Genomic DNA, 225,875 nt, shown 5'->3' with positions numbered 1-225,875 from the left:
CCGCCGGACGTATATCCCGCCTGTGATTTCCGCCGCTCTTTCAGGCGCGGAAAATAGGTATAGACCAAATCCAGATCATCGCTGACCTTCCGCGCCCCGTCCCGCCGCGTGTAGGCACCGGTCATCAGGTTTTCCTCGATCGTCAAATGCTCAAAGCAATGGCGACCCTCCATCACCTGAATGACACCTCGCTTGACCAGATCAGACGGGCTGCTGTCCTGCACACGGTCACCGCGATAATGGATCGACCCCTTTGTCACCTCGCCGCGCTCTGAATGCAGCAGGTTCGAAATCGCCTTGAGCGTCGTGGTCTTGCCCGCGCCATTACCCCCCAACAGCGCGGTAATCCCGCCCTTTGGGACCGTCAGGCTCACGCCCTTCAGCACAAGGATCACATGATTATAGATCACCTCGATATTGTTGACCTCAAGCAGGGTCTCAGTCTCTGCGCGATCTAGCATGGGCGCTCGTCCTGTCTTCTTCTGGCCAAAAAATATCCAAATCCCCCGGCCCACCACATGCGGGCAGGCCGGGGAAGGCTCACATCACAGGCAACCTGCCTCGATGTTGTTTTCTGCGGCAAAGGCCATCGAGTCCTCTTTGATCAGCGGATCGGTGACAGCATTGTCAGGCGCGATGTAGTCGGTCAGCGCAACCCATGCGCCAGCGGATGCATCCCACTGCTGCACAATGCCAAGGCCCGTGCCACCGTGATCCTGACAGGACACGCTGAACTCTGGCCCGATCTGGGACATGCCCAATTCGGCCATGCGCGCCTCTGTGATCTCCAGCGCCTCCATGCCGTCGCGCATCATCGCCGGTGTAATGTCAGACACACCGTGAATTTCCTGCGCCTTGGCAATGGCTTCGGCTGCCAGCATCGCGGCGTACATGCCCCGCGTATACAGCACCGTGCCAATGTTGCTGCCGTCGCCAGCGGCATTGCCCGCGTCATGGACATACTCCCGGATATCATCAAAGACCGGCAGGCTTGCATCGATCCGGTTCATGTTCAGCGACTTATAGCCATTGGCCGCAGCGCCCGCTGGGGTCACATCGTGCTCGGCCCCGGCCCACCAATTGCCGATAAAGTTTTCCATCGGAAAGTTGATGTTCGCGGCTTCTTGTACCGCCACTTGGTTCATCACGCCCCAGCCCCACATCAGGACATAGTCAGGACGCTCGCGACGGATTTGCAGCCACTGCGACTTCTGCTCTTGTCCGGGATGGTCGACCGCCAACAGGCTCAACTCGAACCCGTGCTGACCCGACAGGCTTTCCAGCGTGCGGATCGGCTCCTTGCCATAGGCAGAGTTGTGGTAGACCAGCGCGATCTTCTTGCCGTCCAGCGATCCGCCGTTCTGATCCAGCAGATAGTTCACCATCACCGATGCGGCATCCCAATAGTTGGCTGGATAGTTAAAGACCCAGTTGAACACCTCACCATTGGCAGCCGAAGTGCGGCCATAGCCCATGGTGTGCAGCGGGATCTCATCCGCTGTGACCTTTGGGATCAACTGATAGGTGATCCCCGTGGACAGCGGCTGATAGATTAGCGCGCCTTCACCTTTGGTGCTTTCATAGCATTCCACACCTTTTTCGGTGTTATATCCTGTCTCGCATTCGACGATCCGGAACATTTCTCCGCCAACACCGCCATCACGCGCGTTCAGCATGTTGAAATAGTCCTGATATCCGTCCGACACAGGTGTGCCCCCGGCGGCATAAGGCCCGGTACGATAGGACAGGTCCGGGATCACAAGGTCAGCAGCTGCAATGCCCGCTGCCATCACGCCCGCCACCGTGGCGGTCATCAAGGTCTTCATCTTCATCTTTTTCCTCCCTTTGGATTGCGATGTAGGCCGGGGTTCACCCCGGCTCGTCTTGATTGAATCAGTACGGAAACGGCCAAAGCCGCAGTTTTTCTTTCGCCAGCCGCCACAACTGCGCCAGCCCATGCGGTTCCTTGATCAGAAAGAACATGATCAGCGCGCCAACGATGACCAGCTGGAAATGCGCCACCAGATCGGTCGGCCAGCCCAGCACATCCACCCCCAGCCATTTCAGCGCCACCGGCAGGATCACCAGAAACGCCGCACCCGCGAACGACCCAAAGATGCTGCCCAGCCCACCGATGATAATCATGAACAAGACAAGAAATGACTTCTGAATGCCAAAGGCCTCGCCCACTTCCACAGCGCCCAGATAGACCGCAAAGAACAACGCCCCGGCAATGCCCACAAAAAACGACGACACTGCAAAGGCCGTCAATTTGGCGCGCAACGGGTTCACCCCGATGATCTCTGCCGCGATATCCATATCCCGAATGGCCATCCACTTGCGCCCCGTGGACCCCCGCGTCAGGTTCCGCGCGATCAGCGCGCACAGCGTGACAAAGAACAAACACACCAGATACTGCGCCCAGGCCGGTGTGTTCGGTCCGGTGACCGCGACCCCCGCCACCAGCCGCTCTGGCGCATTGATCTGGCCACTGGCCGAATAATTGTAGAACCAGCTGACCTTATTAAAGAGCCAGACAAGAAAGAACTGCGCGGCCAGCGTCGCCACCGCCAGATAGAACCCCTTGATCCGCAAAGACGGCAGGCCAAAGGCCGCCCCGACAGCCGCCGTGATCCCTCCCGCCAAAAGGATATGGATCAAGATCGACACATCCGGAAAGGACGTCATCAGCTTGTAACAGGCATAGGCCCCCACAGCCATGAACCCGCCGGTGCCCAGGCTCACCTGCCCGCAATACCCAGTCAGGATATTCAACCCCAGTGCCGCAATCGCATAGATCAGAAACGGCACCATCAGGGACGAGGCCCAGTAGTCATTGATGACAAAGGGAATGACCAGCCACGCCACTGCCATCGTCACCCAGAACCCGATCCGGTCGAATTTGATCGGAAAGGTCTGGCTGTCGTCCACATAGGTGGTCTTGAAGTCTCCGGCTTCACGATAGAGCATTGGCACTTCCTCTTCTTGCCAGGAGTCGTGCGCGCCAAGCACAGAGGCCCGAAAGCAACATCGCTGGCGTCCATGCAATTAGGGCAAATCCCAGCTGCCGTAGCCACGACCACGACGTAAAGCTATCTGAGAAATACGCCTGCGACATTTCGGTCCCGACCCACGTCTGGACCGCCGTCCCGATCAAGAACAATGCCAGCAGACTGACCGAAGCGATACGCCATACTCTCAAGATAGCGCTCCCTTCTTCTGGCCAAAAACATCCCCGCCGGAGGCAAAATGGGCCGGGTGGGCGGGCGTCGTGAGGCTTTGCCTCACGCGGTTGCCCGCACGGACCAACTCAAACACGCTCAATGATCCGCTCCCCAAACAGCCCCTGCGGGCGGAACACCAGAAAGATCAGCGCCAGCACATAGGCAAACCAGTTCTCTGTCGCCCCGCCCAGATAGGGCGCACCAATCGTGTATTCGAACAGCTTCTCGCCCACGCCGATAATCAACCCGCCAACAATCGCGCCGGGGATCGAGGTGAAGCCGCCCAGCATCAGCACCGGCAGGGCCTTCAGCGCGATCAGCGACAGTGAAAACTGCACGCCCGATTTCGCCCCCCACATCACACCGGCCACCAGCGCCACTAGTCCGGCCAACGACCAGACCAACACCCAGATGTAGTTTAGCGAAATGCCAACGCTCAACGCGGCCTGATGGTCATCCGCCACCGCCCGCATCGCGCGGCCTTGCTTGGTGTACTGGCTGAACGCCACCAATCCGATCACCAGAATGGCCGCCACCACCGTCGCCACCATGTCCAGCTTGTCGATAAAGAAGCCATAGAAGTCATCGCCGCCCAGCCCGCTGGTTGCATTCTCGACCCACAGCGACCCGCCCTGTGGCAAACCCACATCCAGCGTCTTGATATCGGACCCCCACATCAGGTCCCCGACACCTTCCAGAAAATACGCCAGCCCAATCGTCGCCATGAACAGGATGATCGGCTCTTGCCCGACCAGATGCCGGAACACGAACCTTTGCACTGCCCAGGCAAAAATGATCATCACCAAGAGCGTCAGAATGATCGCCAGCAGGGCGTGCACGTGCCAGCCAAAGTGGTGAATTTCGGTGCCAAAGACCGCGTTAATGAGGTGTGAAAATGGCACCTGCCCCGACATGATGCCGGTCAGGGTTAAGGCGGCGAAAAGCGCCATCACCCCTTGCGCATAATTGAAGATGCCGGACGCCTTGAAGATCAGAACAAATCCAAGCGCCACAAGGGCATAAAGCACACCGGCCATCAGCCCGTTGATCACAACCTCGATGCCGTAAAGGAAGTCAGCAGACATCAGCAGCCCCTTTCCACCGTACAGTGTGAACAAAAATTAACGCTTTGGGGCGCATGGAATGTGCATAGGTTGTGTATGGTTTGTGCATCCCGCAATCAGTCATGTTGCACCCCCAGATAGGCATCAATCACGTCCTGATTGCCGCGCACCTCATCGGGGGTACCATCGCCAATCTTGCGACCATAATCCATCACCACGACCCGGTCAGACAGGTCCATAACAACGCCCATATCGTGCTCGATCAGCGCAACCGTGGTGCCAAATTCGTCATTCACATCAAGGATATAGCGGGACATGTCCTCTTTTTCCTCGACGTTCATCCCCGCCATCGGTTCATCCAGCAGCAACAGATCGGGTTCGGCCGCCAGCGCGCGGGCCAGCTCGACCCGCTTCTTCAGTCCATATGGCAGCCGCCCAACCGGGGTCTTGCGGATCGCCTGAATTTCCAGAAAGTCGATAATCTTTTCAACGGCTTCGCGGTTTTCCACCTCTTCCCGCTGCGCCTTGCCCCACCACAGCGCCTGGGCAAATAACCCGGTCTGCATCTGCCGCAAGCGGCCCGTCATCACGTTGTCCAGAACGCTCATCCCTTCAAACAGGGCGATGTTCTGAAAAGTCCTTGCAATTCCGTGCCTTGCGACCTGATAGGGCTTCATCGGCGGGCGCTTTTCGCCCCGAAACCAGACCTCACCCACCTGCGGGTTATAGAATCCCGAGATCACGTTCAGCATCGAGGATTTGCCGGCCCCGTTTGGCCCAATGATCGCGCGGATTTCGCCTTCGCGTATGTCGAAAGAGATATCCTTGATCGCCTCCACCCCGCCAAAGCGCAGCGTGATATTCCGCATATCCATCAAGACCTTACCGATGGTGCGGCCATCTTCTGTCACATAGCTGTCGGCGGTGTCCTTCATTGCGCGCGCCCACCTGCGGAAATGTTAACGTGTTGGTTACATACTGCCATCACGCCGCGGCCTCCCGCTTTGCCATCACTTGTGCGTCGCGGATATCCAGCGTCGCCGTGATCTTGCCCTTGCGCCCGTCTTCATAGGTGACTTCGGTTTCGGTATAGACCTCTGACGCATCACCGTAGAGCGCCGCGATCAGATCATCGAACTTGTCGCCAATTACAGCGCGGCGCACCTTGCGTGTCCGGGTCATCTCGCCATCGTCGGCGTCCAGCTCTTTGTGCAGCACAAGGAACCGGTGGATTTGGCAACCAGAAAGCATCGTGTCTTGGGCAACGCTTTCATTGACCGCGTTCACATGGCCTTGGATCGTGTCCAAGACCTTGGGATGCTGCGATAATTCCTGATAGCTGGAATAGGCGATATTGTTCCGCTCCGCCCAATTGCCTACCGCTGTTAAGTCAATGTTAATAAACGCCACGCACCGATCACGGCCTGCACCGAACACTACGGCTTCAAGGATGTTGGGATAGAATTTCAGTTTGTTTTCAACATACTTCGGCGCAAACAGCCCGCCATCGGCCAGCTTGCCCACGTCCTTGGCCCGGTCGATGATCCGCAGATGCCCGGTGTCCTCTTCGATGAATCCCGCATCGCCTGTCGCAACCCAGCCTTCGGGGTCTTTGGTCGAGGCCGTGCTTTCGGCGTTCTTGTAGTACTCAACAAAGGTTCCGGGCGAGCGATAGAAGACTTCGCCGCTGTCTTCGATCTTGATCTCGACGCCGGGCGACGGAACACCAACGGTGTCAGACCGGACTTCACCGTCGGGTTGTTGTGTAATGAAAACAGTGGCTTCGGTCTGACCGTAGAGCTGTTTGAGGTTGATACCCAGCGCCCTGTAAAAGTCGAAAATCTCGGGCCCAATCGCTTCGCCAGCGGTATAGCCCACCCTGACACGGCTTAGTCCCAATGTGTTTTTCAACGGACCAAAGACCAGAAAATTGCCTAACCGATAGCGCAGCGTGTCGCCAAAGCTGACGTCCTTGTTGTCCAACAAATCCGGCCCCACACGGCGGGCGACATCCATGAAATGGTCAAACAGCCATTTCTTGAACCGCCCCGCATCTTCCATCCGTATCATGACAGAGGTCAGCTGCCCTTCGAACACCCGTGGCGGGGCGAAATAATAGGTCGGCCCGATCTCGCGCAGGTCGGTCATCATGGTGTGTTCGGACTCGGGGCAATTGACGCAGAACCCCGTCCACATCGCCTGCCCGATTGAGAAAATGAAATCCCCAACCCAGGCCATCGGCAAATAGGCGAGAACCTCGTCACCGACTTTCAGATGATCAAATTCCGCAGAATTCTTAGAGGTTTCAATGACATTGCGGTTCGACAGCACAACACCCTTGGGGCGACCTGTGGTGCCAGAGGTGTACAGCATCACGCAGGTGCTGTCGTAATCCTGCGCTGCCGTCCGCTCTGCAAGAAGGGGAGACAATCCCGACGCGCGGCCCCGATCCTGCACAGCCGCGTAAGAGGTCATCGCCGTATGGTCATACTTTCGCAGGCCCCGCCCATCCAGATAGATCACATGCTCCAGCGTGGTCAGCCCATCGCGCGCATCTGCAATCTTGTCGACCTGCTCCTGATCTCCCGCGATTGCATAGCGCGCACCGCAGTGATCCAGCGCATAAGCAATCTCTTCGGCGGCGGCGTCTTGATAAAGCGGCACCGGCACGCAGCCGATTTTTTGCGCCGCGATCATCGCCCAATACAACGCAGGGCGGTTACGCCCGATGATTGCAATATGGTCGCCCTCTGCCGCGCCAAGATCCAGCAGACCCAAAGCAAGGGCATCCGTTTCCTCAGCCACATCGGCCCAGGTCCAGCTTTGCCAGATCCCGTATTCCTTTTCGCGGTAAGCCGCCTTTGATCCATGCTGCGCCACGTTGCGGGCCAGCAAAGCAGGAATAGAATGCAGCGCCCCATCGGGCGTGGCAGGCGTCATATTCAATTGTCCTCCCTGACCGGACATTGCCGATCTTGACCGAGTCACTTTTCGTGCTGGCCTATAAGAACAATAGTGTGCCGCCGCCCCGTGTCACGTCAACGGTTTTTTGAACAAGCGTTCATTTAACCCTATTCCGCTGCCACAGCCTCTGCCTTTTCGGCCCGCACCGCAGAGAATTTGAACTCTGGGATTTTGCCATAGGGATCGACGGCGGGGTTGGTCAGGATGTTGGCGGCCGCCTCAACATAGGCGAATGGCAGGAATACCATATCGGGAGAGACAGCCCGATCTGCCCGAGCCATCACCGTGATCGACCCGCGCCGCGTTGTCAGGCGGATCAACCCACCGGGTTCAACGCCCAACTTACGCAGCGTAGACGGGTGCAGCGAACAGTTTGCTTCAGGCTCGACCGCGTCCAGCACTTTGGACCGACGGGTCATCGACCCGGTGTGCCAATGCTCCAATTGGCGGCCAGTGGTCAGGATCATTGGATATTCGGTGTCCGGTGTTTCATCGGGTGCGATGACGCTCGCCGGGGTAAACCGCGCCCGTCCATCGGGCCGGGGGAAGCCATCCCCAAACACGATCGGCTGGCCCGGGTCTTCTGGCGAAAGCGACGGGTAAGTCACGACGTTTTGCGATTCCAACCGATCCCAAGTGATGTTGTTGAGCGATTTCATCAGCTGCGTCATCTCACCAAACACATCGCTTGGATGCGTGTAGGTCCAGCCCAGACCAAGGCGCTTGGCAAGTTCGACGGTGATCCACCAATCCTCCTTCGCGTCGCCCGGTGGCGCAACAGCGGGGCGACCCATCTGAACCTGACGGTTGGTGTTGGTGACCGTGCCGGTCTTTTCGGCAAAGGCGCTCGCGGGCAGGATCACATCGGCAAAGTTTGCGGTTTCAGTCAGGAAAATATCCTGCACCACCAGATGCTTGAGTTTCGCCAGCGCATCCCGCGCATGTTCCACATCTGGGTCAGACATCGCGGGGTTTTCGCCCAAGATATACATGCCGTGAATGTCGCCCGCGTGAACGGCATCCAGAATTTCAGTGACGGTCAGACCTTTGTTAGGGTCGATACGGCCCTCGTTCCAAACCTCTTGAAAGGCGGATCGCACGCCGTCATCGCCCACGGGCTGATAGTCAGGCAGGAACATCGGGATCAGGCCTGCGTCAGAAGCGCCTTGCACGTTGTTCTGGCCCCGCAGTGGGTGCAGCCCGGTGCCCGGACGGCCCACCTGCCCGGTCATCAGTGCCAGCGAGATCAAGCAGCGCGAGTTGTCGGTGCCGTGGATGTGCTGGGACACGCCCATGCCCCAAAAAATCATCGCCGATTTCGCCCCGGCAAAAGTGCGGGCCACGTCGCGCAGGGTATCTGCAGGTATGCCGCAGATGCCTTCCATCTTTTCGGGTGTAAAGTCGGCAAGATGCGCCTTCTCGGCCTCCCAATTCTCGGTATAGGCGTCGATATACTGCTGATCATAAAGCTTTTCTTCCACGATCACATGCATGATCGCATTCAGCATCGACACATCCGCGCCGGGGCGGAATTGCAGCATATGGGTCGCGAAGCGGCGCAGACCTACACCACGCGGGTCCATCACGATCAGCTTGCCGCCACGCTTTGTGAATTGTTTGAAATAGGTCGCGGCAACGGGGTGGTTCTCGACCGGGTTGGCCCCGATCACGATGGCCACATCCGCGTTTTCAATCTCGTTAAAGGTCGCAGTCACAGCGCCGGAACCAACGTTTTCCATCAGGGCGGCAACGGACGAGGCATGGCACAACCGCGTGCAGTGATCGACGTTGTTGTGGCCAAAGCCTTGGCGGATCAGCTTTTGGAACAGATAGGCCTCTTCATTGGTGCATTTCGCAGACCCAAAGCCCGCGACACCGGTGCCGCCAATGTCTTTCAGGCCGTTGGCGGCAGCATCCAGCGCTTCGTCCCATGACGCCTCGCGGAAGAATTCCTGCCAGTTGCCCGGATCAACGTTTAGACCCTTTGCAGGCGCGTCGTCGCGGCGGATCAGTGGTTTCGTCAGGCGGTGATCGTGATGGATATAGTCAAAGCCAAAGCGGCCTTTGACGCACAATCGGCCCTCGTTTGCCGGTCCGTTGATGCCGTCGACAAATTTGACCTTGTTGTCCTTGACCTTCAGACTGACCTGGCAGCCAACACCGCAGAACGGGCAAACGGACTGGACCTCTTTGTCGTAGTCCGCGCTGTCGCCTACCTGCGCGTCATCCAGCACAGTCGCTGGCATCAGCGCCCCTGTCGGGCAAGCCTGCACACATTCGCCACAGGCAACACAGGTGCTGTCACCCATCGGGTCAGCCATATCAAAAACCGGGTAGGCATTGTGGCCACGCCCCGCCATGCCGATCACGTCATTGACTTGCACTTCGCGGCAGGCGCGCACGCAAAGGCCGCATTGGATGCAAGCATCAAGATTGACGCGCATCGCCACATGGCTGTCGTCCAACAGCGGGATGTGGTCCGGTTCCATCGCTGGAAAGCGGCTGGCGTCCACATCTTGCGCGGCCGCCATATCCCATAGGTGGCTGGACTTGTCGCGTGCCTCTTCCTGCGCGGGCTGGTCAGCCACCAGCAGTTCCATCACCATCTTGCGGGCCTGCACTTCGCGCGGCTGATCGGTGGTGACGACCATCCCTTCGGCAGGTTCACGGATGCAAGAAGCGGCCAGCGTCCGCTCACCTTCGATCGCGACCATGCAGGCGCGGCAGTTGCCGTCAGACCGGTAGCCGGGCTGCGGCTTGTGACACAGATGCGGAATCACCAGGCCGCGGCCATTTGCGACCTCCCAGATAGTCATGCCGGGCTCGGCGGTGACGGACTGGCCATCAAGGGTGAATGTGATCTTATCCGACATGGGGCGACTCCTGCGACTTGGCACAGGTTACACCATTTTCTGCGCAAGATCAGAAGCCTATCCGCGACGCGCGACCCCGCTTTTGCGCCATCGCTGTTTCCGATAGGCGTCAGATGATCAGGATGCGCAAGATTTCCAATCCGATCAGTGCCACAATCGGCGACAGATCAATCCCGCCCATATCGGGCAGAACCCGGCGGATTGGTCGGTAAATCGGATCAAGCAGCCGCTGCAGACCGTACCAGACCTGCGCCACAAAAGGCTGCTGGACGTTGAGCACGTTGAAACTGATCAGCCAGCTCATGATGAAGTGGATAAAGATGAACGTGCGCGCCACACCGATCAGCAGCAGTGCGATCTGAACAATGTCATTCATGGCTTGGCCTTTCTCTTTTCCACGCAGAGGCAGGTAAGCAATCAACCGCCACCTTGCAAGCCAAGGTTGCCGTAAGGTCAAAATTGACGTTTACGTAAGCGTCAATATTTTGGGGTGCAGGAGACCCCATATGTACCCTTTCATCCGCGCCGCCAAAGAGATGCTGATCAACCGCAATGCACCCGCGTTGCCGATCCTGGGAACCCATGTTTCCTGGCATCGATGCTGGCCACAGGACATCGACTTTTTCATTGAAATGAACAATGGGCGCATCCTGACGGTGCTGGATTTCGGGCGCACTGTGCTGGCGCAACGCGTCGGCCTTTTGAAGGCCACGCGCGACAACAGTTGGGGCATCACAATGGCCGGTAGCTCGGTCCGGTATCGTAAGCGTATTCGCCCGTTTGTGCGGTTCAAGGCTGTCCACCGCTGCCTGGGCTGGGACGACAAGTTCTTTTACCTCGAACACACGATCTGGATCGGAGCAGAATGCGCGGTACAGGCGCTTTACCGCTCTGCCGTGACGGACAAGAATGGCATCGTACGACCGGGCACCGTGTTCCGCGCGATTGGGTTCGAAGGGGATCGCCCCGCATTGCCAGACTGGGCGCAAAACTGGGTTGATGCCGATGCAACCCGCCCCTGGCCACCTGTGCTGCCTGCCGATCTGTCGGGCACTTAAAAGCTTTACTTGCATCATCGCCCGCCATCAGGCTCTTATCCCTCAACAAAACGGGGAAGAGGCATATGGCAGTCAGCAAGAAACGCATCTGGGGATGGATGTTGTTCGATTGGGCAAGCCAGCCCTACTATACGCTTGGCCTGACCTTTATCTTCGGCCCCTACTTTGCGCTTGTTGCAACCAGCTATTTTCTCGGCACCGGTCTGGATGACGAAGCCGCACGCGCCCAATCGCAAAGCACATGGGCCTTTGGGCAGACGGTCGCGGGACTGTTCATCGCCCTGACTGCGCCAATGCTTGGCGCCTTCGCTGACAGCACTGGGCGCAAGCGTCCTTGGATCGCCTTGTTTTCGTTGCTTTATATCGGTGGCGCATGGTCACTTTGGTATATGGAGCCCAACACATCATCGCTTATCTTCTTTTTGATCCTGTTCTACGTTGGATTTATCGCTGCTGAATCCGCGTTGAATTTCATCAACGCCTATCTGCCTTCACTGGGATCAGAAGAAGAGGTCGGGCGCATCTCGGGCTCGGGCGCGTCGTTTGGCTATTGGGGCGGGTTGATCTCGCTTTTCATCATGCTGATTTTCTTTGCCGAAAGCGGCGATACCGGCAAGACGCTGGTCGGGCTCTCACCCATCTTTGGTCTGGACCCTGAGATGCGTGAAGGTACCCGCGCTGTCGGGCCGTTCATGGCGATCTGGTATGCGCTTTTCATTCTACCGTTCTTTTTGTGGGTCAAGGATAACCCCGAGGACGCAGGTCAAAGGCCCAGCATTGGCAAGGTGTTTGGCGATCTGATCGCCACGATCAAATCCGTCTTTCGCCGCAAGAGCACCGGAACATTCCTGCTGGCATCCATGTTCTATCGCGACGGTCTAAACGCGCTTTATGCCTTTGGCGGGGTCTATGCCACGCTTGTGCTGGATTGGGGCATCGCTCAGCTTGGGCCGTTTGGCATCATCAGTGTGATCACGGCAGCAGTCTTTACCTATATCGGCGGGCGGTTTGACGCACGGTTCGGGCCAAAACCTGTGATTATCTTTTGCATCATTATGCTGCTGATCGTCAGTTCCTTTATTGTCGGCATGTCGCGAGAGCAGTTGTTTGGGATTCCGCTGCCTGCTGGATCATCCCTACCCGACATCATCTTTTTCACCTGTGGTTCGATCATTGGCGGGGCCGGTGGTGCACTTTATGCCGCGTCGCGGTCGATGATGGTACGCCACACCAACCCAGAGCGCCCGACCGAAGCCTTTGGGCTATTTGCACTGTCCGGCAAAGCAACGGCTTTTCTTGCGCCCTTCCTGATCGGTGTCTTCACGGCGATGACCGGAAACGTGCAACTCGGCTTCTTGCCGGTGATCTTTCTCTTCATTCTTGGCCTGATCTTGTTAAGGTGGGTGAACAAAGACGGAGATCGTGCAGAATGGTCCGCATTGCAGCAGTAATCGCCGCCCTTGCCCTGTTGGCCGGGTGTCAAACCGAAACCGCCAGCGCCCCGCAGGCGACCGTTTCAACGCAGAACACCAACGACACGCGGATAGCCAAGCAATTGTTTGGGGCCGCCCGCGTCGCATCCGCTCAAGCCCCCGACGCCATCGGCGGCTATGCGCTGGGCTGTCAGGCGGGTGCTGTGCAATTGCCGGAAACAGGGCCGACATGGCAAGCGATGCGCCTGTCGCGCAACCGCAATTGGGCGCAGCCGATTACAGTGGACTACGTGCAAGATCTGAGCCGGAAAGTTGCGAACCTGCCGGGCTGGGAAGGGCTTTATATCGGCGACATGAGTCAGCCACGTGGCGGCCCGATGCTGACCGGGCACCGCAGCCATCAGTCGGGCCTGGATGTAGACATCTGGATGCTTCCACCCGACCGCCTGAACCTAACGGCACAGGAACGCGAGAATATCTCTTCGATTTCAATGCGCCGCGCGTCCGGGGCTTATACAAATGACCGCTGGACCCCGCAGCACGAAGCGGTGCTGAAAGCCGCAGCATCCGACCCGCGTGTCGCGCGGATTTTCGTGTTTCCCGGCGCAAAGGTTGCGATGTGCAATAGTGCGACGGGTGACCGTAGCTGGCTGAACAAGATCCGGCCGTGGTGGGGGCATCATTACCATTTCCATGTCCGGCTGAAGTGTCCTGCGGGTGACAGTGGCTGTGTCGATCAGGCCCCGCCGCCGCCAGGTGATGGCTGCGCGGATGCCCAGACCTGGGTGAACAACATTCTGAACCCGCCGCCCCCTGATCCAAATGCTACGCCCGCTGCTCCGCGACGCGAGATCACCGTGGGCCGTTTGCCCGCGCAATGCGCCGCTGTCCTCGCCGCGAACTGAATGCGTCTTCTTTATCTGACACTTGCCCTGCTTGCAGGCTGTGCCCCGCTGCCGTCCGAGGTGACGCTGGCCGGGCAATTCATCTGGAATGGTGGGGACGAGGGCTTTGGCGGGATCTCCGGTTTGGAGGTGATCGACGGCGGCACACGTTACGTGGCGCTAAACGACAAGGGCCTTATTCGCACAGGTCCGATCCTGCGCGAGGATGGAGAGATCATCGCGATGCCGATTGAAACCCGGTACCGGCTGAAGCGCCCGGATGGTCGGCGTGTAAACAAGGAATTCAGCGATTCCGAGGGTCTTGCTATTGGCATTGATGGCCTGACCTATGTGTCCTTTGAGGGGGAAACGCGGGTTGCAGTTTATGGCGACACCACCGACCCAGCTGCACAAGAGTTGGTCCACCCAGAGTTTGAAAAGCTGTCCGGCAATGCGTCGCTCGAAAGCCTTGCCATTGGCCCCGACGGCGGGCTTTTTGCGATCCCCGAACGCTCTGGCCGGGCGAACCGACCGTTTCCTGTCTACCGGTATCGCGAAGGTGCGGGCTGGGACATCCCATTTCGCTTGCCGCGGCGCGGTGCTTTTCTGATTGTTGGGGCGGACGTCGGGCCTGATGGGCTGCTTTATGTGCTGGAAAGAGACTTCACAGGTGCAGGCTTTCGCAGCCGGGTACGCCGGTTTAGTCTCACTGGCGCGGATGAGACCGTTCTGCTGCAAACGGCGAATGCGGCGCACGACAATCTTGAAGGCATCAGCGTTTGGCAAGACCCCCAGCGCGGGTTGATCATGACATTGGTTTCGGATGACAACTTTCAGTTCTTTCAGCAGACCGAAGTGATCGAATACCGGATTGACCGTTAGATCGCGGGGCGTTAGACCGCGCCGTCCCCGAATGGTCGGGGACCAAGTGCCGCACCCTTGTCAAAACGGAAACATCAAAATGCGTATCCTTCCCGGCGTCATCGCCATGGCCATTATCGTGGTCGCTTCGAATATTCTTGTTCAATTTCTGATCCTTGACGGATTGCTGACCTGGGGGGCGTTTACCTATCCGCTGGCCTTCCTTGTGACCGACATCATGAACCGTGTTTACGGCGCGTCGGAGGCAAGAAAGGTAGTCTTTTCAGGGCTTTGCGTGGGGATTGTTTGTTCTTTGATCGGAAGTCAGATCATGCTGGAGTTCGGGCCTGCGGTTGCAATCCGGATTGCGATTGCCTCTGCCAGTGCGTTTCTGATCGCGCAACTGCTTGATATTGCAGTATTTAACCGGCTCCGCGAAGGGTCTTGGTGGACCGCGCCGCTGGGCTCGACCTTGGTCAGTTCTACAGTGGACACGTTAATCTTTTTCTCTATCGCGTTTGCGGCGATCTTCAATGGTTTCAATGCCTTAGCGGACGAACAAATCGTCTGGGCGCAGGAGTTGGTGCCTTTTCTTAACCAAGGTCCGCTGGTTCCGCTGTGGGTTTCGCTGGCCGTGGCCGACTGGGGCGTGAAGTTAACCATTGCGCTGCTCGCGCTGGTGCCATTCCGCCTGATTGTTGGGCGGATGCTGCAACGGACGGCCTAAGCACGAAAAGTTGTGGAAATTAATTTGACATATACCAAATCTGTGCGAACCTTCCTTTAGGCGAAACATTTGAAAGGAGGTGATCCAGTGCATCATGAAGTATTGGAGAAGGCAGTCGGGACAACTTGTGGGGGTCACACCTAGGGCAGCCCCTAGCTGAGAAGACCACAAGGTGGAGATCCTAACCGACCCACCTCCGCAACTTTCAGGAAAGGGCCATCCCATCGCCGGGGTGGCCCTTTTTGCATGTCGGGCGCCGCCGGGCGCGTCAGGGTGGCCCGGTTTGGCGAATATTGGTAAACGGGGCGCACGGGGAAAATCAGCCATGCACACCCCATACACATACCATGCACAACCCATGCATAGAGACGTCTGAATGCGCGTTAATGATGAAATCGAGATTGCGGACCGGGAACTGACCGAGAGCTTTGTCCGCGCCTCCGGCCCCGGCGGGCAGAACGTGAACAAAGTGTCCACGGCGGTCGAATTGCGGTTCGAGGCGGAGCGGTCCCCCAACCTGCCCGACGCGGTGAAGCGGCGGCTGCGGCGGATCGCGGGACAGAAATGGACGAAAGACGGGGCCGTGGTGATCTTTGTGCAAGAGACCCGGTCACAAGCCCGCAACCGCGAAATCGCGATGGAGCGTTTGGCGGAATTGATCCGCAAAGCGACCGAGATGCCCAAACGGCGGCGTCCGACGAAGCCGACCTATGGGTCGGTCAAGCGGCGGTTGGAGGGAAAGAAGCACCGCGGGGCGGTGAAGGCATTGCGGGGGAAGGTGGAGGAGTAGGAGTAGGAGTAGGAGTAGGAGTAGGAGTAGGAGTAGGAGTAGGAGTAGGAGTAGGAGTAGGAGTAGGAGTAGGAGTAGGAGTAGGAGTCAAATTGACGCTATCAGAACATTGCAACGCAAAATATTTCCTTTCAATACAGCGACCTCGCCTCGCCTGCTCTTCTCCAGTCGGTCCCTTCCCTCAATGGAAGAGCCTAATTTCGTCAAAAAATTCTTAAGGTGCGCGACTTCTTCCCGTGTCAACTCATCTAGGCGAGCTTCTAAAAACTCCTCAAGTAACGGCACTGATCGCATTGAATAGATCGCCAATGATTCTCGAAGAGATAGATTGTCTATTAGGTCTTGAATTGCCTCTTTGACATCTGATGGGCGATAAGGACGATCAAGTTTCGCTGCCATTTTCAAGCGGAGTCTGGCCCGTTGATCCTTTATCTGGTGCTTCAGGTAGTCCACTCCTTTTCGCTCTGCGATTGCCAGCGCATTTGCAATAAAACCATCCGCGCGATCCAAGTTATCAAGCTCGATCTCTGACATCGCATATTGCAGCCAAAACTGATCACTTTTACGGATGGGTCCTACAGCTCCGAGCCGGGAGTATACCGAAGATATTGCCAGTTTCGCATCATCTCTGTCTCGGAGCAGCGTCGACAAATAGCCAAACCTCATCAGTTCCTTTAGATTCTGCTTCGCATCCCAACCAAGACTCCTATCCGTACTGCTATAGGCGGTTTGACGGACAATTTCACTATAGACATCAACAATCTCACTAGTTTCAAATTCGTACTTGTTCAGAATAAAATCCGAAAGACTATTCGAGGAAAAATTGTACCATCCTTCAGCACCACGCCCCATGAAACTCAACACGCCAGACGACCGTATCTTTTGTTCGAGGTCAAATTCGTCGAGATTCAACCAAGCGACAATACGGCTCCATTGTACGTGTTGGCTACACAGACCGTTAATTAGAATTGCGATAAACGCTTGGCGATGGCCAGGGTTCTGTCCGAGGAAAAAATTGACAATTTGATCAATACGGTTCGCCAAGCTCGAGTTGCTGAACATCGAAACTAGAATCGATCTATTTTCGGCAGCGCATCTCTGCTTGAGATGATCCATGCGGTCTTCCGCTGTTGTCTTAAGTGCCTCTTCCCAAAAGCCCCAACTCTCGAGAAAACTGTCCCATCTAACAAGCTCTTCTACCGATAGCTGGTCCAAAGAAACTGTAGAGACAGAACCGCCAACCGAATCCGGGACGGATTTCATAACAAATTCATCATCAGAGTTTGTTGCGCTCAGAATAAGTACAGATTCTCCGGTTAACTTAGATCCGATATACTCCGCGACTCTTCGGTGCCTCACAAAATCATCGACAATAAAGCACTTTCTCCCCGGCCGCGACATCGACAAGTCAATCTCACCAAATATCCCCTCAACCGTAGATTCGACTCTGTAAACATCATAACCATCCACAGCAAAGCGACAGCTGAGTTGTCTCAAGAATATCGATTTCCCATTCCCGAGATCAGATGTCACAAGAAAACGATTGCGTCCTGTCGAAACCGCATTGATAATGCGTTCAGCCTTTTCGGATCGGTCAACGCAATACTTTTGCTCCTCGTCAGGGTTCTGAAGCTGACGGACATATAGATCCGGGTCGAATTTACCGGTCAGCAGTAGTTTCTCAACGTCCGCTCGGGCGGTTTCGGCTAAACTGATATTTGTACTTTCATGTCCCAAATATTTAGGAGAGACGGCACTAAATGATAAATCTCCTTCCGATCTAAGCTTATCTATTTGCTCAACAAGACCATCTACACCTATCGGATAAAGAGAGCCGAATTTCTTTAGCCTCGCATCTTCAACTGGGCTTGTGTCTGGCCGGTTTATGATAACCGAGCGATTTCGCAATGCCCCGACTCTGAACACGCTCTTCGCAATCGCTAAGTCGGACAATGAGTATCCAACAAAAAATAGGCGATTGTATATTTGACAAACCCAACCGGAATACCTATATCTAATTCAACACGATAGAGGTTTTCACAATGTCCGTTCTTTCCGCCCCATACATGCACGACGAAGCCGCTGCATTTGAGCATGTCGAAGCGATGCTTTGGGCCGATGGCCCGGTTTGCCCCCACTGTGGCGTTGTGGATGCGGCCTATCGCCTTGTGGGCGTTCGCACCAAGGCCAGCAAGAAGAACCCAGAGGGCAAAGAGCGTCACGGCCTGTGGAAGTGCCGCGAGTGCCGCAAGCAGTTCACGGTGCGCAAAGGCACGATCTTTGAGGAAAGCCACCTGCCGCTTCACCTGTGGCTGCAAGCCATTCACCTGATGGTGTCCAGCAAGAAGGGCATCAGCAGCCACCAACTACACCGCGTTCTGGGCATCACCTACAAGTCTGCATGGTTCCTGACCCACCGCATCCGCGAGTGTATGCGTGACGGTGCGCTGGCGGGCTTTGGCAACGGCGGTGGTGTGGTTGAGGTTGACGAGACGTTCATCGGCAAAGAACCCGGTGTGACGAAGCATCCCAAGGCCCGTGGCGGCGCTCACAAGATGAAGATGCTGACGCTGGTGGACCGTGAGACCAAGAAGGCCAAGTCTATTGTCGTGGATGATCTGACCAAGGCAACGCTCCTGCCGATCCTGAAAGAGAACATCGCCAAAGAGGCCTACGTCATGACAGATGAAGCCCGCCAGTATCAAGGCCTCGGCGCTGGCAAGGTGTTTGACGCCCACGGCTGGACCAATCACAGCGCTGGTCAGTATGTTGATTACGAGGACAGCGAAATCCACACCAACACCGTCGAAGGCTTCTACAGCATCTTCAAGCGCGGCATGAAGGGTGTGTATCAGCACTGCGGCAAGCAGCACCTGCATCGCTACGCAGCGGAGTTCGACTTTCGTTACAACTACCGGGTCGCGAATGGTATTGATGATTCTGAGCGTTCAAACGTCCTTCTTGTAGCCGCAGCGGGCAAACGCCTCACATATCAAGGGCCTAGTGAAGCGCAACAAATAGTTTGAACTCTTGATTTACACACCGTATATTGTGTGTAAGCCCTGCGGCAACCGAAGCTTCTAGTGCCACTAGTAGTACTTATGTAGGTTACTGCGGGGCTTTCCCTTTTGTCAGCGATGTATCCACTTCGAATTGGCCGGGTCTGAACCTCCAGTGCCGATAGTTGTGCGACCAACGATCCTGAAGGCCGTTTGCCGTACCGGTGCTGGCACCTATGTTGAAATTTGGATAACCGGCTCTGATCTCCTTGCTAATTTCCTTAAACAAAGCTTCCTTCGCAACAGTCCGTTTGCCGCGCCGCCTAGCCCCTTCCGGCTTGATTTTGTGCAGGTCATTCAAGCGAAAATGCATCGACCCAAGAATAATATCTAGACCTTGAAGGATCGTGTGGCGCTTTGAGTCAATCTGGGCAATCTGCTGCTTTGGGATAAAGGTGTTGCTGCCTCTAAATGCATACAGGTCGGGTATCTGAGAGAGCTGTGCTCGAAAATATTCATACTTCTCCTTTGTGTCGGGAACCTCATCGAGCAGTACAGAAAAGTAAACTCGATCCAAGGCATTGGGGTTGCAGTACTGAATTCCAAATGCATGCTTTATCATCTGGTAATAAAGCAAGAAGTAACCAAGATCGTGTTGCTCAGAGGTTAGACCTGTAGGCCTGTACATGTTTTGAGTGTACATAATCCTGACCTTCACTCGCCCAGAATGAATAAAGGTAAAGAAGTACTTTATGAACTCTGTATACTTTTCAAGATAGTTCCGAGTGACCCCCGTCCACTTCAGTTCATTGAACAGGTTCAGCTCATCTTTCTTGGCCGTTAGCGCTGCCTCAATGGCTTCTTGATCCCTTGAGCGCACAATTGCCCCGCCATAGAAGTTGGAGTAATACTTCCCCTTCTTCGATGACTCATCGCAATATATAGTGTAATGTCTCTTTGCCATGCATAACGGTAGACCAATATGAGCCAGAACAAAACCCAACTAGACCGCTTCAAAGAAGCCGCCCGCCAGCTAGAGACGGACGACGATGAAGCGAAGTTCAACGAAAAGCTAGGCAAGCTGGTGAAACCGAAGCCGGAACCCCAAGGTGACAAGTGAGGTATTGAGTTACCTTTTATAGTGGGGTACTATAATACCCATGACGCATTTAGTTGATAGCCTTCGACGCGGATGGCGGTCCTTCAGGCTCCTTCAACATATCCAAGGCCTTTTGGATGGACTGAAGCAGGTCAGCCGCAGCGGCGGGGCTGCACCGCAAATGAGCAGTGGTCACGTTGCGAACCTCAACGGACCCATCTTCGGCGGCGTCAAGTACGCTGGCAGCCAACTCAACCTGGATAGCCCCATTCACATGCCCCATGGCCGACACCCCGTCGAAGTAAACAAATAGATCGTCCATTTCTCGAATCTCCTTAAAAATGGGGTCCGAGCCTGCGCCTACGTCACGGGTTTGTCAAATATACAATCGCCAAAAAATACACGAGTGGCGTCGTGGATCTCGTTTTCCAGCATCGAAAACAACTCTCTATTGCTTTGCTGGAGTTCAATGTAACTTCTCTCGCTAAGCACAAGGCCAGGATCTGTCATCCCTTCGTTAATATCTGCGGCCCTTCCATGGAGGTAGACAATAGATTTCTTACTCGTTGCTGTGCCAGTTTTCATTGTTGCGATTGAGACTGGGTTATATTGACTTGGGTTCGGACCACGCTCAAATAGATCGTCGTAGTTTGTTGTAAAAACTGCCCGCCACGGCAATGAGATAAGCGCTTGTTGCGTTGCATTGGGCTTGCAAATCGTAAGCCGCCTAGCCAATAGAGATCGAAGTTCTGGAGCGAGCCGTGGATCATCTTCGATATAGTCGCCTAGTGCTGGAAGTGTCGATTGCTCATCTGGAGGCAAGTCAGCAAGTTCGCGAAGCAGCTTCTCCAGTTCCCCAGTACTAGGAATGCTCTCTCCTTCGCTGTTCTCACCTCCTATTGAAAATCCGGCCCCAACAAAGCATACTGCGTTTCCAGAGAGAATATGTCTAATGCTCTCGTCGAGTTTTTCGTTTTCAATTTGATCCATTGTTCTCTTTGTTGTTGCCCAATGCGATTGTCAAACCAAGATTTCAAATTCGGCCTGATCACCGACACCGAACACTCGCTTGTAACGAGTGATCTCGTCAAGTGGCCCCATCGCTTTATTCGAGTTGTCGCTCAGCTTGACCGTCGCGTTGCCATTGGCCGAGACGGCTTTGCAGACCAGTGAGAAGGGGGCGAGGCTGTCGCCATCTGTCAGACCCTTGAAGTCGTTGGTCAGCATGGTGCCCCAGCCGAAGGAAACGCGGACTCGGCCGACGAATTGCGCGTGCAGGGACAGGATTTTGTCGACGTCCAAGCCGTCGGAGAAGATGACGAGCTTTTGGCGGGGGTCTTCGCCGCGGGATGTCCACCACGCGATTGCGGCTTCGGCACCGGCGGCGGGGTCACCTGAATCGATGCGGATGCCGGTCCAGCCGGCGAGCCAATCCGGCGCACGCTCCAAGAACCCCGGTGTGCCGTAGGTGTCGGGCAGGATGATGCGCAGGTTGCCGTCGTGTTCGGCCTGCCAGTCGGACAGCACGTCATAGGGAGCCTGTGCCAGGGCCGTGTCGTCCTGCGCAAGCGCGGCGTAGACCATGGGGAGTTCGTGAGCGTTGGTTCCAATCGCCTCCATGTCGCGGTTCTTGGCGATCAGGCAGTTGGAGGTGCCCGCGAAGGCGCTGCCCAGACCTTCGGACATGGCCTGCACGCACCAGTCCTGCCAGAGGAAGGAGTGGCGGCGGCGGGTGCCGAAGTCCGCGATGCGCAGGTCGGGGATGGTTTGCAGTTGTTCGACCTTTTCCCAGAGTTTGGTCATGGCGCGGGCGTAGAGGACCTGCAGTTCAAACCGGCCCATTGCGCCGAGGACGGCGCGGCCGCGCAGTTCCATCAGCACAGCGAGAGCGGGGATTTCCCAAAGCATGACCTCGGGCCATGATCCTTCGAAGGTGAGTTCGTATTGGTCACCAACGCGTTCAAGGTGGTAGGGCGGCAGGCGGAGGTTTTCAAACCAGTCCATGAATTCGGGCGAGAACATCTGGCGTTTGCCGTAGAAGGTGTTGCCGCGCATCCATGTGCTTTCGCCGCGGCGGAGCGAGAGGGAGCGGATGTGGTCGAGTTGCTCGCGCAGCTCGCCTTCGTCGATGAGGGTGGCGAGCGGGATATGGGTGGCGCGGTTGATGAGGGAGAAGGTGACAGCCGTGTCGGGTTTGTTGCGGAACACCGATTGGCACATCAGCAGTTTGTAGAAATCGGTGTCGATCAGGGAACGGACGATCGGGTCGATCTTCCATTTGTGGTTCCAGACGCGGGTGGCGATGTCGACCATTCTGGTCCTCCGTTGGCTTGGTGGCGGTTAGAGCAAGGGGTGGCGGGGTTTGCAAGCGCGGGGCGCGGCAGATGTGTGGCCCGGATACCCACAGGATGCGATTGCACATTGGTCACAAGTGCCGCACTGATGGCGCGAACCAGCCAGAGCGGACGCGCCATGCCCATCGTCATCCTTTCCGTCGTGACCGCGATGTTCCTGATTGTTGGCGGGGACGCGGCAGGGAAAGTTTTGGGCGGCATGGGGTTTGCGCCGTTTTTTGTGGCCTGGGCAAGGTTTGCGCTGGCGGTGATCGTGTTGGCACCACTGAGTGGGATGCAACGACACGAGTGGCGGTTGATGCTGGACTGGCGGCTGATCCTGCGGGCCGCGCTGATTGCGGGCGGGATCGCGTGCATTTTGACCGCGCTGAAGACAGAGCCGATGGCCAACGCTTTTGCGGGGTTTTTCATTGGGCCGGTGGTGGCCTTTGTCCTGTCGGCGCTGATCCTGAAAGAGCGGGTGACCGTGCTGCGTGCGGGGCTGCTGGCAGTGAGTTTCGCGGGTGTGCTGATCGTGGTGCGTCCCGGATTTGGGGTGAGTGTCGGCATGGGCTTTGCCGTTTTGGCCGGGTGCCTGCATGGCGGCTATCTGGTCACAACACGCTGGCTGGCACCGGGGTTCCGACCGCGATTCTTATTGTTGTCCCAGCTTGCCATCGGCACGGTGTTGCTGGCCCCGTTTGCGGTTGGTGGCGCGGGGGCGTTCAGTGCGGTCGCAATGGGGCTCTTGACGATCAGTGCGCTAGGGTCTGCGATTGGGAACCTGTTGCTGGTGCAGGTCAATCGGACAACGCCCGCAGGCGTGATCGCACCGTTGATCTATAGCCAGTTGATTGCCGCGATGGTGTTGGGTTTGCTTGTCTTTGGTGACTGGCCGGACCGCTGGACGCTGGTTGGGCTGGTCGTGATCATTGCCGCTGGTGTTGGATCAGCCCTGGCCGCCGGGCGCGGGCGTTAGGCGCCCGGAAAAGCCCGCGTGAAAAGCGGTATAGCTGGTTTCGGTTTCGCGCAGATGCGTCCGCGCCATGTCGTGCAATGCGGGGAGCTGGTGAAAGGGGACCGTCGGAAACGCGTGATGTTCGGCGTGGTAAGGCATGTTCCATGCCAGCCAGCGGACAGCACGATTGGCAAAGATCGTGCGGGTGTTGCTGAACATGTCAGGGACGTTTGGGCAATCGGTGTGTTCGGCCATCAGATAGGCCCGCAGGAACGGCTGGCCGATCAGCATCGGCAGAATCCAGACCCAGAAGAGCAACGCCGAGCCCAGCGCAATTGAGGCCCCGCCAAGCAGCGCGTAGACGAGGAGCATCCAGCGCGCCTCTGCCGTGATGCGGTTGCGTTGGCGGGTTGGGACAAACGCATCATCACAGCCGCCGGTGGCATTTGTCCAAAGCGTCACGGCGACAGACCTCCAAAGAGGTGCGCCCGTCAGATACCAAATGTAGCTGCCCCATGTGCGCGGTTTGGGGGTCGCTAGTTCAGGATCTTGATCGGGGTCGTGGGTGTGTTTGTGGTGCGCAAAGTGAAAGTAGCGGAACCACGCGGGCGGGATCAACAAGATGAACCCCGCAACCCGCGCCACCCATATGTTCAACGCTTTGGCTGCAAAGACGGTTTCATGGGTCGCTTCGTGCAGCAGGTGGAACAGGAACACCAGAAACAAGCCCAGCGGCATCAATAAAAGAGGCCAGCCCGGCACACCCGCAGCGATCAGCACGGCCGGCACAAGGATCAAAGTGCTGTGCCACGCAAGATGGATCAGCCCCGCGCGGTTGGTCAGTGCGGTCAGCCTTGCGCGATCCTCCGGCGAGAGGTCTTGCAGAAACGTCAGATGCGACATTCAGTGCCCGGCGGCGGATTGCGCCTTGTCATGCAGCGCCTTGCTGACATCGGGTGAGACGCCAAGCGCCTGTTCCACCTGATGCAGGATTGCGTCTTCTTCCTTTTCCTCGATGCCGTCGGCAAAGACAATGCGCCAAAGCGCGGCCACGACCGCCTCTCTTTCCTGTTGGGAAATGGCGTCGTGCAGGATTTGGGCGAGGTTTTCGGTGGTCGGCATCTCGTGCTCGAGCTTTTCGCAGGCCGCGCGCATCATCGCCGCCTCAACCGGGTTCAGATCGTAAAGATCGGCCAACACATGGTCGATCTCTTCCACCTCTTCGAAAAGATAGGCGTGATCGGCCTTGGCGGTGCGCACCAGCAGTGCGCCCAGCGCATGTCGCGCGTCCTCTGGCGGGAGTTCGGTGACATGTGGTGTGGGCGAAAACAGGGACAGGATACGATCGAACATGGCAGCCTCGGGCGGTGAATTTTGCTTAGGCTAGGGCGTTGCGCAAATCGGTGCAAGCGTCAGCGCAACAGGCGTTTGCGGAGCAGGTTAAAGACCGCCGGTGCGATGGCGATGACCAGCGCGATCCGCACGATATGTGTGACTGACACAAAGGCCACGTCCTGATCAATCGCGAGTGTCAGCAGCGCCATTTCGGTCAAGCCGCCCGGTGCATAGGCCAGAAAAGCCTGCGACAACGGCACCGTGATCAGCACAGTCAGCAGGACCGCCACAGCCAGGGCCGCGATCAGCATCAGCAGCGTGGCAAGGCAGGCGAGCGCCAGATCGCGGCCCAGTTCGCGCAGCGTCGCGCCGATAAACCGGGTGCCAATGATCGTGCCAACGACGATCTGTGCGACGACGATCACCAGCGTGGGCGGGGCCACGGTGACCCAGCCTAACACATGGGTAGCGCCCGACAGGATCAGCGGGCCAAACACAGGGGCTGCGGGCAGGCGCAGCTGTTTCGCCAACGGTACGCCCAAAGCGGCGCAGGCCGCGAGGATCAGATAGTCGACTACAGTGAGATCCGTCAGCGCCGTCCAACTTGGCCCGCCCACACCAGTGCGCGCGCCCATGAAGACACCGAAAAACAGCGCCACGAGGAAGATCACCATCAACACACGCGCGGCATGGGCCAGTGCGATGCGGCGTTCATCCCCGCCTTCAGCAGCGCCCATCAGCAACATCTCGTTCAGGCCGCCGGGCATCGCGCAATAGAAGGCTGTGACGGGGTCATAGCCGCCAATGCGGCGATAGACGGCAAAGGATGCGCCAGCAGCCCCGATCAGGGCCAGCGGCAGGATCAGTATTGTGGTCGACCATTGCCCCAGCTGTTGCAGCGTCTCAGCGGTGATCGACGATCCGAGCATCACCCCAATGACCGGGACCACGACAGGGCGCAGCGGCTCTGGCCCAGCAATGGGCAGATGCGCCAATGCGGCGATGGTGACCCCTAGCATAGAACCGAGCATCCACGGCAGCGGCATACCGATCAGAAATCCGGTGATGCCTGACGCCAACCCGATCAGCAGCGCAAGGCCAGCGGGCATGGCAGCGTGGCGCATCAAAGGCCGCCGATGTGGCGTTCACCACGCGCGGCGGACAGCGCGATCTGTTTCTGCCGCTCGCGGAAACGGGCCTTGTCCGCGTCCGTGGTTTCAGCGGCGCAGTGATGACAAGCGACGCCATGTTCGTATTCTGGCCGGTCGCGGTCTGCGGGCAGGATCGGGCGGCGACAGGCGTAACACAGGAGGTGCGGACCGACCTCTAACCCATGTCCGACAGAGACGCGGGCATCAAAGACAAAGCACTCCCCCTGCCAGGTGCTGTCATCCTCCGGCACCTCTTCGAGGTATTTCAGGATGCCGCCTTTGAGGTGATAGACCTCGTCCACGCCTTGGCCCTTGAGGAAGTTCGTGGATTTCTCGCAGCGGATACCGCCGGTGCAGAACATGGCGATCTTCTTGTTGTGAAACCGGTCTTTGTTTTCTTCCCACCATGCGGGAAACTCGCCAAAGCTTTTGGTGTGCGGATCGACCGCGCCGTCGAAGGTGCCGATGGCCACTTCGTAATCGTTGCGGGTGTCGATCACGGCCACATCGGGGGACTGGATCAGTTCGTTCCAGTCAGCGGGGTCAACGTAGTGGCCGGTACCGTCCGCCGGCTTGACCTGCGGCTGGCCCATCGTCACGATCTCTTTCTTCAGCCGCACTTTCATGCGGTGAAAGGGTGGCGTGTCGGACTGGCTTTCCTTGTGTTCCAGCGCAGCACATCCCGGAAGCGCACGGATGTAGCCCAGGATGGCGTCAATCCCGGCGCGGCTACCTGCAATTGTCCCGTTGATCCCTTCGCCCGCCAGCAACAGGGTGCCGGAGATGCCATGTGTCGCGCAGGCCTCGATCAGGCCCGGCCGAATGGCGGCCGGGTCTTCAAACCGGGTGAAGTGATAGAGCGCAGCAATGGTGTACATATTTGCCAGATACGCCTGTGCGGAACGCGGTGCAAGCGGGTGATCAATGGCGGCCCGAAAGCGCAACGCATGTGGTTCGCCAAGGTGCTGCAGGGCACCTGAGGAACCTCAAGCCAAGAGCCTGATGAAAAGCAGGGCAGCGTGGCCAAGCTGGACCGATTGCCGAAAATCGGCTAGAATCCGGGCTATTCTGAGAAACCATTTTAACGCACCATGTCATGACACGAGGTGTTTCCCGTGTTTGCATCCATCGAGCTAAATGGCCCCTTCCCGCGTTCGCTTTGGAAGCGGTTTCGTCGCAGGCCAAGGTACCTGGGCACTGCTGCCGTGGCGGTTGGCGTCTTTGTTGCGGCAAGCGTCGAGCCGAACCTGTCGGGGCAATGGGTCAATCGTGCTGACCGGTCCGAAGTGATTGAGGTTTATCACGTTGGCCGCACCCTTCGGGCCAACTTTGTGGACGGGAGCGCATTTTTTGAGGTGCGGGCAGACAGCGAGACCGCGTTTTCTGGTTTGATTGATCTGGTTTGGATGGAGGAAGACACCATTGACCGATGCGGCCTGTTTTCGCGCACCGTCGATCTGGACGTGACGACATTTAATGAACCTGCCGACCGGCTGCGGGTCTTCTATCGCGCTGGTTTGGAGATCGGGAGCAGTTGCCGCGCGGATTCCAGTCGGCCAACAGAGAAGACCTTTGTTCGCAGGCCATAGACCAAAAAGGAGACAGACAGATGAACGCCACAAGCGCCCTTGTTCTGATCATGATTTTAGCGTTTTCCGCCGACCGCCTGACGAAGGCCATCATGTTTGTTCTGGCATTCGTTCCGCGATGGCAACGGTACTTTCGCGACCCTGAAATCATCTCGAACCGGGTTGAGAAGTACAAGATGCGAAACCGCTATCTGATCGCCTATACCGTGATCGTGGGCGTGATCGCCTGTTCGGCTGTTTTCTGGTTTGACGATCTGCGGATCTTGACACGTTTGTCAGGCAACAACGTCGATGCGAGCATTGATATCGTCGTGACAACGCTTGTTGTGATGGGCGGATCCGACCTGGTCAGCAGGCTTGTGCAAATCTCTGGGATTGGCGAAATGGGGGCCGCTGCGGCCTCTGGTGATCGCTCAGAGCGCAATAAGCCGGTTGAGATCGTGGGGCGGTTGGTGCTTGAAAATGACGGAGCATATATCGGGCCACCGTCACCGTCTTCTGACACAAAACCGGTTTGACCGGCCAAGCGGACCAACTTGGCTATCAGAGGTTGCCGAAGGTCGCCGAAAAGGTCTTAACGCGCCGAAGCCATCGCGAGGCCGTCAGCCACAGCCGTAAAGGCAGCGGCTTGTTGGGGCGCAGCAGCCGGCAAAAGCGTCGTGAGGGCTGAAGCGACGACCCCCATCAAACTGGAGCCACCAACAAAGACGATCTGGTTGATTTGGCGCGGCGCGACGTTGGCGCGGGTCAAAGTCTCGGACGCGGCGGCGGCAATCTGGGCGGCGTAATCGGACAGCGCATCAGACATGGCGTCAGACGTCAGCGGGGCCGATAGCCCGCGTTCGATGATGCGCAGATCAATCTGCGCGGTGGGTTCGGCATTGGCCGCAATCTTGGCGCGTTCGGTGGCAAAGGCGAGGTCGTGGCCGGTTTCTTCTTCGATGACCGTGGCAAGGCGCTGGAACAGTACCGGGTCAACGCCCAGCTTGGCATAGCGTTTGGCAAGACGCAGGTTGTCAGGGGAATAGAGAAACGCGATCTTTTCCCACGTGGCGAGGTCATTGTAGATCGCATTGGGCGCGGTGTGACTGCCGGGGCCCATTTCGTTGCGGATCGCGGTACCTCGCCCCAAAAGCGGCATGACGTGCGCCAAGCTAAGTGTACGGTCAAAATCGGTGCCGCCGATGCGGACGCCGTGACTGGCGACGATGCGGGTCGCGGGGTCTTGCGCGAAGACGGAAAAATCCGAGGTGCCCCCGCCGATGTCGACGATCAGGCCGTAGGTTCCAGCCTCTAACGGGCCGGCGGTCAAGGCTGCCGCCTCAGGCTCGAACATAAAGTCCACGTCCTTGTAACCCGCGGCCATATAGGCGGCGCGCAGGTCATCCTCTGCCCGGGCATTGCGCGCAGCGTCGGTGGAATGGAATTGCACGGGGCGGCCTGAAAGTGCCGTGTCGTATGTCTGACCGGTTGTCGCCTCGGCCCGTTCGCGCAGCATGGCGAGGAAGCGGGCGACGACCTCGATCAGGGTCAGGCGTTCGTGGGCGATGACGCGCTTTTCATGCATCAGCGATGTACCAAGCACAGATTTCAATGCGCGCATGAATCGCCCCTCGCGCCCGTCGATCAAGGCGCGGTTGGCCGCGTTGCCAAACAGCGTGATCTTGCGGTCGGGGTCAAAAAACACGGATGTCGGCAGGGTGGTCTCACCTCCTTCAACCGGGATCAGAAAGGGACGGTCGCCCGCCATCACGCCTGCGGCGGTGTTCGAGGTGCCAAAGTCGATGCCAAGCCGTGCCATTGTCGCGATTCCTCTTTGCGGGAGGGCGGCAATAAGATATCGCGGTCGATCTGACAAGCGGAGGTTCAGATGAAACGGGTCATGATCGTGGGCGGGCCGGGATCAGGCAAGAGCACTTTGGCGCGCTGGCTGGGTGCGCAAACCGGGCTGCCGGTGCATCATATGGATCACATCCACCATCTGCCCAACTGGGAGCCGCGCCCGATGACGGAAAAGCACGCGATGGCCCATGCGGTTGAAGCGCAAGAGGCCTGGGTGTTTGAGGGTGGCATGTCATCGACCTATGACACCCGTGCAACGCGGGCGGATACGCTGATCTGGCTGGATTTGCCTGTCGGGCTGCGGTTTTGGCGGGTCGTCAAGCGGTTATGGCAATCCTACGGACAACGGCGCCCGGATATGGCCGAGGGCTGCGTTGAAACGGTTGGGGCGCACACTTGGGAGTTCTTTGTCTGGATTTTCCAGACACGGGTCAGCCAGCGCAACAGGATCGCGCGCATGGTGGCAGAGCATCCGCATCTGACCGTGCATCATTTGCGGTCGCGGGCAGAGGTTGCGGACTTCATGGCAAGCGCCTAACCCTAGACCCAAAGGAGAATGCCATGTCTGACGCTTTGATCGTGATTGATGTCCAGAATGACTTTTGCCCCGGCGGTGCGCTCGCCGTGGCGGGCGGCGACGAAATTGTCGATGGGATCAATGCCCTGATGGCAGATTTCGACAGTGTGATCCTGACGCAGGATTGGCACCCGGCGGGGCATTCGTCATTTGCGTCGTCACATCCGGGTGCAGCACCTATGAGCGTCACCGAGATGCCGTACGGGCCGCAGGTGTTGTGGCCGGATCATTGCATCCAAGGGACAACAGGTGCCGCGTTTCACGCGGGCCTGCGTACCGATGGTGATCTGATCATTCGCAAGGGGTTCAACCCCGCGATTGATAGCTATTCGGCATTTTTCGAGAATGACCACTCTACCCCGACGGGGCTGGAAGGGTATCTGCGCACACGTGGGATTTCGCGGCTGACGATGGTTGGCCTCGCGCTGGATTTCTGCGTGAATTATTCGGCTGAGGATGCGGCCAAGCTGGGGTTCGACGTCACGGTGCGGCGCGATCTGACGCGGGCGATTGATTTTGATGGCTCGCTTGCGGCTGCGCTGAAAGGGATGGCGGACGCGGGCGTCACCGTCGCGTGAACATCACGCTGAAACAGCTTGAGGCGTTTGTCTGGGTCGCGGACCTGCGCAGTTTCAACAAGGCCGCCGAACGGTTGGCAACGACGCAGCCCAATATCTCTGGCCGGATTGCCAAGCTTGAGGGCTTGCTGGGCGGTCGGCTGCTGGACCGCGATACGATGCAGGTCACGCCCTTGGGCGCGCGGATGCTGAAGCGAGCGCGCGATGTGCTGGCGGCGATGGATGCGCTGGTGGTCGAAAGCGGCGAGGCGGGGCTATACGATGGCGTGCTGCGGCTGGGCGTGACCGAAATGGTTGCCGAAACCTGGCTGCGGGCGTTTTTGGTGCGGTTGGCTGATGCCTTTCCCAAGATGGATGTAGAACTGACTGTGGATTTCTCTGCTGCGCTTGAAAAGCGGCTGGCGGAACGGGCGATTGATCTGGCCCTTCAGAATGCACCATTTCAACGCGCGATGTCTGGAGAGGTCGCGCTGGGCACTTATCCGATGGTTTGGGTGGCTGCCCCCGGCGTGACAGAGGTGGCAGGTCAGCCGGTGCTGACCCATGGGCGCGACACGATCCTGTTCCAGCAGATCGCGGCGCATTTTGCGGCGCAAGGTGGTGCTGCCGTCAGGTTGGTGCCGTCCAGCAATCTGGCCACAGGACTGCTGATGGCAATGGACGGGCGCGGCGTGACCGTGGTGCCAGAAGCGATGGCGCGCGGGGCGCTGGCGGCGGGCAAGTTGGTCCAGATCGACTATGGTTGGGCGCCAGAACCGTTGCGGTTTTTCGCCCGCTACGATGCCGAACGCACCCAGGCCGCAGTGGCGCAGTCTGCTGCAATTGCGTTGGACACAGCCAATCATTTTTCCTGATCGTAATCATTAAATCAAATAATTCGACGCGATAGCCACCGGCGATTACCTTGCCATCAACCAAGGGAGCACGTGATGACCTATCGTTTGGGCGTTGATATTGGCGGCACATTTACGGATGTGGTGTTGGAGGGGCCGGACGGTCTGACCTCGACCAAGGTGCTGACGACGTATGCCGCACCTGAGAACGCGATCATCGACGGGTTGCAACAGGTCTGCGGCAAGGCGGGGATTGCGGCGGATCAGATCAGCCAGATCATTCACGGTACAACGCTGGCGACCAACGCGCTGATCGAGCGGCGCGGGGCGAAAACGGCGCTGATCACGACCGAAGGGTTTCGTGATGTGATCGAGATGCGCACCGAAAGCCGGTTTGAACAATACGATCTGAACCTTACACTGCCGGAACCGCTGTTGCCGAGGCAATCGCGTTTCACGGTTGCAGGCCGGATTGATGCCAAAGGGCAGGAACTGGTGCCGATGGACCGCGCTGGCATTGAGGCGGTTGTCGATCAGATCGCGCGCGCGGGCTACGAAAGCGTCGCGGTGGGGCTTATTCATTCCTATCTTAACGACGCGCATGAACAGATGGTCCGCGAAGTTCTGGCCGAAAAACTGCCGGAAGTGATGGTGTCGCTGTCATCGGAAGTCAGCCCCCAGATGCGCGAATACGAACGGTTCAACACGGTCTGCGCAAATGCCTATATCAAGCCGCTGATGAAGTCCTATCTAGGCCGGCTGAAGGGACGGTTGGCCGAGGTTGGCGCAGGCTGCCCCATCTTTCTGATGCATTCGGGTGGCGGGATCATTTCGATAGAATCCGCCGCCGAATTCCCGGTGCGCTTGGTCGAAAGCGGCCCGGCGGGCGGGGCGGTTTTTGCCGCAACGCTGGCGCAGCGGTTCGGTTTGGACAAGGTGCTGTCATTCGACATGGGCGGGACCACGGCCAAGATTTGCCTGATCCGCGACCAGCAGCCCAAGACGGCACGCGTGTTTGAAGTCGCGCGGACCTATCGGTTCAAAAAGGGATCGGGGATGCCAATCTCGATCCCGGTGATTGATATGGTCGAGATTGGCGCAGGCGGTGGATCGCTGGCACATGTGGATGCGATGCGGCAAATCCGTGTCGGTCCGGAAAGTGCCGGGTCCGAACCGGGACCCGCGTGCTATGGACGGGGCGGCGCGAAACCAGCGGTCACCGATGCGGATCTGGTGCTGGGCAAGCTCGACCCCGATAGCTTTGCAGGCGGGTCAATCACTTTGGACGCAGACGCATCGGGGACCGCTTTGGACGCGGTGATCGGCGACACACTGGATATGGACGCGACCGAGGCGGCGTTTGGGCTGGCCGAGGTTGTGGACGAGAATATGGCCAACGCCGCGCGTGTCCATGCGGTCGAGAACGGCGAGGATTTGGCGGACTACACGATGATTGCCTTTGGCGGCGCGGCCCCGCTTCATGCGGGGCGGTTATGCGAGAAGCTGGGTGTGCAGCGGTTGTTGGTGCCAGAGGGGGCAGGTGTCGGGTCGGCCATCGGGTTCCTGCGCGCGCCGTTCAGCTTTGAGGCGAACCGCAGTGTTTATATGAAACTGTCGGATTTCGATCCGGGACGGGTCGAGGCGTTGCTTGCAGAACTGGCCGAAGAGGCGACAGCCTTTGTCCGGTCATGTGACGCAGACGCCCACATCGGGCGTGAATACAAGGCCTACATGCGCTACACCGGGCAAGGCTGGGAGATCCCGATTGACTTGACCGAAGCGCAAGCGCGCGCCCCGGATGCGGTGACGTTTCAGCAGTTGTTCGAGGCGGACTACACAGCGCTATTTGGACGGCCCGTTGCGGGGTTGGACGTGGAAATCACCGTTTGGGCCGTGAATGCGGCGACCCCCAAGCTCGAAGTGCCCAAGGTTGGCGCGATGGGTGCTGCCGGGGCGGCAAAGGTCAGCGGTACACGTAAGCTGTTTGATCCCGCGTTGGGCACGACCGCGCAGGCGCAGGTTGTCGCACGCGGCGACCTTGCCGGGGCCGCCGTTGATGGCCCCGCAGTCGTGACTGAGGATGAAACGACGATTGTGGTGCCGGCAAGTCGGGTTGCAAAGGGATGGCCAGACGGCACGATCGAGGTCACCGAAAGGGAGGGTCAGGCATGAGCACCGTTGCAAACCAGGTGATGTGGAACCGCTTGATTTCCATTGTTGAAGAACAGGCGCAGGCCTTGGTGCGCACGGCCTTTTCAACATCCGTGCGCGAGGCAGGCGATCTGTCTGCGGGTGTCTACGACGTGCGCGGGCAGATGCTGGCGCAGGCAGTCACCGGCACGCCTGGGCACGTGAACGCGATGGCCGATGCGGTGGCGCATTTCATCCGCCGGATCGGCGCGGACACAATGGCCGAGGGTGACGTCTATATCACCAATGATCCGTGGGAAGGCACCGGACATCTGCACGATATCACGGTCGTCACACCATCCTTCTATAAAGGCGCGATAGTCGGGTTTTTCGCCTGTACTGCGCATATCGTCGACATTGGCGGTCGCGGCTTTGGCGCGGATGCGGCGAGCGTCTACGAAGAAGGGCTTTATCTGCCGATCATGCGGCTGATGGATCGCGGCGCGGTGGATGAGACCCTGATCCGCATCATTCGCGGCAACGTGCGCGAGCCGGATCAGTTGGTAGGCGATATCTATGCGTTGGCGACCTGCAACGAGATCGGTCATCGGCGGCTGGTCGAGATGATGGAAGAATTTGCGCTGGACGATCTGGAAGGGATCGGCGGGTTCATCCTTGAGAATTCCCGCCGCGCCACAATTGAGCGGATCAATGCCCTGCCTCGCGCGCAGGCCGAAGGCGCGATGCGGATTGACGGATTTGACGCGCCGATAAATTTGGTCGTGCAACTATCACTGGAAGACGACCGCGTTGTTTGCACGTTTGATGGCACAAGCCCTGTCGACAAGAAGGGTATCAATGTGCCGCTGGTCTATACCAAGGCCTACGCCTGTTATGCGCTGAAATGCGCGATTGCACCTGAGATCCCGAACAATGCCGCCTCTCTCGCACCGTTTGAGATTTCTGCGCCAGAGGGGTCAATCCTGAATGCGGTGCACCCTGCCCCGGTGGCTTTGCGGCATGTGATTGGGCACATGGTGCCGGATACGGTTTATGATGCTCTTGATAAGATCCTGCCCGGCGTCGTGCCTGCCGAAGGGGCCGGGACGCTGTGCAATTTTCAGGTGTCATTGCGGCCCCGCACCGATGGTGTGGCCGCGCCAGATGCGGTGCGGTCCGAGGTGCTGACCTTCAATTCCGGAGGATCAGGCGCGCGGCCGAGCCTGGACGGGATGAGCGCGACAGCGTTTCCGTCAGGCGTGATGACGATGCCGATTGAAGCCACGGAACACGCGGGCCCGGTCATCATCTGGCGCAAGGAGCTGCGGCCTGATTCCGGCGGTGCGGGGCAGTATCGCGGGGGGCTTGGGCAGTTCATGGAAGTCGGCGCGCAGGAGGGTCATGAGTTTGACTTTCAAGCGATGTTTGACCGCGTAGATTTCCCGGCGCGGGGCCGTCAGGGTGGTGTCGAGGGCGCGCCGACCACAATTGCCCGGAGCGACGGTGCCGCGATGCGCGGCAAGGGCAAGCAGTTCGTGCCACACGGCGCGCGCGTGATGCTCGCCTTTCCCGGCGGTGCAGGCTACGGCGCGGTCGCCGATCGTGACCCGGCGCTGGTGCGGCGCGATCTTGTGCGGGGCTACGTGACGCCCGAGGCGGCGCAGACGGAATACGGTATGGAAACGGCCGAGGTCTTGGCAATCATGGATCACGTTACAAAGGGGGAATGGTCATGAAGGTTGCAATGATCACGGCAGGCGGCAGCGGCATGGGTGCGGATAGCGCGCGGGCGCTGGCCGAGGCAGGTTACAAAGTTGCCATCTTGTCGTCGTCCGGCAAGGGCGAAGCCTTGGCAAAGGAATTAGGGGGTGTTGGTGTCACCGGGTCGAACCAATCGACCGACGATCTGCAAAAACTGGTCGATGCTGCGATGAATCACTGGGGCCGAATTGATGTACTGGTCAACAGCGCAGGTCACGGCCCGCGCGCGCCGGTACTGGAATTGACGGATGAGGATTGGCACACCGGCATGGATGTCTATTTCATGAACGTGGTCCGTCCGACCCGGCTTGTGACACCGATCATGCAGACACAGGGCGGCGGCGCGATTGTGAACATCAGCACTTTCGCCGCGTTTGAACCCGATCCGGTGTTCCCAACAAGTGGCGTGTTTCGCGCGGGTCTGGCCGCGTTCACCAAGCTCTTCGCGGACAAATACGCCGCCGAGAACATCCGAATGAACAATGTGTTGCCGGGGTTCATCGACAGTCTTCCTGAAAAAGAAGAATTTCGTGCCCGCGTCCCAATGGGTCGTTACGGAAAATCAAAAGAGGAAATCGGGTCGGTTGTTACCTTTCTGGCGTCCGACAGCGCAGGCTACATCACCGGGCAAAACCTGCGCGTGGATGGTGGTATCACGCGGTCGGTCTGAAGGAGAAGATTATGCAGGCACCACAGCAAAAAAGCTATGACGTCGTGATTGTGGGCGGGGCCATGTATGGCTCTTCTGTTGCGTGGTGGCTGTCAGAGAATGCGGATTTTAATGGCTCGGTTCTGGTTGTGGAGCGCGACCCGACGTATGAGTGGACATCAACTGCGCACACAAATTCCTGCATGAGGCAGCAGTTTTCGCGCCCTTTGAACATTTCCATCAGTCAGTTCGCTGCCGACTTCGTCAAGAACTTCCGCAGTTATATGGGCGGCGACGACCGGGTGCCGGACGTGGTGCTGCAAAACTACGGTTATTTGTATCTGGCCGACAACGACGCGTTTGCGCAAACCCTGCGCGAGGGGCAAGCCATTCAAGAAGCGAATGGCGCTGGCACCAAGCATATGAGCGCGGACGAAATCAAAGCGGCCTATCCGTTCTACAACCTGGACGACATCATTGCAGGCAATCACAACCTGATCGACGAGGGCTATTTTGACGGGAACACGCTATTTGATTGGTGGAAGCGGTCAGCGCGGGAACGCGGTGTGGAATACATCCATAATTCGGTCGTGGCGATGGACCGGCAAGGCGACAAGATTGCCAGTGTGACGCTGGACAGCGGTGAGGTGATCGCCTGCGGCACGGTGGTGAATTGCAGCGGTCCACGTGCTGTTTTGATATCTCGTATGGCCGGAATCGAAATTCCTGTGGAACCGCGCAAACGCTACACCTTTATTTTTGAGGCGGCAGAACCGTTGGATCGGGACCTGCCACTGACGATTGATCCCTCTGGTGTGCATATGCGGACTGACGGGGCCTATTACCTTGCAGGCTGTCCGCCAGATGAAGACCCGGCCGTGGATTACGACGACTTCGTGCAGGACCATTCGATCTGGGAAGAAAAGGTCTGGCCTGTGCTGGCGCATCGCGTTCCGAGCTTTGAGCGGATCAAGTTGCGGCAAAGTTGGGCGGGGCACTATGCCTATAACACATTCGACCAAAACGCGATCATTGGTCCCCATCCCGAAGTCACGAACTTCGTCTTCGTGAATGGCTTTTCCGGGCATGGGTTTCAGCAATCGCCCGCGATGGGGCGCGGCGTGGCCGAGATAATCGCGACCGGGGCCTATCAAACGCTGGACCTCACGCCGTTTTCCTTTGAACGTATCGCCAAAGGTGAACCGTTTGACGAAAAGGCCGTGATATGAAGATGCCAACCAATGCTTTCAAGGCCGCGTTGAAAGCCAAGAAGAAGCAGGTCGGGCTGTGGGTGTCGACTGCCAGCCCAATGATCGCAGAGATCGTGGCCGGCGCTGGTTACGATTGGCTGTGCGTTGATATGGAACACAGCCCTGGCGACGTGATGACGGCAATGACCCAGCTACAGGCGATTGCACCGCATACCAGCGCCATCGTGCGCCCCCCGTGGAACGACACGGTAGTGGTTAAGCGCTTGCTGGATATCGGTGCGCCGGGGCTGCTGTTCCCGATGGTTCAGACCGTGACAGAGGCCGAAGCTGCCGTGGCGGCAACGCGTTACCCACCCGAAGGTGTGCGCGGCGTGGCCGGGGCAATGCGTGGCAGTCAGTGGGGGCGCTATAGCGACTATGGCGCACGGGTTGCGGATGAAACGGTCGTGATCTTGCAGGTCGAGACATTGTCGGCGATGGCGATTGCGGACCAAATCGCAGCTGTAAACGGCGTGGACGGTGTTTTCTTTGGCCCTGCGGACATCGCGGCAGATATGGGAATGCTGGGCCAACCTTTGCACGCGGATGTCTGGGCCAAGATCATGCCGGTGGCGCAAAAGCTGATGAATCAGGGCGTGCCGGTGGGGACGTTGGTGACGGACCCGGCGTTGGCAACGGAATTGCTGAACAAGGGTTTCACCTTTGTCGCCGTTGCGACAGATACGGGGCTGCTGGCCAAAGCAGCCGACGGGCTGTTGGCACAAGTGAAGGCCGGAATGGAAGGATAAACAATGATCAAGAAAATCGTTCTGACAGGGGCCGCTGGCCGATTGGGCGGGTTGTGTCGCGCCCCGCTTGCGGCCATGTGCGAAACACTGGTGTCATCTGACATCGTCGACGGGATCAGCGATCTGGCCCCCAATGAAACCTACGTTCAGGCGGATGTGGGCGAGATGTCAGATGTTCACGCGCTGCTTGAAGGGGCCGAAATGGTGGTTCATTTCGGATCCATCGCGGACGAGGCACCTTGGGAAAAGATCCTGCATTCCAATCTGCTGAGCGCATACAACGTCTGGGAATCAGCCCACCAACATGGCGTGCGCCGCATCGTTTATTCCAGCTCTATTCATGCGGTTGGCATGTATTCCAAACACAAGACACTCACCACCGATGTCCCACACAGGCCTGACACCTTCTATGGGTTGGCGAAGTGTTTTACCGAGGATCTGGCCAGTCTTTATTGGGACAAGCGCGGACTTGAAACTGTGTCCATGCGAATATTCTCTGCGACGGAAAAACCCGGGAACAGCCGCGCGCTTGGGTCGTGGCTGTCAGACGCGGACTTGATCCAATTGGTCGAAAAGTCGGTGTCGTCACCCACAACGGGCTTCATGATTGTCTATGGTGTGTCCAACAACGACCGCGCTGGCGTCGACAATTCCGGCGCGGCCTCGCTTGGTTACCGCCCCAAGGACAATGCTGAGGACTACGCGGCCGAGATTTTGGCAAAGGCCCCGCCGCAGAACAACCAGGACCCCGAAGACATGTGCCATGGCGGGCCGTTTGCAGTCGTGCCGCTGGGCGAAAGCGGGGTTGAGATGATCAAGCGGCGGAGCATCAAGACCTAGGACCACAGGTCTGTTGAAAGGTACTTCAGGCCGCTGTCGCAGATGATCACAGCAATAGTTTTGCCCGTCTCCGGTCCTGCCAGAAGCGCCAGCGCCGCCATGACGTTCGCCCCGGCAGAATAGCCTGCAAACACGCCTTCTACCCGTGCGAGGTCACGGGTGGTTTCTGCGGCCTCTTCGCCGGTGACCGCGATAAACCCATCAATTTCAATGCCTTCCATCTGGGTCAGATCCGGCATGCCATAGCCGCCACCCTGGATAGGGTGATCGGGATCGGTCAGATCACCACCCGCCAGAACGGCCGCACCCGATGGTTCAACGACGTATCCACGCACCTGCGGATTTAAGTTGCGCAAACCAGTAAGCGTGCCGGCAAACGTGCCGCCAGACCCCGCGAAGTCGACAAAGACGTCCACGTTGCGGTTGCTGTCTGACCAAAGCTCTTCCGCGGTGCCGTATTGGTGTGCGCCTTTGTTGCCGGGGTGGGCAAACTGATCGGCGCGGAATGCCTGATGCGCAGCTGTCAGCCGCGTGGCGACAGCATCCACCCGCGCGAGGTCGGCGCCGCTGACTTTGCCGGGCGTGCTGCCCGGCACCTGTTCGACCAGTACCACCTTTGCCCCAAGCGCGCGCATCATGCGAGCCCGTTCGGGCGAGTTTCCACGGCTCATTACTGCGATGAACGGATGTCCCATCTGTGCGCAAACGATGGCAAGTCCAGTGCCCATGTTGCCGCTTGTCATCTCAACCACGGCTTGACCGGGTCGCAAGGTGCCGCCAGACCGCGCGGCACGGATGATGCCAAGGGCGGCGCGATCTTTCTTGGAAAAGCCGGGGTTCAGGTAGTCGAGCTTGGCGAGGATGCGGCCCTGCACGCCCGCCGCCTCGACCAGACGGTCAAGCCAGATGGCCGGTGTGCCACCGATTGTCGAAATGATAGATGTTCCCGCCATCACGGACACCTGACGTCAAACTTGTTACCCTTCCCAGCAGGGACAGCCTAACACGTCTGGCGCATGAACATAGCGCGGAAAATTTGGGGGCGAGAGGCGACGTATGTGCCGCCCTTTGGGAAGGGATCAGAGGGGGTGCGATTGGAACCAGCCCAGACGCTGGAATAGCGTCTCGTGAGCCTTTGGGGCGGCGCATCCACCTTGCGACAAATCCGCTGAACGACAGAACCAAGCTTAATTCCGCGGCAAGGGCTATTTGAGCAGCGTTGAGCCAACCATAGAGTTTAGCTTGTTAAAGCGAATTCCTGCTGGATCCGTTGCGTGCAACGCCGGGTTTGTCGGCCAAGTCGTGACGCTTGAGCACGTCGCCCGTGTATTGATCCACGTTGATCTCTGACAGGTCATGGCGGTCGATGCTCGCCGTGCGGTGTCAGAACGCGGTGCTGTTGTCCTTGGGCGGGCGCAATTCGTAAGGGGGTTTCCGGCCCTGCGCATTCGCAACCTGAAAAACCGCGCCGTAGTGGATTATCTGCCCTGCGTCGGTTGTGGATTCGGGCATTGTCAAATTCGATACGGGTAGCGCGTGTGGGGTCGTCATGAGCGGTGATGCCTGCCGTGGCCGCAAGTGCGTCGATCTGGTTCGCGAATGGCAGTGCCTGCTTGGACGGGGTGACGGTGAAAGTGCTATTTCCAAACAACGCGGAAAGCAGGCCGCCCACGACATCGGACACCGCATGAAGTTATGGGGTACCTGAAATCAGACGAACGTCAGTTGCGAATTGGTCTGGGGTGCGGCCCATTTAGAACTTACGTTTACCGATCTCGTGTTTGCCATCAGCGCCACGCAAACGGATGTGCAGTGTGCCGCCTTTGGGAAAGACAGCGCGCGCCGCTTTTTCCACAAACGCGCCGTGATCCTTCTGCGTCGAGACCGCGTCAACCAGCCATTTGTTCCCGCCGCTGTCCCACGCGTCATCTGTCATTTCTGCCAAATCAAAGTGGGGATCGCGCAACTTGGCATCCCATGCGTCATCGACTTTGGCAAAGGTAGCAAAGCCCACAGGGGTCGGCACGCTTGCATCGCTTTTGCCTGGCACTGTGGCCGTGACCAGCAGGTTCTTTTGCAGCGGCATGATCGTGATCGCACGTACCTGTTCCAAGGTAAGTTCGCGGAACTGTGGGTTCTTCATCATCAGAAAGCTGACGACACCAAGTTTTTCGAATGCAGAGGCCATGGCTTAGAAATCCAGATTTTCGACGGAAAGCGCGTTGGTTTGGATGAATTCGCGCCGCGGCTCGACCACGTCGCCCATCAGTTTGGTGAAGATGTCGTCAGCCTCGGCTACGTCATCAACCTTGACCTGCAGCAGCGTGCGCGCATCGGGGTCTAGCGTGGTTTCCCACAGCTGGTCGGGGTTCATTTCGCCCAAGCCTTTGTAGCGTTGCAGGGTCAGACCCTTCTCGCCCTCTTCCAGAATACCTTGAAGAAGGTCCAGCGGCCCGTGGATGATCTGTGACCGGTCCTTACGGACCAAGGTGGCGGGCAAGTCGTAGACGTCCTGTAGCGACTTGGTAGAGCTGCCTGTGCGCCGCGCCTCACCTGACCGCAACATAGGCCCGTCGAGTGTGCGAACTTCTTCCACGCCGCGCAGGATACGCGCCAGACGTACACCGTGGTCCTGGGTGATGCGCCCTTGCCAGCCGCGTTCCCATTCCAGCGCGATCAGGTCAAGCCGTTTGGCGACCTTGTCAGCCACACCTTGCAGGTCTGCATCTACAGCGCCCTGCACGAAAGCCCCAGCGATTGCCGCCTGTTCAAGGATGTGGCGGGGGTAGTGTGTTGGGAAGGCGTCAAGCACGCGGCGCAACTGGCGCGCCTCTTCCACAACGCGGCGCAGATCAGCCCCGCTGATTTCTTCGCCGTTGCCCTGCCGCAGCATGGCCCCGTCGATCCCCTGTTCGATCAGATAGTCATCCATCGCGGCCTGATCCTTGAGGTAAACCTCTGACCGGCCCCGGCTGACCTTATACAGAGGCGGCTGCGCGATATAGAGGTGCCCGCGCTCGATCAGTTCCGGCATCTGGCGGAAAAAGAACGTCAACAACAGCGTGCGGATATGTGCACCGTCCACGTCAGCATCGGTCATGATGACGATCTTGTGGTAACGCAGCTTGTCGATGTTAAATTCGTCGCGGCCAATGCCGGTGCCCAGCGCCATCACAAGGTTGCCGATTTCCTGAGACCCCAGCATCCGGTCAAAGCGGGCGCGTTCAACGTTCAGGATCTTGCCCTTGAGCGGAAGGATCGCCTGGGTCTGGCGATCACGGCCAGTCTGGGCAGAGCCACCGGCGCTATCACCCTCGACCAGGAAAACTTCGGTTTTGGAAGGGTCTTTTTCGGAACAATCCTTGAGCTTGCCGGCGAGGAAATTCACGTCCATCGGGTTCTTGCGGCGGGTCAGCTCGCGCGCTTTGCGGGCGGCTTCACGGGCGAGAGCAGCCTCTACAATCTTGCCGACGATCTGTTTGGCCTCATTGGGGTTTTCCTCGAACCACTCGGCCAGTTTTTCGCCCACAAGCGATTCCACGGCCGGACGCACTTCGGAGCTGACAAGTTTGTCCTTGGTCTGGCTGGAAAATTTCGGGTCAGGCACTTTGACCGACAGCACGCAGGTCAGACCTTCGCGTGCGTCATCGCCCGTAAAGCTGACCTTTTCCTTTTTGGCGATGCCAGAGGATTGGGCGTAGTTATTGATGGTCCGGGTCAGCGCACCGCGGAAACCGGCCATATGCGTGCCGCCATCGCGCTGCGGGATGTTGTTGGTAAACGGCAGCACCATTTCGTTGTAGCTGTCGTTCCACCACATCGCGACCTCGACCCCGATGTCATCTTTTTCGCCAACCACATAAATCGGTTCGGGCATGACAGGTGTTTTGGACCGGTCGATATATTTGACGAATTCCTTGACGCCGCCTTCGTAAAAAAGCTCTGTGCGCAAAGGTTCTGCCGGGCGTTCGTCTTCGAGAATGATGCGCACGCCGGAATTCAGGAAGGCCAGTTCGCGCAGACGCTTTTCGAGCGTTTCAAAGCTGTAGTCGAGGTTGCTGAAGGTGTCGGTGGAGGCGAGGAACCGCACCTCTGTGCCGGTTTCACCGTTTGCGTCGCCGATCACCTCAAGGTGGTCAGTCGTGTCACCGTGGGCGAATTTTGCGACGTGAACCTTGCCATCGCGCCAGACCTTGAGTTCGAGCCAGACAGACAACGCGTTCACAACAGAGACACCGACGCCGTGCAGGCCGCCGGAGACCTTGTAAGAGTTGCTGTCAAATTTACCGCCCGCATGCAGCTGGGTCATGATCACTTCGGCTGCGGAAACGCCCTCTTCTTCGTGGATGCCCACCGGAATGCCGCGTCCATTGTCGCGCACTGAAACAGAAGAATCCGCGTGAATTTTGACGTTCACGTAGTCGGCGTGACCGGCCAGCGCCTCATCAATGCCATTGTCGACGACCTCGTAGACCATGTGGTGAAGACCAGAGCCATCGTCGGTGTCACCGATGTACATGCCTGGGCGCTTGCGTACCGCCTCTAACCCCTTCAAAACTTTGATGGAATCGGCGCCATATTCGGCATTGTTCTGCTGCTCGTCAGCCATGCGGGTATTCCTGTTCTTTTACCCGCTAAATATATGGTTTTTCAGGGGGATTGTCACGCCCGAAGCCCCACATTTTGTGGTTTCGGACGTGACGTGTGGCCCGATGTCAAGCGGCTGCAGTTGCTGCAAATTTCACAGCTGCGATCCACTTGTCGATCTGGTCGGATTTCGCGTCCGTCGCGCCCGCAAACCACAGCGGTTTGCGGGGTTTCATGCCAACGAATTTTAGGATTTGCCCGTGCATCATGTGCAGCATCGCGCGGCTGTAAAGCATCCGCAACGCCCACATCGGTGTGTCTGCGGTGACGATCAACTGTGCCGTCCGACCTGTCAGCAAGGGCGCGGGAAGGCCCAGCTTGGTCTTGTTGCGCGTGTCAAAGGTGACACCCGGCAGAAAGGTGCGGTCAAAGAGACCCTTCAACTTCGCTGGCATCGAGCCCCACCACATCGGCAGCGCGAGCACGAAGTGATCGGCCCACTGCAGCTTGGCCGTGAAGTCCTGAAGGTCGGGTTCAAGCGGTTTGTGGTCGTGGTAGCCGCCACCGCCAAAGTCCGGATCAAAGTCCAGATCGGCAAGGTCGACGGTTTGTACGTCGTGGCCCGCAGCCGTGGCGGAGGCCGCGTAAGTATTGGCGAACAATTGCGAAAGCGAACGTTCGCCGGGATGCCCGTTCAGGACAAGAATTTTGCGCGGTGTCATGGTGTGATTCCTTAAATTGACCGTGGTCACTTTAATGCACTCAAAAAGTGACCACGGTCAATTACAATTTTTGACCACGGTCATTTTAATGCTATAAGACGGCATGGCCCGCGCACCGCAACAACGCAGAATCGACACGCACAACCGCCTTTTGGCGGCGGCCAAGGCGATTGTGGCCGACGGCAGCTATGCCCAGATGCGGGTGGAAGAGGTTGTGATCCGCGCAGGTGTCGCCAAAGGCACGTTCTTTGCCCATTTCCGCGACAAGGATGCCCTGATGGAGGCCTTGATCGCCGAAGACCTGACTGCCGCCATCACCGCGATGAGAGAGGCACCTGCGCCGCACGATGCGGCCACTTTGGTCACTGCACTCGATCCGCTGGTGCGGGTCCTCGCCTCTGAGCGGGCTGCGTTTGACCTGATCATGCGCTATTCCGGCGCACTGGAAGTCGCCAACATCGGGCCAATCGCGCAGAATTTCATCGACCAGATCATGCTATTTATCGACTGGGTCGTACCCCTCCATGGCAAGGCGCTACGCGGCGACATTGACCCGCAACTGATGGCCGAGGGCATTCAGGCCTTTGTGGTCCAGACTGTCGCACTATCGTTCTGCGCGGTGGAATCGCGCGTGGTGGGCATCGATGAGCGGCTGGGCCCTTACCTGAACGCCTGGCTTGCGCCGCAGCCGCACTAGGTCAGCGCGATCACCACCGCAACGCCGATCAGCAAACTACCAGACACGATATTGGTGCGATAAAGCGCTGTGGGCGAGGTCAGCAGCGCCCGCGCCCGCCCGATGAACAGCGCCAGCGTCAGGTTCCCCATCAGCGGCACAATCAGCGACAAGAAGCAGATCACCGCGATGTCAGCCCAGGTCAGCATCGTCAGATCAAAAAAGCCCGGCAACATACCCATATAGAACAGGATCGCCTTGGGATTTCCGAGGATCACCGCCAAACCGGCAATGAACCCTGCCCACATGCCGGGCCGCGTAAGCCGGGTATCAGAGGCGATGGTCTTGTCCGCATGGCGGATGACCAGCCAGCCCATCAGCAGAAATGTCAGTACGGCGACCCATTTCAACACCAGAATGAAATCGGCATAAACGCTGACCAGCCAGGTAACCCCAAGGATCGCTAGAAAAGGCCAAAGCACATCGCCGACGACAACACCCAGAACCAGCGGCCAGGCCGCGTTGAACCCGCCCGACAATGTGCGCGCGATCAAAGCCACCCAGACCGGACCGGGGGTCAGGAACAGCACGAAAAGTGCGCCCGCATATAGCAGCATATCGGCGGATGTGATCGTCATGTGCGCGGCTTAGAAGGAAAAGCCCAAAAGGTCCACGGGCGCTGTATCATCCCAAGGCTGATCGCGCAGCTCCATTACCATCAGGTGGCCACGGTCATCAACCTGCACGTCGCCCGTCCATGCATCATAAAGCGCTGTGTGTTTGACCGTATTTGGAACCGACCGAAAACCGCGCCCGGCATAAAGCGGCTGACCACCAAACAGCAGGAAATGCACCGCCTGACTGCCCCGCGCTTCGGCGATGGCATCCGTCATCAGGGCGCTGGCGATGCCCTTGCCGCGATGATCCGGGTCTGTCGCCACCTCTGCCAAGCCCATTATCGGTAGAAGGTCTTCGCCCATGCGGATTGACCGATAGCATAGCGACATATGCCCGATGATTGCGTCACCATCGCGCACAATCAGCCGGACATGGTGGCGTTGCTGGTGAAAGGACCGGTTGCCGAACGGCTCTTCAAATGCGCGCACCAGCAGGGTGTGAATGCGCGCCTCGTCTTCGGGCGTTAGGTGGATTTCGTCGATCCGTTCAATCTTCATCCGTATCCGGCAGGATCTGCCTGCCCTCCTCATCTAGTTCCCAGAACGGGTTGAACGCCACTTCCCAAACGTGGCCGTCGGGATCAGCGTAATAGCCGGAATAGCCACCCCAGAACACTTTTTCCGGTGCTTTCAGCGGCATCGCTCCAACAGACAGCGCCTTTTCATAGGCGGCGTCAACGCCCGCCTCATCGGGGAAATTCTGCGCCAAGGTGACAGCACCGGTGCCCAGCTTTGCATCCGGACGGCCCTGATCTGCGGCCAACGGGGCCAATCCGAACAGGCCAAGGACCGAAGCGTGCAGTTGATAAAACACCACTTGTCCCGGAACCTCATCCTTGGGTGTCCAGCCCAGATCACCGTAGAATTTGCGCGACCGTGCCAAGTCGGCGACGCCAAGTGTGATAAGCGATACACGTTGCGGGGTCATGGGGCGGTCCTTTGCGTTATGGTGGATTGGCCGTCTGTGTCAGTCACTTCGGCATATTGCGCCCGCGTATCCAGTTCCGCAAACAATTCCGGGCCGGTGCCTGTCATCCAGGCCTGCGCGCCAAGTGCGCAGATTTCATCATAAAGTGCTGCGCGGCGGTCGGCATCAAGATGGGCTGCAACCTCATCAAGCAGCAAGATGGGTGGCGCGCCATGATCCGAGGCCAGCGCGCGCCCATTGGCAAGGATCAGGCTGATCAGCAGTGCCTTTTGCTCGCCCGTGGAACAATCGCGGGCATTCACGCCTTTGTTGGCATAGATCGCCTCAAGATCAGCACGGTGCGGCCCGGTGAGGGTCCGCCCTGCCGCCATGTCACGCGTACGGCCATCGGCAAAGGCGCGGCACAGTCCCTCTTGCGTTGTTGGCGCGCCGTCTTCCGCCTGCACGAGGGTCAGGTCCGCTGTCGGGAATGCCGTCGTGGTATCGGCTTGTGCTTGCGCGAGGTGACCCAGCGTGGCGGAACGGTTGGTGTGAATCTCTGCCCCCGCTTCGGCCATTTGCGCTTCGAGAGCGGTGTACCAATGGGGGTCGCGTACCATGTCCTTCAGCAGGCGGTTACGTTCACGCATCGCCTTTTCATAGCGCAAAACAGTGCTGGCATGGCTGGGCTGGAACGAAAGCGTGGCGCGATCCAGAAACCGGCGGCGTCCTTCAGCCCCTTCGATCCATAACCTGTCCATGGCGGGCACAAGCCACAGGATGCGCGCGATACTGCCAAGGGCGACTTGCGACGCGGCCTTGTCATCAATTCGCACAGTTCGCGGCTGCCCGGCCTCTGCCCCTGTTTCAACCTCGTGTACGTGGCGGGCACCATTGATCTGAGCGGTGATTTTCCACCCCAATACCTCGGGCCTGCGGGACAGGTCAGCAAGACCCGCGCGCCGCATCCCGCGGCCAGGGGAAAGAAGCGATATCGCCTCGATCAGATTGGTCTTGCCCGCACCGTTGGGGCCAAAGATCGCGACCGGGCGCAGATCAACATCCAGCACCGCACGCTTGTGGCTGCGAAAATGCGACAGGGTCAGCCGGGACAGGAACAGACCGCTCATGCCCCGCTAGCACCTTTCTTTTGAATAAAAATATGCCCGCCGGAGGCCGCTTGTTCTTCGCCCCGTCACACGCGCATTGGCATGACGACATAGACGGCGCTGGTGTCGTTGCCCTCACGCATAAGCGTCGGATCGCCGGAAGAATTGAACATGAACACGGCGTTCTCGCGATCGACCTGACTTGCAATTTCAAGAAGGTATTTTGCGTTAAAGCCGATTTCCAACCGTTCATCACCGTAAGCGACGGCCAGTTCTTCTTCTGCCGCGCCGCTGTCGGGTGCGTTGACGGACAGCACCAGCTTGTCTTCGTCCAACTGCAGTTTCACCGCGCGGGATCGTTCAGAGCTGACGGTGGCGACACGGTCAACAGCCTTGGCGAACTCTGACGCGTCCACTTCCAATTTGCGCGTGTTTCCGGCTGGAATGACGCGGGTATAGTCGGGAAACGTCCCGTCGATCACCTTGGAGGTCAAGGTGATGTCGGGCGTTGCAAACCGCACTTTGGTTTCGGACACCGACACCGCGATCTGCATATCGTCATCGTCCAGCAATTTGCGCAACTCGCCCACGGTCTTGCGCGGCACGATCACACCGGCCATATCAGCCGCCCCCGAAGGCAGATCGGCATCAATGCGCGCCAGCCGGTGACCATCCGTCGCCACACAGCGCAACACCTTGCCGCCTTCGCCATCTGCGATATGCATGTAGACGCCGTTCAGATAGTACCGGGTCTCTTCGGTCGAAATTGCAAATTTCGACTTATCGAACAAGCGGCGCAACACAGGTGCGGCGGCCGAGAAATTGGCGCTGTATTCTGACGAGGCCATGACCGGGAAATCTTCTTTCGGCAGCGTCGCCAGCGAAAAGTTCGAGCGGCCCGCCTCGATCGTCAAACGGCCTGTGTTGCTGTCTTCGGTCAGTGTTACGAGCGCGCCATCGGGCAGCTTGCGAACAATTTCGTTTAGCGTGACAGCGGACACGGTTGTGGCGCCTGCCCGTTCCACTTTAGCGGGGGCACGATCTACCACCTCGATATCCAGATCGGTTGCGCGGAACTGGATGCTGTCGCCTTCAGCCTCGATTAACACATTGGCCAGGATCGGGATCGTGTTGCGCCGCTCAACGACAGATTGGGCCTGTGCCACGGCCTTAAGCAGGCTGGCGCGTTCGATGCTGAGTTTCATGTCCCTTGCCCTTTTTCTCTTTTGCGGACGCAAACGTCGGGAGGGAGAAACTAACCGTTTCTCCGCCCCGCTCAAGCGTTTTCATGAATGACTGTCACTGAGTGTGACAAGACCGTCAAGCGCGCGCCGCTATTCTTCGAGCGCGCGACGCAAGAGTTCCAGATCATCGGCGATCTGGCTGTCTGTTGCGGCCAATTCCTCGATCCGTTTCACGCCGTGCATGACAGTGGTGTGGTCGCGCTTGCCAAAGCGGCGGCCGATGTCGGGCAAGGATCGGCTGGTCATGGTTTTGCACAGATACATCGCCACCTGACGCGGCCGCGCATAGGCGCGCAGACGTTTCGGTCCAATGAGGTCAGACAGGCGGATGTTATAGTGCTCAGACACCTTGCGCTGGATTTCCTCGACCGTCACCTTGCGGTCATTGGCTTTCAGGACGTCAGAAAGGCAATCCTGCGTAAGTTCGAGCGTAATCTCGCGGTCTACAAGGCTGGCAAAGGCAAACAGCCGGACCAGCGCGCCTTCCAGAACACGCACGTTGCTGGTGATGCGATGCGCGAGGAATTCAAGCACACCGGGCGCGATGGCTTGATTTGGATAGCTGGCAGCCTGAATCTCGGCTTTGGACTGCAACACACCAAGGCGCAATTCATAGTCCGTCGGGTGCAGGTCCACGACCAGACCACACTGCATGCGGCTGCGAATGCGGTCTTCCATTTCTTTCATATCACCCGGTGCGCGGTCGCCAGACAGGATGATCTGTTTGCGTGCCTCGATCAGGGCGTTGAAGGTGTGAAAGAACTCTTCTTGCGTGCTGTCCTTGCCCGCCATGAATTGCACATCATCAACCATCAGCACATCGACAGTGCGCAACTGCGCCTTGAATTCCATCATCTTGCGGTCACGCAATGCGGTGATGAACCGGTACATGAATTGTTCCGCAGAAAGGTACAGGACCTTCAAGTCGGGACGCGCGCGGGCCAATTCATTGGCGATGGCATGCATCAGGTGGGTCTTACCCAGACCAACGCCGCCGTAAAGAAACAGCGGGTTGAACGTCACCTCGCCGCCCTCGGCCACGCGGCGCGCCGCAGCGTGGGCCAGCTCGTTCGGTTTGCCGACGACAAAACTGTCGAAAGTATAACGCGGGTCGATTGCGGACCCCATGTCATTGTCCAACATGGCCTTGGCAGGTTTGGCAGGCTGTGCCGTTGTGTCGGCAGTAGGGGCTGCGCGTTTCCCGGCGGGAACTGAAAATTTCAAGCGCTGCACATCCTGACCGGCTTTGTTGAGTTGATACAGAATCTGGTCACCAAAGTTCTGGTTCACGTAGTTGCCAATGAAACCTGTTGGGACTTCAAAAGTTGCCACCTGCCCATTCAGATCTTTGAGTTCCAGCGGAGCAATCCAGCTTGTGAAACTATTGCCACTCATCCCGTCTTTCAGCTCTTGCTGAACCTGTCCCCACACACCTGTCGTCATCTTGCCCTGTTCCAAACCAAATCCCTGCCTGACAGCCCAAACTGCCACGTCCACACCACTCCGCAGACAATACGGTACCATGCGCCCAACACAGGGTTGGGCGGTCGGACCGCCACCACTTCAAAGGCCCCGACCGCTGGACCCCTTGCCAAAAGGGCCGCGTAGGTCGCGACAAGCGGGGTTGAGAGATACGGAAAGTGGGACAAAACCCCACTTGTCGCAGACACAAGGATTGCTTGGCTCCGCCAAACAGCGGATACGCCAATCACCCTTGCAAGACTATCAACGTCGCTATCCCAATGGCGTCTGTCGCATGTGCAACACCGCACAATTGGACGCTCTTATCGACGCTGAACCCTCATGTCCCCCCCGGAACGATGTGAATCGCATGAGCAACGTAGCAAGGGGTTTGGGGCCGCTTCAACCGAACAACGCGCTTGACTCGGAACTATCTGAATTCGAATCTGTGACCCCTTTGAATCGACGGGAAAAGTTTCCGCGCCCGGGTCAAAAACGCAAAAGACGCGCCCGATGGGCGCGCCTCTGAAAGTCTCAATTCACCGTCCGGACGGACGATATTGCGGCATTTAGCCCACAGCTTTCACGCGTGCAGCAAGGCGCGACATTTTGCGCGCTGCGGTGTTCTTGTGCATCACGCCCTTGGTGACGCCACGCATCAATTCGGGTTGTGCTGCTTTCAGTGCTTCTTGCGCGGCTTTGGCGTCGCCGGATGCAATCGCCTCTTCCACTTGGCGCAGGTGCGTGCGGATCCGCGAGCGGCGCATTTTATTGACAGCAAAGCGCGCGGCATTCTGGCGGGCGCGTTTCTTGGACTGAGCGGTGTTTGCCATGTTCGTGTCTTTCGTTCGGGTTCATCAATAACAGTCATATGCGCCTGACGGCCCCACCGGGTTTTCTGACCGGCCGAATCTGCCAAAGCGGGCATCACGCGCATGTTCAGCGCGGCGTATAGTCAAAACCCTTGGCAGAGGAAAGCCCTATTTGCAGATGGGGGATAGACGCAGCGCAGCACCGCGGTCTAGCGTCAGCAAGGCATGGCGATGAGAGGTCCGTTTGCAACATTTCCGCAACCCGCACCGTGGTGCATCCGATCTGCTGTCTGGGGTGCCGCAGCCTTCGACCGATGCGGCAACAGTCGCCACGCGGTTGGCGCACTGCCCGACCCACGCCGAGACTCCCCTCGTCAAAGTCGCTGGGTTGGCCGATGTGGCGACTCTGTGGGTCAAAGATGAACGGGGACGCATGGGGTTGGGCAGCTTCAAGGCGCTGGGTGCTGCTTATGTCATCGCGCGCGATGCTGAGGACGGCGCTGCGAAAGGACGCACCTATGTCACGGCAAGCGCCGGTAACCACGGGATGTCCGTGGCGGCAGGGGCGCGCGTCTTTGCCGCAAATTCGGTGGTCTACATTGCGCAGACCGTGCCAGAGGTGTTCGCGAAACGTCTGCAAGCCGAAGGTGCGCGCGTGGTTCTCGCCGGGGCGAACTATGCCGAAAGCATGGCTGCAGCAGCGGCAGCGGCAGATCAGAACGGCTGGACCCTGCTGTCGGATTCGTCCTGGGCCGGGTACACGACCATCCCGCATCGGTTGATGGAGGGTTATGTGCAAATGGCGGCAGAGGCGGTGGCGCAGGTCGATGCCATACCAACGCACATCTTCTTGCAAGCCGGGGTCGGTGGATTGGCAGGCGCGGTCGCCGCTTATGCCCGCAAGATCTGGGGCGATGCGCCGCGCATTGTCGTGGTGGAACCCGAGGCCGCACCGGCCCTGATGGAAAGCGCGCGCGCAGGTCGCGCCGTGGTCACATCCGGGCCTGACAGCAACATGGGACGGCTTGATTGCAAGGAACCTTCGCTGATTGCGCTGAACGGTTTGGCGCGGGATGCCGATGATTTTGTGACCATCAGTGATGCAGCGGCAGAGGCCTCGATGCCCGTGCTCGCGCAGGCCGGGCTGGCCACAACGCCATCTGGCGGCGCCGGGATTGTCGCGGTGATGGAAGCGGGGGCAGCGTTGGGGTTATCGCCCGACGCGCGAGTATTATGCATCTTAAGTGAAGAGCCTGCGCGATGAACGGGTTGGACCGGGAAGAGTTCGTTGACCGGACCCGCCGCGCGCAAAACGCAATGGCCGAGCGCGGCTTTGCGGGTCTGCTGCTGACGACGGAACCGGATGTCCGCTACTTCACCGGGTTCCTGACGCGGTTTTGGGAAAGCCCGACCCGGCCGTGGTTTGTGATTGTGCCCGCAGCAGGTGATCCGGTTGCGGTGATCCCCGCAATTGGGGCGGCGCTGATGGCGCGCGGCTGGATTGACGACATTCGGACGTGGCGCGCGCCAGACCTTGCGGATGACGGTGTCAACCTGTTGATCGCCACCTTGCAAGAGCTTTGCCCCGGTCCTGTCGCCATACCCATGGGGCATGAAACGCATCTGCGGATGCCGATTGCGGATTTTGAAAAGCTGCGCGGAACCTGTGAAATCGTCGCAGACGCGAGGCTGATGCGTGGACTGCGGTTGATCAAGTCCGAGGCCGAGATCGACTTGATCCGTTTGGCCTGCCAAGTCGCAAATCGCGCTTTTGATCGGGTGCCAGAGATTGCGCGCGCCGGTGTCAGCCTTGCAGAGGTTTTTCGGCACTTCCAAATCTTGTGCCTGCAGGAAGGCGCAGATTGGGTTCCCTATCTGGCGGGTGGCGCGGGGCCGGACGGGTATGACGATGTGATCTCTCCTGCGACAGAAGCTCCGTTGCGTGCAGGGGATGTCCTGATGTTGGATACCGGTCTCGTCCGGCAGGGTTATTTCTGTGATTTTGATCGGAATTTTAGCGTCGGTCCCACCAGTGAACTGGCCGCAGGTGCCCACAGCAAGCTGATCGACGCAACAGCCGCCGCGATGGACATCGCCCGACCTGGCATCACCACCGCTGAACTGTTTCATGCGATGGACAAGGTGCTGACTGGCGGGGCAGGCGGATCGGACGCGGGCCGATTTGGACATGGTCTGGGGATGCAATTGACCGAAGCGCCCTCGCTCATCCCTGGCGATCACACCGTGTTGCAGCCGGGCATGGTGCTGACGCTGGAACCGGGCATTGCGACGCGCGATGGGAGGATGCTTGTGCATGAAGAGAATATCGTGATCCGGGATGCACAGGCCGAATACCTGTCACGCCCCGCCGAACGCAGGATGACAGAGCTTTGAGTGTGTTTCCCTATGGCACCGCTGACCGGTTGGGTCATCGCGCCACTTTGGGGCTGATCGTCCTGCAAGCGGATGAAACGATCGAACATGATTTCCGCCGCATGCTACCGGTGAACGGCGTCACACTTTATGCCTCTCGCATTCCGTCAGCCGGCGATGTGACCGGCGACACGCTGGCGCAGATGCGGGATGACTTGCCCGGCGCTGCCGCGCTTTTGCCGCGCGGGCTGAACTTTGATGCGGTGGGCTACGGCTGCACCTCTGGGACGTCAGTTATTGGTGCAAAGGCCATTGCGGATTTGGTGCGCAGCGGCGTCAACACGCAAGAGGTGACAGAGCCGGTCACAGCCCTGATCGCTGCTTGCTCAGCGTTGAACCTGCGCAGGCTCGCGTTTCTGTCGCCCTACATCGCGGAGGTCAGTGCTGTCTTGCGCAATACCTTGGCCGATCACGGCGTCGCATCCCCCGTTTTCGGCAGCTTTGATGAGGCAGTCGAGGCACGCGTGGCCCGGATTGACGGCGCGTCGGTTATCGCGGCGGCGACCGCACTCGCCGCAGAGGGCGGGGTTGATGGGCTGTTCCTATCCTGCACCAACCTGCGGACGCTGGACGTGATCGCACCCATCGAAGCGGAAACCGGCCTGCCCGTTTTATCCAGCAATCAGGTCCTGGCCTGGCACATGGCGCGCCTGTCGGGTGTGTCACTTGCCCCGGATTTCGGCGCGCTGACCCGCCTTTAACGGTCGCGCACCTGCGCCTCACGCTTTTCGGTAAAGGCTGCCATGCCTTCCTTTTGGTCCTCGGTCGCAAAAAGCGACTGGAACAGGCGACGTTCGTAATTCACGCCTTCAGCCAAAGTCGTTTCATAGGCCCGGTTCACGGCATCCTTGGCCGCCATCGCAGCGATGAGTGACTTTTCCGCGATCTTGTCGGCGGCGCCGCGCGCCTCTTCAATCAGCTTTTTGGCAGGCACCACACGGCTAACAAGCCCCGAAGACAACGCCTCTTCCGCGCCCATAAAGCGCCCGGTCAGATGCATGTCCATCGACTTTGACTTGCCGACAAAACGGGTCAGACGTTGGGTGCCGCCGATGCCTGCAATCACGCCAAGGTTGATCTCTGGCTGGCCAAACTTTGCGGTGTCAGCGGCGATGATAAAGTCGCACATCATGGCCAATTCGCAGCCGCCGCCCAGCGCATAGCCCGCAACGGCGGCGATGATCGGCTTGCGGATGTTGTTAAACCGCTCCACCTCGGCCTGAAAAAACGCCTTGGTATACATATCGACAAAGCTTTTCTCGGCCATCTCCGTGATGTCGGCCCCGGCGGCAAAGGCCTTGTCCGATCCAGTGATCACGATGCAGCGGACCTTGTCGCTTGCGTCGGCTTCGTCCAGTGCCGCGCACAGCTCTGTCAGCAGTTGCTGGTTCAGCGCGTTGCGCGCGTCGGGACGGTTGAGGCGAATAAGTGCCACGTAATCGGTAACGTCAACAACGATCGTCTCATAGGCCATCTGGCTCTCCCTTGCCGCTGGTCAGGTTCTTGGGTTCGCAAATCTTTTACAGGCAATCAAGCTATCTTTGGCATTGCGGACAGAAGAAGGATGAGCGTCCGGATTGGACGATTCGCTTGATTCGAGCTTTGCATTCGGGGGTCTGGCAACGTTCACCTTCGCGGTCGTAGACCTGAAAACCGTGCTGAAAATAGCCTAATTCACCATCGGCCTGACGGTAATCGCGCAGGGATGAACCGCCTGCTGCAATCGCCTCTGACAAGACATCGCGGATGATCGGGACCATCGCCACAACACGGGCCGCAGCGATGCGCCCGGCCTTGCGTGCAGGATGGATGCGGGCGCGGTAAAGCACTTCGCAAACATAGATATTTCCCAATCCCGCGATGATCCTTTGATCGAGAAGTGCCGTCTTGATCGGGGTGTTCCGACCCTTCAAGCGCTCTGTCAGATAGTCCGCATTCAGGGCATTCCCCAATGGTTCCGGCCCCAGCGTGCGCAGCAACCAATGATCATCCTGCGTGGCAGTCGGCAATAGGTCCATCGCGCCGAAACGACGCGCATCGTTAAAGGTGATCCGCGCCCCTTGACCCATGTGAAACACAACATGATCATGCTTTGCTGGTGCAGGGTGCGGAAGGTGAAAATCACCGATCTGATGACCCGAAATCAGCATCCGGCCCGACATGCCAAGGTGAATCAGCAAGGTTTCATCGGAGTTCAGATCGGCCAGAATGTACTTGGACCGGCGGCGCAGTTGCAAAACCTTGGCCCCGGTCAGACGGTCGGCCATGCGGTCGGGGAACGGCCAGCGCAGATCAGGTCGATTGACGTCCGCACGCGCGATCACCTGCCCTTCCATCACGGGGACGAGTCCGGCGCGGACCGTTTCAACCTCTGGCAGTTCGGGCATTCAGTGCCTGTCGTGAAAGTGCATTTGCGCCCGTGCATAGCTGAGGAAGTCGCCGATACCCACTAGGTATTTCAGTGTCTCGACTTTTTGGCCCGAAAAGGTGTGAAAGTAGTAGAAGTAATGCCCGTTGTCAGTGATGTACGACAGGTCTTTCCAACGCACTTCTTTTCGGCGGCGGGCAAAGCCAGAGGTGACAAAACCTTCAGTGCTGTAGCGCAGTTCGTAGATGTTCGTGGTCAAGATGCCGTAGCCCAACACAAGGCCCAGTACTGGCCAGACATAGGGCGAATCCGGAACCAGATCGCCGCGCCCGATATAGACAATGTAGATAAGCAGCGCAGAAAAGACGATGCTGAGCATCCGGACGCCCCAGGTTGGGCGCAATAACAACGAACCCGCGGTGGATTGCGGGACCGCGTCACGCCCCAGACCCGCAACAAAGCCCACATCCAAGGGCAAGGTGCCCAGACCCGCGTTAGCGAGGCCTGTCATCTGAACTGGCCGCCCCTCACTATCTTTTTGTGCCGCCGCGCTACGCACCCTTCGGCCAAGCATATAGGCCAGCACGTATGGGCCAAAGGTCATCAGGATCAGCCCGGAAATCGCAGCAAGACCCACAATTGCAGCGACGATGATCGAAAGCAGCAGCACGATGCTTATCTCCTGTGGCGTAATGACAATTTGTGTCTTTGCGCGCATGGGTATAACCCCTTTGCGACGCGACTAAGGCGATGGAATGACATGACCGACCACAGCCCAAAAACAACGCATTTCGGTAATGAAACAGTCCCCGAAGGTGACAAAGCAGGCCGTGTGCAGGGGGTCTTTTCCTCTGTTGCCAGCAAGTATGACATCATGAATGACGTGATGTCGGTGGGCATTCACCGCATCTGGAAAGACGCAATGATGGATTGGCTTGCCCCGCGTCCCGGTCAGCAATTGCTGGATGTGGCGGGCGGGACCGGTGATATCTCTTTTAGGTTTCTCAAGCGCGCGGGTCATGGACATGCAACCGTATTGGACCTGACTGAACCGATGCTGATCGAAGGGCGCAAACGGGCCGAGGCCGCCAGCATGGCCGACAGTCTGGATTGGGTTGTGGGCGATGCCATGGCGCTGCCTTTTGCCGACAACAGCTTTGACGTCTACACCATCAGCTTTGGTATCCGGAATGTGACCCGCCCGCAGGAGGCATTGAACGAAGCCTATCGCGTTCTGCGCCCGGGCGGGCGTTTGATGGTGCTGGAGTTCAGCCAATTGCCCAATCCAGCGATGCAGGCCGCTTATGACGCCTATTCATTCAACGTGATCCCACGCATGGGCCAGATGATTGCGGGCGATCGGGACAGCTATCAGTATCTTGTTGAATCTATTCGAAAGTTTCCGGATCAAGACACGTTTCTGGGCATGATCAACGCGGCAGGTTTCAGCAACACAAAGTACCGCAACATGACGTTGGGCGTGGCCTGCCTGCATTCTGGTTGGAAACTCTGATTTGCGCGGGCCACACAATATCATCCGCCTAATTCGCACAGGCGCCACCCTAGAACGCACCGGTGCAATGAAGGTCGTTCTGGATGCGTTTGAGGCCGGGCCGCTTTTGCGGGCCGTCTTTCGCGGGTTGGTCTGGCCGTTCCAATGGCTGGGGTACAAGGGTGATGTGACCATGCCGCCTGCGGTGCGTGCGCTGACCGCACTTGGACCGGCCTACATCAAATTTGGTCAAATCCTGTCGACGCGCCCCGATGTGGTTGGTGACGAATTGGCCGTACAGTTGCGTGTCTTGCAAGACAAACTGCCGCCTTTTTCTGTGGAAGAGGCCAAGGCAGAAGTGCAGCGCGAGATCGGTCAATCGGTCGAGGAAGTGTTCTCCAGCTTTTCGGAACCCGTCGCAGCCGCTTCCCTGGCTCAGGTGCACAAGGCGCATTTGGCCGAAGGCGGCGATGCGGTCGCAGTTAAAGTGCTGCGCCCGGGGATAGAACGGGCCTTTCGCAAGGATATTGACGCCTTCTACTTTGCCGCACGCGCGATTGAGCTTTTGTCGCCGGCCTCCCGCCGGTTGCGTCCGATGGAAGTCATCACTCACTTCGAAGGCGTCGTGATGGGCGAATTGGATCTTCGGCTTGAAAGCTCTGCCGCGTCCGAATTCGCCGCAAACACGGTGGGGGATGACGGATTTCAGGTGCCAGCGGTGCGGTGGCACCTGTCCGCGCGCCGCGTCATGACGCTGGATTGGGCGGAAGGGACGAACATTGGCGACAACGCCGCGTTGGATGCCGCAGGCCATGACCGACGCGCACTGGCGGCACGAGTCTTGCAGGTGTTCCTGAACCAGGCGTTGCGCGACGGATATTTTCACGGGGATATGCACCAGGGCAACCTGAAGGTGGCCGCAAATGGTGAAATCATTGCCTATGATTTCGGGATCATGGGCCGAATTGATGAATATACACGCCGTGTCTATGCCGAGATTTTGTTTGGTTTTATCCGCAAAGATTATCAGCGCGTGGCAGAGGTCCATTTTGAGGCGGGCTATGTCCCCGCTGATCGCGACGTGGACGAATTTGCCCGGGCTTTGCGCGCTGTCGGAGAGCCGATTTTTGGCATGGACGCCAGCCGAATCTCAATGGCACGGCTTTTATCGTATCTGTTTGAAGTGACTGAACGCTTTGGCATGGAAACCCGGACAGAACTGATCTTGTTGCAGCGCACAATGGTGGTGGTCGAAGGCGTTGCGCGGTCGCTTGATCCACATATGAACATCTGGCAGGTCGCCCAACCCATCGTGCAGGACTATGTGACCAAGTCCATTGGCCCCAAAGCACTGGTGAACGACCTTCTGAAAACGGCCCGGGTGCTGGCCCGCTTTGGCCCACAGCTGCCACGCTTGGCGGAAGAACATCTGATCCGCCTGAACAATCCGCCACCGCCGCCCAAACCGCAGCGCCGGCGCGCACGGATCGCTTGGATGTCGCTGGGTGCTTTCATTGTGGGCGCGGCTTGGGGCCTTTCTACGCTCCTCTAACGCTTAGCCATCCGATGATTCCCGGACGGCGGTCACATCTGACGCAGCGACAGTCGCGCCAGAGGCCAGCACAACCACCACTTGCCCGTCGCGCAATTGGACTTCGTTCACGCGCGCATAGGTTTCCGCACCGGTGCGACTGATTTCTTCACCTTGCGTGCTGCTGACGACTTCAAAACTGTATCTTCCGGGTGGAAGCGGCGCGCCATCGGCAGTGACACCCGCCCAAGTCACCTCTCGATCGCTGGTAGACATCTGCAGCCGCTGAATTTCGTTCCCGTCGGCATCTTTGACCACAAGCGCTGCATTCGCAGCACTTGCATCAGGCGAAGTCAAAAGTTGAAGGGGGCTGCCGTCAAAGTTTACCGGTGCAGTTGATCGCACTTCCATCCCGACCCAGCCCGAGATCTGCGCCATATCGCCGCCGCCCATCTTTGTCGCCAGATCGCGCAACAAATCATTGGTCTGCACTTGCTGTTCGACACCCGAAAACGTCGCCAATTGAACGGCATAGTCCGAGGAATCCACGGGGTTGAGAGGATCCTGATTTTGCATCTGTACGGTCAGCATCTTCAAGAATGTCTCAAAATCAGAGCTGATCTCGGGTCGCGAAGAAACCGACGGTGGGGGCGTGGCAGTCGGGTTGGTGGCGTTGGAAACTTCCATATCAATGTCCTTTCAAAGCCGCAGATCGAGCGCCGAATCGGTCGCACGGTTTGGCGTTGCTTTCTGTTCATCCGGTGCGCCATCGGCGTCTGCCGCCGGTGATGTCGTGTCCTGATCGGTGGGCTCTTGTTGCTCCTGCGGGGTCGAACCGCTGCCAAAGCTGAACTTGATGTCCTGAAAGCCCAGATTGCGGAATTCCTGTTGCAGGTGATCGATATGCCGCCGCATCAGGTCTTGCGTTTCTGGACGTTCGGCAACGATTGACAGTACAACCGCATTATCCTGCGCCGTCATCGTCATGCGCACCTTGCCAAGTTCTTGCGGACTCAGCGCGACCTCCGTCACCCCTGCCCTATTCTGCGTCACAGCGACGGCCATCTGGCCGCCGATCTGGCGCGCAACTTCCGCTGTTGCGGGGGCGGCAGGGCCACTGAGGCGCGTGGGTGCTGCGCCATCAGTCGTGGGCTGTCGGGCCTGTGTCAGCGGTATGTCTTCACCCAATAGGTCCTTTTTCACTGCTAGTTTGGGATCACTGTTGACAATTTGAATGTCCGGGCCAGTCTTTGGGTGCATTGTGACCATCGGCGGCGCAGCTCGCTCTTTCGTTGGCATTTGCACAGGCTCCGGCCCCGACTCTTGCGGGCGCAAACGTTGCTTGGCTTGAGGGACATCCGCCATCTGCGCGACGATACGCGCGGGCAATGCAGTCGCTTCTACAGGTCCCGCGGCTCGCGAGTTTGTCGCTGCAGAATCCGTCACGACCGTGGAAAGCTGTGTCATTTTCAGCTCTCGCGGTTGCATATCTGATGGCTTAGGCTGCACTGATTTCGCGATCGCCGCCTGCGCCAAACTTGCGCGCTCTGTGACCTGAACTATTGGTTTCTCGGCACGTTCAGGAGGGGTGGGCGTTCGTTGTTGCACCGTCTCGTCAAGATTGGATTTTGCCTTTGAACCAGCATCGTCCATCTTTCGCACAACAACCACGTCAGGCGCTGCGGTTTTTGGCATCTCACCAGGTATCAGGGCTGCTTTATTCGGTGCCTCTGACTCTGGCTCGGCAGCGGCTTTCGGCATAGCAGCACGTGATTCGTCATCCAATGCGACGTCCGTTTCTGTGGTGGCATCCAAAGGAACCTGCAGCATCAGTGGTGCAGCCTTTTTAGGCAAATTCTCTTGCCCAATGACGTCGAGAAACGCTGCAAAATCAACCATATCCTCGGATTGAGGTTGCACTAACGGCGTGACCCCTTCCGCTGTTGGCATACTGGTCAACAACACCTGAATCGCGTCTTGCATCAACCACTCCTGTTTCGTTGCGTTGCTGCAGAATTGACGCATTAGGCTTACGGAATGTTTACCGGTATCGGTCAAAAGGGAAAAAAACTGAGGTCCCGATATGACGCCGATTCCTGTTCTCCCAGCGGCAGTTCCGCCGCCCATCGTTGGTGTGTCTGTTCATGACGAACAGCTGCGCGCCGCGGCGCAAAAATTGGAAGCCACGTTTCTGGCCGAGATGTTGAAGTCTGCCGGGCTGGACGCGCAATCAGGCGCATTTGGAGGCGGAATCGGAGAAGAGCAATTCTCTTCATTCCTGCGCGAAGCCCAAGCAGAAGAAATGGTCGCCGCAGGCGGAATCGGACTGGCCGAATCGCTCTTCAACGCAATGAAAGCACGTGCCAATGGATAAAGTGCGGTTTCAAAGCGCCCTGAAGCTGCTTGACGAAGAGCGTGCAGCGTTGCGGGCCGGTCAGTTGGAACAGGTGGCCGGATTGGCGGACCGTAAGACCGCGTTGATGCAAGACCTGACAGCACTGCGGCTGAGCGCGCAAGACGCTAAACGATTACGCCTCGCCGCCAGTGAAAATGCCAAGCTATTGCAGGCTGCGCTCAGTGGTTTGCGTTCTGCGCAGGAACGGTTGGCAGAATTGCGAGCGGTCCGCTCGGGATTGAATATCTATAACGCCCATGGCGACAAAGAAACCGTATCCCGTAAGAGCGGTGGGCTAGAGCACAAGGTGTAAATCGGCAGGCCAAACAATGGATCAAATTGAGCAGATAATCGGTAGGCGCGTTAACCTCTTGTTGAGAGGGCATCGCCCAAAGATCAGGCCACCAAAACGGTAGACCTGCCGGGCAAAGCCACCGGCAAAAGCGTCAGAATGACGTCATGGCAATTCCGCATATGCGGGAGCCGCCCCATCAAGCGGTCGCAAAGCGACGCGCGAAAGGAAAGTGAACCATGTCAAGCATTCTGACAAACAACGGCGCAATGGTCGCGCTGCAGACACTGAAGTCCATCAACAAGGACCTCGCAACGACGCAATCCCAAATCTCGACCGGTAAAGCGGTTGGCAGCGCCAAGGACAACTCCGCAATCTGGGCCATCTCGAAAGTGATGGAATCGGATGTACAGGGGTTCAAGGCCATCTCGTCCAGCCTGTCTTTGGGCGAATCGACCGTTTCGGTTGCTCGTCAGGCCTCTGAAACCGTGTCTGATCTGCTTGTGCAGATGAAAGACCGGATCGTCGCAGCGCAGGAATCGAACGTAGACCGCGAAAAGCTTCAGACTGATATCGAAGCATTGCGCGATCAAATCACCTCTGTCGTCGGTGCCGCTCAATTCAACGGGCTGAACCTCTTGTCGAATGCGGAAACAACGTCTGCATATACCGCCGCTGGCAATGTGGACGATTCCGGTATCACCAAGGTTCTGTCGTCTCTTGACCGTTCCGCAACAGGCGTGGCGTCCAGCGACATCTCCGTTGCGAAACAAGATCTTGGAACGACCGCAGGCACCAAAGGTACACTCGCACTTGCCGCAGCCGCTATGACCGCAGCAGGCACCGCTGGGGCAAGCGGCGCAGGCACCGCGACATACACCATTAACGGTGAATCGACGACTGCCGGCCGGACCAAAACCGTAATGGCTGGCGACAGCTACGGCTTCAACATGCAGATCTTTGATGCAGCCGTCTCTGGCACACCTTTTGCAACAGCGGCCGGCGTTGATGCGACAAAAGGTGAGGCGTTGTATGTTGCCAAAGACGGCGACACGACATCTGACATCGCATCCGGACTGGCAGACATCATGAACTTCCGTCTGGCGGAACAGGGTCTGTCAGATGACTTCACCGTGACAGTCAGTGGGAACGTCGTGAGCGTTGTGAATAACACGACGACAGCCCTTGCCGCTTCCGCTGCGGCCAACATCGACCTGGATGCTGGCGGTTCGGTCAGCGGTGGCCTTCAGCTGCTGTCCGAACTTGATGCAACAACCGATGACGGCGCAGCTGCGGCTCTGACCGCCATCGAAAGCCTGATTGCAACGTCGATTGACTCCGCAGCCAGCTTTGGTTCTGCACAGGGTCGGATCGAAACGCAGTCCGAATTTGTATCAAATCTGACCGATGCATTGAAGTCAGGCATTGGCACATTGGTCGACGCCAACATGGAAGAGGCGTCTGCACGTCTCCAAGCCTTGCAGGTCCAGCAGCAGCTTGGTGTCCAGTCGCTGTCGATTGCGAACCAGGCTCCACAGACCATCCTGTCGCTCTTCCGCTAAGGGCATTTGCCGGAGGCGCTCTTGGCGCCTCCGGCTCACTCGCAATTGCGCGATAAAATCGCGTTTAGTTTCACATCGCCCCGGAAGGATCCGCCGTGAACGCTATCGAACTCGCCCGACAGGCCTATGCCCCTTCAACCGCTTCCATTCGTACCCCTCGGTCTATCGAAGCCCAACTAATTTCCGAAATTACAAGCCGCCTTTCCCAGACCGACGCGCCTTATGCGCACATCGTATCCGCAGTCCACGACAACCGCCAAATGTGGACCGCTCTCGCCGTTGACGTCGCAGACGCCGACAACGCGTTGCCCACAGATTTACGCGCCAATATATTCTATCTTGCTGAGTTCACCGACCTGCACAGCCAGAAATTTCTTCGTGGTGAGGCTGATTTGTCCGCTTTGGTCGATATCAACCGCGCCGTCATTCGCGGCTTGCGTGCCTCGGGTGCAACCACATGAGCGGGCTGGTTCTAAAGCTGAACCCCAGAGAAAGGGTTTTGGTCAATGGCGCCGTGATCGAAAACGGTGACCGACGCAGCAAGCTGTCCATCATTACACCCAATGCCAACATCTTGCGTTTGCGAGATGCAATCCATCCAGGCGAGGCGAATACACCCGTGCGGCGGGTTTGCTACATTGCGCAATTGGTGTTGTCCGGCGACGTTAGCCCGGAAGACGCAACACCGCAGATGATCACTGGCATCAATCAATTGAGCCAGGCCTTGATGGACGAGGATAGCCACGACCGTTTATCGGCCGCGACGCGCGCTGTTCGGTCCGGTGACTTCTATCGGACACTGAAGGCGCTGCGTGCCCTGTTGCCGCAAGAGGACCGCTTAATCGCGGCGCAGCCACAATGACCTTTCAACCGGTTGTCCCTCTGTCCGGCTATGTCGGATGGCGGTTCCTGCAGCGCACGATTGAGGCGCAACAAGACACGTTCAATCAGAGCCAACCGGTCATTCGTGATACAACCTATTTCCGAGAGAATATTGCGAAAATCAATACTGCCGAAGAGCTGGTGAATAACCGCAGATTACTCTCGGTCGCACTTGGCGCGTTTGGTCTGGACGAAGACATCAACAATCGCTTTTTCGTTTCTAAGGTCCTGTCGGACGGCATCGCCAATGAAGACGGCCTCGCCAACCGGCTGTCAGACAAGCGTTACTTTGCGTTTGCCTCAGCTTTTGGTTTGGGTCAGGGTGATATCCCCCGAACAGGGTTAACGTTCTTTGGCGACGAGATTGTATCCCGCTACGAGAAACAACAGTTCGCGCGTGCCGTAGGCAACAGCGATCCTGACATGCGGCTGGCCTTGAATACCGCGGACAAGATTTCGGATATTGTCGCCGACAACCAGACCGAAACAGGCCGTTGGTTTTCCATCATGGGTGACGGCCCTTTGCGTACCGTTTTTGAAAAGGCCCTCGGGCTACCCGCAAGTTTTGGAACAATTGATATCGACCAACAGTTGGAAACGTTTCGGGACAGAGCGAAGTCCGTGTTTGGAACCGATCAGGCTGCGGATTTTCTTGATCCTGACAGGCAAGAAGATCTGATCCGGTTGTTTCTGATTCGATCGGAAGCCGCCCAGATCAGCGCCGCGAATGGTGGCAGCATCGCCTTGACCTTGTTGCAATCGGCGGCCGTGCCGAGATCGCAACTGATTTAGGCGCTTCGATCAACCGCGCTGAACCTGATTGGTACGGGGCCGAAAGAGCGGGCAGAAGTCATCTGTCTTTCGAGACGTTGCGCGGCAGTGTCTTTCTTAGACCTGGCGCGATGCGCCTGACTATTCTCACGACGCGACTCCGACCCTAAATCGCCCTCTCTCTTGCGACTTATCCGGAGTTTTGCGCGGGCGCGCCCTGCGCTATCGCCTTTTTCAATGCGGCAAAGTGGGCGCGGGCATCTCGTTTGTCTTTGACTGTCAAGAAGAGCTCCAGCGGTTCATGGCAGGCAATCGACGCGTCGATCCTTTCGTCTGATCCAGACTCGTAGAGGCCCGCCTGTACCATTAGTGCAGCCTTGTCGTAGGTCGCCAAGAGCGCTCTGGCGTCAGCAATAAGTGCATTTTCAACCCGGTCTGCGACATCTGGCAAGGACCGTGAAACGGACCGCAACACGTCAATGGCAGGAAAGCGACCCCTTTCGGCAATTGTCCGATCCAATACGATGTGCCCGTCTAAGACACCGCGCAACATGTCGGCCACTGGTTCTTCCATGTCAGAACCTGCAACAAGGACAGTGTAGACCGCAGTGATATCACCCTGCCCGTCTTCACCCGGTCCGGCCCGTTCACACAAGGACGCGATGGCACCGGCGGTTGAGGGTGGAAAACCACGGAGGTTTGCCTGCTCTCCACCCACAACAGCGACTTCGCGGTGCGCCTCACAATATCGGGTGACGGAATCAACAAGCAAAAGTACCTGTTTGCCTTGGTCGCGAAAAAACTCTGCCGTTGCCGTGGCGGCCCACGCACAGCGGCGCCGGACCTGCGGCGCGCGATCCGAGGTGGCGGCAACGACGACGGTGCGCTTCATACCTTCGGGGCCAAGGACGTTTTCAGTGAATTGTCGCACCTCGCGCCCGCGTTCACCAACAAGTGCAATCACGATCACATCTGCATCAACACCACGCGCCAAGTCAGCAAGCAGTGACGACTTCCCGACACCTGAACCGGCAAAAAGGCCGATCCGCTGGCCGCGCGCCAATGGCAGAAGTGTGTTCATGACCGCCAGCCCCGTTTCCAACCGTTCGCCCAACGCCCGGCGACGGTGTGCCGGTGGCGGCGGGTTTTGCAGATTGGCCTGCCCTAAACCGGGCAGCAACGCCCGCCCATCCAATGGCCGACCGTCTGGGTCAATCACGCGCCCAACCCAACTGTCATCGGGGGCAAACCGCGGTTTTGGCGTGTATTGAACCACGTCATTCAACGCGATGCCGTCGCAATGCCCATCGACCAACGCATGGGCCACACCGGCATCGAGACGCACCACGTCTGCGCGCACACGCTGACCCTGGGCATGTATCGCCACACGATCCCCCAGTCGGACAACATGCATCAGCCCGCCAATTTCAACGGCGGCGCCGGTGACGGCAAGAACCCGGCCCACGGGGTGAACGGCCTTGAGGTCATCAAGGGCAGAGGTCATCCGGTCGATCAAAGTTGCGGTCATGGCAAAGAATCCCTTTCGCAATTGAACACCTTTTTAAGGAATCACCCTTAATGCTTCGTTTCATCAGCACGAGGGAGAAGCCCCGATGTATCAATCACTGGCACTGTTCCAGACAGCGCATGACATGGCCCGGCACGCCGGTGCACGACAGGCCACAACCGCCCGCAATGTCGCCAACGCAGACACGCCAGGGTATCAGGCCCGGCAGATCGCCCCCTTCACAGAGACCTATGCAAAAGAGGCGGCATCGACGATGCGCGCCACGCGCCCTGGACATTTGTCGTTTGATCCTGATCCGGCGCGACCAATGGCGGGTAACGGCGATGCGGAACCTTCGCCCAATGGCAATGCCGTCTCGATCGAAGAAGAGATGATGAACGCCGTCAACATTGCCCGCGAGCATAATCGCGCCCTTACAATCTATCGCCACACGATGACTGTGCTGCGCACGTCACTTGGCCGCTAAGGATTTCAAATGACCGATTTTTCTGAAGCTATCAGTGTCGCGACAAGCGGCCTGAAAGCGCAATCCAACCGGTTGCGCCACGTGTCCGAGAATATCGCGAACGCCGACACACCGGGGTATCGCCGCAAGACCATTGCGTTTGAAGAGGTCATGCAAGGCGCCACGAGCACTGGCGCGGTCGAGGCCACGAACCTGCGACTAGACCCCACAGCACTGGACCGCATTTTCGACCCAACACACCCGATGGCCGATGACAGCGGCCATTATGACGGATCAAACGTCAACCTTCTGGTTGAGATCGCTGACGCCCGAGAGGCGCAGCGCAGTTATGAGGCGAACCTGAAGATGTTTGATCAGGTGCGGCAGATGTCCTCTGCCCTGAACGATTTGCTGAAGAAATAGGAGAGGCCTGAAAAATGGATATTCGCAGCACACTTGTGGCGCAGAACTACGCTGCCAACCGTACAGCAACACAGCCAGACGCAGGGGCGGCAGCCCTAGGGGCTGCACAGGATTTCCTGTCGACGATGCAAGCCAGCGAGACCACGGCCATGCAAGCCATGACCGAAGGGGCGGACCCACATCAGTTGGTGCATGCCCTCGCGCAGACGGAGCTGGCCGTGCAAACGGCAGTCACTGTGCGGGATAAAGTGGTCGAGGCTTATCAGGAAATCCTGCGGATGCCCGTCTGATGGAAGAGGCGCTTTTCTATGACACGCTGCGGCAGGGATTGTGGATATCTTTCCTGATCTCACTGCCGATCCTGACGGTTGCATTGGCGACCGGTCTGACGGTGGGTCTGTTCCAAGCGCTGACCTCCATTCAAGAAATGACCCTGACGTTTGTTCCAAAACTCGGCGCGATCATCGCCGTCTTCTGGGTCACGATGGCCTTTATGACCGAAACACTGGTCAGCTTTTTTCAGGCCACGCTGATCCCCCTGATTGCCGGAGGCTGACCATGGAAAATGCGACCTATGCCACTTTGACACGACAATCCGGGTTGATGTCCGAACTACGGATTATCGCCAACAACGTGGCGAACGCCTCGACCACCGGATTCCGGGCTGAGGGGCTGTTGTTCTCGGAATACGTTGCTGATCTTGGTCCCGATCATCCTTCGCTGTCGCTGGCGGCAGCTCGGGTCCGGCATACTGACCTGACCCAAGGCACGCTGACCCAAACCGGCGGCAGCTTTGATCTGGCGATCGAAGGTGACGGGTACTTTCTGATCGATACCGCCGCAGGGCCCCGCCTGACGCGCGCGGGATCTTTCACACCTGATACCAACGGCGATCTTGTAACGATGGATGGCAACCCGGTGCTGGACGCTGGTGGCGCACCTGTCTTCATCCCGCAAGGGGTTGGCCCCATCGGAATTGCCGCAGATGGCACGATCAGCGCGGGCGGTGATCCCATTGGTCAGATCGGCCTGGTGGTGCCAAATGACCCCGGCGACATGACCCGCCAAAGCGGCACCATGTTCGAGACACCGGGTGGCTTTGCCCCTGCCCCTGACGGGCGCATGGTACAGGGTTTTCTGGAAGGGTCGAATGTGAACCCAATCCTTGAAATCAGCCGCATGATCGAGGTGCAGCGCGCCTACGAGCTGGGGCAGACATTCCTCGACAAAGAAGACGAACGTATCCGCAACGTTATTCAGTCCACCGGACGCTAACTCAGGAGAAATCTCATGCGCGCACTCAAAATTGCAGCCGCCGGGATGACCGCCCAACAAATGCGGGTGGAAGTGATTTCCAACAACCTCGCCAACATGTCGACGACCGGCTACAACGCCCGCCGCGCTGAATTTGCCGATCTGCATTACCAGCAATTGGCGCGACCAGGCACCATCAATGCCTCGGACGGGACGCAATTGCCGACCGGTGTGCAATTGGGTCTGGGCGTGCGGGCCAGCGCGGTCAGCATGATGCTGTCGCAGGGCGCACTTGGACAAACGGGTGGTGACTTGGATGTCGCCATCGAAGGGCAAGGCTATCTGGAAGTCACGCTGCCCAGCGGTGTTCCCGCCTATACGCGTGACGGCGCGTTGAAACGGACAGGCGAAGGGCAAATCGTGACTGCCGATGGTTTTCCTGTCGTGCCAGATATCACAATCCCGCAGGACGCGCGGTCAATCTCGATCAATGCAGAGGGCGAGGTTTACGCCTATTTTGTTGACCAAATTCAGCCACAGTTGCTAGGCCAATTCACCCTTGCGAGCTTTACCAATCCAAAAGGGTTAGAGGCAATTGGATCGAACCTGTTCCTTGAAACGCCCGCCTCTGGTCCGTCGGTTGTGAATGATCCAGGCCAAGACGGGTTGGGTGTTTTGCGGCAAGGATACCTCGAGGATAGTTCGGTTGATCCGGTCAAAGAAGTCACTGACCTGATCGAGGCGCAGCGCGGGTACGAGTTGAATTCCAAAGTGATCACCGCTGGCGACCAAATGTTGGGTGCCATGGTGCAGATCCGATGATCCGCCTTGCATTCTTCTTAGTCCTGATCGCCGGTCCGGCAGCGGCAGAGGTTTTGGTCGCCGCGCGCACCATTCCGGCACAATCGCTGATCCGAGCAGAAGATTTACTGTTACGCAATGTCGCCTCAAACGGCGGTGTGGACGACCCACTGCTATTGATCGGGATGGAGGCGCGCGTCGCCCTCTACGCCGGCCGACCGGTGCGCCCTGCCGATGTTGGATTTCCGGCAATCGTCGACCGCAATCAGATCGTGCCGCTCATCTACAACACCGGCGGTCTCTACATCGCGACCGAAGGGCGGTCATTGGGTCGCGCCGGTGTCGGAGAAGTTGTGCGGATCATGAATTTGTCGTCCCGCAGTACAGTTTCTGCCCGGATCGGAGAGGATGGAGCCGCCTATGTTTCGCGCTAGTTTTTTGATGCTTGGCTTTTTGGCTGCGTGCAGCAGCACACCTCTTGGCAATGCGCCCGAGATGACCTCGATCGTGGCAACAGATGATCGCACCGCGATGGTGACCTATAGCTTGCCGCAAGTGGTGGACCGTGCGCCCCGGTTTCCGGGGTCAAGCGCGTCGCTTTGGACGGGTGATCGCGGTTCATTGCTGGGCGACCGGCGCGCGATGCAGCGTGGCGATATCCTGACGGTCGTGATCGAAATTGACGATCAGGCTGAAATCTCAAATTCCTCGGATCGATCCCGAAGCGCCGCGCAACAAATGGCTGTCCCCCAGCTTTTGGGCCTGCCGCAACGGGTTGATCCGCGCCTGCCGGATGGGGCCTCGCTCGGCAACGCGGTTGGCATCAATTCCAACAGCTCGTCCTCTGGTGACGGGTCGGTCCGCCGGAATGAAAAACTGACCTTGCGTGTCGCCGCCACGATTACTGATGTTCTTCCCAATGGTGTGCTCGCGATCCAAGGCCAGCAAGAGGTGCGGGTCAACTTTGAATTGCGAGAGCTGCTGGTATCGGGCTTTGTCAGGCCTGCCGATGTGACCCGACAAAACGAGATCACGTATGACAAGATCGCCTCGGCCCGGATTTCTTATGGCGGACGCGGGCAGATCACAGACATGCAACAACCGCGCTATGGCCAGCAAGCCATCGAAGCCATCCTTCCTTTCTGATCAGAGGTGCCCATATGAAAATGCTCTTTCCATTGATCCTCGCGTTGATCGGCACCGGGGCAGGCGTTGGAGCCGGCATCATGCTCCGCCCCGCCCCGACCGAAGAACACGCCGCGAACGAAACGCATTGTTTGCCTGGCGAAACACACGTTTCTGCCGAGGCCCCCGAAGTAACGTCAGAGGTTCCGGCGGAAGAGGTCGCCTATGCGCAACTTGAAGATCAATTTGTTATCCCGGTGATTGCCGACGACAAAATCGCCGCAATGGTTGTTTTGTCAATTGGGATCGCGGTCCCACCAGGCGGCGAAGAAGCCGTTCTGGCCGTCGAACCGCGCCTACGCGACGGGCTGCTACAAGTGATGTTCAACCACGCCAATATCGGCGGATTTTCCGGGAATTTCACGAGTACAAGCAACATGCGGATCCTGCGTGAGGACTTGCTCGCCAGCGCGCAGGCCGTGCTGGGCAAAACTGCTCTTGATGTGCTGGTCCTGGATATCGTCCGTCAGGACGTTTGATCGCGCCTGCGACTTTTGACCTGACTTTCCGCAGCCCTGACCCGCGCCACAAGTGCAGTCAGGGCTTCTTTCTTGCCAAACGATTGTCGGACGCGCGCGATCACGCGCGCCTTCTCTGCCAGTGTTGCAGCCAGATCTCGGTTCAGAGATTCGCGCCGGTGATCAATCCAGCGATGCCAGCGCACATTTGCCCCCGCCTTGAGCGCGGCAGAGCCCGGCGTCACTGCTAATCCCTGTTGTCCACGCTCGGTGATCAGCCCATCCAGTTGGGACCGGATCGCCTGTTCTTGCGCGTTGATCTGCGCCAGTTTCGACTGGTCGGCAGCAAATGCAACCTCTGCGAGGCCTTGCAATGCGTGAAGCTCTTTCGTCTTCATCTGCGTGCCGTCGCTTTGGCGCGGATGCTCTCTGCAAACCGGATCGCGGCGGCGACGGCTTGGTAGTGATCGGGAGGAATCTCATCTCCGATGTCAACGGTCGCGTGAAGTGCCCGGGCGGTTGGCGGGTCGGAATGCAAAGGTACGCCGTTTTCGGCAGCAACCTCTCTGATCCGTGCGGCAATTTCATCCGTGCCTTTGGCTACGCACACCGGCGCTGTCGCTGACATTCGGTCCCACTTGAGAGCAACCGCATAGTGGGTCGGATTCACAACAACGACGTTGGCGTCCGGCACATCGGCCAGCATCTGATTTGTAGCCAAATCCATGCCCTTTTGGCGGCGCTGCTGTTTCATCATCGGATCACCCTCAGACTGCTTGAGTTCATCCATCATTTCTTTTCGGGACATGCGGTGCTTGCGCAGATGCTCTGCCCGCTGCCACAAAAAATCGATGGCGCCGATCGCCAACGCAATGGCCAGAACGATCAGCAAGAGGGTCAATACCAGCCGCAAAAGCGACACCACGATCATGCCGGGCGACATGAACATCGCACCGATCATGCGGTCCATCTGCTGCCACAAAAACAGGAAAAGAACAGCACTGAAGATCAGCAATTTAGAGAAGCTTTTCGCGAATTCAAAGAACCCGTTACGGCCAAATTTCTTCTTGAAGCCTTGCAATAACGAGATGTTGGAAAGCTTCGGCTTAACCCGCGCCGGCGCCACGACAAAGGCGCGCTGTCCGATCACCGCGAGCACAGCAAAAAGCGCAGGTACGCCAAATAGCGGCGCGACGGACCAGACCACTTGCTGCAAAATGCCACCAATGATTGGGGTGCGTGATCCCTCAAACGTAACGCGCGCCAGCTGATCGGCCTGATCGATCAGGATCATCATCGCATCGCCCAGATTGACCATTGCATTTGGCCCAAACGCGAATGCCGCAGCCAGGATCCCACCATAGGCGGCGGCCGTCGTCAGGTCGACAGAACGCGGGATTTCGCCCTTTTTGCGCGCATCATCCAGCTTCTTTTGGCTGGGCTCGAATTGCTTGTCTTCGTCGCTGTTGTCCCCGCTCATTCCCAGCCACCTGCCGGGTTCATGACGACAAGGGCAAAAGCCTCTAGCCAGATTGACAGCATCAGTGGTGCAGTCAGCACCAACAGCAACAGGCCTCCGGCAGTGATCGCTGGCGCACCCACAAAAGACACCATCAATTGCGGCATGGCGCGGTTTATTACGCCCAAGGTGACGTTGTAGATCAACGACGCGATCAAGAACGGTGCCGCCAGCGTAAAGCCCAGCGCAAATGTTTTGCCGACTGCGCGGACGCCCAGATCAACGGCGACATCCGGCATCAACCAAACACCCAGAGGGACGAGAGCGTAGGACTGCAAGATGTAGGCGGTCAACTGCACGTGCAACCCCATCATCGCTGCCAATGCGAGGCCCGAGACGACAAGGACGTGCCCCATCGCCGGTTGTGGGTCTACCCCGGCGGAGCCGCCGAAAATCTGAGAAAGCGACGTTGATTGCGCCGCAATGGTGCCTGCGATCTGAAGTGCGAAGACGAAAAAGCGTAGCAATAGCCCGAAGAACAGACCGGTCAAAACCTCGGGGAACAGCAGTACAATCGCGGGCAAAATGTCCGAAGGGATCGGGCCGGTCTGCACCGAAAGGACCGGCGTGACGATCAGGACAAACGCAAGCGCTATGGCAAGGCGTAGCCGGACAGGCACACTTTGCTCCCCAAAGGCTGGGAACAGGGACATCATGGCAGCAACACGCAGAAACACGACGAAACCAGCCCAAAGCGCGGACTGCGCGATGGGCAAGAGAACGAGAAGCTCTGCAATCATGCCGCTACGAGACCGACAAGGGCCGGTTTGGCATCAATTCCGATCTCCTCGAACGACAAGACCGGATTCAAAATGCCGCGCGCAGCCATGACTGTACGCAAGAACCGTCGCCGCCGCATGGATGTGACTACAGCGGCATATGCACCTTGTTGTGCTGCTTGCGACAGTTTGTCCGCAATGCCATCGGCCAGTTTGTTGAACGTCTCAGGCGGTAGTGCCACATCGGCCCCGCCCCGTTCGCCACGCAATTCGTAGGTTGTAAACGCGTCTTCCCATTCGGGTGCCAATTGGACCAAGGGGATGGTGCCGTCGTCGCGCCGCACTTCTGCGACCAGCTGAAAACCAAGCCGCTGGCGGACATGCTCTGTTATGCCGTCAATGGTCTGGTGAACCTGCCGCGCTTCCGCAATCGCCTCGAGGATCAGAGGCAGATTTCGAACCGAAACCCGCTCTTCCAATAGTAGGCGCATTACTGACAACAAAACGTCCATCGGCACCTTGTCAGGCATCAATTCGTCCAGCAATTTTTGGTTGGCGCTTGCACGGTCTGTGTCAGTCAGCGTCGTCATTTCGTCCAGGCGCCGACGCAGAGCCTTGTGCGTAAGCAACCGCCCGAAGTTTCGCTTTACGATCTCAAGCAGGTGCGTCGCCAGAACTTCGGTTGGCTGAACAGTGGTCAGACCATCCATGGCAGCACTTTCCTGTTGATCGATAGTGATCCATTTCGCGGGTGCCCCATAGACCGGTTCAGACACGACCTCTCCATCCAGCGCGTGGCTGTCCCCATCAGGCAAAAGTGCCAGAACGTGATTGGCCTTGAGAAGGTCGCGAGCCTGTTCGACCCCTTGAACATGAACGACATAAACACCGGGCGGCAATGCTGCGTTGTCGGTCAGTCGAATTTCAGGCAGCAGAACACCGAATGCCGTACCGATATGGTTGCGCATATTTGCGATCCGCGCGTCCAGCCCGGTACCCGGATCCAGTACCATGTCGACGAGATCAGGGGCGAATTCCACATGGATGTCGTCCAAATCCAACATGTCGCCAACGGAAGCCGTGGGTGGCGCTGTTTCAGCAGGCACATCTGGCAGTGCTTTGGCCACTTCGCGCGCTTTGGCGGATTGAACCAGTACAAACGCGCAGACGCCCAAGACGACTGATCCCAAAACGAAAGGCAAAAACGGCAGTCCTGGAACCAGCGCGAACAATCCCATGAGGACCGCCACCGTAGAAAGCGCCGCAGGATGGCGACCCAATTGATCAACGATCGCCAGGTCCGTCGCGCCTGTCGCGCCACCGCGCGCAAGCAAGAGGGCCGCGGCAATCGATATGATGACTGCAGGAATTTGGCTTACGAGTCCGTCACCCACCGTCAGAATGGCGTAAGTTTCAAAAGCTTGCCCAAGCGGCATGTCGTGGATTGCAATGCCGATGATCAGCCCCATGATCAAGTTGAGTGCTGTGATCAATAGCCCTGCGATTGCGTCGCCTTTCACAAACTTCGATGCACCATCAAGTGACCCAAAGAACGTGGTTTCAGCCTGTTCAAGTTCGCGCCTGCGTTTCGCCTCTTCGTGGTCGATTGCGCCAGCCGCAACATCGCTGTCAATTGCCAATTGTTTGCCGGGCATGGCGTCCAACGCAAATCGCGCGCCGACTTCCGCCATGCGCGTCGCTCCTTTATTGATCACCACGAAGTTGACGATCAGCAGGACACAAAAAACGACCAAGCCCAGCAAAACGTTGCCGCTCATCACGAACATCGCAAAGCCTTCAATCACGTCGCCTGCGGCGTTCGTCCCTGTATGCCCCTCCCCGATGATGAGTTTTGTCGATGAGACGTTCAAAGACAGACGCAGCATGAGTGATGCCAAAAGCACCGTCGGAAAAGCCGAAAAATCGAGTGGGCGCTGGATGAAAAGCGTCACGGTAAACATCAAGATTGCGAGCGCGAAGGACCCGGCGAGTCCAATGTCAAGAACCCAAGCCGGCATAGGCAGGATCATCATGACAATGATTGCCATCAATGCCACGGCCAGCAGGATCGTTGGGTTGAAACGAAAGCTAATGTTCGAAATCTGATTCATTGCACGCCTCGCCACAGAAGGGTCGGCCAATGAAACGGCGCAACTGGTTCAATCCGTTTCCGGCGACGGCGAAAGCGTTTTGCACTTAGCGGATCACGTAGCCGCAAGTGCCTGAACAAACGTGCTTTTTCGAGACCCCGTAAAGGGTTCGACTTGGACACTGGCGTTCTGCACATTATCCACATTCTCCAATTCAATTAAGAAGAGGATTAGTTGTTTTTGGTTACCAAAATCTGACCAAACCCATCAATTTGCGTCGATTTGAGGTGCATCAAATCGATTGAGCAATGCGCTCACCGTGTTTTGGGTCGCAGCTGCCTGTTCAATCAATGCGCGGCCCTGGGCTAAGGGCTGGTTTGGATCTGGTGTTGAGGACGTTTGCCGTAACGCAAGTTCAGATGCAGACTGCAAGAGAGGATCCTCGGACGTCGCCAGCGAAGACCAGTTGTTTGTCCGCCACGCTGTTTCAACACTCTCAGGTGACTGCCCATCTGACGACCCTGACCCATTCAAAATTGCCAAAGCGCGTGCGGACGTCATTCCCGCAAGATGAACTTCTGCTGTGTCTCTATCACCCAGTTGCATCGCCGCCATAGCGCGCAGATACCGTCGTTCCGCCATGGCGTCACCACTGGCGGAAGAAGACAATAACTCAATTGCGCGATCAGCAAACCCAAGGGCCAGTAAGCGTTCGGACAAACCGTTGCTGGTTTCTGAATTCAAATCGGCTGCTTCTGCCGCAAATGCGTATTCCAAGAACGGCATGTCTTTTGCTTTTTCGGTGACGTCGCGGGCAATTAGAGCGTTGAGTTCTGAGCGTGGAAACTTTTCCTCCAAATCCAACGATGCGCGCAAGATGTCCAAGGCTGCACCATGACGGCCAGACGCCACTTCCGCCTTGATCTGGATTGCTGCCAGATCCGCATCTATCGGATCCCCCCTATATTCGAACCGCTTCGTTTCAAGCAGTGACATCACCGCCGGATCAACCGGAAACCCTCTGTTTAGTTGTAATGCAATCAAGTCCAACAAGGCGGTGGGCGTAACGTCTCGGTTATTCGCTGCCAGCGTTGAAAGTGTTTCTTCAGCGTCTTCGAAATCACCACGTTCAAGTGCAATATCCGCCACGACCACCGCGCTTTCGACGGAGATACTTTGTTGCGCGGCACCGATGGACAACAGATTTTCGGCGGCATCAACCCGTCCTACGGCGACAAGCCGCGCTGCCAGGGCAGGCGAGAGATGAACTCGCAGATAAACAGGCAGGGTCTTGAATTGCCGAACAAGTCGATCTGCATCGGCCAACTCTTCGATCGCTCCGACTGGTGTTGCCAAAAACGCCCAAAGTGCGACCTCGCCCGAGCAAGATATCTGTTCTGCCAGTCCCGTTGCCTGCTCTAGTTCACCATCGATGATGTGGGCGAGTGCAACGATCGCGACACGTTCAGCTGTGTTGTCAGAATCAATCTGGAGCGTCTGTGTTGCTTCGCGACCGAACCCAAAATAAAGGTAGCTGCGCGCCAAGGCAGTGACTGCGTCATGGTCAACCCGGTCGAATTCGCCGTAAATTCGACTGCGCAGTTTCCCGATTTCTTCAGAAAATTTGTCGCCTTCTGCCCAATTTGTGACCTGAACATGCGAATCCGGCCAACAGGCTGTTGGAGCGACAACAGCAGGCTGTTCCAAAGCGCCAAGCTCCAAACCGACATCGACACTCGTTCTTGCGCGAACGCCAGACCTGGCAGGCAGCTGGGATAGAATAGTCTCCACCGGTTGCGGGGTCGGCAATTGTTTCTCTTGCGTCGCACCTTCATCGGCCACGACTTCAGCAGGTTGAGACGGCAGTGCGCCAGGTGAGAGGGTCAGCAATCCCTGATCAGCAGCGCGGGTTAAACCATCTATGATCCGCGCCTCGATTTCGCTCAAGTCAGGCGCGGCGGGTTCTTCCGTCACAACTGGCAAGACGTCGTTAATTGCAACAGGCGGCCGGGGGCGGGGCAAGAGATCAAGCTCGATCGCCGACGCTGTCTGCTCTGGTTCCGTTGGTTCGCGGGTCAGCGCAACCTCAAATGGGTTGTCCGCGGCAGCAACGCCGTCACGAATATCAACGACCACGCGATCCGGACGCCACAAGAACGCATCTGCATGACAATCACAGGACAATGCGAGGTTCAGCCGCGCCTCTTCGACGTCGACCTGCGCAATGCGGTCAAGTGGCAGGCGAGCAAAAAAGCCATTAGTTTCAAAATCAGTGACTCCTTCCGCCTGAAAGCCAAAACCTGCATCTGTCCGCCCCACCTGCCAGTCAGCGCCCTGCGGGATCGCAATGACAATCCGTGTGAATGTAGGGTGCCAGCCCGTGCGGATCGTCGCGGTTTCCGCCCAAAGAACCGTCGGAAGTAGACAGAGGATGACGATTGCCAACCGCATTCATGCAGCCTCTTGCTTAACGGTCTTGAGAGCCTCTTCCAGCTCGCCGAAGTCGGGGCGTAGATGGCTGGGCGCATTCTGACGCCCGACTTCGATACAAATATTCGGAGCGTGACGGTGCAGGTTTGCGATCAGGATCTCTCGGATGAGTTGTTGGAAATGCGCATCTTCTTCGATAACGGATTTTACGCGCACCGAAAACGGCCCCACCAATCCATAGGCCAGAAAGACACCAAGGAAGGTCCCGACGAGCGCGCCACCAATCAACTTACCCAACACCTCGGGCGGCTGATCGATGGACCCCATCGTTTTGATCACGCCCAGCACGGCGGCCACAATTCCCAATGCCGGCAACCCATCCGCAATGGTTTGCAAAGCATGGCTGGAGTGCATTTTGTGATGGTGCGTTGCCTCGATCCGCTTTTCGAGCACTTCTTCAACCTGATGTGGGTCGTCATAGTTCATAGACGCCGAACGCATCGTGTCGCAGATCAAGGAAATTGATTCCTTGTCCTTCAGCAGTTTTGGATACTTGCCGAAAACACTGCTTTCGTCCGGCGCCTCGATATGTCCTTCAAGCTCCACCGGATTTGCGCGGGCGATTCGTATCAATTCGAACAGCAGGCACATCAGGTCCTGATAGTCTTGCCGTTTGTATTTGGGGCCTTTGAAGACCTTCCCAACGTCAGCAATGGTGTGCTTGATCCCACTCATATCGTTGGCGATGACGAACGCGCCCAAGGCGGCACCACCGATCATAATCATTTCAAACGGCAGAGACTTCAGGATGATTCCCATCTTGCCGCCGGCCAGCAAGTAGCCGCCGAACACCATGATAAAAACGATCGCGATGCCAATAAGGCCAATCATTGAAAACGTCCTTTCCAAAAGGCGCACTTGCCATGCGCACACCATGCACCAAGCAGGTTAATGAACCGTGCGGATCACTGTGTCGGCACACCAGCATTGCGCCCGGCCAGGACCGCGCTGATCGAATAGGCAATATCGGGCTCGATGAGGGTCATGATCTGGGCCGCTGCCACTGGCTCCATCAATCCAAGGAACCCTGCTGCAAAGTCAGGTGTCATTTGCTCAAAAAGCTCAGCTGCGTCCTTGGGCTTCATATTCTCGTAGACTCGCGTCAGACGCTCCAAATCGCTTTCGGCAGCCGTATCAGCTAATGCGATTGTTGCGCGCAACGCTTCTTCGGCGGCGGACAATGCCGCGAGCTGTTCTGCCACTTCCGATTCGGCCAGGCGAAGGGCCTGCATTCGGTCGAGGAACTGCGCCTCTCTTGCTGCCAGTCGGGCTTCGCGTTCCTGCAACGCCCGCAGCAAACCTTCAGCATCGCCCGCTGCGATAGGCGGTTGCGACGCGGGTGCAACCAATTCCTCTGGCGAAGGTTCGACCATCGTCGCACTTTCGGCAACAGCTGCTCCGGTCGTTGTGATCCGCAGCACAGCCGAGGTCACCAGTAGCGCCGCAATAATATGAAGTGTGCCGCGTTTCTTGCGTGGTCGTTTTGCGCCGCTCATTGTTGTGTCCCGGACGGGCGGACATAAAACGGGTTCGTGTCTGCGGGCGCCTCAGCGGGCAGATCATGCATGGAGGCCACCAAAAGCTCCAGATGACGCGCCGCTTTTTCGGCGCGGGCGCTCACGTCTGACAGGGTACTGACAGAATTGGTGGCGGTCGATTGCGCTGATTCCAACGATTTTGAGAGGTCATCGACCTGTGCAGACAACAGGGCGACCGCGCCACCGACCCCTTTTTCAAGGTCCGTAAATCGCCGCAGCCGTCGCGCCAAAATGTGACAGTAGAAGCCGGCGCCAAGCGCCCCGGCAAGTAGTAAAAGATCGGCAATAAAGGCCATGGCTGTCCCTTTCTAGTTCAGCACAAATTCCATGATCAGCAGGTCGCGCACCTGATCCTGACCAGTCACCACTTGGACACGGCGCAGCATTTGCCCGCGCAGTCGTACCAGCACATCCGGATCAGCAAGTTCTTCAATATCCACCGCGCGCAGATATCCATTGAGCACATCAACCACGCGGGGCAATGTCGCGGCCACGGTCGCCTCGTGTTCCGGCGGCACTTCAAGTTGAGCACCAAAGCGCAAAAATCGCGTGCCATTGGTGCCGGAAATCGAGATGACAAGCGGATCAATGGGTACAAACGCAGCACTCGCCTTGGGGATGCCATCATCTCCTTCCGCGTGCTCATCGTGCCCGGCTGCGGCTTCTTTTTCGCCCTCAGCACCCGATTCGCTATTGCCCAGAATCATTCCCGAGCTCACTGCAAAAAACCCGCCGCCGCCACCCGCCAACGCCAGAACAACCCCAAGAATCAAAGGGAGTTTCGACTTCTTCGGGGGAGCTTCTAATTCAGGATCAGCTGCGGCTGACATAACGGACCTCTTAAAATCTTTGGTTGCACCGTCATAAACCGCCAAGCCCTAACCGATTGTTAAGTCTGTTGGGGCCATAAGCAGGTTAACGAACAGAACGTTCGGTTGATCTGGAGAATCCAATTGCAGAACCTATTGGCGGTTTGGTCGACATTAAGCGCAGGACGGCGGCTGGTTGTCGTCGGGGCGACGGTCGCCGTATTTCTGGCGGTCCTCTTTGTGGCGCGTGCAGCATCACAAAAAGACCTCACACTCCTCTATGGCGGGCTGGAGTCAGCAGCTGCGGGCGATGTGATCACCGCCCTGGACGCGCGGGGCGTCGTCTACGAGGTGCGCGGCGGGGCCATCTATGTTGACGCAGCCATGCGCGATGCGCTGCGGATGTCGCTGGCCGGCGAGGGCCTGCCCGCTGCTGGCGCACAGGGCTATGAGCTACTGGACGGCTTGTCCGGCTTTGGCACAACAAGTCAAATGTTTGATGCCGCATACTGGCGCGCCCGCGAGGGAGAGCTGGCGCGGACGATCCTTGCGAATCCCACCATCCGGGCAGCGCGTGTGCACATCTCGACGCCCAGCAGCCGCGCCTTCGCGCGCGATCAAAAGGCGACGGCCGCCGTGACGCTCACAACAACCGCGAATGCGTTGAGCGCGCAGCAAATCAAAGCATTTCAATACCTTGTGGCAGCCGCAGTCTCGGGCCTTGATCCCAACGACGTGGCCGTCATTGATGACCGCGGGGGTCTATTGTCCGACGCAACAGGCGCACCAGTCGGGGCAGCAAGCGACGATAAAGCCGCGATGTTGCGTGATCAGGCCGAGCGTTTGCTGGCCGCGCGGGTCGGCCCAGGCAATGCCGTGGTTGAGATCACAGTCGACACAGTGACCGAAAGCGAATCGATTACAGAGCGGTTGATTGATCCCGACAGTCGTGTCGCCATCAGCACCGACGTCACAGAAAGCGAAGCAAAGGCCCAAGACACCCGTGGCGGAGACGTCACCGTCGCTTCGAACTTGCCGGATGGTGACGCAGGCGCAAATGGCGGCACGTCCAGCAATGACAACAGCGAAACCCGGGCTTTGACGAACTATGAAATTTCCCAGACCGAACGACAAGTTGTCCGCGCGCCCGGTGATATCAAGCGATTGACCGTCGCGGTCCTGGTCAATGAAGTGCAAGCAACCAGTGCCGATGGCACCATTGAAAGCACACCACGCACAGCTGAAGAACTTGCCGATCTGGAAGAACTTGTCGCCTCTGCGGTCGGATTGGATACCGCGCGTGGCGATGTGTTGACGTTGCGATCCCTCCCGTTTGACCCCTTGCCGACTTTGGGCTCAGAGGCGGTCGGCGGCGGCGTCCTCAACCAACCTTTGAACGTCATGCAACTCATCCAGATTGGTGTTGCTGCGGTGGTTGCGTTGATCCTTGGGCTTTTTGTTGTGCGTCCGGTTTTGACCAACGCACAACCGGTGGGGCCAAATCCATCTTTGCCTGCACCACTTGATGTGACCGGACCAGAAGGCGCCGAGGCAGAGCTGAGTAGCGCGCCGCTGATCGAAGGAACTGTTGCGCCCCCTGATGCGGTCGCTCGTTTGCGCGAAATGATCGCAGAGCGGGAAACCGAAACTGTCCAGATCCTGCAGGATTGGATGGAAGACCCTCAATCAACTGAAAAGGCCTAAACATGGCATTGATGCTGGCATTGCAGGATTTTGCGTCGGCGGATGCCGCCGATCCCTCCCCTCCGACCGTCGAAGGTTTACCCGGTTATGAGGCCGGGTTCGCAGCCGGCATCGCCGCAGCAAAAGCGGAACAAGATCAAATCGATCAAGCGCTTGTGCAATCGATCGAGGATATAGCATTTGGATTTGCAGAGGCGCGGCAAACCGTTCTGATGAGTTTGGCGCCATTCTTCGAAAAGCTGTCAGAGCACATCCTGCCCGTAACTGTCGACACCACCTTCCGGACAAGGTTGATCGAGCAGTTGCAATCAGCTGCGTCCGAGGATGTAAGGCAACCCTGCCAATTGGCGCTGCACCCAGATCAGGTCGATGCGGTGCAAACGTTGCTGACACAGCTCGCATTTTCAGATGTCACCGTCATCAGCCGCAATGATCTGACACCGCATGGCGCGCTTGTGCAGCGCGGCCCGGAAGAGACAGCCATCGACGTTGATGCGGTGCTTGAAGGTATGCGCGAAACGCTGACTGGATTCTTCGATATGATGCAGGAGCATGAAAACCATGGATGAAACCGAAGCTGCGATTGCCGAAACGCCGACCGCCAAATCGGGCGGATCCAGCCTTTTGCAGAAAATCCCAATTGAAATCACAATCTCTGTCGGCAAAGCGCGCCCAGCTATTCAAGAACTGTTGGAGCTTGGGCAAAACGCAGTTTTGCCGCTGGACCGTCGGATCGACGATCCCGTCGAACTCTATGTCGGGGATCGCCTGATCGCCCGTGGCGAACTACAGGAATTGGAAGGTGGCGAGCATGGGCAACTTGCAGTCCGTCTAACGGAAGTGATCAGTGATACACGCGATCTGGCCTAAACCCTGGGCACTTTGCGGTGCAATTGCACTGGCGGTCCTTTGCCTGGCAAGCCCGGCATTCGGACAAGAAGTGACGTTGACTTTGGGTGAAGATGGCTCGCTCGCAACTAGATCAATCCAATTGCTTGCATTGGTCACCATTCTCAGCCTTGTGCCTGGCATCGCAATTATGGTCACCTGTTTCCCGTTCATCGTGACGGTCCTTGCGATCTTGCGCCAAGCTATCGGACTTCAACAATCTCCGCCGAACATGCTGATGATATCACTGGCGTTGTTCCTGACGTATTTCGTGATGGAACCGGTCTTTGTCGAAAGCTGGACATCTGGCATCCGCCCGATGATGGACGGCGCGATCGCGCTTGAAGATGGGTTCATACGGGCGATGGATCCTCTTCGAGAATTTATGTCCGCACGGGTCGATGGTGATACCTTGTCGGAACTTGCCTCACTGCGTCCAGATTTAGCGCCCGGGCTGGCACCCATGAACGCCCCTTTGTCGGTTTTGGTGCCATCATTCCTGCTGAGCGAGATAGAGCACGCGTTTCAGGTTGGCTTCATGATCTTTTTGCCATTTCTGATTATCGACCTCGTCGTCGCGGCCGTACTGATGTCGATGGGCATGATGATGGTTCCTCCAGCTATCGTGTCATTGCCGTTCAAGCTGGCCTTCTTTGTCGTTGCTGACGGCTGGGCTTTGATCGCAGCAAGCTTGGTTCGTGGGTACAGTTGATCGGCTTTTGCTTGGAGAACAAGCTGTGCTGCGCAGGATCTAGAAGCCGCACGAATTCACATTTCACAATGACCCGGCGAAGGAATAGCAATGCCATTTCACAGTTTGAGACTAGGGTGCTCAAGCTGATCGTCGCACCCTCGATCTAGCATGTGCTACTACTCCAAAGACATCTCCCTGCGTTGCACACCCGACACTGATGTCGGCTCGGCGCCTTCGACAAGCAAGAGTCGGGCGAATTCTCGATATCAATCCGACCGGATTTTTGTTGGCAGTGAGACTCCCGAATAATATTCGGGGTCATCGCCGCTTATTGCACAATGAACTCCGCGTGAAGCGCACCACTCGCTTTGATACTCTTCAGGATATCTATCATGTCGTTGGGTGCGACGCCGAGAGCATTCAAACCAGCGATGACTTGGCTCAAAGACGTTCCCTCGGGCACAACTGCAAGTCCGGTCCCAGGCTCCTGATCAATCGCAGCATTTGTACGCGGGACAACCACGGTTTCCCCGGGCGAAAACGGGTTTGGCTGTGAGACCAAAGGCGCCTCCTGAATTCGAAGCGTCAAGTTTCCCTGACTAACCGCGACACGGCTGATCCGCACATCCTCGCCCATTACGATTGTCCCGGATCTTTGGTCCACGACGACACGCGCGCGCCGCTCCGGTTCAACCAAGATGTTCTCAATGCGGCCAAGCGCATGTGCCGGCGAGGCCATGTGCATTGCTTCTATATCCAGCCTAACTGTGCCTGCATCAATCATAAATGCCACGGATCGACCGACAGTTTGATTAATCGCAGATTCAATCCGTGCTGCTGTGGTGAAATCAGGTGTCCGCAATGCGAGGCGCACTTGGGTTAGCCCGCTGAAGTCAAAATCGACCTCTCGTTCAACGGTCGCGCCGCCGGGAATTGTGCCCGCGGTTGGAACGCCCTGCACCACACGGGCGGCTTCCCCCTCTGCCGCGATGCCACCTGCGATAATCGTCCCTTGGGCGACGGCATAAATTTCGCCATCGGCTGCATTCAGCGGTGTCATAATCAAAGTGCCGCCAAGCAAGCTATTTGCGTCGCCAATCGCCGATACCGTCACATCAATCGGACTACCCGCCCGCGCGAATGGTGGTAGTGATGCGGTGACAAGAACTGCGGCCACGTTCTTGGGGCGGAACTGTTCTCCTGTGACGTTTACGCCAAGGCGTTCCAGAATATTTACCATGATCTCTTCGGTGAATGGTGAGTTACGCAAACCATCGCCGGTCCCATTCAGGCCAACCACAAGTCCATAACCCACAAGATCATTGGTACGGACACCGTCAAATTCGACCAGATCCTTAAGCCGGATGGGTGCGGCTTGCGCTGCAGTTTGCCAAAGCGCTAGCGCAAGCACGAGGGTCGTCTGTATCAGGTTTTTCATAAATAATTGACCAAGCTAAGTTGTGACATTCGTGCGGTTGTCGCGAATTGAAGTTCGAGCTGGCGCTGCATGTCCTGAAGCAGCGTTGCCGTCTCAAAGGGATCGGCCAGTGCAATGTCGTTACGGGCAAGCGTGAATGACGTGCGTTGCGCTGAATGAGTCGTCTGCGCCAACGAAATGCGTTCTTCGTTTTCCCCGATGCGCGACTGCAGTTGAACAAACGGCGTCGACGCCGCGAACAATGTGTCCGCACCGCTTCGCGCCAGCCGTGACTGGTCCTTAGTGGCGAGCGTTGGCGATAGTACATCGGCAATCGCCGCCATTGCCACACCTTTCAGGAGCTCTTTGACACCGACATCGTCTGCCCGCGCGTCCAGCGACAACGTCTCTGTCGCGCTGATTTTGCGGGACATTGCCGCACCTGTGTCACCAAGATAGCCCATTGTTGCAAATCCACCGGCAGGGTCGTCAAACCATGTGGTGATCGCTGCCTCAATTGAGGCTGCATCTGTGGCCCCACCGATTGCTGTCACAATGTCGGCTAACATTGCTTCTGCGTCGGCGAGCGCATCACTGTCGACCGCACGGCCTGCAAAAAGGCTGCGGTCGCCATCGCGACCGTTCAAAAGGTTGACGACCGCAGAAAAGTCAGTCCGCGCGCGGGACACAGCCTTGTCGACTTCCGGTGCGAGTGTGTCATCGTTCAACGTGATCAGTTGTGCAGCCAAGGCGTTGCGGGTCTGGTCAATCGCTGCAAGCTGCATTTGAGAACGTGCCAAGCTCCGGGCAAGTTCCTGCGTAATTTGATCAAAGCCACTCAGCACCGTCAGCTCGCGATCGAGTGCGGCCAATTCTGTCGTGTCGCCCCGCATATGAGACGTGAGGTCAGCGCGTTGCCCGGTCGAAAGCTCTTGTGACAAGGTCTGGATACGCGACTTGATTTGTCCCGTCTGTCGCAACGATTGAAAATTCTGGGACATGTCCCCAAGACTGGTCACAGGCATGTCTAGATCTCCATCAGGGTTTGGATCATCGCGTTGATGGTCTGCATCAACTTCGCATTTGCACCGTAGGCCTGTTCGATCCGCAAGAGCATCTGAAGCTCTTGATCGGTATCAACACCTTCGGCGAGTTCCGCTTGATATAGGGTGTCGCGACGCGCTGCGGCGAATGTCACTGCCTCATCAAGTTGGACACGCTCCGTTCCAAATTGTGCCGCGACACGCGCAATTTGACCCACCGCAGACAATGCTGGGATGCCACCACCAATGGTTTGCGCGCTGGAAAGCGCCTGACCCCATCGGTCAATCTGTGTTGCATCCCCAATTGGACCAGCTGCAATTGCATTGACGCCATCACGAACGCGAAACAGGGCCCCGCCCTGTGCCGGATCGACAGCGGCATTGACCGCAATGCGGCGTGAAAGCCCGACAATATCAAGCGGATCATGTGTGCCGCCAGCATCAGTCAGCAGACCAGCGTCTGTCGGTCCCAATGTTGGATCAACCGTCGGATCGGCAAAGCGAGTGATCAGATCTGCCGCAACTTCATCCAAAGCCGTTTGTGCTGCGACAAGGTTCGTATCGCGGGCGGCAAAAGAAGCGGCAAGTGAGCCGCCTGACAATTTGCCAAAGCCGTCCGTGGGATCAAGCGGGACTCCATCGCGGGTCACACCGGACAGTCCGCCAGACGCCAGAGTCATGAATGCGGTGATCGTCGGGGTCTGTGAAAACTCAAACTGCATGGCGGGGCCATCCAGCAATTGTAAACCACTGGTCGTGATCAGGGCTAATTGATCATTGGGGCGCGCGACCTCTCTGACAGTCACGATCTCACCGATGCGGTCGATGGCGCGTTGACGTTCATCCATCAAGGCAGAAGGGTCACCGCCAGTGATCCGCGCGCGGCTGATGTCAGCGTTCAGCTGCTCAACTTGCTTCAAAGCGGTGTTCAGATTGCCGACATCGCGTGCGATGTCGGCATCTGCCGTCTGACGCATCGATTGGACGTCACGGGCGTTCTGTTGCAAGACCGCAGTCACCTCGTTCAGGCGGTTCACGACAACACCCAATCGCTGATCAGACGCAGGATCAGCACCTGCTGTCACCAGGGCCTGCTCCAAGGCGGCCACACGTCCGCCAAGGCCCGCCGGGTCATCGGGCGCGCTAAACTGCGCCTCGAGCCGAGCGACAGTGTCTGACAGCCGTGTCTGCGCCGCCAATGCCGCATCAGCAAGACGTCTGTCCCCGACCAACCCAGGGTCAGAGATTCGCCGCACACCGTCAATGCGCACTCCTGCACCCTGCCCGCCAATAGAGGCGGATGAGGTGTCCAGAACCCGGCGCGCGTAACCTTCGGTTAGTGCGTTTGACAGGTTGGAAGACACGACTTCTGCCATGCGTGATGTCGCGGTCAGACCGCTTACAGCGTTGTTGAGGGATTGGGAAATGCTCATCAGTCAGCCCTTAGTCGGGAGTTAGCGTTTGATATTGGTGGTTTCTTGCAACATCTCATCCACGGTCTGGATGACCTTGGCATTGGATGAATATGCGCGCTGCGTCTGGATCAGCTCTGTCAGTTCGCCCGCCACGTCGGTGGTGGATTCCTCTCGCGCAAAGCCCACAATGTCACCTGTGGGACCGTCGCCCGCATCCCACATGAAGAACGTGCCACTGTTCGGTGTGACGCGATACGTCTGATTGTCCAGCGTTTCCAGACCGTTGACGTTCGACACATCAATCAGCGGAATCTGATAGAGAACCCGGTTGATCCCAATATCAAAGGATGCACGGACAAAGCCGTTTGGATCAATTTCGATTGAGGTCAGCGCACCCACGGGTGTGCCATTTTTCGAGATATTGACCGGTGCGAAAGCATCAGAGAGTTGGGTCAGACCTGACGCACTTCCAAGCGGGCCAAGATTGATTGTCATAGGACCACCGTCGACGTTAACGACGATTTCTCCGGTAGCGGGGTTGTAAGCGCCGCCCAGTGTGTCGGCCACGCCAAGCAATGTGCCGCCTGCACCGCGCGTATCATCGAATGTCAGCGTGTAATCCCCGATCAGCGCGGGTGTCGATGCGCTGTCATTGATCTGCATGTTCCACTCGTTTGACGTGCCTGTTGCAGGCACGTTCGGCGTGAAGGAAATGCTGATGTTGGCGGACTTACCCAAATTGTCAAAATATTCGATCGACAGGGTCTCCACGTCACCTGCGGCACCTGCCTCTGTCGAGGTGGCGGGCAGGTTGACGGCCAGATCAACCTCAGTCGTGGGTTCTGCGGTAAACTGGTTCGAATTGATCCGTACCGGTTCCAACCCATCCACCGAATCGCGTGGGAAGGTCGGAATTGTCCCGTCCGGGTTGGCGGGCCACCCCATCAGCACAAGACCGGATTCGCTGCGCAGGTACCCCTGCGCATCAGGCCGGAACGATCCCGTTGTCTGCAAAAGCAACGGGTTTTCACCATTTGTGACAGAAACCGAGGATTCCGGCGTCACTGGCACCATGCCGCGCCCCCGCACCGCGATATCAGTCGGGTTCGAGGTGGACACAAGCGAGCCACGTTGATCAATCAAGCGCTGTGTGGTGACCCGCACACCGCCTGCAGAATATGTCCCAACACTGTTTTCAATCACCATGGAATGAAAATCAGTCTCTGCCCGTTTGTACCCAAAGGTCGAGGAGTTCGCGATGTTGTCTGAAATCGTGGCAAGTCGCGACGCATTTGCCGACAGACCCGCGACAGAGGCATTAAGGGAGGAGGAAATCGTCATAGACAGCACCTTTCTGGGCAAACGTTCAGCGTTATGCGTTATGACCTAAGGCAGATGACTTAACGTCCTCCTAACACCGGTCATTGATCTGAGCGCAGCACGACCAGTTCGATCCGGTTATTGCGCAATGCTTGTGGATCAGGGTCCGTTGGTGCCTGGTCGGCATGTCCGGCCTGACGGGCGATGCGTCCCTGATCTGTACCGCCACTCACCAACAGTTCACGGATCTTGGCCGCGCGATTGGTCGACAAATCCCAAACCGGATAATCGATGCGCAACACACTTTGCGTCCGGACGTAACCTGCCAATGCCAGATCGTTATCGACCACCTGCAGCACGCGCGCCAAAAGCGCCGATAGCTCCTTGGTCATCTGCGTCGGTTCCGCAGTGTCGCCGACAAACAGGGGCGCGCCTTCTATATCAAAGAGTTCAATCACCAGACCTTCGTCTGTCAGGCGGGTCACGATGTGGCGCAGCATATTGTCATCAAGCATCGTTTCGCCACCGATACCGAGAAGTGCGGCTTCAAGGTCTTCCAAAGCTGCGGCTTCCTGCGCGGAATCAAAGTCGGTCGCCGTGGTCACCGCGTCACCAGATTGGTCCGCCACACCACCTTTGCCAGTCTGTGCCAAAGTGTTGGTCGAAAAGATATCATCGCCACCAAGCGTTCCGTCGCCGCCACCGGAAATCCGGTTGATCGGGATCGTCGGAGAGAAGTAGTCGGCAATGCCGTTGCGCTGTTGCTCGGTCGTGGCATTCAAAAGCCACATCAGCATGAAGAACGCCATCATGGCGGTCACAAAGTCCGCATATGCCACTTTCCAGGCACCACCATGATGCCCATCGCCGCTGACGACTTTCTTGCGCTTGATTATGATCGGCGCATTTGATCCTTCGCTCATCTCTCACCACCTGTTTTGCCACCCGTCCAATGGGTTAGCGGCGCAGATGTGAAAGTGGGCTTAAAGGTTGAAATCGCTGGATTTTGGTTAAGGCGTCTTCAGCAAATAGATTTCGTCAGGACCGCAAAATTCAATCAAATTATAGCCGTTATCGCGCATAATTTGCGCGATCTCGGGTCCGGCGGTATTGTTCTCGATGGCCCAGGCCTGCACGCGGTACTTTTCAAACGGAAATGCCCGCAATGCGGCAAGCTCTCCGCCTTCAATGTCGAGCGAAATGAAATCGGGGTCGCTGATGCCGGATTCCTCTAAAACGTCAGCGATTGTAACGGTTTGAACTGTTATCTCTGCTTCGACATGACGCGGGTCGGCGCGCACTTTGCCCAACAGATTGTCGTCATAACTGTCCAAAAGGCCGCTCATCTGCGTGTAACCTTCAGTCACCGCGAGAAAGCGCGCCTCGCCGCGTTTGTCGGACACCGCATAGGGCAAACAGGCCGCCGTCCGCAGTGATGTGGCGGTCTCTCGCATTGCCTGAACCGGCTCTACCAACACGCCAGACCAGCCGCGCCACTTCTCAAAATAGAGAGAATTTGAACCAGTTACCCCGTCATAGGCGCCAATATCGACAAAGGTCCCGCCGGTTTTGCTGCCCAATGCCCGGTCAATGACCAAATCCTGACCGGCCTGACTTGCATATGGATAGCCCGGCGTCAGCATGCCGCGCACCTCGTGCAATTGCCGAACGATGGGCGCTCGGGCCCGCGTGTCGTTGCCTTTCAAGGCCTCAGACAGTTCCTTTTGCGCGGCCATCAGCTCTGCCCGGGCCTTAGCGATGCGGTCGGATGTGATCATCCTTGGCCACCATGGCTGTGATAGGACTTCTCTTCAACCAGATCAGAGCCAAGCAGAAGGTTGATCTGCTTTTTCACATCAGCACGACGATCGTTGGTCACATAGACCGCGCGCGCCAGTGCGACAAAACCCGGGCCAAAGTCGCCACGCGCATCAAAGGCGCGGATATCATCCTCGATCACCCAAAGGTCAGTGTTGATCTGGTAAAGTTCTTCCCACAACACAGCCAGCGCATCGCTTTGCGGCAAAGTGGCGTCAGCAGTGGCCTGGAGAACCTGCCGCTCATGATGAATATTCTTCAACTTGGCCGCGTCACTGATCCGCTCGGACTTCAGCCGCAGGATGGTGATCTTGTCGATTAGCTCGCCGGGGGCGATGGGCACCAAAATCTCTTTCACATTGCACCTTTCACTTTGCTGTCCAAGGCATCCCTGACCTCTGCATGGACAGGTCCCCAGTCCATCGGTTCCGCCTGCCGAAACAGGCGCATCCCCGGATACCATTCGGTCGTCTCGCCCTCGTGCCGCCAGACCCAGAAGGGGTCCCAGTGCAATACCGTCCATGTCGGCACACCCAGAGATCCGGCAATATGCGCCGTGGCCGTATCCGAGGTTATCACAAGATCCATCGCCTGCATCATCGCGGCGCAATCGGCAAAATCCCTTTCAGAGCTGCCGGCATCCACGATGAACCCATCAGAGCCATCGGCGTAGTAGGCCGCCAGTTCCGGCCCCTTATAAAGCGAAAAAAGCTTCACCCCGGGGACATCCGTCAGTGGCAGAAAGTCCCGGTGACTGAAAGATCGGAACGCGTTGCCCTTGTAAGTGACAGAGCCGGTCCAGATCACACCCACCTTAAAGGCCTGCTGGTGCGGACCCGTCAATACAGCCGCGCGATCCACGGCCGCCTGCGGCACATGCAACTGCGCGGGTGCTGGTACCGTTCTGTCAGCGGCAAAATGGATCGCGGCAAGGTCCATCATGTTGACCCAATAGTCCGCCGTGGTGTCGACGGTCAGTTCCGTTATGATCTGATCCACGCCCTCGAGATCAGCAAACAGCCGGGTCAATGGGGGTTTCACAACCATCTGAACTTTTGCGCCCCGATCCTTGAGCACGGGCAGGAACCGCGCGAACAAAACCGCATCGCCAAACCCCTGTTCCGGCAACACAACGATGGTCTTGCCGCCCAGAGGTTCGCCTTGCCATTCGGGAAATGGCAGATCACGCGGCTGCAGTTCCCCCGCAGCCCAGCGCGCCTTGTATGTCTGCAGCGCGTTGGCGTAATCGCCTGCACCCAGCTGTGCAAAAGCCAGCTGCAACTGCAGTTCAGGATCGTCGGGATGGTCCGAGATTGCTCCGGTAAGATAGGCGATGGACGCAGCATAGTCGCCCTTGCCACGCAGGCAACGCCCGATCATCGCTTTTTGTGTGCGATCGTCTGGCTTGTCCTGCAACAGACCACGTCGTATTTCCAGCGACCGGTCGTATTGGCCCAGATCGGACAGAATGTTTGCCAGATTGTTGCGCACGCCCTTGTCGTTCGGATCCAGTGCAATGGCGCGTTCCTGCGCGCGCAGTCCGGCTGCGTGCCGACCCTGAACCCTGTGTAGCACACCCAAATTGGACCAGACCCCAACATCGCCCGGGACTTGCGCCAGAAACTGGGCATAGCCGCGCGCGGCATCTTCAAACGCTCCATCTTGATGCGATTTAACCGCCGCTTGGCGCAAGTCTTTGAGGGTGCCTGCCATTGCCGGGCCTAGTCGGCCTTGTCCCGCTTGACGGGGTTGACCAATGTTCGCGGCCTGCGTTCTTCCGCCGCTTCAAACAGCGAAAACGTCTGGTTCACATAGTTCACCGCGCCCGAGATCATCTCCATATAATCGTTCAGATCATCGGTCAGTTCAGCCTCGACCAGTTGCACACTGCGGTCCTGCGGCATGGTCTCAAAGGTCACATAGAACAGCGGGTCACCCCGGTTGACTTTGATCGGACGGCTGGTGTCGTGCCATTCGAACGCCCACATCAATGGACGCGGCCAGACGTTGATCGGAAAGCGCCCACCAAAAATTGTGCCGGGCAGCGGGTTGCGCGAATGATGCATGAACGGTGCGATCTGGCTCATGTAGACGGGCTGATCGGCGATAAAGACATAGGGCAATTCAAGCTGCAGGCTGGGCACATCCGGATAGCGCCATTCATGCTCTGCTGTGATGTGCAGCTTTTCCCGCAGCTTGTTCCCCCTGATCCCGGACTTATCGCCATTGAGGTTCCGCATCGCCGGGCGGCCGTCATTGTCGCGTATGAATTCCAGATGCAGATCGAAAGGGCAGCGCACCACGAAATAGCGGCTTTCAAGGTTGATCACCGCCGGGCAGCGCGAGGCGCTCTTGGCGTGGTTCTTGTTCATCTCGACTGACCGGACACGTTCAGGCGGATAATAGACGATGCTCGCCTTTTTCTGGTTCAGAAACCAACCCACCTGCACGGGTCCCTTGTCGGTTCCCGTGCCTTCGGTGTTTTCAAAATGCACCGATAGCTGCATGCCTTGTCTCCTTTGCCTGCGGGCCGCTTGGCACGGTTATACCCACAGTCGACCAGATTGCCCAAGACTGCGGCTTTATTTTGGCTTTTGCGGCGTAATCGTCACAAGATCGTATTTCGCCAGAAACAATACCGCCGCCTGCATTTGTTCCAAACCCAGCGGCGAGGCGTCCTGCAATGCCGCAATGGGACATGGCCCCATTTCACTGATCAGCGACGACAGCGCGACGATTTGCGCATCCGGCATGACCTTGCGACCATAAAGAGCGCGGCCATTCAGCCTGTCCAAATTGCCGAGTGTCTCATGGTCAAGCGGTTTGCGCGATTGTACGATGTCCTCTGGATCCCAGCGGTTGGATGGATACCCCGCATAAAGCTGAAAAGCATCGACTTCGAGCGGATTGATCGCCCCGCTTCGCAGCGGCGGCGTTGACGGCTCACCAACTGCCCGCCGCTTGGATAGTTCATCGGCCAATGCCTCATACTGCGGGATAACAGCCGACCAATCAAAGGTCCGCCGCACATGCATCTGTGCTGCCTGCCCCATCTCGGCTCGCAAATCGGCGTCATTGACCAACGCACCCAGCGCCTGCGCATAGGCACGCACGTCGATCTGGGTCTGTTGCTGCATCAACGACAAAAAGCGAAGGTAATCATCGGTGCCATCGGCAAACCGTTCGGCCAGTCTGATCCCGCTGGCCTGCCCTGCATCCGGCATCCGTGTCGGGATCAGGAACCCGGTTTCGCCATGCACGATAGTATCGCGAAATCCGTTCCAATTCGGCATGACCACCGGCAGACCAGCGGCCATCGCCTCGACCGGGACAAGGCCAAATGTCTCCTGAATATTGTCCACCGGCAGGGTGAAGATATCTGCGCCACCCCATATATGCCGCCGTACGTCAGGCACGCGTCCGTCGATCAGCGTGACTTTGACCGATGGTGCCAGCGTCTTGGCACCGGTTTCATGCAACGTCGTTTCCGCCTCTCGGCTGGCCCAGCCAACCATCCACAGGTGGACCGGTTTGCCAGCCGCTTGCGCCACCTCTTCCAGCGCAAGGAACAAAGGCACCGGGTTGGCCTTTTCCACGCTGGTGATCCGTCCCATGGTCATCACCACGACGGCATCGTCTGGCGCGCCAAAGCGGGTGCGCATCGCGGCACGTTGGCTGGCACCTTGTTTGAAATCAGCCGTCTGAATGCCCAGTGGAATGATCGGCAGTTGCGGCTGCGGCACACGGGTCGCGCCAAAGCGTTGCCGGATGAAATCCGCCTCGAGTGAGATCTGCTGACTGACCACGCTATGCACCGCGCGGCTGGTGCAGATGATCGCGTCCCAATCCTCAACCGGTTCAAGCATCAATCGGTGCAACCCCTCCATCACCCTCCGGGTGGACATGGTGTGGGTGATCCCGATCAATGAACATTTTTGCGCACCAAACCGCTGCCGCCGCCACGGCGCATCCAGATAGCCCGGTCCGGGAAAGAAGATGGCGCTTTTGTCGGTAAAATCGCGCGGGCCGCGCAATGTGGCCACGTCGATAAGTCGGGTTTCGCCCATCGACCGGGCCAGTTCGTCAAACGTGGCCGCGGCTTTCTTGTGTTGGGTCACGGCATGCAGGGTGTCGCCTGCCGCGTGGTCCAGATAGCCGCGCAAGAACGATTGCCCCGCGCTACGCCGTCCGACCAGATCCTTTCCCGCACCTTCAATTGCATCGTCGTGGAAAAAGATCGCCGTTCTGGTCATGCGTTACACAACCACATCCGCGCAGCTCTGACCATCCGATGTCACCGCTGCATCCAGCGCCTTTTGCAGGCTGGCGCCACGGGCAAAATCCGGCCCCGCAGGCTGGCCCGCACGGATGGCCGCGATAAAGCGGGTATAGTTGGTTTCAACCGGCGGAACGGGCATGTCCTGCCATGCGCCGGTCTGCAAATCCCGCTCAAGGCAGGCGCGCAGGATGCTTTGATTGTCTTCAAACCGCACATCCAGCCCACCTTTGGTGCCAAAGACCCGTAGGCGCAGATCATTGATATGCCCGCTTGCCATGCGGCTAGCGTGGATCACGCCCACAGCACCGTTTTTGAGCGCAACCTGCATGGTCATGCTGTCATTGGCATCCAGCGGATATTCCCCGATCTGGTTGCCCGGCGCTTTGTCGAACGTGGTCAGACGCGATGAAACGCGCGCCGCATCACCACCCGCCACAAGGCAGGCAAAGTCCAGAATGTGGACACCCACATCGCCCAGCACCCCCATTGATCCATGTTGCGTCGACAAACGCCACAACCACTGGCTTTCGGTCTTCCAATCACCCCATGCGGGCTGCGTCAGCCAACTTTGCAGATAGGACGCCTCAAAATGCCGGACCTCTCCGATGGCACCGCTCTCCACCAGCCTTGCTGCCTCGATCACGGCGGGCACGTTACGATAGGTCAGGTTGACCATGTTGACGACGCCAGCCTGTTTCGCCGCATCTGCCATCGCGGCTGCATCGGCATGGTTGGTCGCCAGCGGCTTTTCGCACAACACATGTTTGCCTGCTTCCAGCAGCGGCATGGTGGTCCGGTGGTGCACGGCATCTGGTGTCACATTGGACACTGCATCAAATGCGCCCCATGCAATCGCATCCGCCAGACTGTCAAAGCCGTGGCCGATCCCATATTTGGCGTTGAAGTCATGCAATTGCGCCGGATTGGTGTCGACACCGGCCACCAGTTGCACACCATCCATCGACGCATAGGCGTCTGCATGCGCGTTGGCCATGCCGCCGGTGCCCAAGATCAGAACACGGATATCGCTCACCGGTAACCCTCTTCACCGTCCTTGTGCAGGCGCGGCCCGCGTTCCTCGATTGGCTCCAACGCCTCTGTCACCGGAACATTGGGTGCGGCAATCGGATCCGCCACGCGGCGTGCAGGGTTATGCGCCCATTTCACCGCATTGCGCAGCACAGTCTGCACATTAGCATCATGATAGGTTGGATAGGTTTCGTGCCCCGGGCGGAAATAGAAAATGTTTCCAGCCCCACGTTTGTAGGTCAGGCCAGAGCGGAACACCTCGCCCCCCTGAAACCAACTGACGAACACGGTTTCCAGCGGCTCTGGCACGCCAAAGGGCTCGCCATACATCTCTTCGTTTTCAAGCTCGAAATGGTCCGGAAGGCCCGCAGCGATTGGATGGTTCCGGCTGGTCAACCAAAGCCGCTCGCGCTCGCCGGCTTCGCGCCAGGTCAGATTGCAGGCCGCACCCATCAGCCGCGTGAAGGGCTTTGCGAAATGCGCCGAATGCAGCGCGATAAAGCCCATGCCGGACCAGACCGCTTCGACCACGCGCTGCGTGACCTCGTCAGAGACGTCACCGTGGGCTGCATGGCCCCACCACACCAGCACGTCTGTTTCGGCCAGACGTTCCTTGGTCAGCCCATGTTCCGGCTCTTGCAAGGTCGCAGTGGTGGCGGCGATGCCGCCCGCGCTGTTCAGGCAATCCGCGATCGTTTGATGCATCCCACCGGGATAAAGATCGGCAACGATCTTGTTGGTTTGTTCGTGGACATTTTCGCCCCAGACAATGGCCCTAATAGTCATGATTATATGGTCCCAAAACGCTTTGGATGATAGATTGCAACGCCTCTACCAACAATGCAACGACAAGCAACAGGAAACTGCGAACTGGCGTTCATTGATCTCGAACAAAGCGGCGCTGCTGGCGTTCTGGCAGGATCTTCACCACGCCCACCCAAGGGACACCATCAAAAAGGAGCGCCGCCATGTCTGTTCTGATTCTGTTTGATACGATTGAAGGCCACACAGCCAAAATCGCCGCATTTGCGCAAAACGCGCTGGCCGCGGTGGGGCAATCGGTCGTGATGTGCAACACATCTGACCAAAAAGTCGCGCCCGACTTTTCCGATGTGACCCACGTGGTACTGGCGGCCCCCGTGCATGAACGACGCCACCCCGAAACATTCGAAGTGGTGCTGAACGCCAGCAGCGAAGAGTTATCTGCACGCAAGACATTGCTGTTATCTGTCAGCCTGAATGCCGCCTTTGCCGATGGGCTGGCAGAGGCGCAGGACTATGTGGACGAAATGGCACTGCGCACCGGGTTCTCCGCGTCAGATGTGATGTTGGTCGCCGGGGCCGTGAAAACTGGCAGTTACGACTACTTTGAAACGCAGGTTGTGCGCCACGTTCTGCTTTCCGACAGGCCATATGATCCCAGTGATGGCGAGCGTGAATTCACTTACTGGGACGCGCTGACCGCGCGGCTGACCCGTTTTGCCGCCAGTTGAGTGCCATGAATTGTCGCACGTGTAAGGCCAAGTTTACACTTGCCGACTCTCACTATGTCCACCTAAACTGACATACATGAGTGTCACTTCTGATCTCTCCACCGCGACACGCCGCTGGCCAGAGCCGCGCGCGGCATTGCGGCTGATTAAGCCTGTCACGTGGTTTCCCCCGATGTGGGCCTACCTTTGTGGTGCCGTGTCTTCCGGCGCGTCCCCTGCCGGGCAATGGATGCTGGTGGTACTTGGCGTCATCTTGGCCGGGCCAATTGTGTGCGGCATGTCACAGGCCGCCAACGATTGGTGCGATCGCCACGTCGACGCCATCAACGAACCAGATCGCCCGATCCCTTCGGGACGCATTCCCGGTCGCTGGGGCCTTTGGATCGCCTTGGCGATGTCGGTGCTGTCGCTTTGTGTTGGGTGGCAGCTTGGCACTTGGGGTTTTGTCGCCACGTGCCTCGGTGTTGCTGCCGCCTGGGCCTATTCCGCCGACCCTGTACGCCTGAAAATCTCTGGCTGGTGGGGACCGGGCCTTGTGGGCCTGTCATATGAGACCTTGCCGTGGATCACCGGGGCCGCCGTGCTGTCCGCTGGTGCCCCCCGGGTCGAAGTCCTCCTGATCGCCCTTCTCTACGGGCTCGGCGCACATGGCATCATGACGTTGAACGATTTCAAGGCGCTGGAGGGCGACCGCCAGACCGGCGTCAATTCCCTGCCCGTTACACTTGGCCCCACGCGCGCCGCGCGTGTTGCCTGCTGGATCATGCTGGTGCCACAACTGGCCGTGACCGCCATGCTGATCGCCTGGGACAAGCCCTGGCACAGCCTGATCATTGGCGCGCTGATCCTTGCACAGGTCGCGGCGATGCGTGTTCTGCTGCGCGATCCGAAGGGCCGCGCGCCTTGGTACAACGGCACCGGCATCGTCCTTTACATCAGCGGCATGATGGTCGCCGCCTTTGCCCTGCGAGGTTTGACATGACGCTATCCTGGCTTCAGATCGTTCGGCTTGGTTTCGTGCAAATGGCGCTTGGGGCCATCGTCGTCCTGACCACCTCGACCCTGAACCGTTTGATGGTGGTCGAGCTTGCCTTGCCCGCTGTTCTACCCGGTGCTTTGGTGGCCCTGCACTACGGCATTCAAATGACCCGGCCGCATTGGGGCTTTGCCTCTGACGCGGGCGGAAAGCGCACCCGTTGGATCATCGGCGGCATGATCGTTCTGGCCGCCGGTGCGCTCTTGGCCGCATTTGGCGTGCTTCTTCTGGACGGCTCTTTCGCACTCGGCATGACTATCTCTGTTGTCGCCTATGCGTTGATCGGCCTCGGTGTCGGGGCATCTGGCACGTCCCTTTTGGCACTGCTGGCCACCACCACAGCGCCGCATCGCCGGGCCGCAGCCGCCACGATTACCTGGCTGATGATGATCTTTGGCATTGCCATGACCGCAGGCGTCGTGGGCGCGATGCTTGACCCCTATACCCCGGCCTTGCTGATCCGCATCGTCGCAATTGTGGTCAGTGCAGCAACCCTGCTGACTTGCCTTTCTGTGTGGCGGATCGAACGTGGGCTGATCGCGGTCACCGCACCCGACCCCACACCCTTTCGCGAAGGCCTGGCAGAGGTTTGGTCCGAACGCCGCGCCCGCAATTTCACCCTGTTCGTCTTCCTGTCGATGACCGCTTATTTCATGCAGGAATTGATCCTGGAACCCTATGCGGGCCTCGTCTTTGCCTTCACACCGGGTGAATCCACCTCACTTTCAGGTGCCCAGAACGGCGGCGTGTTTATCGGGATGCTGACTGTCGGTATTGCCGCCACCGGGTTCAAGATCGGTGCTTTGCGCAATTGGGTCATGGCGGGCTGTATGGGCTCTGCCGCTGCCCTCGCAGTCATCACCCTGCTTGGCCCGCTTGGTCCCGGCGCACCCTTGATCCCCGCGGTTGTGGGCCTTGGGTTCTTTAACGGCATGTTCGCCGTGGCTGCCATTGGGTCGATGATGGCACTGGCAGGTCAGGGGCGCGAACGGCGCGAAGGCACACGCATGGGCCTTTGGGGTGCCGCACAGGCCATCGCCGCAGGCTTTGGCGGGCTGGTAGGGGCCGCGATGGTTGATCTGATGCGCCTGTCATTCAGCGACACACAGGCCTTTGGTACTGTGTTCATATTTGAGGCCTTCCTCTTTATCGCAGCCACCTTGATGGCTGCCAAAATCATGGACCGGCGGATCGTGCCGGTCCACATGGTGCCAGGAGAATGACCATGATCTATGATGTTGTAGTCGTAGGCGGTGGCCCCGCAGGTGCCACCGCGGCAGAGGACCTCGTCCGCTCCGGCCATACCGTCGCGATGCTGGACCGTGACGGGCGGATCAAGCCCTGTGGCGGCGCAATCCCGCCGCGTCTGATTGCAGACTTTTTCATCCCCGATGAACAGCTTGTTGCCAAGGTGAACACCGCGCGGATGATCTCGCCCACGCAGCGCCACGTCGATATCCCGATCGAAAACGGTTTTGTCGGTATGGTGGACCGCGAACATTTTGATCCATTCCTGCGCCAACGCGCGGTGGATGCAGGCGCACATCGTTACACCGGCACCTTTACAAAGATTGAACGCGACGCGCAGGGCACGCATGTGGTGTTCCGCGACAAGATCAGCGGCAACCCGCAGCGCCTGACCGCCAAGTTGGTGATCGGGGCCGATGGTGCCCGGTCAAACGTCGCCAAGTCAGAAGTGCCGGGGGGCGACAAAATCCCTTACGTCATTGCTTATCATGAGATTATCGAGGCACCGGCCAAGACCGAAGCCTACGACCCCAAACGCTGCGACGTGATCTATGATGGTCAGATCAGCCCGGATTTCTATGGCTGGATTTTCCCGCACGGCGGGCAGGCCAGTATCGGTATGGGGTCAATGGTCAAAAGCGTCGATGTGAAAGAGGCAACAGCCAGCCTGCGGGCCACCGCAGGCCTGTCTGAATGCAAGACGATCCGCCGCGAAGGCGCGCCTATCCCGCTGAAACCTTTGGACAAATGGGACAATGGTAAGGACGTGGTCCTGGCCGGCGATGCCGCCGGAGTGGTCGCGCCATCATCAGGCGAAGGCATTTATTACGCGATGGTTGGTGGCCGTGCTGCGGCAACCGCAGCGGCGGCCTGTCTTGCCTCTGGCAGGGCGAAAGATTTGCAATTGGCGCGCAAATTGTTCATGCGCGAGCACAAGCAGGTTTTCCGGGTTCTTGGTGCGATGCAAAACGCCTATTACAAGTCAGATGAACGGCGCGAAAGGTTTGTTTCGCTTTGCCACGACATCGACGTGCAGCGCCTGACGTTCGAGGCTTACATGAACAAAAAGCTTGTGAACTCAAGGCCTTTGGCGCACCTGAAAATCGGGATCAAGAACCTGGCCCATCTGACGGGCCTTGTGTCGGTGCTGCGGACATGACGATCATGATCCCGGCCTGGGTCAATGGCACACTGCAACCTGTTGAAAAGCTGGAAGCGCATCAAAAAGGGCTGCGGCATCTGGCAGTCAGCGTCTTTGTGATGAGCCGTGGAAAGGTCCTGATCCAGCAGCGTGCGATGGGCAAATACCACACCCCCGGCCTGTGGGCGAACACCTGCTGCACCCACCCCGCCTGGAACGAAGACCCGGCCAAATGCGCCGTACGGCGGCTGGATGAAGAGTTGGGAATCAAGGGGTTACATCCCGCCTACCGCGAAAAGGTGGAGTATCGTGCGGATGTGGGAAATGGCCTGACAGAACACGAAGTGGTCGAGATTTTCGTGGCTGAAGCTCCCGATGATCTGACGCTGGGCTTGAACCCAGAAGAGGTGATGGCGGTGCGTTGGGTGAACTATTATGACCTGTCCGCTGACGTGGCGCGACACCCTGAAAATTATACCCCCTGGCTGCAGATTTATCTGGCCAAACACACCGATGCGATCCTGGGCGAGATGGCCCGCACCGGCTGATCCGGGACATGCACAAAGCATACACATCCCATACACAACCCATGCATCAAAACGTCAGAATGCGCGCCAACAGCAAACAGCGCGCGCAGACCAATGCGCGTGTCTTTCGGTGCTAAAACCCGTTGCCAGCCCGCCGCGAGCTGCCCCGAAAACAAGCTAACTAACGACAAAGAAAAGATAACTTTTGCACGTGTCGGACGTTTTGCGTTGCGCATCTGGCAAAGCCGCGCACCCAGCAGCAAGCTAACCCAGGTCAGCAGTTGTGCCCCAATAGGTAATCATGCGGTAACGTTTAGGCAAAGCACCGCACGGTGGGTGCTGTCGGGTAGCGGGACGCGCCCAAGCCCGGCCTAAGCCTTGGAGGTGACGCGGGTCATGTCGACACCGGCGGCCTGCATCGCGGTGGCGGCGATGTCGGTCGCGGTCATGCCTGCGTCGGCGTACATCGCATCCGGTGCGGCCTGATCTATGAAACGGTCGGGCAGTGTGACTGTGCGGATCTGGCAGCGGCCATCCAGAAGGCCATAGTTGGCCAGATCATGCAGCACCATCGCGCCAAAGCCGCCGCGCGCGCCTTGTTCGATCGTCACCACCGCGCGGTGATTGCGCACCAACTGCCGGATCAGATCCCGGTCGAGCGGCTTGGCAAAGCGGGCGTCGGCAATAGTGACGTCGATGCCTTGCATTTCCAACAGATCAGCGGCCTTGCGGCATTCGCCCAGATGCGCGCCAAAGGACAAAAGTGCGATGTCTGATCCTTCTTGCACGATCCGGCCCTTGCCAATCTCGATCAGCGCGCCGCGGTCGGGCATGGTCACGCCTTCGCCCTCGCCGCGGGGGTAGCGGAACGCGATGGGGCCATCGTCATAGGCGGCGGCGGTGCGGACCATGTGCATCAGCTCTGCCTCGTCACTGGCGGCCATAACCACCATGTTGGGCAGCGCCGAAAGGTAGCCGATGTCAAAGGCGCCGGCATGGGTCGGGCCATCGGCACCGACAAGACCCGCGCGGTCGATGGCAAAGCGGACGGGCAAGTTTTGCAAAGCCACGTCATGCACGATCTGGTCGTAACCGCGTTGCAGGAAGGTCGAGTAGATCGCGCAGAAAGGTTTCAGCCCCGACGCGGCCATGCCGGCGGCAAAGGTCACGCCGTGCTGTTCGGCAATGCCCACGTCATGCACACGGGACGCGAAACGCTTGGCCATGATGTCGACACCGGTGCCAGAGGGCATCGCGGCGGTGACGGCGACGATCCGGGGGTCATGTTCAGCCTCTTCCGTAAGGGCGTGACCGAAGACAGAAGTGTAGCTGGGCGCATTCGGTCGCTTTTTGGGCTGTTCACCGGTGTTAGGGTCGAATTTCCCGACACCGTGACCGCAATCTGCCGCGTTTTCAGCAGGTGCAAAGCCTTTGCCCTTGGTGGTGCAGACATGGATCAGCACAGGGCCGGTGGCGCGGGTACGGGCGGCGCGCAGGACCGGCAAAAGCTGCGACATGTCGTGCCCGTCGATGGGGCCGACGTAGGAAAAGCCAAGCTCTTCAAACAATGTGCCGGAATTGCCCGGTGCTGCCCCGGTCACCAACTGCCGCGCGCGGCGGGCGTGGTCACGCAATGGGCCGGGCAAGGCGGCCTCGAACCCCGCCGCCATCTTGTGCATCTCTCCCAAGGGCGAGGCATAGAGGCTGGAAAGGTATTTCGACATCGCGCCCACGGGCGGGGCGATCGACATCTCATTGTCGTTGAGGATCACGAACATTCGCCGGCCTTCGGCACCTGCGTTGTTGAGCGCCTCATAGGCCATGCCCGCGCTGATCGACCCATCACCGATCACCGCAATCGCATCGCCTGTGTCCATGCCTTCGTCGCGGCCAAGGGTGAAGCCAAGTGCTGCAGAAATCGAGGTGGAAGAATGCGCCGCGCCAAAGGGGTCATAGACGCTTTCGGCGCGCTTGGTGAAGCCGGACAGCCCGCCCTCTTTCCGCAGGGTCCGCATCCGGTCGCGACGGCCGGTCAGCACCTTGTGCGGATAGCACTGGTGGCCCACGTCCCAGACCAGTTTGTCGCGCGGGGTGTCAAAAACGGCGTGGATTGCCACGGCCAGTTCGACCACGCCCAAGGACGACCCAAGGTGGCCGCCGGTCACTGACACCGCGTCGATCACCTCGGCGCGTAATTCGTCCGACAGGGTTGCCAGATCGGTGTCTGTCATGGCGCGCAAGTCTGCAGGATAGTTGACGCGGTCAAGTGTTGGGGTCGGGATCATGGCAGCCTCCGCCGGTGAAAAAAACGCGCCGCAACCCAAGGTGTGACCCTAAGTTGCGACGCGCGTTCCTGTAGCCAACAGGAAGGGAACTGGGGTGCCAGAGGCGCCCCGTGACCGGGCCCACCAGGGAGGGTGGCCCGATGGCAGAAGATGCGGGCCGCGTCGCGCACCGCCCGCACCTATGGGGTCAGACCGTGATGACCGTGACCGGGACGGTCAGGGCGGACCACGGTGTGGGGTCAGATGCATCGCGGCTTTCAGGGGGTAGCGCCCGTCCGATGCCTGCGATCACCGCAATCACCAGCCACAGGGCCAAGCAGAAGATGGCGGCATATCCCGCCCCCTTGAGCATCAGATAGGTGATGTCGGCTGACAGCCGGGACCGTTCTGCCCGGCCGAGGATGTTCATCTTTTCGTCGCTCATCATCATCGTCCTTTCATCAACGGTCTAGCGGCGCATAGCCGTGGTCTTGGGCCCAGACGTACCAGTTATCGACCACCGTGCCGGTGAGCAGGATGCCGATGCCGCCGGTCAGCGTTGTCAGCACCGCAAACCACCACGCCCAACGGTGGATGCCTTCCATTGTGGCGTTGAAGCCCATGGTCCAGCGCCAGAACAGGGCGGCCCGTTCGGTGGCGGTGCCCCGGTCGACGATCTGTTCGATCTCGCGCTCGCCGCCGAAGCGGCTGACCGCGAGGATCGTGGCCCCGTGCATCGCAAACAGCAGGGCAGAGCCATAGAGGAACGCAATGCTGAGCGCGTGGAAGGGGTTGTAGAACAGGTTGCCGTGGGTGATCGAAAAGAGGTTGGTCCAGTCGAGGTGGCTGAACACGCCATAGGGGACCATTTCCGACCAGTCGCCCATCAGGATCGGGCGGAAGAGGCCCAGCACCAGAAACAGCCAGATGGCAGAGGCAAAGGCCCAGGCGACGTGTTTGCCCATGCCGAGTGCTTCAGCCCGCAGGTAGGTGCGGACCCACCACGTCATGACCGAGATCAGCAGAAAGAAGCTGGCGATCATGAAGTAGCCGCCGTCATCCATGGGTGGCATCGACAGGCCATAGCCCGGTGAGGGCGGATCAAGCGAGAGCCAGAACAGATCCCGCAGGAAAATTGCGGGGCTATAGTCAGCCTGCGCCCAGAAGGCGAGGCCCACCATCAGGAACCAGACCAGCCCCGTCGCAAGCGAGATCAGCCCGAAGGACCCCAGATAGACCGGGCCAAGTTGTGCGTTGCCAAAGAGGCCCGCCAGCTTGGAAAACCCGGTTGTCGTGCCGCGTTCGATGGCGCTGCCATCCTGTGCATCCACACCCATTTCGGCGGGTCCCTGGACCTGAACCTGGGTGAAAATATTCTGATATTCAGCCATTTTTCATGTCCTCCTTACAGGTCCACCCACCAGGGCAGCTCGTAATACCAATCCCACCAGATGATCCATTCGTCGAACCAGATGGTGCCCGAAATGACGATGCAGATCGCTGACCAAAGGCCCGCATTCAGCGCCAGGAACAGGCCCAGACGGTGGATGCCAAGTGGCCCGATGGAGTAGCCGATCAGATCGCGGAAATAGGTGTCTTCGTGGTCGGGCGATTTGATCTCCTGCCCCTTGCCGGGGTTGACCGCCGACAGCACCAGTGACCCGTGCAGCGCCAGCGCCAGACAGGTGGTGAAAAAGAAGGTGATCGCGACCATATGCGCGGGGTTGTAGTGGAAGTTGCCATAAGCATAGCCCACGTTATTCACCCAATCGAGGTGGCTGAAGATGCCATAGGGGAATGCGTGCCCCCAGGCCCCCATCAACACCGGCCGGATCACCACAAGGGTGACATAGGCCAGGATCGCCACGGAAAATGCAAACGGCACGTGATAACCGATGCCCAGCTTGCGGCAAATCTCGACCTCGCGCAGCGCCCAACTGACAAAGGCGCCAATCGCGCAGATCGTGATGATCTGCCATAACCCGCCTTCCAGCAGCGGTGCCGCACCCAACCCGTATTCCAGCGCCGGCGGATCAATCGAGATCAGCCAGGGGTTCCATGTTGGCCCCTGCGAGGCGCCGTAAAAGATCAGGATGGTGCCAAGCACGGCAAAAAAGAATGTCGTGACCCCGAAGAAGCCCACATAAAAGGGCCCCACCCAAAAGTCGAACATGTCGCCGCCGATCAGCGTCCCACCACGGACCCGGTATTTTCTTTCGAAGCTGAGCTGTGCCATCTTCTTCTCCATTCATGGACAGGGCCGGTCCCGTGGGGTGTCCTGTCGTCTAGCGTCGTGTGGTTTGCTATGGGCGGACCAGGCCCGCCCATAGCGATCTTGTCCAAGCGTTACGCCCGGTCCCTATTGCGCGCCAAAGGCCAGCTGGAACCAGTTGGTGCCCTCGTTGCTAAGCAGGACGAGGTGAATCATCGCTGCCAGCAGGAAAAGGAACACGCCCTGTGCCACGAAAACGCGGCGCGGGTCGAAGATCAGCCAGATCTTGTAGAACTGTGCCATTGCTTACGTTCCTTTCTTACCAAGAGAACCAGGGCAGTTGGATGTACGTCAGCACATGGGCAACGACTGCGATCATCGTGAAGATCCACAGTCCGCTCATGTAGACTGAGTGCAATTCCTGCGCCTGCTCGTCTGTGAGACCTGTGAAAGACAGGTCACTTCTATCAGCCATTCTTGTCTCCAATTATGAACTGACGCCGCAGAGCCCCTGCGGCCGGGTATTGACAGGGGAGAGCCCCCTGCCCTGATCCACCGCACCCGAAAGCATGGCGAATGTCGTATTTCAGCGCCTCAGGCACTGAAAATCTGTGGTGTTATGATCCGGGCTTGCGTCCAGGCCTTGGCGAATGGTCCCTTGGCCGGCAGCTTCATCTGACGTAGCGCAGACAGGCCCCACGTCAGGACCGCCAGCGGCAGGGTCGCCAGGAAGATGATCGCGAAATAAGCGTAGTACTCGCGCTTGGGCGGTGCGGTCCGCGTGCGCGATGGCACGTCCACGTCGCTGGTGAAATCTGTCATTTCTGTCCTCCCGTTGATGTCTCTAATGTCTCGACCGTCTGCAGGACCACGCGGTCACTGCCTGCGTCGAGGGCCGCCCGTTCGGCGGCGTCCCGCAGCGTTTTCGCCGCGGAAATGCGTGTCAGGATCGGGTGTGTTGCCACGATCTCATCCAGTTTGGCCTGGGCATCTGCGTCCCACGGCATGTCGCGCCGCAGCGGTGTCAGGGTCGCATCGGTGGCGTCCATGTCAGAGGCCAGCGGCAGAATGTGAAAGAGGCTGTCGAAAAGGCCATTGCAGACCTCTTGCAGGATATAAGTCGCCCCGGCGTAGCCCATGAAGGGCGTGCCAGTCGCGCGCCTGATCGCGGCACCGGGGAAGCTGGCGGGGATGAAGCTGGGGCTGGGGCCGTGGCCCGCCTTGGTTTCTGCCAGATACATTTTTTCGTTGATCGACCCCATCAGGATCAGGGGTTTCTTGCTGTGCACAAGGTTGCGCACCTCGTCGTTGTTGGTCTTGGCCCCGCGACAGCGCGCGACGGCAAAGGCGCAAGGGAAACCCAGATCGCCCTCAAGATAATGGCGCACGCCACGGGCGTAGGTTTCGTTGGCGACGATCCCGAATTCGGCGGTGGCAAAGAAATCCTGCGTGACCGAACGCCACAAATCCCAGACCGGTTTGATGGTCGAGTGCTTTTCGCGTTCGATGAAGGGCTCAGGGTCAAGGCCGGTTAGTTCGCCCAGCTTGCGCAGGAACTTGGTGGTGCTGTCGATGCCAAAGGGGGCCTGCAGGTAGGGCTTGCCAAGGCATTCCGCGAGGCCACGGCCAAACTCGCGGTACATGCAGATGTTTACGTCCGCATTCACCAGATTGCGCATTTCGGCCAGATGCGCGCCCAGCGGCATGACCATATTGACCTCTGCCCCGATGCCTTCGACCAAGCGTCGGATTTCCGCCAGATCAGACGGCATGTTGAATGTGCCGTACATCGGCCCAAGGATGTTGACGCGGGGGGGCGCATCATCGGGGCGCTTCTTCTCGGGCGGCATCCGACCCTTGGTCATGCCGAATTCGGTGAAAATCCACGTCATCGCGCGGTCGGCGCATTCCCATTGATCCTCATCAATGGTGCGCGGCAGGAAGCGCTGGATGTTGGTGCCTTGTGGTGTCACGCCGCCGCCGATCATCTCGGCAATCGACCCGGTGACGACCACGGCGGGCAAGGCGGGATCAAGCACGTTCCACGCGCGTTTCATCGCCTCTTCTGTGCCTTCGCCCATCTCGGTCTCACCCAGACCGGTGACAACGATGGGCAGCTCATGCGGGGGCAAGCCGTCCGTGTAGTGCAAGACAGAAGTCACGGGCAGATTTTCGCAGCCGACGGGGCCGTCAATCACCACTTGCAGGCCTTTGACGGCGCAGAAGGCATAGACAGCGCCCCAATATCCGCCTGCACGGTCGTGATCGGTGATCAGCATAGCGCACCCTCCGACCGGCGGGGGCAAATCTTCGTCAAAGATTTGGGGGTGACGAATATTCGACGAATATTCGGGGTCATATCATTGCCGCCGCTTCTGCGGCCCTCTTTTGTTTATCCAGCTTTTTCTGGTGCTGGGCGCGGAAGTCGGGGCGCAGGTTGGGCGCGCCTTCCCAGACACCAGCGGTGTCGTCGTGGCCGACGCCTTCGAAAAAGGCTTTCATCTTGCCCATCTTCTCGGCACCGTTGATCGCGGCATTCACGACCTGTTGCAGGCTGCCGGCGCCAGCAGGCCCCATCAGCGGACGGGCCGAGATCAAGTTGGTGAAGTAAAGCGAGGGGATGCCCAATTCCTTGCCGCGCTGCACCACCGGCGTGGTCCCGATGGCAAGGTCAGGCTTGACGCCTTCCATGGCGGAGAGGTCATCCTCGAGGCTGGCGCGGAACTTGACCTTCACACCTTTGGCCTCAAGCCATGCGGCGTCATCAGCGGACCAAGGTGTCTTCGGGCAGGCGGTGCCGACATAAGGCACAGTCGCGCCGCTTTCGATCAATAGGCGCGCGACGAGGAGTTCAGACCCTTCGTAGCCCGACAGGGTGATGGTGCCGTCAATTCGCGCCCCGGCTAGCGCACCCTTGATGGCGGGCAAGAACGCGTTCTGGGCTGCGGCGATCTGGTCCGGCGCGACGTTGTAGGCGTCACCGATTGCTGCCAGCCACGCGGCGGTGCCGTCATAGCCGACGGGGGCAGAGCCCACGACCTTGCGGCCAGCGGCCTGAAATTCGCGCACGGATGCGGTGTAGAACGGGTGGATCGCAGCGGCGACGCCACAATCGAGGGCGGCGTAAAGCTCGCGCCACTCGCGGGTCGGCACCACAGGTCCGGCGGCAAGCCCCATGGGGGCCAACATGCCGCCGATCATCATCGGGTCGGCGGGGAACATCTCTCCCATCAGGGCGACAGCGGGGCGGTCATCTTTGGCAGCGGTGGGCCGGGCGACGGGGCCTGCGGCGGCCTCTTCCCTTGCATAGGCGAGCATGGCACCGGCCAGCACATCCTTGGCCTCTGCATGGGTGGGGATGCCAAAGCCGGGGACGTCGATGCCGACGATGCGGACGCCGTTGATTTCCTTCGGCAACAGGCGCAGCGGCACGCCAGAGGCGGTTGGTACACAAAGGTTAGTGACCACAATCGCGTCATAGCGGTCGGGGTCGGCCATATCGTGCACGCTTTCGCGGATATCCTCGAAGAGCTTGCCGGTGACCAGCGTTTCAGAGTTGAACGGCACGTAGCCGACCGAGCGGCGCGCGCCGTAGAAGTGTGAAACAAACGTCAGGCCGTAGACACAGCAGGCCGAGCCGGACAGCACGGTGGCCACACGCTTCATGCGCAGGCCGACGCGCAGCGATCCGAAGGCGGGGCACATGGACTGCGGCTGATCGTGGGGGCCTTGGGGGTAATCGGCGGCGTATTGATCAAGGATGTCGGATTTGCCCGCGGCGCGGGCGGCCGCCTCCATCGTGGCGGCACCGGCGGTGCAGCCGCCTTCCAACGCGGTGGCTTGGGTGGCGCTCATCTCTTGCTGCGCGCGCTCTTCGCCACGGATGATTTCAACCTCACCGGCGGCGTCATAGCCGACTTCATAACCTTCGCGCTGTGGGGGTTGGCCAATCATGACGGATCCTTTGGTGCGGGTGCGGGCGACTTCCCTGCTTTCACCTCGTCCACGAAATCCGTCAGGACCTTTTTAAGATCGACCGCTTCATCCTGCAGGATCTTGGCATTGCTGATGGCCCGTTTGATGCGATCATGCGTCGTCATAGATCACCTCAAGGCTTTCCCTGGGCTTGGCATTCTTGCCGCGCATGTCGGTGTCAGTGGCTGGGGTCAGAACAAAGTTGGCGCCCGTGTCTTCGGCATCAAAGAGACCCAGCAACCCATCCTGATCGAGCGGCGTTGGCCGCACCGGCGGGGCCACGCCGACGGCATCGGCAAGGCCTGCAAACATCTCGCCCCACTGCGATTCCATGGTGCCGACAATCTGGTAGTTGGCGGATTTCTTGCGCAGGTCATCATCCTGCGGAATGGCCGCTAGGATCGGGATGTCGACCGCCTTGGCAAAGGCCTGCGCCTCGCCGGTGCCGTCATCCTTGTTGATAACAAGGCCCGCCACACCGACGTTGCCGCCCAACTTGCGGAAGTATTCGACGGCGGAACAGACGTTGTTCGCCACGTAAAGCGATTGCAAGTCATTGGACCCCACAAGGATCACCTTTTGCGCCATGTCGCGGGCAATCGGCAGGCCAAAGCCGCCACAGACCACGTCACCTAGAAAGTCGAGCAACACATAGTCAAAGTCCCAGTCATGGAACCCGAGCTTTTCCAACAGCTCGAACCCGTGGATGATACCGCGTCCGCCACAGCCGCGCCCAACCTCTGGCCCGCCAAGTTCCATCGCAAAGACGCCGCCGCGCTTGAAACAAACGTCGCCAATCGCGACTTCTTCGCCTGCCAGCTTTTTCTTGGCAGAGGTTTCGATGATCGTCGGGCAGGCCTTGCCGCCAAAGAGCAGGCTGGTGGTGTCGGATTTCGGGTCACAGCCAATCAGCAGCACGCGCTTGCCCTGTTCGGCCATCATGTGGCTGAGGTTGGCCAGCGTGAACGACTTGCCGATCCCGCCTTTGCCATAGATCGCGATGATCTGGGTTTTGGACGTGGGCTCCCCTTGCGGAACCTCAAGCGTGGGCTGGGCCGCTTCATCGCGCAGGGCCTTGTCATAGCCCTTGAGGTTCGGAATTTCGTCCTTCATGCGGTTCCCCAGTTCAGGATCATTTTCAGGCAGGCCGGATCGGTAAAGGCCGTGGTGTAGGCCTTTGCCGCGTCCGCCGCGGGTCGTGTTTCAGAGATCAGATCGTCGAGCCGCAGCACGCCGCTTTCGACGAGCGCCTTGGTGGCGGTCATGTCGTCGGGCTGCCATTCGGCAGAGATGCGCAGCCGGGCCTCTTTCATGAAGGCGGGCGGAAAGGCGAATTGCAGCGGCTGGGTGTAGAACCCGGCGAGGACGATTTCACCGCCGCGCACCAAACGCCCGATCATGTCATTCAAAAGATCAGCACGACCCGAGGCATCGTAGATGCTGGCATAGTCGCGGCGCGTGTCGGCGTCGGGGTTCACAACGTCATAGCCGTCCGCCCCATCCATCCGAAGCGGGTCGATCTCCCACACGGTGGGCGCAGGTGCGCCGGCTGCGATGGTCAGCCGCGCCAGAAGGCGGCCCAGAACACCGTGACCGATGATCAAATCCGGCACAGCCTTGCCCGGTCCGGCCATCGCGTGGCGCGCGGTAGCGGCCAACGCCAAAAGCGCGCCGGACGCGCCCAAGCCCCGGTCGATCCGGGTCACGCGGGATGCAGGGGTGACGATGGTGGCAGAGGCTGCGCCAAAAAGGCCAAACGCCCCGTCATAGCAATTGGCACCGGGGACAAAGACATGTTCACCCACGCAGAACCCGCTTTCGGGGCCAGCCTCGACCACTTCGCCTGCGGCCTCGTAGCCGGGGATCAGCGGGTAGCCCATACCGGGAAAGGGGGGCATTTCGCCGGTCCAAAACAGCTTTTCCGTGCCGGTTGAAATGCCAGAGTGCAGGACGCGGACAACGATATCACCGCGCGCTGGCGCGGTCAGGGTCACCGATTCGACACCCAATTCGCCGGGTGCGTTCAGAATGACGGCCTTTGTTCTCAAGGTTTTTCCCCGTTTTGTCCCGACATTTGGCGCTGTTGAAGTGCGACAATCTGTCAACTGTCAGTCTAGCCTTACAGTCACTTATGTCAAATGATTTGGACAAGCCGCGTGTCAGCTTGGCCTGACACCCCAGACCACGGATGTGACAAATGGCCGGTGCGGCTTTGGGGCCCTAAACTGGGCAAAGCCCGCCTGCTGCATCAACGCCTGCACCTGTGTGGCAGACCGGGCGCGACCGGTGCGCATGGCCATGCAATAAAGCGCGAAATAGGCGTCGCCAGCGCGCTGCGGGGCCTGCCCACCTGTCATCGGTTCGGACACGATCAGCCGCCCCCCCGGCGGCAGCGCGTCAAAGGCCGCGCGCAAGAGCGCCAGCACCGTGTCATCGGCGTGATCGTAGAGCACCCGCACCAGCGTGATCACATCCGCGCCCTGCGGCAGCGGATCATCGCGGAACGATCCCGGCGCAATCGTGGTGCGGTCCAGCAGGCCGGTATCAGCGAACCGTTTGGCAGCCGCGGGCGCCACGGCAGGCAGATCAAAAAGTGTCAGGTGCGGTGTGCGCACGACCTGCCCCAAGGCAGCCAGAAAGGCGCCGGTGCCGCCGCCGATGTCCATCACATGGGAGGCACCTGACCAGTTCACAGCCGCAATCGTATCAGCGGCCACGAGCGCCTGACTGTCGGTCATCAAGCGACTATAGCGCGCGGTCACATCAGGGTCGGTGGCACCGCCTGCGCCAAAGACATAGGGCCAGAAATCTGCCAGTTCGGTGTCGACCTCGCCCCGGAAAAACGCGACGGGGTCGGTCAGGTCGCGATAAAGCACATCGTGGTGGTCGATCATGCCTTGCAGGCCCGGCACCCCGGCCAGTGCCGTGCCGCGCGTGGTCAGTTGGTAGTATCCGCCCCGGCATTTCAGCAGGCGCAGCGAGACGGCGGCATTCAAAAGCACTTGCATCCGGTCGGGGGGCACCTGTGTGTCGGCGGCCAATGCGGCGGCGGTCATGCGGTGCGACAGCAGCAAGGTGGGAATGCGCAGACGGACCAGCGCCAGCAGGATCTGACTGTGGCAAAAGCCTGCGACCAGATCGAACATCGCCTCGCCTTCGGTGCGGACCAGTCGGCGCAAAAGCGGGACGCGCGCGGCCCAGGCCTGAAAGCCGGGGCTGGCGGGCAGACGCGCCAGACGCCCGGTGGGCAGCCGGTCGGGGCGCGCAGGCGCACGGCCCCCGGACAGGCCCACATCCGCCATTACTCGCCGGGCACTGACAAGCGGTCACGGGCCACGGCGGGCACCAGTTTGTCGGCATAGGCACGAACCATCTGGGCCAGTGCGGCCTCTCCCGGGCAGGCGGGGATCGAGGAGATCGCGCCAGTCAGGATCGCGTCAAAGCGATCCACGGCCCCGGTCACACCAAGTTCCGTCACCGCATTGGGCCGCCCATGCAGATCGTCCTGTCCGGCGGGTTTGCCCAGCGTTTCGGCATCACACAGCGCGTCGCGCAAATCGTCGGCCACCTGAAACGCCTCGCCAATGCGCGCGCCAAGTTCTTCCCATTGGTCGGGTTCCTGCCCGGCGGCGATTGCCCCCATCTGGGTGGCGGCGATAAACAGCGCACCGGTCTTGGACTGGTGGTAGGCCGACAGGTCAATCACCTCTTCGCTTTCCCAGCCCTGCCCGGCACAGATGCCGTGCGGCATGCCAGAGCGCGTGGACAGCACCTCGATCAGTTGCAGGGTCCGGTGCGGCATCAGGCCAGCAGCGCGGGCCAGCACCTGAAATGCCATGATGATCAGGCTGTCGCCGGTCAGCACGGCCAGCGGTTCGGAAAAGGCGCGGTGCAGCGCGGGTTTACCCCGGCGCAGGTCGGCATCATCAAAACAAGGCAGGTCGTCGTGAACCAGACTGGCCGAGTGCATCAGTTCAAGCGCCACGGCGGCAGCATCAGTGACCTTGGGCTGGTCATCGCCACACGCCAGAGCCACGGACATCAGGATCGTCGGCCTGATCCGCGCGCCTCCGGGTGTGACGGCATAGCCGAGGGCTGCGGCCAGCTTGGCTGGTGCGGCCTCGCGCTGACCGTCAAAGATGGCCCGTGTCAGGGCGATGTCAATCCGTTCTGCGATGCGCATTTCTGTCCCCCTGCGGGCATGTATCACTTAGCTGACAGCCATTGTGTAAATCAAACTGGACACAATCATCTGCCTGAGTCAACACTGGGGATCGGAGGGACCATGCCCAAAACCACCACGCGCGTGATCATTATCGGGGCCGGGATCGGCGGATTGGCGGCGGCTTTGCGGCTGGCGCACAGCGGGTGCGCTGTGACCGTGCTGGAGATGCACGGCGGACCGGGCGGCAAGATGCGCACCCTGCCCTCGGCTGCGGGGCCGGTGGATGCAGGACCCACCGTACTGACCATGCGCCCGGTCTTCGAGGCGCTGTTCGCCGATTGCGGGCTGTCGCTGTCGGACCATCTGACGCTGCGCCCCTTGGACGTGATCGCGCGCCATTTCTGGGATGACGGCACGACCTTTGATCTGATGGCGGACCGGGCGGCCACCGTGGCCAATGTCCACGCCACATTCGGCAGCAAGGCCGCCGCGCAATACACACGGTTCGCAGACCGGGCAGCGCGGTTGTTCGCGGCGTTTGACGCCCCGATGATGCAGGCTGAGGCCCCGCGCCAGACCGCGCTGATTGCTCATGTGCTGCGCAACCCGCGCCTGGTTGCCGATATGGCCCCATGGCGCAACATGGCGCGCGATTTGTCTGCGTCGTTCCGTGACCCGCGACTGGCGCAGCTCTTCGGACGTTACGCCACATATGTCGGTGGCTCGCCACTGGCATCGCCCGCGATCCTGTCGTTGATCTCGGACGCCGAGGCGCAGGGCGTTTGGGCGGTGGACGGCGGGATGCACCGGTTGGCGCAGGTCTTGCAACAGCAGGCAGAGGCGCTTGGCGCCACATTCCAGTTCAACACCGCGGTGACACGGATCATCAAGCAGGGCGGAGCGGTCACCGGGGTTGAAGCCGGGCATGACAGGTTCAACGCGGATGTGGTGCTGTTCAACGGCGATCCGCGCGCCTTACAGGTCGGCGCATTGGGCAAGGGCGTGGCTGAAGCTGTGCCCGGCAGCGCCACCACACCGCGCAGCCTGTCGGCCTATGTTCATGCCTTTGCCGCAGCCCCGCGCGGGCCGGATCTGGCCCATCACAACGTCTTTTTCGGCAAGATCGCCAATGCGGAATTCCAACCGCTGAGCCGGGGAAAGATGCCACAAGACGCCACGCTTTATCTATGCGCGCAGGATCACGGCAGTGCCGCCATAGACGCCATGCAGCGGTTCGAGGTCATCATGAACGCCCCGCCGGTTGTCCGCGACCCGCAAGAGGAGAAACACATATGTCAGACACTGACCTTCAGTCGCCTGGCGGCCTTCGGTCTGCGGTTCACACCAACGCCGGGGCCGGACACGCTGACCACACCGCAGGAGTTCGACGCACTGTGCCCGCACAGCATGGGGTCACTTTACGGGCGATCCCCGCAGGGGATGACGGCAGCCTTCAAACGGCCAAAGGCGCGGACCAGCGTGAAGGGGCTGTATCTGTGCGGGGGCGGGGCGCATCCCGGCGCGGGGGTGCCGATGGCCACACTCTCCGCCCGGCATGCGGCCGCAGCGATCATGACCGACCAAACTTTGACATCCACGTCCCCCGCGACGGCTATGCCTGGTGGTATGTCGATGGGATCAGCGACTGCGGGACCAAAGCGGTCTCTGTCATAGGGTTTATCGGATCGGTCTTTTCACCTTGGTATGCGTGGTCGGGCCGCAAAGACCCTGCCAATCACTGCTGCATCAATGTGGCGACCTATGGCAAAGGCGGGCGATTCACGATGACCGACCGGGGGCGGGCCGCGTTGGAGACAAGCCGCGATACGCTGAAGGTTGGACCCAGCCAGATGCATTGGGATGGGCGGTCATTGGTAATCACCATCGACGAAATCGCAAGCCCGCCGCTGGTGTCGCGGGTGCGCGGCAAGATCACCGTGACGCCGCGCGCGGTGACGGGGGTTGAACTGCCGCTGACGCGTGACGGGGCACACGTCTGGCGGCCCTTTGCGCCCCTGTCGGACATCCGCGTCGATCTGGAAGCAACGGGCTGGCAGTGGTCCGGCAAGGGCTACTTTGACGCCAATTTCGGCACCCGCGCGCTTGAGGCGGATTTTGACAACTGGACGTGGGGCAGCTTTCCCACGGGTGGCGGGGCGACGGCGTTTTACGACGTGACCCAGCGCGATGGGACGTCGTTTGACACCGCCGTGCGGTTTGACCCGGATGGCAGCGCGCGCCATGTCACCGCCCCCCCGCGCAAGCGGTTCGCCAACTCGCTGTGGCAAGTGCGGCGCGAAACGCGGGCTGATCCGGGCACCACACCAAAGCAGGCGCTGGCGATGTTGGACGCCCCGTTTTACACCCGCGCCGCGGTGACAACGCAGCTGGATGGAGAGATCACGACAGGCGTGCACGAGGCGCTGGATTTGCGGCGGTTCCGGTCACCACTGCTGAAGCCGATGCTGGCCGTCAGGGTGCCACGGCGCGCGGGCTGGTCCTAGGCCAGTGTGACAACCTCACCGCCAGCGGCGGCGGCATCTTCGGCGTCATGGGTGACCATCAGCACCGGCAGTTGCAGCGCACGGGCGCGATCGAACACAAGGCTGCGCACCTGCGCGCGGCGTTCTGTATCCAGACGGCTGAACGCCTCATCCAGCAGCAGCGCGCAAGGGTCCGCGAGCAGCATCCGCATCAGGGCCACGCGGGCCTTTTGCCCGCCCGACAGGGTGGCAGGATCGCGGTCAGCGAACCCGGCCAGCCCGACCTCTTCCAGTGCGGCATCAATCCGGGCGCGGCGGTCCGCGCGGCTGCCACCGGCGCGCAGGCCAAAGGCAAGGTTTTGCCCCACCGACAGGTGCGGGAACAGCAGATCATCCTGAAACAGGATACCCACCATCCGCTGGTGCGGTGGCTGGTCGGTGATGTCTTGCCCGTCCAGCAGCACGCGGCCCGCGCCGCGAAAATCGCCCGCCAGCGTGCCGGTGACGAAGGACAGCAGCGTGGATTTACCCACGCCAGAGGGGCCCATGACGGTCAGCACCTCACCCGGTGCGATGTGCCGGTCAAGGGACACCAACGGTGCGCCGCCTTTGGCGATCACCACCTGATCAAGCGTCAGACCCTTAGCCATGCCGCAGCCCCCTTCTGTTGCGCCACCAAAGTGCCGGCACCAGCAGCGCCAGTGCAAAGGGCAGCAGCGCGGCCCCGGTTTGCAGCAAGCCGTAGAAACCAATCGCGCGCCTGTCACCCCCGGATGCCAGCGCCACCGCCTCTGTCGTGAGGGTCGACACGCGGCCGCCACCAATCAGCAAGGTGGGCAGGTATTGCCCGACAGAGACGGCGATGCCGACGGCGGTGGCGGTCAGGACCGGGCGCAGCAGCATCGGCAGACGCACGCGCCACAGCACCCGGTCAGGTGATCCGCCAAGGGCCGCGGCCACAGTGCCGGTGCGCGCGTCCCATGCGCGGAACGGGTCGGCCAATGACAAAAAGACGTAAGGCAGCACAAAGACCAAATGCGCCAGCAGAACCGGCCAGATGCCAACGTCCGCGCCCACCGACAAAAGCAGCGTTTGTAGCCCCGGCAGGAACGCGGTTTGCGGGATCAGTAGTGGCAAATAGAGCAGCCACATGCCGCGTGTCGTGACGCGCAGGTTGTAGCGGTATTCAGCCTCCAGACAGCCAATGGTCAGCATCAGCGCCACGAAGGTGACACTGAGCGCGATGAGCGCGGTATCAGCCAAAGCGCCCAGCGCCGAAGGGCCGTGGCGCATCCAGTTCTTGAGCGTCGCACTATCAGGCAGGGCATCGGGAAAGCCCCAGAACCCGGCAAAGGACCAGACCGCCAGCACCGCCAGCCCCAGCAGCACCGCCAGTGCCGATGTGGTGCCAACGGCCAGCGCCGCACCGGCCACGGCGCGGTCAGCGCGACCCCGGCCACCGGCAGCGATCCAGCGACGGCCAAGACGGGCCACAACGGTTTCGCCCAGACGCCAGGCGGCAAGCGCGCCAAGGACAAGGCCAAGTTGCAGCAAGGCGGCGGCGGCCGCTTGCAGCCGCAGGGCCAGAACCGGATCAGACATCCATTTGACGATTTGGACCGACAGGGGCGGCGGCGTGTTGGGGCCAAGGATCACCGCCACGTCCACGACCGACATCGCATAGGCCAGCACCACATAGACCGGCAGACGGATCTGTGTGTAGACGCGCGGGAACACGGTTTTCAGCCAGCCCGTGACCCGGCCATACCCCAGCGCGGCAGAGACGGCCTGCGCCCGCGCCGCATCGGTTTGCCCAAGGGCAGAGAGGGTCATCAGCAGCAGAAACGGCACCTCTTTCACCACAAGGCCTGCCATCATGGTCAGCCCCCAGTGGTCCTGCACGATCAACAGATCAGGGGGTCTTTCCCAGCCCGTCAGCGCCGGTGACAGCAAACGCGACACCCAGCCGGAAGGCGCGATCAGAAAGGCCAGACCAAAGGCGGCGGCGGCATGGGGCACCGACAAAAGCGGCGAAAGGGCGCGTTCCAGCGCGCGAAACGAACGGGTGCCGGACCAGCCCGCGGTCAGCAGGGCCACGATCGTCAACGCGATCACGGTGGCCCCAATGCCGGTCAGCAGCGACAGCGTGACCGCGTGCGGCAGGCCCGGCCAATTGATCAGCGCGCGGAACGGGGCAAGGCTAGGGCCAGTTTCACCGGCGGCAGGAAAATGGCCAAAGGCGGGCAGCACCGTCCCCCAAAGCCCGGCCAAAACCGGGCCGAGCATCACCGCGAGCGTCACAAGCGGCAGGATGGGAAGCAGGGTGCGCTGCATGTCAGGTGGGCCGGGGCGGCAGGGATGCAGCCCCGGCGAACGGACTTATTGCGCCACGCCGTAGCGCTGCACCCAGTCGTCCGCAATGCGGGTCATCCAGCTGGGGTGCGGTTCTGCCTGCACGGTGCCCAACTCGGCCGGCGACAGGGTGGCGATGCCCAGTTCCAGCGCGTCAAAGGCGGCGCGGTCGTCAGCCGACAGCGCGTCCATGTTCAGCACCGTGCCATAGCCCAGAATGTTGGGGTCTTGCGCGCGGGCCTGTGCCTCTGGCGACATCAGGAAGTTGGCGACAACCATCGCACCTTCGGTGCTGCCAGAGTTATAGGGCACGGCCACAAAGGAGGCGTTGCCGATGGTCCCGCCGTCCAACACAAAGGTGCGCACGGTGTCGGGAAGCTGGTTGTTGGCAATCGCGGCTGTCGCCTCACCGGGGCTAAAGGAAATCGCCAGATCAACCTCGCCATCTGCGATCAGTTGCAGCTGTGCGGGGCCGGTTGCGGGATAAGCGCGACCTTCGCGCCAAAGCGCTGGCGTCAGCTCGTCCAGATAGGCCCAAAGCGGCGCGGTGACGGCATCATAGTTCGCGTCCGTCGCCGGTTCGGCCAATGCAGAAGGGTCATCCAGCAGGTCAACCAGCGCCTGTTTCAGGAAGGTCGTGCCAAGGAAATCAGGGGGCTGCGGATAGGTGAAGCGCCCCGGATTGGCCTGCGCCCAATTCAGGATCTGCACCATGTCGCCCAAGGGTTCTGCCAGATCAGCGGTGTCATGGATGAAGACAACCTGCGCCATGGCCCAAGGGGCCTCGAACCCCTCAACCGGCACGGTGAAATCGGTCTGAACGGTCTTGCCGTCCACATCAACAAAGGCCCAATTCGGCAGTTGCTCGGCGAAGGGGCCAAACAGCAGGTCCTGTTCCTTCATCGCGGCAAAGTTTGCGCCGTTGATCCAGATCATGTCGATGGCGCCGTCTTCATCCTCGCCCGCCTGCTTTTCAGCCAGCACGCGGGTCACCGCATCTGCGGTGTCGGTCAGTTTGACGTGCTCCAGCGTGACACCGTAATCCTCGGCCACACGGTCACCGACCCATGCGATGAAATCATTGGTGGTGGTCGACCCGCCCCATGCGTTCCAATAAACGGTCTGCCCTTCGGCGGCGGCGGTTACCGCGTCCCAGTCGGCGGGATCTGTTTGCGCCAGCGCCACGGTGGGCAGCAAGGCAGCAAGGTAAGCGAGGTGTTTCATCTGAGTGGTCCTTCAGTCTTGGAAAATCTGACGCGCGCCCCAGATGCGCAGGCCAGCGGTGGCAAAGCACAGCAGACCAAACACCCAGGACAGCGCGGGAAAGGCGGCGGGGAAGAGGCACAGGAGGACGAAAAAGACGATGGTCTCTGTCCCCTCAAGAATGCCGTTTGAGTAGTAAAGCGATTTCTGGCCCTGTGCTGTGGTTTGCATGTTGCGCTTTTCCGCGAGGATCGCAAAGCCCAGAAAGCTGGTGCCATTGACGTAGAACGCGGTTAGCAGAAAGGCCCCTGCCGCCCCGTTGGCAGCCGGGTCATTCAGGACAAAGGCCAAGGGCACAGCACCGTAGAACAGAAAGTCAGCAGCGATATCAAGGTATCCGCCAAAGTCGGTTTTGCGCGTGGCGCGCGCCACGGCCCCATCCAATCCATCCGCAATCCGGCTTGCCAGAAGCGGGATCAGCGCCAGCGCAAACCAGCCCAGCCAGATGCAAAGCGCCGCGATCAGACCAAGGGCAAGGCCGACCAGTGTGACGCCATCCGCTGACCAGCCACGGCCCGCCAACTGCTGACCAATGCGGTTCAGCGGCGGGTCGATGATCTGGCGGGCTGCACGGTCAAGCATGTCGGGGCGTCCAAGGTTTCGCGGTCTTGTCACCCAAACCTGGGCTTCGCGCAATCGCCTTGACGCTTTCGTGACTAGCCTGTCGCAATCCGGGGTCGCCCCGATGCGGTCACCCGCAGGGTGGCGCTGACGAACATGGTCTGGCCCTCAATCTGGGCCTCTTGCACATTGCGGGTGGTGCTGATCCGCGGGGAAATGACCCCGGCGGCCTGCGCCCGCGCGGTGGCATCATCGGTCAGCGCGGCCTCAAGCGCGGCAAAGGCTGCGTCATGATCAGCAAAGTCTTGCGGCCCCGTGGTCAGATGAGCCACGAACCGGCCCGCACTGGGTGCGGTCACCGTGCCTTCGGCCTGCATCCGCACCTGCCCGACCACCGCACCAATGGCATTGGCCACATCCGCATGGTCCGGCACGATCATCTTCGTGCCCAGCCGCGCACCCACCGGGCCATAGTAGGACGCAGAAGAGGCACCGAGACCAATCACCGGCAAGCCCAACCGCAGGATGGTTTCCACGATGCCCTGGTGCCGGTCCAACCCCGCGACGGTCAGCGGATGCGTCGCCAGCACATCAGCTGTGCGGTCGAAGTCGCGCGCGTCTTCGGCAAAAGCGGCCTCAAGCAGGCAATCCACCGTTTGCGCGGTCACCTGATCCACGATCCGCCGCGCCAAAGTTTCGGCATCCGGCGCGACCCGGTCACCGGCCCCGGTGCGTTTGCGTGCAAAAAGCGCCAGCGCCTTTTGCGCGGCCTCTGCATCCCAGACTGCGACCAGCCCTAACGCATGGGCCGCGTCCGACGGGGTGATCCCTGCCACGATCACCATGCCGCGCGTCACCAGCCGGGTCAGGGCCGGGCCTTCGATCCGGCTGGTCACCACATGACCCACCCGTGCGGGGCCATCGGCCAACCTTGCCGCCACTGCCGCCTCGCGCGGGTCGAGCCCCGTTGGCACTTCACCAGTCCACAACGGGATCGCAAATTGCCCGCCATCCGTGGCAGGCGCGTCCTGCGCCAGCGCCCGGTCCAACGTGTCATGCACCAGTGCCGGGTAATCCCGCGCCAAAAGCGCGACGGGCATCAACCGGCGCGGCCCCAGCCGCAGCCCGCCTGCCAACCCCTCGACCAAATGCACAGCACTGTCGCCACCCAGACCTGTGGTGCGCATCGCCACCGCCTCGACCATCGTGCGATAGGCCCCGACCCTTGCGCCCGCAGGATCAATCGCGGGCCTGCCGCCGCGCAACAGACAGACATCCGTCGTCGTCCCGCCAATGTCGCTGACCAGCGCATCCGCCACCCCCGTTAGCCACCCGGCCCCGGCGATCGACGCCGCAGGCCCGCTGAGGATCGTCTCAATCGGGCGTTCGCGCGCCAGGTTGGCCGGGATCAGCGCACCATCACCGCGCACGACCATCAGGCGGGCGGTGATGCCAATCGTCACCAGATGCGCCTCGCAAGCGCCGATCAGCCCGTCGATCATCCCGATAAGCCGCGCGTTCAGCACAGCGGTCAGCGCCCGTTTCGGCCCGCCCAGTGCGGACGACAGCTCATGACTACACGTCACCGGCAGGCCGGTGCGTGCGCGGATCAGGTCGCGCGCGGCCACCTCGTGCGCGGGGTTGCGCGTTGCGAAATGCGCGGCAATCGCAAAGCCGGTGACACCCGCATCCAACCCATCCAACGCCGTGCCAAGCGCGTCCAGATCCAGCGGGGTCACCTCTGCACCGGCATGGCTATGCCCGCCGGGCAGCACGATCACCGGGTCCCCGGCCAAGGCATCACGCAGGCCCGCGCGGTCCAGCTCACCAGAGGCAAACCCGATAAACACCAGCGCGACGCGCCCGCCCTGCCCCTCGACCAGCGCATTTGTCGCAAGCGTCGTGGACAGCGACACCATCGCCACGTTGGACGCATCCACCCCGGCCCCGGCGATGGCCGCATCAACCGCAGCACCCACGCCCAGCGCCAGATCAGGCCGCGTGGTCAAGGCCTTGGCCTTGGCCAATACCCGGTCGCTGACCTCGTCCAGCACCACCGCATCGGTATATGTCCCGCCGGTATCGACGCCCAACAGCAACGCCATCCACAGCCTCCTCTTTGCCCCGCAGATAGCCAAAGCCGCCGCACCCCGACCACCCAAAACCGACGCTCACTCTTTCTTTTGAACATAAATATGCCCGCCGGAGGCTCCCTTCACACGCAAAACGCCCCGCCGTTTCCAGCGGGGCGCTCATGCAGGTGGGCCATGTGCCCGCCCGGGCTTAGTTCAAAGCAGCATCCGTAATCTCGCTGGTCCACGCACCCTCTGGCTGCATGGTGATCACCGGGTCAGAGCCACCGGCCAGCAGCGTATCCACAGTGCGCTGGAAATCAGCCTCATCCAGCGCGCCATTTGACCCTGCGGTCAGCTTGGCAATCTCGCCCATCATGCGGACCTGATGCGCCTCTGTCTGGGCACCGGTTTCGTCGTAGTCCAGAACAATGGCTGCGGCCTCTTCCGGGTTGGCCTCGGCATCTTTCCAGCCCTTCATCGAGGCGCGGACAAAGCGCACCATCTTGTCAACGAACACCGGATCCTCAAGGTTCTCTTCCAGCGCATAGATGCCATCTTCCAGCGTCGCCACGCCTTGCTCTTCATACTTGAAGGTCACAAGTTCATCTTCGCTGACGCCTGCATCCAAAACCTGACCATATTCGTTGTAGGTCATGGTCGAGATACAATCCGCCTGCCGCTGCAACAGCGGGTCAACGTTGAACCCCTGCTTCAGCACCGTCACACCGTCTTCACCACCATCGGTCGAAATGCCTTCCTGGCTCATCCACGACAGGAACGGATATTCGTTGCCAAAGAACCAGACGCCAATGGTCTTGCCCTTAAAGTCCGCGACGCTCTCAATCCCGGTATCTTTCCAGCAGGTCAGCATCAGACCCGATGTCTTGAACGGCTGGGCGATGTTCACCACAGGCAGACCTTTTTCACGAGCCGCCAGCGCAGAGGGCATCCAGTTGAGCATCACGTCAGCACCGCCACCGGCAAGGACCTGCGGTGGGGCAATATCGGGGCCACCGGGCAAGATCGTGACGTTCAGACCTTCTTCTTCGTAGAAGCCTTTTTCGAGCGCCACATAGTAGCCTGCAAACTGCGCCTGCGTGACCCACTGCAATTGCAGTGTCACATCATTGGCATGGGCATCGGCCTGCGCCATCCCTGCTGTGCCTGCGGCCAATGCCGCTGCCATCATCAGTTTCTTCATCATTATCTTTCTCCCTTTGGTTATCGTTAATGTCGTTGGCTCCGCTGTGACGGATGCCAAAATGTCAGGGCGCGTTCCGCCAGTGTCAGCAGCCCATAGAACAGGCTGCCCGCAAGGGCGGCGACCACGATCACAGCCCAAACCATATCAAGGCTCAACTGCCCCAGCGAGGCGTTGATACGGAACCCAAGGCCGGTGGTGGGCGAGCCAAAGAACTCTGCCACGATTGCCCCCACAAGTGACAGCGTTGCCGCAATTTTCAGCCCATTGAAGATAAACGGCAAGGCCGCAGGCAGGCGCAGGCGGAACAATGTCTGCAAATAGCTGGCCCCATAGGTCCGCATTAGGTCGCGCTGCATCGCGGTGGTATCGGCCAGCCCCGCGACCGTGTTCACCAGCATCGGAAAGAACACCATAATCACCACAACCGCCGCTTTCGACTGCCAGTCAAAGCCAAACCACATCACCATGATCGGTGCGACCCCGACAATCGGCAAGGCGGCCATGAAATTCGCAATCGGCATCAGCCCGCGCTGCAGGAAACCGTACCGGTCCACCAGCACCGCCACCACAAGCGCGGCAATCACCCCCATGATGTACCCGCCCAACGCGCCTTTCAGGATTGTCTGCACAAAGTCCGCCCAAAGGATCGGAATGTTGCCTGCAAAGGTCTCGGCCACTTCGGTGGGTGCGGGCAGGATCACCTTGTCGACCCCCAGCCCCCGCACCAGCAATTGCCAGACCACGATGATGGTCAGGCCAAAGATCAGCGGCACCAACACCCGCGCGCCGCGCCCGGCCAGCCAAACGTTCGCGGCCCAGGCGACGGCCCATAACACCAAGGCGGACAGCACCAGCATCACGGCTGCACCCCCATCGCGTGCAGCGTGCGCCGCTCAACCCAGCCAATGAACCAGACCAGAAACGCCGCCAGCAGGGCTGCCACAAAAAGCGCCGCCCAGATCTGCTCGGTCTGGCCATAATAACTGCCGCCCAACATCCGCGCGCCAAGGCCACCGCGCTGCACCGGCAATTCTCCCACAATCGCACCCACCAAAGACGCGGCGATCCCGATCTTGAGCGAAGCAAAAAGGTAAGGCACAGAGGCCGGCAACCGCAGCTTCCAGAACGTATCGGATTTGCTCGCGTTATAAGTCCGCATCAGGTCCAACTGCATGTGATCCGGCGCGCGCAGCCCCTTCACCATACCCACGACAACCGGAAAGAACGACAAATAGGCCGAGATTACCGCCTTGGCGAAAAGCCCCGGCAGGCCGACCGAATACAGCACCACGATGATCATCGGCGCGAGTGCGACAATCGGAATGGTCTGGCTGATGATCGCCCAAGGCATCACGCTCATGTCCATCACGCGGCTGTAGACGATGCCCACCGCCAGCAACACGCCCGCCAGCGCACCAATCACAAAGCCCAGCGCCGTCGCCCCCAGCGTCACCCCACCGTGATAGACCAGCGACCGGTTCGACAGGCTGCCCGACCGCACGATCCCACGCCGCCCGGTGGTTTCCTCAACCCAGGTACTGTCCCACAACTCGGTCACCACCTGGTGCGGGGCAGGCAGACGCGACCGTTCGGATGACCACGAGGCCCCCAAATGCTCCAGATTTGCAAAGACCAACCCCCACCGCCCCGCGTCGCGCCGCTCTGCGGCAGAGGCCGGTTCAATCACCGCCCCGTCCCGCTCTGCCTGGGTCAGCACCTCTTTGACGTTCATCGGAATGGCCGCCGCATACCACAGCGCCAGGATCGCCAGCAAAACCGCCACCACAGGTCCGACGCGGCCCCTCATGCGCGACCTCGTTTTTCTTTTGAATGCAAATATGCCCGCCGGAGGCACAGCGCGGCGCAGCCGCGCAGCCCCCTCAGGCCGAGACCTCTGGTCTCGGGGGAGGCGGGCGGGCCCACCGCTGGCAAGGGGCGCTGATCACGCATCAATATGCCCCGCGCGCAATCCATCCCGCACCCGATGCGCAATATCGATGAACTCTGCACTGTCACGAATATCCAAAGGGCGTTCCTTGGGCAGCGGGCTGTCGATCACATCCGTAATCCGCCCGGGCCGGGGCGACATCACCACGATCTTGGTACTCAGATAGACCGCCTCCGGGATGGAATGGGTCACAAAGCCAATGGTCTTTTCCGTCCGCGCCCAAAGCGCCAAGAGCTGTTCGTTCAGATGGTCACGGACAATCTCATCCAGCGCCCCGAACGGCTCATCCATCAGCAGGATATCCGCATCGAACGCCAGCGCGCGGGCTATGCTCGCGCGTTGCTGCATCCCCCCGGACAATTGCCACGGGTATTTCTTCTCAAACCCCGCCAGATCAACCATCTCTAGCGTGCGCGTGACCCGCTCGGCCTGCTCGGACTTGGAAAACCCCATGATCTCCAGCGGCAACCGGATGTTTCCCCCGATCGTGCGCCAGGGATAAAGCCCTGCCGCCTGAAAGACATAGCCATAGGCGCGTGCTTTTCGCGCCTCCTCGGGCGTCATCCCGTTGACCTGGATCTCTCCGCCCGTCGGCGTCTCCAACCCCGCGATGCAGCGCAGAAACGTCGTCTTCCCGCAGCCCGAGGGGCCGATGAAGGAAACGAATTCTCCCTTCCCAATCTCAAGATTCACATCCTTGAGCGCATGGACCGGCCCGTCATTGGTCTGGAAGGTGAGGTCGAGGGATTTGGCAGTTACACATTTCATTGTGCAATTCCAATGTCTAGAAGGTCACTCAATCTGATTGCGGCCATTCGACCAATCGCCCAAAACATCGAACCAACCATTGCAGAATAGATCACTCCGGCGGCTCCAATAAGTGGGGAGACCAACCAGTGATCCGGCGTTCTCACATTCAAGAAATGGTGAGTTACACCGATAACAAATACGAACATAATTGCTGCATAAGAAAAGGACAAAAAAGCAGCCACCTGCAACAAAAGTACTGTGTCAGGGCCGTCGCTCGCTAAACGCACTTCGCCCTGCATCTGCGCAAGGCAGATAAATCCCAAAGTCAAAAAGAAGAATGCGCGTGCATGGTACCCGAGATAATCGGACCAGGCTTTCGCCCGATCCCAATGAACGTTAGCTCGGTCAGTCTTATCAATCGCCGCTTTTTCACACACCACCGAGCCGACCACTTCCTTCTCCATCAAACCCCCGTCGCTGGAATACCCGTCCGCTGCACCGGCTGTGGCGCGGTCAGCTCTTTCCAGCTCGACAGCGCCTTGTTCACCGTCCCGTTCGGGTCGCGTTTGACGAACTTGCCGTGGCCCTCTTGCGTGCGGATCTCGCCGTCGTGCACTGCCACGTGGCCGCGGGTCAGGGTGAAGCGGGGGAGGCCTTTGACCTCTTGGCCCTCGAATACGTTGTAGTCGATGGCCGACTGCTGCGCGCCCGCGGTGATCGTCTTGGTCTTGGCCGGATCCCAGACCACCAGATCGGCGTCAGCACCGACAAGAACCGCGCCTTTCTTGGGATAGCAGTTCAAAATCTTGGCGATATTGGTACTGGTCACTGCCACAAATTCATTTGGCGTCAGCCGTCCGGTTTCCACCCCGTGAGTCCAAAGCATCGGCATCCGATCTTCCAGCCCGCCGGTGCCGTTAGGGATTTTTGAAAAATCGCCAACGCCATAGCGTTTCTGTTCCGTCGTAAAGGCGCAATGGTCTGTGGCCACGACGCTGAGCGATCCCGATTGCAGACCAGCCCACAGGCTATCCTGATGTTTCTTGTTGCGGAAAGGTGGCGACATCACCCGGCGCGCGGCGTGGTCCCAGTCAGGGTTGAAATACTCGGATTCGTCCAATGTCAGATGCTGGATCAGCGGCTCACCCCAGACCCGCTTACCCTGCTGCTTGGCGCGCCGGATTGCCTCATGCGCTTCCTCACAGGACGTGTGCACGACGTACAATGGCACGCCCGCCATATCAGCGATCATGATCGCGCGGTTTGTCGCCTCGCCCTCGACCTGACTGGGTCGCGAATAGGCGTGCGCCTCTGGCCCGGTGTTGCCCTCTGCCAGCAGCTTCGCCGTCATCTCGGCCACCACGTCGCCGTTTTCGGCGTGGACCATGGCAATTGCGCCCAGTTCCGCCAGACGGTTGAAGCTGCTGAACAACTCATCATCGTTCACCATCAACGCGCCCTTGTAGGCAAGGAAGTGCTTGAAGGTGTTGATGCCCCGGTCCTGCACGACCGTTTGCATATCGTTGAACACCTGCTCGCCCCACCATGTCACCGCCATGTGGAAGGAATAATCGCAATTCGCGCGGGTCGATTTGTTGTCCCAGCGCTTGATCGCGTCCAGCAGGCTTTCGCCCTGATTGGGCAGGCAGAAATCCACGACCATCGTGGTGCCACCGGCCAGCGCCGCCCGCGTCCCACTTTCAAAATCGTCGCTGGAGTAGGTGCCCATGAACGGCATCTCAAGATGCACATGGGGGTCAATCCCGCCGGGCATGACATAGCAGCCGGAGGCGTCGAGTTCCTCATCACCCTTCAGCGCCATGCCAATCTCGATGATCTTGCCGCCGTCGATCAACACGTCGGCCTTATAGGTCAGGTCCGCCGTGACGATGGTGCCGTTCTTGATGACTGTGGTCATGGTATTCTCCTTCGATTAGGGCAGACAGATGGGCGCGCCAAAGTCGTCGGTGACGACAAAGACGGCGCCGTTTTGGCTGTAGAAAAAGCAACCGTTGGTATCCTTCCCCACGGTATCCAGACTGACGCCCAATGGCAGTTGTTCAACAACAATGCCCGGCATGCCGGGGTTCAGCGGCGCGTCGCGATCGCCGCAGGCGGCGAGGAGGAGGCCGCCTAGGGCGAGATACGCTCTTGGATGCATCAAGATGCCAAGGAGGTTCCAACCTCGTAAGGTCATGTTGGTTTTCCCTCATTACGCAGAGCTTCCACTGCCCGTGCAAGGTTGGTGTGTTCGACCGGCTCGTAAGTCTTTCTGATACGACCCAGGCCTATTGTGTCTTGTTCCGGCAGCTCATGCTCAGGAATCACAAAGAACTGCCACTGATCCGGCTCCCTTTGATCCGCTTCGATCCCGCATTCACCGTGCCACGCAAGTACATAGATTTGGGCAGGCCGCCTGTCGGCATCGACCCAGATATCCCTTTCATAGTAACCGACTGGCTTTCGAATCGAGAAGCGTCTTGCACGTGGGTTTACAGAATTCGACTGGTCCCAACTTTGCTTTTGCGCACATTGTTTGACTTCGAGTCTGGTACCGTCAGCGTGTTCAAAATCCCACCCAGCCCAATCTCTGGTTTGCTCCCACCCGGAGCTCAGGAGCTCAGCGACCAAACACTCTACATACGTACCGCGAAAATTGTTCTGAATCAGACTCCTATCAAAGAGGTTCTTCACTCTTTCAATTGCGTTGTTGGCCATTACGGAGCTCACCCCACCACCTCCGCCGTCTCGATCACTGCGTGCATCAGCACGTCAGCACCGGCCATGGCCCATTCTTTGGAGATCTCCTCGGCTTCATTGTGTGACAGCCCATCGACACAGGGGCACATGACCATGGCGGTGGGATAGAGGTCGTTGATCCAGCAGGCGTCGTGGCCGGCGCCTGACACAATGTCCATGTGGGAATAGCCCAGACGCTCTGCGGCCTCGCGCACAGCGCCGACACAGCCTTCGTCAAAGGCGGGTGGGTCGAATTGGCCTACGATATGGGCGTCGAAACTGACCCCGATGTCTTCGCACAGCGCGGGTGCGCGGGTCATCAGCTCGTCGACCATCGCGTTCAGCTTATCCAGCAGATGCGTGCGCATATCGACGGTAAAGACCACCTTGCCGGGGATGATGTTGCGGCTGTTGGGATAGACGTCGATGTGGCCGATGGCACCGACCGCATTCGGCTGGTTCTTCATGGCAATTTCATGCACCAGTTCGGTGATCAGCGCTAAACCGCGCCCTGCATTCTTACGCATATGCATGGGCGTCGACCCGGTGTGGCTTTCCTTGCCGGTCACGGTGCATTCGATCCAGCGCAGACCCTGTCCATGGGTCACAACGCCGATGTCCTTACCCTCTGCCTCCAGAATAGGCCCCTGTTCGATGTGCAATTCAAAGAAGGCGTGCATCTTGCGATCACCAACCTTCTCGGGCCCCTTCCAGCCGATGCGTTCCAGTTCATCCCCGAACCGTTTGCCGTCGGCATCAACCCGATCATAGGCCCAATCGAGCGCGTGTTTGCCGGCAAAAACACCGGAGGCCAGCATCGCGGGGGCATAGCGCGTGCCTTCCTCATTCGTCCAGTTGGTGACGACGATGGGATGCTTTGTCTTGATGTCGAGGTCATTCATCGTGCGGATGATTTCCAACCCGCCGAGCACACCCAGCACACCGTCATACTTGCCGCCCGTGGGCTGCGTATCCAGATGGCTGCCGACATAGACGGGCAGCGCGTCGGGGTCGGTGCCTTCGCGGCGGGCGAACATATTGCCGATCTCATCGACGCCCATGGTCATGCCCGCGGCCTTGCACCAATCGGCAAACAGGTGGCGGCCTTCGCTGTCTTCATCCGTCAGGGTCTGGCGGTTGTTGCCGCCTGCAATGCCGGGGCCGATCTTGGCCATCTCCATCAGACTGTCCCACAAACGGTCGCCGTTGATCCGCAGATTTTCACCCGGTGCCGCCATGTCATCATCCCCCGCCGTGCATTCATGATTTGACCAACTGGTCAAACGAACGCTAACAGAGGGATGGAACCAGTCAAGTTTCTCGCGCAAAGAAGTGGCATCCGCCGCCTTTTGAGGCGCACAACCCCGCCCGTTGTTCCGGGCGCCTAAATATCGGGCACCGACCTTATGAGCAAAAAGCCGCAGACCCGCATTCAGGCCAAGAACCGCGCCGCCATTCTGGCCGCAGGTCTGGATGCCTTTTCGCAATACGGTTTCCGCGGCACCACGCTTGACCAGATTGCCGAAGCGGCGGGCCTGTCAAAGCCCAACCTGCTGTATTATTTCCCGTCCAAGGACGCGATCTATACGGCCTTGCTGGAACGCCTGCTGGAAACCTGGCTTGATCCGCTGATCGCGATGAACCCGCAAGGCGACCCGGTGAAAGAGATCATGGCCTATGCCATGCGCAAGCTGGAGATGAGCCGCGACTACCCCCGCGAAAGCCGCCTGTTTGCCACCGAAATTCTGCAAGGCGCACCGCATATCGCGGGGCATTTGTCAGGTGATTTGAAAGAGCTGGTCGACGAAAAAGCGGTGGTGATCCGCGCTTGGGCAGCGGAGGGCAAGATCGCCGAGGTTGACCCGCACCACCTGATCTTTTCCATCTGGTCACTGACCCAGCACTACGCCGATTTTGAGGTGCAGGTGAACGCGGTGCTTGGGCGCAAAGACTGGTTCGAAGACGCAGGGGCCCATCTGGATACCCTGCTGCGCGCGCGCCTGCGCCCTGTCTAGTGCTTTGGATTGCGGTGGCTGCTTTGCGGACGAAGCCGACTTTCGCGCATAGCCGGACCCATCGCCGACACGCGGGTGGGCGATCCAACGGAGATGCTTCTGCGCTTTATGGTTGTAGGGTCATCTTCCGCATCAGCGGTGCGCGCGGATGGCAAATCGCCGACCCGTCGGGGCGGGTCGGCGATGGGCCCGGCGGGCTAAAGCCCTTGTTCCGGGCCTGCCAGCGCGCTGAATGAATGTCATTTTGGGCTCTTAGCTGACCTTCAAAGCAAAATGACTTGAGGGCCGCAAGGCAGACGAAACTGCCACGCGCCTCGCATCAAACAAAGCAACCAAAGTGCAGCCTCCGGTGTCACATCCAGAAAGTCGTGATGTCGTCAAAGACCTCACGCCCATCCAAAACCACACACCCCAAACGAATTGAGCGGCGGTTGCTCCACACAACACGCCGCTCAGATCACTCACAATCCGTCACCCTTAGTATGGGGAGGTTGTGCCGTATATTCCCCGTCTGGTGAAAGTAAGGTATTCCTTACCCTGGGTCACTCAGCCGCGACAGCGCCGGGATTATTGGGGTGCGTGGTCCAGTTGGCGTACTCCTTTTCGACCACTTTGCCGGTGCGTGGATCGACCTGTCCGGGTTCCATCGGGACCATGCTGATGCAGTCCTGCACCGGGCAGACGTCCACACACAGGTTGCAGGCCACGCATTCCTCGTCGATGACCGTAAACGTCCGATCTTCTGACATGGCAATCGCCTGGTGGCTGGTGTCTTCGCAAGCCGCATAGCAGCGCCCGCAAGAGATACAGCTATCCTGATCGATCTTGGCCTTGGCCACGTAGTTGAGGTTCAGATACTGCCAATCGGTCACATTCGGGACCGCCATGCCGATGAAGTCCGCGGTGCTCCGGTGGCCTTTTTCATCCATCCACTGCGACAGGCCTGAGATCATTTCCTGCACGATCTTGAAGCCATAGGTCATCACCGCAGTGCAGACCTGCACGTTGCCACAGCCCAGCGCCATGAACTCTGCCGCGTCGCGCCATGTGGTGATCCCGCCGATGCCAGAAATCGGCAAGCCATGCGTGGGTTCATGCCGCGCAATCTCACTCACCATCGACATGGCGATGGGCTTGACCGCCGGGCCGCAATAGCCGCCATGGCTGCCCTTGCCGTCGATTGAGGGTTCGGGCGACATCGTGTCCAGATTGACGCTGGTGATCGAATTGATCGTGTTGATCAGGCTCACCGCATCCGCGCCACCGTTCTTGGCCGCCAACGCGGGTTTGCGCACGTCCGTAATGTTCGGCGTCAGCTTCACGATCACCGGGCGGTCGTAATACTGCTTGCACCAGCGGGTCACCATTTCGATGTATTCCGGCACCTGCCCAACGGCAGCCCCCATGCCTCGTTCAGACATCCCATGCGGGCAGCCGAAATTCAGCTCGATCCCGTCGGCATTTGTTTCGGCCACCCGCGGGAGGATGTCTTTCCAGGCCTGCTCTTCACAGGGCACCATGATGGATGCGATCAGCGCACGGTCCGGGTAATCCGCCTTGACCCGCGCCATTTCCTCAAGGTTGGTTTCCAACGGCCGATCGGTGATCAGCTCGATATTGTTAAGCCCCAAAAGCCGCCGGTCCGCACCATAAATCGCGCCATAGCGTGGACCATTGACGTTCACGACCGGTGGCCCTTCGGCGCCCAGCGTTTTCCACACAACACCGCCCCAGCCCGCCTCAAAGGCGCGGCGCACGTTGTATTCCTTGTCCGTGGGCGGGGCAGAGGCCAGCCAGAATGGATTGGGGCTTTTGATGCCCAGAAAGTCTGTTGTCAGATCAGCCATTTCAGTTCGCTCCCATCAAGGTTGCATGAATATCCATCGCCGCATCGCGCCCCTCGGCCACGGCCACCACGGTCAAATCATCGCCCGGTGTGCAATCACCACCGGCCCAGACACCTTCGCGGCTGGTGCGGCCCGTCGGCCCCACAGCAATCTTGCGCCCGTCCAGTTCAAGTCCGGCATCCAACGTCAGCGTCTGCCCAATCGCGCTGAACAGTTGATCGGCGGGCAGGCGCACCGTCTCACCTGTGCCTTTCAGGCCATCACCTGTATCTGCGGTATATTCCAGCTCCACCGCGGCAAGGTATTCATCTTCATCGGCAAGCGCCTCTTTCGGCTGCACTTTGAACATCAGGTTCACACCCTTGGATGCGGCCAAATCCTGTTCATAGGCGCTCGCCCCCATCTGGTCGCGCCCACGACGATAGGCAACCGTCACATTTTGCGCGCCCAGCAGTTTGGATTGCACGGCGGCATCAATCGCCGTCATGCCGCCGCCAATCACCACCACATTGCGGCCAATCGGCAGCTCGCTCATGTCCTTGGACTGCCGCAGATGCGCGATGAACCGCACCGCGTCGACCACATCATCCAGATCCTCACCGGCCACGCCCAGCGCATTAACGCCGCCAAGCCCAACACCCAGGAACACCGCGTCAAACGACCCGGCCACCTCTTCAAGCTGAAAACTCTCGCCCAAAATCTGCCCGGTGTGCAGCTCAATCCCGCCGACACCCAGCAGCCATTCCACCTCGCGCGCGGCAATATCGTCGGTGGCCTTATAAGCGGCGATGCCAAACTCATTCAGCCCGCCCGCTTTGCCCTTGGCCTCAAGCAGCACAACATCATGCCCCAATATCGCCAACCGATGCGCGCACGCCAGCCCCGCTGGCCCCGCGCCAATCACTGCGACCCGCTTGCCGGTGCTTGGCGCACGCACAAAAGGATGCCCCTGCTGCGCCATCAGCGTATCGGTCGCATGGCGCTGCAAGCGACCAATCTCAACCGGCTTCCCTTCGGCCATTTCACGCACACAAGCGCCCTCGCACAAATCCTCGGTCGGACAGACGCGCGCGCACATCCCGCCCAGAATGTTCTGGTCAAAAATCGTCCGCGCCGCAGCCTCTGGCGTGCCGGTGCTAATCTGCCGGATGAACAGTGGGATATCGATGTCCGTGGGACAGGCCGTCACACAAGGCGCATCATGACAGAAATAGCAGCGATCCGCCGCCACAACCGCCTCGTGCGGGGTCAGCGCGGGGTGTAGATCGTCAAAATTCTGCGCCAGCGCGTCAGCATCCAATCGGCCAATGGCCAGTCCGGGGGTCATCACATCTGCCATGGTCACTCCGTCAGAAAATCCTGACCACAGCCTGCCACAACTTCATTTTTTATCAAATGGTAAATTTTAGGCAGCGCATAAACCGCCCAACCGTCTCTTTCTTTTGAACTTAAATATGCTGGGGGAGCGCGAGGGGGCAAAGCCCCCTCGTATCGCGACGCCGAATGGCGGCGCAAAACATCACGTGCGCGCTTCGCGCGCTCAATGCTTAGAATGCAAAGGGCGCGACGGTCACGCGACGGCCCAGCGTCAGGGCATCCGCCACATGCACCATCGGGGCCAGATCAACATCCGACACACCGCGCCTGACCAAATCCGCCATCCGGTCATAAAGCGCCGGATATTCGCGGTTCGGCCCAACATCCTGCGCCACGCCTTCAATCAAAAGCGTCGCACCGCCATCGGCCAGTTCCAGCACACCGGCGTCGGTCTCGGCCACCATGCCCCAAGTTTGCGGCCCCTCTTGCCGCCAATCGAAATCCGCCGTCACTCCGCCGGTAAAGCTCAGCTCTGCCGCAATCGGCGTATCCCGGTTTTCAGGGAACTCCAGCGTCGCTTCGCGCAGAAACACTGGTGCTGGCAAAATTTCGGTCAGGATCGACAGCGCGTTGATGCTCGGGTCAAAGACCCCCATGCCGCCGGGGTCGAACACCCACTCTTGCCCCGGATGCCATTTGCGCACGTCCTCGCGCCAGGTGATGTGCAGCCGCTTGATCTGTTTGTCCGCTAACCAAGCCTTGGCCCCCGCGACACCCGCCGCCATCCTGCTGTGCCATGTGGCAAACAGGACCACGCCCGCGTCATCCGCCATCTGCTGTAGCGCGTGCACTTCGGCCAGCGTCGCACCGGGGGGCTTTTCCAGCATCACATGCCGCCCTGCCGCAATCGCCTTGGCGGCATAATCAAACCGCGGCACAGGCGGCAAACAAAGCGAGATTGCAGGGACATCACTGTTCGCCAAGAAGGCGTCGAAATCAGTGAACGCAGACACGCCCTCAACAGACCCTGACCGGCTGACCGTGGCGGCCAATGTCCAATCCGCGCTGGCGTTCAGCGCAGGCACATGTTGGTCCTGCGCGATCTTGCCGATCCCGACCAGACAGATCTCCATCATCAATGCGCCTCTTTCCCCACGGCATTGCCGCGGCAACCCACAAGGAAATCAAAATCGGCCCCGGTATCAGCCCCCAGAACCCTATCATGATAAAGCTGCGCATAGCCGCCATCTGGGCGCGGGTTCGCACCCGAGTTCTCGACCTGCCAGGCCTCCATCCGCGCGGCCAGTTCGGCATCCGGAATATCCAGATGCAACTTGCGGTTCGGCACGTCCAATTCGATCATATCGCCCGATTGCACCACCGCCAGCGGCCCGCCCACCGCCGCCTCGGGCGAGGTATGCAGAACCACGGTGCCAAAGGCTGTGCCGGACATGCGCGCATCCGAAATCCGCACCATATCGGTGATGCCCTTGCGCAGAATTTTCGGCGGCAGACCCATGTTACCCACCTCTGCCATGCCCGGATAGCCGCGCGGCCCGCAGTTTTTCAGGACCATCACGCAGGTTTCATCAATATCCAGATCCTCGTCATCAATCCGCGCTTTGTAATCGTCGATGTCCTCGAACACGACAGCCCGGCCCTTGTGGACCATCAGGCTTTCGGTGGCGGCGGAAGGTTTCAGCACCGCGCCCTTGGGCGCGAGGTTCCCGCGCAACACCGCAATACCGCCCGATCGCGCCAGCGCTTTTTCCACTGGCAGGATCACATCGTCATTCCAGTTTTTGACGTCCTTCACCTCGTCCCAGATCGACCCGCCAGACACGGTCAGCGCATCCTTGTGCAACAGCCCACTGTCGCCCAGATGCTTGATCACCACCGGCAGGCCACCGGCATAAAAGAACTCTTCCATCAGATACTTGCCCGAAGGCATCAGGTTCACAATCGTCGGCACATCGCGCCCGCAACGATCCCAGTCATCCAGCGTCAGATCAACGCCGACCCGGCCTGCCACGGCCAGCAAATGCACAACCGCATTGGTCGACCCGCCAATCGCGCCATTGGTGCGGATCGCGTTTTCGAACGCCTCTTTGGTCATGATGTCCGATGGCTTCAGGTCATCCTTGACCATGTCCACAATCCGGCGGCCCGTCATATGTGCGGCCACCCGGCGGCGGCTGTCCACGGCGGGGATCGCGGCATTGCCAGACAAGGCCATGCCCAGTGCCTCTGCCATGCTGGCCATCGTGCTGGCGGTGCCCATCGTGTTGCACGACCCCGGACTGCGCGACATGGAGGCTTCGGCCTCCACAAATTCTTCTGCCGTCATCTCACCCGCGCGCACGGCTTCGGAAAACTTCCACAGATGCGTGCCGGACCCGACCCGTTCGCCCCGGAAATGACCGTTCAGCATCGGCCCGCCCGACACCACAATTGCCGGCAAATCGACCGAGGCCGCGCCCATCAGCAGCGCCGGCGTGGTCTTGTCACAGCCAGCCAGCAAAACAACACCGTCCATCGCCTTGCCTCGGATCGCCTCTTCCACGTCCATCGCACAAAGGTTGCGGTACATCATCGCTGTCGGCCGCAGTGTCGATTCAGACGGCGAAAACACCGGGAATTCCACCGGGAAACCGCCCGCCTCGTAGACGCCGAATTTCACCCGCTCTGCCAGATCGCGCAGATGCGCGTTGCACGGGGTCAGCTCTGACCATGTGTTGCAAATTCCGATCACCGGGCGGCCGTCGAGCAAATCCGCAGGCAGACCCTGATTTTTCATCCACGACCGGTGATAAATCGCATCTTTCGACGTGCCGCCAAACCATTCCTGAGAGCGAAGCTTGCGGGGCCATTTGGCGGGTTTGAAAGCCATGACGACATCTTTCTTTGGGGTTTGTTTCGGCGCGGATCATTCCAGATCGGCCCGCCGGGAACAATGCCCAGCCCGACAAATCCCGGCGCGTCTTCATAATTCTTGCCTCAGACCCGTTTCGCTGGCAGCGTGTTGCGCAAAAAGGGACCGCCATGAACGCACCACAGCACAATATGACCCACTGGGCCGAAAGGGTCGATCTGGCCGCGGCCTTTCGCTGGACGGCGCGGCTGAACATGCACGAAGGTGTCGCGAACCACTTTTCCCTTGCGATCAACGATGACGGCTCCCGGTTCCTGATGAACCCCAATCAGATGCATTTTGCCCGGATCAAGGCCAGCGACATGATCGAGGTGGACGCCAACGACCCCGATACCTTGTCCGGCCCGAACGCACCTGACCCCACGGCCTGGGGCCTGCACGGCGGCATTCACCGGCTTGTGCCGCACGCCCGCTGCGCGATGCATGTCCATTCGATCCACGCCACGGTGCTGGCCAGTCTGGCCGACAGTACCCTGCCACCCATCGACCAGAACTGCTGTACCTTCTTCAACCGTGTTGTCGTTGATGGCGACTACGGTGGGCTTGCATTTGAAGACGAAGGCGCGCGCTGCGCGGCCTTGTTCACCGACCCGAAGAAAAAGGTCATGGTCATGGGCAACCACGGCATCCTGATCATCGGGGCCACCGTGGCAGAGACCTTCAACCGGCTCTATTATTTTGAACGCGCGGCAGAGACCTATATCCGCGCCCTGCAAACCGGCCAGCCCTTGCGGCTGATCCCCGACGACATCGCGGAAAAGACCGCGCGCGAGCTGGAAGACTACCCTGACCAGGACACCCGCCACCTGAGCGAGCTTAAGGCGATCCTTGACGAAGAGGGTTCGACCTATGCCCACTGACGCCGAAGCGCGCGACGCCGTCCGCAAAAAGCAGATGTCAACATGACGGTCTTCTGCGACGACCTATCGCTTTGGACAAGCACCCGCCGACCGGGATGAACGTGGGCAGCTGCCCGACGCAATTGTCCCAAACCAAACGCAGAGTGTCCCATGAGCACCTATGGCCTGACTGACGAACATACCATGATCGCGGAAACCGTCCGCAGCTTCGTCGAGAAAGAGATTTACCCCCACGAAGACCTTGTTGAACGCACCGGCGAAGTGCCCGCCGAGATCGCGCAAGAGATCAAGGAAAAGACTCTAAACCTAGGGTTTTATGCCTGCAATTTCCCGCAAAGCGTCGGCTGCGCGGGGCTCAACCATATCGAATTTGCGCTGGTTGAACGAGAGCTGGGGCGCGGATCAATGGCGCTGAACCACTTCTTTGGGCGGCCGCAAAACATCCTGATGGCCTGTCAGGGCGAACAGATCGACCGCTACCTGATGCCCGCTGTCCGGGGCGAGCGGATGGATGCGCTGGCCATGACAGAACCCGGCGCCGGGTCGGACGTGCGGGGGATGAAGTGTTCCGCTGTGCGCGATGGCGGGGATTGGGTGCTGAACGGGACGAAGCACTTTATCTCGGGCGCGGATCACGCTGATTTTCTGATCGTCTTTGTGGCAACGGGTGAGGATCAGACGCCGCGCGGCCCGAAGAAGCGGATCACGACGTTTCTGGTGGATCGCGGCACACCCGGATTTACGATCCGGGACGGTTACAAGTCCGTCAGCCACCGCGGCTACAAGAACATGATCCTTGAATTCGACGACTGCCGCCTGCCGGATGCGCAGGTGCTGGGCGAAGTTGATGGCGGCTTTGATGTGATGAACGAATGGCTTTATGCCACGCGGATCACAGTCGCCACCATGTCCGTGGGCCGGGCGCGGCGGTGTTTCGATTATGCGCTGAACTATGCCGCAGAGCGCGAGCAATTCGGCCAGAAGATCGGCAAATTCCAAGGGATCAGCTTTCAGCTTGCCGACATGATCACCGAAATCGACGCCGCCGATCTCCTGACCCTCGCCGCCGCCGACCGGCTCGACAAGGGCCAGCCCGCGAACCGGGAGATTGCGAGCGCCAAGCTCTACGCCACTGAGATGCTGGCGCGGGTGACTGATGCCGCGATCCAGATTCACGGGGGGATGGGCCTGATGGACGACTACCCGCTGGAACGGTTCTGGCGCGATGCACGGGTGGAAAGGATCTGGGACGGGACATCTGAAATTCAGCGCCACATCATCAGCCGCGATCTTTTGCGCGCGTTGGGCGCCTAGCATGTTGCGCCGCAAGATTGCGTCGCCGTGGGAGGGGGGCCAGCCCCCCGTCCGCAAGCGGACTCCCCCCGGGATATTTTTGGCCAGAAGAAGTAACGGACCCTTAACCGGAATCGCGCAGCTTCTGCAGGCGGTACAGGCGGGGACGTCGATGACCGCGCCAGGAGAAGCCTCTCGCGGTCTGAGGACGCGAGAGGTGGACCCCCTGGTACAACCAAATCTTCTTCTGGCCAAAATAATCCCCGCCGGAGGCTCCCCCCGTTTCAGACAGCGTTGGTGTCTGCCATGACACGTGACCTGTCCCGTTTACTGAACCCCAAGTCCGTTGCCGTGATTGGCGGCGGCGCCTGGTGCGCGGCTGTGATCCTGCAGCTGGAAAAGATCGGCTATGCCGGAGAGATTTGGCCAATTCACCCTGTAAAAGACACTATTCTGGGGCGAAAAGCTTACCGAGGTGTGCCTGACCTGCCCGGTGTTCCGGACGCGGCTTTTGTCGGAATCAACCGGGATGCGACCATTGGAGCCGTGGAACGGTTGCGCCGCGCGGGTACTGGCGGCGCGGTTTGTTTTGCCTCTGGTTTTGACGAGGTCGCGGATGGTGGCGATCTGCATGACCGTTTGCTGAAAGCGGCTGGTGAGATGCCGGTATTGGGGCCCAATTGTTATGGGTTGATCAACGCGCTGGATGGTGCGGCGCTATGGCCCGATCAGCACGGGCTTATTGCCTGCGACAGGGGTGTGGCGATCCTGACGCAGTCGTCCAACATCGCGATCAACCTGACGATGCAGACGCGCGGCCTTCCGATCAGTCATGTGATCACCTGCGGCAATCAGGCACAAACCACACAGGCGCAGATCGCGGCGTCCCTGCTGGATGATCCGCGTGTCACTGCCATTGGATTGCATATCGAAGGGTTCGGCGATCCCCACGATTGGGAAGTTCTGGCGCGCAAAGCCCGCGCAAGGAACATCCCCATTGTCGCGCTGAAGGTCGGTCGCTCGGCCGAGGCGCAGGCCAGCACTGTATCCCACACCGCCTCGCTGGCCGGGCAAGACGCGGCGAGTGCAGCGCTTTTGGCGCGGCTCGGGATCGCGCGGGTGGATGATCTTGGTACGCTGATCGAGGCGTTGAAGCTGTTGCATGTGACCGGGCCGCTGCCACATGGCGACATCGCCACGATCAGTTGTTCTGGCGGAGAAGCGGCATTGGCCGCTGATCTGGCGCAGCGGCATGGGCTGCGCTTTCCCCCGTTGAAGCCGCAGCAGAAAAAGGCGCTTTCTGCAGCCCTTGGCCCCAAGGTCGCGCTGGCAAATCCGCTGGATTATCACACCTACATTTGGCGCGACACCAATGCCATGACGGCTGCATTTTCGGCCATGTTAGACACTGATTTGGCCCTTACGATGCTGATCGTAGACTTCCCCCGTGCTGACCGTTGCGACGTTGCGGATTGGGACTGCGCGATTGATGCGGCTAAGGCCACGCGGGCGCAGGGTGGACTACCGGTGGCGATGATTGCGACTCTCCCAGAGCTGATGCCAGAGGCCGTTGCCACCGACCTGATGCAAGCGGGACTCGTGCCGCTGAACGGGTTGGACACCGCGATGGCCGCCGTCGCCGCGGCGGTTCAGCGGGGTGCACCGGATTTGGAATTGGACCTGTGCCGCCACAACGCGCTGGGTGGGAATGTTCTGACTGAACATGCCGCCAAGTCGGCGCTAGCCGCATATGGTGTGCCGATCCCCAATGGCACCACCGCGCTGGATCAGGTCGACACGCTGTCCGCGCCGCTGGTGCTGAAAGGATCCGGCTTTGCCCACAAGACGGATCATGGCGCGGTCAAGTTGCATCTTACTCATGCGGATGTGCCCGACGCCGCCACCCAAATGAACGCGCCCGGCTACCTTGTCGAAGAGATGGTGACAGATGGTGTGGCAGAGCTTTTGGTGGGGATCACCGCCGATCCCACATGCGGATTTCTGATGACGCTCGGCGCAGGCGGCACATTGACCGAACTGCTGGATGACACCGTGCATCTGTTGCTGCCGACCTCTGAAAACAGCGTGAAACAGGCTCTAACAAGGCTGAAAACGTCCAAATTGCTTGCCGGGTATCGCGGTAAACCTGCCGCAGACCACGCTGCGATTGTTGCGGCAATCATGGCGATACAGGACTATGTCCTTGCCCATGCGGACACCATTGCCGAAGTTGAGGTGAACCCGCTGATTTGCACCCCCACCCGCGCGGTTGCAGCGGATGCGCTGATAAGGAAAGCCGATGACTGACCCGATCAAGACCCAGCGCGATGGCGCGATCCTGACTGTGACGCTCGACCGGCCAAAGGCCAATGCGATTGATTTGCAAACCAGCCGTCGCATGGGCGAGGTGTTTGCCACTTTCCGCGACGACCCGGACCTGCGCGTGGCGATCATTACCGGTGCCGGTGAAAAGTTCTTTTGCCCCGGTTGGGACCTCAAGGCCGCGAACGACGGTGATGCGGTGGATGGCGACTATGGCGTTGGCGGATTTGGGGGGCTGCAGGAATTGCCACAAATGAATAAGCCGGTGATCGCCGCTGTGAACGGCATTTGCTGCGGCGGCGGGCTGGAATTGGCGCTTTCGGCGGACATCATTCTGGCTGCAGACCACGCCACCTTTGCCCTGCCCGAGATTCGGTCAGGCACCGTGGCGGATGCCGCCAGCGTCAAGTTGCCCAAGCGCATCCCCTATCACATCGCGATGGAATTGTTACTGACCGGGCGCTGGTTTGACGCGGCAGAGGCGCACAGTTGGGGCATCGTGAACCATATTCATCCGGGGCCAGACCTGATGGCCGAAGCGCAGAAGATGGCCGGACTGATCGCAAGTGGCCCGCCGCTGGTCTATGCCGCGATCAAAGAGATCGTGCGCGATGCGGAAGATGCGAAATTTCAAGACAGCATGAACCGGATCACCAAACGGCAGTTGCCAACTGTTGACCGGCTCTACGCCAGCGAGGATCAGGCAGAGGGCGCGCGCGCCTTTGCGGAAAAGCGCGATCCTGTCTGGAAGGGACGTTAGCGCAGTTTCAGGATCAGAAGCTTGGCCAGATCGTTGCGATGCTGTTCCTCGGCGCGGTCATCGTAGATGCGCACGTCCTGTGCCTTCCGTTCGGCAAAAACAGTGTCTAAAGCGGACAATACAGGGGCAAATCCGGCAGAATCGTAATGTCCGGCATTGACAGACAGCACGCAGGTAGCACCGGGGGCTGCGAGTGCAAGAAGAGGCCGCAAACCTTCTGGCCCAACGTGTCCATGAGTGAATGTCCCGGCACTGACGATCCCGGCATAGGACGCAGGCGCAAGGGTGTGACCAGGTTCAAAAATGTCGTCACTGTAAAGGTCGCGATAGTGGCCTTTGCTTTGGGCAACACGCAGCATCTTTTCGGACAGGTCGACAGCGTCAATGGGACCGATCCGCATGTGCGCCAAATGGTCCGCGACCAGCCCGGTACCGGCCCCGAAATCAAGCACGGGGCCCACGCCACCAGCACCAGCAAACGCAAGGGCGACGGCCCGCGGCAATTGATACCCCATCGCCTCGCCAAAACCGGCGTCATAGGTCTGCGCCCAAGCGTCATAAAGCGCGCGAATGCCATCGTCTGACGACAGCGCATAAGCATCCGACAGGTTGGGCAGCTTGGGCATAGGCAAACGTTAACATAACCTTGCATCCCGTCCAGTGCTGGGCCATCCCAAGGCATGACACAGACTTTGCTTTCATTCGGTCACGGTTACTCTGCGCAGGCGCTTGAACCGCATGTGCGGGACTGGCGCGTGATCGGCACCACCCGGAACGAGGATAAGCTGGCCGCCATGATGGCGCGCGGGGTTGAGCCGCGGATCTGGCCCGGCGCCAACATGATCCCCGCGCTGGATGCGGCCACGCATCTGTTGATCTCGGCCGCGCCGGATGAAAACGGCGACCCGGTACTGGCAGAATTGCGCGATGAAATTGCACAGCGCGCCGGGCAATTCCAATGGGTCGGCTATCTGTCCACGACCGGGGTCTACGGCGACCATCAGGGCGATTGGGTGGATGAGGACACGCCCCTGACCCCGGCCACCAAACGCGGAATCGCCCGTGTTAGAGCCGAAAGCGAATGGTCCGCCATCCCCGGACTGCCGCTCCACATCTTCCGCCTTGCGGGCATCTACGGCCCCGGACGTGGCCCCTTTGCCAAGGTGCGCAATGGCACGGCACGACGGATCATCAAGCCCGGACAAGTGTTCAGCCGCACACATGTGACAGACATCGCACAGGTCCTCGCCGCCTCCATCGCGCGGCCAAATCCGGGTGCAGCTTACAACGTCTGTGACGATGACCCGGCCCCGCCCGAAGACGTGATCGCGCATGCGGCCGACTTGCTGGGCCTGCCCGTGCCAGAGGCCGAAGATTTCGCAACGGCAGAGATGACGCCAATGGCACGCAGCTTTTATGCCGAAAGCAAGAAAGTGCGGAACGACCGGATCAAGACAGAGCTGGGCGTTACCCTGCGCTACCCGGACTATCGGGCAGGGCTTGCGGCCCTTCTAGCCGCGGAAACATCCGCCTGACACCCCAGGCGATGCCCGCAAAGGCCAGCAACAGCACCCCGGCGGCGGCAAAATAGGTACCATAAGTCGCCAGGCGGTCGGGCACCGTCAGCGAGTTCAGGAACGGATAGGGCAGACCATTGGTCACTGTGCCGCGCGGCGTCGTCGCCAGCGCCTGTACCACAAACTCTATCCAGCAAATATAGACACTAATCAGGCCAATCAGCCACAAGGCGCCCGCTTTCAACCGGCGGAAAGCGCGGTGAATGAAGGTGGCATCAATCCATTGCAGCAGCGGGCCAAGACCGTGCAGGTAAAGCTCCAGATAGGGTTCGCCCAGCTTGCCGTCGCGGGTCACGGATGTTGGATCGTTCAGGAACAGCGACCAGTAAAGATAGACAACCATCGCGTTCACGACCGCGGTCATGCTGACGAACCCGTCCCAGCGTTTGGTGCTGCGGCCTTCCTCGATCGCCATCATGCGGCTGGCGGCAAAGAAAGAGCAAAACAGCGCCCAAACCGTCAGAAACCGGAATGGCCCGGAAAAGTTCGTATAATCGCTGAGAAACACCATGCGCAGGCAATAGCCAGCGGCCAGCAAGAACACGATCCAGCGATAGATTTTGACGGCTTTCATGTGGTCCCTCCGGTTTGCGCCAGACTGCCGCGCGCAGCGCCCGCTTGCAAACCCTGACCCTGCGTCGCGATTTCCCTTGAAGCCATGCCGCACGCGCCACATATCCACACGGGACAGCAACGGGACCAGCACCACCATGCGCACAGCCATCGCCGCCTTTCTTGACCACGCCGCCGTGCGGCGCGGGATCATCGCGGTGATCCTGTTCAACGCCGTCATCTTGGGGCTTGAGACGTCATCGACCGTCATGGCCACCTATGGCCCACTGATCCTGCGGCTTGATGCGATCTGTCTGGCGATCTTCGTGACCGAGATTGCGCTGAAACTTTTCGCCCATCGCCTCGCGTTCTTCCGCGATGGCTGGAACATCTTTGATTTTGTGATCGTCGGCATCGCCTTGGTGCCCGCCGCCCAAGGGCTGTCAGTCCTGCGGGCGCTGCGCATCCTGCGGGTGCTGCGCGTCGTCTCGGTCGCGCCCAGCCTGCGCCGCGTGGTCGAAGGTTTCATCACAGCGCTGCCCGGCATGGGGTCGGTTTTCATGCTGATGGGGATCATCTTCTACATCGGCGCTGTCATGGCGACCAAACTCTTCGGCGCAAGTTTCCCGCAATGGTTCGGGTCACTCGGGCAATCGGCCTATTCGTTGTTTCAGATCATGACGCTGGAAAGCTGGTCCATGGGAATCGTCCGCCCGGTGATGGAGGTCTACCCATATGCCTGGGCCTTCTTCATCCCCTTCATCATGGTCACGACCTTTGCGGTGGTGAACCTGCTGGTGGGTCTGATCGTGAACTCCATGCAAGACGCCCACCACGAAGAGGACGTCGCCGCTACCGATGCCTACCGGGATGAGGTGATGGCGAAGCTGGACGCGATTGAGAAGCGGTTGGAAGGGCGGGGGTAGGGTCTGCAACAGGACATAAGTTGCGATCTCTATCTCTCCACGTACACGGGCGACTCGTCTTCGATGTAAAGCTCAGCGTTGTTTTGGGCGCACCAGTCCTCCAGTTCATTTTTTAGAACCGGCCAAAGGTCTCTTGCCCACCCTGGGGCCTTCTTTTCCCAAACCTCCTGAGTTGGCAGATATACAGAATACGCACCCATCGCGAGTTCGAGAATGAACGAACCGCCTGGGCCCGTCACAACCAGTTCTTCCTTCCAACGGGGTTGAAACTGGAAGGTTGTTCGGGGACTGGACCCAAATAGCCTGCTAAAGTGGCGATTAGTCATAGGGACTTCGTACCACCAGACCTTTTGCGATTGAAGGAAGGTGTTTCTTCGTTGCGGACCTTCGAGCTTACATGCTGTCAGGACAGCGACCTAGAACTTGCTACCTTGGAGCGCAGCGCTGACGGGCCCAGAGCAAGGGCTTCTGCCCTCCGGGCCCATCGCCAAGCGGAACCTATCAGACTACGCCCGCTTCCCCACAGACGCCACGCCCAGCACCTCAAGCACCTTCGCCTCGATATCCTCGGCATTCAGGCCCGCGACCGCGTACATGTCGCGCGGGCTGGCTTGGTCGATGAAGATATCGGGCAGCACCATCGAGCGATACTTCAGCCCGTGATCGAACACACACTCATCCGCCAGCAACTGCGCCACATGTGACCCAAATCCACCGACTGACCCTTCCTCAATGGTTATCAGCGCGTCGTGCTCTGCTGCCAGTTTCAGGATCATGTCCCTGTCCAGCGGCTTGGCGAAACGGGCATCGGCAATCGTTGGGGTGATGCCCTTTGCCGCAAGTGCTTCACAGGCGGTTTCGACCTCTGCGAGGCGCGTTCCAAACGACAAAATCGCTACTTTAGAGCCTGTTTTGACGATCCGGCCCTTGCCGATCTCCAATGGCTCCGCACCCTCGGGTATCTCGACGCCCACGCCTTCGCCACGTGGGAACCGGAAGGCGGACGGCCCGTCCTCATAGGCCGCGGCCGTCGCGACCATGCGCACCAGCTCGGCCTCATCCGCGGCGGCCATCACCACAAACCCCGGCAGGTTTGCCAGATAGGCCACATCAAACGCGCCCGCATGGGTTGCGCCGTCAGCCCCCACCAGCCCGGCACGGTCAATCGCAAAGCGTACTGGCAGGCGCTGGATCGCCACATCATGCACCACCTGATCATAGCCGCGCTGCAAGAACGTCGAATAAAGCGCGCAAAACGGCTTCATCCCACCGGCGGCCAACCCAGCGGCAAAGGTCACCGCGTGTTGTTCGGCTATCCCCACGTCAAAGCAGCGCGAGGCATAGCGCTGCATGAACTTGTTCAACCCGGTGCCATCGGGCATTGCCGCCGTGATCGCGCAGATTTTAGAGTCTGTTTCGGCCATTTTGACCAATGTGTCGGCAAAAACGCTCGTATAGCTGGGCGCGTTGGACGGGGCTTTCTTCTGCTCACCCGTGACCACGTTGAACGTGCCAACCCCGTGGCCCTTGTCGCGCGCGGCCTCTGCCGGGCCATAGCCTTTGCCCTTCTTTGTGATCGCATGGATCAGGATCGGCCCTGTGGCGCGTGCCTTGACCGTACGCAAGACAGCCAGCAGCTGATCCATGTCATGCCCGTCAATCGGGCCCAGATAGCTGAACCCCAGTTGTTCAAACAGCGTGCCGCCCACGGTCATGTGCTTGACCATATCCTTGGCCCGCTTGGCCCCTTCGCGGAAGGGTTCGGGCAGCAGGCTGACGGCCCCCTTCGCTGCCGCCTTTAGCTCTTGAAACGGCTCACCTGCATAAAGCTGGCTCAGATAAGACGACATCGCGCCCACCGGCGGGGCAATCGACATTTCGTTGTCGTTCAGGATCACAATCAGCCGTTTTTTCAGATGGCCCGCGTTGTTCATCGCCTCATAGGCCATGCCCGCCGACATCGCGCCGTCACCGATCACCGCAATCGCATCACCGCCTTCACCGCCCAGATCGCGCGCCGTGGCAAAGCCAAGTGCGGCGGAAATCGAGGTGCTGGAATGCGCGGCACCAAAGGGGTCATATTCGCTTTCGCTGCGCTTGGTGAACCCCGATAGCCCGTCCTTCATCCGCAAGGTACGGATGCGGTCACGCCGCCCAGTCAGAATCTTGTGCGGATAACATTGGTGGCTGACGTCCCAGATGATCTTGTCCTTGGGCGCAGCAAAAACCGCGTGCAGCGCCACGGTCAGTTCCACCACACCCAGGCCCGCGCCCAGATGCCCGCCGGTGACGCTGACCGCACTGATCATCTCTTCGCGGACCTCATCGGCAAGCCGGCGCAACTCGGCATCAGACATCCCCTTCATATCGGCAGGTGTGGTGACACGATCCAAATGGGGGGTCACAGGGCGTTCGGTCATGTCGTTTCCTATCTGTCCCGGGCGATGACAAATTGCGCAGCCTCGCGCAAGGTGTCAGCCTTCGCCCCATAGGGATTTAGCGCATCACAGGCCGAATCCACCAGTTCGCTTGCGCGGCTTTTCGCCCCATCCAGCCCCAAAAGCGAAACAAATGTCGCCTTTCCGGCAGCATCGTCCTTGCGTACGGCCTTGCCCACGGCGGCGGCATCGCCTTCCACGTCCAAAATGTCATCCGCGATTTGAAAGGCGAGGCCAAGTGCATCGCCATAGGCCCGCAAAGGCGCCTCATCCGCGCCCGCCATCCGGGGGCCCGCACAGCAGGACCAGGTGATCAGCGCGCCGGTCTTGCCACTTTGCAAGGTGATGATCTGATCTAGCGTCAGCGGCGTGGCTGCGGTCTCTGCAGCAATGTCCAGCATTTGCCCGCCGATCATCCCGTCGATGCCTGCGGCATGCGCCAACGTGCGGATCAACCGCAGTTTGGCCGCATCATCAAGCCCCAGATCGCCCAGCGCCTCGAACGCCAACGTCTGAAGCGCGTCACCCGTCAGCACGGCAATCGCCTCATCCCATTTGCGATGCACGGTTGGCTTGCCCCGGCGCAGGTCGTCGTCATCCATGCACGGCAGATCATCGTGGATCAGCGAATAGGCGTGCAAGGCTTCAATCGCCAGTGCCGCATCCCCGGCCTGACCGGCGCTGATCCCGTGCAGCGCCGCACCTTCCAACACCAGAAATCCGCGCAGCGTCTTGCCACCTTCCAGCGCATAGGTCGCCGCCTCTTTCAGGACGCCATCACGCGGGGCCATCGCGGCCGCCATCCGGGCCGCAACAACCGCCTGCGCCTGACGCAATGCGTCGGCAAAGTCAGTCATCCAGCGGCGCGGTCCCGGTGGGTTGACCGGAGCCATCCAGCGTAATCTTGGCGACCTTTTCTTCGGCCTCTTTCAGCTTGGCTTCACAGCGGGCTTTCAACGCAGCCCCCCGCTCGTACAGCTTGATCGACTCGTCCAGCGCCACATCACCGCGCTCCAACTGGCCCACAACCTGTTCCAGCTCTTTCATCGCGTCTTCAAAGCTCATCGCATCGACATCACTCATGTCGCCCGCTCCTTCAATACTGTCACATGGGCCGCCGCAGCCGCACCCAGCGCCTCAAGGTCATACCCGCCCTCAAGGCTTGATACCACCCGGCCCGCGCAATGTTCAGCCGCCACATCGCACAGCCGGTCCGTCACCCAGGCAAAATCCTCTGTCGTCAGGTTCATCCCCGCCAATGGATCAGCCTCATGTGCATCAAATCCCGCCGAAATCAGCAGAAGTTGCGGAGAGAACGCATCGACCCTTGGCAACACGACCCGCTCCATCACATCGCGAAACGGCTTTGAACCGGTGCCGCCCGGCAAGGGCACGTTCAGCACATTGCCCACGCCCGTTTCATGCGCGGCCCCGGTGCCGGGATACAGCGGGCTTTGATGGGTGGAACAGAACAGGATGCGTGCGTCTTCTTCGACCAGATCCTGCGTGCCATTGCCGTGATGCACGTCGAAATCGACAATCGCCACACGGTCCAACCCGTGATGATCCAGCGCATATTTCGCCGCAATCGCGACATTGCCAAAGAAACAAAACCCCATCGCCGTCTCACGCTCTGCATGGTGGCCGGGTGGGCGCATCGCGACAAAGGCATTGCCGGCCTCGCCCGCCATCACCAGATCAACCGCGCGGACAATCCCGCCCACCCCACGGAACGCGGCGGCCAGCGTGCCCACGGACATATGGGTATCCGCATCCAGCGACCGCCAGCCTTCGGTAGGGGCGGCACGGCGGATGCTGTTGATATGTCCCTGCGGATGACAGCGCAGAATGTCGTCCTCTGCCCCCAATGGGGCCTTCACGCGCAAAAGGTCCATCCCGTTCAGCGCGCCCAAAACGGCATCCAACCGCGCCACCTGTTCGGGGTGGCCGGGCGGGGTCACATGGTCATAACAATCGGGGTGGGTGATCAATGCTGTGGTCATGCCCGCAACCTCCCCCATCGCGCCGGAACCTGCAACTTCTTCTGGCCAAAATAATCCTGGGGGAGTCCGCTTGCGGACGGGGGCAAAGCCCCCAAAAAGGGGGTCGTGATTTTCGCGCCATTGGTCCGAGGGGAAATGGCGACGGGCGGGCACCGCCCCCACCCCAAGAGAGCAAACGAAGCGCGACGCTGGCTGTTTCGCACTGCCCACCTGTGTGCGGCCGCAATTTTGCAAGCAAAATCGCTTACCCGCACCGGCCCCCGATTAAGGGGCGTTGCCCCTTAATCGGGGGCCAACATATATCCGGCACCGCGGACGGTTTGCAGATAGCGGGGCTGTTTGGGATCGGCCTCGATCTTGCGACGCAGCCGGGTGATCTGCACGTCGACGGCGCGTTCCTGCGTTTGCCCACCGGACCGGCTGAGCTCTTCGACCAGCCGCGCGCGGGTCATCGCCTCGCCCGGCGCGCTGGAAAAGATGCGCATCAACTGGCTCTCGGTGGCGGTCAACCGCACAAGATCATCACCCTGCCACATCTCACCGCGCGCGATGTCATAGCGGATCGGGCCCAGGTTCAGCACCTTGGGTGCAACCACCACCGGCTCGGCCTGTGGCACGCGCCGCAGGATCGCATTGATCCGCAACAACAGCTCTTTGGGTTCAAACGGCTTGGCCAGATAGTCATCGGCCCCTGCTTCCAACCCGGTGATCCGGTCATCCGTCTCACCTTTAGCGGTCAACAACAGGATCGGCGTGGTGATGGTCTTGCGCAGATCGCGGCACAGGCTCATGCCATCTTCGCCCGGCATCATCACATCCAGCACGATCAGATCGAATTCCAACCCCGACAGAATGCGCCGCGCGTGGGCGGCATCGCGCGCGCCACTGACCAGAAACCCCGACCGCATCAGGAACTTCTGCAACAACGTCCGAATGCGTTCGTCATCGTCAACAATCAACAAATGGGCGTCGTCAGCGTTCATCAACCTGGTCCTTCAGCGCGTCATAGTAAAAGCGCATTTCTTCATCCATCATCGCCTCCAGCACCTGCCGAAAGCCCGCCACGGCCTCTGGCCCGGCGGTGCGGTAAGCGTGGCGCATCCGGTCGCGTTGTGCGTCCGACAGGGCCCGTTCCAGCGCGGCCCCGGCATCGGTCAGCGTCAAATGTCGCTCGCGCTTGTCGCGCTTGCCTACCGTGCTCGCTACCAAACCGTCCTCGATCAAAGTGCGCAATACACGATTAAGCGATTGTTTCGTCACGCCAAGCACCGACAACAGGTTATTGACCGTTGTGCCGGGGCTGCGATGGATGAAATGGATCGCCCGATGATGCGCCCGGCCATAGCCTTGATCCGACAGGATGCGATCCGGATCAGCCGTAAAGCCGCGATAGGCGAAAAACATCGCCTCGATCCCCTTGCGCAACTGCTCGTCGGTCAGGAACAGCAGGCTTTGTCCGGTCCCTCCGGGTGTCCCCTGCGCCATTGTGTCTCCCCCTCTTTGGTGTGAAGATACGTCAGCCTTGTTGACATTCCAAGGCGCGATTGATACCGATTCACAGAATTTGCGCAATTTTATGTCCGATGCGGACCTACTTACGCAACAAATGCAAATCCGTAGCGGGAGGTTCCAATGGCGGGTTACGATGATCGTGATGGCAAAATCTGGCTGGATGGCCAATTGGTTGACTGGCGCGGCGCACAGGTTCACGTCCTGACCCACGCGCTGCACTATGCCTCTTCAGTGTTCGAGGGCGAACGCTGCTATAACGGCAAGATCTTCCTTGACCGTGAACATTCTGACCGGCTGCATTTCTCTGCCAGCCGCATGGATTTCGAAATTCCCTACACTTCTGACGAACTTTCCGCCGCCAAGGCAAAGGTTCTGGCCGCCAACAATCTGACCGATGCTTACGTGCGCGCCTTTGCGTGGCGCGGCGCGGGTGAGGACATGGGCGTCGCCTCTGCCAAGAACCCGGTGCGCACCTGCATCGCGGCCTGGGCCTGGGGCAACTACTATGGCGACGCTAAAACCAAGGGCGCGAAACTCGACATCGCCAAATGGAAGCGCCCCAGCCCCGAAACCATCCCGCATGACGCCAAGGCGGCAGGGCTCTACATGATCGCCACCATGTCGAAACACGCTGCAGAGGCAAAAGGCTGCTCAGACGCGCTGATGTTCGACTATCGCGGCTATGTTGCCGAATGCACGGGCGCGAACCTGTTCTTTGTGAAAGACGGAGAGGTCCACACCCCCACCGCTGATGCCTTCCTGAACGGCCTGACCCGCCAGACGGTCATCAAGATGCTGCGCGAAAAGGGCGTGACTGTCCACGAACGCCACATCATGCCTGAAGAACTTGAGGGTTTTCAGCAATGCTGGCTGACCGGCACCGCGGCCGAGGTCACGCCCGTCGGCCAAATTGGCGACTACACCTTTGAGGTCGGCGCTTTGACACTGGACGTGGCCGACAGCTACGAGAAACTGGTGCGGGTCTAAGCCGCCGCGACACTTGCCCGGTTGTTCGCAATATGCGAATCTTGCGTCATAGCAACCGGGCAGGAGCATCCGATGTCCAACCTCAATTTCGAAGTGACAGCTGTCTGGGATAACGAGGCAGAGGTCTGGATTTCCGAAAGCAACATCACCGGACTTCACATCGAAGCCGACACGCTTGAAGAATTCGAAAGCGAAGTGCGCGCGCACGCGACAGACCTGATTGTCGAAAATCACATCGCAAAGGCAGATCTTGCCAGCAAGCCTTTGCGCGAATTGATCCCAACGGTATTCTGGCGTCAGGCGTCAAGCGGCCCAGCCACATCCTGATCCCGTGTCAGAGTTTCACCGCAAGGTCACAGCGCTGCTGCGCCAACACCTTTTCGAAAAGGTTCCCGGTGGTAAAGGGTCACACGAAAAGTGGCGTGGCGGGCAGCCAAAGGTCACGTTGACTGTGCCCAAGAATCTGAAAAGCCGCCACACCGCCAATGCGATACTGAAATCGGCTGGCCTCAAGAACCGCTTTTAGGCCTCACCACCCTTTTCAATCCGCAGGAAATGCCGTGCCCGTTGCGCGGCATTTTCGCGTCTGGGCCGCTTTTGCAGCGCAAGCGTGGCCTTGCTGGGGTATTTGGACTTTTCGATATCAACCAGCCGTTTGGTCCGTGGGGCGGGTTGGTCTTGGGTGCGTTGTGCAATCATCTCAATCCTCCATCCATGACCGCAGTCTAACAGATGTCGGCGAAATCGCCAAAAAACCGGGGGCTAGTGCTTTCGCACGGGCCCAATGCCCAAAAGATACCGCAAGTTGCTTTTTGCGCGATCCAGTGGCGATTCTTCTTGAGTTTTCAACGGTTCCGGTTCTTCAGGCGGCAGCGCTTTAGACGCCTCAACCGCTTGTTTTTGCTTGCGAACCGCGCGTTCCAGAAACGCGCCCTGCACACCACCCGTGGCATTCATATTCATTACTCTCATCACACGAAACATCGAACAGGCCTTATTTCTACCACATTTCGCGGGCGGAGTCTTGCCGGACGCGGCGGCGCTAATTTCCGCCCGGGTGTCCCATCGCCTTGCGTTGCTGCGCGCGGGCCAGTCCCAGTTTCCGTTCGCGCCAGATAATCAGCACACCAGCAAGGATCACAATGCCCGCACCCAGCAGCATGGTGCCTGTCGGCACTTCGTCAAAGACCAGATAGCCAATGATCAGCGCCAGCAGCATCGAGGTATAATCAAAGGGCGCCACCAGTGACGCATCGGCATAGCGATAGCTTGATGTCAGCAGAATTTGCCCGGTCCCGCCCAAAAGCCCAGCCGTGACCAGCAGCACCACCACTGTGGGCGAGGGCATCGCCCATCCCCAAGGCAGCGTGAACAGCGCCAATGTGCTGGAGGTCACGGAAAACCAGAACACGATTGCAGCGGTGCCTTCGGTCTGAACCAGTTTGCGCACGAAAACCTGCGCCATTGCGGCCATCATGGCCCCCATCAACACGACCACCGCACCCAGCGTTTCTGCCGTGTTCAGGCCTGCGCCGACCGAAAGGCGCGGCGACAACACGATCAGCACACCGACCATCCCCAGCGCCACGGCTGACAGGCGAAAGCCGCGCACCTCTTCGCCCAGAAACATCGCCGCGAAGATCACCACCAACAGTGGCGCGGCATAGCCGATGGCCGTCACTTCTGGCAGCGGCAACAGACCCAATCCGGTGAACATCAGCCCCATGGCCGTTGTCCCCACCAGCCCGCGCCAAACATGGCCCATCGGGTTTTGGGTCTTCAAGCCACTGCGCAATTCACCCCGAAACGCCAGCCAGCCGAAAATGACCGGCAAGGCAAAGAACGACCGGAAAAATACCGCCTGACCGGGTGGGACATCGACGCTTGCTGCTTTCACCATCGAGGCCATGCCCATAAAGGTCACGACCGACAGGATTTTGAACAGGATGCCGCGCAGGGGATGCATAGGCGCAAACTACGCAGCGGCGTTCGGCCTTCAATCCGTGATCTGGTGTTAGCTGCTATGCGTCTGGCGCGTGGCTGTCTTTCAGGTCCGCAATGGCCGCGCGATAGTCGTCCGCCATATGCACCTTGACGCCAGCCGCTTTCAGCACGGCGACCTCGGCTTCATCCTCTGGTCCGATGGCCCCAGCGGTCCGCAAGATGACCCGTGCGATGCGCCCGGGATGCCGCTGGGCCGCTGCGGCATAGACATGCGGATCATGCTGACCGGTGTCACCCACCAGCACAAAGGGCAGATCGGGGTGCGCGGCCATCAAGATATCAATCGCCGCCCCCTTGTGATCACCGTGTGTGCCGGTGATGAACTGGGTCTCGCTGATCCCATAGTCGCGCAGAAACATCGGCCCGCGCGGCAGCCCCGCGCGGGCAAAGACCGCGGCCAGAAAATCATGCAGGTTCCACGGGGAAGAGCTGACATAGTAGATTGGGTTGCGGTCCTGTCCGCGCAGCACATCCATCAGGTCCACCGCGCCGGCAAAGACCTCGCGCGTGGCCGAATTGCCGGTCAGCGTCGTCCACAAATTGCGCCTGAGTGACCACGCACCGGTTGCCATCATCGTGTCATCCACGTCCGAGATGACGGCAAAGTCCGCCCCCGGCCCTGTCACACGCACTGGGCAAATGGCTTCGATATCTCCGGCTGTCACGGTCACATCGACCCAGCCGCTCTTCTGGCCGCGCGGCAAAAGCAAGGTGAAATACCCCTCTTCATCACTGCGCCCTTCGACCCCGCCTGCGCGCACCGCGACATCCGCCACCTCATCGGTCAGGAACATCCGCAACATCGACCGCATGTTGCGCATCCGGCTTTGTCTGGTTTGCACCTGTTCCACCCGTTGCGCGGCCAACACACGGCCCCGCACCACCAGATGATCGGGCGTCGCATAGCCTGCGTAGGGCGCGATCACCTGCGCCGTGCGCGGCCTGACGATGACCTGCTCGATCCCGCGTTCGATCCGGGCTGCCCCACGCGCCAACCACAGCTTCAGGCTCATCCCGGTTGCACCCGCAGGATCTCTCCGGCGTCGGTCAGCACCAGCACCGCGCCATCTGGCAACACTTCCACATCGCGGACTCGGCCCACACCATCCAACAGCCTTTCCTCACCCGTGACCCGGCCACCATCCAGCGTCAGCCGGACCAGCCCGCCGGGGTTGAGCGACCCCACCAGAATATCCCCGCGCCATGGCGCATAGCTGCCCGCGTAGAACGCCATATTGCTGGGCGCGATCACCGGGTCCCAATAATAAACCGGCTCTTCCATCCCGGCGGCGCGGGCCTGTCCCGCACCAATGTCGCTGCCGCGATAGTTGATCCCATAGGACACCAGCGGCCAGCCATAGTTGCGCCCCGCCCGTGGTTGGTTCAGCTCATCACCCCCACGCGGCCCGTGTTCCACGGCCCAAAGCCCGCCGGGGCCTAGGGCCGCGCCCTGCGCATTGCGGTGCCCCAGTGACCAGATCGCATCATCGCCCGCGCGTCCGACAAAAGGGTTATCCGTCGGGATCGTTCCATCGGCATTCACCCGGATCACCTTGCCATGTGTGCTGCCGGGGTCCTGCACCAGCGTCCCACGATCGCCCGCGCCCCGATCACCGGTGGTGATCCAGACGGTGCCATCCGGGTCCGGCACGATCCGGCTGCCAAAGTGTCGCCCGCCAGAGGTCGCAGGCCCCTGCACAAAGATATCGCGCACATCGCTCAGCTGCCCATCCGCACCCAAGGTGCCACGCGCCGCAGCCGTCACCGCGCCACCGCTGACCGGCTTGGCATAGGTCCAGAACACTGTGCGGTCGCGGCTGAAATCGGGCGAGACTGCTACATCCAACAGCCCGCCCTGCCCGCCAGCGGCCACACGTGGCACACCGCCCAAAGGGGCAGAGACTGCGCCATCACTGTTAACAATCCGCATAGCACCGCCCTTTTCCGTCACCAGAAATTGGCCCGACGGTAGCCTTGCAATGCCCCAAGGCGCATCCAACCCGCGCGCAAACCGCGTCACCGTCACCGGGGTGGCGGCCATCGCTGGTGCGCGCGTCTGATTGGCAAAAGCGGGCTGAAAATCGGCGTTCGGCGGGCCCTGACTGACCTGCGCAAGCGACATCATCGGGATCATGGCAAACAGAATGGCAAGGCGCATGGACACTCCTTCATCAGCGTTTCACCCCTTCAAGATAGGGCGAAATGTGACCCTGTCGCGGGGCGATCACGCGATTGCGCGTAACCTTGCCACCGCCCAACGCGCCGCATCCGCGACAACCGGGTCCGGGTCATTGACGAGGGCCTCAGCCGGGGTCAGCAATGCCGGGTCCGCCGCATTGCCCATCGCATAAAGCACATTGCGCAGGAACCGGTCGCGCCCGATCCGCTTGATCGGCGATCCGCTGAACTTTGCGCGAAACCCCGCATCATCCAGCGTCGCAAGGTCGGCCAGCGGCGGGGCCACCAGATCATCACGCGCGGCCAACCGCTGATCCTTGGCGGTGGCCGCAAACTTGTTCCACGGGCAAACCGCCAGACAATCGTCACAGCCATAAATCCGGTTGCCCATGCGGGCGCGCAATTCGGGGTCAATCGGGCCTTTGTGTTCAATCGTCAGATAGGAAATGCAGCGCCGCGCATCCAACTGGAAAGGCGCCGGGAAAGCATCGGTCGGACAGATGTCCAGACAGGCCCGGCAGGACCCGCAATGCTCGTTTTCCCCTGTATCAGGGTCTAATTCGAGCGTGGTAAAGATCGCCCCCAGAAAGAACCAATTGCCCAATTCGCGCGACAACAGGTTGGTATGTTTGCCCTGCCAGCCCAGCCCTGCTGCCTGCGCCAGCGGTTTCTCCATCACCGGGGCCGTGTCCACGAACACCTTGATCTCGGTGCCCGGCGCTTGTTCGATCAACCAGCGCCCGACTTTCTTCAGCCGCTTCTTGACCACATCATGATAATCGCGGCCCTGCGCATAGACACTGATGGCCGCGCGGTCGGGCTGATCCAGCACCGCCAGCGGATCATGGGCAGGCGCATAATTCTCGGCCAGCATGACGACCGATTTCGCATCCGGCCACAGGGCTGCCGGATCACCGCGCCAACCCATGCGCTCCGCCATCCAACCCATCTGCCCATGCCACCCGGCATCCACAAACGCCTGCAAGCGCGCCGCCAGTTCCGGGGCCGCGTCGGGCCTGCACACACCCACACCCGCAAACCCCGCTTCCCGCGCATATGCGATCAACCGGTCCTTCATTCTTCTGGCCAAAAATATCCTGGGGGTCCGGGGGCAAAGCCCCCGAAAAAGGGGTGGGGGGGCGGGCCCCCCCGCCAAAGATCAAAAATCAAGGTCCGCATAATGCCCCGGCTGCGGAAACCCTGGCACCTGATCGGCCAGCAATGACCGGAACGCGGGCCGCGATTTGATCTTGGCATACCAATCCTTCACCACCTCTGACCGGTTCCAATCCACGTCCGAGATATAGTCCAAACAGCTCAACTGTGCGGCAGCGGCGAAATCGGCCAGGCTCATGTCGTTGCCCGCCAACCACCGGCGCTGATCCAGCAGATGCGCCATGTAATCCAGATGATACTTGATCGCCTTGGCACCTTCCTTGACGTTTGTGCTGTCGGGGTATCCGGTTCCCATCACCTTGCGAAACACCCGCTCGCCCACCAGCTTTTGCGTGCATTCCGCGTAAAACTTGTCATCAAACCACCCCACAAGCCGCCGCACCTCGTATCGACTTTCTGCGTCTTTGGGCAAAAGCGCGGGGCTGGGATGCACCTCTTCGATGTATTCGCAAATCGCCGTGCTATCGGCCATTGTGCGGTTGCCCATCTTCAGAACCGGTACCTTGCCTGCGGGATTGCGGCGCAGGAAATCAGTGTCCTTTTCCCAATACCGCTCTTCGACCAGCTCGACCTCGATCTTCTTTTCCGCAAGGCTCAGCCGCACTTTGCGCGAAAACGGTGACAGAGGATAATGATAAAGCCGGTTCATCGTTTGCCCTTTGGTGGTGGTCCATCTTCAATGCCGCAAGGCGCGCGTGCGTTCAATCCTCAAAACAGGCTGCCCGCCCGTCAGCAGCGATTGTTGCCGCCCCATCTAGAATGCCCGCCGCCCTTCTGCGCACCGCGTCACTGGGCTGCGCGGCTGACCGCGTCTTGGGCGCGGGCAGGATTGCCGCCAGCCGTGCGGCCTGCACATTGGTCAGATCGGCCGCATCCACGCCAAAGTAATGCTGCGCCGCCGCCTGCACACCAAACACACCCTCGTCGAACTCGGCCACGTTCAGATACAGCTCCAGAATTCGCCGCTTTGACCAGACCGCTTCGGTCAGCGGGGTCCAGACGGCCTCCATTGATTTGCGCAACCACGATCGACCCTGCCACAGATAGACATTCTTCACGACTTGCTGCGAAATGGTCGAAGCGCCGCGATTGCCCCCTGCCTCAAGCGCAGTCTGGATCGCATCCACATCCAGCCCCCAATGCAGGCAGAAATTGGCGTCTTCTGCTGCAACAGCGGACCGCGCCATGACCGGCGCGATGTCTTCCATTGCAACCCAGTCCATCTCAACCCCGCCAAGGCGGCGGCTTTCGGACAACGCATAGGGCGTGCTGGGCGGATTGATCAGCGCATAAAGAAACGTCAGCAAGACAACCATCAGCACCGCCCCCGCAATGAAACGCCAAAACCACCCGGTCACGCGCCGCAAGGGTCCCTTGCGGGGTGTCTCGGCTTTCTTTTTCCGGGATGTCTTCGCCTTCGCCATAGGCCTCTTAACTCATTTGCCCCGCACAGGGTCAAGCAAAACGCCCCGCAGCCGGTCAGCCACGGGGCGCAATTTTTCGCAAAAACAGACCCTATTCCGCAGGGATAGCTGTTTCTTCGATGCTAAGCGGTGCCGGCAGATGCACCAACATTTCTTTCGGGCAAACTTGGATAAAGTGCATCTGGGCTTCTTCCCAGTTGGCAAGGATTTCAGCCGCTTTCACGCTGCCGGTCTCTTCTGCGTGCTGTGCGACCAGCCCGCGCAACTGTGCCTCCCAGTGGTCGACCGTGACGGGGCATGTCACCAGCGTTTCCATGTTCATCAACGCAGGCGCGGTCCCGTCGGGATCGTAAAGATAGGCCATCCCGCCGGTCATGCCTGCGCCAAAGTTGGCACCAATCTCGCCCAGAATCACGGCGACACCGCCGGTCATGTATTCGCAGCCGTTGGTTCCGCAGCCCTCGATCACAACATTTGCGCCCGAATTGCGCACAGCAAACCGTTCACCCGCGCGACCCGCGGCAAAAAGGTACCCATCGGTCGCACCATAAAGCACCGTGTTGCCGATGATCGTATTCTCAGCCGCCACCAGCGGGCTTTGCATCTGCGGACGCACCACCACGGTACCCCCCGACAGACCCTTACCGACATAGTCGTTGGCGTCACCCGACACGACCAGCTTCAGCCCGTGCACCGCAAAGGCGCCAAGGCTTTGCCCGGCAGAACCGCGCAGCTTTACCGTCAGGTGATCGGGTTGCAAATTGTTACGCATCCCGTGTTCCTGCACGATGTGGCTCGACGTGCGCGTGCCGATGGTCCGCAGCGTGTTTTGCACCGCATATTCCAGCTGCATCTTCTCGCCATCCTTCAGGAAGCGGTCCGCATCCTTGACGATCTGCGCATCCAACGTGTCATCGACCGGGTTGCGGTCTTTGTCACGGTTGTAGGTGATCTTGCTGGCCCCATCGACGGTGATCAGCAGCGGGTTCAGGTCCAGATCATCCAGATGCGCGGACCCACGGCTGACCTGTGCCAACAGATCGGCGCGTCCAATCACCTCATCCAGCGACCGCGCACCAATGCTTGCCAGGATTTCGCGAACTTCTGTGGCGTAGAAAGTGATCAGGTTCACCACCTTGTCGGCATTGCCGGTGAACTTGTCGCGCAGCGCTTCATCCTGCGTGCAGACCCCCACCGGGCAGGTGTTGGACTGACACTGGCGCACCATGATGCAACCCATCGCGATCAGCGCGGCTGTGCCGATGCCGTATTCCTCGGCCCCCAGCATTGCTGCCATCACGATGTCGCGGCCCGTGCGCAAACCACCATCGGTGCGGAGCGTGATCCGCTCGCGCAGATTGTTCATCGCCAGCACCTGATGCGCCTCTGTCAGGCCCATTTCCCACGGCAAACCTGCGTATTTGATCGAGGTGCCGGGTGAGGCACCCGTGCCGCCATTATGCCCCGAAATCAGGATGATATCGGCCTTCGCCTTGGCGACACCGGCGGCAATCGTGCCAACGCCAGATGACGCCACAAGCTTCACCGTCACCTTACAGCGCGGGTTGATCTGCTTGAGGTCGTAGATCAGCTGCGCAAGATCCTCGATCGAATAGATATCGTGGTGCGGCGGCGGTGAAATCAGCGTCACCCCTTTGGTCGAGTGCCGCAGCTTGGCGATCAGGTCAGTGACCTTCATCCCCGGCAACTGGCCGCCCTCACCGGGCTTGGCCCCCTGCGCCACTTTGATCTCCAGCTCTTCGCAGGCCAGCAGATATTCCGCTGTCACACCAAACCGGCCAGAGGCGACCTGCTTGATCTTCGCACTCGCATTGTCGCCATTGGGTTCCGGCGTGAAATCATCGGGGCTTTCGCCACCTTCGCCACTGTCGGACTTTGCACCAATCCGGTTCATCGCAATCGACAGCGTCCGGTGCGCCTCAGGCGACAGCGCACCCAGCGACATGCCCGGTGTCACAAACCGCTTGCGGATCGCGGTGATGCTTTCGACCTCTTCAATCGGAACAGGTGTCCCCAGCGGCTTGATCGCCAACAAATCGCGCAGATGGATCGGCGGGTTGGACTGCATCGCCTTGGAATACTGTTGCCACATCTCATAGCTGGCGCGGTTACACGCGGCCTGCATCATGTGCATGGTCTGCGCTTCCCAGGCGTGCTTTTCGCCCGACCGGCGCGCTTTGTAGAAGCCACCAATAGGCAGCACATCCTGCCCCTGCTTCCAGCCCTTGGCATGCACCTCTTCCAGCTTGGTCTGAATGCCGTTTGTCCCGATGCCCGAAATCCGGCTGTGCATCCCGGGGAAGTATTCCGCGACCATCGCGCGGGACAGGCCAACGGCTTCAAAGTTCAGGCCGCCGCGATAGGAAGACAGGACACTAATTCCCATCTTAGACATGATTTTCAGCAACCCGGCGTCAATCGCCGCGCGGTAGCGGCGGCAGGCGTCGGTCAGATTTCCGTCAATCAAACCGCGGCGCAAACGGTCCGCGATGCTGTCTTGCGCCAGATAGGCGTTGACCGTGGTAGCACCGCAGCCAATCAGCACAGCAAAGTAATGTGGATCAATACATTCCGCCGACCGCACGTTGATCGAACAGAAGGTGCGCAGCCCCTTCTTGGTCAGCCCCGAATGCACAGCGCTCGTGGCAAGGATCATCGGCATCGGAACGCGCGTGGCCGACTGATGCTGATCGGTCAGGACGATGTGTCCAGCACCGGACCGCACGGCATCTTCCGCCTCGTTCCGGATACGCGCAAGCCCGCGCGACAGCGCACCTGACCCTTCGGTAAAGGTACAATCAATCATCACGACGCCATCGCCGAAATGTTTGACCATCTCGTCGAATTCCGCATTCGCGACAAAGGGGCTTTCCAGCACCAGAATCTCTGTCTGGCTGCTGTCTTCGTCCAGCACGTTCTTAAGGTTGCCGAACCGCGTTTTCAGCGACATCACCCGGCTTTCACGAAGTGAGTCAATCGGCGGGTTTGTGACCTGGCTAAAGTTCTGGCGGAAAAAGTGGCTGAGCGGGCGATAGGTCTTGGACAACACGGCGCTAGGCGTGTCGTCACCCATGCTGGCGATCATTTCCTTGCCGTCTTCGGCCATCGGGGCCAGCACCTGTTCCAGTTCCTCGATGCTGTAACCGGCTGCGACCTGACGCTGACGCAGATCAGCGCCTTCGTAGATCGTCGTCTCGGGGATGTCGCGCAGCATGTCGTTGAGGTTCGTGACCTTCTCGACCCAATCGCCAAACGGTAGCGCGCGCGCCAGCTTGTCCTTGATTTCGGTGTCGTGAAACAGCAGTCCCTTTTGCATGTCTACGGCAATCATCTGCCCCGGACCCAACGCGCCTTTTTCGACCACGGTGGATTCGTCCACCGCGACCATGCCGACCTCGGACCCCGCCACCAACAGGCCATCGCCAGTCACGACATAGCGCAGCGGGCGCAAGCCGTTCCGGTCCAGCCCGCCACAGACCCAACGGCCATCGGTCATCGCCAGCGCCGCCGGCCCATCCCAAGGCTCCATCACCGCGTTGCAATAGGAATACATGTCCTGCCAGGCCTGCGGCATTTCAACTGCCTGCTTGGACCAGCTTTCCGGCACCATCATCGTCTTGGCCATCGGCGCTGTCCGACCAGCCCGTACCAGAACCTCAAAAACAGAGTCTAATGCGGACGAATCCGATGCGCCCGCCGGGATGATCGGCTTGATGTCTTCGGCCATCTCACCAAAGGCGGCAGAGGCCATGCGAATCTCATGGCTGCGCATCCAGTTCACGTTACCCTTGAGCGTGTTGATCTCACCGTTGTGGGCCAACATGCGGAATGGCTGGGCCAGCGACCACTGCGGGAATGTGTTGGTGGAATAGCGCTGGTGATAGATCGCAAAGGCGCTTTCAAAGCGTTCGTCCATCAGATCAGGGTAGAAAACCGCGACCTGTTCAGCCAGCATCATGCCCTTGTAGATGATCGACCGGCACGACAGCGAACAAACATAAAGGTCGATGCCTGCGGCCGCTTTCTCGATCCGGCGGCGAATGATGTAAAGCTCGCGCTCGAACTCTTCCTCGGTCATGTCCTTTTCACAGCGGATCAGGATTTGCTCGATCTCGGGGCGGGTCGCATTGGCCTTTTCACCCAGAACCTCGTTGTTTACCGGCACATGACGCCAGCCATAGATGTAATGGCCCAGCCGCAGCACTTCGCTTTCCACGATGGTCCGGCAGCGTTCCTGCGCGCCAAAATCCGTGCGCGGCAGGAAAATCTGGCCCACGGCAATCCGCTCGCCTTCAATCGGCTCATGGCCCGTGCGACGGATCTGATCCTGAAAGAACGGCTCTGGGATTTGCACGTGAATGCCTGCGCCGTCGCCGGTTTTGCCGTCTGCATCGACTGCACCCCGGTGCCAGACCGCTTTCAACGCATTGATACCCTTTTCGACCACATCGCGGGACGCAGTGCCGTCGATCGACACCACAAGGCCCACGCCACAGGACGCATGTTCATCGTCGTCCCGATACAGGCCATTCTCGGCCATCCACTTGCGCTTTGCTTCTTCGGCAGCGACCCAGTTGTCATCGTAAGTGGTCATGTGTTTTGCCCTTTCAAATAGGCCTCTAACTTGGCCTTCTCGTCCGCTTCCGTGCTCTGGCTGGCACCCGGTGCTTCTGCCATCCACGCGGCGCGGTGATCTACAAAAATTTCTTCGCTCAGCGTCAGTCCGCCCTGACCTGCAAACAGCCCCGGGGCGACAAAGCTCACCGGTTTGCCCTGCATCTTCCACCACAAGTTGGCGCCACAAGTGCTGCAAAACACCCGCTCGCCCCACTTGCTTGCGCAATAGCTTTGCGTGGCCTCAAGCCCGGTGATCTGCAGGTCACCCTTGACCCGGACCGCATAAAGCGGCCCGCCGCCGGTCCAGGTCTGGCACATGCCGCAATGGCAGGCCTGCAAGGTATCGTCGAAATCCCCCGCGATGCGCACCGCACCGCACAAACAGGCACCGTCGCGCTTGGTCATTCCAGCACCTCAAAGCTGGACATCACAACGCCGCAGCCATGCTTGGGATTGGCGCTCAGGAATCCCGGCTCGCCGGGGTAGATGAATTCGACTGGGCGTCCGTCACGCTCGAATGAATCCGACGCCGTCACAATTGTCCCAACGCCCGACAGGAACATCCGCCAGTTGCGGCTGATGAACTCATTGCCTGACGACCGCCAGATCTCGGTGCCGTCCTCGGCATAGGCGGTGATGTTGTATTCCGTCTCGGCCAGGGTCACGTCATCAATCGTGATCTCGCGCCCGGTCAGCGCGTCCTGCCCGACATAGCGCGTGACGCCAAATTCATCCGACAGGGTTTTGAAGTCATAGGTGTCCTGACCGGTCTGGATCAGCTCATCCAGATTGGCGCGATCTACGGGGTTGTCTTCCAACCGTTCAGTGTGGCCGGTCAGCGGGTGAAAGGAATTGATCCACTGCGTCTGGTCATCCGTGGTGCCCAGATAGGTCATGCCTTGTTCATCCAGACTGACACGCTGCTTGTGGCCCTCGGGGTCGCCCGCACATATGAAATTATGGTCAACGCTGCAGTCGGCATTCTGGATCGTGACAAAGGCATCGCACCCGGCGGGCAGGCTGAAAAGGTCCTGCGCTTTCAGGCTGTTGGCCCAGAAAATCGCGGCGACAAAAACCAAAAGGGTCAGCATGCGTTCCGCAGTCTTAACGCGCGTTTGGCTTCGGGGTTGCATGGCATGTGCATCGGATGTGCATGCTTTGTGCATCCGGGTTTGGGGCGTGCGGTGGGTCATTCCGCTGCCACCGCATCCGTGTTGGCCAGATAGCCCAGGATCGCCTCTGCCGCTTCGCGCCCGTCACGAATGGCCCAGACCACAAGACTTGCGCCGCGCACGATGTCGCCTGCGGCATAGACCCCATCAAGGTTGGTCTTGCCGGTGCCAAAGTCCGCCTTGATCGTGCCCCAACGGGTCACTTCCAGCGCGTCCTCGCCCCAAAGCGTAGGGAGGTCCTCTGGTTCAAAACCCAGCGCCTTGATCACCAGATCAGACTCTTCAACATAGTCGGCACCTTCGATCACTTCGGGGAACTGGCGGCCGGATGCGTCGGGCTTGCCCAGACGCATCTTGCTGACGTTCACGCCGGTGACGGCATCGCCTTCGAATCCTGCGGGCGCGGACAGCCAGACAAATTCGACGCCTTCTTCCTCTGCGTTCTGCACCTCGCGCTGCGATCCGGGCATGTTAGCCTTGTCGCGACGATACAGGCACTTCACGCTTTCAGCGCCTTGACGGATCGCGGTGCGCACACAGTCCATCGCGGTGTCACCGCCGCCGATGACGACGACCTTCTTGCCCTGTGCGTTCAATTCACCGCTATCAAATTCCGCAACTTCATCACCAAAGCTTTTGCGGTTGCTGGCCGTCAGATAGTCGATCGCGCGCACGATGCCGGCAGCATCCGCATCCGGCAAATCCCTTGATTTATAGACACCTGTGGCGATCAGCACCGCGTCATGTTCGCCGCGGATCGCGCCAAAGCTCAGGTCTTCGCCCACGTTGCAATTCATCACGAATTTCACGCCGCCGTCTTCCAACTGCGCCATACGCTGCATCACGATGTCTTTCTCAAGCTTGAAGCCTGGGATGCCGTAGGTCAGCAAACCGCCACCCCGATCATAGCGGTCATAGACCGTGACCTGCACACCCTGACGGCGCAGCATATCCGCTGCGGCAAGGCCGCCGGGACCGGCACCAATGATGCCCACGCTTTCCGCGCGCTCTGTGTGCGGGCGGATCGGCTTGACCCAGCCTTCCTCAAACGCGGTATCGGTGATGTACTTTTCAACGGACCCGATGGTGACGGTGCCGTGGCCCGATTGTTCGATCACGCAGTTGCCTTCGCACAGGCGGTCCTGCGGGCAAATGCGGCCACAAATCTCTGGGAAGGTATTGGTGGCTTGGCTGATCTCATACGCCTCTTCCAGACGCCCTTCGGCGGTCAGGCGCAGCCAATCGGGGATGTTGTTGTGCAGCGGGCAATGCGACTGACAATAGGGCACGCCGCACTGGCTGCAGCGGCTGGCCTGCTCTTCGGCCTTGGCAGTTGCGTACTCGGCGTAAATCTCTGCGAAATCGCTGCGGCGTAGATTGGGCGCACGCTTTTCCGGCATGTCGCGGTCTACGGTCGTGAATTTCAGCATCTTTTGCCCGGCCATCGCAGACTCCATTCTTCTCGAAGATCAGACCTGCGGTTTAATACCCTGTTCATCAGATGAAAAGTCAACATTACTGACCTAAATGCTGAATTTTTGTGATGTCAGCGATCACGCGCCGAAAAAAGTGGGTATTTTAGGTCACTATTCGTGACCTACTTTGCTAGAAACCCAACAAAAGCGCAGTCAGCGCAACACTGCCAACACCGATTCGCCACCACCCGAACAATGCGTAACCATGGCTGCTAACGTAGTTCAGCAACCATCTGACGACGAAAAGGGCGGTGACAAAGGCCATGATCAGGCCAATCGCGATCTCTGTCAGGGCGCTGAAATCCAGCACATCGCGGTTCTTGTAAAGGTCATAGCCGAATACCCCGAACATCATCGGGATCGACAGGAAGAACGAAAACTCTGCCGCTGCACGCTTGCTGACACCCAGCAACAAGGCCCCCACAATGGTCGACCCTGACCGAGAGGTGCCAGGGATCAGCGAAAGGCATTGAAACAGACCAATGCCCAGCGCCGTTTTGACCGGCAGGCGCATCGCATCCTGATGCTCTTCGTGCAGGTTCAGCCGGTCCACGAACAACAGGATCACACCACCGATGATCAGCATCACCGCAATCAACATAGGGGTTTCAAACAGCACCGTTTTGATCAGGTCATGCATCAGCACACCCAGCACCACGGCCGGGATCGCAGCGACCACGATGGATGCAATAAACCGGCGCGATGCAGGGTCGGACGGGGCGGTGGCAACAGCACCCCAAAGTCTTTGAAAATAAAGCACAACCAGCGCCATGACGGCACCGATCTGGATCACAACCTCAAAGGTATTTCCCGCACTGTCAAAGCCAAGAAAATGCCCGACAAGCAGCAGGTGCCCGGTCGATGAAACAGGGATGAACTCTGTCAGGCCTTCAAGGATTCCCAGAAGGCCCGCAACAATCGTGCTGTCCATCAGGTCTTACGCAGGTTCTTGGCCGAATCCTTGATCGCCGCGTATTGGCCCGAGGGGCGGAAGCGCCACAGATAGTCGGGCAGGATCGCCTCCATCGCGGTGGGCTGAATGCCCAAATCGGCCAGCGTCTTGGCCCCCTCGCTTACCACGTTGTCGACGGCCAGGTTCTTGACCTGATCGCCGGTGATCGGGGCCTTCACGATGCCGAGTGATAGAAACTGCACCGCACCCGAAACCGAGGCGACAATCCGCGCCATCCAGAATGGCATATTGATCACAAGGCGGCGACGCTGCACCACATCCAGCATCCGCTGCATCAACCCGCGGAAGGTATCAACTTCCGGCCCGCCTAGTTCATAGACGCCGCTTGCGGCACCCAAGGCCCCTGCCTCTGCTGCGGCGGCGACATCATCGACGAACACAGGCTGAAACCGCGTCTCCGCCCCGGCAACCGGCAACACAGGGCCAAAGCGCGACATGCCGGCAAAACGGTTAAAGAACTGATCTTCCTGACCAAAAATGATCGACGGGCGCAAAATCACGGCATCGGGCATATGGGCCAAGACACCCGCCTCGCCCTCGGCTTTGGTCCGGGCATAGTCGCTCGCGGCGTCCGCATTGGCCCCGATGGCCGAGATATGGACCATCCGCGCCACGCCGTGTTGGGCTGCCATACGTGCAATGCGTTCAGCGCCTTCGGCCTGTACGGCGTCAAAGGTGTTCTTGCCAACCTCTTCCAGCACACCAACGCAGTTGATCACCACATCAGCGCCGCCCATCACAGCGGCAACGCTGGCGTCATCACGGATGTTGCAAAAGACCGGTTCGACCTGCCCGACCACGCCGTATGGCTTCACAAAAAGCGCCTCGTCCGGATTGCGCACGGCCACCCGCACCCGCCATCCTGCCTTAGCCATTCGCCGCGCGATATAGCGTCCGACAAAGCCGGAACCGCCGAAGATGGTGACAAGATTGGACATGGCATAGCCTCTTTGCGCAATTCGCTTTGGGTTTACCCGCGCACCCGGTTTCAGACAAGGCGAAACAAGCGCGCAAGAATAAGCACCGCCACGTCGGAATCGCGTTGACACCCTGTTTCCGCCTCGCTACATCGCGCTTCACGACACCTGCCCAGGTGGCGGAATGGTAGACGCGCCAGCTTCAGGTGCTGGTGTCCGTATGGACGTGGAGGTTCGAGTCCTCTCCTGGGCACCAAATATCCCAAAAAAGCAGTCAAACGTCGGAGTTTCGACCGGCTCTGAACTGTCAGCCCACAGACCAACGCCACCTACTCTTGCAGACATGAACCCGGAGTTGACGCACCGAGCCGATCAGCAAAAGTGCTCGCGATCCTTCTCATATCTCAGGGACCCTGGTTCGCTCGCCGACTAGGAGAGTTGCACAGCCGATCATCGGTGGTTCGATGTGCCCTGCCACGCAGCTGCCTTCACCGCCAAACAATTGATAGTGCGGCAGGTCCGTCAAGTTGGCCGCCATGGAATTTGGTCTTCACCGAAATTAGGCCCCGTAAAAAAGACCTGCCAAAAGCCTTCGAACTTGCGCGGGCCCAACCCGATCAGGTTCTGGAACTGGACGTCGCGCAGATATGCGGCGGGCAAGGTTTCCCGGTTATCAGTGTCGCATCATCAACGCCATGGACGCCCAGATCGGTCGTGACCTCGTTCTTGCCGGGTCCGCCCACAAAGACTTTTGCGTCAGTGACGTTCATCTAAGCGGGCGGGATGTGGTCCGTCGCGCCTTGGATATTCGGGCACAGAATCACAGCTGGCAACAAGGGCCCGGATCGCGTTCATCGGCCGAGCCACCCTCCATCAACGGGAAGTGTGATGCCCGTCACATAGCGCGCTGCCGGTGAGGCAAGATAGGTCACTGCGCCCGCAATGTCTTCGGGCTCGGCCCAACGACCCAGCGGGATGCGGTCCAGGATGGCCTTGTTGCGATCCGGATCGTTGCGCAGGTCGGTCGTGTTGTTGCTGACCACGTATCCAGGTGCGACGCAATTGACCGTGATGCCTTGGGCAGACCACTCATTCGACAGCGTTTTGGTCACACCCGCAACGGCACTTTTTGACGCCGTATAGGACGGCACACGGATGCCACCTTGATAGGACAGAAGCGACGCGATGTTGACGATGCTCCCCCCTTGTCCGGCACCAATACGGGCCTTGGCAAAGGCCTGGCTCAGGAAGAACACGACCTTAAGGTTGATATCCATCACCGCGTCCCAATCGGCCTCGGAAAAGTCCAGACTGTCCGCGCGCCGGATGATACCCGCGTTGTTCACCAACGTGTCAATCGGCCCAAAATCAGCAACCGCCTGCGCGAACATCTCCTGCGCGGCCGCCACGGTGGACAGATCGGCCTTCAAGGCATCCGCCTTGCCCCCGACATCCGACACCTTGGCAAGCGTGTCCTCCATAGAGGACCGCCCGACCGCAATCACATGCGCGCCCGCCCGGGCCAGATCAACGGCAATGGCCTGACCGATGCCAGTGTTGGCACCGGTCACAAGCGCACGGGTTCCGTCCAGGGAAAAGCGGCTCATCGCAGGTCTTCCATGGCAACCATGTCCATATCGGTGAAGGCCATGTTATCGCCAGCCATGGCCCAAATGAACGAATACGCCGCAGTGCCCGCGCCGCTATGGATCGACCAGGGTGGCGAAAGCACGCATTGTTCATTCCGCACAATCAGGTGCCGCGTCTCGTCGGGTTCCCCCATCAGGTGCACGATGTTCTGGCCCTCCGGAAGATCGAGGTAGATATAGATCTCGGACCGGCGTTCGTGGATATGCGCAGGCATCGTGTTCCAGATCGACCCCGACTCGAATTTGGTCATGCCCATCACAATCTGGCAGCTCTCGATCCCGTCAGGGTGGATGAACTGATAGATCGTGCGTTCATTGCACGTCTCGCGGCTGCCCAATGGAACCTGGTTCGCCTCATCGATTGTCGCCAGCTGCGCCGGGATCGCGCGGTGTGCGGGTGCCGAGATGATGTAGAACCGTGCGTCGGCACCGCTAACTGTGACGGCGCCAGACCCCATACCAAGATAGACCATGTCAAACCGGCCCAATTCATAGGTTTCGCCCGCAGCCTCAACCGTGCCGGATGGGCCAAGGTTGACCAGAACCGCTTCGCGGCGGTCCAGCCATGACGGCGTCCCGGTTTGATCAACCCCGTCGATGGTCAAAGGGCCCGATTTCGGGATCGCGCCCCCGACGATCATGCGGTCATATTGTGTGTAGGTCAGGCTGACTTCATCGTCCTGCCACAGATTGTCGATCAGGAATTCATCGCGCAGTTGCGTCGTGTCGAAGGTCTTGGCGTGGCGCGGGTCAATGGCGCGGCGCAGGTTTGTTTTTATCATGGGAGTCTCCTTAGTTGTTGTGCGGCAATCAGGCCGTGACGTGAACGTGTTTCCAGTCCCCGCGCCAAAGGCGGCGGTGAAAGGCGGGAAATTTGATGACCTCTTCCCAAAGGAACAGTGAGAGGATCCAAAAGGCAGAAAGGTCAAAGTACAGGATCAGAAGGGCAGTCGCTGGAACGCGGAATGCCCATTGCGACCAGATGAAAATGTGCATGACGTAGACAGTGTCGCCGGCAGCGCGCAGCGTGTTCCCACAGATCGCGTTGGTGGCGCGGGGAAACTGGATGATCAGCAGGATCGGCATAAACCCGAACAGGATCGTCCGCGTCTGCGGCTCGAGGTTAGGATAGATCCAGTCCAGCGACAGACACATGACAAGAAAGATCAGCGCGACAATCGCCGCAGCCACAAATGCCCCACGCCACGCGCGCGCCAGAAACATATCCAGCGTGGCCTCTGGTGTGCGTTGACCCAACAATTGTGCGACCATGATCCCTGTGGCCTGGGTCCATTGCATCGCGACTTGTCCCGCCAAAAGGTTCCATGGCGCAATCAGGGTCAGCGCGGCAAAGTCGTTCAGCGACATATTCGCGTAGATCAGTGAACAGACATGCGTTGCCAATGTTGCGCTGACGAAGGTCGCCGCGATTGGCAGCGAAAACCGGACATGCCGGATCAGCGTCGGCTTGAACGTTCCGTGGTGCCAGCCAACAACGCGCCTTAGCCGCCCATCGGTCGAAACCAGTAACGCAATCCAGAACCCCGTTTGCAGCGTAATCGCGATAGCACTGCCAAGTGCGGCACCCGCAACGCCCAGCGCAGGAAATCCCATATAGCCGTGGATCAGGATGATGCTCGCCGTGATGTTGATGGGCACCGAAATCAGATAGCCATAAAGCGGCAATTTGCTTTTACTGCATCCGTTGAAAAAGCTGGCGATGCATTGGCCGATGGCCTCCGCAAGGATCACGATCGTGAATATCCAAAGGTAGCTCTGAGCCTGCGCCGCGATCGCATCAGAGGGGGCGAGCATGCCGATCAGCAAAGGCCCCCACATGAATATGACACCAACCCCGACGGCACCAATAGCCACGCTGACCGTCAGACCCGACGCCAGCACTGATTTCAGAAAGACAGAGTCGCCGCTACCAAACGCCTGTGCCGTTCGGATTTGCATGGCGTGGGAAAACGCAAAGATGACGCCAAGGACGATTCCGCCCAAAGCAGCTGCCAACCCCATAGCGGCCAGCGCGCCTTCGCCCAGTGCGGACAAAAGAAACCCGTCGACCACGACAGTTCCGTGCAGAAAAATCGCTTTCAGGGTCATCGGCCAGGCCAATGAAAAGACCTGCGCTGCACCTGGTGTTTGCCGCTCCGTGGATTGCGGCACATGATCGGTCATCGGGGTATCTCAAATCCAGCTATGACGCCACTTGGAACAGGGCCTTCGGCCCGGCCCGTGTTACGCGTGATCAAAGTAATTGGCATTCGTGGCACTTATCCGTTCAATCGTCTCATCGAGACGAGACAAGTGCTTTAGCCCCGCTGCGACGGCTGCATCGGGATCGTGCTTGATGACCGCTTTGGCAATTTTTGTGTGATCCGCTGCGAGCTCTGGCATGCGCTGTTCTTTCTCGCGCCCCAGCATACACAAGCGGTCTACCTTCGCCTTCTCTTCAAGAATAACGTCAAAGGCATAATCGACCTGTCCGATCTGACACAGGATCTGATGGAATTGATAATCGAGCTTCCCGAAACGCGCGACGTCTTTGGCGTTCATCGCCTCCATTTGTAGCTCCAACGAGTCATGCAAAAGCGCTTCGCCCGCCGCATCGCACAAAGTGGCGGCGCGGCGCAAAACCTCCGTTTCGATTGCGGCGCGAATGAACCGCGCCTTTTCGATCTGCCGCATCGAAAAGCGTCTCACTTCCGTGCTGCGCTGCGGGCGGATCAAAAGCAGGTCAAGATTGGCAAGGCGGCTGAACGCATCCCGGACAGGTTGCCGTGACACCCCGAACTGCGCGGCGATATCAGCCTCGGAAATACGGTCCCCGGGCTTCAACTGGAGCGTCGCAATCTGCTCATGAAGCGCGTCAAATACATCATCCACGCTTGTGCGGCGTTCGGTTTTCGCTGAATTCGGGATCATCTTTCAGTCCTCACTTTCGTCCAAAGACGTCCGTGACGTTATCACTGACCAAACTGGTATACTAGACTAGCAATGAACTTTTTAGACTAGTATACCAGTGGGAGTGAGTGATTCGTCACAGAACGAGCATTCCTTCGGCAACGCTTTAGGGAGGGCTAGATGGCCGGCGTAGATCTGAACGAGATTGTAAAGTGCTACGGTGCCTTGCAGGTTGTGCACGGTATCGATCTTAATGTTGCTGAAAAAGAATTCGTCGTTCTCGTCGGCCCGTCAGGTTGCGGCAAGTCAACGACCTTGCGGATGATTGCAGGGCTAGAGGAAATCACCTCTGGCGATCTGATGATTGACGGGCGCCGTATGAACCGCGTGGCCCCCAAAGACCGCGATGTCGCGATGGTGTTTCAGAACTACGCGCTCTACCCGCACCTCAACGTGGCCGACAATATGGCCTTTGGCCTTCGCATTCGTAAGATGCCAAAAGCCGAGATCAAAACAACAATTGATGACGTTGCAGAAATCCTTGGCCTGACCCCCTATCTTGATCGTCGCCCTGCTGATTTGTCCGGTGGGCAACGGCAACGTGTGGCTATGGGCCGCGCGATTGTGCGCCACCCCAAGGTGTTCCTGTTTGACGAACCGCTGTCCAATCTGGACGCCAAACTGCGCACGCAAATGCGGGCTGAAATCAAACGCCTGCACAACCGCCTTGGCGTCACTTCCATTTACGTCACCCATGATCAGGTCGAAGCCATGACATTGGCAGACCGTATCGTCGTGATGAACGATGGCCGGATTGAACAGGTCGGCACTCCGATGGAGCTGTTCAACAATCCCGTAAACACATTCGTCGCCGGTTTCCTTGGGTCCCCCCCAATGAACCAGATGAAAGGGACGCTGACAGACATCGGCGCTAAGGTTGGCGATACTGAGATCAAGATCGACGGTCTTACGGCCAAAGATCAGGGTCGTGATGTCATTCTCGGCATTCGGCCGGAACACGTGATGCTGGGCGAAGGTCAAGCCACAACCGCCCTCCCCATCGACCTTGATCTGGTCGAGCCACTGGGCTCCGAGGCTTTGCTTCACGCTCGCCACGGCCAGGACAATCTGGTCTTCAAGGCCGACACCAACGGCGACATCGCGCATCTGTCGGGTGTCAAAACCGTCCACGTGCCATCCCACTTGGTAAAGGTCTTCGACGCCGGAACCGGCCGCGCGTTGACCGTAGGGGGCTAAGACATGTCGGACCGAAACTCTGACGTCGGTGGCGCCCCTATTGAAGAGATCGTCGTCGAAGCGGGCGAAGCCCTACGAGATCGAAAGCAAACGCGGACGCCCGACAGCACTTGGGTCCGCACTTTGGATCACTTCAAACGAGAATGGCAAATCTATGCCATGCTGCTTCCGACCATCATTTGGTTCATCGTCTTTCTGTACAAGCCAATGTACGGGCTTCAGATCGCATTCAAAGACTATTCGATTTTCAGAGGTGCAGCAGGTAGCCCCTGGGTCGGTTTCGAGCACTTTGAAACGCTGTTCTCGAATGATCAGTTCATCCGCGCGGTCAAAAACACGATCACCATCAGTTTCTACAATCTGCTGTTCGGATTTCCAGCGCCCATCATCCTGGCATTGATGTTCAACGAAATCCTGCACGCCACCTACAAGCGCACCGCCCAGACGATCGTGTATCTGCCGCACTTCATTTCCTCTGTGATTATTGCAGGTATCGTGATCACGGCCTTCTCGCCGACGGTTGGTGTCATCAACACGGTCATTAGCTGGCTGGGGTTTGATCCGGTTTACTTCCTGACGCAGCCCCAGTGGTTCCGCCCGATCTTTGTGGGGACAGGCATTTGGCAAGAAGCGGGCTTTGGCTCCATCGTCTTTTTGGCCGCCATCGCAGGCGTGAACCCGTCACTTTATGAAAGCGCCGTGGTGGACGGGGCGAACCGCTGGCAGATGATGTGGAAAATCACCATTCCGTCGATCCTGCCGACCATCCTGATCATGCTGATCATCCGCATCGGCAACGTGATGGAGGTGTCGTTCGAACTGGTGATCCTGCTCTATCAGCCCGCCACCTACGAGACCGCCGATGTTGTGAACACATGGGTGTATCGTCAGGGCCTTCAGTCGGGTCAGTACGACCTTGCCGCCGCTGCCGGGCTCTTTAACGCAGTTGTTGCCTTTGTCCTGGTGATGACCGCCAACACGTTGTCGCGCAAATTCTCGCGCACATCGCTCTGGTAGGGGGATAGCACATGCAAAAATGGAACCTCTATTCCGGCGGAGACAAGGTCTTTGCGATCACTGTGTCGGTTCTGATCGGGATGTTCACGGCGGCGACCCTATATCCCTTCATCTATATCGCAGCGGTGTCCTTTAGCTCGGGATTTGCAGCCCAGGCTGGCAAGGTCGTGTTGACGCCGATTGACGCCACACTCGAAGCATATGGCTACATCATCTCGGACCCGAAATTCTGGATCAGCTACCGGAACACCTTCATCTACACCATCGGCGGCACAATCATGTCGATGTTGTTCATCATCCCCGGTGCCTATGCCTTGTCGCGGCCGCAGCTGAAGGGACGGCGGTTCTTCAACCTCTTCATCGCCTTTACGATGTGGTTCAACGCAGGCCTGATCCCGTTCTTCCTGAACATGCGTGATTTGAACCTGCTCGACTCCATGTTCGGCATCATCCTTGCGTTCGCTGTCAACGCCTTCAACATCATCCTGCTGCGCAACTTCTTTGAGGCCATCCCGCAAAGTTTCGAAGAAGCCGCGCGCATGGACGGGGCCAATGATTTTCAGGTACTGTGGAAGGTTTTCGTTCCGCTCTCCAAACCGGCCATCGCAACGATCACACTCTTTTGCATCGTATCCCGCTGGAACGGCTTTTTCTGGGCCATGGTCCTGCTTCAGTCCGAAGACAAAATCCCGCTTCAGGTCTTTTTGCGCCATACCATCGCGCAACTGTCTGATGACGATGAATTTGCCATCGTCCAGACCGAAGCGGCCTTTAGCGCTGAAACGGTCACTGCGGCCATTATCGTCTGTTCGATCATCCCTGTGCTGATCGTCTACCCGTTCATTCAGAAATACTTCGAGAAGGGCATCCTGCTCGGAGGTGTAAAGGAATAACCTAACGCATAAGGGAGGAACAAAATGCGTAAAATTACCCTAGCGGCAGCCCTGCTAGCAGGCAGCGCCATCACAACACCCGCTTTCGCGGATGGACACTTGCGGATCTCGGAGGAACCGATCGAGCTGACCATCCAGATGAACCATCGCGCCTACCCCATCTATGATGAGCAATGGCCCGTTGAACAGGTCGCCCGCGAACTGACAGGTATCCACCTGATCAACGACACGGTCGGTGCAAACATGCGGACGGACGAGAATACCGGACGGACGGAAGCACTGAATCTCATGCTGGCGGGTGGCAACATCCCTGACATCGTAGGCTCCAGCCGGATTCGCGACTTTGTGAACCAGTTCGGGCCTGAAGGTGCGTTTGTGCCTCTCAACGATCTGATCGAAGAACACGCGCCAAACATCTCTGCCTACTATGCCACCCGCCCCGACATCGAGGCCGCGGTGAAAGCATCCGACGGCCAGATGTATTACATCCCCTATCTGCCCGACGGCAAATACGGTCGCGGCTACTGGATTCGTACAGACTGGCTTGAGGCGTTGGACCTTGACGTCCCTGAAACTGTGGAAGAGTACGAAGCGGTCCTGCGCGCCTTTAAGACACAAGACCCCAACGGCAACGGTCTGGCCGACGAAGTGCCATTCTTTGCCCGCCAGTGGCCAGAGCTGATCCGTCTTGTGACACTCTGGGACGGCCGCGCGCACGGCTCTGACACCTACCACGACTTCCTGATCGAGGACGGTGTCATCGGACACGGCTATATCGGCGAAGGCTACCGGGACGGTATCTCGAACCTTGCGCGTTGGTACGAAGAAGGCCTGATCGACGCAGAAATCTTCACCCGTGGTTCGTCCGCGCGTGACTTCCTGCTGTCCGAAAACCTCGGCGGTTCGACCCACGACTGGTTTGCATCCACCTCTGGCTACAATCGACTGTCGTCCGAAATTGACGGGTTCGCCTTCGAGGCATTCCTGCCACCCGCGTCCCCATCCGGTCGCCGCATCGAAGAGCATCGCCGCATTCTGGTAAAGCCAGACGGTTGGGCCATCGGTTTTGAGAACGAAAATGTGGTCGAAACGATCAAGTACTTTGACTTCTGGTTCACCGAAGAGGGCCGCCGTCTGGCCAACTTTGGCGTCGAAGGCATGCACTACGACATGATCGACGGTCAGCCGATCTTCAAGCAAGAGTTCCTTGATGCAGGTCCCGTGAACCGGTCCCTCTATCAGGTCGGCGCACAACTTCAGGGCCGTGGTTACTTCCAGGATTACGCCTATGAAATCCAGTGGAGCAACGAATTCGCCCTTGAAGGCATCGCGCTCTATGACACCCAGGACTTGCTGATCGAGGACTTCCTTGGTGTGTCCTTCACGGCTGACGAACAGGCGATCTATGACCGCACCTGGGGGTCCATTCGCGACTACATGCTCGAGCGCCAGCAAGGCTGGATCTTGGGCAACGGTGACGTGATGGCAGACTGGGATGCATACCTCGCCACTCTGGACGAGATGGGCATGCAAGAGCTGCTTACAGTGATGCAGGCCGCCTACGACCGTCAGTACGGCGGTTAATTCTCCCTTTTTGGGGGCGGTCCACAGGATCGCCCCCAGATACTCTTAACGTTCTGAAATGCGGACCCGATTGATCAATGCCAACTGCAGCACTGCCACAACTCGACGAACCCAAAGCGGGCCTATTGACCATTCAATATGGTCCGGTGGCTGACACCGAACTGGTGGAAAACCCGCCGCGTTTTACCTGGCTCCCGGTCCTCGATGATGACGCGACCTATGTGCTGCGCATTTCCAGCGACCCCGCGTTTCCAAAAGGCAAAACGCAAGTCTACGAAAATCTGCCTTTGAATTTCTTTACCCCCGACGATGTCTTGGCGCCGGGGGACTATCACTGGTCCTACGCCACATGGGACAACGCCAAGGGCGAAGCGTCCAGCGATTGGAGCAGCACCCGCAGCTTCACAGTGGCCAAAGACCTCCCCGAAACCCCGCTCCCCGCGCGAGACAACCGTTTGGCGGACGTTGCGGTGGATCACCCACGCTTGTGGATGACAAGCGACCGCCTGTCCGACTTCAAAAAGGCCGTCAAGGAAGACCCTGATCACTGCACCTGGGCGACATTTTACCAGAAATCCGTTCTCCCGTGGATGGACCGGGACGTGATGGGTGAACCGGCGGGCTACCCCAACAACACACGCACGGCGCCAGTCTGGCGCAAAACCTATATCGAATTGCAAGAAGTCTGGTACGCGATCCGCCACCTTGCCATCGGCGGCAAGGTGACAGACGACCCGGCCATGACCGCCCGCGCCAAAGAATGGCTGCTAGAGGTCGCAAGCTGGGAACCCTTGGGCGTGACATCCCGTGCCTATACCGATGAATGGGCCTACCGCGTCTGCAATGCGCTCGCTTGGGGATATGACTGGCTGCATGATGACCTGACCGAAGAGGAACGTGCCACAGTGCGCGCAGCCCTGTTGGAACGCACGCGCGATATCGCTGAGCACGCGATTCTGAACGCCAAAATTCACCTGTTCCCTTATGACAGCCACGCTGTGAGGTCCGTGTCGTCCTGCATCATTCCCGCCTGTATCGCCTTGCTGCACGATGATGAAACGGGTCAGGCCCGCGACTGGCTCAACTACTCAATCGAATTTCTCTACACAGTCTATTCGCCTTGGGGCGACGCCGAGGGCGGCTGGGCCGAAGGTCCGCACTACTGGATGACTGGAATTTCCTATCTGCTGGACGCTGCGAACTGGCTGAAATCCTATACCGGCCTGGATATCTATCGCCGCCCGTTCTTCCAGAACACCGCTGATTTCCCGCTTTTTACCAAAGCGCCGAATACACGGCGCGCCACCTTTGGCGACGACGCCACAATGGGCGATCTGAGCTGCATCAAGATCGGCATGAACCTGCGCCAGTTTGGCGGCGTCACCGGCAACGGCGCTTATCAGTGGTACTGTGACGAAAACCACCGGCTGAACCCCGGTACTGAGGGCGATTTCTACAATTGGGGCTGGTGGGATACCCGGTTTGACGAACTGGCCTTCCGCACAGATTGGCCCTCGGTCGAAGCGACACCCCCCGAAAGCGGCTTTCGACACTTCAAGGGTGTCGGCTGGGTCGGCGTCCAACATGCCATGGCAGAGCCCGACGAACACATCCAATTTGTGTTCAAATCCTCCACCTATGGGTCGATCAGCCACAGCCACGGCGATCAGAACGCCTTTTGCCTATCCGCCTACGGCGAGGACTTGGCGATCCAATCGGGCCACTATGTCGCTTTTAACTCCTCGATGCATCGGAATTGGCGGCGCCAGACCCGGTCCAAGAACGCGATCCTGATCAACGGCAAGGGCCAATACGCCGAGAAAGACAAAGCAAAAGCATTGCGTGCGAAGGGCAAAATCATTGCGGCCGAAGAACGGGACGACCACCTCTTCATTCACGGCGATGCCACCGCCGCCTACCAGATCCTGTCACCCGAAGTGACCAGCGCCGAGCGCGAAATCTATTTCGTGCGCAATTCGTATTTTGTGATCGTAGACAAGGTGGACGCGGAAACGCCGGTTACGGTGGACTGGCTGCTGCACGCCAATGAACCTTTTGAACTTGGCAAGACATCGTTCCGCAACACCCAAAAGCGTGCAGGGTTTTACGGGCAGGTCGTCTGGTCCGAGGGCGGCAAGCCTGTCATCACACAGAAAACCGAATTCACCGATGTGGACCCGGCCGACTACGAAGGCTTGCCAGTCAGTACCGTTCTGACAGCGCAATACCCGGCAGCCACACGGCATCGGATCGCCACGCTCTTGGTGCCGTACAAGCTGGATGCACCAAAGCGAATTTTCAATTTCATGGACGATCAGGGGTATGACGCTGATCTCTATTTCACGGACCCTGACGAACACACGTTCAAGGTTGTCATGAAGAAACTGGCGAACACCTAAAGGAATCATAGCACATGGACGTCAAAAACTATTTCCCTCAAGCCGAAGGCACGCTCGAAACTGTGGACGCCGGCCTTAGCCGCAAGGTTGGTGCGCACAACGACAACCTGATGGTTGTTGAAGTCCACTTCGAGGCTGGCGTGACAGCACCGCTGCACCATCACCGCCACGAACAAATCACCTACGTGATGTCGGGCAAATTCGAATTCACGGTGGGGGATAACACCTACATCGTGGGTGCAGGCGACAGTCTTTATAAAGAGCCAAACATCGAACACGGCGCGACCTGCCTTGAGGCGGGCACGCTCTTGGATGTCTTCACGCCGCATCGCGAAGACTTCTTGTGATGCCAACCCCCCTATATACGGAGACGACGACATGACCAAACCTGTGATTGGTTTCATTGGCCTTGGCCTGATGGGCGGCAATATGGTCGAGAACCTTCAGACAAGGGGCTATGAGCTTGTCGTCATGGGCCGCAAGCCGGATGTCGTCTCTGCCGTGCTGGACCGCGGCAACGCGCGGCAGGCCAGCACCCCCAAGGAACTGGCCGAGGCGAGTGATATCATCATGCTGTGCGTGACCACGTCCGAGGTTGTGGAAAGTCTTGTCTATGGTGATGACGGCCTGTTGGCAGGCGTCAAGGACGGCGCGGTCCTGATCGACTTTGGCACGTCCATTCCCGACAGCACCCGCAAGATCGGTGCGGATTTGGCGGCCAAAGGTGCAGGCATGATCGACGCCCCTCTTGGGCGGACCCCCGCGCACGCAAAGGATGGTCTGCTCAACATCATGGCGGCGGGCGACAAGGCAGTTTTTGACAAGGTAAAGCCGGTTCTCGACGATCAGGGCGAAAATGTCTTCTACCTTGGCGCACTTGGGGCCGGTCACGTCACCAAACTGATCAACAACTTTATTGGCATGACCACCGTCACCGCGATGAGTCAGGCCTTCGCCATCGCCGACCGTGCAGGCGTTGATCGCGGCCAGCTATATGACATCATGTCAGCTGGTCCGTCGAACTCGCCCTTCATGGGGTTCTGTAAGAAGTACGCCGTTGACGGGATCAGCGACCTTGGTTTTTCGATTGCCAATGCCAACAAGGATTTGGCGTATTTCCTGCAGATGGCCAACGATATGGGCACCCGCGCCCAAATCGCGGAAGGCACCTCTGCAAACCTGTCTGCCGCATTGGATGCGGGTATGGGCGACGGCAACGTGCCTGAGATTTTTGACTACTTCCTGAAGCTCAATCGCTGACAGGCCGAACGACAAAGGACAGACCATGAAACTTGCCGGGAAAACGGCCATCGTCACAGGTGGCGGACGCGACATCGGGGCCGCTGCGGCCCGTAAACTGGCCTCAGAAGGGGCCAATGTCGCGATCAGCTATTTTGAAAGCTCCACCGGGGCCGACAGCGTCGTCGCAGATATCGAAAAGGCTGGCGGTAAAGCTGTGGCTGTGCAGGCCGACCTGAACACGCAAGACGGTGTCGATGCACTTGTTGGTGCCGCAGTTGAAAATTTCGGCGGCGTCGATGTGTTGGTCAACAACGCGGGCGGCCTTGTTGCGCGCAAAACCATGGCCGAGATGGACGTCGCGTTCTGGAACACGGTGATGGCACTGAACCTGACCAGCATCTTTATGATGACCAAGGCCTGCCTTGCACATATGGACACCGGCGCGATCGTCAACATCGCCAGTCAGGCCGGGCGTGATGGCGGGGGTCCGGGTGCGGTGGCCTATGCCACGTCCAAAGGGGCTGTGATGACAATGACCCGTGGCCTCGCCAAAGAGGTCGGGCCAAAGGTGCGGGTCAATGCGCTGTGTCCCGGCATGATCGACACGGATTTCCATAACATCCACACGCCCGATGCTGGGCGGCGCGGGTTCGAGGCGAACGCCCCGGTGAAACGTCAAGGCCATGTCGAAGACACGGCAAACCTGATCCTGTTCCTTGCATGTGATGACAGCGCCTTTATGACAGGCACAAATATCGACATCAACGGCGGTATGGTCTTTTCATAAAGGGTGCAAAAACATGCGCGTTCTTGCCATTGGGGAATGCATGGCCGAATTGGCCCCCTCTGAAACTGACGGACAGTTCTGTTTGGGATTTGCGGGCGATACGCTGAACACAGCGTGGTATCTTGCGCGTTTGGCACCTAGCGCGCAGGTGGCCTATTTTACCGCTGTCGGAGATGACGAAATCTCTCGCGATATGCGCGCCTTCATGCGCGACGGCAATATCAATGACCGGTATATCCAGACCTCCCCGGACAAGACGGTCGGTCTTTACATGATCTCATTGAAAGACGGCGAACGCAGTTTTTCCTATTGGCGTGGGCAATCGGCCGCGCGGACGCTGGCGGATGATCCCGCAGCATTGGCCTCTGCGATGGCGGATGCGGATTTGATCTACTTTTCGGGTATCACACTTGGCGTTCTGCCCCCAGAAGGCCGCGCAGCCTTGCTTGCAGCATTGGGTGATGCGCGGGCCGCCGGAAAGACCATCGCTTTTGATCCAAACCTGCGACCCAAACTCTGGTCATCGGGCAAAGACATGACAGCGGGGATCATGCGCGGAGCAGCCGTCAGCGATTTGGTGTTGCCCTCGTTCGAGGATGAAGCAGATTGGTTCAATGACGCATCTCCGCAGGCCACAGCGCAACGCTACGTCGATGCAGGCGCTACAACGGTGGTGGTCAAGAACGGGGCTGATGCGGTTCTTTATGCAGACAACGGACAGTTTGGCGAAGTACCCGTCGCCGCGCTTGATACGGTTGTGGATACCACAGCCGCCGGGGACAGCTTTAACGCGGGCATCTTCGCGGCGCGTGCGGCTGGGGCATCGCTGAAAAGCGGGATCGAAGCAGCCTGCGCGCTGTCGCGGGTTGTGATCGCCCATCGCGGGGCCCTCGTCCCGGTGGATCCAAAGGCACTGCCCCTGCCGTCTGCCACGTGAAACGGTAATCCTGTGTCCAACCCAAACATCTTGGCCACGTCAAAACTTGGAAGAAAGCGAGATTGCTGATGCGGGAAACATGGCGTTGGTTTGGAGAATTTGATCCGATTGAGCTGGCCGAGGTCCGCCAAACAGGTGCGCAAGGCATCGTCAGCGCCCTGCACGCGATCCCTTATGGAGAGGTTTGGCCCCGCGACGCCATTGCCGCCCGCAAGGCCGAGATTGAGCGCGCCGGCCTGACCTGGGACGTGGTCGAAAGCCTGCCGGTTCACGAAGACATCAAACGCGGTGCGGGTGATCTCAGCGGTCTGTTCGACCGGTATCGCCAAAGCCTTGCCAACCTTGCGGCCGAAGGCATCAAGACGGTTTGCTATAACTTCATGCCGATCCTCGACTGGACCCGCACAGATTTGGCGGCGCCTGTTCCGGGGGGCGGGACAGGTCTGCTGTTTTCCGCCGCCAAGATGGCCGCGTTCGAGGTTCACATGCTGGGCCGGGACGAAGCGCAGGATGATTATGATGCAGCCGCTTTGGCAGTCGGGCAGAACTGGTTCGAACACAGCACCCAGCAAGAACGTGACGTGCTTCTTGCGGTTGTCATGGCTGGCCTACCGGGTGCCGTGGACACCTATGACATCGACGGCCTGCGGGCAGTTCTGCAGTCATACGATGGCCTGACTCACGATGATCTACGTGCAAACCTCAAACGGTTCTTGTCGGAAGTGATCCCAGCCGCGACCGAGCTTGGCGTCCATCTGTGCATTCACCCCGATGATCCGCCTCGCGATATATTGGGCCTGCCCCGCATCGTTTCGACTGCAGATGATATAGACTGGATCATGAAGGCCTTCGACGCGCCCGCCAATGGGCTGACGCTCTGCACGGGGTCGCTCGGGTCGCATCCCGACAACAACGTGCCCGCCATCGCACAGACCTTTGGGGCGCGCATCCATTTTGTGCACCTGCGCAATGTCGCCAAACAACCAGACGGATCGTTCCTTGAAAGCGCCCATCTGGCTGGGGATGTGAACTTGGTGGCCGTCGTGGACGAGCTTTTGCAGGCCCAAACCGAACGCGGCACCACCCTGCCGTTCCGCGCCGATCACGGCCATGCCCTGTTGCATGACACCGACCGTGAATTTCAGCCCGGGTACACCCTGATCGGGCGCTTACGCGGTCTGGCCGAATTGCGCGGGATTATCGCCGCGCTCAGTTAGCCATCCGCGAGCAGCCGGTTCACCGTTTCCGGCAGCCACATGGAAATCGCCGGAATAAATGTGATCAGCATCAGTGCCACGAAAATCGCCAGATAGAACGGCCAGATCGTCTTGACGGCCTTCTCCATCGGCAATTTGCCGACGGCGCAGCCCACGAACAAACACGACCCGACAGGCGGCGTACACAGGCCAAGCCCAAGATTGACCAGCAGGACCATGCCGAACTGGACCGGATCCATGCCAAGCGCCATAGCAACGGGCAAGAAGATCGGCGTGCAGATCAGGATCAGCGCGGCCATATCCATGATCATCCCCAGCAACAGCAGCACTGCGTTGATCATCAAAAGGATCAGGATCGGGTTTTCCGTCAGCCCCATCATGAAACCAACCATCATGGACGGCACGCGGTAGTAGGTCAGCATATAGGCAAAGGCCGCCGCACACGCGATGAGGATCATCACCATCGCTGTGGTTTTGACAGACTGGTTGACCGCAATCTTGAAGTTTTCCCAAGTAAGAGAACGGTAGACGATCAGCGTCACAAGAAACGCATAGATCACCCCGAACGCACCGGATTCCGTCACCGTGAACACGCCGGACAGAACACCGCCCACGATGATAACAGCGGTCATCAATCCGGGAATGGCCCCGAAAAAGGCATACATCAGCGCTTCCCATCCGGGGAACCGCTCTGCGCTGTACCCGCGCTTGACGGCGACCAGATAAGCCGCAAGCGCGAGGCAAACGCACATCAGGACACCGGGCACAACGCCAGCCAGAAACAGGCTCGAAATCGACATGCCACTGCCGGCGCCTACCGCAATCGAGTAAATGATCATGTTGTGACTGGGCGGAATGATGATGCCAGCGATTGACGATGTCACGGTGACGTTCACCGCATAGTCCGCGTCGTACCCCTTGTCCTTCATCACCGGGATCAGGATCGAACCAAGAGCCGAGATATCGGCAATCGCCGACCCCGAGATACCCCCGAACAACATAGAGGAAAACACGTTGACGATACCAAGACCACCACGCACCGCCCCAACGGCAGCTTGGGCAAACTTGACCAGACGCATGGCGATCCCGCCATGGAACATCAGCTCACCTGCGAAAATGAAAAACGGTATCGCCAGCAACGAAAATACATTGATGCCCGAGATGATCCGCTGGAATCCAACAACCAAAGGCAAGCCTTCGAACCAGAACGCGGCAATCGCAGAGATGCCCAAAGCGAAGGCCACCGGTGTTCCGAAGGCAACACAGAGGGTGAAAACCCCCAAAAGAAGCGCAAGTCCCATCTAAAGGTCCCTATTCGACACTATCGGCGCGCGTATCGCGCCCCAAAAGCAGCCGTGCCAGATGGCCCAGCGAAAAGATCAAAACCATGCCACCGCAAATCGTCAGCGGAAGCGACCGGAGCCCCTCGGGCAAACCAATCAACGGGATCGCGGTTTTCCATTTGAACATGGTCAACGACGCACCATACCAGATCATCAGGCCGCCAAAGACCGCCATGACCAGATCGGTGAAAAACACCATAACCATGCGCACCCGTGCGGTGACCATTTGGCGCAACATCACGACGGCAAGATGGGTGTGCTCGTAGACGCCAATGCCCGCGCCCAGAAACGCAATCAGCATGATCAAAAGAAGGGAAAGCGGATCAACCCATGTTGGCGTATCGTTCAGGACGTATCGTCCGAACACCTGATAGCCAAGCAAGACAGTCAGCAGCACAAGGGCGCATCCCGCAATGACCCGACACACCGTAACGATGCCGCGAAAAAGCGCATCGATCGGCCCCAGCCCGGTTAGTTTGTTGTCAGAGCTGCTCATGCCCCACCCTTCCATGTGAATGACGCCCAGCCTACAGGCCGGACGTCATTATTTCTTATATTATTTTGATCACTCGGTGGATTGTGCCAGTTCGACCAATTCGGTCATATCTGGGTTCGCAGCAAGGTAGTCTGCGTACACAGGTGCCATCGCAGCCTGGAACGGGCCCTTGTCGGCAATCTCGTTGATCTTGACACCAGCGGCTTCAACCGCTTCGCGGCTGGCTTGGGTCTGCTCTGCCCACAGCTCACGCTGGAAAACCGACGCTTCTTCTGCGGCTGCGACCAAAGCGGCCTGCATGTCTGCGGACAGCGCGTTGAACTTGGCCGTGTTCACGCAGATGCATTCTGGAATGATCAGGTGCTCTGACATTGAATAGTAACCTGCAACCTCAAAGTGGCCAACGGATTGGAACGATGGCAGGTTGTTTTCTGCACCATCCACAACACCCGTGCTCAGCGACTGGTAAACCTCTGCAAAGGCCATTGGTGTACCGTTACCGCCCATCGCGTTCACCATGCCGGTGAACAGGTCGTTGTTCATCACACGAATCTTCATGCCCGCAACATCATCAGGCGAATTGATCGGGCCGGTGTTGTTGTAGAAGGACCGCGCGCCTGCGTCGAACCAACCGATTGGCAGAATGCCCGCTTCACCCATGGCCATTGCAACTTTGTCACCTGCAGGGCCATCCAAAACACGGAACATGTGGTCTACGTCGCGGAAGATGAACGGCAAGGACACAAGGTTCGCTTCTTTCACGATTGGACCAACAGGACCAAGGTTGAAGTTCCCGATATCAATCGCGCCAAGCTGCACTTGTTCCAGTGCATCCGGCTGGCTGCCCAGCACACCGCCGTGGAAAACTTCGATGGTGACTTCGCCGCCGGTCTTTTCAGAAACCAGTTCGGCAAAACGGTCCATTGCGGCCGTATTTGGATGGCCGTCAACGTGGATGTTCCATGCGCGCCAATCTTCGGCAACGGCAGCCGTCGCGCAAAGTGCCAAGGCGGTTGCGACCGCTGGAAGTGTTTTAGACATTATCTTGTTCATTGGTTTCTCCCTGAATGATTAATTTGGCGCGGGTTAGAACGGGCTCGGTTGCAGGCAATGCTTGCCGCCCCTGACGTTCTGAACGTGAAATTTAATCCTCGTCTCTCCCCATGCCTCAACAATCCAAAACAGACTGATCCTCCTAAGTGTCAGACTGCACCAGATTGGGCCATAACGTCGGCGGTGCGCTTGTATAGCCATGTCGCTAATGGAGGACTAGTATCCTAGAATTGTCAAGCGTGTTATGGTTTGTTAGTAGAACCACTCTCGACTACACGTTCTGCGCACGTCCCAGCGGTGGTTTGGAAAAGGACACAAGATGAACGATTACACGGTACTTGACGGGACTCGCTCGACAGCCGACGTGGTCTTTGACCATCTCTTTGAAGAGATTGTCTCGCTGACCCTTTTGCCCGGCACCAAGATTTCCGAAGCCGAGGTCGCCAAACGGTTCGGTGTTTCCCGCCAGCCAATCCGCGACGCTTTTCGGCGTCTGGGCAATTTGAATTTGCTCAGCATCCGCCCCCAGCGCGCCACCGTCGTGCGCAGGTTTTCATTGGCTGAAATTCAGAACGCCCGTTTCCTGCGTCTCTCCGTAGAGCTCGAAGTGGCAGAGCGCGCCTGCGCAATTTGGACCGAAGCCAAGGCAGCAGCCTTGGCGGAAAACATCGAGGCGCAAAGGGCCGCGCTGGAAAATTCCAATACGGCAAAGTTTCATGAATTGGACTACGGTTTTCACAAACTCATCTGTGAAGAAGCCGGCCTCCCCCTTGCCTTTGAAACGATCCAGTCATGCAAGCGTCACGTTGACCGGCTGTGCGTGCTCAGCCTGTCCCATGACGAAGAACGAGAAGACGTCTTGGCCGAACATATCAAAATCTCAGACGCACTGATGCAAAGGGATGCACCACGCACCCGCGCACTATTGCGCAAGCACATTGGCCGTCTTGATCCGGTCATCACGGAAATTCACAATACCCATGCCGACTATTTCCAATAAATCTGATGTCGTCGGCGGACAAAAGAGGACACACCACCATGTCACATGAAAAACCAAACGTTGGCGCTCCTGTCGCGCCGATTGAACTTCCCATGGTCGGCTCAGACCAGACGCGAACAATCGGCGGAACAAAAGACCGTTGGAGCATGGTTTTCATTTATCGCGGTCGGCATTGTCCTCGATGCAAACGCTTCTTGAACAAATTGAACGCAGCATTGTCCCACTGGACAGAGCACATGGATATCGTTGTCGCCTCTGCGGATACGGCAGACAAAGCCGCAGCAGATCTTGCAGAATTCGGCTGGGATTTCGATCTGTGCTACGGGCTGTCAGAACCGCAGATGCGTGACCTTGGGCTTTACGTCTCTTCACCTCTGTCAGAGGCGGAGACAACGCAAAATTTCGCTGAGCCCGGTGCGTTTGGATTGCGTCCAGACGGAACCTTGATGCTTGTCGACATTTCCAACGGTCCCGCCGCGCGCCCCGACCTCGAAGAGTTGCTGGATGGAATGATCTTCAACATCAAAAATGATCGGCCGGTGCGCGGCACGGCTTAGTTTTCTATAGTGACTTCAAAAAGTTATGGATTGCTGGCGGCCCGCTGAACGGCGGCCTTCGCGCCGAGGTTGACCAGATCGTCGTAGGCATCTGAAAGAAGCCGTTGAACCTGTGCATCCTGCGCAAATCGCGGGGCAAAAACATCTTCGACGTCCAGAAGGGCCTGAACCTTCCCCGTGGCAGACTGCGCACTTTCGCTCGTTTTGCGCAGGGTCTGGGCCAACGGGTCACGGACGTCGATGTCGCCCCCATTCTCGTCGACACCGCCCACGTAACGCATCCACCCCGCTACCGCGAGGGCAAGGCCCTTGGGGGACCGGCCTTGTGCCAGATTGTCCGCGAACGTGCCAAGAATCCGCTGCGGCAGTTTCTGACTTCCGTCGGTCGCGATCTGCCATGTCCGATGCCGGATCGCCGGGTCCTTGAAACGTTCCATCAACGTCGCGCAATAGGCTGTCAGGTCCTCACCGTCAGGCTGTGGGACAGTCGGAATGATCTCATCACGCCAGACGTTTTGGCACAGGGCCGCAAAATGCGGATCTGCAACAGTCTCTGCAATGGTGTCGTAACCAGCCAGATAGCCAAGATAGGCAAGCATGGAATGCGCCCCGTTCAGGCACCGTAGCTTCATGACTTCATGCGCGTGGACGGACGTCACCATTTGGGCCCCTACCTTGCCCCACGCTGGTTTGCCTTGGGGAAACCTGTCCTCAATCACCCATTGCCGGAATGGTTCGTGAAAGACGCAGGCCTCATCTTGATACCCTGTCAGCTCTGACAAAACCTTGCGGTCATCCGGCGTGGTAGCCGGTGTGATCCGGTCCACCATCGTCGATGGGAACACAACATGTTCTTCGATCCATCTTGCCAGATCAGCGTCAAACAGGCGGGCGAATGCCTGCACGATGTCCCGCACCAACGCACCGTTGGACGGCAGGTTATCACACGACAGCACAGTGAACGGCGCAACTCCGGCCTTCCGTCTGGCCGCAAGGGCCGCAACAATGAATCCGATTGCCGAGACCGGCGCCTCCAGCCCGGCCAGATCGTGCGCGATATCAGGATGGGTCTCATCAAGCCGCCCGGTTGACGGCGACCGGCAATATCCCTTTTCGGTGATCGTGAGTGATACGATCTTAACCGCGGGGTCAGCCATGGCGTCTACGACGGCTTTCGGGTCCTCTGGCGCGACCAGAACCCCGGCAATGGACTCAATCTGCTTTGGCACCATTCCCTGCCCACCCAAGGTGACAGCCGTATAGGTGCCACCTTGCGGGTTAAGTTGATCGCGCGCTGTCGGGCTGCGCAGGCTGACAGCAAGAATACCCCAATCACCCTTGTCCGTTTCCATCGCTTCATGGGTGTAAACGGCATTGAACGCGCGAAAGAACGCGCCAGGACCAAGGTGGACAATCCCGACTTTTGGCGGCGGGCCACTGCGCGTCAGGCGTGCGTAGTCTGCCATCCGACTCTTTCCCTTCACAATCCGTAGGCTGATTTGGCCAGGCCATAGGCGAGGTCTTGTGCGACCTCAAACGCATCAGCTTCACGCAGGCGGCCCGTTGTCACAAGCGTTGACAGATAGGCGCTGTCGGACCTGCGCGACACATCATGCCGGGCCGGAATAGAACAGAAAGCCCGCGTATCATCGTTGAAGCCAGCGGTGTTGTAGAACCCGCAGGTTTCCGTTGTCGCCTCGCGGAACCGCTTGATGCCTTCGTAGCTGTCAAAAAACCACCATGGCGGGCCAAGTTTCAGCGCAGGATATGCGCCAGCAAGCGGGGCCAACTCTCTGGAATATGCTGTTTCGTCCAAAGTAAAGACGATCACAGTCAAATCGGGTTCCATGCCGACCGCATCCAAAAGCGGCTGCAGCGCACTGACATAGTCGGTCGGGCCCGGAATATCGAAACCCTTGTCCCGTCCATATTCCGCAAAGACCGACGCGCTGTGGTTGCGGCGCGATCCTGCGTGGATTTGCAAGGTCAGCCCGTCCTCAAGGCTCATCTTCGCCATCTCGGTCAGCATCTGGCCGCGGAAGGTGTCAGCCTCTTGCGCGGTGAATGTTCCGGAAACGATTTTCTCAAACAGCGCCTCCGCCTCATGCGCGGGCAGGTTTGCCGTTGTAGCACTTGGGTGCCCATGATCCGACGCAGTGGCACCATGTGCCTGAAAGAACGCCCGCCGTTGGCGGTGCGCGGCAAGGTAGCCCGACCAGGTTGTGGTGTCTTCGCCAGTCAATTCAGCAAAGGTGACAAGGTTCTCACGAAACCCTTCGAAGTCAGGATCAACGACAGCATCGGGCCGATAGGTCGTGATCACCCGGCCAGTCCAGCCGCTCTCAGCAATCTGTTTGTGCCATCGCAGATCGTCCAACGCCCCTTCGGTTGTCGCCAAAGCCGCGATATTGAACGCATCAAACAGCGCACGGGGGCGGAAGGCATCTGTGGCCAGTTGCGCCTCGATCTGTTCATAAATGGCGTCCGCCGTGTCAGACCCAAGCACCGCATCAATGCCAAAGACATGTTCGAACGAATGGTCCAGCCACATGGCGGACGGTGTGCCGCGGAACAGGTGGTAATTTGCTGCAAAACGGTGCCAGATTTTGCGCGGGTCTGCCTCGACCGGACGGCCATCCGCGCGGGCAACACCCAGATCCGCCATCGGTATGCCCTGACTAACCAACATGCGAAACACATAGTGGTCTGGCATGACGAACAAGGCGCTAGGGTTCGGGAACCGCTCATTCTCGGCGAACCATTGCGGATCGCAGTGGCCATGCGGGCTGATGATCGGAAGGTCTGCAGCAGATTGATACAGGCTGCGCGCAAGATCGCGTTGCCGAGGGTCAACAGGAAATAGCCGATCTGGGTCCGTAAGTGCCATAGTCTTCCCATTCAATGAGGTGAAGCCCTGATAGGTGGCGCGCGGGAAGAGGTCAAAGCGGTCGCTGTATAAAGCGACCATGCGGAGCAAACGAATAGGTCAAAAAGACCTCAACGGCTCTTGCATCCTGATCTGAAATCTAAAACCGCGTGCTGCTAAATGAAAACCGGCGCAGCATCTGCGCCCTTATTCGGACAGTTTTGACCGCAGCGCCCGCAATACGGGCAAAGTCGTCTTCACGCGGTCCTCGCCCACGGTGTGGACGACATCGGAAATGATCGGCGCAATCGCCGCCAAAGCTGCATCGCGGGCGGAAAGCCCGGCAGGGCTGATTGACACCATCTTGCGCCGCGCATCATCCCAATCGGGCCGCACATGTACCCAACCCGCCCACTCCAGCTTGGCCAATGTATTCGTCATCGCCCCACGGGTCAGGTGAAACGACCGCGCAAGCTGCGCGGGCGATTTCTCGTTCGTGCTGTGCGCCAAATGGTTCAGCACCATGAAATGCGACAATTCCATCCCTTTGGGCAAAACCCGTGCCACGCTTATCCGCGCTAGCTGATCCACAGCCAACAGTTCTGAAAACAGCGAAACTGCAAGGTTTTGGTTCGAATCCGGCATCAGGGTCCTGTGAACGGGCGGTCATGCGACAGCGACGGAAGGCGGCTGCGTGCTTGTGCCACTTCCGCAAGGTCCAAATCAACCACCGTCACACCTACCGCCGCGCCCGCGTCAGCCAAAACCTTGCCCCAGGGTGAAATCACCATACTATGCCCGTAGGTCTGGCGAGGCTGGCCCGCATTGCCCTGATCCGTCATCGCATGTGTGCCCGTCTGCGCCGCTGCGACGACAAAACATCCGGTTTCTATCGCCCGCGCCCGCAGCAACGGTTCCCAATGCGCGGCCCCGGTGGTTGGCAGAAATGCCGACGGCACCAGCAGCACCTCTGCCCCAGCCTGCGCCAACACGCGGTAAAGCTGTGCGAACCGCAGATCATAACACACCGTCAGGCCCAGTGTGGCCAGCGGGGTTTTCGCAACAACAGCGCGCGATCCGGGCCTATAGCCTGCCGATTCCCGAAATTGCTCGGTCTCGGACACCTGCACGTCAAACATGTGGATCTTGTCATAGCGATCCACAATCTCACCTTGGTCAGAGATCACAATGGACCGGTTCGCAAACCGCCCATCGGCATCTCCGGTCTTCAATGCCAGCGATCCGACGGCAATCCAAACGCCCAGAGTTCGGGCCGTATCACGCAACCCCGCCAAGGTTATGTCGTCCACCTCGCGGGCTAATACCGCCTCTTGCAAAGCGCGGCTGGAGGATACGCCATTGGTGACCTCGGGCGTGCAAATCAGCGTCGCACCGCGGTCCGCTGCCTGCTTCACCAGCGACAGCGTCGTGGTCAGGTTGTCGGCCGGGTTATCACCGACCGACAATTGGATCAGTCCGACCCTCACGCCGCCAAAAGCGGGTCCAGCTTGCCAGCACGATCCAGCGCCGCCATGTCGTCGTAGCCGCCCACATGGGTGGCACCGACAAAGATTTGCGGCACAGTGCGGCCGCCGTTGGCGCGCTGCATCATTTCGGCCCGCTTGGCAGGATCACGGACAACATCAATTTCCTGAAACGACACGCCTTTTGCAGTCAAAAGGCGTTTGGCCATGTGGCAATAGCCACAGGTGGGCGAGGTATAAATTTCAACGGTCTGCATATCTGCATCCTCGGGCAACTTCGGTTGATCCCTAATTAGGCATCCTTGGTCACCCGCGCCAGTGTGAGAACGCAGACCTGCCCTGCGCCAGCGCGCAATGCCGCCTCTGCCGCGGCGGCCAAGGTCGCGCCCGATGTCATCACATCATCAACCACAACGACCTTTCGCCCTTTCATCAAAACGGCGCGGCGCGGGTTATCCGTGATTGCATTCTCTAGCGCGGCAAACCGCGCATCCCTGCTGTGCCCGTCCAACGACTTGGTTTTCACCGGGCGCATCAACGCATCGGCGCAATGTGTAACACCGGCGATCTTGCCGATCTGTTGCGACAGCAACGCCGCCTGATTATAGCGCCGACGAAGCAACCGCGACCAATGCAGCGGCACAGGCACTAAAACCGGATCACCTTCCAGAATGTCGCCCGCACAGCGAACCATCCAGCGGGCCGCCGGAATCGCAAGATCGGTCCGGTCACCATGTTTCAACGCCAGGACCAACCGCCGCCCCTTGTCGCGATACAGCAGTGCCGACCGGCCTTTGACCCAAGGTCGCGCTATGGTCATGCAATCATCGCACTGCACACCTTCGCTCGTGTCGTCCCCAAGCAGCGGTACCCCACAACTGTCGCAAACGGTCCCTTGAATGAACCGCGTCTCTTTCCAGCAATCCGCACACAACCCATGTTCGGACTCGACTGCGGCCTCGCACCCGACGCATTGCGGCGGGTAGATTGCGCGGATCAGACTTTGCATTGCCATCGAACCCTCCTAAATGGGGTGCATGTCCGCCCCGCCTCCCTTGACCGACCGCGCCGCCCTTTTGGCACACCGCAAACGCGCCGCCAAAAACCCGGCGTTGTTCCTGCACGAATGGGTGGCAGACGAGGTTAATGAAAGACTACAAGAGGTTAACAGAACCTTTACCGACATCGCGATTGTCACGCCTTGGCCGCAGGTTTGGATATCGCGGTTTCCAGATGCGCGGATTATTGCGGACGATGACGTGCTGAACCTTGAACAGGCGCGGTTTGACCTCGTGATCCATGCGCTAACGCTGCATTGGGCCAATGATCTGGTCGGCCAACTGGTCCAGTGCCGCCGCGCGCTACGCCCCGATGGTTTGTTCATTGGCACCCTCTTTGGCGGTGAAACCCTGACAGAGCTTCGGACCGCTTTGGCCCAGGCAGAGGTGGCCGTAACCGGCGGATTGTCCCCGCGCATCGCGCCAATGGCAGAGATCCGCGATCTAGGCGGTTTGCTGCAGCGGGCGGGCTTTGCGCTACCGGTTGCAGATTCTGTGACTGTTCCGGTGGAATACGAATCTCCGCTGCATCTGATGCGCGATCTGCGCGCCATGGGTGAAACGAATGCCCTGTCAGATCGGTTAAGATCCTTCACCCGCCGTGAACTGGTTAACAAATTGCAAGACTTCTATGTGCATACAATGTGCATGGATTGTGCACGCTATTTGGCCACCTTCGATGTCGTAAACCTGACCGGCTGGGCCCCTGCCGAAAGCCAGCCCAAACCGCTGCGCCCCGGAAGTGCGAAGGCGCGGCTCGCCGATGCCTTGGGTGTGCCGGAACACGACCCAAACACATCCAAATCATGATGCGTATCGTAAACACTAGGAACCGCGACTTGGGCGGGATATGGAACGGAGCATGACGATGTTCGACGACACCACTCAAGAGCGTCCTGCGACGTGTCCGATGCATGCCCCGGCGGATCATCCGGCGATCAAACCCGCGCGGATCGGCATCCTTTTGGCGAACCTTGGGACGCCTGATGGAACCGACTATTGGTCGATGCGTCGCTACCTGAATGAATTTCTGTCAGACAAGCGCGTCGTTGATTATTCCGCCTGGCTTTGGCAGCCGCTGTTGCAGCTTATCATCCTGACAAAACGGCCTTTTTCCTCGGGTGCTGCCTACAAATCCATCTGGAACGAAGAGGCTGATGAAAGCCCGCTTTTGACCATCACCAAGGCCCAGACTGCCGCTATCAAGGAACAGATGACCGCGCGATATGGTGATGATGTGCGGGTCGATTTTTGCATGCGCTACGGTAACCCATCGACCAAATCGAAGGTCCGCGAAATGGTCGAAGCGGGCTGCCAGAAGATCCTGTTTTTCCCGCTCTATCCGCACTACGCCGGGGCGACGTCAGCCACCGCAAACGACCAGTTCTTTCGCGCCTTGATGGAAGAAAAGTGGCAACCGATTACCCGCACGGTCGAACCTTACTATGCTGATCCGGCTTATATCGACGCGCTCGCCCAATCCATCGAACGAGCCTATCAAGCTGCTGAAACCAAACCGGAAAAGCTGATCTGCTCTTATCACGGGGTGCCGGAACGCTACCTGCGCGAAGGTGATCCCTATCATTGCCAATGTCAGAAAACGACGCGGCTTTTGAAGGAACGGTTGGGCTGGGACGACACCCAGATCGTGACCACGTTCCAAAGCCGTTTCGGGCCAGAGGAATGGCTGAAACCCTATACCGTTCAAGAGGTTGCGCGTCTGGCGGAGGAGGAGGGCGTCAAAAACATCGCCGTCTGCGCCCCGGCCTTTTCTGCCGATTGCATCGAAACGCTGGAAGAGATCAACGAAGAGATCAAGGAAAGCTTCGAAGAGGCAGGCGGTGAGCAGTTTACCTACATTCCCTGCCTCAACGACGACGCTGCGCATATCGACGCGCTTTGCGGTGTAATTGACCGCAATTTGGCAGGCTGGATGCCCAGCTAACCGGGTGTCACCACTGACAAACCCTTTTTACGATAAGGGGTTAGGGCCGATCGGTCCTCTGCAATCAGGCTGTGGACCTTTTCGGTCGGTAAAACCGGAAAGTGCGCGGCAGTTCCCAGCTTTTCCCCAGTGACGGCAATCGCGACCTGATCGCTGAAGGCTGCCATGGTGGCTTTGACTTCCGCCTCGCCTGCGTCAAACGCCGTGACGCCAGCATCGGCATCCAGCCCGCAAGTACCCAGAAACAGCCAATGGGCCTGCAGATTTGTGATCGCGGCGCGGGTCTCGCGGCCAAGGCAAGCGCCTAGGCCGGGGTGATAGTTCCCACCCAACATGATAAGCCGCAGATCGCTGCGCCCGGTCAGCAAATGTGCAATATCTGGCGCGTTGGTAGCAATGGTCAGATTCATGTCTGTTGGGAGAGCGCGCGCAATCGCGGTGTTGGTGCTGCCAGCGTCGATCATCACCGTTTGCCCCGGCTGCAATAGGGTCACCGCCGTCTGCGCCAACCGGGTCTTTTCTGCCGAAAGATGATCGTGCCGTACCGCCAGTTTACCGGCCGAGGGCGCAACAGCCCCGCCATAAACCCGCTGACACAGGCCCGCCGATGCCATCTGTCGCAAGTCACGTCGGATCGTATCCTCTGACAGGTCAAATCGCTGCGCAAGGTCTCGCGCGATGACGCGGCCTGCGCGGTCAAGTTCGCTTTGGATGATCTGTTTGCGCTGGGCAGTCAGCATTGTGGCCCTTTCGAAGTGCAATGATGTCTTGCACGTTCTGCACGTTTATGCAAGTTACTACCGAAATTTGAAGGGTCTTCCCATGACGCTCTCGTCCCACCTTGCCCCGCATCAACGTGTTTTTGCGTCGTTTGCGATATATGCCTTCGGACTTGGTCAAATCTACCCACGCCTACCCGCCGTAAAGGACCAAATGGGCATTGAAGAGGGTGCATTGGGTCTTGCCCTGATGGGCTTGGCGCTTGGCACGCTGATCGCCTTGACGTTTGGTGCCTCTGTTGTCGAACGATTGGGTCATCGACGCACAGTGTTGTGGCTGACGCCTGCACAATCGGTGCTTTTTGCGATTGCAATTTTCGCACCGGGGCCCGTTGCGCTGTTCCTCTTGTTGATCCCAGCTGGGTTAACCATCGGCGCGCTTGAGATTGTCATCAACGTGGAGGCTGACCGGACAGAGGCCGAGCTTGGCCGCCGGATCATGAACCGCGCCCATGCGTTTTGGAGCATCGGGTTCTTTGGCGCAGGTATCTTTGGTGCGCTGATGGCCCAGATAGGTATTTCGCCGCAGCTTCACATGATACTTGTTGTGCCTTTGGTCACAGGGGCGATTTGGCTTCTGTTGTCCGACTTTCAGCCGGCTTCGAAACGCGGAACAGATACCAATGGCGATGCGCCAACCTTTGCGCGGCCAAGCCGTGCGATTTTGGTGCTGGTTGGGATCTCAATCTCAGCGATGCTGCTTGAAGGTGCTTCGATTGATTGGTCGGCAATCTACATGGTGTCTGTCTTTGCGACCGCACCTTTCATGGGTGGCCTTGCCATTGCTGCAGCGGCGCTGTCCCAGGCGGTGGTACGCTATTTCGCTGACCGTTTTGTCGATCGGTTCAACCCTGTGCGGGTTGCGCGCACTATGCAGGCGATGATGGCGCTGGGTGTGGTCGCGGTCTTTATTGCCTGGCATCCGGTGGTCGGATTGATCGGGTTCGGCCTGATTGGGGCGGGCACAAGCGTGATGTTCCCGCTGACCATGTCAGCTGCCGCGCAGCGCAGCGACCGCCCCGCCGCTGTCAATGTGGCAGCTTTGGCACAGTTTTCGTTTGTCGCATTTCTTCTCGGCCCGCCATTGCTGGGCTTTGTCGCAGAGCACTTCGGCCTGCGCTGGACCTTCGGTGTAGGCCTGCCGCTGGTCTTAATCAGCATGGCACTGTCAGGCGCGCTGGAACCCAAAAAGGTGGAGTCGCCTTAACGGCTCAGATCAGCAGGACCTGCGTGCCGACACCGGTCATCGAAAAAAGTTCGGCGATATGTTCATTGTAAAGCCCGATGCAGCCATTTGATGACCGCCGCCCAATCTTGCGCGTATCGTGCGTGCCGTGGATGCGGTAATACTGCCACGACAAATAAAGCGCGTGCGTGCCCAGCGGATTGTCTGGTCCGGGGCCAATGTATTCGGGCCACTCTGGATTGCGTTCGCGCATCGACGGGGTTGGGCGCCAATCGGGTCCTTCCACCTTGCGGATCACTTCAGTCCGGCCTTTGCGAGTGAGATCCTCGGTCAGCGGAACTGATGTGGGATACAGCTTGTAGATTGATTGATCCTCGGACCAGAAATGCAGCGCGCGACTTTGCAAGTCACATAGGATCGCACCACCTTTCAGGCTGCTGAAATAGGGCTGCCAATCCAGCGAGCGAAAGCTTGAGATGTTGCGCTGCACAGCGCCGCTGATGTCGCCCTCAACCTCGGTGCTGCCTGCGGTCTGGGCCACTGCACCACTGCCCACAACGGCAGCAGAGGCGGCCAAGAAGCCACGGCGTGACAAGTTGCTCTTTTTGTCCTCGTTCATCACACAATCCTTTCGGCGGATATCGGTTTGCGGTCATCTAAGCACTTGCCCTGCGCCCCGCAAATCAAAGATATGTCAGAACGGCAGGCCATTGCCGATGTGTGTTTGATGTGCCGCGCCCAAAACGCTAAGACAGGCGAAAGTTAAAGGTGGATCAGGCAATGTTGCGACGTGAAGTGTTGATGGGGCTGGGCGCCTTTGGTCTTGCAGGATGCGCGGGAAATACATCCGACCGGATTGGTCCCGATGGGCTGCCGTTGCCGCAAGTCTACAACATTGGACCGGAAGACACCGACGACATCCAGTTTCGGATGCTCGATAGCATTAACACACTGCGCGGGGCGGCGGGTGTGCCGCCGGTGGCGCTTGATTCCCAACTGAATGCCGCTGCCGCAACTCATGCACGCGATATGTCGATCCAGAACCGCCCTTGGCTGTTTGGGTCTGACGGATCATCGCCACTTGACCGTGCGCGGCGCGTCGGATTCCGGGGTCGCGTAACCGGTGAGAACATTTCCGAAAGCTACGAGACAGAGCTTGAGACCTTGGCTGCATGGATGCGCCAACCGGATACCCGTGCCGTTGTGCTTGATGCGCAAGCGCGGCGCATGGGGTTTGCCTGGTTTCAAGAGCCTGCGGGCAAGCTGTGGTGGACGCTGACAATGGGCAGCGACCCCGCACTGACCCAGCCAATCCCGTCATCCAGCCCTTTCACAACGCCTGCAGTGACGAACTAAGGGTAAATGTAGACGAGGGTGCCGTTCTTCACCATCGCGTACATCTCTTCCATCTCTTCATTGGTCACCGCGATACACCCCCAGGTCCAATCGCTTTCGCCGACATATTCGTCAGGCGTGCCGTGAAAGAAAATGTCGCCGCCTGGGCTGTGACCCATTGCCTTGGCCTTCGCGATATCATCGGCATTGGGGTAAGAAATTCCAAGTGACAGATGAAAGCGGCTCGCAGGATTGCGTCTGTCGATCCGGTAGGCACCTTCTGGTGTTCTCCCGTCGCCCTCGATCTCTTTGTGACCTTCGGGCGAGAAGCCAAGCTCAAAGCGGTAGGCGGCAAGCTGCGTATCGTTGTGCAAAAGCTGCATCACGCGCGCGCCCTTGAACACCTGAATGCGGGTGACTTCCGGTCCGTTGTAACGCCTGAACTTCGATGGTGTACACGCCGTCACGAGCGCGGAAACCGCGCCCAAAAGCATGAAACGTCTTGAAAAAAACTGCACTGTCCTGCCCCGGTCTTTGCCGATTTGGCATGTTCATACAACAAAACAGCCGCCCAAGGTAGCAATCAGTGCGCGTAGGTCATCACGGACGTGTGAATTGTGCCGAGACCTCGACATGGGTGGACCAGCGGAACTGATCCACCACCTGAACCCAGTCCAAAGCAAAACCCGCATGCACCAAGGTTGCGGCGTCGCGGGCAAAAGTGACCGGATTGCATGACACCATCGCGATACGTGGCACATCGCTTTGCGAAAGCGGCTTCATCTGCGCCTCGGCACCGGCGCGTGGCGGGTCGATGACGACGGCCTCAACATGGCGGAACTCATCAGGTTCCAGTGGGCGGCGGAACAGATCACGTGTCTCGGTGGTGACCTGTTTAAGACCTTGCGCATTGCGCCAGCCGCGATCAAGCGCTGCGAGCATCGCATCTTCGCCTTCAACGGCGTGGACCTCTGCGCGTTCAGCAAGTGGTAGAGTGAAGGTACCGCAACCGGCAAAAAGGTCAGTGATGCGACTTGCACTGCCGACTGCGTTTTGCACGGCCTTCAAAAGGGCCGCTTCACCATCAGCGGTGGCCTGCAGAAACGCGCCAGGCGGCGGCGTGACATCTGCTGCGCCAAAAGTCTGATGTGGTGGATGCATTGTGACAACGGGTTCATCCATCCACGTCAGTCGCGCGACGGGTTTGCCTTGGACAAAACTCGCCAGCTTGATGCGTAGATCCGGCGTCAGGGGCAGCTCTGTTCCGATGTGGATATCTGCGCCTGCCACGCTATCGGTGACGGTCAACGCGATCTCGGCTTTGCGGGACGCCGCGATGACCGTCAGTTGTTCTAGCTGAGGGAAAAGCGCCACCAGCGCTGGCGTCAACAATTGACAATCGGGCACCTGGATCAGGGTATCCGACCCGCGCCCATGAAAACCCACCATTGCCCCCTTTTTGGTGCGTTTGCCCGCAAGCTTTGCACGGCGGCGCGACCTTGGCGGAGAGGTATGAACTGGCAGAAAATCGGGCGCCAACCCATGCGCGGCCAGCGCCTTTTGCACGATCGAAAGCTTCCAATCGCTTACAAAATCATCCGCTGCGTGTTGCATCGCGCATCCGCCGCAGCTTTTGAAATGGCGACATGGCGGCGCGACACGTACAACCGACGGCGTCAGCACCCTGACCGCATCATCGGCCACCTCAATCTGCTCGCCCGGTAGAACACGCGGGACAAAGTCACCCTGATCGGTGCGGCCCATGCCAAGATGGGTCAGGCTTTCGACGGTCACAGACATCTATTCGGCAGCGTCCTTGATATTGATGAATCCACCCGACTGCCTATTCCAGTAGCGGGCATAGAGCCCGCCCTGTGCCAGCAGATCGGCATGTGTGCCCTGTTCTGCAATGCGGCCTTCGTCGAGCACCACGATCCGGTCCATCTGATTAAGTGTGGACAGGCGGTGCGCAATCGCGATCACGGTCTTCCCTTCCATGACGCTATCAAGAGCTGATTGAATGCTCGCCTCCACTTCGGAATCAAGCGCCGACGTAGCTTCGTCCAGCACCAGAATAGGCGCATCTTTCAGGATGGCCCGCGCGATAGCGATCCGTTGTCGCTGGCCGCCAGACAGCTTCACGCCACGTTCACCCAGATGGGCCTCGTACCCTTCGCGGCCAGCAAAATCGCGCAGGTCACGGATGAAATCATCGGCCTCGGCCCGTCGCGCGGCATCATAGACCGCTGCGTCTTCTGCATCGGGTTGGCCATAAAGAATGTTGTCTCGGGCAGAGCGGTTGAACATCGCTGTTTCCTGCGTGACCATCCCGATCTGCCGCCGCAGGCTTTCCTGTGTCACTTGCGAAACATCTTGCCCGTCAATCAGGATGCGCCCGGTCTCGGCATCATAAAGCCGCAAGAGCAAGGCGACCAAGGTCGATTTACCGGCACCAGAGGCACCAACGATCCCCAGCTTTTCACCCGGTTTGACATGGAGCGACACACCATTCAAACCGCCATTCCCTCCGCCGTAGGTGAACAAAACATCGTCCATTCTAATTGCGCCATCGGTAACAGTCAGCGTGCCAGCATTCTGCGCATCAACCAAACCATGCGCCGGCGAAAGGGTGCGAATGGCGTCCTCAAGTTCGCCCACGTTGGCGTACATTCCCATCAGTGTGAAACTGACCCAACCGGTCATTTGCGCAAGCCGCAATCCAATCGTGCCCGCCACGGCGATATCACCGGCGCTGGCCGCGCCCGTGGTCCAGAAGTAGAGCGTTGCTCCGGTCAAGATCAGCGGCAGCGCCCCCGCCAAGGTCATCAGGCAGAACCGGAACGACGCGGCCATCCAGCCAAACTGGACCGAGACTTGCCGCAGATCATCCAGTGCACGCAGCGCGGCCTGATCCTCGTATTGTGCATGGGCGAACAGTTTGACCGTCTTGATATTCGTGATCGTGTCCACGATTTGCCCTGTCACCATTGCGCGTTTTGCCGCCCTGGCCTTGGACCGGACGCGGATGCGCGGCATGAAAAAGCGGATCATCGCGACATAGGCGACGACCCAAATCGCCAACAATCCCGCAGAGCGAACATCGAGCGTCAGCATCAAGAGAACCGACCCAATGAGCGATGCCAGCGCAAAGAAAACAGTGTGGATCATTTCCACAACCAGATCTGTACCAGCGCGGGCCGCTTGCCCCTGTTTTGTCGCGATGCGACCAGCAAAATCGTCGTCAAAGAAACTGACCGACTGACCCAACGTGTGACGATGCAGCCGTGTCATAATCTGGTTCATCAAGGCCGGAGCAACAACGACCGATTGCAGCACGCCTGACGCACCGAGGATGACCGGACGCAAGAGCATGAAAAAGGCCGCAACACCCAGCATTAGACCCACATTCTGGGAAAAGAACGCAGAAGGATCACCGGCAAGGGCAGCGTCAATAACAAGGCCAAGGATCAGGGCCGACGCGACCTCAATCGCGCCACCGAATGTGGAAAAGATCGCACCGACACCGATGTATTTGAACGACCCTGAAAAGGCCCAGTGCATGAAAGGCACTAACCGGTTGGGCGGAGGACCATCAGCCGGTGCAAAGGAATCGATCAGTTCTGACAGCTGCTTCATTCTGCCGCCGCCCGGTCGTGTCCCAGAAACCCGCCCGATTGCCGGGCCCAGAACCGCGCATATTGACCATCGGCTGCCAGCAGGCTGTCATGGGTGCCGTCTTCGATGATCCGACCCTGTTCCATCACGATGATCCGATCCATTTGCGCGATGGTCGACAAGCGGTGGGCAATTGCGATCACTGTCTTGCCCTCCATCATACCGCGGAGCGTCGATTGGATCGCCGCTTCCACCTCTGAGTCGAGGGCCGAGGTCGCTTCGTCCAGGATCAGGATCGGTGCATCTTTCAGGATCACACGCGCCAGCGAAATGCGCTGACGCTGGCCGCCCGACAGCTTTACGCCGCGTTCGCCCACTTTCGCGTCATAGCCTTTGCGACCCTCATTATCCTCCAGTTCCAGAATGAAATCATGGGCCTCCGCCTGTTTGGCGGCGGCAATCATCTGGTCCTCTGACGCATCCGGGCTCCCATAAAGAATATTGTCGCGCACGGACCTGTGCAGCAATGCACTGTCTTGTTGCACCATCCCGATGGCGCTGCGCAGGCTGTCCTGGGTCACGCCCGCAACGTCCTGATCGTCGATCATGATGCGCCCGCGCTCGGAATCGTAGAACCGCAGGATGAGTTTGATCAGGGTCGATTTCCCGGCACCAGACGTGCCAACCAGCCCCACCTTTTGACCGGGTTCAATGGTCAGATCAATCTGATCCAAACCTCCGGTTTGCTTGCCATAATGATGCGACAGACCTTCGATCCTGATTTGGCCTTTGGAAACGTTCAATGCGGTCGCTGCCTGCTTATCAACCAGCGTGATCGGCTGCGCGATGGTCTCCATCCCCTCGGACACGATCCCGAGGTTTTGGTAGAAATTGGAAACCGCCCACATGATCCAACCACTCATCCCGTTCAGGCGCAGTGTCATCGCTGCAGCGGCGGCAACTATGCCAACGGTGGCCGCATTGGTGGACCACAGCCAGATCGCCCAGCCGACAACGCCAAGCACAAGAATCCCGTTCAGCAGGATCAGCGCAATATCCATGATGGAATAGAGGCGCATCTCGCGCATGAAGGTCTGGCGAACAGTTTCAATAGCGTCTTTTGCATAGGCCAATTCGCGGTCGTGGTGGGCAAACATCTTGACCGCATGGATGTTGGTGTAGCTGTCCACAACCCGGCCAGTCACCGCGCTGCGCGCATCTGAAGCGGCCTTGGACGCGGGCGCAATCCTGAGGATCACCCAGCGCAACAGCACCAGATAAGGCACCAGCCAGAACAACATTGGAATCAGCAACCGGGCGTCCGCGTTCGACAAAAGGATCGCCGCACCGATGAGATAGGCGATGGCAAAAGTAATGGCATCAAAGACCTGAAAGACGGCTTCGCCTGCCGCCCCCGGCGTCTGCATGACCCGGTTTGCGATGCGCCCGGCAAAGTCATTTTCAAACCAACCCACAGACTGGCGCAGCACTTGCCGGTGGGACCGCCAGCGGACAACGGCGCCAAAATTCGGCAAGATGGTATTGTTCAACAACGCCACCTGAACCGCCTGCACTGCAGGCCGCAGCGTTAACATGAACAGGGCAACCAGCGCCAGTTCCCACCCGTTCTCGGCCCAGAATTTGCCTGGTTCGACATCACCCAGTGTATCGACAAGCTGCCCCATGTAATACAGCAGCCAAATCTCGATCGCTGCGATGATGATCGACGTCAGTGCCGTCCAGACAAAGATCTTTTGAAATGGCCGCGCGTATTGGCGCAGAAACGGGGCAAGTTTCTGCGGCGGGTGGTCGGTCTCCTCATACGGCGTATAGGGATCGACGAGGCTTTCGAAATATCGAAACACGGGGGAGAGGCCTCTGCCATTCAGACACCTCATATAGCGTGGATCAGATCAGAGGAAAACCAGCACTGAGAAAACGATCAATGCAACGGCCATGATCCGCATAAATACTTGCCACAACGCAGGCGTTTGCAACAAGCGTGACAGCAGGTGCCCGGCAAATGTCCAGAATGTGCAGACTGCCAGATTGAGGCTGGCGAATGTGACCGAGAGAATCTGCGCCTGCACCAAAGGTGGCTCATCTGCGATATAGGCGGTTGCCGAAAGCGCCACTGCCCAGACCTTTGGGTTGACCCATTGGAACAGGATCGCCTCGACCAGCGTGAAAGGTCGGTCTGAATCGTCAACATCGGCAGGCCGGGCGTGCCATAGCCGATTGGCCATCAGTAAAATCCAAGCGCAAGCCGCGATTTTCAGAGCAATTGTCAGAACCGGTGCCGCTTGCAACACAACACCGACGCCAAAGCCGGTGACGGCGGCTGTGATCCCAACGCCCAGCGCCACGCCTAAGATGTGCGGTACAGTTGCCCGGACCCCAAAACGTGCACCAGACGCCGTAAGCAGGATGACATTTGGACCCGGCGAAAACAGGCCAAAGAAGACAAAGCCGATCAGTGCAAGATCAGGCAAGCAACTCGTCCTTGGTCAAGGTAAAGTCCGACGCGATCCATCGCGCCTCTGCCGCTTGCAACGCTTGGCCCAATGCCGAACCGCTTAGACCCGGCATCAGATCGGAAGCCGATATGGGGAACGTCTGGGTCGCAGCAAATGCGATTGATTTTGCCTTGGCCCGCGTCACGGTTTGACCGGTGCTTGCCGCGCATACCATCAGGCGATCAAGACCGACGTCTGCACCGTGACGGTATGCCAGTTCTTTCGGGGCGGTGTCGCTTTGGATCAAGCCCAACCGATTGGCTTGGTTCTTTGAAAGGCGCAACCGTTCGGTGTCGCCACCCATCGCCGCAAGTCGACGGATCGGGTCGGGCGGGGCATCAATGCCTTGTTCGACATGTACCAGAACTGGCAGCACCTCGGTCGAGGCGCCCCGCAAGACGCGCAACAAGACTCCGCTAGACGCCATCGCAGCCACCGCTGGTGACGGGTCAGGCGCGGATAACAGTTTGAGCATCTCCTGCCCGATCCGTTCAGCAGAAAGGCTGTCTAACCCGTCAACGCCTGCTGCACAGGCGGCCAAGCCATCCGCATCAATCCTCTGCGTTGGGTCCGCGTAAAATGCCGTGAACCGAAAGAACCGCAGGATGCGCAGGTAATCTTCGGCAATGCGGCGGTCGGCATCTTCAATGAATCGGACTCGACCAGCTTGCAGGTCAGGCAGGCCACCCAGTGGGTCCTGCACTTGACCATCAGCCCCAGCATATAGCGCGTTCATCGTAAAATCGCGCCGCCGGGCATCGTCGGCGATATTCTTGGAAAAGGCGACCACAGCCCGCCTGCCATCGGTTTCAACATCTTTTCGAAAGGTCGTGATCTCAAACGGAACGCCGTCGCAAATGATTGTTACGGTCCCGTGTTCGATACCTGTTGGCACAGCGCGCAGTCCAACCGTATCGGCGCGGTCCATCACCTGTTCCGGCAAGGCATCGGTTGCAATATCCAAATCACTGACTGGCACATCAAGCAGAGCGTTACGCACGCAGCCGCCTACAAACAACGCCTGAAATCCAGCGTCTGCCAGCATTTTGCAAACCTGCTGTGAAGCTGCATCGGTCAGCCAAGGCGCAGTGATCCGGGTCATGACATCCGATCCGCCAGACTGCGCAGGATACGCGCCGTCGCGCCCCAAATGTAATAGGGCCCAAAGGGTACGGTGTAGTAGTAGCGCGCCCGACCCTGCCAATGACGGGATTGGATCAGATAATTTAAAGGGTCGGTGACATGGGCGATTGGAACCTCGAACACTTCGCTGACTTCTCCCTCTTCAGGGATCGGGTCAAAGTCACCCTCGATCAACGCAACCACTGGCGTCACCTGATAGCGGGTCACGGTTTCATGCGGCGGCAAAGTGCCAAGGACACGCACTTGGTCAGGGTTCAAGCCAATCTCTTCCCGTGCTTCCCTCAGGGCGGCGGCAGTCGCATCACTGTCTTCGGGGTCTTGCCTGCCACCGGCAAACGCGATCTGTCCTGGATGATGCTTCAGCCGGGCAGAGCGTTTGGTCAACACAACCTGCCCACTGACCGCTCGCACCCCGATCAACACCGACGCAGGTGTCAGCTTGCGGGCCGCTGGCAAGGCGATATCGCTATTGAGGTCATAGTCAGAAGAGGCGCGGCCCGGTGCGGACAACGCCCCTTTCAGGCGACCTTCAAGATCAGGCCCCGTCACCTGTCGCCTCAAACCCCAGCGTGTGCGGCGCAAATTCGTAATGCGCACCGCAGAACTGACAATCGGCAGTGACGATGCCTTCGTCTGTGGTCATATGGGCAATGTCCTTGGCCGAATAGATCGACAGGCTTTGCCGCACTTGATCATCCGAACAGCTGCATCCAAACGTCACCGGTTGCGGGTCAAAGACGCGCGGCTGCTCTTCGTGGAACAGGCGCACCAATAACTCGGTCGGTTGAACGGACGGGCCGATCAACTCTATCTCTTCGACGGTGTCGAGCAGCGTGTTGGCGCGGGTCCAGTTTTCACCTTCATCCGCATCCAGAATGTCGGACGCTTCAAGCAAGCCACCTTCACCCGTTCCGCCGTCGGCAGCCACATGAGGCGAGGCCTTGGGCATATGCTGCAGCATCACGCCACCGGCCCGCCAATGCTCGCCTTCGCCCGGCAATGTACTGCGCCCATAGGTCAGCGAAAACCGCGTCGGAATCTGCTCCGACTGGGCAAAGTAAGTCTCTGCACAGGCCGCGAGTGATCCACCGGCAATGGGCGTGATGCCCTGATAGGGTGCAGTGCCTTCGCCTTGGTCGATGAGAATGGCAAAGTATCCGTCGCCGATCTGGCTGAACGGATCCGCATCATGATCCAGACGTTCCGCATCAAAGCTGGCATAGGCCCGCATCCGTGCTGGTTTACCGTCTTCGGTTGGACCATAGTAGTCGGTCGCGATGATCCGGGCCGCGCCATTGCCGCGCACCTGCAACGACAGCTTCCAACGCAGCTTGATCGTTTGCCCGATCAAGGCCGTCAGCAGGGCCATCTCGGCCACGAGTCCTTCGATCAGGGGTGGATAGTCGTGTTGCTTCAGTACGTTTTCCAACACCCCGTCAAGGCGCGCGACGCGCCCCCGGATGTCAGAGGCATCCAGTTGGAAAGGCAGGACCGTATCGTCCCATGCTATTTGAGAGCCGATGCTCATGGGGTTTCCTAACGTGTCGGGAATTGGCATATCGCGCCTATATAGGCAGAGCAAGGCAAGGTCCAAGGGGGCAAGCTATGATCAGGCGGTATGGCAGCGCCCCGATTGCAGGGCAACGGTATCAAGTGCGGGCCGGGGCCTATGCGGTTTTGCCACGCGATGGGCAGGTTTTGCTGACGTGGCAGGACGATCCGCACTATGAATTGCAGCTGCCCGGCGGCGGCATTGACCCCGGCGAAGGGGCCATTCAGGCGCTCCACCGCGAAGTGTTTGAGGAAACCGGTTGGCGCATCGCCCGGCCCCGGCGGCTGGGCATGTTCCGCCGTTTCACGTTTATGCCGGAATACGACATGTGGGCCGAGAAGGTCTGCCACATCTTCACCGCCCTGCCCGTGCGGCGGCTGGGCCCCCCGTCAGAGCCGAGCCATACGGCAGTCTGGGTGCCACCGGAGTTTGCGGTTGAGAATGTGTATAACGAAGGCGACGCGGACTTCGTGGCGCGGCATTTACTGGGGTAGATCGCGCCCTTCGACAAGGTGGCCGTATAGAGTTGTCAGCATGCTGATCCCCAGCAACAGGGTGAACCATTGCAGGACCAGCGAAAGAATGTCTGCCACGCTAAGGCTCATAAAACTGATGGACTGAATCGCGTAGCTCAGGCCGATTTGCAGCACCGACAGGATGATGATCACCCCGATTAATGTGCGGCCGATATCTGACGTCGCATCGACGGATTCAGATATCGTTATCGGTTTGCCGACCGACGCCGCGGGCAGAACCAAGGCAAGCCGAAACCAGATGATCCCGATTATGATATTGATCAGGATCGACCAAAGCGTCGTGATGATGAAAAACGACCCCGTCAGCTGTACAAGTGGCAGGACGATCAGTGAGCTGATGAAGCTCATGATAAAGAAGAACACCACATAGATCAGACCGACCTGAAGCAACCGCCAGACATAGCGCCAGACCGGTCGGTTTTTGAGCGCAGGGAAGAATCCCGGCTCTTCCTCTAGCAAGACAAAGCGGTGCCAAGTCACGGCGACCCATGACAAGACAAAGACCACAAGCGGGAGTAAGATCAGGATGAGCAAGAGGGCCGTTTGCATGCTCTCGGGCCCCATCGGGAAATTCGCGAGCGCGTCGCGTCGCAGCCAGATCAAGAGGCCTGCCGCGCCCGCCAGAACCGCAAACGGAACAAAAGTCGCTTTGAACGCGGGCCACAGATTGCGGAGAATAAGCATGATTGCATGCTTGACCAATTGAAATGCCATCGCGCTGCCCTTTCGCGTTTTGGTTGTGGTGCCGCATTTGCATTGGGGCGTCAACGCTAGAAACCTTGCCCCTGTCAGCCAAACCCGTTATCGCGCCACGCGATAGATCTGCGAAAGGCCCTGCCCCATGTCCGCTCCGAAAAAAGTCGTGCTTGCCTATTCTGGTGGCCTCGATACCTCGATCATCCTCAAGTGGTTGCAGACGGAATATAACTGCGAAGTCGTGACCTTTACCGCCGACCTTGGTCAGGGCGAAGAGTTGGAGCCGGCCCGCAAAAAGGCAGAGATGATGGGCGCCAGCAGCATACATATCGAAGACCTGCGCGAAGAGTTTGTCCGCGATTTCGTCTTTCCGATGTTCCGCGCCAATGCGCTTTATGAAGGGCTGTATTTGCTAGGCACCTCCATTGCGCGGCCATTGATCTCTAAACGGCTGGTTGAGATTGCAGCGGCTGAAGGGGCCGATGCGGTGTCCCACGGGGCGACCGGCAAGGGCAATGATCAGGTCCGGTTTGAGATTGCGGCCTATGCGTTGAACCCCGAAATCAAGGTGATAGCACCTTGGCGCGAGTGGGATTTGTCGAGCCGCACCAAGCTTTTGGAATTTGCAGAGGCACACCAAATTCCTGTTGCCAAGGACAAACGCGGTGAGGCGCCGTTTAGCGTGGATGCCAACCTGCTGCACACCTCGTCCGAAGGTAAAGTGCTGGAAGATCCCGCCGATGAAGCGCCGGAATACGTTTATCAACGCACCGTCAATCCAGAGGATGCGCCGGACACCCCACAGATGGTCGAGATCGGGTTTGAGCGTGGTGATGCCGTATCCATTGACGGCGAGCGGATGTCGCCTGCGACGATCCTGACCAAGCTGAATGAGCTGGGTGGCGCCCATGGCGTGGGGCGTCTTGATCTGGTGGAAAACCGCTTTGTCGGCATGAAATCTCGCGGCATCTACGAAACACCCGGCGGGACGGTTCTGTTAGAAGCGCACCGCGGAATCGAACAGATCACGCTGGATTCCGGCGCTGGCCATCTGAAAGATTCGATCATGCCGCGCTATGCAGAGCTGATCTACAATGGCTTCTGGTTCTCGCCAGAGCGGGAAATGTTGCAGGCGTTGATCGACAAGAGCCAGGAACATGTCACGGGTACGGTTCGCGTGAAGCTGTACAAAGGATCTGCACGGACGGTGGCGCGCTGGTCGGATCATAGCCTGTATTCAGAGGCACATGTGACCTTCGAAGATGATGCCGGCGCATATGATCAAACCGATGCACAGGGTTTCATCCAGCTGAATGCGCTGCGCTTGAAACTTTTGGCAGCCCGTGATCGTCGTTTGAAGTAACGATCCCTGGGGCGCAGGCCCCGGGATCAAACATCACACTTGTCACAAAACAAAGCCTTCCTGCGTGCTTTGGACAATCACGTGTGTAACGGGAAATAGTTTCGGAAATTCCTAAGGTCGCAGACGAAGTGCGTGCAATTTGTCGTAATATGACATCGCTTCGTTAAAGATCTCTTCGTGCTGCGGTTGGACCACTGGCAGCGGACCTTCCGGCCCGGCAAAACCGGTGCTGTTGTGGATCGCACCGTACCAATGACTGGCCCAGACACCGTCATCGGCGCACCCCCCTTTAGGCCAGGACAGCATTGCGGGATCAAATGGCAGACCAATGGTGTCACACAGCGCGGAAAGGGCAGGTTCGGGATCACTTCGGATGTCAAAGCTGTCAATCACTTGACCACCAAGCTGTTGATAAACCTCCCATTGTTGGCGAAAACCCAGATCGTCTGAGGTGATCGAATCTCGCTTTGCGTCGTAGCTTGCAATGACCCGCGCGGGGTGGCGGATGAGGTGGAGATTGGTGCAGGTGGTGGCCCAATCGAGAGGAAAATCATCGACCATATGGTGGGGCATGTGTTTCATGTAAATGTGTGGTTCATCACGCGGCGCGGGCTCAGCACAAAGCGCGGCAACGCGTGCTGGGTCGGTTTCATGTGTCTCCAATATCTGGTGCCGCATCGGGTGATCGATGCCGGTTGCCGCAAGATATGGGGCGTAGAATGGCTCGTCCCAGACCGCGAAATCCGGGCGGGCCCCAAAGGCATACATCATGGCCGTCGACAGGTTGCGAGGCCCCGACCACATTGCGATTTTCATGATGCACATTCCATACACAAACCATGCACATCACGTGCATCCTCGAACCCTAAGATGCGTTAACCACCGTCCGCAAGAGCGACCGAAAATGAATTATTCCATTCAGTAAACTGCCCGTGACATCACGCGCCGGTGAATTGATTGACACCCGCCCTGTCGCCAAGACTGCCGACAAAGGAGAGGTGATATGTGCATCAAAACCCAAACGCTGAAATCTGTTCTGCTGGCGCTTGCCATTGGTATCGGGTTCATTCTGCAATCTGCCCCGGCGCAAGCCCGCGACATGCAGGTCGCGACCTTTGCGGGCGGATGCTTTTGGTGCATCGAATCCGATTTTGAGCGTGTGCAAGGCGTGTCCGAGGTGGTGTCCGGTTACACCGGTGGGACGACATCCAACCCAACATATGAAACCTTGAAGGGGTCAGGGCATTACGAGGCCGTGCAAATCACCTACGACGCCGATCAGGTTAGCTATGCCCAATTGCTGCACATGTTCTTTCGGTCGGTTGACCCCACGGATGCCGGTGGGCAGTTCTGTGATCGGGGGCCAAGCTATCGCACAGCCGTCTTCGCAGCCAACGCGTCAGAACGTCAGGCAGCAGAGGCGGCCAAAGCACAGGCCCAGCGCGATTTGGGGCAGAGCATTGTGACACCGATCCTGAGCGCCAGCACGTTCACCAACGCCGAAGCGATCCATCAGGATTACTACAAGGGTAGCCAGATTATTCTGACCCGGCGCGGTCCAAAAACCCAAGCCAATGCATACAAATTCTATCGCAATGCCTGTGGCCGTGATCAGCGTGTGCTGCAGCTTTGGGGATCAGCGGCACCCTTTGCCAATCATTCCTGACCCTAAAAGATGGGCAGATTGTCCGCCCTAAGGGCGAAAGGCTTGAACTTCTGACAGATCAGGGATCACATCCGCTGTCCCGTGGCGGGTGACCATCAACGCACCCGCGCGCATCGCCTGACCTATGGCCTGCGCCATCGGCATTCCACGATCTAGACCAGCAAGAACGTAACCGGTGAAAGTGTCCCCTGCCCCGGTCGTATCTACAGGATCAACCTTGATCGCATCAAAGTGTTGGTGTCCGCTGTCGCCATACCAATCGGCACCGTCAGCGCCCAATGTGACAATCACATCTTCGATCCCCAGCTCTTCCGGAGACTTTCCTGTCGCCTCTTTCAATTGCGCAGCCTCAACCGCGTTGAGGATCAGGAAATCAAGGAACGGCAGCACCGCCTGCACCCGATCGACATCAAAGGGCGCAGCGGCATAGCCGACACGAAGCCCCATATCGTGGCCCAGTTTAGCTGCCGTGCGCTGTAGGTTGGTTTCGTTCTGGATAATCAGCCAATCCTCTGTCTCGGCGACTGACAGCGCGGATTGCAGAGTCGCTTGCGGAATCTCACCATTTGCGCCGGGGGCCAGGACGATCATGTTCTCACCAGCGGCATCCACAAAGATCAGCGCCTGGGTCGTCGGGGCATCCACCGTCGTTATGAACCGGGTATCAACACCATATTCCATCAGCCGCGATGTGGCCCAATCGCCATCTGCCCCAACCGCGCCAATGTGATGCACGGTGGCTGCGGCGCGCGCGGCAGCGACGGACATGTTGGCACCTTTTCCGCCCAAAAACGTCTCAAACCCCGTGGCAGACAGGGTTTCGCCCGGTTGCGGGATGTGTGGTACGGCATAGACCAGATCAGCGTTGATCGATCCCAGATTCCAGATCGCCATTGGCTACCCCACTTTACAAGCCGCAATCACAGCCATGTTCAGGATGTCATTCACAGTCGAAACGGTCGAGCAAATCTGAATCGGCTTATCGATGCCGGACAATATTGGCCCGATCACCGTGGCACCTGCCATTTCCTGCATGAGCTTGACACTGATCGAGGCGGAATGGCGCGCGGGCACGACAAGCACGTTTGCGGGGCCAGTGAGCCGCTGGAACGGGTAATTCGCCTGTGCTGCAGGGTTCAAGGCGACATCGACTGTCATCTCACCCTCGTATTCAAAGTCGACTTTGCGCGCATCGAGCACGCCTGCGGCCTTGTGCATCTTTTCTGCGCGTTCCGAGACCGGGTAACCAAAGGTCGAGAACGACAGAAACGCCACGCGTGGGTCAAGGCCCAAATCGCGGGCGACAGATGCCCCCGCAGTGGCGATATCGGCCAGATCTTCGTCGCTGGGCCATTCGTGCACAAGCGTGTCGCTGATCAGGACGATCTTGCCGTTGTGAAGTACGGCGGAAACGCCAACGGCCCCGTGTGCTGCATCGGCGTCAAAGACGTGGTTGATCAGTTCCAATACATGGGCGGATTTGCGGGTCGCACCCGTGACCATCCCGTCAACATGACCGTGCGCAAGCATGAGCGCCGCAAAGACATGCCGGTCCCGCGCAGCCATACGGTGCACGTCTTGCATATCATAACCGCGGCGGTTCAGGCGGTCGTATAGAAAGTCCTTATAGGTGTCTAAATCAGGGGTATTTGCTGCATTTACGACGGTCAGCTCTTTCACGGCGTCGCCCAGGCCTTCGGATTTTAACCGTTCGGCCACGTCCGCTTCGCGGCCAACAACCAGTGCTTTGCCAAGGCCGGACCGCTGGTACATGACTGCAGCGCGCAGCACACGGTTGTCGTCGCCTTCGGCAAAGATCACAGTGGATTGCGCCTGCCGCGCGCGGGCATTCAGACTGCGCAAGATGGATTGCGTCGGGTCCATCCGGGATTTCAGGGACTCTTCGTAACCATCCATGTCCACAATGGGCCGGCGCGCGACGCCGGTTTTCATGCCAGCCTGCGCGACTGCCGTTGGGATCCGGTGGATCAGGCGCGGGTCAAAAGGTGTCGGGATGATGTAGTCGCGACCAAAAGTCAGTTTCTTGCCGTAAGCCATGGCGACCTCGTCCGGTACTTCTTCGCGGGCAAGATTGGCCAGCGCATGTGCGCAGGCGATTTTCATCTCGTCATTAATGGCGCGGGCATGGATGTCGAGCGCGCCACGAAAGAGATATGGAAAACCCAAGACGTTGTTGACCTGATTGGGGTAGTCAGAGCGCCCGGTAGCGACGATTGCATCTTCGCGGACGGCATGCGCATCTTCTGGCGTAATCTCTGGATCGGGGTTGGCCATGGCGAAGATAACAGGGTTTTCCGCCATGTTAGACACCATTTCCTGCGTCACGGCCCCTTTTGCTGAGACGCCTAGAAAGACGTCGCAATCCTTCATCGCGTCATCAAGCGTGCGGGCAGAGGTGTTGGCAGCATGTGCTGATTTCCACTGGTTCATGCCCTCTGTCCGGCCTTGATAGATTACGCCTTTGGTGTCGCACATAATGCAGTTGTCATGCTTTGCACCCATCGCCTTGACCAGTTCCAGACAGGCAATGCCTGCGGCCCCTGCCCCGTTCAGCACGATTTTGACGTCTTCGATTTTCTTACCCGAAAGGTGTAGCGCATTGATCAGACCGGCGGCACAGATCACGGCGGTGCCATGTTGGTCGTCGTGAAAGACCGGGATGTCCATTTCTTCCTTCAGGCGCTGTTCGATGATGAAGCACTCGGGTGCTTTGATATCTTCCAAATTGATGCCGCCGAAGGTTGGACCCATCAGGCGCACAGCGTTGCAAAAGGCGTCAGTGTCCTCTGTATCCAGCTCTACATCGATAGAATTCACGTCGGCAAAGCGTTTGAAAAGGACGGATTTCCCCTCCATCACCGGTTTTGAAGCGAGCGCGCCAAGGTTGCCAAGCCCCAGCACGGCCGTCCCGTTCGAGATCACGGCGACCAGATTACCCTTGTTGGTGTAATCGTAGGCTGTGGCAGGGTCGGCGTGGATTTCCTCGCACGGGATCGCGACGCCGGGGGAATAGGCCAGCGACAGATCGCGCTGCGTTGTCATCGGGACGGTTGCCGCGACTTCCCACTTGCCAGGCGTCGGATTGAGGTGAAACGCGAGGGCATCTTCGCGGGTGTGTTTGGTCGTGCCGGCCATTGTCGTCCTCCCTGACGTGACGACCAGTTTGCGACATGGTGCGACAGGCCGCAACGGGTTCGTTTTCGACTTTCGTCGCTAACATCGGCCCGTTAGGTTTGGCCGCGACAATCCGGGGGGATTTGATGAACGCTGTGACGCCGATGATGGCGCAATATCTTGAGTTGAAATCCGGCTATCCGGATGCGTTGCTGTTCTACCGGATGGGCGATTTCTACGAGATGTTTTTTGATGATGCGGTGGCCGCTTCTGCCGCGCTGGACATTGCATTGACCAAACGCGGCAAGCATGACGGCAACGACATTCCGATGTGTGGGGTGCCGGTGCATGCAGCGGAGGGATATCTGCTGACGTTGATCCGCAAGGGATTTCGCGTCGCTGTTTGCGAGCAGATGGAGAACCCGGCAGAGGCAAAGAAGCGCGGTTCCAAATCTGTCGTCAAACGCGACGTGGTGCGGTTGGTGACACCCGGCACACTGACCGAGGATTCGCTGCTGGACGCGCGGCGTCACAACTATCTGGCGGCCTTTGCACAGGTTCGCGACGATAGCGCTTTGGCGTGGGTCGATATTTCGACCGGGGCGTTTCATGTGATGACCTGCCCACGGGTTGCCCTTGGTCCAGAATTGGCGCGGCTTTCACCAAAGGAAGTGATCGTTGCAGATGGAGATGAGGGCGATTTCGCCGCGTTAGTGTCTGAATCTGGCGCTTCGCTGTCCACTTTGGGCAGGGCAGCATTTGACAGCACCAGTGGCGAAAAACGACTGTGCGCACTGTACAAAGTTGGCTCGCTGGATGCTTTTGGAACGTTCAGCCGCGCCGAAATCGCCGCACTTTCGGCGGTGGCCGAATATCTGGATATTACCCAGAAAGGGAATTTGCCACTACTTCGCCCACCGGTGCAGGAGGGGCAGCGGGCAGCGATGCAGATCGACGCAGCGACCCGCAGATCACTGGAACTGACCCATGCAATGGCGGGGGGCCGTACCGGATCATTGCTGGGCGCGGTCGATCAGACAGTCACAGCGGGGGGCGCACGACTGTTGGAACGTCGGTTGGCATCACCGTCTTGCGACAGGGCAACGGTACAGGCGCGGCAAGATGCCGTCAGTTTCGCTGTCGAACAGGTCCGTTGGACCGAGGATTTGCGCGACTATCTGCGCGGCGTACATGATCTGGACCGCGCCTTGTCGCGCTTGGCGTTGGACCGCGGTGGGCCGCGAGATATGGCTGCAATCCGAAACTCGATTAAAGAGGCCGGGCGAATTGCCACGGCATTGCCAGGCGATTTACCAGAGATTTTGGCCGAGGCAGGGCAGGCGCTGGTGGGTCATGACGACCTTTTGGCCCTTTTGGATGCGGCGCTGATTGCCGAGCCACCGCTTTTGGCGCGCGATGGTGGGTTTATCGCGACGGGCTATGACATCGAATTGGACGAGGCCCGGCTGTTGCGCGACGAAGGGCGCGGCGTGATCGCCAAGATGCAGGCCGAGTTTGTTGAGCTGTCTGGCATACAAAGCCTTAAGATCAAGCACAACAACGTGCTGGGCTATTTCATCGAGACCACCGCGACCCATGCCGACAAGATGATGGCGCCACCGCTCAATGAAACGTTCATTCATCGGCAGACGACGGCAAACCAGGTACGCTTTACCACGGTCGAGTTAAGCGAGATCGAAACGCGGATTTTGAATGCCGGGGGCAGGGCGCTTGAGATTGAAAAGAGACTCTATTCCGGCCTAACTGACGCGATTTTGGCGCAGGCGGGGCCGTTGGGAGCAATGGCTCGTGGGCTTGCCGAATTTGATCTGGCAACAGGTTTGGCCACCGTGGCAACACGTGAAAACTGGACCAAGCCGGTGATCGACGATAGTCGGGCATTTGACATCATCGGGGGTCGCCATCCTGTCGTTGAGGCTGCGCTTCAAAAGGATGGGTCCCCATTTGTGGCCAATGATTGCGACCTTTCCGACAAGTCCATTTGGTTGCTGACTGGGCCGAATATGGCTGGTAAATCGACGTTCCTACGCCAGAACGCCTTGATCGCTGTGTTGGCGCAGATGGGGGCCTGGGTGCCAGCAAAAGAGGCCCACATTGGCATCGTAAGCCAAATCTTCAGCCGGGTTGGCGCATCTGACGATCTTGCTCGCGGGCGGTCGACGTTTATGGTGGAAATGGTCGAAACCGCAGCGATTTTGAACCAGGCGGATGATCGGGCACTGGTGATTTTGGACGAAATCGGGCGCGGCACGGCGACCTATGACGGTTTGTCGATCGCCTGGGCCACGTTGGAGCATTTGCACGATGTGAACCGCTGCCGCGCATTATTTGCCACGCATTATCACGAGATGGCGCAGTTGGCGGGCAAGCTGGACGGCGTGGACAACGCAACGGTGTCCGTCAAGGAGTGGGAAGGCGACGTGATTTTCCTGCACGAGGTGCGCAAAGGCACGGCCGACCGCAGTTACGGCGTGCAGGTGGCGAGGTTGGCTGGATTGCCAGATGTGGTGGTAGAGCGCGCCAAGGTCGTTTTGGATGCACTGGAGAAGGGCGAACGCGAAGGCGGGGCAGGGCGAAAGGCCGTCATCGACGATTTGCCGCTGTTTGCGGCTACGCCAGCGCCCCCACCGACGGTCGCCAAACCATCAGAAGTGGAAGATGTGCTGCGTGATGTGCTGCCCGATGATTTGACACCAAAACAGGCACTAACATTGGTGTATCAGCTCAGAGAGATGCTGGGACAGTCAGACAGTTGACAACAAAAGTGCGTAAATCTCGTCTTTGAGCGTCATGCGTTGTTTGCGCATCGTGACAAGGTTCAGGTCATCCGTCGGTTCGACATCTGTTTCGGCCCGATGAATCGCGCGATTGACGTCGTGGTATTGGTCAGCGAGCTTGGCGAAATGCGCATCGGCCTGCTTTAGCGCACTAAGCTGATCCTGAAATTCTGGGAATTCTTCGTGTAGTTCATGAGGGACGTGAGACATCTTTCGCTTTCCTATTGGCCGGATTTGCGGGTTTTGGGGTGAACCGAGGCCGCAAGAATGTGGTCAGCGGCGTGAACAACGGATTCTGCCTGGTGCACAATCAGCGGATCGGGGGGCTGGACCACCGCCGTGTCTTTGTCGGGGTAGTCGAGTTCGGACAGAAAGTGGCGCATCGCATTCAGCCGCGCACGTTTCTTGTCGTTTGAGCGGATGACGGTCCAAGGGGCATCGGCGGTGTCGGTGTAAAAGAACATCGCTTCTTTTGCTTCGGTGTAGTCATCCCATTTATCAAGGCTGGCGCGATCAATCGGGGAGAGTTTCCACCTTTTGAGCGGATCGGTTTCGCGAGAAGCAAACCGGCGGCGCTGTTCATCGCGGGTCACCGAAAACCAGTATTTGAAGAGCCGGATACCAGAGCGCGACAGCATGCGTTCAAATTCTGGCGTTTGGCGCATGAATTCGAGGTATTCGTTCGGCTCGCAGAAGCCCATGACCCGTTCGACACCCGCGCGGTTGTACCAAGAGCGATCGTATAGCACGATTTCGCCAGATGTCGGCAAGTGCCTGATATAGCGCTGGAAAAACCATTGTCCGCGCTCTTCATCATTAGGTTTGTTCAGCGCGACAACTCGTGCGGCGCGAGGGTTGAGATGTTCCATGAAGCGTTTGATCGTGCCGCCTTTGCCGGCGGCATCGCGACCTTCGAACAACAGCACATATTTCTGGCCGGTGTCCTGCACCCAGTGCTGCACTTTCAACAGCTCGACTTGAAGCGCCGCCTTTTCAGCCTCGTATTCTGCCTTTTTCATACGGTCTGCGTAGGGGTAATCACCCTGATCGAAGGCATGTGTTGGATCGGTCATTGCGAAGCTCCTTTCAGAAGGAGCTTCGCAGACCCAAGCGCCGCGCGCGTTGATTTAGGTCAAGAAGCCCAGGGTCCGATCAAGACGCGGGCATCGAGCTGACACCGACCTGCGCGGGGCGCAAGAGCCGGTCGTGAAGCAGGAACCCTTCGGCCATCACTTCGAGAATGTGGCCGGACTTTGTGCCGGGTACGGGGGCCTCGAACATGGCTTGGTGAAGTTGCGGATCGAACTTGTCACCGGCTTCGGGCACGATCGGTTCGATACCGTGCTTTTTGAAGACATTGAGCAATTCGCGCATCGTCAGCTCCACACCTTCGAGCAGCGCTTTGTTGGCGTCGCCTTCAGCCTCCTCGGTGGACTTCAGCGCACGGCGGAGGTTGTCGTAAACTGGGAGTAGATCACGCGCCAGCTTGGAACCGCCATAGTTCTCTGCTTCGCGGCGATCACGGTCGGCGCGTTTGCGCACGTTTTCAGCATCTGCCAGCGCGCGCATCCATTTGTCACGAAACTCATCCCGCTCGGCCTCGATATTGGCGATGCGTTCAAGAACACCCTCATCGCCAGCGGCCTCCATCTCGTCGCCTTCGGCGGCGAGTTCATCAAGGCTGAGTGGTTCATCGAGGTCTTTGTCGGACATGTTTGTCTTCCTGTCAGGAGCGGTCGGAAATCATTTGGCCGACGCGCTGTGCGGTGTAATTCACGATGGGCACAATGCGCCCGTAGTTCAGGCGGGTCGGGCCAATTACCCCAACCGCGCCGATAATCTTTCGGTCGGCGTTCATATAAGGAGAAACCACCAGAGAGGAACCCGAAAGTGAGAACAATTTGTTCTCTGAGCCAATAAAAATGCGGACGCCTTCACCCTGATCGGCAAGTTCCAGGAAACTGGCGATATCGCGCTTGCGTTCCAAGTCGTCAAAAAGGGTTCTGATACGTTCCAGATCGGTTTCAGATTCGGGCAAAAGGTTGCCACGACCGCGCACGATAAGGCGCTCATCAGCGGTGCCTTCGTCTGCCCAAAGGGCCGCACCAGACTGCACAAGTTCTGCAGCTAAGCTGTCAATTTCCTGACGGCGCGCCACGATTTCGCGCTTGATGGTTTCACCCAAAGAAGAGAGCGTTTGGCCGGCGGCGATGGCATTCAGAAAATTGGCCGCTTCGCGCATTGATGATGGGGTTTGGCCGAGGGGTGGTGTGAAGATCCGGTTCTCGACGTGACCATCCGCAAAGACCAGGACCACAAGGGCGCGGTCTGGGGAAAGTGACACGAATTCAATGTGCTTGATCGGTGCTTCATGCTTTGGGGTCAGCACGAGACTGGCACCATGTGTGACACCCGACAGGGCAGAGCCCACGCGATCGAGCAAAGTGGTCACGTCATCAGAATTGGAATCAAGCGTTTGGTCGATGCGGCTGCGATCTTCGCCCGAGAGGTCGTCAACTTCGAGCAGTCCATCAACAAACATGCGCAAGCCAATTTCTGTCGGCATCCGTCCAGCAGAAGTGTGCGGGCTGCCCAGAAGGCCCAGAAATTCGAGGTCCTGCATGGTATTGCGGATCGTGGCGGCGCTGACGTTTTCGGACAGTGTGCGCGTCAGGGTCCGGCTACCAACGGGCGCGCCGGTTTCGAGGTAGCCTTCGACCACGCGGCGAAAAACCTCGCGCGTGCGGGCGTTCATCGTTTCAAGCTGCGGAATCTCGTCTGACATGGATCACCAGTTAGGAGGCTGGGCAATTAAAACCAGCGTGCATGGAACGTCAATCGGGGTTGGCAACGGAAGGTGGGGGGCGTAAGCCGAGAACGCAACCAAAACTCAGGAGTTTTCCATGCGCCCATCAGGCCGTCAGATTGATCAGATGCGTGACGTTTCGATTGAGGTCGGCGTGACCCGGCATGCGGAAGGGTCCTGCATGATCCGGATGGGTGACACCCATGTGCTGTGCACCGCGTCTGTTGACGAAAAGGTGCCGCCGTTCATGCGCAACAGCGGGCTGGGATGGGTCACGGCGGAATATGGAATGCTGCCGCGCGCGACACACACGCGCATGCGCCGCGAAGCCAAGAACGGGCAGGGCGGCCGGACGCAGGAAATCCAACGTTTGATTGGACGGTCGCTTCGGGCTGGTGTTGATCGTGTGGCGCTGGGCGAGCGGCAGATTACGGTGGATTGCGATGTGATTCAGGCCGATGGCGGCACGCGCTGTGCGTCAATCACTGGTGGCTGGGTGGCCCTAAAACTAGCCGTGAACCAGCTGATGAAAGCAGGCGTGATCACAAGTGATCCGCTGATTGATCCCGTTGCGGCAATTTCTTGTGGCATCTATGCGGGACAAGAGGTGTTGGACCTTGATTACCCCGAAGACTCTGAGGCCGGTGTTGACGGCAATTTCATCATGAACGCCGGCAAGCTGGTTGAAGTGCAGATGAGTGCCGAAGGCCAAACGTTTACCCGTGACCAGATGAATGGCCTTCTGGATTTGGCGGAAAAAGGCATTGGTGAGTTGAATGTGGCGCAGATGGCGGCTGTCAGCTAATGCGGCGCTTTGACGGGGATCAGCTAGTTGTAGCGACGCATAATCAAGGCAAGCTGGAAGAGATTGCTGATCTTTTGTCGCCCTATGGGATCAAGATTACCTCGAACACGGATCACAATCTGCCGGAACCTGACGAAACCGAGACCACCTTTGTCGGGAATGCGCGGATCAAGGCTCATGCAGCGGCAAAAGCCACAGGTTTGCCGGCACTTGCTGACGATAGCGGGATCGAGGTTGATGGGCTGAACGGCGCGCCCGGTGTTTACACCGCGGATTGGTCCGAAACGCCAGATGGCCGCGATTTCGTAATGGCAATGACGCGGACTTGGAATGAGTTGGAAGCGGTGAACGCGCCTTATCCACGCAAGGCACGGTTTTGTAGTACATTGGTTCTTGCATGGCCTGACGGTCATGATGAGGTGTTTCCTGGCGTGATGGACGGCCAGGTCGTGTGGCCGATGCGGGGTGATCAGGGGCATGGCTATGACCCGATGTTCCAACCCGATGGATATGACATCACATGTGGTGAGATGGATCGCTGGGAAAAGAACAAGATCTCTCACCGGGCGGATGCCTTTGCCAAATTGGTCAAGGGCTGCTTTGCCTGAGGATTGGCAAGTTGCGGGCTTTGGCCTGTATATTCATTGGCCGTTTTGTCAGGCCAAGTGTCCCTATTGCGACTTTAATAGCCATGTGGTCGGCGCGATTGATCAGGCGCGTTGGCAAAACGCTTATCTACACGAAATCACACGTGTCGGACGGGAAACTGAGGGCCGGGTACTTCGGTCCGTGTTCTTTGGCGGCGGGACGCCAAGCATGATGGATCCCCAACTGGTGAACGCAATTCTGGAGCATGTCCGCTCGACTTGGACCATCGCGAATGATTGCGAAATCACGTTGGAGGCCAATCCAACATCCGTCGAAGCGGGGCGTTTCGCAGGGTACCGTGATGCAGGTGTGAACCGGGTGTCCCTTGGCGTGCAGGCGCTAAATGACGTAGACCTAAAGGCCTTGGGCCGGTTGCATACTGTGCGAGAGGCGATGCAGGCCTTTGACGTCGCGCGCGCAGCGTTTGATCGTGTGTCCTTTGATTTGATCTATGCGCGGCAAGGTCAATCGTTGGATCAATGGCGAGCCGAGCTGAAAGAAGCGTTGGCATTCGCCGCGGATCACCTGTCGCTATATCAGTTGACGATCGAAGAGGGGACCGCATTTGGTGATCGGTTTGCCGCCGGTAAGTTGCGTGATTTGCCAGACGATGACACGGCGGCTGATATGTATCTCGCAACGCAGGATTTGTGTGAAGCGGCTGGGTACGAGGCTTACGAGGTGTCCAATCACGCGCGTCGTGGCGAAGAAAGCCGCCATAATCTGATTTATTGGCAATCCGGTGATTACGCTGGGATCGGACCGGGGGCGCATGGCAGGTTGACGTTGGGTGGCCAGCGCTGGGCGACAGAAACGCCTTTGGCCCCGACAGCATGGTTGCGCCAAGTCGAAATGAAAGGCCAAGGCGAAGGTTCACGAGAGCAGTTGTCGGCTGAGGCGCGGATGACAGAATTCTTGCTCATGGGGTTGCGGGTGTTCGAGGGCGTTTCGATGGAACGCTTAGAGGCGCTAGGTGGTGAAAGGTTATTAAACAATATCAATAACTTATTAGAACACGGCCAACTTCAACAGTCAGAAAGTTTACTGTCTGTCGCACCTGCGTTTCGCCCTGTCTTGAACGGTGTTTTGCGAGGGTTGCTGGCAGATTAGCCGCCACCGAGTGTCCGCAAAAGATCGTCAAGCTGTTCGAACGACTGGTAGTTTATCGTCAGCTTGCCGCCTTCCTGGCCGGGCTTGTGGTCGATGGCGACCTTCATTTTAAGATGAGCGGTCAGCTCTTGTTCGATCTGGACGGTGTCAGCGTCTTTTGCTGTGCCGCCAGCTGGGCTCCGCTTTGATCCCTTTTGCGGCAAGCCAGTTTTGGCGATCTTTTCCGCCTCGCGCACGCTGAGGCGTTTTTGAATGATGTGTTGTGCGAGCTTGGTCGCGTCATCGTGGCCCACAAGCGCACGGGCATGGCCCGCGGTGAGCTTCCCCGTCGCCAGCCAACCAAGGACAGGGTCGGGAAGATTGAGCAATCGCAACAGGTTGGCAATGTGGCTCCGGCTTTTTCCGAGCGCCTGAGCCATTTGATCCTGGGTGTGACCAAAGCGATCCATTAACTGGCGATAGCCGGTCGCTTCGTCAACGGGATTGAGATCAGCACGTTGGATATTCTCGATAATCGCAATCTCTAGCACTTCGGTATCGTCGAAGTCGCGGATCAAGACCGGCAATTCATGGAGTTGCGCCATTTGTGACGCGCGCCACCGGCGTTCGCCTGCCACGATCTGATAGCTTTGGCCATCGTTCGGGTCCCGGCGCACGATCAGGGGCTGGATCACGCCCTTTTCCTTGATCGAGTCGGCGAGTTCAGACAGCGCGTCATTGTCAAATGTCCGGCGCGGCTGATCGGGATTGGGACGAATGCTGTCAATCGGAAGCGTCAAATCGGGTCGCTTGGGTGCGTCAGCGGCGGGCGCATCCGTCTGTACATCCGCCATGAGTGCCGAAAGGCCACGGCCGAGGCCACGCGGCTTTGATGATTTTGCCATTTAGCTGACCTTTCTGATCGGAGCTTTGGATTTCGTCAGGATTTCTTGCGCCAGCGCACGGTAGGCCTGCGCACCAGATGACGTTGGATCGTAGGACAGGACTGGCATCGCGAAAGACGGCGCCTCGCTGAGCCGCACGTTGCGCGGGATGAGGGTGTCGAAGACCAAACCGCCCAGATTTTCGCGGGCGTCCGCCTCGACCTGTTGCGAGAGGTTGTTACGTTTGTCGTACATCGTCAACACGATCCCTTCGATCCGCAGGTTGGTGTTTGCGGATTGCCGGACCTCTCTGATGGTGAGCATGAGTTGCGACAAGCCTTCGAGAGCAAAGAACTCAGATTGTAACGGGACGATGACAGAGTCCGCAGCCACCATTGCATTGACCGTCAAGATGTTGAGGGATGGCGGGCAATCGATCAAGATGTAGTCAAGTTGATAGCTATCCATCGACAATTGCCGCAACGCATCGTGCAAAAGGAAACTGCGTTTTTCGTTGGAAATCAGTTCGATATCTGCAGAGCTGAGGTCTGTTGTCGCTGGAATGACCAGGAGATCCTCGACATTTGAAACCTGGATCGCGTCGCCCGGTGTGGCGTCGCCAACGAGCAGATCATAGGTGGTTACCAAACGCTTGCTGTGATCAATACCGAGGCCAGTTGAGGCATTCCCTTGTGGGTCGAGATCGATCAGCAAAACGCGGCATCCTGCCTCTGCCAACGCTGCGCCAAGGTTGATTGTGGTCGTGGTTTTGCCGACGCCGCCCTTTTGGTTTGCCACCGCGATGATCTTGGCGCGGTTGAGGCTATTGGGCGTCTGCACGTCGGATATTCCTTATGGCAAGAATACAGCTGTCAGGTGCGGTCAGGCTTTGATGTGTGGTCACATCAAAGGACCAAACCCGTTTCGCTGCATCCAGTTCCTGAGCATAATTCCTGCCCTTGTGAAGCAATGCAACGCCGTTTTCATTCATATGACGAACTGCATGAGCGAGAAGATCGGTGACGGGTGCCAAGGCGCGTGCGGACAGGATATTTGCACTTTGGGGAGCTGCAGATTGAATTCTGTCAGCAATAACTTGACCAGTCACACCACATTCACGCAAAGCGGTACGCAGAAATGTCGATTTTCGCTGATCACTTTCGATCAACGTGAACCACCGCTCGGGCGCAAATTCTGTAGTTATGATTGCAGCGACAATTCCCGGGAAACCACCACCGCTACCAAGATCGACCCAGTGGTTGGATTTGGGCAAGTCTGCATTGAAAACCTGTGCAGAATCAAGGATGTGCCGTTGCCACAGGTCCGTCAGATCAACCTTGGAGACAAGATTTATTTTTGGGGACCATCTGACAACAAGCGACTCAAACAACTTGAGCCGCTCCATTGTTTCACGTGAAACATCAACGTCGCCGATCAGGATGGGCATCAACCAGCCTTTTCACTGCTATACCGTTTCAGATAACCCGAAAGCACCAAAAGAGCCGCCGGCGTCATGCCGTCAATGCGACGCGCCTGCGCGAGCGTTTCAGGTTGTGC

General features: G+C 58.9%; 231 protein-coding genes and 1 tRNA gene (2 of these 232 running past the window's edge). 86 read left to right on the top strand and 146 right to left on the bottom strand.

What is annotated here, in order from left to right:
- The 8 genes from AB3Y40_RS17035 to AB3Y40_RS17000 all read right to left on the bottom strand — a co-directional run.
- On the bottom strand, positions 1-461 hold the 5' portion of the coding sequence (locus AB3Y40_RS17035) for an ABC transporter ATP-binding protein (protein WP_369440077.1). 361 nt of this gene lie to the left of the window's left edge; 461 of the gene's 822 nt are visible here — the first part of the coding sequence; its start codon is at positions 459-461; its stop codon lies off the left edge, out of view.
- An 84-nt stretch (positions 462-545) separates the two neighbouring features.
- Positions 546-1,832 (bottom strand): ABC transporter substrate-binding protein, encoded by a 1,287-nt coding sequence (locus AB3Y40_RS17030; protein WP_369440076.1) that lies wholly within the window; start codon positions 1,830-1,832, stop codon positions 546-548.
- 61 nt (positions 1,833-1,893) lie between these two features.
- The gene (locus AB3Y40_RS17025; RefSeq protein ID WP_369440075.1) at positions 1,894-2,970 is read right to left on the bottom strand and encodes a branched-chain amino acid ABC transporter permease; all 1,077 of its coding nucleotides are present in this window, start codon (positions 2,968-2,970) and stop codon (positions 1,894-1,896) included.
- 340 nt (positions 2,971-3,310) lie between these two features.
- The gene (locus AB3Y40_RS17020) at positions 3,311-4,309 is read right to left on the bottom strand and encodes a branched-chain amino acid ABC transporter permease (RefSeq protein ID WP_369440074.1); all 999 of its coding nucleotides are present in this window, start codon (positions 4,307-4,309) and stop codon (positions 3,311-3,313) included.
- A gap of 95 nt (positions 4,310-4,404) precedes the next feature.
- Positions 4,405-5,223: an ABC transporter ATP-binding protein gene (locus tag AB3Y40_RS17015; RefSeq protein WP_369440073.1), complete on the bottom strand. Its 819-nt coding sequence runs from the start codon at positions 5,221-5,223 to the stop codon at positions 4,405-4,407.
- A 49-nt stretch (positions 5,224-5,272) separates the two neighbouring features.
- A complete protein-coding gene (locus AB3Y40_RS17010; protein WP_369440072.1) occupies positions 5,273-7,228 on the bottom strand; it encodes an AMP-binding protein in 1,956 nt (651 codons plus the stop codon).
- Positions 7,229-7,359: 131 nt separating this feature from the next.
- Positions 7,360-10,125, bottom strand: coding sequence for a formate dehydrogenase subunit alpha (fdhF, locus tag AB3Y40_RS17005; protein ID WP_369440071.1), 2,766 nt, complete (start codon positions 10,123-10,125; stop codon positions 7,360-7,362).
- Positions 10,126-10,234: 109 nt separating this feature from the next.
- On the bottom strand, positions 10,235-10,501 hold the full coding sequence (locus AB3Y40_RS17000; protein ID WP_369440070.1) for a YggT family protein: 267 nt from the start codon (positions 10,499-10,501) through the stop codon (positions 10,235-10,237).
- A 130-nt stretch (positions 10,502-10,631) separates the two neighbouring features.
- Between AB3Y40_RS17000 and AB3Y40_RS16995 the strand changes: the two genes are divergently transcribed.
- The 6 genes from AB3Y40_RS16995 (at position 10,632) to arfB (ending at position 15,878) form a co-directional block, all read left to right on the top strand.
- A complete protein-coding gene (locus AB3Y40_RS16995; RefSeq protein WP_369440069.1) occupies positions 10,632-11,183 on the top strand; it encodes an acyl-CoA thioesterase in 552 nt (183 codons plus the stop codon).
- Positions 11,184-11,248: 65 nt separating this feature from the next.
- Positions 11,249-12,634 carry an MFS transporter gene (locus AB3Y40_RS16990; RefSeq protein ID WP_369440068.1) on the top strand — a complete coding sequence of 462 codons (1,386 nt, stop codon included), beginning with the start codon at positions 11,249-11,251 and terminating at the stop codon, positions 12,632-12,634.
- A complete protein-coding gene (mepA, locus tag AB3Y40_RS16985; protein WP_369440067.1) occupies positions 12,613-13,521 on the top strand; it encodes a penicillin-insensitive murein endopeptidase in 909 nt (302 codons plus the stop codon). The genes AB3Y40_RS16990 and mepA overlap by 22 nt, the downstream gene beginning before the upstream one ends.
- On the top strand, positions 13,522-14,382 hold the full coding sequence (locus AB3Y40_RS16980) for an esterase-like activity of phytase family protein (protein ID WP_369440066.1): 861 nt from the start codon (positions 13,522-13,524) through the stop codon (positions 14,380-14,382).
- A 79-nt stretch (positions 14,383-14,461) separates the two neighbouring features.
- Positions 14,462-15,088, top strand: a complete 627-nt coding sequence (locus AB3Y40_RS16975) for a queuosine precursor transporter (protein ID WP_369440065.1) — start codon at positions 14,462-14,464, stop codon at positions 15,086-15,088.
- A gap of 376 nt (positions 15,089-15,464) precedes the next feature.
- Positions 15,465-15,878, top strand: coding sequence for an alternative ribosome rescue aminoacyl-tRNA hydrolase ArfB (gene arfB / locus AB3Y40_RS16970; protein WP_369440064.1), 414 nt, complete (start codon positions 15,465-15,467; stop codon positions 15,876-15,878).
- A gap of 87 nt (positions 15,879-15,965) precedes the next feature.
- Here the strand turns inward: arfB and AB3Y40_RS16965 are convergent, their stop codons facing one another.
- Entirely contained in the window at positions 15,966-17,831 is a 1,866-nt protein-coding gene (locus AB3Y40_RS16965) for a hypothetical protein (protein WP_369440063.1), read from the bottom strand.
- Between the two features lie 89 nt (positions 17,832-17,920).
- On the opposite strand from AB3Y40_RS16965, the gene AB3Y40_RS16960 reads away from it, so the two are divergent.
- Complete coding sequence (locus AB3Y40_RS16960; RefSeq protein ID WP_369440062.1) at positions 17,921-18,904, top strand: IS1595 family transposase; 984 nt, start codon at positions 17,921-17,923, stop codon at positions 18,902-18,904.
- A gap of 82 nt (positions 18,905-18,986) precedes the next feature.
- Here the strand turns inward: AB3Y40_RS16960 and AB3Y40_RS16955 are convergent, their stop codons facing one another.
- A complete protein-coding gene (locus AB3Y40_RS16955) occupies positions 18,987-19,841 on the bottom strand; it encodes a DUF3800 domain-containing protein (RefSeq protein WP_369440061.1) in 855 nt (284 codons plus the stop codon).
- An 18-nt stretch (positions 19,842-19,859) separates the two neighbouring features.
- Here AB3Y40_RS16955 and AB3Y40_RS16950 point away from each other — a divergent pair, with 18 nt between their 5' ends.
- The gene (locus AB3Y40_RS16950) at positions 19,860-19,997 is read left to right on the top strand and encodes a hypothetical protein (RefSeq protein WP_369440060.1); all 138 of its coding nucleotides are present in this window, start codon (positions 19,860-19,862) and stop codon (positions 19,995-19,997) included.
- A 49-nt stretch (positions 19,998-20,046) separates the two neighbouring features.
- On the opposite strand, the gene AB3Y40_RS16945 is transcribed toward AB3Y40_RS16950, so the two are convergent.
- From AB3Y40_RS16945 to pncB, 3 genes are read right to left on the bottom strand one after another with little or no spacing between them, the layout of a single operon-like run.
- The gene (locus AB3Y40_RS16945; RefSeq protein WP_369440059.1) at positions 20,047-20,298 is read right to left on the bottom strand and encodes a hypothetical protein; all 252 of its coding nucleotides are present in this window, start codon (positions 20,296-20,298) and stop codon (positions 20,047-20,049) included.
- 38 nt (positions 20,299-20,336) lie between these two features.
- Complete coding sequence (locus tag AB3Y40_RS16940; protein WP_369440058.1) at positions 20,337-20,966, bottom strand: SIR2 family protein; 630 nt, start codon at positions 20,964-20,966, stop codon at positions 20,337-20,339.
- 30 nt (positions 20,967-20,996) lie between these two features.
- The gene (gene pncB, locus AB3Y40_RS16935) at positions 20,997-22,289 is read right to left on the bottom strand and encodes a nicotinate phosphoribosyltransferase (protein ID WP_369440057.1); all 1,293 of its coding nucleotides are present in this window, start codon (positions 22,287-22,289) and stop codon (positions 20,997-20,999) included.
- Between the two features lie 129 nt (positions 22,290-22,418).
- On the opposite strand from pncB, the gene AB3Y40_RS16930 reads away from it, so the two are divergent.
- A complete protein-coding gene (locus AB3Y40_RS16930; RefSeq protein ID WP_369440056.1) occupies positions 22,419-23,288 on the top strand; it encodes a DMT family transporter in 870 nt (289 codons plus the stop codon).
- Here the strand turns inward: AB3Y40_RS16930 and AB3Y40_RS16925 are convergent.
- The 4 genes from AB3Y40_RS16925 to trhO are packed head-to-tail and all read right to left on the bottom strand — an operon-like array spanning position 23,259 to position 26,631.
- A complete protein-coding gene (locus AB3Y40_RS16925; RefSeq protein ID WP_369440055.1) occupies positions 23,259-24,170 on the bottom strand; it encodes a fatty acid desaturase in 912 nt (303 codons plus the stop codon). The genes AB3Y40_RS16930 and AB3Y40_RS16925 overlap by 30 nt on opposite strands.
- Positions 24,171-24,620, bottom strand: a complete 450-nt coding sequence (locus AB3Y40_RS16920; protein WP_369440054.1) for a tellurite resistance TerB family protein — start codon at positions 24,618-24,620, stop codon at positions 24,171-24,173.
- A gap of 59 nt (positions 24,621-24,679) precedes the next feature.
- On the bottom strand, positions 24,680-25,726 hold the full coding sequence (locus tag AB3Y40_RS16915) for an AbrB family transcriptional regulator (RefSeq protein ID WP_369440053.1): 1,047 nt from the start codon (positions 25,724-25,726) through the stop codon (positions 24,680-24,682).
- Complete coding sequence (trhO, locus tag AB3Y40_RS16910) at positions 25,726-26,631, bottom strand: oxygen-dependent tRNA uridine(34) hydroxylase TrhO (RefSeq protein ID WP_369440052.1); 906 nt, start codon at positions 26,629-26,631, stop codon at positions 25,726-25,728. The genes AB3Y40_RS16915 and trhO overlap by 1 nt, the downstream gene beginning before the upstream one ends.
- A 237-nt stretch (positions 26,632-26,868) precedes the next feature.
- Here trhO and AB3Y40_RS16905 point away from each other — a divergent pair, with 237 nt between their 5' ends.
- Both AB3Y40_RS16905 and AB3Y40_RS16900 read left to right on the top strand, forming a co-directional pair.
- The gene (locus AB3Y40_RS16905; RefSeq protein ID WP_369440051.1) at positions 26,869-27,342 is read left to right on the top strand and encodes a hypothetical protein; all 474 of its coding nucleotides are present in this window, start codon (positions 26,869-26,871) and stop codon (positions 27,340-27,342) included.
- 20 nt (positions 27,343-27,362) lie between these two features.
- On the top strand, positions 27,363-27,860 hold the full coding sequence (locus tag AB3Y40_RS16900; protein ID WP_369440050.1) for a hypothetical protein: 498 nt from the start codon (positions 27,363-27,365) through the stop codon (positions 27,858-27,860).
- Positions 27,861-27,916: 56 nt separating this feature from the next.
- On the opposite strand, the gene AB3Y40_RS16895 is transcribed toward AB3Y40_RS16900, so the two are convergent.
- On the bottom strand, positions 27,917-29,143 hold the full coding sequence (locus tag AB3Y40_RS16895; RefSeq protein ID WP_369440049.1) for an Hsp70 family protein: 1,227 nt from the start codon (positions 29,141-29,143) through the stop codon (positions 27,917-27,919).
- A 69-nt stretch (positions 29,144-29,212) separates the two neighbouring features.
- Between AB3Y40_RS16895 and AB3Y40_RS16890 the strand changes: the two genes are divergently transcribed.
- From AB3Y40_RS16890 to AB3Y40_RS16850, 9 genes are all read left to right on the top strand, one after another.
- Positions 29,213-29,722 carry a P-loop NTPase family protein gene (locus AB3Y40_RS16890; RefSeq protein WP_369440048.1) on the top strand — a complete coding sequence of 170 codons (510 nt, stop codon included), beginning with the start codon at positions 29,213-29,215 and terminating at the stop codon, positions 29,720-29,722.
- A 23-nt stretch (positions 29,723-29,745) separates the two neighbouring features.
- Complete coding sequence (gene pncA / locus AB3Y40_RS16885; RefSeq protein ID WP_369440047.1) at positions 29,746-30,339, top strand: bifunctional nicotinamidase/pyrazinamidase; 594 nt, start codon at positions 29,746-29,748, stop codon at positions 30,337-30,339.
- Positions 30,336-31,193, top strand: coding sequence for a LysR family transcriptional regulator (locus tag AB3Y40_RS16880; protein WP_369440046.1), 858 nt, complete (start codon positions 30,336-30,338; stop codon positions 31,191-31,193). The genes pncA and AB3Y40_RS16880 overlap by 4 nt, the downstream gene beginning before the upstream one ends.
- Before the next feature lie 75 nt (positions 31,194-31,268).
- Positions 31,269-33,344, top strand: coding sequence for a hydantoinase/oxoprolinase family protein (locus AB3Y40_RS16875; protein ID WP_369440045.1), 2,076 nt, complete (start codon positions 31,269-31,271; stop codon positions 33,342-33,344).
- Positions 33,341-35,038 carry a hydantoinase B/oxoprolinase family protein gene (locus AB3Y40_RS16870; RefSeq protein WP_369440044.1) on the top strand — a complete coding sequence of 566 codons (1,698 nt, stop codon included), beginning with the start codon at positions 33,341-33,343 and terminating at the stop codon, positions 35,036-35,038. Before AB3Y40_RS16875 ends, AB3Y40_RS16870 begins: the two co-directional genes overlap by 4 nt.
- Positions 35,029-35,733, top strand: a complete 705-nt coding sequence (locus AB3Y40_RS16865; RefSeq protein ID WP_369440043.1) for an SDR family oxidoreductase — start codon at positions 35,029-35,031, stop codon at positions 35,731-35,733. The genes AB3Y40_RS16870 and AB3Y40_RS16865 overlap by 10 nt, the downstream gene beginning before the upstream one ends.
- A gap of 11 nt (positions 35,734-35,744) precedes the next feature.
- Positions 35,745-36,941 (top strand): NAD(P)/FAD-dependent oxidoreductase, encoded by a 1,197-nt coding sequence (locus AB3Y40_RS16860; RefSeq protein ID WP_369440042.1) that lies wholly within the window; start codon positions 35,745-35,747, stop codon positions 36,939-36,941.
- Complete coding sequence (locus AB3Y40_RS16855; RefSeq protein WP_369440041.1) at positions 36,938-37,711, top strand: HpcH/HpaI aldolase family protein; 774 nt, start codon at positions 36,938-36,940, stop codon at positions 37,709-37,711. Before AB3Y40_RS16860 ends, AB3Y40_RS16855 begins: the two co-directional genes overlap by 4 nt.
- A gap of 6 nt (positions 37,712-37,717) precedes the next feature.
- Positions 37,718-38,551: an NAD-dependent epimerase/dehydratase family protein gene (locus AB3Y40_RS16850; RefSeq protein WP_369440249.1), complete on the top strand. Its 834-nt coding sequence runs from the start codon at positions 37,718-37,720 to the stop codon at positions 38,549-38,551.
- Here AB3Y40_RS16850 and AB3Y40_RS16845 read toward each other — a convergent pair.
- The 5 genes from AB3Y40_RS16845 to AB3Y40_RS16825 all read right to left on the bottom strand — a co-directional run bounded on the left by AB3Y40_RS16845 (position 38,548) and on the right by AB3Y40_RS16825 (position 43,860).
- Positions 38,548-39,504 (bottom strand): PLP-dependent cysteine synthase family protein, encoded by a 957-nt coding sequence (locus AB3Y40_RS16845; protein WP_369440040.1) that lies wholly within the window; start codon positions 39,502-39,504, stop codon positions 38,548-38,550. The genes AB3Y40_RS16850 and AB3Y40_RS16845 overlap by 4 nt on opposite strands.
- 430 nt (positions 39,505-39,934) lie before the next feature.
- Complete coding sequence (locus AB3Y40_RS16840; RefSeq protein WP_369440039.1) at positions 39,935-40,063, bottom strand: hypothetical protein; 129 nt, start codon at positions 40,061-40,063, stop codon at positions 39,935-39,937.
- Positions 40,064-40,304: 241 nt separating this feature from the next.
- Positions 40,305-40,739 carry a toxin-activating lysine-acyltransferase gene (locus AB3Y40_RS16835; RefSeq protein WP_369440038.1) on the bottom strand — a complete coding sequence of 145 codons (435 nt, stop codon included), beginning with the start codon at positions 40,737-40,739 and terminating at the stop codon, positions 40,305-40,307.
- Between the two features lie 3 nt (positions 40,740-40,742).
- Complete coding sequence (gene gyrB, locus AB3Y40_RS16830) at positions 40,743-43,160, bottom strand: DNA topoisomerase (ATP-hydrolyzing) subunit B (protein WP_369440037.1); 2,418 nt, start codon at positions 43,158-43,160, stop codon at positions 40,743-40,745.
- A 106-nt stretch (positions 43,161-43,266) separates the two neighbouring features.
- Complete coding sequence (locus tag AB3Y40_RS16825) at positions 43,267-43,860, bottom strand: NAD(P)H-dependent oxidoreductase (RefSeq protein WP_369440036.1); 594 nt, start codon at positions 43,858-43,860, stop codon at positions 43,267-43,269.
- 103 nt (positions 43,861-43,963) lie between these two features.
- Between AB3Y40_RS16825 and AB3Y40_RS16820 the strand changes: the two genes are divergently transcribed.
- On the top strand, positions 43,964-44,557 hold the full coding sequence (locus AB3Y40_RS16820; protein ID WP_369440035.1) for a TetR/AcrR family transcriptional regulator: 594 nt from the start codon (positions 43,964-43,966) through the stop codon (positions 44,555-44,557).
- On the opposite strand, the gene AB3Y40_RS16815 is transcribed toward AB3Y40_RS16820, so the two are convergent.
- The 7 genes from AB3Y40_RS16815 to rpsT all read right to left on the bottom strand — a co-directional run bounded on the left by AB3Y40_RS16815 (position 44,554) and on the right by rpsT (position 50,767).
- Complete coding sequence (locus AB3Y40_RS16815) at positions 44,554-45,174, bottom strand: LysE family translocator (RefSeq protein WP_369440034.1); 621 nt, start codon at positions 45,172-45,174, stop codon at positions 44,554-44,556. The two genes, AB3Y40_RS16820 and AB3Y40_RS16815, sit on opposite strands and share 4 nt — an antisense overlap.
- Before the next feature lie 9 nt (positions 45,175-45,183).
- On the bottom strand, positions 45,184-45,711 hold the full coding sequence (locus AB3Y40_RS16810; protein WP_369440033.1) for a GNAT family N-acetyltransferase: 528 nt from the start codon (positions 45,709-45,711) through the stop codon (positions 45,184-45,186).
- A complete protein-coding gene (locus AB3Y40_RS16805; RefSeq protein WP_369440032.1) occupies positions 45,701-46,141 on the bottom strand; it encodes a VOC family protein in 441 nt (146 codons plus the stop codon). Before AB3Y40_RS16805 ends, AB3Y40_RS16810 begins: the two co-directional genes overlap by 11 nt.
- Positions 46,138-47,250: a DNA replication/repair protein RecF gene (gene recF, locus AB3Y40_RS16800; protein ID WP_369440031.1), complete on the bottom strand. Its 1,113-nt coding sequence runs from the start codon at positions 47,248-47,250 to the stop codon at positions 46,138-46,140. Before recF ends, AB3Y40_RS16805 begins: the two co-directional genes overlap by 4 nt.
- A gap of 65 nt (positions 47,251-47,315) precedes the next feature.
- Positions 47,316-48,434, bottom strand: coding sequence for a DNA polymerase III subunit beta (dnaN, locus tag AB3Y40_RS16795; protein WP_369440030.1), 1,119 nt, complete (start codon positions 48,432-48,434; stop codon positions 47,316-47,318).
- Positions 48,435-48,563: 129 nt separating this feature from the next.
- Positions 48,564-49,916 (bottom strand): chromosomal replication initiator protein DnaA, encoded by a 1,353-nt coding sequence (gene dnaA, locus AB3Y40_RS16790; protein ID WP_369440029.1) that lies wholly within the window; start codon positions 49,914-49,916, stop codon positions 48,564-48,566.
- Positions 49,917-50,503: 587 nt separating this feature from the next.
- A complete protein-coding gene (rpsT, locus tag AB3Y40_RS16785; protein WP_369440028.1) occupies positions 50,504-50,767 on the bottom strand; it encodes a 30S ribosomal protein S20 in 264 nt (87 codons plus the stop codon).
- Between the two features lie 223 nt (positions 50,768-50,990).
- On the opposite strand from rpsT, the gene AB3Y40_RS16780 reads away from it, so the two are divergent.
- The 3 genes from AB3Y40_RS16780 to AB3Y40_RS16770 are packed head-to-tail and all read left to right on the top strand — an operon-like array spanning position 50,991 to position 53,880.
- Positions 50,991-52,010, top strand: a complete 1,020-nt coding sequence (locus AB3Y40_RS16780) for a pyridoxal-phosphate dependent enzyme (RefSeq protein WP_459554002.1) — start codon at positions 50,991-50,993, stop codon at positions 52,008-52,010.
- Positions 52,007-53,140 (top strand): M24 family metallopeptidase, encoded by a 1,134-nt coding sequence (locus AB3Y40_RS16775; RefSeq protein ID WP_369440027.1) that lies wholly within the window; start codon positions 52,007-52,009, stop codon positions 53,138-53,140. The genes AB3Y40_RS16780 and AB3Y40_RS16775 overlap by 4 nt, the downstream gene beginning before the upstream one ends.
- The gene (locus AB3Y40_RS16770; protein ID WP_459554001.1) at positions 53,137-53,880 is read left to right on the top strand and encodes a maleate cis-trans isomerase family protein; all 744 of its coding nucleotides are present in this window, start codon (positions 53,137-53,139) and stop codon (positions 53,878-53,880) included. The genes AB3Y40_RS16775 and AB3Y40_RS16770 overlap by 4 nt, the downstream gene beginning before the upstream one ends.
- Here the strand turns inward: AB3Y40_RS16770 and AB3Y40_RS16765 are convergent.
- The 3 genes from AB3Y40_RS16765 to AB3Y40_RS16755 form a co-directional block, all read right to left on the bottom strand.
- Positions 53,877-54,653 carry an enoyl-CoA hydratase gene (locus AB3Y40_RS16765; RefSeq protein WP_369440026.1) on the bottom strand — a complete coding sequence of 259 codons (777 nt, stop codon included), beginning with the start codon at positions 54,651-54,653 and terminating at the stop codon, positions 53,877-53,879. The genes AB3Y40_RS16770 and AB3Y40_RS16765 overlap by 4 nt on opposite strands.
- 61 nt (positions 54,654-54,714) lie before the next feature.
- Positions 54,715-55,566 (bottom strand): bifunctional DNA-formamidopyrimidine glycosylase/DNA-(apurinic or apyrimidinic site) lyase, encoded by an 852-nt coding sequence (gene mutM, locus AB3Y40_RS16760; RefSeq protein WP_369440025.1) that lies wholly within the window; start codon positions 55,564-55,566, stop codon positions 54,715-54,717.
- Positions 55,567-56,265: a hypothetical protein gene (locus AB3Y40_RS16755; protein WP_369440024.1), complete on the bottom strand. Its 699-nt coding sequence runs from the start codon at positions 56,263-56,265 to the stop codon at positions 55,567-55,569.
- Positions 56,266-56,307: 42 nt separating this feature from the next.
- On the opposite strand from AB3Y40_RS16755, the gene ubiE reads away from it, so the two are divergent.
- The gene (gene ubiE, locus AB3Y40_RS16750) at positions 56,308-57,060 is read left to right on the top strand and encodes a bifunctional demethylmenaquinone methyltransferase/2-methoxy-6-polyprenyl-1,4-benzoquinol methylase UbiE (RefSeq protein ID WP_369440023.1); all 753 of its coding nucleotides are present in this window, start codon (positions 56,308-56,310) and stop codon (positions 57,058-57,060) included.
- Position 57,061: 1 nt separating this feature from the next.
- Positions 57,062-58,591: a 2-polyprenylphenol 6-hydroxylase gene (ubiB, locus tag AB3Y40_RS16745; RefSeq protein ID WP_369440022.1), complete on the top strand. Its 1,530-nt coding sequence runs from the start codon at positions 57,062-57,064 to the stop codon at positions 58,589-58,591.
- Positions 58,592-58,594: 3 nt separating this feature from the next.
- On the opposite strand, the gene AB3Y40_RS16740 is transcribed toward ubiB, so the two are convergent.
- Positions 58,595-59,257 (bottom strand): flagellar hook capping FlgD N-terminal domain-containing protein, encoded by a 663-nt coding sequence (locus AB3Y40_RS16740; protein ID WP_369440021.1) that lies wholly within the window; start codon positions 59,255-59,257, stop codon positions 58,595-58,597.
- A gap of 12 nt (positions 59,258-59,269) precedes the next feature.
- Positions 59,270-60,628 carry a flagellar hook-length control protein FliK gene (locus tag AB3Y40_RS16735; RefSeq protein ID WP_369440020.1) on the bottom strand — a complete coding sequence of 453 codons (1,359 nt, stop codon included), beginning with the start codon at positions 60,626-60,628 and terminating at the stop codon, positions 59,270-59,272.
- A 25-nt stretch (positions 60,629-60,653) separates the two neighbouring features.
- Between AB3Y40_RS16735 and AB3Y40_RS16730 the strand changes: the two genes are divergently transcribed.
- The 6 genes from AB3Y40_RS16730 to AB3Y40_RS16705 all read left to right on the top strand — a co-directional run bounded on the left by AB3Y40_RS16730 (position 60,654) and on the right by AB3Y40_RS16705 (position 64,493).
- Positions 60,654-60,944, top strand: coding sequence for a rod-binding protein (locus tag AB3Y40_RS16730; protein ID WP_369440019.1), 291 nt, complete (start codon positions 60,654-60,656; stop codon positions 60,942-60,944).
- Positions 60,931-61,278, top strand: coding sequence for a hypothetical protein (locus AB3Y40_RS16725; protein WP_369440018.1), 348 nt, complete (start codon positions 60,931-60,933; stop codon positions 61,276-61,278). The genes AB3Y40_RS16730 and AB3Y40_RS16725 overlap by 14 nt, the downstream gene beginning before the upstream one ends.
- Before the next feature lie 218 nt (positions 61,279-61,496).
- The gene (locus tag AB3Y40_RS16720) at positions 61,497-62,819 is read left to right on the top strand and encodes a flagellin N-terminal helical domain-containing protein (RefSeq protein WP_369440017.1); all 1,323 of its coding nucleotides are present in this window, start codon (positions 61,497-61,499) and stop codon (positions 62,817-62,819) included.
- Between the two features lie 95 nt (positions 62,820-62,914).
- A complete protein-coding gene (gene flaF, locus AB3Y40_RS16715) occupies positions 62,915-63,280 on the top strand; it encodes a flagellar biosynthesis regulator FlaF (RefSeq protein ID WP_369440016.1) in 366 nt (121 codons plus the stop codon).
- On the top strand, positions 63,277-63,681 hold the full coding sequence (gene flbT, locus AB3Y40_RS16710; protein WP_369440015.1) for a flagellar biosynthesis repressor FlbT: 405 nt from the start codon (positions 63,277-63,279) through the stop codon (positions 63,679-63,681). The genes flaF and flbT overlap by 4 nt, the downstream gene beginning before the upstream one ends.
- Positions 63,678-64,493 carry a DUF1217 domain-containing protein gene (locus tag AB3Y40_RS16705; RefSeq protein WP_369440014.1) on the top strand — a complete coding sequence of 272 codons (816 nt, stop codon included), beginning with the start codon at positions 63,678-63,680 and terminating at the stop codon, positions 64,491-64,493. The genes flbT and AB3Y40_RS16705 overlap by 4 nt, the downstream gene beginning before the upstream one ends.
- 169 nt (positions 64,494-64,662) lie before the next feature.
- On the opposite strand, the gene AB3Y40_RS16700 is transcribed toward AB3Y40_RS16705, so the two are convergent.
- On the bottom strand, positions 64,663-66,000 hold the full coding sequence (locus tag AB3Y40_RS16700) for a FliI/YscN family ATPase (protein WP_369440013.1): 1,338 nt from the start codon (positions 65,998-66,000) through the stop codon (positions 64,663-64,665).
- A gap of 85 nt (positions 66,001-66,085) precedes the next feature.
- Here AB3Y40_RS16700 and AB3Y40_RS16695 point away from each other — a divergent pair, with 85 nt between their 5' ends.
- From AB3Y40_RS16695 to AB3Y40_RS16655, 9 genes are read left to right on the top strand one after another with little or no spacing between them, the layout of a single operon-like run.
- Positions 66,086-66,466, top strand: a complete 381-nt coding sequence (locus AB3Y40_RS16695; protein ID WP_369440012.1) for a FlgB family protein — start codon at positions 66,086-66,088, stop codon at positions 66,464-66,466.
- 9 nt (positions 66,467-66,475) lie between these two features.
- Complete coding sequence (flgC, locus tag AB3Y40_RS16690; protein ID WP_369440011.1) at positions 66,476-66,868, top strand: flagellar basal body rod protein FlgC; 393 nt, start codon at positions 66,476-66,478, stop codon at positions 66,866-66,868.
- A gap of 14 nt (positions 66,869-66,882) precedes the next feature.
- A complete protein-coding gene (gene fliE / locus AB3Y40_RS16685; protein ID WP_369440010.1) occupies positions 66,883-67,158 on the top strand; it encodes a flagellar hook-basal body complex protein FliE in 276 nt (91 codons plus the stop codon).
- Complete coding sequence (locus AB3Y40_RS16680) at positions 67,158-67,424, top strand: flagellar biosynthetic protein FliQ (protein ID WP_459554000.1); 267 nt, start codon at positions 67,158-67,160, stop codon at positions 67,422-67,424. The genes fliE and AB3Y40_RS16680 overlap by 1 nt, the downstream gene beginning before the upstream one ends.
- 2 nt (positions 67,425-67,426) lie before the next feature.
- Positions 67,427-68,143, top strand: a complete 717-nt coding sequence (locus AB3Y40_RS16675) for a flagellar hook-basal body complex protein (RefSeq protein WP_369440009.1) — start codon at positions 67,427-67,429, stop codon at positions 68,141-68,143.
- A 15-nt stretch (positions 68,144-68,158) separates the two neighbouring features.
- A complete protein-coding gene (gene flgG, locus AB3Y40_RS16670; RefSeq protein ID WP_369440008.1) occupies positions 68,159-68,944 on the top strand; it encodes a flagellar basal-body rod protein FlgG in 786 nt (261 codons plus the stop codon).
- Positions 68,941-69,357, top strand: coding sequence for a flagellar basal body P-ring formation chaperone FlgA (gene flgA, locus AB3Y40_RS16665; RefSeq protein ID WP_369440007.1), 417 nt, complete (start codon positions 68,941-68,943; stop codon positions 69,355-69,357). Before flgG ends, flgA begins: the two co-directional genes overlap by 4 nt.
- Positions 69,344-70,069, top strand: coding sequence for a flagellar basal body L-ring protein FlgH (flgH, locus tag AB3Y40_RS16660; RefSeq protein ID WP_369440006.1), 726 nt, complete (start codon positions 69,344-69,346; stop codon positions 70,067-70,069). The genes flgA and flgH overlap by 14 nt, the downstream gene beginning before the upstream one ends.
- A gap of 14 nt (positions 70,070-70,083) precedes the next feature.
- Positions 70,084-70,587: a flagellar basal body-associated FliL family protein gene (locus tag AB3Y40_RS16655; protein ID WP_369440005.1), complete on the top strand. Its 504-nt coding sequence runs from the start codon at positions 70,084-70,086 to the stop codon at positions 70,585-70,587.
- Here AB3Y40_RS16655 and AB3Y40_RS16650 read toward each other — a convergent pair.
- The 9 genes from AB3Y40_RS16650 to AB3Y40_RS16610 all read right to left on the bottom strand — a co-directional run bounded on the left by AB3Y40_RS16650 (position 70,575) and on the right by AB3Y40_RS16610 (position 79,752).
- The gene (locus AB3Y40_RS16650) at positions 70,575-70,964 is read right to left on the bottom strand and encodes a hypothetical protein (protein ID WP_369440004.1); all 390 of its coding nucleotides are present in this window, start codon (positions 70,962-70,964) and stop codon (positions 70,575-70,577) included. The two genes, AB3Y40_RS16655 and AB3Y40_RS16650, sit on opposite strands and share 13 nt — an antisense overlap.
- The gene (locus AB3Y40_RS16645; protein ID WP_369440003.1) at positions 70,961-72,046 is read right to left on the bottom strand and encodes an EscU/YscU/HrcU family type III secretion system export apparatus switch protein; all 1,086 of its coding nucleotides are present in this window, start codon (positions 72,044-72,046) and stop codon (positions 70,961-70,963) included. The genes AB3Y40_RS16650 and AB3Y40_RS16645 overlap by 4 nt, the downstream gene beginning before the upstream one ends.
- Entirely contained in the window at positions 72,043-72,825 is a 783-nt protein-coding gene (locus AB3Y40_RS16640) for a flagellar biosynthetic protein FliR (RefSeq protein ID WP_369440002.1), read from the bottom strand. Before AB3Y40_RS16640 ends, AB3Y40_RS16645 begins: the two co-directional genes overlap by 4 nt.
- Positions 72,822-74,915 carry a flagellar biosynthesis protein FlhA gene (gene flhA, locus AB3Y40_RS16635; protein ID WP_369440001.1) on the bottom strand — a complete coding sequence of 698 codons (2,094 nt, stop codon included), beginning with the start codon at positions 74,913-74,915 and terminating at the stop codon, positions 72,822-72,824. Before flhA ends, AB3Y40_RS16640 begins: the two co-directional genes overlap by 4 nt.
- Positions 74,916-75,161: 246 nt before the next feature.
- Positions 75,162-77,345: a tetratricopeptide repeat protein gene (locus AB3Y40_RS16630; RefSeq protein ID WP_369440000.1), complete on the bottom strand. Its 2,184-nt coding sequence runs from the start codon at positions 77,343-77,345 to the stop codon at positions 75,162-75,164.
- The gene (gene motA / locus AB3Y40_RS16625) at positions 77,346-78,215 is read right to left on the bottom strand and encodes a flagellar motor stator protein MotA (protein ID WP_369439999.1); all 870 of its coding nucleotides are present in this window, start codon (positions 78,213-78,215) and stop codon (positions 77,346-77,348) included. It abuts the gene before it with no gap.
- Between the two features lie 74 nt (positions 78,216-78,289).
- Entirely contained in the window at positions 78,290-78,880 is a 591-nt protein-coding gene (locus AB3Y40_RS16620; RefSeq protein ID WP_369439998.1) for a MotE family protein, read from the bottom strand.
- A complete protein-coding gene (locus tag AB3Y40_RS16615) occupies positions 78,877-79,218 on the bottom strand; it encodes a hypothetical protein (protein ID WP_369439997.1) in 342 nt (113 codons plus the stop codon). The genes AB3Y40_RS16620 and AB3Y40_RS16615 overlap by 4 nt, the downstream gene beginning before the upstream one ends.
- A 12-nt stretch (positions 79,219-79,230) precedes the next feature.
- Positions 79,231-79,752 carry a flagellar basal body-associated FliL family protein gene (locus AB3Y40_RS16610; RefSeq protein WP_369440245.1) on the bottom strand — a complete coding sequence of 174 codons (522 nt, stop codon included), beginning with the start codon at positions 79,750-79,752 and terminating at the stop codon, positions 79,231-79,233.
- A 123-nt stretch (positions 79,753-79,875) separates the two neighbouring features.
- Between AB3Y40_RS16610 and fliF the strand changes: the two genes are divergently transcribed.
- Genes fliF through fliP form a run of 4 tightly spaced genes read left to right on the top strand, consistent with a single transcriptional unit; the run spans position 79,876 to position 83,035 of the window.
- Positions 79,876-81,435 carry a flagellar basal-body MS-ring/collar protein FliF gene (gene fliF / locus AB3Y40_RS16605; protein WP_369439996.1) on the top strand — a complete coding sequence of 520 codons (1,560 nt, stop codon included), beginning with the start codon at positions 79,876-79,878 and terminating at the stop codon, positions 81,433-81,435.
- A gap of 2 nt (positions 81,436-81,437) precedes the next feature.
- Entirely contained in the window at positions 81,438-82,004 is a 567-nt protein-coding gene (locus AB3Y40_RS16600; protein ID WP_369439995.1) for a hypothetical protein, read from the top strand.
- Entirely contained in the window at positions 81,997-82,305 is a 309-nt protein-coding gene (locus AB3Y40_RS16595; protein WP_369439994.1) for a FliM/FliN family flagellar motor switch protein, read from the top strand. Before AB3Y40_RS16600 ends, AB3Y40_RS16595 begins: the two co-directional genes overlap by 8 nt.
- On the top strand, positions 82,283-83,035 hold the full coding sequence (gene fliP, locus AB3Y40_RS16590; RefSeq protein WP_459553999.1) for a flagellar type III secretion system pore protein FliP: 753 nt from the start codon (positions 82,283-82,285) through the stop codon (positions 83,033-83,035). The genes AB3Y40_RS16595 and fliP overlap by 23 nt, the downstream gene beginning before the upstream one ends.
- Before the next feature lie 310 nt (positions 83,036-83,345).
- On the opposite strand, the gene AB3Y40_RS16585 is transcribed toward fliP, so the two are convergent.
- The 12 genes from AB3Y40_RS16585 to AB3Y40_RS16530 all read right to left on the bottom strand — a co-directional run bounded on the left by AB3Y40_RS16585 (position 83,346) and on the right by AB3Y40_RS16530 (position 96,124).
- Positions 83,346-84,455: a flagellar basal body P-ring protein FlgI gene (locus tag AB3Y40_RS16585; RefSeq protein ID WP_369439993.1), complete on the bottom strand. Its 1,110-nt coding sequence runs from the start codon at positions 84,453-84,455 to the stop codon at positions 83,346-83,348.
- Positions 84,452-85,459, bottom strand: coding sequence for a flagellar biosynthesis protein FlgL (locus AB3Y40_RS16580; RefSeq protein ID WP_369439992.1), 1,008 nt, complete (start codon positions 85,457-85,459; stop codon positions 84,452-84,454). Before AB3Y40_RS16580 ends, AB3Y40_RS16585 begins: the two co-directional genes overlap by 4 nt.
- Before the next feature lie 2 nt (positions 85,460-85,461).
- On the bottom strand, positions 85,462-86,910 hold the full coding sequence (gene flgK / locus AB3Y40_RS16575) for a flagellar hook-associated protein FlgK (RefSeq protein WP_369439991.1): 1,449 nt from the start codon (positions 86,908-86,910) through the stop codon (positions 85,462-85,464).
- Between the two features lie 21 nt (positions 86,911-86,931).
- Entirely contained in the window at positions 86,932-88,233 is a 1,302-nt protein-coding gene (locus AB3Y40_RS16570; protein ID WP_369439990.1) for a flagellar hook protein FlgE, read from the bottom strand.
- 80 nt (positions 88,234-88,313) lie between these two features.
- Positions 88,314-89,135 (bottom strand): flagellar motor protein MotB, encoded by an 822-nt coding sequence (locus AB3Y40_RS16565; RefSeq protein ID WP_369439989.1) that lies wholly within the window; start codon positions 89,133-89,135, stop codon positions 88,314-88,316.
- Positions 89,136-89,222: 87 nt separating this feature from the next.
- Positions 89,223-89,990, bottom strand: coding sequence for an FkbM family methyltransferase (locus AB3Y40_RS16560; RefSeq protein WP_369439988.1), 768 nt, complete (start codon positions 89,988-89,990; stop codon positions 89,223-89,225).
- Positions 89,987-90,388, bottom strand: a complete 402-nt coding sequence (locus AB3Y40_RS16555) for a DUF6165 family protein (protein ID WP_369439987.1) — start codon at positions 90,386-90,388, stop codon at positions 89,987-89,989. The genes AB3Y40_RS16560 and AB3Y40_RS16555 overlap by 4 nt, the downstream gene beginning before the upstream one ends.
- A complete protein-coding gene (locus AB3Y40_RS16550; protein ID WP_369439986.1) occupies positions 90,385-91,743 on the bottom strand; it encodes a tetratricopeptide repeat protein in 1,359 nt (452 codons plus the stop codon). The genes AB3Y40_RS16555 and AB3Y40_RS16550 overlap by 4 nt, the downstream gene beginning before the upstream one ends.
- Before the next feature lie 8 nt (positions 91,744-91,751).
- Positions 91,752-92,537 carry a hypothetical protein gene (locus AB3Y40_RS16545; protein ID WP_369439985.1) on the bottom strand — a complete coding sequence of 262 codons (786 nt, stop codon included), beginning with the start codon at positions 92,535-92,537 and terminating at the stop codon, positions 91,752-91,754.
- A gap of 75 nt (positions 92,538-92,612) precedes the next feature.
- Positions 92,613-94,283 (bottom strand): glycosyltransferase family 4 protein, encoded by a 1,671-nt coding sequence (locus tag AB3Y40_RS16540; protein ID WP_369439984.1) that lies wholly within the window; start codon positions 94,281-94,283, stop codon positions 92,613-92,615.
- Between the two features lie 3 nt (positions 94,284-94,286).
- Complete coding sequence (locus AB3Y40_RS16535) at positions 94,287-95,342, bottom strand: Gfo/Idh/MocA family protein (RefSeq protein WP_369439983.1); 1,056 nt, start codon at positions 95,340-95,342, stop codon at positions 94,287-94,289.
- Positions 95,339-96,124 (bottom strand): ThuA domain-containing protein, encoded by a 786-nt coding sequence (locus AB3Y40_RS16530; protein WP_369439982.1) that lies wholly within the window; start codon positions 96,122-96,124, stop codon positions 95,339-95,341. Before AB3Y40_RS16530 ends, AB3Y40_RS16535 begins: the two co-directional genes overlap by 4 nt.
- A gap of 182 nt (positions 96,125-96,306) precedes the next feature.
- Between AB3Y40_RS16530 and AB3Y40_RS16525 the strand changes: the two genes are divergently transcribed.
- From AB3Y40_RS16525 to idi, 5 genes are all read left to right on the top strand, one after another.
- Positions 96,307-96,831: a flavodoxin domain-containing protein gene (locus AB3Y40_RS16525; RefSeq protein WP_369439981.1), complete on the top strand. Its 525-nt coding sequence runs from the start codon at positions 96,307-96,309 to the stop codon at positions 96,829-96,831.
- 76 nt (positions 96,832-96,907) lie between these two features.
- Positions 96,908-97,813: a chlorophyll synthase ChlG gene (chlG, locus tag AB3Y40_RS16520; RefSeq protein ID WP_369439980.1), complete on the top strand. Its 906-nt coding sequence runs from the start codon at positions 96,908-96,910 to the stop codon at positions 97,811-97,813.
- Entirely contained in the window at positions 97,810-99,090 is a 1,281-nt protein-coding gene (locus tag AB3Y40_RS16515) for a BCD family MFS transporter (RefSeq protein ID WP_369439979.1), read from the top strand. The genes chlG and AB3Y40_RS16515 overlap by 4 nt, the downstream gene beginning before the upstream one ends.
- 2 nt (positions 99,091-99,092) lie before the next feature.
- Positions 99,093-100,274: a geranylgeranyl diphosphate reductase gene (locus AB3Y40_RS16510; protein WP_369439978.1), complete on the top strand. Its 1,182-nt coding sequence runs from the start codon at positions 99,093-99,095 to the stop codon at positions 100,272-100,274.
- Positions 100,271-100,804 carry an isopentenyl-diphosphate Delta-isomerase gene (gene idi, locus AB3Y40_RS16505; protein WP_369439977.1) on the top strand — a complete coding sequence of 178 codons (534 nt, stop codon included), beginning with the start codon at positions 100,271-100,273 and terminating at the stop codon, positions 100,802-100,804. The genes AB3Y40_RS16510 and idi overlap by 4 nt, the downstream gene beginning before the upstream one ends.
- A gap of 350 nt (positions 100,805-101,154) precedes the next feature.
- On the opposite strand, the gene dxs (AB3Y40_RS16500) is transcribed toward idi, so the two are convergent.
- The 14 genes from dxs (AB3Y40_RS16500) to AB3Y40_RS16435 all read right to left on the bottom strand — a co-directional run bounded on the left by dxs (AB3Y40_RS16500) (position 101,155) and on the right by AB3Y40_RS16435 (position 113,417).
- Entirely contained in the window at positions 101,155-103,068 is a 1,914-nt protein-coding gene (gene dxs, locus AB3Y40_RS16500; RefSeq protein ID WP_369439976.1) for a 1-deoxy-D-xylulose-5-phosphate synthase, read from the bottom strand.
- A gap of 187 nt (positions 103,069-103,255) precedes the next feature.
- Positions 103,256-103,492, bottom strand: coding sequence for an RC-LH1 core complex protein PufX (gene pufX / locus AB3Y40_RS16495; protein WP_369439975.1), 237 nt, complete (start codon positions 103,490-103,492; stop codon positions 103,256-103,258).
- A 16-nt stretch (positions 103,493-103,508) separates the two neighbouring features.
- Positions 103,509-104,438 carry a photosynthetic reaction center subunit M gene (gene pufM, locus AB3Y40_RS16490; protein WP_369439974.1) on the bottom strand — a complete coding sequence of 310 codons (930 nt, stop codon included), beginning with the start codon at positions 104,436-104,438 and terminating at the stop codon, positions 103,509-103,511.
- A 14-nt stretch (positions 104,439-104,452) separates the two neighbouring features.
- Complete coding sequence (pufL, locus tag AB3Y40_RS16485; protein WP_369439973.1) at positions 104,453-105,283, bottom strand: photosynthetic reaction center subunit L; 831 nt, start codon at positions 105,281-105,283, stop codon at positions 104,453-104,455.
- 123 nt (positions 105,284-105,406) lie between these two features.
- Positions 105,407-105,562 (bottom strand): light-harvesting antenna LH1, alpha subunit, encoded by a 156-nt coding sequence (gene pufA / locus AB3Y40_RS16480; RefSeq protein ID WP_369439972.1) that lies wholly within the window; start codon positions 105,560-105,562, stop codon positions 105,407-105,409.
- A gap of 16 nt (positions 105,563-105,578) precedes the next feature.
- On the bottom strand, positions 105,579-105,734 hold the full coding sequence (gene pufB / locus AB3Y40_RS16475) for a light-harvesting antenna LH1, beta subunit (protein ID WP_369439971.1): 156 nt from the start codon (positions 105,732-105,734) through the stop codon (positions 105,579-105,581).
- A gap of 119 nt (positions 105,735-105,853) precedes the next feature.
- Positions 105,854-106,081: a cytochrome PufQ gene (pufQ, locus tag AB3Y40_RS16470; protein ID WP_369439970.1), complete on the bottom strand. Its 228-nt coding sequence runs from the start codon at positions 106,079-106,081 to the stop codon at positions 105,854-105,856.
- Positions 106,078-107,538 (bottom strand): chlorophyllide a reductase subunit Z, encoded by a 1,461-nt coding sequence (bchZ, locus tag AB3Y40_RS16465; protein ID WP_369439969.1) that lies wholly within the window; start codon positions 107,536-107,538, stop codon positions 106,078-106,080. The genes pufQ and bchZ overlap by 4 nt, the downstream gene beginning before the upstream one ends.
- Before the next feature lie 76 nt (positions 107,539-107,614).
- A complete protein-coding gene (gene bchY / locus AB3Y40_RS16460; protein WP_369439968.1) occupies positions 107,615-109,213 on the bottom strand; it encodes a chlorophyllide a reductase subunit Y in 1,599 nt (532 codons plus the stop codon).
- A complete protein-coding gene (locus AB3Y40_RS16455) occupies positions 109,210-109,359 on the bottom strand; it encodes a hypothetical protein (protein WP_369439967.1) in 150 nt (49 codons plus the stop codon). Before AB3Y40_RS16455 ends, bchY begins: the two co-directional genes overlap by 4 nt.
- Positions 109,346-110,347 (bottom strand): chlorophyllide a reductase iron protein subunit X, encoded by a 1,002-nt coding sequence (locus AB3Y40_RS16450; protein WP_369439966.1) that lies wholly within the window; start codon positions 110,345-110,347, stop codon positions 109,346-109,348. Before AB3Y40_RS16450 ends, AB3Y40_RS16455 begins: the two co-directional genes overlap by 14 nt.
- A complete protein-coding gene (gene bchC, locus AB3Y40_RS16445; RefSeq protein WP_369439965.1) occupies positions 110,344-111,282 on the bottom strand; it encodes a chlorophyll synthesis pathway protein BchC in 939 nt (312 codons plus the stop codon). The genes AB3Y40_RS16450 and bchC overlap by 4 nt, the downstream gene beginning before the upstream one ends.
- Positions 111,283-111,393: 111 nt before the next feature.
- Positions 111,394-112,536: a methyltransferase gene (locus AB3Y40_RS16440; protein WP_369439964.1), complete on the bottom strand. Its 1,143-nt coding sequence runs from the start codon at positions 112,534-112,536 to the stop codon at positions 111,394-111,396.
- Positions 112,536-113,417, bottom strand: coding sequence for a polyprenyl synthetase family protein (locus AB3Y40_RS16435; protein ID WP_369439963.1), 882 nt, complete (start codon positions 113,415-113,417; stop codon positions 112,536-112,538). Before AB3Y40_RS16435 ends, AB3Y40_RS16440 begins: the two co-directional genes overlap by 1 nt.
- A gap of 102 nt (positions 113,418-113,519) precedes the next feature.
- Between AB3Y40_RS16435 and crtD the strand changes: the two genes are divergently transcribed.
- Positions 113,520-115,073 (top strand): 1-hydroxycarotenoid 3,4-desaturase CrtD, encoded by a 1,554-nt coding sequence (gene crtD, locus AB3Y40_RS16430; protein ID WP_369439962.1) that lies wholly within the window; start codon positions 113,520-113,522, stop codon positions 115,071-115,073.
- Entirely contained in the window at positions 115,037-115,903 is an 867-nt protein-coding gene (gene crtC, locus AB3Y40_RS16425) for a carotenoid 1,2-hydratase (protein WP_369440243.1), read from the top strand. Before crtD ends, crtC begins: the two co-directional genes overlap by 37 nt.
- Here crtC and AB3Y40_RS16420 read toward each other — a convergent pair.
- From AB3Y40_RS16420 to AB3Y40_RS16355, 14 genes are all read right to left on the bottom strand, one after another.
- On the bottom strand, positions 115,900-116,532 hold the full coding sequence (locus tag AB3Y40_RS16420; RefSeq protein WP_369439961.1) for an ATP-binding cassette domain-containing protein: 633 nt from the start codon (positions 116,530-116,532) through the stop codon (positions 115,900-115,902). The two genes, crtC and AB3Y40_RS16420, sit on opposite strands and share 4 nt — an antisense overlap.
- Complete coding sequence (locus AB3Y40_RS16415; protein ID WP_369439960.1) at positions 116,525-118,216, bottom strand: ABC transporter permease; 1,692 nt, start codon at positions 118,214-118,216, stop codon at positions 116,525-116,527. The genes AB3Y40_RS16420 and AB3Y40_RS16415 overlap by 8 nt, the downstream gene beginning before the upstream one ends.
- A 45-nt stretch (positions 118,217-118,261) precedes the next feature.
- The gene (locus AB3Y40_RS16410; protein ID WP_369439959.1) at positions 118,262-119,458 is read right to left on the bottom strand and encodes an ABC transporter substrate-binding protein; all 1,197 of its coding nucleotides are present in this window, start codon (positions 119,456-119,458) and stop codon (positions 118,262-118,264) included.
- 12 nt (positions 119,459-119,470) lie between these two features.
- A complete protein-coding gene (locus tag AB3Y40_RS16405; RefSeq protein WP_369439958.1) occupies positions 119,471-120,079 on the bottom strand; it encodes a CDP-alcohol phosphatidyltransferase family protein in 609 nt (202 codons plus the stop codon).
- 74 nt (positions 120,080-120,153) lie between these two features.
- Positions 120,154-122,163, bottom strand: coding sequence for a hydantoinase/oxoprolinase N-terminal domain-containing protein (locus tag AB3Y40_RS16400; protein WP_369439957.1), 2,010 nt, complete (start codon positions 122,161-122,163; stop codon positions 120,154-120,156).
- 178 nt (positions 122,164-122,341) lie between these two features.
- Positions 122,342-123,334 (bottom strand): ABC transporter substrate-binding protein, encoded by a 993-nt coding sequence (locus AB3Y40_RS16395; protein WP_369440242.1) that lies wholly within the window; start codon positions 123,332-123,334, stop codon positions 122,342-122,344.
- A gap of 26 nt (positions 123,335-123,360) precedes the next feature.
- Positions 123,361-124,197: an ABC transporter permease gene (locus AB3Y40_RS16390; protein ID WP_369439956.1), complete on the bottom strand. Its 837-nt coding sequence runs from the start codon at positions 124,195-124,197 to the stop codon at positions 123,361-123,363.
- Complete coding sequence (locus AB3Y40_RS16385; RefSeq protein ID WP_369439955.1) at positions 124,194-125,144, bottom strand: ABC transporter permease; 951 nt, start codon at positions 125,142-125,144, stop codon at positions 124,194-124,196. The genes AB3Y40_RS16390 and AB3Y40_RS16385 overlap by 4 nt, the downstream gene beginning before the upstream one ends.
- A 135-nt stretch (positions 125,145-125,279) precedes the next feature.
- Positions 125,280-126,053, bottom strand: a complete 774-nt coding sequence (locus tag AB3Y40_RS16380; RefSeq protein WP_369439954.1) for an ABC transporter ATP-binding protein — start codon at positions 126,051-126,053, stop codon at positions 125,280-125,282.
- The gene (locus tag AB3Y40_RS16375; RefSeq protein WP_369439953.1) at positions 126,050-126,499 is read right to left on the bottom strand and encodes a hypothetical protein; all 450 of its coding nucleotides are present in this window, start codon (positions 126,497-126,499) and stop codon (positions 126,050-126,052) included. The genes AB3Y40_RS16380 and AB3Y40_RS16375 overlap by 4 nt, the downstream gene beginning before the upstream one ends.
- Entirely contained in the window at positions 126,499-127,953 is a 1,455-nt protein-coding gene (gene hydA / locus AB3Y40_RS16370; RefSeq protein WP_369439952.1) for a dihydropyrimidinase, read from the bottom strand. Before hydA ends, AB3Y40_RS16375 begins: the two co-directional genes overlap by 1 nt.
- Positions 127,954-127,968: 15 nt before the next feature.
- The gene (locus AB3Y40_RS16365; RefSeq protein WP_369439951.1) at positions 127,969-128,232 is read right to left on the bottom strand and encodes a hypothetical protein; all 264 of its coding nucleotides are present in this window, start codon (positions 128,230-128,232) and stop codon (positions 127,969-127,971) included.
- Complete coding sequence (locus tag AB3Y40_RS16360; protein ID WP_369439950.1) at positions 128,229-128,753, bottom strand: hypothetical protein; 525 nt, start codon at positions 128,751-128,753, stop codon at positions 128,229-128,231. Before AB3Y40_RS16360 ends, AB3Y40_RS16365 begins: the two co-directional genes overlap by 4 nt.
- 8 nt (positions 128,754-128,761) lie before the next feature.
- Positions 128,762-130,012, bottom strand: coding sequence for a Zn-dependent hydrolase (locus tag AB3Y40_RS16355; RefSeq protein WP_369439949.1), 1,251 nt, complete (start codon positions 130,010-130,012; stop codon positions 128,762-128,764).
- 168 nt (positions 130,013-130,180) lie between these two features.
- On the opposite strand from AB3Y40_RS16355, the gene AB3Y40_RS16350 reads away from it, so the two are divergent.
- Positions 130,181-130,789, top strand: coding sequence for a TetR family transcriptional regulator C-terminal domain-containing protein (locus AB3Y40_RS16350; protein ID WP_369439948.1), 609 nt, complete (start codon positions 130,181-130,183; stop codon positions 130,787-130,789).
- 542 nt (positions 130,790-131,331) lie between these two features.
- On the opposite strand, the gene preA is transcribed toward AB3Y40_RS16350, so the two are convergent.
- The 4 genes from preA to araD form a co-directional block, all read right to left on the bottom strand.
- Positions 131,332-132,636 carry an NAD-dependent dihydropyrimidine dehydrogenase subunit PreA gene (gene preA / locus AB3Y40_RS16345; RefSeq protein WP_369439947.1) on the bottom strand — a complete coding sequence of 435 codons (1,305 nt, stop codon included), beginning with the start codon at positions 132,634-132,636 and terminating at the stop codon, positions 131,332-131,334.
- A gap of 1 nt (position 132,637) precedes the next feature.
- Complete coding sequence (locus AB3Y40_RS16340) at positions 132,638-133,975, bottom strand: NAD(P)-dependent oxidoreductase (protein ID WP_369439946.1); 1,338 nt, start codon at positions 133,973-133,975, stop codon at positions 132,638-132,640.
- Between the two features lie 208 nt (positions 133,976-134,183).
- Complete coding sequence (locus tag AB3Y40_RS16335; protein WP_369439945.1) at positions 134,184-135,089, bottom strand: Gfo/Idh/MocA family protein; 906 nt, start codon at positions 135,087-135,089, stop codon at positions 134,184-134,186.
- On the bottom strand, positions 135,089-136,843 hold the full coding sequence (gene araD, locus AB3Y40_RS16330) for an L-arabinonate dehydratase (RefSeq protein ID WP_369439944.1): 1,755 nt from the start codon (positions 136,841-136,843) through the stop codon (positions 135,089-135,091). Before araD ends, AB3Y40_RS16335 begins: the two co-directional genes overlap by 1 nt.
- 152 nt (positions 136,844-136,995) lie before the next feature.
- Here araD and AB3Y40_RS16325 point away from each other — a divergent pair, with 152 nt between their 5' ends.
- From AB3Y40_RS16325 to AB3Y40_RS16310, 4 genes are all read left to right on the top strand, one after another.
- Complete coding sequence (locus AB3Y40_RS16325; RefSeq protein ID WP_369439943.1) at positions 136,996-137,745, top strand: class II aldolase and adducin N-terminal domain-containing protein; 750 nt, start codon at positions 136,996-136,998, stop codon at positions 137,743-137,745.
- A gap of 150 nt (positions 137,746-137,895) precedes the next feature.
- Entirely contained in the window at positions 137,896-139,059 is a 1,164-nt protein-coding gene (locus tag AB3Y40_RS16320) for an acyl-CoA dehydrogenase family protein (protein ID WP_369439942.1), read from the top strand.
- A 285-nt stretch (positions 139,060-139,344) separates the two neighbouring features.
- The gene (locus AB3Y40_RS16315) at positions 139,345-141,345 is read left to right on the top strand and encodes an acetate--CoA ligase family protein (protein WP_369439941.1); all 2,001 of its coding nucleotides are present in this window, start codon (positions 139,345-139,347) and stop codon (positions 141,343-141,345) included.
- Positions 141,338-142,120 (top strand): carnitinyl-CoA dehydratase, encoded by a 783-nt coding sequence (locus AB3Y40_RS16310; protein ID WP_369439940.1) that lies wholly within the window; start codon positions 141,338-141,340, stop codon positions 142,118-142,120. Before AB3Y40_RS16315 ends, AB3Y40_RS16310 begins: the two co-directional genes overlap by 8 nt.
- Here the strand turns inward: AB3Y40_RS16310 and AB3Y40_RS16305 are convergent.
- Positions 142,117-142,746: a class I SAM-dependent DNA methyltransferase gene (locus AB3Y40_RS16305; protein WP_369439939.1), complete on the bottom strand. Its 630-nt coding sequence runs from the start codon at positions 142,744-142,746 to the stop codon at positions 142,117-142,119. The genes AB3Y40_RS16310 and AB3Y40_RS16305 overlap by 4 nt on opposite strands.
- 54 nt (positions 142,747-142,800) lie before the next feature.
- Here AB3Y40_RS16305 and AB3Y40_RS16300 point away from each other — a divergent pair, with 54 nt between their 5' ends.
- Entirely contained in the window at positions 142,801-143,655 is an 855-nt protein-coding gene (locus AB3Y40_RS16300) for an SDR family oxidoreductase (RefSeq protein WP_369439938.1), read from the top strand.
- Here the strand turns inward: AB3Y40_RS16300 and AB3Y40_RS16295 are convergent.
- A complete protein-coding gene (locus tag AB3Y40_RS16295; RefSeq protein ID WP_369439937.1) occupies positions 143,588-144,271 on the bottom strand; it encodes an androgen-induced gene 1 family protein in 684 nt (227 codons plus the stop codon). The two genes, AB3Y40_RS16300 and AB3Y40_RS16295, sit on opposite strands and share 68 nt — an antisense overlap.
- 136 nt (positions 144,272-144,407) lie before the next feature.
- Between AB3Y40_RS16295 and AB3Y40_RS16290 the strand changes: the two genes are divergently transcribed.
- Entirely contained in the window at positions 144,408-145,175 is a 768-nt protein-coding gene (locus AB3Y40_RS16290; RefSeq protein WP_369439936.1) for an ion transporter, read from the top strand.
- Positions 145,176-145,681: 506 nt separating this feature from the next.
- Here AB3Y40_RS16290 and dxs (AB3Y40_RS16285) read toward each other — a convergent pair.
- The 6 genes from dxs (AB3Y40_RS16285) to AB3Y40_RS16260 form a co-directional block, all read right to left on the bottom strand.
- Positions 145,682-147,595, bottom strand: a complete 1,914-nt coding sequence (gene dxs / locus AB3Y40_RS16285) for a 1-deoxy-D-xylulose-5-phosphate synthase (protein ID WP_369439935.1) — start codon at positions 147,593-147,595, stop codon at positions 145,682-145,684.
- Positions 147,596-147,603: 8 nt separating this feature from the next.
- Positions 147,604-148,470, bottom strand: a complete 867-nt coding sequence (locus AB3Y40_RS16280; RefSeq protein WP_369439934.1) for a polyprenyl synthetase family protein — start codon at positions 148,468-148,470, stop codon at positions 147,604-147,606.
- Positions 148,463-148,696 carry an exodeoxyribonuclease VII small subunit gene (locus AB3Y40_RS16275; protein WP_369439933.1) on the bottom strand — a complete coding sequence of 78 codons (234 nt, stop codon included), beginning with the start codon at positions 148,694-148,696 and terminating at the stop codon, positions 148,463-148,465. The genes AB3Y40_RS16280 and AB3Y40_RS16275 overlap by 8 nt, the downstream gene beginning before the upstream one ends.
- On the bottom strand, positions 148,693-149,616 hold the full coding sequence (locus AB3Y40_RS16270) for a histone deacetylase family protein (protein ID WP_369439932.1): 924 nt from the start codon (positions 149,614-149,616) through the stop codon (positions 148,693-148,695). Before AB3Y40_RS16270 ends, AB3Y40_RS16275 begins: the two co-directional genes overlap by 4 nt.
- Before the next feature lie 281 nt (positions 149,617-149,897).
- Entirely contained in the window at positions 149,898-150,599 is a 702-nt protein-coding gene (locus AB3Y40_RS16265) for a response regulator (RefSeq protein ID WP_369439931.1), read from the bottom strand.
- Positions 150,589-151,101, bottom strand: a complete 513-nt coding sequence (locus AB3Y40_RS16260) for a MarR family winged helix-turn-helix transcriptional regulator (RefSeq protein WP_369439930.1) — start codon at positions 151,099-151,101, stop codon at positions 150,589-150,591. Before AB3Y40_RS16260 ends, AB3Y40_RS16265 begins: the two co-directional genes overlap by 11 nt.
- 147 nt (positions 151,102-151,248) lie before the next feature.
- Between AB3Y40_RS16260 and AB3Y40_RS16255 the strand changes: the two genes are divergently transcribed.
- The 3 genes from AB3Y40_RS16255 to AB3Y40_RS16245 all read left to right on the top strand — a co-directional run bounded on the left by AB3Y40_RS16255 (position 151,249) and on the right by AB3Y40_RS16245 (position 152,641).
- Positions 151,249-152,115 carry a branched-chain amino acid aminotransferase gene (locus tag AB3Y40_RS16255; protein ID WP_369439929.1) on the top strand — a complete coding sequence of 289 codons (867 nt, stop codon included), beginning with the start codon at positions 151,249-151,251 and terminating at the stop codon, positions 152,113-152,115.
- A gap of 72 nt (positions 152,116-152,187) precedes the next feature.
- Entirely contained in the window at positions 152,188-152,442 is a 255-nt protein-coding gene (locus AB3Y40_RS16250) for a DUF1902 domain-containing protein (protein ID WP_369439928.1), read from the top strand.
- Positions 152,443-152,446: 4 nt separating this feature from the next.
- Entirely contained in the window at positions 152,447-152,641 is a 195-nt protein-coding gene (locus AB3Y40_RS16245; RefSeq protein WP_369439927.1) for a type II toxin-antitoxin system HicA family toxin, read from the top strand.
- Here the strand turns inward: AB3Y40_RS16245 and AB3Y40_RS16240 are convergent.
- The 14 genes from AB3Y40_RS16240 to AB3Y40_RS16175 form a co-directional block, all read right to left on the bottom strand.
- Positions 152,638-152,814: a hypothetical protein gene (locus AB3Y40_RS16240; RefSeq protein ID WP_369439926.1), complete on the bottom strand. Its 177-nt coding sequence runs from the start codon at positions 152,812-152,814 to the stop codon at positions 152,638-152,640. The two genes, AB3Y40_RS16245 and AB3Y40_RS16240, sit on opposite strands and share 4 nt — an antisense overlap.
- Positions 152,815-152,877: 63 nt before the next feature.
- Positions 152,878-153,099, bottom strand: a complete 222-nt coding sequence (locus tag AB3Y40_RS16235; RefSeq protein ID WP_369439925.1) for a hypothetical protein — start codon at positions 153,097-153,099, stop codon at positions 152,878-152,880.
- Between the two features lie 58 nt (positions 153,100-153,157).
- Entirely contained in the window at positions 153,158-154,081 is a 924-nt protein-coding gene (locus tag AB3Y40_RS16230) for a DMT family transporter (RefSeq protein ID WP_369439924.1), read from the bottom strand.
- 55 nt (positions 154,082-154,136) lie between these two features.
- Complete coding sequence (locus tag AB3Y40_RS16225; protein WP_369439923.1) at positions 154,137-155,132, bottom strand: App1 family protein; 996 nt, start codon at positions 155,130-155,132, stop codon at positions 154,137-154,139.
- The gene (locus AB3Y40_RS16220; RefSeq protein WP_369439922.1) at positions 155,129-156,277 is read right to left on the bottom strand and encodes a PQQ-dependent sugar dehydrogenase; all 1,149 of its coding nucleotides are present in this window, start codon (positions 156,275-156,277) and stop codon (positions 155,129-155,131) included. Before AB3Y40_RS16220 ends, AB3Y40_RS16225 begins: the two co-directional genes overlap by 4 nt.
- A 66-nt stretch (positions 156,278-156,343) precedes the next feature.
- Positions 156,344-157,375: a tRNA epoxyqueuosine(34) reductase QueG gene (queG, locus tag AB3Y40_RS16215; protein ID WP_369439921.1), complete on the bottom strand. Its 1,032-nt coding sequence runs from the start codon at positions 157,373-157,375 to the stop codon at positions 156,344-156,346.
- Positions 157,376-157,456: 81 nt separating this feature from the next.
- Entirely contained in the window at positions 157,457-158,122 is a 666-nt protein-coding gene (gene fzlA, locus AB3Y40_RS16210) for an FtsZ-binding protein FzlA (protein ID WP_369439920.1), read from the bottom strand.
- Between the two features lie 52 nt (positions 158,123-158,174).
- Positions 158,175-158,897 (bottom strand): monofunctional biosynthetic peptidoglycan transglycosylase, encoded by a 723-nt coding sequence (mtgA, locus tag AB3Y40_RS16205; protein ID WP_369439919.1) that lies wholly within the window; start codon positions 158,895-158,897, stop codon positions 158,175-158,177.
- A 91-nt stretch (positions 158,898-158,988) separates the two neighbouring features.
- Positions 158,989-163,512, bottom strand: coding sequence for a glutamate synthase large subunit (gltB, locus tag AB3Y40_RS16200; protein WP_369439918.1), 4,524 nt, complete (start codon positions 163,510-163,512; stop codon positions 158,989-158,991).
- Positions 163,509-163,940 carry a GFA family protein gene (locus AB3Y40_RS16195; protein WP_369439917.1) on the bottom strand — a complete coding sequence of 144 codons (432 nt, stop codon included), beginning with the start codon at positions 163,938-163,940 and terminating at the stop codon, positions 163,509-163,511. The genes gltB and AB3Y40_RS16195 overlap by 4 nt, the downstream gene beginning before the upstream one ends.
- Positions 163,937-164,626: a hypothetical protein gene (locus tag AB3Y40_RS16190; protein WP_369439916.1), complete on the bottom strand. Its 690-nt coding sequence runs from the start codon at positions 164,624-164,626 to the stop codon at positions 163,937-163,939. Before AB3Y40_RS16190 ends, AB3Y40_RS16195 begins: the two co-directional genes overlap by 4 nt.
- Positions 164,627-164,724: 98 nt before the next feature.
- On the bottom strand, positions 164,725-166,152 hold the full coding sequence (locus AB3Y40_RS16185) for an NAD(P)-dependent oxidoreductase (protein ID WP_369439915.1): 1,428 nt from the start codon (positions 166,150-166,152) through the stop codon (positions 164,725-164,727).
- Between the two features lie 160 nt (positions 166,153-166,312).
- Entirely contained in the window at positions 166,313-167,116 is an 804-nt protein-coding gene (locus AB3Y40_RS16180; RefSeq protein WP_369440241.1) for an undecaprenyl-diphosphate phosphatase, read from the bottom strand.
- Positions 167,113-168,093, bottom strand: coding sequence for a complex I NDUFA9 subunit family protein (locus AB3Y40_RS16175; protein WP_369439914.1), 981 nt, complete (start codon positions 168,091-168,093; stop codon positions 167,113-167,115). Before AB3Y40_RS16175 ends, AB3Y40_RS16180 begins: the two co-directional genes overlap by 4 nt.
- A 149-nt stretch (positions 168,094-168,242) precedes the next feature.
- On the opposite strand from AB3Y40_RS16175, the gene AB3Y40_RS16170 reads away from it, so the two are divergent.
- A tRNA-Leu gene (locus AB3Y40_RS16170) sits at positions 168,243-168,328 on the top strand.
- A 595-nt stretch (positions 168,329-168,923) separates the two neighbouring features.
- Here the strand turns inward: AB3Y40_RS16170 and kduD are convergent.
- The 4 genes from kduD to AB3Y40_RS16150 are packed head-to-tail and all read right to left on the bottom strand — an operon-like array spanning position 168,924 to position 172,652.
- Positions 168,924-169,679, bottom strand: a complete 756-nt coding sequence (kduD, locus tag AB3Y40_RS16165; RefSeq protein ID WP_369439913.1) for a 2-dehydro-3-deoxy-D-gluconate 5-dehydrogenase KduD — start codon at positions 169,677-169,679, stop codon at positions 168,924-168,926.
- Positions 169,676-170,503, bottom strand: coding sequence for a 5-dehydro-4-deoxy-D-glucuronate isomerase (kduI, locus tag AB3Y40_RS16160; protein ID WP_369439912.1), 828 nt, complete (start codon positions 170,501-170,503; stop codon positions 169,676-169,678). The genes kduD and kduI overlap by 4 nt, the downstream gene beginning before the upstream one ends.
- A gap of 28 nt (positions 170,504-170,531) precedes the next feature.
- Entirely contained in the window at positions 170,532-171,905 is a 1,374-nt protein-coding gene (locus tag AB3Y40_RS16155; protein ID WP_369439911.1) for an MATE family efflux transporter, read from the bottom strand.
- Positions 171,906-171,965: 60 nt separating this feature from the next.
- Positions 171,966-172,652: a GntR family transcriptional regulator gene (locus tag AB3Y40_RS16150; RefSeq protein ID WP_369439910.1), complete on the bottom strand. Its 687-nt coding sequence runs from the start codon at positions 172,650-172,652 to the stop codon at positions 171,966-171,968.
- A gap of 159 nt (positions 172,653-172,811) precedes the next feature.
- On the opposite strand from AB3Y40_RS16150, the gene AB3Y40_RS16145 reads away from it, so the two are divergent.
- The 10 genes from AB3Y40_RS16145 to uxuA all read left to right on the top strand — a co-directional run bounded on the left by AB3Y40_RS16145 (position 172,812) and on the right by uxuA (position 183,964).
- The gene (locus tag AB3Y40_RS16145; protein ID WP_369439909.1) at positions 172,812-173,888 is read left to right on the top strand and encodes an ABC transporter ATP-binding protein; all 1,077 of its coding nucleotides are present in this window, start codon (positions 172,812-172,814) and stop codon (positions 173,886-173,888) included.
- 3 nt (positions 173,889-173,891) lie between these two features.
- Positions 173,892-174,905, top strand: coding sequence for an ABC transporter permease (locus AB3Y40_RS16140; RefSeq protein ID WP_369439908.1), 1,014 nt, complete (start codon positions 173,892-173,894; stop codon positions 174,903-174,905).
- 11 nt (positions 174,906-174,916) lie between these two features.
- Positions 174,917-175,798, top strand: coding sequence for a carbohydrate ABC transporter permease (locus AB3Y40_RS16135; RefSeq protein WP_369439907.1), 882 nt, complete (start codon positions 174,917-174,919; stop codon positions 175,796-175,798).
- 24 nt (positions 175,799-175,822) lie between these two features.
- Positions 175,823-177,382: a type 2 periplasmic-binding domain-containing protein gene (locus AB3Y40_RS16130; protein ID WP_369439906.1), complete on the top strand. Its 1,560-nt coding sequence runs from the start codon at positions 175,823-175,825 to the stop codon at positions 177,380-177,382.
- A gap of 77 nt (positions 177,383-177,459) precedes the next feature.
- Complete coding sequence (locus tag AB3Y40_RS16125; protein ID WP_369439905.1) at positions 177,460-179,781, top strand: DUF4962 domain-containing protein; 2,322 nt, start codon at positions 177,460-177,462, stop codon at positions 179,779-179,781.
- A gap of 14 nt (positions 179,782-179,795) precedes the next feature.
- Complete coding sequence (locus tag AB3Y40_RS16120) at positions 179,796-180,128, top strand: cupin domain-containing protein (RefSeq protein WP_369439904.1); 333 nt, start codon at positions 179,796-179,798, stop codon at positions 180,126-180,128.
- 31 nt (positions 180,129-180,159) lie between these two features.
- Positions 180,160-181,041, top strand: a complete 882-nt coding sequence (locus AB3Y40_RS16115) for an NAD(P)-dependent oxidoreductase (RefSeq protein WP_369439903.1) — start codon at positions 180,160-180,162, stop codon at positions 181,039-181,041.
- A 25-nt stretch (positions 181,042-181,066) separates the two neighbouring features.
- On the top strand, positions 181,067-181,810 hold the full coding sequence (locus AB3Y40_RS16110) for an SDR family NAD(P)-dependent oxidoreductase (protein ID WP_369439902.1): 744 nt from the start codon (positions 181,067-181,069) through the stop codon (positions 181,808-181,810).
- A gap of 13 nt (positions 181,811-181,823) precedes the next feature.
- Positions 181,824-182,747, top strand: coding sequence for a sugar kinase (locus AB3Y40_RS16105; protein ID WP_369439901.1), 924 nt, complete (start codon positions 181,824-181,826; stop codon positions 182,745-182,747).
- Positions 182,748-182,815: 68 nt separating this feature from the next.
- Entirely contained in the window at positions 182,816-183,964 is a 1,149-nt protein-coding gene (gene uxuA / locus AB3Y40_RS16100) for a mannonate dehydratase (protein ID WP_369439900.1), read from the top strand.
- On the opposite strand, the gene AB3Y40_RS16095 is transcribed toward uxuA, so the two are convergent.
- From AB3Y40_RS16095 to AB3Y40_RS16085, 3 genes are all read right to left on the bottom strand, one after another.
- Positions 183,961-185,265, bottom strand: coding sequence for a TRAP transporter large permease (locus AB3Y40_RS16095; protein WP_369439899.1), 1,305 nt, complete (start codon positions 185,263-185,265; stop codon positions 183,961-183,963). The two genes, uxuA and AB3Y40_RS16095, sit on opposite strands and share 4 nt — an antisense overlap.
- Before the next feature lie 10 nt (positions 185,266-185,275).
- Positions 185,276-185,803: a TRAP transporter small permease gene (locus tag AB3Y40_RS16090; RefSeq protein ID WP_369439898.1), complete on the bottom strand. Its 528-nt coding sequence runs from the start codon at positions 185,801-185,803 to the stop codon at positions 185,276-185,278.
- A gap of 69 nt (positions 185,804-185,872) precedes the next feature.
- Entirely contained in the window at positions 185,873-186,844 is a 972-nt protein-coding gene (locus AB3Y40_RS16085; protein WP_369439897.1) for a TRAP transporter substrate-binding protein, read from the bottom strand.
- Positions 186,845-187,175: 331 nt separating this feature from the next.
- Here AB3Y40_RS16085 and AB3Y40_RS16080 point away from each other — a divergent pair, with 331 nt between their 5' ends.
- Together AB3Y40_RS16080 and AB3Y40_RS16075 are read left to right on the top strand one after the other, a co-directional pair.
- A complete protein-coding gene (locus AB3Y40_RS16080; protein ID WP_369439896.1) occupies positions 187,176-187,856 on the top strand; it encodes a GntR family transcriptional regulator in 681 nt (226 codons plus the stop codon).
- A gap of 5 nt (positions 187,857-187,861) precedes the next feature.
- Complete coding sequence (locus AB3Y40_RS16075) at positions 187,862-188,413, top strand: redoxin domain-containing protein (protein ID WP_369439895.1); 552 nt, start codon at positions 187,862-187,864, stop codon at positions 188,411-188,413.
- Positions 188,414-188,436: 23 nt separating this feature from the next.
- Here the strand turns inward: AB3Y40_RS16075 and AB3Y40_RS16070 are convergent, their stop codons facing one another.
- The 6 genes from AB3Y40_RS16070 to AB3Y40_RS16045 all read right to left on the bottom strand — a co-directional run bounded on the left by AB3Y40_RS16070 (position 188,437) and on the right by AB3Y40_RS16045 (position 193,778).
- The gene (locus AB3Y40_RS16070; RefSeq protein WP_369439894.1) at positions 188,437-189,879 is read right to left on the bottom strand and encodes a mannitol dehydrogenase family protein; all 1,443 of its coding nucleotides are present in this window, start codon (positions 189,877-189,879) and stop codon (positions 188,437-188,439) included.
- 14 nt (positions 189,880-189,893) lie between these two features.
- Positions 189,894-191,300: a glucuronate isomerase gene (gene uxaC / locus AB3Y40_RS16065; RefSeq protein ID WP_369439893.1), complete on the bottom strand. Its 1,407-nt coding sequence runs from the start codon at positions 191,298-191,300 to the stop codon at positions 189,894-189,896.
- A gap of 186 nt (positions 191,301-191,486) precedes the next feature.
- Positions 191,487-191,924, bottom strand: a complete 438-nt coding sequence (locus AB3Y40_RS16060; RefSeq protein WP_369439892.1) for a MarR family winged helix-turn-helix transcriptional regulator — start codon at positions 191,922-191,924, stop codon at positions 191,487-191,489.
- Positions 191,924-192,766 (bottom strand): carbon-nitrogen hydrolase family protein, encoded by an 843-nt coding sequence (locus tag AB3Y40_RS16055; protein WP_369439891.1) that lies wholly within the window; start codon positions 192,764-192,766, stop codon positions 191,924-191,926. Before AB3Y40_RS16055 ends, AB3Y40_RS16060 begins: the two co-directional genes overlap by 1 nt.
- Positions 192,763-193,020 (bottom strand): glutaredoxin 3, encoded by a 258-nt coding sequence (gene grxC, locus AB3Y40_RS16050; protein ID WP_369439890.1) that lies wholly within the window; start codon positions 193,018-193,020, stop codon positions 192,763-192,765. The genes AB3Y40_RS16055 and grxC overlap by 4 nt, the downstream gene beginning before the upstream one ends.
- A gap of 35 nt (positions 193,021-193,055) precedes the next feature.
- Positions 193,056-193,778: a double zinc ribbon domain-containing protein gene (locus AB3Y40_RS16045; RefSeq protein WP_369439889.1), complete on the bottom strand. Its 723-nt coding sequence runs from the start codon at positions 193,776-193,778 to the stop codon at positions 193,056-193,058.
- 22 nt (positions 193,779-193,800) lie between these two features.
- Here AB3Y40_RS16045 and AB3Y40_RS16040 point away from each other — a divergent pair, with 22 nt between their 5' ends.
- Both AB3Y40_RS16040 and hemH read left to right on the top strand, forming a co-directional pair.
- On the top strand, positions 193,801-194,631 hold the full coding sequence (locus AB3Y40_RS16040) for a methyltransferase domain-containing protein (protein ID WP_369439888.1): 831 nt from the start codon (positions 193,801-193,803) through the stop codon (positions 194,629-194,631).
- Between the two features lie 52 nt (positions 194,632-194,683).
- Complete coding sequence (hemH, locus tag AB3Y40_RS16035; RefSeq protein WP_369439887.1) at positions 194,684-195,766, top strand: ferrochelatase; 1,083 nt, start codon at positions 194,684-194,686, stop codon at positions 195,764-195,766.
- On the opposite strand, the gene AB3Y40_RS16030 is transcribed toward hemH, so the two are convergent.
- Positions 195,763-196,506 (bottom strand): DeoR/GlpR family DNA-binding transcription regulator, encoded by a 744-nt coding sequence (locus tag AB3Y40_RS16030; RefSeq protein WP_369439886.1) that lies wholly within the window; start codon positions 196,504-196,506, stop codon positions 195,763-195,765. The genes hemH and AB3Y40_RS16030 overlap by 4 nt on opposite strands.
- Before the next feature lie 82 nt (positions 196,507-196,588).
- Between AB3Y40_RS16030 and AB3Y40_RS16025 the strand changes: the two genes are divergently transcribed.
- The gene (locus AB3Y40_RS16025) at positions 196,589-197,752 is read left to right on the top strand and encodes an MFS transporter (RefSeq protein ID WP_369439885.1); all 1,164 of its coding nucleotides are present in this window, start codon (positions 196,589-196,591) and stop codon (positions 197,750-197,752) included.
- Between the two features lie 4 nt (positions 197,753-197,756).
- Here the strand turns inward: AB3Y40_RS16025 and AB3Y40_RS16020 are convergent, their stop codons facing one another.
- Positions 197,757-198,350 carry a L,D-transpeptidase gene (locus AB3Y40_RS16020; RefSeq protein ID WP_369439884.1) on the bottom strand — a complete coding sequence of 198 codons (594 nt, stop codon included), beginning with the start codon at positions 198,348-198,350 and terminating at the stop codon, positions 197,757-197,759.
- Between the two features lie 161 nt (positions 198,351-198,511).
- On the opposite strand from AB3Y40_RS16020, the gene dalA reads away from it, so the two are divergent.
- On the top strand, positions 198,512-199,087 hold the full coding sequence (gene dalA, locus AB3Y40_RS16015; RefSeq protein ID WP_369439883.1) for a divisome-associated lipoprotein DalA: 576 nt from the start codon (positions 198,512-198,514) through the stop codon (positions 199,085-199,087).
- Here dalA and AB3Y40_RS16010 read toward each other — a convergent pair.
- The 8 genes from AB3Y40_RS16010 to hslO all read right to left on the bottom strand — a co-directional run bounded on the left by AB3Y40_RS16010 (position 199,084) and on the right by hslO (position 207,868).
- Entirely contained in the window at positions 199,084-199,560 is a 477-nt protein-coding gene (locus AB3Y40_RS16010; RefSeq protein ID WP_369439882.1) for a L,D-transpeptidase family protein, read from the bottom strand. The two genes, dalA and AB3Y40_RS16010, sit on opposite strands and share 4 nt — an antisense overlap.
- Positions 199,561-199,666: 106 nt before the next feature.
- On the bottom strand, positions 199,667-200,866 hold the full coding sequence (locus AB3Y40_RS16005; protein WP_369439881.1) for a class I SAM-dependent RNA methyltransferase: 1,200 nt from the start codon (positions 200,864-200,866) through the stop codon (positions 199,667-199,669).
- Complete coding sequence (locus AB3Y40_RS16000) at positions 200,867-202,702, bottom strand: ABC transporter ATP-binding protein (protein WP_369439880.1); 1,836 nt, start codon at positions 202,700-202,702, stop codon at positions 200,867-200,869.
- Positions 202,699-204,546: an ABC transporter ATP-binding protein gene (locus AB3Y40_RS15995; RefSeq protein ID WP_369439879.1), complete on the bottom strand. Its 1,848-nt coding sequence runs from the start codon at positions 204,544-204,546 to the stop codon at positions 202,699-202,701. Before AB3Y40_RS15995 ends, AB3Y40_RS16000 begins: the two co-directional genes overlap by 4 nt.
- A gap of 48 nt (positions 204,547-204,594) precedes the next feature.
- Positions 204,595-205,173, bottom strand: a complete 579-nt coding sequence (locus AB3Y40_RS15990) for a LysE family translocator (protein ID WP_369439878.1) — start codon at positions 205,171-205,173, stop codon at positions 204,595-204,597.
- On the bottom strand, positions 205,166-206,299 hold the full coding sequence (locus AB3Y40_RS15985; protein WP_369439877.1) for a CCA tRNA nucleotidyltransferase: 1,134 nt from the start codon (positions 206,297-206,299) through the stop codon (positions 205,166-205,168). Before AB3Y40_RS15985 ends, AB3Y40_RS15990 begins: the two co-directional genes overlap by 8 nt.
- Complete coding sequence (locus tag AB3Y40_RS15980; RefSeq protein ID WP_369439876.1) at positions 206,296-206,889, bottom strand: CoA pyrophosphatase; 594 nt, start codon at positions 206,887-206,889, stop codon at positions 206,296-206,298. Before AB3Y40_RS15980 ends, AB3Y40_RS15985 begins: the two co-directional genes overlap by 4 nt.
- Positions 206,876-207,868 (bottom strand): Hsp33 family molecular chaperone HslO, encoded by a 993-nt coding sequence (gene hslO, locus AB3Y40_RS15975; RefSeq protein ID WP_369439875.1) that lies wholly within the window; start codon positions 207,866-207,868, stop codon positions 206,876-206,878. The genes AB3Y40_RS15980 and hslO overlap by 14 nt, the downstream gene beginning before the upstream one ends.
- 77 nt (positions 207,869-207,945) lie before the next feature.
- Between hslO and AB3Y40_RS15970 the strand changes: the two genes are divergently transcribed.
- Positions 207,946-208,386 carry an NUDIX hydrolase gene (locus AB3Y40_RS15970; protein WP_369439874.1) on the top strand — a complete coding sequence of 147 codons (441 nt, stop codon included), beginning with the start codon at positions 207,946-207,948 and terminating at the stop codon, positions 208,384-208,386.
- Here AB3Y40_RS15970 and AB3Y40_RS15965 read toward each other — a convergent pair.
- The gene (locus tag AB3Y40_RS15965; protein ID WP_369439873.1) at positions 208,375-209,112 is read right to left on the bottom strand and encodes a hypothetical protein; all 738 of its coding nucleotides are present in this window, start codon (positions 209,110-209,112) and stop codon (positions 208,375-208,377) included. The two genes, AB3Y40_RS15970 and AB3Y40_RS15965, sit on opposite strands and share 12 nt — an antisense overlap.
- 157 nt (positions 209,113-209,269) lie before the next feature.
- On the opposite strand from AB3Y40_RS15965, the gene AB3Y40_RS15960 reads away from it, so the two are divergent.
- Positions 209,270-210,487 (top strand): argininosuccinate synthase, encoded by a 1,218-nt coding sequence (locus AB3Y40_RS15960; protein WP_369439872.1) that lies wholly within the window; start codon positions 209,270-209,272, stop codon positions 210,485-210,487.
- A gap of 111 nt (positions 210,488-210,598) precedes the next feature.
- Here the strand turns inward: AB3Y40_RS15960 and AB3Y40_RS15955 are convergent, their stop codons facing one another.
- On the bottom strand, positions 210,599-211,303 hold the full coding sequence (locus AB3Y40_RS15955; RefSeq protein WP_369439871.1) for a sulfotransferase-like domain-containing protein: 705 nt from the start codon (positions 211,301-211,303) through the stop codon (positions 210,599-210,601).
- 187 nt (positions 211,304-211,490) lie between these two features.
- Between AB3Y40_RS15955 and msrA the strand changes: the two genes are divergently transcribed.
- Positions 211,491-212,153, top strand: coding sequence for a peptide-methionine (S)-S-oxide reductase MsrA (msrA, locus tag AB3Y40_RS15950; protein ID WP_369439870.1), 663 nt, complete (start codon positions 211,491-211,493; stop codon positions 212,151-212,153).
- A gap of 27 nt (positions 212,154-212,180) precedes the next feature.
- On the opposite strand, the gene AB3Y40_RS15945 is transcribed toward msrA, so the two are convergent.
- Both AB3Y40_RS15945 and AB3Y40_RS15940 read right to left on the bottom strand, forming a co-directional pair.
- Complete coding sequence (locus AB3Y40_RS15945) at positions 212,181-213,047, bottom strand: ribokinase (protein ID WP_369439869.1); 867 nt, start codon at positions 213,045-213,047, stop codon at positions 212,181-212,183.
- Positions 213,048-213,050: 3 nt separating this feature from the next.
- The gene (locus AB3Y40_RS15940; RefSeq protein ID WP_369439868.1) at positions 213,051-215,309 is read right to left on the bottom strand and encodes an NADP-dependent malic enzyme; all 2,259 of its coding nucleotides are present in this window, start codon (positions 215,307-215,309) and stop codon (positions 213,051-213,053) included.
- 125 nt (positions 215,310-215,434) lie between these two features.
- On the opposite strand from AB3Y40_RS15940, the gene mutS reads away from it, so the two are divergent.
- Positions 215,435-218,065, top strand: a complete 2,631-nt coding sequence (gene mutS, locus AB3Y40_RS15935; RefSeq protein ID WP_369439867.1) for a DNA mismatch repair protein MutS — start codon at positions 215,435-215,437, stop codon at positions 218,063-218,065.
- On the opposite strand, the gene AB3Y40_RS15930 is transcribed toward mutS, so the two are convergent.
- The 4 genes from AB3Y40_RS15930 to hrcA all read right to left on the bottom strand — a co-directional run bounded on the left by AB3Y40_RS15930 (position 218,054) and on the right by hrcA (position 220,871).
- A complete protein-coding gene (locus tag AB3Y40_RS15930) occupies positions 218,054-218,296 on the bottom strand; it encodes a YdcH family protein (protein WP_369439866.1) in 243 nt (80 codons plus the stop codon). The two genes, mutS and AB3Y40_RS15930, sit on opposite strands and share 12 nt — an antisense overlap.
- Before the next feature lie 11 nt (positions 218,297-218,307).
- Positions 218,308-219,159, bottom strand: coding sequence for a polyphosphate kinase 2 (ppk2, locus tag AB3Y40_RS15925; protein ID WP_369439865.1), 852 nt, complete (start codon positions 219,157-219,159; stop codon positions 218,308-218,310).
- Positions 219,160-219,238: 79 nt separating this feature from the next.
- Positions 219,239-219,799: a nucleotide exchange factor GrpE gene (locus AB3Y40_RS15920; protein ID WP_369439864.1), complete on the bottom strand. Its 561-nt coding sequence runs from the start codon at positions 219,797-219,799 to the stop codon at positions 219,239-219,241.
- 13 nt (positions 219,800-219,812) lie between these two features.
- Positions 219,813-220,871: a heat-inducible transcriptional repressor HrcA gene (gene hrcA, locus AB3Y40_RS15915; RefSeq protein WP_369439863.1), complete on the bottom strand. Its 1,059-nt coding sequence runs from the start codon at positions 220,869-220,871 to the stop codon at positions 219,813-219,815.
- Between the two features lie 118 nt (positions 220,872-220,989).
- Here hrcA and rph point away from each other — a divergent pair, with 118 nt between their 5' ends.
- From rph to hemW, 3 genes are read left to right on the top strand one after another with little or no spacing between them, the layout of a single operon-like run.
- Positions 220,990-221,697, top strand: coding sequence for a ribonuclease PH (rph, locus tag AB3Y40_RS15910; protein WP_369439862.1), 708 nt, complete (start codon positions 220,990-220,992; stop codon positions 221,695-221,697).
- Positions 221,697-222,305, top strand: coding sequence for an RdgB/HAM1 family non-canonical purine NTP pyrophosphatase (gene rdgB, locus AB3Y40_RS15905; RefSeq protein ID WP_369439861.1), 609 nt, complete (start codon positions 221,697-221,699; stop codon positions 222,303-222,305). The genes rph and rdgB overlap by 1 nt, the downstream gene beginning before the upstream one ends.
- Positions 222,268-223,455, top strand: a complete 1,188-nt coding sequence (gene hemW / locus AB3Y40_RS15900; protein WP_369439860.1) for a radical SAM family heme chaperone HemW — start codon at positions 222,268-222,270, stop codon at positions 223,453-223,455. Before rdgB ends, hemW begins: the two co-directional genes overlap by 38 nt.
- Here hemW and AB3Y40_RS15895 read toward each other — a convergent pair.
- The 4 genes in view from AB3Y40_RS15895 to mnmG are tightly spaced (each overlapping or abutting the next) and all read right to left on the bottom strand, a layout consistent with a single transcriptional unit that may run on beyond the window.
- Positions 223,452-224,339, bottom strand: coding sequence for a ParB/RepB/Spo0J family partition protein (locus AB3Y40_RS15895; RefSeq protein WP_369439859.1), 888 nt, complete (start codon positions 224,337-224,339; stop codon positions 223,452-223,454). The two genes, hemW and AB3Y40_RS15895, sit on opposite strands and share 4 nt — an antisense overlap.
- A complete protein-coding gene (locus tag AB3Y40_RS15890) occupies positions 224,340-225,158 on the bottom strand; it encodes a ParA family protein (protein WP_369439858.1) in 819 nt (272 codons plus the stop codon). It lies immediately after the preceding gene.
- Positions 225,142-225,765 (bottom strand): 16S rRNA (guanine(527)-N(7))-methyltransferase RsmG, encoded by a 624-nt coding sequence (rsmG, locus tag AB3Y40_RS15885; protein ID WP_369439857.1) that lies wholly within the window; start codon positions 225,763-225,765, stop codon positions 225,142-225,144. Before rsmG ends, AB3Y40_RS15890 begins: the two co-directional genes overlap by 17 nt.
- A protein-coding gene (gene mnmG, locus AB3Y40_RS15880) for a tRNA uridine-5-carboxymethylaminomethyl(34) synthesis enzyme MnmG (RefSeq protein WP_369439856.1) crosses the window boundary here: on the bottom strand, positions 225,765-225,875 show its 3' end. The gene runs 1,761 nt beyond the window's last position; only the last 111 of its 1,872 coding nucleotides appear in the window; its start codon lies off the right edge, out of view; its stop codon occupies positions 225,765-225,767. The genes rsmG and mnmG overlap by 1 nt, the downstream gene beginning before the upstream one ends.

Source organism: Yoonia sp. R2331, assembly GCF_041103235.1.
Lineage (GTDB): Bacteria > Pseudomonadota > Alphaproteobacteria > Rhodobacterales > Rhodobacteraceae > CANMYO01.
The sequence above is the reverse complement of the archived record's forward strand: the minus strand, read 5'-3'. Positions and strand labels throughout refer to the sequence as shown.

Bases quoted from the DNA above. Each gene is read 5' to 3' on its own strand.
- AB3Y40_RS17030 (WP_369440076.1), bottom strand. From the start codon at position 1,832: ATGAAGATGAAGACCTTGATGACCGCCACGGTGGCGGGCGTGATGGCA.
- AB3Y40_RS17025 (WP_369440075.1), bottom strand. From the start codon at position 2,970: ATGCTCTATCGTGAAGCCGGAGACTTCAAGACCACCTATGTGGACGAC.
- AB3Y40_RS17020 (WP_369440074.1), bottom strand. From the start codon at position 4,309: ATGTCTGCTGACTTCCTTTACGGCATCGAGGTTGTGATCAACGGGCTG.
- AB3Y40_RS17015 (WP_369440073.1), bottom strand. From the start codon at position 5,223: ATGAAGGACACCGCCGACAGCTATGTGACAGAAGATGGCCGCACCATC.
- AB3Y40_RS17010 (WP_369440072.1), bottom strand. From the start codon at position 7,228: ATGACGCCTGCCACGCCCGATGGGGCGCTGCATTCTATTCCTGCTTTG.
- fdhF (WP_369440071.1), bottom strand. From the start codon at position 10,125: ATGTCGGATAAGATCACATTCACCCTTGATGGCCAGTCCGTCACCGCC.
- AB3Y40_RS17000 (WP_369440070.1), bottom strand. From the start codon at position 10,501: ATGAATGACATTGTTCAGATCGCACTGCTGCTGATCGGTGTGGCGCGC.
- AB3Y40_RS16995 (WP_369440069.1), top strand. From the start codon at position 10,632: ATGTACCCTTTCATCCGCGCCGCCAAAGAGATGCTGATCAACCGCAAT.
- AB3Y40_RS16990 (WP_369440068.1), top strand. From the start codon at position 11,249: ATGGCAGTCAGCAAGAAACGCATCTGGGGATGGATGTTGTTCGATTGG.
- mepA (WP_369440067.1), top strand. From the start codon at position 12,613: ATGGTCCGCATTGCAGCAGTAATCGCCGCCCTTGCCCTGTTGGCCGGG.
- AB3Y40_RS16980 (WP_369440066.1), top strand. From the start codon at position 13,522: ATGCGTCTTCTTTATCTGACACTTGCCCTGCTTGCAGGCTGTGCCCCG.
- AB3Y40_RS16975 (WP_369440065.1), top strand. From the start codon at position 14,462: ATGCGTATCCTTCCCGGCGTCATCGCCATGGCCATTATCGTGGTCGCT.
- arfB (WP_369440064.1), top strand. From the start codon at position 15,465: ATGCGCGTTAATGATGAAATCGAGATTGCGGACCGGGAACTGACCGAG.
- AB3Y40_RS16960 (WP_369440062.1), top strand. From the start codon at position 17,921: ATGTCCGTTCTTTCCGCCCCATACATGCACGACGAAGCCGCTGCATTT.
- AB3Y40_RS16955 (WP_369440061.1), bottom strand. From the start codon at position 19,841: ATGGCAAAGAGACATTACACTATATATTGCGATGAGTCATCGAAGAAG.
- AB3Y40_RS16950 (WP_369440060.1), top strand. From the start codon at position 19,860: ATGAGCCAGAACAAAACCCAACTAGACCGCTTCAAAGAAGCCGCCCGC.
- AB3Y40_RS16945 (WP_369440059.1), bottom strand. From the start codon at position 20,298: ATGGACGATCTATTTGTTTACTTCGACGGGGTGTCGGCCATGGGGCAT.
- AB3Y40_RS16940 (WP_369440058.1), bottom strand. From the start codon at position 20,966: ATGGATCAAATTGAAAACGAAAAACTCGACGAGAGCATTAGACATATT.
- pncB (WP_369440057.1), bottom strand. From the start codon at position 22,289: ATGGTCGACATCGCCACCCGCGTCTGGAACCACAAATGGAAGATCGAC.
- AB3Y40_RS16930 (WP_369440056.1), top strand. From the start codon at position 22,419: ATGGCGCGAACCAGCCAGAGCGGACGCGCCATGCCCATCGTCATCCTT.
- AB3Y40_RS16925 (WP_369440055.1), bottom strand. From the start codon at position 24,170: ATGTCGCATCTGACGTTTCTGCAAGACCTCTCGCCGGAGGATCGCGCA.
- AB3Y40_RS16920 (WP_369440054.1), bottom strand. From the start codon at position 24,620: ATGTTCGATCGTATCCTGTCCCTGTTTTCGCCCACACCACATGTCACC.
- AB3Y40_RS16915 (WP_369440053.1), bottom strand. From the start codon at position 25,726: ATGCGCCACGCTGCCATGCCCGCTGGCCTTGCGCTGCTGATCGGGTTG.
- trhO (WP_369440052.1), bottom strand. From the start codon at position 26,631: ATGTACACCATTGCTGCGCTCTATCACTTCACCCGGTTTGAAGACCCG.
- AB3Y40_RS16900 (WP_369440050.1), top strand. From the start codon at position 27,363: ATGAACGCCACAAGCGCCCTTGTTCTGATCATGATTTTAGCGTTTTCC.
- AB3Y40_RS16895 (WP_369440049.1), bottom strand. From the start codon at position 29,143: ATGGCACGGCTTGGCATCGACTTTGGCACCTCGAACACCGCCGCAGGC.
- AB3Y40_RS16890 (WP_369440048.1), top strand. From the start codon at position 29,213: ATGAAACGGGTCATGATCGTGGGCGGGCCGGGATCAGGCAAGAGCACT.
- pncA (WP_369440047.1), top strand. From the start codon at position 29,746: ATGTCTGACGCTTTGATCGTGATTGATGTCCAGAATGACTTTTGCCCC.
- AB3Y40_RS16875 (WP_369440045.1), top strand. From the start codon at position 31,269: ATGACCTATCGTTTGGGCGTTGATATTGGCGGCACATTTACGGATGTG.
- AB3Y40_RS16870 (WP_369440044.1), top strand. From the start codon at position 33,341: ATGAGCACCGTTGCAAACCAGGTGATGTGGAACCGCTTGATTTCCATT.
- AB3Y40_RS16865 (WP_369440043.1), top strand. From the start codon at position 35,029: ATGGTCATGAAGGTTGCAATGATCACGGCAGGCGGCAGCGGCATGGGT.
- AB3Y40_RS16860 (WP_369440042.1), top strand. From the start codon at position 35,745: ATGCAGGCACCACAGCAAAAAAGCTATGACGTCGTGATTGTGGGCGGG.
- AB3Y40_RS16855 (WP_369440041.1), top strand. From the start codon at position 36,938: ATGAAGATGCCAACCAATGCTTTCAAGGCCGCGTTGAAAGCCAAGAAG.
- AB3Y40_RS16845 (WP_369440040.1), bottom strand. From the start codon at position 39,504: ATGGCGGGAACATCTATCATTTCGACAATCGGTGGCACACCGGCCATC.
- AB3Y40_RS16840 (WP_369440039.1), bottom strand. From the start codon at position 40,063: ATGCCCGAATCCACAACCGACGCAGGGCAGATAATCCACTACGGCGCG.
- AB3Y40_RS16835 (WP_369440038.1), bottom strand. From the start codon at position 40,739: ATGGCCTCTGCATTCGAAAAACTTGGTGTCGTCAGCTTTCTGATGATG.
- gyrB (WP_369440037.1), bottom strand. From the start codon at position 43,160: ATGGCTGACGAGCAGCAGAACAATGCCGAATATGGCGCCGATTCCATC.
- AB3Y40_RS16825 (WP_369440036.1), bottom strand. From the start codon at position 43,860: ATGACACCGCGCAAAATTCTTGTCCTGAACGGGCATCCCGGCGAACGT.
- AB3Y40_RS16820 (WP_369440035.1), top strand. From the start codon at position 43,964: ATGGCCCGCGCACCGCAACAACGCAGAATCGACACGCACAACCGCCTT.
- AB3Y40_RS16815 (WP_369440034.1), bottom strand. From the start codon at position 45,174: ATGACGATCACATCCGCCGATATGCTGCTATATGCGGGCGCACTTTTC.
- AB3Y40_RS16810 (WP_369440033.1), bottom strand. From the start codon at position 45,711: ATGAAGATTGAACGGATCGACGAAATCCACCTAACGCCCGAAGACGAG.
- AB3Y40_RS16805 (WP_369440032.1), bottom strand. From the start codon at position 46,141: ATGACCCCGCAACGTGTATCGCTTATCACACTTGGCGTCGCCGACTTG.
- recF (WP_369440031.1), bottom strand. From the start codon at position 47,250: ATGAGCGGTCTGTTCCTGTCCCGGCTGACCCTGTCGCATTTTCGCAGC.
- dnaN (WP_369440030.1), bottom strand. From the start codon at position 48,434: ATGAAACTCAGCATCGAACGCGCCAGCCTGCTTAAGGCCGTGGCACAG.
- dnaA (WP_369440029.1), bottom strand. From the start codon at position 49,916: ATGACGACAGGTGTGTGGGGACAGGTTCAGCAAGAGCTGAAAGACGGG.
- rpsT (WP_369440028.1), bottom strand. From the start codon at position 50,767: ATGGCAAACACCGCTCAGTCCAAGAAACGCGCCCGCCAGAATGCCGCG.
- AB3Y40_RS16775 (WP_369440027.1), top strand. From the start codon at position 52,007: ATGAACGGGTTGGACCGGGAAGAGTTCGTTGACCGGACCCGCCGCGCG.
- AB3Y40_RS16765 (WP_369440026.1), bottom strand. From the start codon at position 54,653: ATGGCCTATGAGACGATCGTTGTTGACGTTACCGATTACGTGGCACTT.
- mutM (WP_369440025.1), bottom strand. From the start codon at position 55,566: ATGCCCGAACTGCCAGAGGTTGAAACGGTCCGCGCCGGACTCGTCCCC.
- AB3Y40_RS16755 (WP_369440024.1), bottom strand. From the start codon at position 56,265: ATGCGCGCAAAGACACAAATTGTCATTACGCCACAGGAGATAAGCATC.
- ubiE (WP_369440023.1), top strand. From the start codon at position 56,308: ATGACCGACCACAGCCCAAAAACAACGCATTTCGGTAATGAAACAGTC.
- AB3Y40_RS16740 (WP_369440021.1), bottom strand. From the start codon at position 59,257: ATGGAAGTTTCCAACGCCACCAACCCGACTGCCACGCCCCCACCGTCG.
- AB3Y40_RS16730 (WP_369440019.1), top strand. From the start codon at position 60,654: ATGACGCCGATTCCTGTTCTCCCAGCGGCAGTTCCGCCGCCCATCGTT.
- AB3Y40_RS16720 (WP_369440017.1), top strand. From the start codon at position 61,497: ATGTCAAGCATTCTGACAAACAACGGCGCAATGGTCGCGCTGCAGACA.
- flbT (WP_369440015.1), top strand. From the start codon at position 63,277: ATGAGCGGGCTGGTTCTAAAGCTGAACCCCAGAGAAAGGGTTTTGGTC.
- AB3Y40_RS16705 (WP_369440014.1), top strand. From the start codon at position 63,678: ATGACCTTTCAACCGGTTGTCCCTCTGTCCGGCTATGTCGGATGGCGG.
- AB3Y40_RS16700 (WP_369440013.1), bottom strand. From the start codon at position 66,000: ATGACCGCAACTTTGATCGACCGGATGACCTCTGCCCTTGATGACCTC.
- AB3Y40_RS16695 (WP_369440012.1), top strand. From the start codon at position 66,086: ATGTATCAATCACTGGCACTGTTCCAGACAGCGCATGACATGGCCCGG.
- flgC (WP_369440011.1), top strand. From the start codon at position 66,476: ATGACCGATTTTTCTGAAGCTATCAGTGTCGCGACAAGCGGCCTGAAA.
- fliE (WP_369440010.1), top strand. From the start codon at position 66,883: ATGGATATTCGCAGCACACTTGTGGCGCAGAACTACGCTGCCAACCGT.
- AB3Y40_RS16680 (WP_459554000.1), top strand. From the start codon at position 67,158: ATGGAAGAGGCGCTTTTCTATGACACGCTGCGGCAGGGATTGTGGATA.
- AB3Y40_RS16675 (WP_369440009.1), top strand. From the start codon at position 67,427: ATGGAAAATGCGACCTATGCCACTTTGACACGACAATCCGGGTTGATG.
- flgG (WP_369440008.1), top strand. From the start codon at position 68,159: ATGCGCGCACTCAAAATTGCAGCCGCCGGGATGACCGCCCAACAAATG.
- flgA (WP_369440007.1), top strand. From the start codon at position 68,941: ATGATCCGCCTTGCATTCTTCTTAGTCCTGATCGCCGGTCCGGCAGCG.
- flgH (WP_369440006.1), top strand. From the start codon at position 69,344: ATGTTTCGCGCTAGTTTTTTGATGCTTGGCTTTTTGGCTGCGTGCAGC.
- AB3Y40_RS16655 (WP_369440005.1), top strand. From the start codon at position 70,084: ATGAAAATGCTCTTTCCATTGATCCTCGCGTTGATCGGCACCGGGGCA.
- AB3Y40_RS16650 (WP_369440004.1), bottom strand. From the start codon at position 70,964: ATGAAGACGAAAGAGCTTCACGCATTGCAAGGCCTCGCAGAGGTTGCA.
- AB3Y40_RS16645 (WP_369440003.1), bottom strand. From the start codon at position 72,046: ATGAGCGGGGACAACAGCGACGAAGACAAGCAATTCGAGCCCAGCCAA.
- AB3Y40_RS16640 (WP_369440002.1), bottom strand. From the start codon at position 72,825: ATGATTGCAGAGCTTCTCGTTCTCTTGCCCATCGCGCAGTCCGCGCTT.
- flhA (WP_369440001.1), bottom strand. From the start codon at position 74,915: ATGAATCAGATTTCGAACATTAGCTTTCGTTTCAACCCAACGATCCTG.
- AB3Y40_RS16630 (WP_369440000.1), bottom strand. From the start codon at position 77,345: ATGCGGTTGGCAATCGTCATCCTCTGTCTACTTCCGACGGTTCTTTGG.
- motA (WP_369439999.1), bottom strand. From the start codon at position 78,215: ATGATTGGCCTTATTGGCATCGCGATCGTTTTTATCATGGTGTTCGGC.
- AB3Y40_RS16620 (WP_369439998.1), bottom strand. From the start codon at position 78,880: ATGAGCGGCGCAAAACGACCACGCAAGAAACGCGGCACACTTCATATT.
- AB3Y40_RS16615 (WP_369439997.1), bottom strand. From the start codon at position 79,218: ATGGCCTTTATTGCCGATCTTTTACTACTTGCCGGGGCGCTTGGCGCC.
- AB3Y40_RS16610 (WP_369440245.1), bottom strand. From the start codon at position 79,752: ATGTCAGCCGCAGCTGATCCTGAATTAGAAGCTCCCCCGAAGAAGTCG.
- AB3Y40_RS16600 (WP_369439995.1), top strand. From the start codon at position 81,438: ATGGCATTGATGCTGGCATTGCAGGATTTTGCGTCGGCGGATGCCGCC.
- AB3Y40_RS16595 (WP_369439994.1), top strand. From the start codon at position 81,997: ATGGATGAAACCGAAGCTGCGATTGCCGAAACGCCGACCGCCAAATCG.
- AB3Y40_RS16585 (WP_369439993.1), bottom strand. From the start codon at position 84,455: ATGAAAAACCTGATACAGACGACCCTCGTGCTTGCGCTAGCGCTTTGG.
- AB3Y40_RS16580 (WP_369439992.1), bottom strand. From the start codon at position 85,459: ATGCCTGTGACCAGTCTTGGGGACATGTCCCAGAATTTTCAATCGTTG.
- flgK (WP_369439991.1), bottom strand. From the start codon at position 86,910: ATGAGCATTTCCCAATCCCTCAACAACGCTGTAAGCGGTCTGACCGCG.
- AB3Y40_RS16570 (WP_369439990.1), bottom strand. From the start codon at position 88,233: ATGACGATTTCCTCCTCCCTTAATGCCTCTGTCGCGGGTCTGTCGGCA.
- AB3Y40_RS16565 (WP_369439989.1), bottom strand. From the start codon at position 89,135: ATGAGCGAAGGATCAAATGCGCCGATCATAATCAAGCGCAAGAAAGTC.
- AB3Y40_RS16560 (WP_369439988.1), bottom strand. From the start codon at position 89,990: ATGATCACATCCGACCGCATCGCTAAGGCCCGGGCAGAGCTGATGGCC.
- AB3Y40_RS16550 (WP_369439986.1), bottom strand. From the start codon at position 91,743: ATGGCAGGCACCCTCAAAGACTTGCGCCAAGCGGCGGTTAAATCGCAT.
- AB3Y40_RS16545 (WP_369439985.1), bottom strand. From the start codon at position 92,537: ATGCAGCTATCGGTGCATTTTGAAAACACCGAAGGCACGGGAACCGAC.
- AB3Y40_RS16540 (WP_369439984.1), bottom strand. From the start codon at position 94,283: ATGACCAGAACGGCGATCTTTTTCCACGACGATGCAATTGAAGGTGCG.
- AB3Y40_RS16530 (WP_369439982.1), bottom strand. From the start codon at position 96,124: ATGACTATTAGGGCCATTGTCTGGGGCGAAAATGTCCACGAACAAACC.
- AB3Y40_RS16525 (WP_369439981.1), top strand. From the start codon at position 96,307: ATGTCTGTTCTGATTCTGTTTGATACGATTGAAGGCCACACAGCCAAA.
- chlG (WP_369439980.1), top strand. From the start codon at position 96,908: ATGAGTGTCACTTCTGATCTCTCCACCGCGACACGCCGCTGGCCAGAG.
- AB3Y40_RS16515 (WP_369439979.1), top strand. From the start codon at position 97,810: ATGACGCTATCCTGGCTTCAGATCGTTCGGCTTGGTTTCGTGCAAATG.
- AB3Y40_RS16510 (WP_369439978.1), top strand. From the start codon at position 99,093: ATGATCTATGATGTTGTAGTCGTAGGCGGTGGCCCCGCAGGTGCCACC.
- idi (WP_369439977.1), top strand. From the start codon at position 100,271: ATGACGATCATGATCCCGGCCTGGGTCAATGGCACACTGCAACCTGTT.
- dxs (WP_369439976.1), bottom strand. From the start codon at position 103,068: ATGATCCCGACCCCAACACTTGACCGCGTCAACTATCCTGCAGACTTG.
- pufX (WP_369439975.1), bottom strand. From the start codon at position 103,492: ATGAGCGACGAAAAGATGAACATCCTCGGCCGGGCAGAACGGTCCCGG.
- pufM (WP_369439974.1), bottom strand. From the start codon at position 104,438: ATGGCTGAATATCAGAATATTTTCACCCAGGTTCAGGTCCAGGGACCC.
- pufL (WP_369439973.1), bottom strand. From the start codon at position 105,283: ATGGCACAGCTCAGCTTCGAAAGAAAATACCGGGTCCGTGGTGGGACG.
- pufA (WP_369439972.1), bottom strand. From the start codon at position 105,562: ATGGCACAGTTCTACAAGATCTGGCTGATCTTCGACCCGCGCCGCGTT.
- pufB (WP_369439971.1), bottom strand. From the start codon at position 105,734: ATGGCTGATAGAAGTGACCTGTCTTTCACAGGTCTCACAGACGAGCAG.
- pufQ (WP_369439970.1), bottom strand. From the start codon at position 106,081: ATGACAGATTTCACCAGCGACGTGGACGTGCCATCGCGCACGCGGACC.
- bchZ (WP_369439969.1), bottom strand. From the start codon at position 107,538: ATGCTGATCACCGATCACGACCGTGCAGGCGGATATTGGGGCGCTGTC.
- bchY (WP_369439968.1), bottom strand. From the start codon at position 109,213: ATGATTGGCCAACCCCCACAGCGCGAAGGTTATGAAGTCGGCTATGAC.
- AB3Y40_RS16455 (WP_369439967.1), bottom strand. From the start codon at position 109,359: ATGACGACGCATGATCGCATCAAACGGGCCATCAGCAATGCCAAGATC.
- AB3Y40_RS16450 (WP_369439966.1), bottom strand. From the start codon at position 110,347: ATGAAGGACGAAATTCCGAACCTCAAGGGCTATGACAAGGCCCTGCGC.
- AB3Y40_RS16440 (WP_369439964.1), bottom strand. From the start codon at position 112,536: ATGGCGGATGTGGGCCTGTCCGGGGGCCGTGCGCCTGCGCGCCCCGAC.
- AB3Y40_RS16435 (WP_369439963.1), bottom strand. From the start codon at position 113,417: ATGCGCATCGCAGAACGGATTGACATCGCCCTGACACGGGCCATCTTT.
- crtD (WP_369439962.1), top strand. From the start codon at position 113,520: ATGCCCAAAACCACCACGCGCGTGATCATTATCGGGGCCGGGATCGGC.
- AB3Y40_RS16420 (WP_369439961.1), bottom strand. From the start codon at position 116,532: ATGGCTAAGGGTCTGACGCTTGATCAGGTGGTGATCGCCAAAGGCGGC.
- AB3Y40_RS16415 (WP_369439960.1), bottom strand. From the start codon at position 118,216: ATGCAGCGCACCCTGCTTCCCATCCTGCCGCTTGTGACGCTCGCGGTG.
- AB3Y40_RS16410 (WP_369439959.1), bottom strand. From the start codon at position 119,458: ATGAAACACCTCGCTTACCTTGCTGCCTTGCTGCCCACCGTGGCGCTG.
- AB3Y40_RS16405 (WP_369439958.1), bottom strand. From the start codon at position 120,079: ATGCTTGACCGTGCAGCCCGCCAGATCATCGACCCGCCGCTGAACCGC.
- AB3Y40_RS16400 (WP_369439957.1), bottom strand. From the start codon at position 122,163: ATGGCGTTGCTGTTGGGCGTCGATACCGGCGGGACATATACCGATGCG.
- AB3Y40_RS16395 (WP_369440242.1), bottom strand. From the start codon at position 123,334: ATGAAGAAACTGATGATGGCAGCGGCATTGGCCGCAGGCACAGCAGGG.
- AB3Y40_RS16385 (WP_369439955.1), bottom strand. From the start codon at position 125,144: ATGAGGGGCCGCGTCGGACCTGTGGTGGCGGTTTTGCTGGCGATCCTG.
- AB3Y40_RS16380 (WP_369439954.1), bottom strand. From the start codon at position 126,053: ATGAAATGTGTAACTGCCAAATCCCTCGACCTCACCTTCCAGACCAAT.
- AB3Y40_RS16375 (WP_369439953.1), bottom strand. From the start codon at position 126,499: ATGGAGAAGGAAGTGGTCGGCTCGGTGGTGTGTGAAAAAGCGGCGATT.
- hydA (WP_369439952.1), bottom strand. From the start codon at position 127,953: ATGACCACAGTCATCAAGAACGGCACCATCGTCACGGCGGACCTGACC.
- AB3Y40_RS16365 (WP_369439951.1), bottom strand. From the start codon at position 128,232: ATGACCTTACGAGGTTGGAACCTCCTTGGCATCTTGATGCATCCAAGA.
- AB3Y40_RS16360 (WP_369439950.1), bottom strand. From the start codon at position 128,753: ATGGCCAACAACGCAATTGAAAGAGTGAAGAACCTCTTTGATAGGAGT.
- AB3Y40_RS16355 (WP_369439949.1), bottom strand. From the start codon at position 130,012: ATGGCGGCACCGGGTGAAAATCTGCGGATCAACGGCGACCGTTTGTGG.
- AB3Y40_RS16350 (WP_369439948.1), top strand. From the start codon at position 130,181: ATGAGCAAAAAGCCGCAGACCCGCATTCAGGCCAAGAACCGCGCCGCC.
- preA (WP_369439947.1), bottom strand. From the start codon at position 132,636: ATGGCTGATCTGACAACAGACTTTCTGGGCATCAAAAGCCCCAATCCA.
- AB3Y40_RS16340 (WP_369439946.1), bottom strand. From the start codon at position 133,975: ATGGCAGATGTGATGACCCCCGGACTGGCCATTGGCCGATTGGATGCT.
- AB3Y40_RS16335 (WP_369439945.1), bottom strand. From the start codon at position 135,089: ATGATGGAGATCTGTCTGGTCGGGATCGGCAAGATCGCGCAGGACCAA.
- araD (WP_369439944.1), bottom strand. From the start codon at position 136,843: ATGGCTTTCAAACCCGCCAAATGGCCCCGCAAGCTTCGCTCTCAGGAA.
- AB3Y40_RS16325 (WP_369439943.1), top strand. From the start codon at position 136,996: ATGAACGCACCACAGCACAATATGACCCACTGGGCCGAAAGGGTCGAT.
- AB3Y40_RS16320 (WP_369439942.1), top strand. From the start codon at position 137,896: ATGAGCACCTATGGCCTGACTGACGAACATACCATGATCGCGGAAACC.
- AB3Y40_RS16315 (WP_369439941.1), top strand. From the start codon at position 139,345: ATGACACGTGACCTGTCCCGTTTACTGAACCCCAAGTCCGTTGCCGTG.
- AB3Y40_RS16310 (WP_369439940.1), top strand. From the start codon at position 141,338: ATGACTGACCCGATCAAGACCCAGCGCGATGGCGCGATCCTGACTGTG.
- AB3Y40_RS16305 (WP_369439939.1), bottom strand. From the start codon at position 142,746: ATGCCCAAGCTGCCCAACCTGTCGGATGCTTATGCGCTGTCGTCAGAC.
- AB3Y40_RS16300 (WP_369439938.1), top strand. From the start codon at position 142,801: ATGACACAGACTTTGCTTTCATTCGGTCACGGTTACTCTGCGCAGGCG.
- AB3Y40_RS16295 (WP_369439937.1), bottom strand. From the start codon at position 144,271: ATGAAAGCCGTCAAAATCTATCGCTGGATCGTGTTCTTGCTGGCCGCT.
- AB3Y40_RS16290 (WP_369439936.1), top strand. From the start codon at position 144,408: ATGCGCACAGCCATCGCCGCCTTTCTTGACCACGCCGCCGTGCGGCGC.
- dxs (WP_369439935.1), bottom strand. From the start codon at position 147,595: ATGACCGAACGCCCTGTGACCCCCCATTTGGATCGTGTCACCACACCT.
- AB3Y40_RS16280 (WP_369439934.1), bottom strand. From the start codon at position 148,470: ATGACTGACTTTGCCGACGCATTGCGTCAGGCGCAGGCGGTTGTTGCG.
- AB3Y40_RS16275 (WP_369439933.1), bottom strand. From the start codon at position 148,696: ATGAGTGATGTCGATGCGATGAGCTTTGAAGACGCGATGAAAGAGCTG.
- AB3Y40_RS16270 (WP_369439932.1), bottom strand. From the start codon at position 149,616: ATGACCACAGCATTGATCACCCACCCCGATTGTTATGACCATGTGACC.
- AB3Y40_RS16265 (WP_369439931.1), bottom strand. From the start codon at position 150,599: ATGAACGCTGACGACGCCCATTTGTTGATTGTTGACGATGACGAACGC.
- AB3Y40_RS16260 (WP_369439930.1), bottom strand. From the start codon at position 151,101: ATGGCGCAGGGGACACCCGGAGGGACCGGACAAAGCCTGCTGTTCCTG.
- AB3Y40_RS16255 (WP_369439929.1), top strand. From the start codon at position 151,249: ATGGCGGGTTACGATGATCGTGATGGCAAAATCTGGCTGGATGGCCAA.
- AB3Y40_RS16250 (WP_369439928.1), top strand. From the start codon at position 152,188: ATGTCCAACCTCAATTTCGAAGTGACAGCTGTCTGGGATAACGAGGCA.
- AB3Y40_RS16240 (WP_369439926.1), bottom strand. From the start codon at position 152,814: ATGATTGCACAACGCACCCAAGACCAACCCGCCCCACGGACCAAACGG.
- AB3Y40_RS16235 (WP_369439925.1), bottom strand. From the start codon at position 153,099: ATGTTTCGTGTGATGAGAGTAATGAATATGAATGCCACGGGTGGTGTG.
- AB3Y40_RS16230 (WP_369439924.1), bottom strand. From the start codon at position 154,081: ATGCATCCCCTGCGCGGCATCCTGTTCAAAATCCTGTCGGTCGTGACC.
- AB3Y40_RS16225 (WP_369439923.1), bottom strand. From the start codon at position 155,132: ATGAGCCTGAAGCTGTGGTTGGCGCGTGGGGCAGCCCGGATCGAACGC.
- AB3Y40_RS16220 (WP_369439922.1), bottom strand. From the start codon at position 156,277: ATGCGCCTTGCCATTCTGTTTGCCATGATCCCGATGATGTCGCTTGCG.
- queG (WP_369439921.1), bottom strand. From the start codon at position 157,375: ATGAAGGACCGGTTGATCGCATATGCGCGGGAAGCGGGGTTTGCGGGT.
- fzlA (WP_369439920.1), bottom strand. From the start codon at position 158,122: ATGAACCGGCTTTATCATTATCCTCTGTCACCGTTTTCGCGCAAAGTG.
- mtgA (WP_369439919.1), bottom strand. From the start codon at position 158,897: ATGGCGAAGGCGAAGACATCCCGGAAAAAGAAAGCCGAGACACCCCGC.
- gltB (WP_369439918.1), bottom strand. From the start codon at position 163,512: ATGACCACTTACGATGACAACTGGGTCGCTGCCGAAGAAGCAAAGCGC.
- AB3Y40_RS16195 (WP_369439917.1), bottom strand. From the start codon at position 163,940: ATGACCAAGCGCGACGGTGCCTGTTTGTGCGGTGCGGTGCGCATCGCG.
- AB3Y40_RS16190 (WP_369439916.1), bottom strand. From the start codon at position 164,626: ATGCTGACCCTTTTGGTTTTTGTCGCCGCGATTTTCTGGGCCAACAGC.
- AB3Y40_RS16185 (WP_369439915.1), bottom strand. From the start codon at position 166,152: ATGGCCGGGCAAAAGATGCTGAAATTCACGACCGTAGACCGCGACATG.
- AB3Y40_RS16175 (WP_369439914.1), bottom strand. From the start codon at position 168,093: ATGTCCAATCTTGTCACCATCTTCGGCGGTTCCGGCTTTGTCGGACGC.
- kduD (WP_369439913.1), bottom strand. From the start codon at position 169,679: ATGAGCCGCTTTTCCCTGGACGGAACCCGTGCGCTTGTGACCGGTGCC.
- kduI (WP_369439912.1), bottom strand. From the start codon at position 170,503: ATGATAAAAACAAACCTGCGCCGCGCCATTGACCCGCGCCACGCCAAG.
- AB3Y40_RS16155 (WP_369439911.1), bottom strand. From the start codon at position 171,905: ATGACCGATCATGTGCCGCAATCCACGGAGCGGCAAACACCAGGTGCA.
- AB3Y40_RS16150 (WP_369439910.1), bottom strand. From the start codon at position 172,652: ATGATCCCGAATTCAGCGAAAACCGAACGCCGCACAAGCGTGGATGAT.
- AB3Y40_RS16145 (WP_369439909.1), top strand. From the start codon at position 172,812: ATGGCCGGCGTAGATCTGAACGAGATTGTAAAGTGCTACGGTGCCTTG.
- AB3Y40_RS16140 (WP_369439908.1), top strand. From the start codon at position 173,892: ATGTCGGACCGAAACTCTGACGTCGGTGGCGCCCCTATTGAAGAGATC.
- AB3Y40_RS16135 (WP_369439907.1), top strand. From the start codon at position 174,917: ATGCAAAAATGGAACCTCTATTCCGGCGGAGACAAGGTCTTTGCGATC.
- AB3Y40_RS16130 (WP_369439906.1), top strand. From the start codon at position 175,823: ATGCGTAAAATTACCCTAGCGGCAGCCCTGCTAGCAGGCAGCGCCATC.
- AB3Y40_RS16125 (WP_369439905.1), top strand. From the start codon at position 177,460: ATGCCAACTGCAGCACTGCCACAACTCGACGAACCCAAAGCGGGCCTA.
- AB3Y40_RS16120 (WP_369439904.1), top strand. From the start codon at position 179,796: ATGGACGTCAAAAACTATTTCCCTCAAGCCGAAGGCACGCTCGAAACT.
- AB3Y40_RS16115 (WP_369439903.1), top strand. From the start codon at position 180,160: ATGACCAAACCTGTGATTGGTTTCATTGGCCTTGGCCTGATGGGCGGC.
- AB3Y40_RS16110 (WP_369439902.1), top strand. From the start codon at position 181,067: ATGAAACTTGCCGGGAAAACGGCCATCGTCACAGGTGGCGGACGCGAC.
- AB3Y40_RS16105 (WP_369439901.1), top strand. From the start codon at position 181,824: ATGCGCGTTCTTGCCATTGGGGAATGCATGGCCGAATTGGCCCCCTCT.
- uxuA (WP_369439900.1), top strand. From the start codon at position 182,816: ATGCGGGAAACATGGCGTTGGTTTGGAGAATTTGATCCGATTGAGCTG.
- AB3Y40_RS16095 (WP_369439899.1), bottom strand. From the start codon at position 185,265: ATGGGACTTGCGCTTCTTTTGGGGGTTTTCACCCTCTGTGTTGCCTTC.
- AB3Y40_RS16090 (WP_369439898.1), bottom strand. From the start codon at position 185,803: ATGAGCAGCTCTGACAACAAACTAACCGGGCTGGGGCCGATCGATGCG.
- AB3Y40_RS16085 (WP_369439897.1), bottom strand. From the start codon at position 186,844: ATGTCTAAAACACTTCCAGCGGTCGCAACCGCCTTGGCACTTTGCGCG.
- AB3Y40_RS16080 (WP_369439896.1), top strand. From the start codon at position 187,176: ATGAACGATTACACGGTACTTGACGGGACTCGCTCGACAGCCGACGTG.
- AB3Y40_RS16075 (WP_369439895.1), top strand. From the start codon at position 187,862: ATGTCGTCGGCGGACAAAAGAGGACACACCACCATGTCACATGAAAAA.
- AB3Y40_RS16070 (WP_369439894.1), bottom strand. From the start codon at position 189,879: ATGGCAGACTACGCACGCCTGACGCGCAGTGGCCCGCCGCCAAAAGTC.
- uxaC (WP_369439893.1), bottom strand. From the start codon at position 191,300: ATGGCACTTACGGACCCAGATCGGCTATTTCCTGTTGACCCTCGGCAA.
- AB3Y40_RS16060 (WP_369439892.1), bottom strand. From the start codon at position 191,924: ATGCCGGATTCGAACCAAAACCTTGCAGTTTCGCTGTTTTCAGAACTG.
- grxC (WP_369439890.1), bottom strand. From the start codon at position 193,020: ATGCAGACCGTTGAAATTTATACCTCGCCCACCTGTGGCTATTGCCAC.
- AB3Y40_RS16045 (WP_369439889.1), bottom strand. From the start codon at position 193,778: ATGGCAATGCAAAGTCTGATCCGCGCAATCTACCCGCCGCAATGCGTC.
- AB3Y40_RS16040 (WP_369439888.1), top strand. From the start codon at position 193,801: ATGTCCGCCCCGCCTCCCTTGACCGACCGCGCCGCCCTTTTGGCACAC.
- hemH (WP_369439887.1), top strand. From the start codon at position 194,684: ATGACGATGTTCGACGACACCACTCAAGAGCGTCCTGCGACGTGTCCG.
- AB3Y40_RS16030 (WP_369439886.1), bottom strand. From the start codon at position 196,506: ATGCTGACTGCCCAGCGCAAACAGATCATCCAAAGCGAACTTGACCGC.
- AB3Y40_RS16025 (WP_369439885.1), top strand. From the start codon at position 196,589: ATGACGCTCTCGTCCCACCTTGCCCCGCATCAACGTGTTTTTGCGTCG.
- AB3Y40_RS16020 (WP_369439884.1), bottom strand. From the start codon at position 198,350: ATGAACGAGGACAAAAAGAGCAACTTGTCACGCCGTGGCTTCTTGGCC.
- dalA (WP_369439883.1), top strand. From the start codon at position 198,512: ATGTTGCGACGTGAAGTGTTGATGGGGCTGGGCGCCTTTGGTCTTGCA.
- AB3Y40_RS16010 (WP_369439882.1), bottom strand. From the start codon at position 199,560: ATGCTTTTGGGCGCGGTTTCCGCGCTCGTGACGGCGTGTACACCATCG.
- AB3Y40_RS16005 (WP_369439881.1), bottom strand. From the start codon at position 200,866: ATGTCTGTGACCGTCGAAAGCCTGACCCATCTTGGCATGGGCCGCACC.
- AB3Y40_RS16000 (WP_369439880.1), bottom strand. From the start codon at position 202,702: ATGAAGCAGCTGTCAGAACTGATCGATTCCTTTGCACCGGCTGATGGT.
- AB3Y40_RS15985 (WP_369439877.1), bottom strand. From the start codon at position 206,299: ATGACCCGGATCACTGCGCCTTGGCTGACCGATGCAGCTTCACAGCAG.
- hslO (WP_369439875.1), bottom strand. From the start codon at position 207,868: ATGAGCATCGGCTCTCAAATAGCATGGGACGATACGGTCCTGCCTTTC.
- AB3Y40_RS15970 (WP_369439874.1), top strand. From the start codon at position 207,946: ATGATCAGGCGGTATGGCAGCGCCCCGATTGCAGGGCAACGGTATCAA.
- AB3Y40_RS15965 (WP_369439873.1), bottom strand. From the start codon at position 209,112: ATGCTTATTCTCCGCAATCTGTGGCCCGCGTTCAAAGCGACTTTTGTT.
- AB3Y40_RS15960 (WP_369439872.1), top strand. From the start codon at position 209,270: ATGTCCGCTCCGAAAAAAGTCGTGCTTGCCTATTCTGGTGGCCTCGAT.
- AB3Y40_RS15955 (WP_369439871.1), bottom strand. From the start codon at position 211,303: ATGAAAATCGCAATGTGGTCGGGGCCTCGCAACCTGTCGACGGCCATG.
- msrA (WP_369439870.1), top strand. From the start codon at position 211,491: ATGTGCATCAAAACCCAAACGCTGAAATCTGTTCTGCTGGCGCTTGCC.
- AB3Y40_RS15945 (WP_369439869.1), bottom strand. From the start codon at position 213,047: ATGGCGATCTGGAATCTGGGATCGATCAACGCTGATCTGGTCTATGCC.
- AB3Y40_RS15940 (WP_369439868.1), bottom strand. From the start codon at position 215,309: ATGGCCGGCACGACCAAACACACCCGCGAAGATGCCCTCGCGTTTCAC.
- mutS (WP_369439867.1), top strand. From the start codon at position 215,435: ATGAACGCTGTGACGCCGATGATGGCGCAATATCTTGAGTTGAAATCC.
- AB3Y40_RS15930 (WP_369439866.1), bottom strand. From the start codon at position 218,296: ATGTCTCACGTCCCTCATGAACTACACGAAGAATTCCCAGAATTTCAG.
- ppk2 (WP_369439865.1), bottom strand. From the start codon at position 219,159: ATGACCGATCCAACACATGCCTTCGATCAGGGTGATTACCCCTACGCA.
- AB3Y40_RS15920 (WP_369439864.1), bottom strand. From the start codon at position 219,799: ATGTCCGACAAAGACCTCGATGAACCACTCAGCCTTGATGAACTCGCC.
- hrcA (WP_369439863.1), bottom strand. From the start codon at position 220,871: ATGTCAGACGAGATTCCGCAGCTTGAAACGATGAACGCCCGCACGCGC.
- rph (WP_369439862.1), top strand. From the start codon at position 220,990: ATGCGCCCATCAGGCCGTCAGATTGATCAGATGCGTGACGTTTCGATT.
- rdgB (WP_369439861.1), top strand. From the start codon at position 221,697: ATGCGGCGCTTTGACGGGGATCAGCTAGTTGTAGCGACGCATAATCAA.
- hemW (WP_369439860.1), top strand. From the start codon at position 222,268: ATGCCTTTGCCAAATTGGTCAAGGGCTGCTTTGCCTGAGGATTGGCAA.
- AB3Y40_RS15895 (WP_369439859.1), bottom strand. From the start codon at position 224,339: ATGGCAAAATCATCAAAGCCGCGTGGCCTCGGCCGTGGCCTTTCGGCA.
- rsmG (WP_369439857.1), bottom strand. From the start codon at position 225,765: ATGCCCATCCTGATCGGCGACGTTGATGTTTCACGTGAAACAATGGAG.